Raw genomic sequence first — 225964 nt, 5'->3', positions numbered from 1 at the left:
CCGCACAGGCGGCCCAGGAGGACCAGGTGCTCAGCGCATTCGTCAGGGCGTTCAGGACGCCCGACCTGCGGCGCAAGCTGCTCTTCACGATCGGCATCATGGTCGTGTTCCGCATCGGTTCGTTCCTGCCGACGCCGGGTGTGTCGTACCCCAACGTGCAGACGTGCATCGCCGACGCGGAGAACAACTCGCTGCTCGGTCTCGTGAACCTGTTCAGCGGCGGGGCGCTGCTCCAGCTGTCCGTCTTCGCGCTCGGGATCATGCCGTACATCACCGCGAGCATCATCATCCAGCTGCTCCGTGTGGTGATCCCCAAGTTCGAGGAGCTGCACCGTGAGGGGCAGTCCGGCACCGCGCGGCTCACGCAGTACACGCGGTACCTGACCATCGGCCTCGCGATCCTGCAGTCGACGACGATCATCACGGTCGCGCGCAGCGGTCAGCTCTTCTCCGGCTGCCCCGTCGACGTCATCCCGAACGACGACTGGGTCACCCTCCTCATCATGGTCATCACCATGACCGCGGGCACGGGCCTGATCATGTGGCTCGGCGAGCTGATCACGGAGCGCGGCGTCGGCAACGGCATGTCGCTGCTCATCTTCACGTCGATCGCCGCGAGCTTCCCGACGTCGCTGTGGTCGATCGCCGGTGGCAACAACGGTGCGACGAAGTTCATCGTGGTCCTCGCGGTCATCGTGCTGGTGATCGGCGCCGTCGTGTTCGTCGAGCAGTCGCAGCGACGCATCCCGGTCCAGTACGCCAAGCGCATGGTCGGCCGGCGCATGTACGGCGGCTCGAGCACGTACATCCCGATCAAGATCAACATGGCCGGCGTGATCCCGATCATCTTCGCGTCGTCGCTGCTCGCGATCCCGGGCCTCGTCGCCCAGTTCGGTGACCAGACGGCGGGCTGGGTCCAGTGGATCAGCCTGCACCTGGCGAAGCAGAGCGCGCCGCTGCACCTCGCGCTGTACGTCGTGCTGATCATCTTCTTCTGCTACTTCTACACGGCCATCACGTTCAACCCGGACGAGGTCGCCGACAACATGAAGAAGTACGGCGGCTTCATCCCGGGCATCCGGGCCGGTCGCCCGACGGCCGAGTACCTCGACTACGTCATCACGCGCATCACCGCGCCGGGGTCCATCTACCTGGCGATCGTGGCGCTGATCCCCACGCTAGTGTTCATCGGGCTCAACGTCGGCTCCAACATCCCGTTCGGTGGCTCGTCGATCCTCATCGTGGTGGGCGTCGGCCTCGAGACCGTCAAGCAGATCGAGTCGCAGCTGCAGCAGCGGCACTACGAAGGGTTCCTCCGATGAGCGCACGTCTGGTCCTGCTCGGTCCTCCGGGAGCCGGCAAGGGAACGCAGGCGGCGCGGCTGGCCGAGGAGCTCGGCGTCCCGGCGATCTCGACGGGCGACATCTTCCGCGCCAACATCAAGGGCGGCACGGAGCTCGGTCGCACCGCGCAGGAGTACTCGTCGCGTGGTGCGCTCGTCCCCGACTCGGTGACGAACGCGATGGTCCGGGACCGCCTGGCGCAGGACGACGTGGCGCAGGGCTTCCTGCTCGACGGCTACCCGCGCAACGCGGCCCAGGTCGAGGAGCTCGACGCGATCCTCGCCGACCTGGGGCTTCCGCTGGACCTGGCCGTGGAGATCACGGCCGACCCGGAGGTCGTCGTCGAGCGGCTGCTCAAGCGGGCGCAGATCGAGGGCCGTGAGGACGACACGGAGGACGTGGTCCGTCACCGCCTCGACGTGTACGCGGAGCAGACGGCGCCGATCTCGCAGGTCTACGCCGATCGCGGCCTGCTCGCGCAGGTGGACGGCATCGGCGACGTCGACGACGTGACGCGCCGGCTGCTGGCAGCCATCGGCTCGCTCGCTCGCTGAGCGTGCCCATCGGGTGACCGCGATGTTCGGCCGGGAACGCATCGAGTACAAGACCCCTGACCAGGTCGCCGTCATGCGGCGGGCCGGTCTCGTCGTGGCGGACGCGCTCGCCGCGGTGCGTGAGCACGTCGTCGCCGGCGCGACGACCGCCGATCTTGACGCGGTCGCCGCGCGCCTGATCTCGGAGCGCGGGGCGACGCCTTCCTTCCTTGGCTACCACGGGTACCCCGCGACGCTGTGCGTCTCCGTCAACGACGAGGTCGTGCACGGCATCCCGGGTCCGCGTGTCCTGGACGAGGGCGACGTCGTGTCGGTCGACTGCGGCGCGATCGTCGACGGGTGGCACGGTGACTCCGCGATCACCGTGGTCGTCGGCGACGGTGATCCCGAGGATATCGCGCTCGCTGCCACCACGGAGCGCGCGATGTGGGCGGGCATCGCGGCGCTCGCCCGCGGTGACCGGCTCGGTGCGGTGGGGGAGGCCGTCGAGGACGTCGTCGACGCGGCTGCGGAGGCAGGCCTCAACGGTGGCAGCCGTTACGGCGTCGTGCAGGAGTACGTCGGCCACGGCATCGGGACGGCCATGCACCAGCCGCCCGACGTGCTGAACTACCGGGCCCGTGACCGCGGCCCCCGGGTCCGCCCGGGGCTGTGCGTGGCGGTCGAGCCGATGATCGTGCGTGGGTCGCGCATGACCGAGGTGCTGGACGACGACTGGACCGTCGTCACGGAGGACGGCTCCCGCGCGTCCCACTGGGAGCACACGGTCGCCGTCCTCGACGGCGGCATCTGGGTCCTGACGGCTCGGGACGGCGGCGCGGGGCCGCTCGCCGAGCTCGGCGTCGAGGTCGCGCCGCTCGCCTGAGCCGCGCTCCCGCGGCCTGCCGGACAGATGTCCGGTTCGTCCGGTCCGCCGTTCAGGTGAACATCCGTCCAGATTCGAGATGAATCGCGTTCATCTGCGCAAACGCCCCTTGTCCGTCGCATATGTCCGATAGTGTGCCGCCGACCCCAGAGGTGAGTGGCGTGTCGCCGCGTGCCCGAGGGAGCCCGCAGGCGCGCCCCCGTCGCGTCTGCCACGTATCGACGATGGGTGGCCCATGCAGCGCAGCGTTCGTCCCGTGTCCTCGTCCCGAGCAGCTCGGTCTGCTCGCACGTTCACCACTCTGGCGGTCGCCACGGTCGTGGCTGCCCTGGCGATCACGGCCAGCGCCGCTGCAGCCGAGGCCCATGGTGGCTCGGACCGTGGCGGTTCGAACCACGGCACCTGGCAGAAGCCCGCTCCCGCCACGTCGAAGGCCTCGACCACGCCGAAGACCTCGGCCACCCCGACGCCCTCGATCGAGCCGGGCACGGCGACGGGTGCGTACGTCTACCGCAAGCGGGACGCCTCCAAGAAGGCGTCGTGGGAGAACTCCACGCAGCAGTACCTCGTCGCCGCGTGGCCGGGGCGGTACTACCGTCCGCTCACGCTCGCGGAGGTCCGTGCCGCGGTCCCGGTGACCGTGTGCGGGCCGGGTTGGGCCGTCCAGGAGGACCAGGCGATCGGTGACGTGTCGCTCTTCACGGGTTCGAAGGCGCCGTCCTACCCGGTCGCGACGATCGGGTGGCCGCCGATCACGGCCGCCGAGCACACCGACCTCGAGAAGTCCTTCGAGGTGCCGGCCTGCGGCGCGACGACTCCGGCCCCGACGCCGTCGGTCACCCCGACCCCGACCCCGACCCCGACGGTGACGCCGAGCGCGACGCCGACGGTGACGCCGACCTCCGAGGTCCAGCCCACCCAGACCCCGACGACCAGCGCGACGCCGACCCCGAAGCCGACGCCGACGCCGTCCGCCACCAGCGAGGTCGCGGCCGCCCCCAGCCCGACGCCGACCCCGACGCGCACGCCGACGCCGACGCCGACGATCGTGTCGGAGGTCCTGGCTGCGAGCGGCACGGGGACGCTGGCGACCACCGGGTCGTCCCTGACGGTCCCGCTGACCGTGGCTGTCGTGCTGCTGCTGGGCGGCGCCGGTCTCGTGGTGCTGCGACGCCGTGGCCGTGCCCAGGGTGCGGGCTCGGACGCCTGACGCCTGGTCTGACCTGAGCGGGCCCCGGTGCGCGTGCCGCACCGGGGCCCGCTCGTGCGTGCTGCCGGGTGGCGTCCGGGAGCGGTCCTGGTGAGACCAGGGCCACCGTCCCGCCGGTTTCGTCCTGCAGGGGCGATGCCGTAAGATCGTCCGTTGGGTGTGTGCGCCCGTTCACCTCCAGTCCTTGTCGGACTGGTCCGGTCGCACCCGCTCTCCACGAGAGCTGAACCTGGGCCCGCACGACGCGGGGCGCAGGGGCTGGTCGACGTGGGTTGATCAATGAGACCGACAGTTAGCGGAGGACATGGCGAAGAAGGACGGTGTCATCGAGATCGAGGGCAGCGTCGTGGAGGCTCTGCCGAACGCGATGTTCCGCGTGGAGCTCACCAACGGCCACAAGGTGCTCGCCCATATCTCGGGCAAGATGCGTCAGCACTACATCCGGATCCTTCCCGAGGACCGGGTGGTCGTGGAGCTGAGCCCGTACGACCTGTCCCGCGGCCGGATCGTCTACCGCTACAAGTAATCACCACTCGAACACGCCGTCACGCCGCCGGTCCCCGGAGGCTCATGCGGCGGCGGAGGAACACGCGATGAAGGTCAAGCCCAGCGTCAAGAAGATCTGCGACAAGTGCAAGGTGATCCGCCGGCACGGTCGCGTCCAGGTGATCTGCGAGAACCTGCGTCACAAGCAGCGCCAGGGCTGATGCCCTGACGCGGGACGCATCTCCCGCAGCAGCACCACTGACAGCCGCCCGCGGCTGTCGCAGCACGACGGTCCCGACGTCGGGACCGGCAAGCGCACCGCCACTCCGGTCGGTGCCGGGCGAGAGCCCGGTCCACCGGCGAACCCCCGGTCGGAGGCCGGGGCCCGCAGCACGCGGGAAGGTGGTGCGGCAGACCTCCGACGCAGTACAGGAGCCACCAGGCACATGGCACGTCTTATCGGCGTAGACCTCCCCCGCGAGAAGCGGCTCGAGATCGCGCTCACCTACATCTACGGGGTCGGCCGCACGCGCTCGCTGCAGACCCTCGCCGCCACCGGGATCAGTGGCGACATCCGCGTGAAGGACCTCGGCGACGCCGAGCTCGTCGCGCTCCGTGACTACCTCGAGGCGAACTACAAGCTCGAGGGTGACCTTCGCCGTGAGGTCGCTGCGGACATCCGCCGCAAGGTCGAGATCGGCTGCTACGAGGGCCTGCGTCACCGCCGTGGCCTTCCCGTGCGTGGTCAGCGCACGAAGACCAACGCGCGTACCCGCAAGGGCCCGAAGCGCACCGTGGCCGGCAAGAAGAAGGCCGGGCGCAAGTAGCCCGTCGCCCCGGGACGACGACGCGCCTCGCGCGGTCGGCCCCGGGATGCCGGTCCAGCGACCTGTAGATCACGAGAGAAGAAGCAGATGCCTCCCAAGACCCGTTCCGCCGTGCGCAAGCCGCGCCGCAAGGAGAAGAAGAACGTCTCCCACGGCCAGGCGCACATCAAGAGCACGTTCAACAACACCATCGTCTCCATCACGGACCCGTCCGGCGCCGTGATCGCCTGGGCGTCGTCCGGCCAGGTGGGCTTCAAGGGCTCGCGCAAGTCGACCCCGTTCGCCGCGCAGCTCGCCGCCGAGGCCGCCGCGCGTCGTGCGCAGGAGCACGGCATGCGCAAGGTCGACGTCTTCGTGAAGGGCCCGGGCTCGGGCCGCGAGACGGCGATCCGCTCGCTGCAGGCCACCGGCCTCGAGGTCGGCTCGATCCAGGACGTGACGCCGCAGGCCCACAACGGCTGCCGTCCGCCCAAGCGTCGCCGCGTCTGACCTTCGGTTGGGCCGGTGCGTCGCCCCAGGGCGCGCACCGGCCCGCTCGTCCGACTCCGCTGGCCATGCGGACCGAGGCATGCCAGCTCGTAGTACCTGCGGAGCGTCATATGGCGGACGCCCGCTGAGAGGAATCACACCGTGCTGATCGCACAGCGCCCCACCCTGACCGAAGAGGTCATCTCGGAGAACCGCTCGCGGTTCTCCATCGAGCCGCTGGAGCCGGGCTTCGGCTACACGCTCGGCAACTCGCTCCGCCGGACGCTGCTGTCCTCCATCCCCGGTGCCGCCGTCACGTCCATCCGGATCGACGGTGTGCTGCACGAGTTCTCCACCGTGCCGGGCGTCAAGGAGGACGTCACCGAGATCATCCTCAACATCAAGCAGCTGGTCGTCTCCTCGGAGAACGACGAGCCCGTCGTGATGTACCTGCGCAAGCAGGGTGCGGGTGTGGTCACCGCCGCCGACATCGTGCCGCCGGCCGGTGTCGAGGTGCACAACGCCGACCTTCACCTGGCGACGCTCAACGACAAGGGCAAGCTCGAGATCGAGCTGACCGTCGAGCGTGGCCGTGGCTACGTGTCGGCGAACCAGAACAAGTCGTTCGACGCCGAGATCGGCCGGATCCCGGTCGACTCGATCTACTCGCCGGTCCTCAAGGTGACCTACAAGGTCGAGGCGACGCGTGTCGAGCAGCGCACGGACTTCGACAAGCTGGTCGTCGACGTCGAGACGAAGGCCGCGATCAGCCCGCGGGACGCGCTCGCGTCGGCCGGCAAGACGCTCGTCGAGCTGTTCGGTCTGGCTCGTGAGCTCAACGTCGAGGCCGAGGGCATCGAGATCGGCCCGTCGCCGACGGACGCGGCCCTGGCCGCGGACCTGGCGCTGCCGATCGAGGACCTGCAGCTGACGATCCGCTCCTACAACTGCCTCAAGCGTGAGGGCATCCACTCGGTGGGCGAGCTCGTCGCGCGCAGCGAGGCCGACCTCCTGGACATCCGCAACTTCGGTGCGAAGTCCATCACGGAGGTCAAGGAGAAGCTCGCCGAGCTCGGCCTGACCCTCAAGGACAGCCCGCTCGACTTCGACCCGACCGCCAGCGCCTACTACGGCGACGACGAGGGCGACTTCGTCGAGGACGAGCAGTACTGACCGACGCCGGGGAACGCGCACCCGGGCACTGACCCCGGGGCGCGTCGCCCATCACTGGAACTCAAGGAGTAAAGACCATGCCTACGCCCACCAAGGGTCCCCGGCTCGGTGGCGGACCGGCGCACGAGCGGCTGATCCTCGCGAACCTGGCGACGTCGCTGTTCGAGCACAAGCGGATCACGACGACCGAGGCCAAGGCCAAGCGCCTTCGCCCGCTCGCCGAGCGGCTCATCACGTTCGCCAAGCGCGGTGACCTGCACGCCCGCCGTCGCGTCCTGACCGTCGTCAAGGACAAGGGTGTCGTGCACGAGCTGTTCACCGAGATCGCGCCGGCCGTGGCCGACCGTCAGGGTGGCTACACGCGCATCACCAAGATCGGTCCGCGCAAGGGCGACAACGCGCCCATGGCCGTGATCGAGCTCGTCCTCGAGCCGCTGTCGCCGAAGCAGGCCGTCGTCAAGGAGGCCACGAAGGCCGCCGCGAAGGCTGCCCCGAAGGCGAAGGCCGAGCCCGAGGCTCCCGCCGCTGTCGAGGAGGAGGCCGCCGAGGCCGCCGTCGAGGAGACGCCGGCCGACGCCGTCGCCGACGAGGCGACGACCGACGAGGCTGCCGCCGAGGGCGACGCCGAGAAGGCCTGACGCACCACTGCCTGACCGAGAGGCCCGGACCCCGCTGGGGGTCCGGGCCTCTCGTCGTCGGGGCATCGGTGCGTCGGCCCTGTCCTGCTCGTAGGGTCGGAGCATGTGGCCCCCGGTGGTCCTGGTGCACGGCCTGCGCGCGTCGCGCACGATGTGGCGTGCCCAGGTCGAGTCCGTCGAGCGGGCGGGTGGCGTCGCGGTCGCGGTGGACCTGCCGGGGCACGGGCGGCGGCTCGAGGAGAGGTTCACGCTCGAGGAGTCGGTGGCGACGGTGTCCCGTGCGGTGGACGGGCTGGGCGGCCGGGCGCTCGTCGTCGGGTTGTCGCTCGGTGGGTACGTGGGCATCGCGCACGCTGCTCGGCGGCCGGACCAGGTCGTCGGCCTCGTCGCGGCGGGCTGCTCCACGCAGCCGCGCCGGCTGGTGCTGTCCGGGTGGGACCTGGCCGGCCGGGTGATCGCGCGGCTGCCCGACGCGGGTGCGGGCCTCAACCGGTTCATGGTCGCGCGTACCGTCCCGCCGGCCGCGGTCCGGGACCTGGAGGAGGGCGGGTACGCGCTGGGGGTGACGGGGGACGTGATGCGGGAGATGGCGCAGGCGGCGCCCGTGGCGGACCTGGCCCGGATCGAGGCGCCGGTGTGGCTGGTGAACGGCCGGTTCGACCACTTCCGTGGTGAGGAGCGGGTGTTCCTGCGCGCGACGAGGAACGGCCGGCTCGTCGTCGTGCCGCACGCGACGCACCTGGTGAACCTCGTGCAGCCGACGCGGTTCAGCCGGGTGCTGCTGGAGGTCCTGGACGAGCTGGGAGCAGCCGGCGGTGCGACCGCTCCGGAGCCGGACGTCGCGACGGCGTAGCGGGCGCTCGTCAGGCGGTGGGCGGTCGCAGGCCCAGGTTCCAGGCGCGCACGCCGCCGACGATCCCGGCCTGGTTCGGCACGACGACGACGTCGTCGCCCAGCCTGTCGAGCACCTGCGGGGTGACCTGCCGTGCGTTCCCGCCACCGAGGTAGAGCCGGTCCCAGAGGAACACCGGCCGCAGCCCCTCGACGACCCGCCGGACCCGGCGCGACCACAGCCCGTCGCCGAGCCGGGCCCGCTCGACCTGACCGATGTACAGGTCGTAGGGCATGCCCCAGCGCACGGGGGCGTGGGAGAGCTCGAGGTGCGGCGCGAGAGCCCCGCCGTCGAACAGCGCGGACCCCAGGCCGGTGCCGAGGGTGAGGACGAGCTCGACGCCCGTGCCGGAGACGACCCCGGCGCCGTGCACCTCGGCGTCGTTCAGCACGAGCGTCGGCAGGCCGAGCCGGGCCTGGACCGCGGCCCGCACGTCGCACCCGGACCACGCCTCGACGAACTCGGGGTCGACGGCGGTGCGGGGACCGGACCGTGTCACGTAGTGCGGCGTGGAGACGACGACACCGTGCCGGATCATGCCGGGCATCCCGACCGTCACCCGGTCGGCTCGGGGCAGGCCGTCCGCGATCTGCGCGATGGTCTCGACGAGCCGGTCCGGCGGCAGCGGGTACGGGGTGGGGACCCGGACTGCGGGGGCGTGCAGCGTGCCGGCCGCGTCGAGCACGGACGCCTTGATGCCGCCGCCGCCGCAGTCGACGGCCAGCGTGAACGGGTCGGCTGCGGTGCTCGGCACGAGCCCACGGTAGGCCCCTGGTCGGGCGGGCGCCGGGATGGGCGGGCCTGCTCGGGTCCGTGGTCGGGGACGGCGGCGGGTCGCGACTACCGTGGTGGCCCGTGAGCACGACGAGCGCCGCGCCTGCGGACCCCGCTACGCACGACCTCGGCGAGGGCGTCGTCCGGCTGCGGCTGGACCTCGCCTACGACGGCACGGGGTTCGCCGGCTGGGCACGTCAGCCCGCGCTGCGGACGGTGCAGGGCGTGCTCGAGGACGCGCTCGCGACGGTGCTCCGCGCCGGTCCGCTGGGCCGTCCGGCGCCGCGGGTCACGGTGGCCGGCCGGACCGACGCCGGGGTGCACGCGCGCGGCCAGGTCGCTCACGTCGACGTCGAGACCGCGCTGCTCGACGCGGCCCGGGGCCGGTCGGACCGGCCGCCGACCGAGGCGCTGCTGTCCCGGCTCGCCGGCGTGCTGCCCCCGGACCTCGTCGTGCACCGCGTGGTCGGCGCGCCGGTCGGCTTCGACGCGAGGTTCTCGGCCCTGCGTCGCCGCTACGCGTACCGGATCTGCGACGACTCCGAGCACCGCGACCCGCTGACGCGCGCGCACGTGCTGTGGCACCGGCGCCCGCTGGACGCCGCCGCGATGGACGCCGCCGCCGGCGCGCTGCTGGGGCGCCACGACTTCGCCGCGTACTGCAAGCCCCGTGAGGGGGCGACGACGATCCGCACGCTCGAGGTGTTCCGGTGGCACCGCCCTGCCGACGGCCCGGACGCGGGGCTCGTGGTCGCGGACGTGCAGGCGGACGCGTTCTGCCACTCGATGGTCCGCGCGCTCGTCGGCGCGAGCGTGGCGGTCGGCGAGGGCCGGCGGCCCGTCGGCTGGCCCGCCGAGCTGCTCGTCGGGCGCCGGCGCGACGGGGGTGCGGCCGTGGTCGCCGCGCACGGGCTCACGCTGGAGGCCGTGGGGTACCCGTCGGACGACGAGCTCGCGGGGCGGGCGGTGCAGACGCGCGCACGCCGGCAGGCCGACGACGTCGACACCCCGACCGGCTGCTGCGGCTAGCGGCACCGGCGGCCCCGGCCAGGTGCCGGTGCGGCGTCAGCGCGAGGTCAGGACGCAGAACTCGTTGCCCTCCGGGTCCGCGAGGACCAGCCACGGCGCGTCGCCCTGGCCGACGTCGGCGTCGGTCGCGCCCAGGTCACGCAGCCGGGCCGCCTCCGCTGCCTGGTCGTCACCGGCGTACGGCCGCAGGTCGAGGTGGACGCGGTGCCGTGGGGTCTGTGCGGCGGGCGTCCGGACGAGCTCGAGGTACGGGCCGACACCCGCGGACGAGCGCAGCCGCGCGTGGTCGTCGGTCACCTCGTGCACGGTCCAGTCGGTGGCCTCGCCCCAGAACCGGGCCATGGCGCGTGGGTCGGCGCAGTCGACCACGACCGCGGCGACCGGCCCGGTGTCCCGGTAGAGCTCCCGCGGCTCGAGCACGCAGAACAGGTTTCCCTCGGGGTCGGCGAGCACCGTCCAGGGCACGTCGCCCTGGCCGATGTCGGCGGGTGTCGCACCGAGCTCCTGCAGCCGTGCGACGAGCTCCGCCTGATGGGCGGCCGAGGTGGTCGCGAGATCGAGGTGCGCCCGGTACCGCACGGCCTCGCGGTCCGGGACGGCGACGACGTCGATGAAGACGGCGACGGGGTCCGGGTAGACGACGTCCGGCGGTTCGACGTTCGTCACTCCGGGGCCCTCGCTGGACACGCCCCAGCCGAGCGCGTCCGCCCAGAACCGCCCGACGGTCTCGTCGTCGTGGGCCTTGATGTTCACCTGGACCAGTCGCAGCGCCATGGAGCCCGACCTTAGGGGCCGGGCGTCACGGGCGCGACGTCACTCCTCGTCGTCGTCGTCGCGGTACCGCCGGTCGTCGACGTACTCCTCCTCGATGAAGTGCACGGCGGCCTCCTCGGCGGAGGCGGCGCCGCCCGAGACACCGGCGTCGATCGCGAACTCGTCGTTGCCGCCCGCGCTGACGGCGTCGCCGTCCGAGACGAGCCGCCCGGCGCGCAGCGGCTCCCGGTCGCCGCTGACGTGCGGCGACACCTCCCACACCTCGGGCTCCTCCTGGCCGATGCGCTGGTCGATCGTCTCGCGGTGCGACTCCTCCCACGCGGTCTCGCCGTAGTGGTTGGAGCGCGCACGTTCGGGTGGGGAGTAGCCCTCGTCGAGCAGGTCGTCGACGCCGCGGTCGACGAGGGTGTCCTCGCGCGGCAGCTGGTCGGTGTCGCCCTCGCTGCCGAGCTCGGGGTCAGGGCTGGTCGCGGAGGTGTCGCTCATGCTCTCGACCTTCGCACCGCCGTCGCGCGTCCGCCAGGGGGGCGAATGAGGTTCGTCGTCCTGTCGGCAGCAGGGACACTGGGGCCATGGGTCATCTCGACATCGGCGGCATCGGCTACGTGCTCCCCGACGGCCGTCCGCTCCTCGACGACGTGACGTTCCGCGTCGCCGACGGCGCACGCGTCGCGCTGGTCGGGCCCAACGGTGTCGGCAAGTCCACGCTGCTGCGCATCGTCGCCGGCGACGAGCAGCCGCACGCGGGGTCGGTCGGTCGCAGCGGGGGGCTCGGGGTGATGCGGCAGGACGTCGGACGGATCGACGACGACCGGTCGATCCGGGACCTGCTGGCGTCGCTGGCGCCCGTGGCGGTCCGCGACGCCGCCGTCGAGCTGACGGCCGCGGAGCTGGGGATCATGGAGGTCGACGACGAGCCCGCGCAGATGCGGTACGCGCAGGCGCTCGTCGACTGGGCGGACGTCGGCGGCTACGAGGCGGAGGCCGGCTGGGACCGGGTCACGGACGCGGTGCTGTCGATCCCGTTCGAGCAGGCGCAGCACCGCGAGGTCCGCTCGCTGTCCGGCGGTGAGCAGAAGCGGCTCGTGCTGGAGGCGCTGCTGCGCGGCCCCGACGAGGTGCTCCTGCTCGACGAGCCGGACAACGCGCTCGACGTACCGACGAAGCGCTGGCTGGAGCAGCGGCTCGTCGCGTCGCCGAAGACGGTGCTGCTGGTGAGCCACGACCGGGAGCTGCTGTCGAACGTCGCCACGCACGTCGCGACGCTCGAGCCCACGGTCGTCGGGGCGTCCGTGTGGGTGCACGGCGGCGGCTTCGCCACGTACCACCAGGCCCGGGAGGACAGGCGCTCGCGGGCGGAGGAGCTGCTGCGGCGCTGGGAGGAGGAGCACGCGAAGCTCAAGGAGCTCGTGCTCACGCTGAAGACGAAGTCCGCGTTCAACGACGGCCTCGCGTCGCGGTACCAGGCGGCGCAGACGCGGCTGCGCAAGTTCGAGGAGGCCGGCCCGCCGACGATCCTGTCGCGCGAGCAGTCGGTCAAGGTGCGACTGCGGGGCGGCCGGACGGCGAAGCGCGCGGTCGTCGCGACCGGGCTCGAGCTCACCGGGCTCATGCAGCCGTTCGACCTCGAGGTCTGGTTCGGCGAGCGGGTGGCGGTGCTGGGCTCCAACGGCTCGGGCAAGTCGCACTTCCTGCGGCTGCTCGCGGCCGGCGGCAGCGATCCGGGCCCGGAGCACGAGCCCGCCGACGACACCCCGGTGAAGCCCGTCGCCCACACCGGCAAGGTCGTCCTGGGCTCGCGCGTGCGGCCGGGGTGGTTCGCGCAGAACCACGCCCACCCGGAGCTCGTCGGGCGCACGCTGCTGGAGATCCTGCACCGCGGCGACCAGCACCGGTCGGGGCTCGGCCGTGAGCAGGCCAGCAAGGCGCTCGACCGGTACGAGCTCGTCGGCCAGGCCGAGCAGACGTACGAGACCCTCTCGGGCGGTCAGCAGGCGCGGCTGCAGATCCTGCTGCTCGAGCTCGGCGGCGCGACGCTCCTGCTGCTCGACGAGCCGACCGACAACCTCGACCTGCACTCCGCCGAGGCGCTCGAGACGGGCCTCGCCGCGTTCGAGGGCACGGTCCTCGCGGTGACGCACGACCGCTGGTTCACGCGGACGTTCGACCGGTTCCTGACGTTCGGCTCGGACGGCCGCGTCGTCGAGACCCCGGAGCCGGTGTGGGACGTCGCCCGGGTGCAGCGCGCCCGCTGACGCTCCCACGGCGAGGTGCGCCGACGCTCACACGACGAGGAGCACCGCGAGCGTCGTCATGACCGCGGCGACGAGGAGGTCGAGCGCCTGCCAGGCGCGCGGCCGGGCGAACAGCGGTCGCAGGCGCGTCGCCCCGAGGCCGAGCGCCGTGAACCATACGGCGCTCGCGGTCGCGGCCCCGGCGGCGAAGCCCCACGGGGCGTCCTGCTGCCCGGCCAGGCTGCCGAGGAGCACCACGGTGTCCAGGTAGACGTGCGGGTTGAGGAAGGTCAGCGCGAGGCACGTCGCGAGCACCGCGCCGCGCCCGGCGGGGCCCGACGAGGCGGGGTCGAGCCGGCCGGGCGTCCGTGCACGTCGGACGGCGGCGAGCGCCAGGACCACCAGGAACGCCGCCCCGCCGTACCGCGCTGCGGCGAGGGCGGCGGGGTGGCTGTCGACGAGGGTGCCCAGCCCGCCGACGCCGGCCGCGATGAGCAGGACGTCGGCCGCGACGCAGACGGCGACGACGGCGCCGACGTGCTCACGTCGTAGGCCCTGGCGCAGCACGAACGCGTTCTGGGCGCCGATGGCGACGATCAGGGACAGGCCGGAGAGGAACCCGGCGAGGGCGGAGGTCACGTCGTCGACGGTAGGTCGCGGCGGTCGATGAAGACCAGCGAATGTTTCAAGGGGACATGTAGCATTGCTTCATGACGTTCGACCCGGACCAGCTCGCCGCGCTGGCGGCCTGCGTCGACGAGGGCACGTTCGAGGGTGCCGCCCGGCGGCTGCAGGTCACCCCGTCGGCCGTCAGCCAGCGGATCCGCGCGCTCGAGCAGTCCGTGGGGCAGGTCCTCGTGCGTCGGTCACGGCCCGTCGCGGCGACGCCCGCGGGGGAGGAGCTCGTCCGGCTCGCGGGCCAGGTGGCCCTGCTGACCGCGGACACCTGGTCGGCCCTGCGCTCGACCGTCGGGAGCGACGTGCCCGGCGACCCGCGCCGGCTCGCCCTCGCCGTCAACGCGGACTCCCTCGCCACGTGGTTCCCGGCCGCGCTGCGCGACCTGCCCGCCGGCGTCGTGGTGGACGTCCGGCGCGCCGACCAGGACGCCACCGCGGCCATGCTGCGCGACGGGACCGTGCTCGCCGCGGTCACCGCCGACCGCACCCCGGTGCAGGGGTGCCGGGTGCGCCCGCTCGGGGCGATGCGGTACCGGGCGATGGCCGCGCCGTCGTTTCGGGGGCGCTGGTTCCCGGACGGTCCGCACGCCGGTGCGCTCGCGGTCGCGCCGGTCGTCGTCTTCGGGCCGGACGACGCCCTGCAGCACCGGTTCGCGGGACGGGTCGCCGGGCGGGACGGCGCCGCGCCGGTGCTCGCCGGAGCGCCGGTGCATCGCATCCCCTCGACGGCGGGCTTCGTGGCGGTGCTCGCCGCCGGGGTGGGCTGGGGGATGGTGCCCGAGCAGGAGGCGGACGCGCACGCGGAGGCGGGGACGCTCGTCGACGTGGCGCCCGGTGCGTGGCTGGACGTGCCGCTGTTCTGGCAGCACTGGTCGGTCCGCACGCCGACGCTCGACGACCTCACTGCCCGGGTGGTGGCGGCCGCGCGAGCGCTGCGGCCGGGGCCGTCGCACGTCCCGCCGGACGTCCCCCCGGACGTCCCGTCGAACGTCCCGTCGAACGTCACAGCCGGCTGATTTTGACCCCGTCTCCGGGCGCCAGGTAGTCTGTTGCTTCGTTGTGCGTCCCCTGTCGCGCGCGCCGGGCTTCTCACCTGGCTGCCGCGGTGGCGTCCCGGTGCGTTTCCCACTCGCCGGACGGGATGCTCCGACAGCCATCCTCGGGTGCTCGCCGCCATGTTCTTCCAGGCGTGCGGGCGCTCATGACACGCAACACGAAACGAAGGCTACGACCGTGCGTACGTACACCCCGAAGCCCGGCGACGTCGAGCGGAACTGGTACGTCATCGACGCGACCGATGTCGTCCTGGGCCGCCTGGCCACTCACGTGGCCACGCTGCTGCGCGGCAAGCACAAGGCGACCTTTGCCCCGCACGTGGACGGTGGCGACTTCGTCATCGTCATCAACGCGGAGAAGATCGCCCTCACCGGCAACAAGCGCGAGAACAAGCTCGCGTACCGCCACTCCGGCTACCCGGGTGGTCTGCGGGCCACCGCGTACTCGGACCTGCTGGACAAGCACCCCGAGCGCGCCATCGAGAAGGCCGTCCGCGGCATGCTCCCCAAGAGCTCGCTCGCGCGTCAGCAGCTCACCAAGCTCAAGGTCTATGCCGGCAGCGAGCACCCGCACGCCGCCCAGCAGCCGAAGCCCTTCGAGATCACCCAGGTCGCGCAGCAGGCCTGAGGCCGCCGCGCGTAGAGACACAGGAACCGAGGACACCAGTGGCAGAGACCACGGTCGACATCGACCTCGAGGGCGACGACACGCCCACGACGTACACCTCTGAGACGGTCGCCCCGACGGGCCGCGGTCAGAGCATCACGGCCCCCGGCCAGGCCCTGGGCCGCCGCAAGGAGGCCATCGCCCGCGTTCGCCTGGTGCCCGGCACCGGCCAGTGGAAGGTCAACGGGCGCACGCTCGAGGACTACTTCCCGAACAAGGTGCACCAGCAGCTCGTCAACTCCCCGCTGAAGCTCGTGGACGTCGAGGGTCGCTTCGACGTCGTCGCGCGCATCACCGGTGGTGGCGTCTCCGGCCAGGCCGGCGCGCTGCGCCTGGGCATCGCCCGTGCGCTCAACGCGATCGACGCCGAGCACAACCGTCCGGCCCTCAAGAAGGCCGGCTTCCTCACTCGTGACGCCCGCGTCGTCGAGCGCAAGAAGGCCGGTCTCAAGAAGGCCCGCAAGGCCCCGCAGTACTCGAAGCGCTGATCCTTCGCGCTTCTCCGATGGCCCCGTCGGTCCACGTGACCGCCGGGGCCATCGGCATCTGCGGAACGCGCCGCGCTGCACCGGCGCTCGGACGTGCACGACGACGAAGGAGTCTGTGATGGGTCGACTGTTCGGGACCGACGGGGTCCGAGGGCTCGCCAACCGTGACGTGACCGCCGAGCTGGCCGTCGACCTCTCCGTGGCCGCCGCGCACGTGCTCGGCGCCCGCGGTGAGTTCGCCGGGCACCGGCCGCGCGCCGTCGTGGGCCGTGACTCGCGGATCTCGGGCGAGTTCCTGTCGGCGGCCGTCGCCGCCGGGCTCGCCTCCGCGGGCGTGGACGTGAACAACGTGGGCGTGCTGCCGACCCCCGCGGTCGCGTACCTCACCGCGCACCTCGGGGTCGACATCGGCGTCGTCCTGTCCGCGTCGCACAACCCGATGCCGGACAACGGCATCAAGTTCCTGGCCCGCGGCGGGCACAAGCTCGACGACGACGTCGAGCTCGCGATCGAGGCGCGGCTGACGGAGGACTGGGACCGGCCGCTCGGCGGCGACGTCGGTCGGATCCGCCTCGACACCGGCGGCGCCGGCGACCTGTACGTGCAGCACCTCGTGTCGACGATCGGCGCGCGGCTGGACGGCCTGCGCATCGCGGTCGACTGCGCAAACGGCGCCGCGAGCGAGGTCGGTCCGGCCGCGCTGCGGGAGGCCGGGGCCGACGTGGTCGTCATCAACGCGTCGCCCGACGGGCGGAACATCAACGAGAAGTGCGGCTCGACGCACCCCGAGCAGCTCCAGGCGGCGGTCGTCGCCTCGGAGGCCGACCTCGGCGTCGCGTTCGACGGCGACGCGGACCGCTGCCTCGCGGTCGACGCGACCGGCCGGCTCGTCGACGGTGACCAGATCATGGGCGTGCTCGCCCTCACGCTGCGCGACTCGGGGCGGCTCGCCCACGACACGCTCGTCGCGACCGTGATGAGCAACCTCGGGCTGCGGCTGGCGATGACCGCCGCGGGGATCCGGACGCTCGTCACCTCGGTGGGCGACCGGTACGTGCTCGAGGCGATGCGTTCCGGCGGGTACTCGCTGGGCGGCGAGCAGTCGGGCCACATCATCATGGCCGAGCACGCCACCACCGGCGACGGCATCCTCACGGCGCTGCAGCTCGCCGCGCGGGTCGCGACGACGGGGGAGTCGCTCGAGCGGCTCGCGGGCGTGGTGCAGCGCCTGCCGCAGACGCTCGTGAACGTCCCGGGCGTGGACAAGACGCGGGCGGACCAGGACGGCCCGCTGCTCGAGGCGGTGCAGGCCGCGGAGGCGTCGCTCGGCGAGACGGGCCGCGTGCTGCTGCGCTCGTCCGGCACCGAGGACCTCGTCCGCGTGATGGTCGAGGCCGCCACGCAGGCGGACGCGGACCGTGTCGCGCGCGACCTCGCCGACGTCGTCGCGGCGCGACTCGCCCTGTGACCGACGGGACCGACGCGGCCCGGCAGCGGGACGTGGCACTGCGTGACGTCGTCCTGCGGCTGCTCGAGGACGCGGGCCCGACGGGCACGGCCACGATCGTCCAGGCCGGTCACCCGGCGCTGCGGGCGGTCGCGGTCCCGTACGACGGGCAGCTCGCCGCCGACGAGCTCGCCGCGCTCGTCGCGCTCATGCGCAGGACGATGCACGCGGCGCCGGGCGTCGGGCTCGCGGCGCCGCAGCTCGGTCTGCCCGTCGCACTCGCGGTGCTCGAGGACGCGGGACTGGGCGACTCCGAGGCCGCCGCGGCACGGGAGCATGCGCCGCTGTCGTTCCGGGTGCTCGTCAACCCGCGTTACACGCCCGTCGACGGGGAGCGCGTCTCGTTCTACGAGGGGTGCCTGAGCGTGACCGGCTACCAGGCGGTCGTCGCCCGCGCCCGCAGGGTCCACCTCGTCGGGTACGACGAGACGGCACGCCCGCTCGACGAGGTCGTCACGGGCTGGTCGGCGCGGATCGTCCAGCACGAGACCGACCACCTGGGCGGGACGCTGTACGTCGACCGTGCCGAGCTGCGCTCGCTCGCCGCGTCGAACGAGCTCGGCTACCGCTGGGCCAGCGAGCCGCGCCCGGAGGGGGCTGCGAAGGCCCTGCGGTTCCCGCTCGAGCCGTGAGCGCCCCCGAGTCGGGGTGGGGGTCGCCCCAGGGGTGATCCGGGGGTTCCCCCGATGTCGCGGGGGTGGTCGGGAACCTACGGTGGAGGGACGGCGCCGCACCGGTGCGCCCCCCGACCGCAGGAGCTGATGACACGTGCTGGAGGCCTGGGCCCTCGCGCTCGCCGGCTCCCCGTGGGTCTTCGTCGTGCTCTACCTGTTCGCGGCGGTCGACGGCTTCTTCCCGCCCGTGCCGAGCGAGTCCGTGGTCATCGCGATGGCGACGCTCGCGATGTCGACGGGCGCGCCGAACCTCGCGCTCGTGATGCTCGTCGCCGCGGCGGGGGCGTTCACGGGGGACCAGATCGCGTACCAGATCGGCCGCATGGTCAAGGTCCGCGAGCTGCGGTTCATGCGCGGTCCACGCGGACGAGCCGCCCTCGACTGGGCCGGGCGTGCGCTGGCGGAGCGCGGGCCGTCGTTCATCATCGCCGCGCGGTACATCCCCGTGGGTCGCGTCGCCGTGAACATGACGGCGGGCACGCTGCAGTACCCGCGTCGGCGGTTCGTGGGCCTCACGGCGCTGGCCGCGGTGACGTGGGCGCTGTACTCCACGGCGATCGGTGTCGGGGCCGGTGCGTGGCTGGGCGGTCACCCGTGGGTCGCGATCGCCGTCGGTGTCGTGGGCGGCTTCCTCATCGGCATGCTCGTGGACTGGGTGCTCCGCCACGGGCGTGTGACGCTGGACCGGCTGCGGGGGCGTGGCCCCCGGCACGGGGACGTGCCGCCGGCGGGGCCGCGGGCGGTGGGGGACCTGACCCCGGTGCCTCCCACGAGCCTGGACCGGGAGGTCACAGAGCGCTCACGATCGGAGCCCGCGGCCTAACGATCCGGTCACAGCGGGGGTGACTCGCCCGGAGCGTGCCTATTCTCGGAGCGGGTCGACGTCGGTGTCGGCACTCCCGCACCCGCGCCGGCCCCGAGGGGGTTGCGTCGTCGTGCGGTTCGACGACACAGGGGGCGGCGATGACGGCACGTGCACGGGCAGGGGGCGGTCGGTCCGGCCGCGCCGTCGCCGTGCCCGTGCTCCTGCCCGTGCTCGTGCTCGGTCCGGCACTGCTCGCCGGGTGCGCGGGGAGCCCCGAGCCGACCACACCCGTCGCCCGCGTCGCGTCGCAGGCCGACTGCCTCGCCCCGCAGGTCCTCTCGGCGCTCGAGCTCGTCCCCGCGTCGACGGACGGCAAGGTGCGGCGCACCGCGCACCCCGACGTCCCCGCGGCGGGCCGGATCCCCGACGACTTCATGCCCGAGAGCGTCGTCACGTGCACCACGGGCGAGCGGCTGCGGGACGCGTCCGGCACGTGGGCGGCAGTCACGCAGGCGCGGCTCGAGGGTGACCTGGGCCCGCTGCTGGCGCTGATCGACCGGAACCGCACGGAGCCCGCGGGGACGTGCGGCGGCGAGGGGCCGACCCGGACCGTCGTGTGGCTGGTCGACGCGCTCGGACGGGCGGTGCGGCCGCTGGTCCCGGTCGACCCGTGCGGCGCCCCGACGCAGGAGGTCCGTGACACGCTGGCGGCGCTCGACGGCACGGACAGCACCGACTACCCGGTGGAGCTGCTCGTGCCGCGGGGCACGCCCCGGAGCTGACCGCTCAGAGCTTGCGGAGCCGGACCCGCTCGACCGAGTGGTCGGGCCCCTTGGTGAGCACGAGGGTCGCGCGGCTGCGCGTCGGCAGGATGTTCTGCTCGAGGTTCGGGGCGTTGATGGAGTCCCAGATCTGCTCGGCGCGTTCGACGGCCTCGTCGTCCGAGAGCGACGCGTACCGGTGGAAGAACGACTCCGGCTTGGCGAACGCCGTCTCCCGCAGGGTGAGGAACCGGTCGACGTACCACTGGCGCACGTCCGACGTGCGGGCGTCGACGTAGATCGAGAAGTCGAAGAAGTCGCTCACGGCGAGGTTCGACGAGCCCTCCGCGGTCGGCCGGGCGGGCTGCAGCACGTTGAGGCCCTCGACGATGAGCACGTCGGGCCGGTTCACGACCGTCTCGCGTCCCGGGACGATGTCGTACGTGAGGTGGTCGTACACCGGGGCGCGGACCTCGGGGCGGCCGGCCTTGACCTTGGACACGAACCGGAGCAGGGCCCGGCGGTCGTACGACTCGGGGAAGCCCTTGCGCTCCATCAGCCCTCGCCGCTCGAGCTCGGCGTTCGGGTAGAGGAAGCCGTCGGTGGTGATGAGCTGGACGCGGGGGGTGGCGGGCCACCGGGCGAGGAGCTCGCGCAGCAGGCGCGCGGTGGTGGACTTGCCCACGGCGACCGACCCGGCGACGCCGATGACGAACGGCGTGCCGCCGACGTCCTCGCGCAGGAACGTGCTGGACGCGGCGTGCAGCGCCCGGGTCGCCTCGATGTGCAGGTCGAGGAGCCGGGAGATCGGGCGGTAGATCGCGTCGACCTCGGCGAGGTCGATCGGGTCGCCGAGGCCGGCGAGGCGCTCGACGTCGGCATCGGTGAGGGGCAGCGGCGTGGAGGCCGACAGCCGGGTCCACGCGTCGCGGTCCAGGTCGACGTACGGCGTGGCCGGGGTGAGCGACGGTGGCACGGGACGATTGTGCCGGACGTCGCGGCCGGCACGGCGCACGGGGCCGTGCACGCGGTCGTCCGCCGGTCCCGCAGGGCCGGTGCAGGCGGCGCGGGCGTCAGGCCCGGAAGCCGGTGAGCAGCGCGCGCACGCTCGTCTCGAACTGGGGGCGGACGGCGTCGTCGGCCGCCGAGGTGGCGGCCGGTGTCAGCGGGAGCGCACCGAGCAGGTCGGCCATGACCCAGCCGTGCACCTGCGTCCAGGTGGCGGTGGCGAGCGTGTCGGGGTCGTCGGCGCGCAGGGCGCCCGTGGCGAGCGCACGGTCGATGCGGGACCGGTGGGCCGCGAGCGAGGCGGTGCCGCGCGCCTGGACGGCGGGACGTCCGACCATCCCCGGGACGACGGGCGTGAACATGACGACGTAGAGGGTGCGGTGGTCCAGGGCCCACGTGCGGTAGGCGTGGGCGGCGCGGACGAGCCGTTCGACGGGGTCGGGCTCGTCGTCGGACGCGGAGACGGTGGCGTCGAAGCCGTCCCACGCGTCGAGGAGGACGGCCTCGACGAGCCCGGCCTTGTCGCCGAAGTGCGTGTAGACGCCGATCGTGGAGCACCCGGACCGGCCGGCGACGAGCCGCACGGTGAGCGCGTCGACGCCCTGGTCGGCGACGATCGCCGAGGCCTCGGTGAGGATGCGGCGGCGCAGGGCGCTCGGGGACGGGACGGTTGACGACGCGGAAGGCACATCACTACGTTATGCGCATAACAACGTAATGCCAGCCCAGGCGCGTCCTGAACCGGGTGCGTCGACCCCCGGGCGGATGGCCCCGGGGCGCTGCGCCCGCACACACCCGTCGAGACCGAAGGTGACCGCCATGCCCCGGACCTCCCCCCGCCGCGCCCTCGTGGTCGACGTCCGCCCCGCGGTCGCCGGGGTGGTGCTGCTCGCGCTCGCCGCCTGCGGGGCCGCCGCACGCGGGAGCGGCGACGTCGCGCCGCCGTCGACCCCCACCGCCACCGTCGCGCCCACGCCCGAGCCGGGGGCCTCGGCCCTCGTGCTCACGAGCCCCGACGTCGACGCCCGCGGTGCCGTGCCCGACTGGGGCGTCGGCGCGGTGGGCACGTACTGCTCCGGACCGAACCGCTCGCCGAGCCTCGACTGGGCCGGCGGACCGGCCGGCACCCGGTCGTACGCGCTCACGATGACGAACACCGTCGCGCCCAGCCACGTGTCGTGGGTCGTCACCGGCATCCCCGCCGACGCCGCGCACCTCGACCAGGCCGAGGGCGGCCACCTCACCACCGGCGTCGTCGGCACGAGCCTGGCCGGGGCGGGGCAGTACGTGGGCCCGTGCCGCGGCGGCGTCGACTACACGCTGACGCTCTACGCGCTCGACACCCCGGTCGCCGGGACCGCACGGACGGACCTCGACGAGCTCGGAGCCCTCGTCGAGGGTCACGTGCTCGCGACCGCGACCCTCGTGATCCGCCGGCCCGGCCGATGATCACGCCCGCGGCGGCGACCGGCGGGCCGCCCGAGCGTGCCCGGTAGACTCCCCGCCATGTGTGGAATCGTCGGCTACGTCGGTAGCAGTGTGCCCAGCGACCGTCCTCTCGAGGTGGCGATCGAGGGCCTGCGGAGGCTCGAGTACCGCGGGTACGACTCGGCCGGTGTCGCGCTCGTCACCCCGGGCGGCGGCCTCGCGACCGCCAAGAAGGCCGGCAAGCTGGCCAACCTCGTCGAGGAGCTCGACCTCCACCCGCTGCCTGCCGCGACCGCCGCGATCGGGCACACCCGCTGGGCGACCCACGGCGGCCCGACGGACGTCAACGCGCACCCCCACGTGGCGGGTCGGCTCGCGGTCATCCACAACGGCATCGTCGAGAACTTCGCGGCGCTCAAGGCCGGCCTCGTGGCGCAGGGGGTGGAGTTCGCCTCGGAGACGGACACCGAGGTCGCCGCGCAGCTGATCTCGCGCGCGTACGACGAGACGAAGGACCTCACGACCGCCATGGCGCAGGTCGCGCGGACGCTGCACGGCACGTTCACGCTGCTCGCCGTGCACGCCGACGCGCCCGACGTCGTGGTGGGCGCCCGGCACGACTCGCCGCTCGTCGTCGGGATCGGCGACGGCGAGAACTTCCTCGGGTCGGACGTGTCCGCGTTCATCGCGCACACGCGCTCGGCGCTCGAGCTCGGCCAGGACCAGGTCGTCACGATCACGCCGACCTCCGTCGAGGTCACCGACTTCGACGGCGCACCGGCGCAGGCGCGGGCGTACACGGTGGACTGGGACGCGGCCGCCGCCGAGAAGGGCGGCTTCAGGTCCTTCATGGACAAGGAGATCCACGACCAGCCGCACGCCGTCGCGGACACGCTGCTGGGCCGCACGGACGCCCAGGGCCGCCTGGTGCTCGACGAGGTCCGCATCGACGAGTCGGTGCTGCGGTCCGTCGACAAGATCGTCGTCATCGCGTGCGGCACCGCCGCGTACGCCGGGCAGGTCGCCAAGTACGCCATCGAGCACTGGTGCCGCGTCCCGGTCGAGGTGGAGCTCGCGCACGAGTTCCGCTACCGCGACCCGGTCGTCAACGAGCGGACCCTCGTGGTCGCTGTGTCGCAGTCCGGCGAGACGATGGACACGCTCATGGCGGTGCGGCACGCGCGCGAGCAGGGCGCGAAGGTGCTCGCGATCGTCAACACGCACGGCTCGACGATCCCGCGCGAGGCGGACGCCGTCCTCTACACGCACGCCGGTCCGGAGATCGCCGTCGCGTCGACGAAGGCGTTCCTCGCGCAGATCACGGCCGCCTACCTGCTCGGCCTGTACCTCGCGCAGCTGCGCGGGAACATGTTCGCCGACGAGGTCACCGCGATCCTCGACGAGCTCCGTGCGATGCCCGACAAGATCCAGCAGGTCCTCGACCGCGCCGGGCGGGTGCGCGAGATCGCCCGGTGGATGGCCGACACGCAGTCGGTGCTGTTCCTCGGCCGGCACGTCGGGTTCCCCGTCGCGATGGAGGGCGCGCTCAAGCTCAAGGAGCTCGCGTACATCCACGCCGAGGGGTTCGCGGCGGGCGAGCTCAAGCACGGGCCGATCGCGCTCATCGAGCCCGGGCAGCCCGTGTTCGTCATCGTGCCGTCGCCGCGCGGTCGTGACTCGCTGCACTCGAAGGTCGTCTCCAACATCCAGGAGATCCGTGCCCGCGGTGCGCGCACGCTGGTGATCGCGGAGGACGGCGACGAGGCCGTGCGGCCGTTCGCGGACGAGGTGTTCTACGTGCCGAAGTCGCCGACGCTGCTCGCGCCGCTGCTCGCCGTGGTGCCGCTGCAGGTGTTCGCGTGCGAGCTGGCGACCGCCAAGGGGCTCGACGTGGACCAGCCGCGCAACCTGGCCAAGTCCGTCACCGTCGAGTGACGCGCCGGACCCGCGCGTGATCGTCGGCGTCGGCATCGACGTCGTCGACGTCGCCCGCTTCGTCGCGACCCTGCACCGGGTGCCGGCGTTGCGGGACAAGCTGTTCACCCCGGAGGAGCGCGAGATGCCGGAGACGTCGCTCGCCGCGCGGTTCGCCGCCAAGGAGGCCATCGCGAAGGCGTTGGGCGCACCCCCGGGGATGAGCTGGCAGGACGCGACCGTCCGTCGGATCTCCGGGGCGCAGCCCGAGATCGAGGTCGTCGGCACCGTGCTCGCGCGGGCGACCGAGCTCGGGGTCAGCCGGTTCCACCTGTCGATCTCGCACGACGCGGGGATCGCCTCCGCGGTCGTCGTCGCGGAACGGGACTGATCGATGACGTACACCGTGAGCGACGACCGGGACCGCGTCGACCGGGATGCCGTCTGGCGGCTGCTCTCGACCGAGGCGTACTGGGGCCGGTGGCGCGAGCGCGAGCACCTCGATCGACAGATCGACGCGTCCTGGCGGGTCGTCGGCGTGTGGGACGACGCGACGGGTGCGACCGTCGGGTTCGCCCGGGCCGTCTCGGACGGCGTGGACTTCGCCTACCTCGCGGACGTGATCGTCGACCCGGCGCACCGCGGCCACGGGCTGGGCAGGCGCATCGTCTCGACGATGGTCGACGACGGCCCCGGCGCCCGGTTCCGGTGGGTGCTCGCCACCGCGGACGCGCACGGGCTGTACAGCGGGTACGGGTTCGGCGAGCCGGGGGGAACGATCATGGTCCGCCCGAGCCGGAACGGCTGACGGGTCAGCCGCGGTACGGCTGCGGCACCGCCGGGCCGGGCGGCCGTCCGCTCAGCGCGAGCGTCCGCCCGCCTGCACCGACCGGCCCGGTCAGCCACAGCGTCCCCGTGCGGGGGCACCGCTGCAGCGTGCCACCTGGCACGGGCGCGGCGACGCCCGTCCACGTGACCAGGTGGAACGCGGCGTAGTCGGAGGCGAGGGGGTCCGCGACCCAGCGGTCCGTCGTGCACCGGCACGTGGAGCCCGCCTGCGACCGGGCGAGCGCCTCGGCGGCGGCCCGACGGTCGCGGCGGCGGCGGAGGCCGGCACGGACCGCGGCGCGTGCGCCGAGCGCGCCGGCCACCACGCCGAGCGCCCCGACGACGACGAACACACCGAGCGTCGCCCCCGACGTCGCCCACGCGGCATCCCCGCTCAGGGCACGGCCCACGCTCGCGACGACGGTCAGGTCCACCACGACGGCGACGGTCCCGCCCGCGATGACCGCGAGCATGTACCACCCGGCCGACTGCGACTCGCGCGACGTGGTCCCCCCCTTGTCCTCGTCGTAGACCCTGGTGCGCAGCTCGCGCCAGACGGACGTCTCGGTGCGCGTCAGACCCGGCGCCCGCACCAGCGCGAGGAAGCCGAACGCGGCGGCCGGCGCGACGAACCGCATGAGCTGGGCATCCCCGTGCATCGCTGCGACGAGCGCCGTCGCGGCCAGGACGGCCGCGGCGCACGCACCCGCCACCCAGTACCGGAGCAGGGACGGCGTGAGGCGCTTGGCGGCGGCGCGCACGTCGGCGTTCGCCGGCACACGGACGTCCACCGCGTGCAGCAGGAGGCGCGCCCCCGCGCGGTCGCCGCGGGCGGCGAGCGCGTCGGCGATCACGAGCGCGGTCGCCACGTCGGGCTCGGCCCGCCGCCGCAGCGTGCGGTCGGCCCAGGCCGCGACGAGCGCGCCGAGCCTTGCGGCGTCCTTCGCGGGCCGGGCCGCGAGCGCCGCGACGGCCGTCCGCACGAAGGACTCCCCGGTGGAGCGCTCCGGCCCGGCGGCCACCCGAGCGCGGTCGGCCGTGTCCCGGTCGCCGCGGGCGTCCGCCGCCGCGGCGACCAGCGGGGCCACCGTCGCCGCCGGCCAGCGTGACGCGGCCGACCCGAGGAGCGCGGACCACGACTGGTCGTCGCGGCGCGCGGCCCGCACCGCGCTGAGCACGAGCTGCGGGTAGGCGACGTCGCCGGTCGGCGAGGCCGCCCGGGCGGCGCGGTCGAGGGTGACGTCGGCCTCGTCGAGGCGGCCGACGAGCAGGAGGTCGCGGGCGCGCAGCACGTCCGGCACGGCCGGGTCGGGCCCGGACCATGGTCCGGCGGGACGGCGGTCGTCGAGCGCGAGGGCGAGGGTGGGCTCGTCGGCGGCGCGGGCCGCGTCCGTCCACCACCACCAGGACGCGAGGACCTCGTCGTGCTCCAGGGGCAGGGCGGCGCCCTGGGGGACCGTGCCGGGGTGCTGCGCGGTGCCCGGCGCGCCTCCCTGCCCGGTGCCGGGGTGCGGGGTGCCGCTCCACGTGCTCACGGGTCGAGCATCGACATCCAGGCCCGGCCACTTGAACCGCGCACGCTCACCGCAGGGCGGCGACGACCTCGCGCTCGAACAGCTCGATGCTCGACCGGTCGTACGCGGCGTCGAGGAAGTACGTGATCGCGTACGTCATGCCGAGCGCCTCGAGCGCCGTGAGCTTGTCGACGAGCTGCTCGGGCGTCCCGACGAGCGTGCCCCGGCGGAACTCCTCGGCGACCTCGGCGGCCTTGTTCGGCACGGTCAGGGAGAGGTGCTCCTCGACCCACGCGGCCTTGTCGTCCACGTCGGCCTGAGTCTCGCCGATGACCACGTTGTAGTTGGCGGACCGCGTGATCTCCTCGAACGGGCGGCCGATCGCCTCGCAGTGGCCGCGCAGGACCTCCGACTTGCGCGCGAAGCCGTCGAGGGAGCCGTCGAAGTTCGTGTACTGCGCGTGCTCGGCGGCGATGCGCAGGGTCTTCTTCTCGCCGCCGCCGGCGACCCACAGCGGGGGACCGTCCACCTGCAGGGGGAGCGGTGACAGCTGTGCGCCGTCCACCTGGTAGTGCTCGCCGTCGAGCGTCGCGACGCCGTTCGTCCAGAGCTGCTTGAAGATCTGCACGCCCTCGTCGAGCATCGCGATGCGCTCGCCGGCGCGCGGGAAGCCGTAGCCGTATGCCCGCCACTCGTGCTCGTACCAGCCGGCGCCGATGCCCATCTGCACGCGGCCGCCGGAGATGACGTCGGCCGTCGCGGCGACCTTCGCCAGGTACGCGGGGTTGCGGTACGCCATGCACGTGCACATCTGCCCGAGCTTCACGCGTGACGTCGTCGCCGCGAAGGCGTTGATGAGGCTCCACGCCTCGTGCGTGGCCTCGCCGTTCGGCTCAGGCACCGCGTGGAAGTGGTCGTACACCCAGATCGAGTCGAAGGTCTCGCCCTGGTCGGCGTGCTGCGCGAGACCGTTCATTACGGCCCAGTGGTCGCGCGTCTCGATGCCGGTGAGGTCCTGCCGCCAGCCCTGCGGGATGAAGAGTCCGAATCGCATGCCAGGCACGTTACCGGCGCAACCGCGAGGATGAGCCTCGTGAGGGTCGCATGGACGTCGGACCAGGTCCGGGCGCTGGAGGAGCCGCTGCTGGCGGCCGGGGTCCCGCTCATGGAGCGGGCGTCGTTCGCGCTGGCGGTGCACGTCGCCGGGGTGCTGCGGGAGCGGCGCGGACGCGTCGGCGGGGCCCGCGCGGTGGTGCTGGCCGGCGGTGGGAACAACGGCGGCGACGCGCTGCACGCGGGGGCCCTGCTGGCGGGGCGCGGCGTCGAGGTGTGGGCGGTGACGACGTCGGCGCGGGTGCATGCGGCGGGCCTCGCGGCGGTGCGGGCGGCGGGCGGCCGGGTGGTGACGGTGGCGGACCCCGAAGGTCCGGACGTCCGGCGCGTCCCCGTCGACGAGGCGGCCGCGCTGGCCGCCCGCGCGGACGTGGTGCTCGACGGCGTGCTCGGGATCGGGGCGCGCGGCGGCGGCGTCGGCGGGGTCGCCGGTGCGCTCGTCTCGGCCGTCGGGGCGCTGCCGGACCGCCCGTTCGTCGTGGCGGTCGACGTGCCGTCGGGGATCGGTGTGGACGACGGCACGCGGTCGGGCCCCGTGCTCGACGCGGACCTCACGGTCACGTTCGGGGCGGCCAAGCCGGGCCTCCTCCTGCCGCCCGCAGCCCGCTCCGTGGGGCGGGTCGAGGTCGTCGACATCGGGCTGGGCGGTCTCCCGGAGGGGGCCAGGCCGCACGTGGTCCGGCTGGAGGTGCCCGACGCCGCGGCGCTGTGGCCCGTGCCGGTCGCCGCGTCGCACAAGTACACCCGCGGCGTCGTCGGCGTGGTCGCCGGCACCCGGTCGTACCCGGGTGCGGCCGTGCTCGCCACCACCGCGGCGGTGCGCAGCGGTGCCGGCATGGTGCGCTACCTCGGCGACGTCGGCGAGACCGTGGTCGCGCACCGGCCCGAGGTGGTCGTGGGGCCGGGCAGGGTGCAGTCCTGGGTGTTCGGGCCCGGGGTGTCGCCCGACGACGCGGGCCAGCGCCGGCGGATCGAGTTCGCGTTCGAGGGCGTGCTGCAGCGCGGCGAGGCCGCCGTGGTGGACGCGGGCGCGCTCGAGCTGCTGCCCCGCCACGTCGGACCCCACGTCGTCCTCACGCCGCACGCGGGCGAGCTCGCCCGGCTGCTCACGAGGCTCGGCGCGGACGTGGACCGGGCCGGCGTCGAGGCCGAGCCGCTGCGGTGGGCGCGGCTGGCGCACGAGCGCACCGGTGCCACGGTGCTGCTCAAGGGCGGGGTCACCGTGGTGGCCGGTCGTGGCGGCGCGGCGTACGCGCAGGCGGACGCGCCGGCCTGGCTGGCGACCGCGGGCGCGGGCGACGTGCTCGCGGGCATCCTCGGCGCCCTGCTCGCCGGGCGGGTCGACGACCTGCACGACGACGCGAGCCTGGTCGCGGCGCTCGCGGCCACGGCCGCGCTCGTGCACGGCCGTGCGGCGCACCGGGCGAACCCGGGCGGACCGGTCGACGCGGCCGCGGTCGCCGACGCGCTGCCGGGCACGATCGCGGACCTGCTGCGGGAGGCGGGCACACTGGCCCCGTGACCGGACCCGTGACTGGCCCCGTGACTGGCCTCAAGACTGGACCCGTGACGCTCGCGCCCGACCTGCGGCGCCGGCTCGACGACCTCCTCGCGGCCGGCGGTCGCCGGATCCTCGGCATCACCGGGTCGCCGGGCGCGGGCAAGACCACGCTCGCCGCGGACGTCGGCGCGGCCTACCCGGACGTCGTGGTCGTGCCGATGGACGGCTTCCACCTCGCGCAGACGGAGCTGGAACGGCTCGGCAGGGCCGACCGCAAGGGGGCGCCCGACACGTTCGACGCCGCCGGGTTCGTCTCCCTCCTGCGGCGGCTCCGCGACCCCCGGCCCGGCGAGACCGTGTACGCGCCCGAGTACCGCCGCGACCTGCGCAACGGCGTGGCGGGGGCGATCGCGGTGCCGCCCGACGCGCCGCTGGTCGTCGTCGAGGGGAACTACCTGCTGCTCGACGAGCAGGGCTTCGAGCCCGTCGCCGGTCTGCTCGACGAGTGCTGGTTCGTGGCGCCCGACGACACCGTGCGCCTCCAGCGGCTCGTCGCGCGGCACGAGGCGTTCGGCAAGGCCCCCGACGCGGCACGGGAGTGGGCGCACGGGCCCGACGAGCGCAACGCGGTGCTCGTCGCGGCGACCGCCGGCCGGGCCGACGTCGTCGTGCGGCCGAGCTGACGTCGCGCGGAGGTCCGCCGGCGTCGCGCTGAGGTCGTGGTCGGCCGGGATGCGACCGTCCGGGCCGTCGGCCTGAGCCGGGGTGCGACACTGGGCGCCGTGAGCGAGTACCCCGCCCGAGCCGTCGTCGATCTCGCGGCCGTCCGCGGCAACGTGCGCGCGCTGGCAGCGCACGCGCTGACCGCGCAGGTCATGGCCGTCGTCAAGGCCGACGCGTACGGGCACGGTCTCGTGCCGTGCGCCCGTGCCGCCGTCGACGGCGGGGCCGGGTGGCTCGGCGTGGCGCAGGTCCCCGAGGCCCTCGAGCTGCGTCGTGCCGGCGTCGTCGGCCCCCGCGTCCTCACGTGGCTGTACGCGCCGGGCGCGCCGCTGCGCGAGGCCGTGGAGGCGGACGTCGACGTGTCGGTGAGCGCCCCGTGGGCGCTCGACGAGGTCACCGCCGCCGCCCGCGCCGCCGGCCGTGCCGCCCGCGTGCACCTCAAGGTCGACACGGGCCTGGGCCGCAACGGCCTGACCCCGGCCCAGCTCGACGAGCTCCTTCCCGCGGCCCTCGCCGCGCAGGCCGAGGGCGCCGTCGAGCTCGTCGGGGTGTGGTCGCACCTGGCGTTCGCGGACGAGCCGGCGCACCCCACCGTCCGGACGCAGGCCGTGGTGTTCGCCGACGCGGTGCGCCGCGTGGAGCAGGCCGGCGCCCACCTGGAGGTCCGGCACCTGGCCAACTCGGCCGCGACCCTCACGGACCCGGCGGTGCACTACGACCTCGTGCGCCCCGGCATCGCCGTGTACGGCATCTCGCCCGTGCCGCAGGTCGGCGGGCCGCAGGAGTTCGGGCTCGTGCCCGCGATGACGCTCGAGGCCGAGCTGGCGACCGTCAAGCCGGTCCCCGCCGGGCACGGGGTCTCGTACGCGCACCAGTACGTCACGCCGCAGGAGACGGTGCTCGGCGTGGTGCCCCTCGGGTACGCGGACGGCGTCCCGCGGCACGCGTCCGGCACGCAGGACCGTCCCGGTGGTCCGGTGCGTGTCGGCGGCCGGACGGTCGGCGTCACGGGGCGGGTGTGCATGGACCAGGTCGTCCTCGACCTCGGCCCTGGTGCCACGGACCGCGCGGGCGACCGTGTCGAGCTGTTCGGCACCGGCGCCGACGGCGGTCCCACGGCGCAGGACTGGGCCGAGGCGGCCGGCACGATCGCGTACGAGATCGTCACCCGCATCGGCGCGCGGGTGCCGCGCGTGCACGTGGACACCGAGGCCACGCTGCTCACCGCCGCCGTCACCGAGGCCACCGAGGCGGTCCGGTGAGCGACCTGACCTCCGGGCTCGTGGTCCGTCTGCCCGACGCCGACGCGACGCGCTCGTTCGGTCGCGCGCTCGCCGGGGTGCTACGCGCCGGTGACCTCGTGGTGCTGACCGGTGACCTCGGGGCGGGCAAGACGACCCTCACGCAGGGCATCGGCGCGGGCTTGCACGTCCGCGGCCAGGTCGCCTCGCCGACGTTCATCATCGCGCGCGAGCACCCGCCGCTGCCCCGCGAGGACGGCTCGCGCGGGCCGGCCCTGGTGCACGTCGACGCGTACCGGCTCGGGTCGCTCGACGAGGTCGACGCGCTCGACCTCGACTCGAGCCTCGACGAGGCCGTGACGGTCGTCGAGTGGGGCGAGGGGTGGGTCGAGGCGCTCACGTCGGACCGGCTGGAGGTCACCCTGCAGCGGCCGCGCGGCGACCACGACCCCTCCGGGCACGACCCGTCCGAGCACGACGCGCTGGACGCCGCCGCGGGGGAGCGGACCGTGACCGTCCGGGCCGTCGGAGACCGGTGGGCGGGCGTGGTGCTGCCCGATCCCGACCTCGACCCCGACCTCGACCCCGACCTGGCAGGAGGCTGACCCGATGCCCGTCCTCGCACTCGACACCTCGTCGTCCGTGGCGGTCGCCGTGCTCGGCGACGACGGCACCGTGCTCGCCGCCCGGTCCGACGACCAGCCCCGCCACCACGCCGAGCTGCTCGCCCCGATGGTCGAGGCGGCGCTGGCCGAGGCGGGTGTCGACCGGGCCGCGCTGACGGCGGTCGTCGTCGGCACCGGCCCCGCGCCGTTCACCGGCCTGCGCGTCGGCCTGGTCACGGCCCGCACGCTCGGCCTGGCCCTCGGCATCCCCGTGCACGGCGTGCCGAGCCTCGACGCGGTGGCGGCGACGGCGTCCCGCACCCTCCCGGCGGGCGCGGACGTGCTCGTCGCGACGGACGCGCGCCGCCGCGAGGTGTACTGGGCGCTGTACCGGGTGCACGGCCCGGGCGACGTCCAGGTCGTCGTCGCCCCCGAGGTCGCGTCGCCGGCCGACGTCGCCGCGGACCCGAGGACCGGTGGTGCGCTCGTCGTGGGGCGCGGTGCCGCGCTGTACCCGGCGCTCGCGGCGGACGGGGCGCTCGACCTCGACGTGGACCCCGCCGAGCTCGCCCGGCTCGCGCTGGCGCGCGCGGCAGCGGGCCAGGTCCTCGACACCGAGCCCCTCTACCTGCGCCGCCCCGACGCGGTGCCCTCGGCCGGCGGGAAGCGCGTCCTCGGATGACGAGCCTCGTCGTCCGGTCGCTGTGCCCGTTGGACGTGCCGGCGGTCGTCCGGATGGAGGGCGAGCTGTTCGGTGCGGGCGCGTGGTCGCGCGAGTCGATCGTCGAGGAGCTGTCCGGGCCCGGGCGCTGGTACGTCGGGGCGCTGGACGGGGACACGGGCGAGCTCGTCGGGTACGCCGGGCTGTGGTTCGACGGGTTCGACGCCCAGGTCATGACGATCGGCACGGACGTCGCCCACCAGCGCCGCGGCGTCGGCCGGCGGCTGCTCGGCGAGCTGCTCGACCGGGCCCGGACCCTCGGCGCGGGGGCGGTGCTGCTCGAGGTGCGGGTCGACAACGAGCCCGCCCTGCACCTGTACGAGAGCGTCGGCTTCGAGCGGATGGGCCTGCGACGCGGGTACTACCAGCCGGAGAACGCCGACGCGTGGACGATGCGGCTCGACCTGCGCCGCGACGGTGCCGACCAGCGTGCCGGCCAGCGTGCCGACCAGCGTGCCGACCAGCGTGCCGACGAGGGGGACAGAGGATGACGACGAGGTCCGACGTGCTGGTGGACGCAGCGACGCTGGCGGCGGCGCTCGCGGGCGACGAGCCGCCCCTGGTGCTCGACGTGCGGTGGGCGCTCGGCCGGACCGACGGTCACGAGCTGTACCTCGCGGCGCACGTGCCGGGGGCGGTGTTCGTGGACCTGGAGACGGAGCTCGCCGCGCCGCCGAGCCCGGCCGAGGGGAGGCACCCGCTGCCGGACGTCGGCGACCTCGAGGCCGCGGCCCGGCGGTGGGGCGTGCGTGACGACCGGGCGGTCGTCGTGTACGACGGCGTCGGCGGGATGTCCGCCGCCCGCGCGTGGTGGCTGCTGCGCTGGGCGGGCGTGCCGGACGTGCGGCTGCTCGACGGCGGCCTGGACGGCTGGGTCGCGGCCGGCCTGGGCGTCGAGGCCGGTGACGTGCTCGCCGAGCCGGGCGACGTCGTCCTCGTCCCCGGCGCGCTCCCGACGGTGACCGCGGACGAGGCCGCCGCCTGGGAGGGGGACCTGCTCGACGCGCGGGCGGCCGAGCGCTACGCGGGGGAGGTCGAGCCCGTCGACCCGCAGGCGGGCCACATCCCGGGTGCGCTGAGCGTGCCGACGGCGGGCAACCTCGCACCGGACGGGTCGTTCCTGCCGGACGACGCGCTGCGCGCCCGGTTCCGGGACGTCACGGGCCCGGTCGCGGTGTACTGCGGGTCGGGCGTGACGGCCGCGCACCAGGTCGCGGCGCTCGCGGCCGTGGGGGTCGAGGCCGCGCTGTACCCGGGGTCGTGGTCGCAGTGGTCGAACGACCCGGACCGTCCGGTGGCGACGGGTCGCTGACATGCGCGAGGGCCGCGACCCGGGTGGGTCGCGGCCCTCGTGGCCGTCGGACGGTCAGACGGTCAGCGACGTGTCGGCGAACGTGAGCCGCTCCGCGCGCGGGCGGTGCGTGCCGGCGCCCTCGCGGCGGCCGACGTTGACGACGAACAGCGACTTCCAGCCGGTCTCCGCGAAGAACTCGGCGTCGATGCCCTGGGTGTCGCCACCGGCCATCGGGCCGGCGTCGAGGCCCGCGGCGCGCAGCCCGACGATGAGGTAGCCGGCCTGGATGAGGGCGTTGGTGCGGGCCATCTGGTCGCGCGTGTCGGCCTGCGGCTCGAGGACGTCCGCGTAGGAGGCCATGTGCGGCGCGAGCACCGGCAGGTGCTTGTGGAAGCCGGGGTCGGCGGCGAGCACGAGCGTCACGGGGGCGGCGAGCACGCGCTCGCGGTTGCCCTCGGGCATGAGGGCCGCGAGACGGGCGCGGGCCTCGGGGGTGCGCACGACGAGCAGGCGCAGGGGGATCGTGTTCATCGCCGTCGGACCCCACCGGACGAGGTCGTAGACGGCGGCGATCTGCTCGTCGGTCACGTCGTCCTGGGTGAAGGCGCCGACGGTGCGGGCCTCCCGGAACAGCAGGTCGGCGACGTCGTCGGAGACGGCGAGGCCGGGGAGCGGGAAGTCGAGCCCGTCGAGGACAGTCACGTCAGTGGTCATGTGTCGTTGAAGCGTCAACTACCCCCGGAGATTCCGGGGAGCGGGCGTGACGCTGGTCACTCGGCCTCCCCACCTATCCTGGACGGCATGGCAGACCCCCTCGTCCTCGGCATCGAGACCTCGTGCGACGAGACGGGCGTCGCGCTCGTCCGCGGCCACGACCTGCTGGTCGACGCCGTCGCGAGCTCCGTCGACGAGCACGCGCGGTTCGGCGGCATCATCCCCGAGATCGCGTCCCGCGCCCACCTCGAGGCGATGGTCCCGACCATCGAGCGCGCGCTCGCCACCGCCGACGTCTCGCTCGGCGAGGTCGACGCGATCGCCGTCACCGCGGGGCCGGGGCTCGTCGGCCCGCTCACGGTCGGCGCGTCCGCGGCCAAGGCGCTGGCCCTCGGGCTCGGCAAGCCCCTCTACGGCGTCAACCACGTCATCGGGCACGCGGTCGTCGACGAGCTCGTCGACGGGCCGTTCCCCGAGCGTGTCATGGCCCTCGTGGTGTCCGGCGGGCACTCGTCGCTGCTGCTGATCGACGACACCGTGAACGTCACCGAGCTCGGCTCGACGCTCGACGACGCCGCGGGGGAGGCATTCGACAAGGTGGGCCGCCTGCTCGGCCTGCCGTACCCGGGCGGCCCGCACATCGACCGGCTCGCCCGCGACGGCGACCCGCACGCGATCCGGTTCCCCCGCGGCCTCACGGCCCCCAAGGACCAGGCCGACCACGCGGCGAACTTCTCGTTCTCGGGCCTCAAGACGGCGGTCGCCCGCTGGGTCGAGACGCAGCAGGACGCCGGTCGCGAGATCCCGCTGAACGACGTCGCCGCGTCGTTCGCCGAGGCCGTCGCCGACGTGCTCACCGCCAAGACGATCGCGGCGTGCCGGCGGCACGACGTGTCGACGCTCGTCGTGGGTGGCGGGTTCTCCGCCAACTCCCAGCTGCGCGACATGGCCGCGAAGCGCTGCGCCGAGGCCGGTATCGAGCTGCGGATCCCGCCCATCCGGTACTGCACGGACAACGGCGCCATGATCGCCGCCCTCGGGTCGGCCGTGGTGCGGCGCGGGCTGCCGCCGTCGTCGCTCGACCTCCCGGTCGACTCGTCGATGCCGCTCACGCAGGTGCTCGTCTAGCTGGACCGACCGGTCACGCGGGGACGGCGTCGCGGGCGCGCTCCGGACGGCGCCACGTGCGCCAGACCCGGGCACCGACCAGGTAGGGCACCAGGAACACGACGAGGTAGACGAGCGCCAGCCGCCACGTCGCGACCGTGCCGACGGAGACCGTGTCCGCGGTGTACGTGTACGTGGTGGTGGCACCGAACGCCGTGTGCTCGACGGTGCCGCCGCCCATGGCCGCGAGGGTGTCGAGCGTGCCGGCGGCGTACGCCCAGCTGAGCCAGACCAGCGTCGATGCCGCGAGCGCGCCCCAGACCGCACCGGTGCCCCACCGTGGCAGGCGGCGGCCCAGCTCGGCGACGTACTCCTCGGCGAGCACGCGGGGATGCCCGAGGTCGGCGACGGCGCGCGTCATGCCCACCTCCGCGGCCGTGGCCGTCAGCTCGGTGCGCAGCTCGCGCACGATGCGGCGGTTCTTCGGGTAGTCCTGCATCGCCCACGAGAAGCGCAGCAGGTAGCGCTCGCGGACGAACCGGTCGCGCGGTGACAGGCGGGGCAGCGTGGCGGTCATGACGCCTCCTCGGCGCGTGGGGTGGTGGGGAGGTCGGTGCCGGTACCGGTGCCGGCTCGGGCGAGCAGGGTGGCGGCGGTGCGGCTGAGGGTCGCCCACGCCTGCGTGGCACGGGCCAGCTCCGCCGTGCCGTCGGGCGTCGGGACGTAGTACTTGCGGGCGGGTCCCGCGCTGGAAGCGACGAGCCGGCTGGCGACGAGGCCGTCGCGCTCGAGCCGGTTGAGCACGGGGTAGACCGTGCCCGCGGACATGTCGTCGAGGCCCGCGTCCTGCAGGCGGGTGACGAGCTCGTACCCGTAGGACTCGCGCTCGGTCAGCACCGCCAGGACGAGCATGGGCAGGACGCCCTTGAGGAGCTGGGGATCGGACATATGGGTACGGTATGACCAGCTAGTAGGCAATGACAAGTACCTAGCGAAGCCGAGGTCACGTTTGTGGGTGATTGACAGGGTTTGTCCGGAGGGGTCCACTGGGGACGTCCCGAGGAGACGACGATGTCACCACGCCCCCGCCCCGCCCTGTCTGCCGCGCTCGCGCTCGCGTTCGCTGCGCTCGTCGTGGGCACCCCGCCCGCGCCCGCGGCCGCCGACGACCCGGCGCCCTTCACGTTCCTCGTCGTCCCCGACACCCAGAACTACGTCAGCACGACCGCGAACGACCCGGTCATGGCCGCGCAGACCCAGTGGATCGTCGACCACCGCGCCGACCTGAACCTCGCGTTCGTCGCCGGGCTCGGCGACATCGTCGGCGTCGAGACGTCCACCCTGCAGTGGCAGCGCGCGTCCGACCACCTCGCCGTCCTCGACGCCGCGGGTGTCCCGAACACGGTCGTCCCCGGCAACCACGACATGGACCTCACGACCGGTGCCGCACCGCTCTACCAGCAGTTCTTCCCGCCGAGCCGGTACGCGGGCGCGTCGTGGAACACGCCGGCTGCGTCGTACGGCGGGTATCTCGGCCAGGACCAGTTCGGGCCTGACGGCGTCGACCGGCAGAACCTCGACAGCTACGCCCTGTTCAGCGCGTCCGGTCTCGACTTCCTGGTGCTCAACCTCGAGTACAACCCGCCCGACGCCGCGCTCGCGTGGGCCCGCCGGGTGCTCGCGGCCTACCCGCAGCGGCGCGCGATCCTCGTCACCCACTCCTACGTCGACGTCACGGGCGCGCTCAGCACCCAGGTGCTGCGCGCCGACGGCGGCAACAGCGGCCAGGACCTGTGGGACGAGCTCGTCTCCACGAGCTGCTCGATCTTCCTCGTCGTCAACGGGCACTTCTACTCGGGGGACGAGTCCGAGGCCCGCCGCACGGACACCAACTCCTGCGGGCAGCCCGTGCACGCCGTCCTCAGCGACTACCAGGGACGGGCGCACGGCGGCGACGGGTGGCTGCGGTACTACACGTTCGACCCGGCCTCCGACCAGATCACCGCCGTGACCTACTCGCCGACGCTCGGCCGGTTCGAGACCGACGACGACAGCGCGTTCGTCCTGCCGTACGACATGGGCGGCACGGCACCGCCCCCGCCGCCGCCCCCGCTCGCGGCGGACACGTTCACCCGCACGCTCACCGGCGCGTGGGGCGCGGCCGACACCGGTGGCACGTGGACGCTCACCGGCGGGACCGCGCGGTTCACGGTGGCCGCCGGTGCCGGGCGTCAGGCGCCGCTGCCCGGCGGCACGGTGACGGCGAACCTCACGACCGTCGCGTCGACGGCCACGGACCTCACCACGACCGTCGCGCTCGACCGCGTCCCCGACGCCGCGCTGTACGCCACGGTCGCGGGCCGGCTCGTCGGCTCGACGGAGTACGGGGCGCGGCTCAAGGTGCTTCCCGGCGGCGCCGTCCAGCTGCACGCCGAGCGGTCCGGCACCGTGCTCGCGGGCGGCACGCTGCCCGGGCTCGTCCTGACGGGAGGGCAGCGGCTGCACGTCCGGGTCCAGGTGCAGGGCACCGCGCCAACGGCCGTCCGGGTGCGCGCCTGGCCCGACGGCGCTCCCGAGCCCACGACCTGGTTCGCCACCGCCACGGACGCCACGGCCGCGCTGCAGGTCCCGGGCGGCGTCCGGATCTCCACGTACGTCAGCGGCGGCACGACGGGCGGCGCGGTCACGGCCTCCTACGACGACGTCCTGGCCACGACGATCGGGTCGGCACCCCCGCCGCCCCCCGTGAACCAGCCGCCCGTGGCGACGCTCACCGCGACCGCCACCGGCCTGTCGGTCGCGGTCGACTCCACCGGGTCCGCCGACCCCGACGGCACCGTCGTGGCGCGGTCGTGGACGTTCGGCGACGGCGGCACGGCGACCGGCACCACCGCGACCCACGCCTATGCGGCGGCCGGCACGTACACGGTCACGCTGACGGTGACGGACGACGACGGCGCCACCGGGACCGCGACCCGCACCGTCACCGTCACCGCGCCGCCCCCGACGAACGTGCTCGCCGCCGACACGTTCTCCCGCACGGCGACCCGGAGCTGGGGCCCGGCGGACACCGGCGGCACGTGGACCCTCGGCGGCGGCACCGCCGCGTTCTCGGTCGCCGGCGGGGCGGGTGTCCTGCAGGTCGCACCGGGCGCGACGCTCACCGGCACCCTGGCCGGGGTGTCGTCCACCTCGACGGACGCGCAGGCCACCGTCTCGCTGTCCGCCGTGCCGGACAACACCCTGTACGCGGCGGTGTCCGGCCGGGTCGTCGGGTCCGCGGACTACGCCGCGCGGATCAAGGTGCTCGCCGGCGGGGGAGTGCAGCTGCACCTGGTGCGCAGCGGCACCGCGCTCGCGGGCGGGACGCTGCCCGGCGTGACGCTGACGCCGGGGGCCGTGCTGCACGTGCGCACGCAGGCCGTCGGGACCGGGCCGACGACGCTGCGGGCACGCGCGTGGCTCGACGGCACGAGCGAGCCCGCAGCGTGGCAGTACACCGCGACGGACTCGACGGCAGCCCTCCAGGCGGCGGGCGGCGTCCGGGTGACGACCTACCTGTCCGGTGCCACGACGACCGGCGCGGTGACCGTCCGGTGGGACGACCTGACGGCGTCGTCGGTGCCCTGACGCGGCCGCGCGCGGTCGGGCAGGGTCACAGCGGCCGGCCCGCCTTCATCTCGGCGACGAGCGAGCGCACGACGGAGTCGAGCTCGCCCGCGTTGCGCCGGGCGACGGCCCGCTGCCGCTGGTAGGACGCGCCCCGACGCAGGATGACACGCACCTGCTCGAGCTCGGCGCTGCACCCGAGCCGTTCCGCGACGGGTGCCAGCTCGACGAGCCAGCGACCCACCGAGTCGGTGACGAGCTCCTCGTCGCCGGCGGCGTTCGTGATGATGATCGCGTCCATGCCGTACCGCGCCGAGCGCCACTTGTTCTCCTGCGTGAACCAGGGCGGCAGCGTGGGCAGGGTCTCGCCGCGGTCGAGCATCGAGGAGAAGTGCTCGACCCAGCAGTGCGTGAGCGCCGAGATCGCCGTGACCTCGAGCAGGTTCGCGGCGCCGTCCGCGATCCGCATCTCGAGCGTGCCGAACCGCGGCGACGGCCGGACGTCCCACCGGACCTCGTCGAACTGGTCGATGACGCCGGTGTGCAGCATGTCGCCGACGTACTGCTCGAGCTGCTCCCACTGCTCGAACGCGAACGGCAGGCCCGCGGTCGGCAGCTGCTGGAACAGCAGGGCCCGGTTCGACGCGTACCCGGTGTCCTTCGCGGCCCAGAACGGCGACGACGCCGACAGCGACTGGATGTGCGCGAACACCGTGAGCATCGCGCGGCTCAGCGGCAGCACCTTCGCCCGGTCCTCGATGCCGACGTGCACGTGCACGCCGTAGATGAGCATCTGCCGGCCCCACCACTGGGTGCGGTCGATGAGCGTCGCGTACCGCTCCTTGTCGGTGACCTTCTGCTGCGCCCAGTTGGCGAACGGGTGCGTGCCGCCGCCCATGAGGTCGATGCGCAGCGGCGCCGCGGCGGCGCGCACCTCGTCGAGCGAGCGCTGCAGGTCCGCACCGGCCTCGCCGACGGTCCGGCACTTGCCCGACGAGATCTCCACGGTGTTGAGCAGGAGCTCCTGCTTGATGTGCGGGTTGTCGGTGCCGTCCTCGGGCCGGACGGCCGCGAGCACGGCCTCGGCGGCCTGCCGCAGGTCGCCGGAGTCCGCGTCGACGAGCGCGACCTCCCACTCGATCCCGACCGTGGACCGCTCGGACCGGGCGAACGGCAGCGCGACGGGCGCGGCCATCAGACGGGCTCCACCACGAGGACCTCCTGGTGCCCGGCGACGCGCGTGAGGACGACGGTCGCCTCGGCGTCGCCGCGCAGGTCGAGCTGCTTGCGGAGCTGCTCGGGCACCACGGCGGTGCCGCGCTTCTTGATGGTGAGCCGTCCGACGCCGCGCTCGCGCAGGTAGGTGCGCAGCCGCTTGAGCCCGAACGGCATGACGTCGAGCACGCGGTACGCGCGCACCACGGGGTCGTCGACGAGCTCGTCGGACGTCACATAGGCGATCGTGGGGTCGACGAGCGTCCCGCGCACCCGCTCGGCCGCCTCGGCCACCAGCCCGGCCCGGATCACGGCACCGTCCGGCTCGTACAGGTACGCGGCCACCGGCCCGACGGAGGCCTGCGCGCGGGTGCCGTGCACGGCGTACGACTGGTCGCCGACGAGCACGAGCGCGGAGCGGCCGGGCCCCTCGGGCGCGAGCGAGCCGAACCACAGGCCCAGCTCGACGACGTCGCCGTCGACCGACACCCACTGCGCGCGGGCGTCGTCCGGGAGCGCGGAGTGCGGGATGCCCGGTCCGAGCTTGAGGCCGAGCCGGGGCACCGTCTCCCGCAGGGCGAGCACGGCGTCCAGCGGCGGCGCGTACGCGGCGGGGTCGAACAGCCTGCTGCCGGACGACGTGCGGCGTGCGGGGTCGGCGTACACGCCGTCGACGCCCTCGGCGCGCAGGTCGAGCGCGAGCCCGTCGCCGTGCCGCACCACGGCCTCCGGGAAGTGCCGCAGGTTCACCGTCGCGACGGCCGCGGTCGCCTCGTCGACGTCCGTCGCGAGCACCCGCAGCCCGACGGCGGCGAAGGCCATCGCGTCCGCGCCGATGCCGCAGGTGAGGTCGGCGACGTGCGTGCAGCCGGCGTCGCGGTACCGGCGGGCGTGGTGCGCGGCGACCGTCAGCCGCGTGGCCTGCTCGAGCCCGGCGGGCGTGAAGAGCATGCCGTCGGCGAACTCGCCGAGCTTGGCCCGGGCCTTCGCCCGCAGGCGGGACTGCGTCAGCGCGGCGGCCACGAGGCCGGGGTCCAGGCCCTCGTCGCGCAGCCGGGTGGACAGGGCCATGGCGCGGGCCTCGTCGTACGGCGGCAGCGCGGCCAGCAGGGCCCACCCGTCCGGGCTGAGCAGCGAGGCGAGACCGGCGGAGTCCATGCGGTGATCCTCGCACCTGCACGGCCCTCGGCAGCGCCTCTCGGGTGCCGGTTGGCACTCGCCTTGACCGAGTGCTAACCCATTCCTAGAGTGGGGAGCTGGCACTCTCCCGGTGAGAATGCCAACGGCGCTCCGGCCGCGGCACCCGCGACGACGTGGACGGCACGCCATACGGACATCAGTGAACGACTCACATGCGAAGGGGAGGTCCGCTGTGTCGGTCTCCATCAAGCCCCTCGAGGACCGGATCGTCGTCAAGACGCTCGACGCCGAGACGACGACCGCCTCGGGTCTGGTCATCCCCGACAGCGCCAAGGAGAAGCCCCAGGAGGGCGAGGTCCTGGCGGTGGGCCCGGGCCGTGTCGACGACAACGGCAACCGCGTCCCGCTCGACGTCGCGGTCGGCGACAAGGTCATCTACTCGAAGTACGGCGGCACCGAGGTCAAGTACGCCGGCGAGGAGTACCTCATCCTGTCGGCGCGCGACATCCTCGCGGTCGTCGTCAAGTGACCTGCGGGCGCCGGGCCGCTGACGCCTGACGTCGCGGCCGGCGCCTGACGCACGAGAGCCCCCCTCCCGTCCGGGAGGGGGGCTCTCGTCGTCCTCGTGGGTCCTGGTGCGTCAGACGGCGGCGCGACGGGCGCTGCGCTGCGCGAGGATCGCTGCCCGCTCGTCCTCCGACAGGCCGCCCCACACCCCGTACGGCTCGCGGACCGCGAGCGACTGCTCACGGCACTCCTTGAGGACGGGGCACGTCGCGCAGATCGCCTTGGCGGCCTCGGCGCGGCGTCGGCGAGCTGAGCCTCGCTCGCCCTCCGGGTGGAAGAAGAGGTCCTGGTCGGCGTCCCGGCACGCGCCGTCGAACTGCCACTCCCAGAGGTCCATCACCGGCCCGGGCAACCGCGAGATCTCGGCCATGCGTTCCTCCTCGGTCCTCTCGACCGCCCAGCGGTGGGCGGTCGATCACGTCATGCGTCGTGGTGGTGCGCCCGCGATCGGACAGCGGGTGAAGCGATGTGCCGCCACGTTACAACCGCGCCAGAAGTTGTTCAAGACTGTGTCGCCCAATGGAGTGATGGCGCGATTCGGTCCGTCGGCGCAGGTCGCGGCCCCGGCTGTTCGCTCGTCTGCCGCAGCGAACCCGACAGGTGCGACCGGCGAGTCCTGGCAGAATCGCGTCATGGTCCCCGAGCGTGACGAGGAGCCGGTCGCCACGGCGACCGACGGACTGGCCGCCGCCGACCTCGCGCCCGCCCTCGCCGTCGCCGCCGTCGCCCGGCGTCTCGGTGTCGCACCGGCCACCCTGCGCACCTGGGACCGCCGGTACGGGCTCGGACCGTCCGAGCACTCCGCCGGCGCCCACCGCCGCTACAGTGCCGTCGACGTCGACCGGCTGCTCGTCATGCGCCGCCTCACGCTCGACGGGGTCGCCCCCGGCGAAGCCGCCCGCGTCGCGCTCGCGACCGACGTCCGCCCCTCCGGCGCCGCCGGCGGGTCCGCCACCGGTCCGGCCGGAGACGTCCCCCACCAGCCCGCCGCCCCGGGCCGGACACCGGGCCTCGCGCTCCTCGTCGCCACCCCCACCGCCCTCGTCGACGCCGCGCTCGCCGGCGACGCCGACCGGTGCGCCCGCCTGCTCCGGCTCGGCGGCTCGTCCGCGACCGGCTCCTCCGCCGGGCACGGCGGCGTGGCCGGCTGGTGGACCACGCTCGTCGAACCCGCCCTCGCCGACCTCGCGCGGCGCACCGTCGTCGACACCCCGGGCGTCGACGCCGAGCTGACCCTGCGCGCCGCGGCCCTCGAGGCCCTCCGTGCGCACGCAGGACGGCCGCCCGCCGTCGGCGCCTCCGTCGTGCTCGTGCTCGTGCCCGCGGGAGAGCCGCGGCCGCTCGTCGTCCACGCCCTCGCCGCCGCCCTCGCCGCCGACGGGGCGGACGCGCGGATCGTCGGGGGCCCCGTGGGGCCGCACCACGCCGTCGAGCTCGTCGTCATGACCCGCGCCGCCGCCGTCGTGACGGTGGGCCGGCGGCTCGACCCCGACCTGTCCACCGTGACCCGGCTCGCGCAGGACCGGCCCGACGTCCCGCAGTTCGTCATGCTGCCCGCGGCCGCGTGGGACGCGGTGCCCGTCGAGCGGTCGGTCCACGTCGCACGGTCGTTCACCGGGCTCCTGCACGAGGTGCTCGCGGTCACCGGGGGAGCCTCGGAGGGCTGACGACCGCCGGTCGCGCCGCCGCCCGTCGCCTGACCGGCGCTCGACAATCCGCGACAGGTCCCGCAACGCCGGACGAACCACCGTGACGCATGCGTGACAATTCAGGCTGTGCCTAACGTCCCCGGCACCCCCGACCGATAAAGAACCACGTGGCCGCGATGCGGACCACCACCCAGCGGCACCGTCGTCGACCCTGACGGCTGCCGGTCACCGACGATGAGGGGAGCGGCACCCATGGCAGGAGTCGTGGTCTGTCACGGCTCGGCAGTGGTGCGCGAGCGCCTGGTCGTCACATCGATCGGGGTGCCCGCGCTGACCCCGGTCCGTGCCGCCGCCGGAGTGGACGAGCTCGTGTCGCTCGCCCGGCGCATCCCGCCGACCATCGTGCTGCTCGACGCCCATCTGCCCGCCCCCGGCTCGACCGAGGCGATCCGGCGGCTGCGTGCCGTCGCGCCCGGTGCGGCAGTCGTGCTGCTGGCGTCGCCCGACGACGGTGCGGCCCTCGACCGCGCGCTCGCCCTCGGCGCCCGCGGCTTCCTGGCGCCAGACGTCGGCCGGCCCGAGCTGTCCGCCGTGGCGGCGCACATCCTCGCCAGCCCGGTGCTGGCGGCGTCCAACGGACGACCGGCCGCGGTGGACGTGCCGAGCCCGGCGGTCGGGCACGACGCCGACGGTGCCGGACGGCCCGTGCGGACGCTGTCACCCGTGGCCGTCGACGACGCGCGCGACCCGCAGGAGCCGGTCGTGCCGGTCCCGACCGGCGTCGCGACCGGTGCCGCGCTCACCAAGCGCGAGATCGAGGTCCTGGTCGGCATGAGCAACGGCCGGTCGAACGCGCAGATCGGCGCCGAGCTGTTCCTCTCGGAGGACACGGTCAAGACCCACGCGCGGCGGCTGTTCCGCAAGCTCGGGGCCAAGGACCGGGCGCAGGCGGTCGCGATCGGGCTCCGCCGCGGCCTCATCCGCTGACGGCCCGGTCCGGCACGGTCCGTCAGCGGACCGGTCCGGTCCGGTCCGCGGGACCCCTGACGGGAGTGCTCCGGCGTCGACGTATCCTTGACGGATGACGGAGCTGGGACACTCGCCCGCCGACCCCTTCGCGCGGATCGGCCTCACCTACGACGACGTGCTCCTTCTCCCCGGGGAGACCGACGTCATCCCGAGCGAGGTCGACACCACCTCGCGGCTCACCCGTGAGATCTCCGTGCGCGTGCCGCTCCTGTCGGCCGCGATGGACACCGTCACCGAGTCGCGCATGGCCATCGCCATGGCGCGCCAGGGCGGCATCGGCATCCTGCACCGCAACCTGTCGATCGCGGACCAGGCCCACCAGGTGGACCTCGTCAAGCGTTCCGAGTCCGGCATGATCACCGACCCGGTGACCACGTCGCCCGAGGCGACGCTCGCCGAGCTCGACCGGCTGTGCGGCACGTACCGGGTCTCCGGCCTGCCCGTCGTCGGCGAGGGCGGCCGGCTGCTCGGCATCATCACCAACCGCGACCTGCGGTTCGTCCCCCCGCACGAGTTCGAGACGCGGCGCGTGCGCGAGGTCATGACGGCGATGCCGCTCGTCACCGCCCCCGTGGGCATCACCCGCGACGACGCGGCGGCCCTGCTCGCGAAGCACAAGATCGAGAAGCTGCCGCTGGTCGACGACGCCGGCATCCTGCGCGGCCTCATCACCGTCAAGGACTTCGTGAAGTCCGAGCAGTACCCCGACGCCACCAAGGACGGCGAGGGTCGGCTCGTGGTCGGCGCCGCGATCGGGTTCTTCGGTGACGCCTGGGAGCGGGCCACCGCGCTCGTCGAGGCCGGCGTGGACGTGCTCGTCGTCGACACCGCGAACGGCCACGCCCGCCTGATGCTCGACATGGTGCGCCGCCTCAAGTCCGACCCCGGCACCCGTCACGTGCAGGTCATCGGCGGCAACGTCGCGACCCGGCCCGGCGCGCAGGCGCTCGTCGACGCCGGTGCGGACGCCGTCAAGGTCGGTGTCGGCCCCGGGTCCATCTGCACCACGCGCGTGGTCGCAGGCGTCGGCGTCCCGCAGGTCACGGCCATCCACGACGCCGCCCAGGCGTGCAAGCCCGCCGGCGTCCCGGTCATCGGCGACGGCGGTCTGCAGTACTCCGGCGACATCGCCAAGGCGCTCGTCGCCGGCGCCGACACCGTGATGCTCGGGTCGCTGCTCGCCGGGTGCGACGAGTCGCCCGGCGACCTCGTGTTCGTCAACGGCAAGCAGTACAAGCACTACCGCGGCATGGGCTCGCTCGGCGCGATGGCCTCCCGCGGCCGGGTGTCGTACTCCAAGGACCGGTACTTCCAGGCCGACGTGGCGACCGACGAGAAGATCGTGCCCGAGGGCATCGAGGGCCAGGTGCCGTACCGCGGCCCCCTCGGCGCCGTCGCGCACCAGCTCATCGGCGGTCTGCACCAGTCGATGTTCTACGTCGGCGCGCACACCATCCCCGAGCTGCAGGAGCGCGGGCAGTTCATCCGGATCACGCCCGCGGGGCTCAAGGAGTCGCACCCGCACGACATCCAGATGACCGTCGAGGCACCGAACTACTCGTCCGGCCGCTGACCGGGCGCGCGCAGGCGGGTCGGACGCTCGGCGGCCGGCGTCGTCACCAGAGCGTGCCGACCGGCTCCCGGGCGGGCCACACGCCCTCGGCGCCAGGACCCTCGAGACCCTTCTCGGCCCGCCACGCGTTGAACCCCTCCGCCCAGGCCTGGTGCGCCGTGACCTGGTACTCGTGCAGCGTGTCGAGGTCCAGGTCGGCGAGGTGCGGGAAGCGCCCGACGATCCGCTCCAGCACGTCGAGCGTGGCCACCACGTCGACGTCGGCGCTGTGCAGCGACCCCGACTCGACCACCTGGTAGAACCCGCACAGGTCGACGAGCTTGCGCTTGCCCTGCCGGTAGCGGTCCTCCGCGCGGTCCAGCACGAGCGGGTCGATGACCGGGCGGGCCGCCCCCAGGAGCCGGTCCGGCAACGTCGGCAGCCTGTGGCGGCGCAGCTCGGCGTCCAGCAGGCACAGGTCGAACGCGGCGTTGTACGCGACGACCGGCACGCCCGAGCGGAACGCGTCGGCCAGGATCGTCGCGATCTCGTCCAGCGCCGGCTTCGGGGGGCCACCGTGCTCGCGGGCGTGCTGCGTCGTGACGCCGTGGATCGCGGCCGCGGCCTCCGGGATCTCGACGCCCGGGTCGATCAGCCACGTGCGCACGTGCGTGCCCGTGCCGTCGCGGCGCACGAGGGCCGCGGTGACGATCCGGTCGTGGTCGACGTCGACCCCTGTGGTCTCCGTGTCGAACCCCAGCAGCGGCCCGTCGCTCCAGCTCATCGCACTCCGTCCCTCGCGTACCTCTCGCCCCCTGCGGCGGTCCGTCCCGGCCCCGCTGCGCCCAGGTTCGCACCGACCGCCCACACGGCCCGGCACCGTCCGCGGCGCGCCGCGCATCGCACACCCACCGGGCGCAGGCCACCGCCGGCGCCCACTGCCCGCGCGGACCGCCTCGCCCCGCCCCCCTGCGTGCGGCGCGGGAGGGGCGGGCCGAGGAGGGGGCGGGCGAGGGAGGGACGGGAGCGCGGGGTGGGGCGGCGTGGGGGGAGGGGTGGGCGCCGGTAGCCTGGTGCGGTGAGCAACGAGATCGAGATCGGGCGCGGCAAGCGTGGCCGCCGGGCGTACTCCTTCGACGACGTGGCCGTGGTCCCCTCGCGGCGCACGCGGGACCCGGAGGAGGTCTCGGTCGGCTGGCAGATCGACGCCTACCACTTCGACCTGCCCGTCGTCGCCGCCCCGATGGACTCGGTGATGAGCCCGGCCACGGCCGTCGCGCTCGGTGAGGCCGGTGGCCTGGGCGTGCTGGACCTCGAGGGTCTGTGGACCCGGTACGAGGACCCGACGGCGCTGCTGGCGGAGGTCGCGACGCTCGACCCTGCACGGGCGACGACCCGCATGCAGGAGATCTACGCGGCGCCCATCCAGCCCGAGCTCATCACGGCCCGGCTCAAGGAGATCCGTGCCGCCGGCGTCACCGTCGCAGGTGCGCTGTCGCCGCAGCGGACGCAGGAGTTCTGGCGGTCGGTCGTCGACGCGGGTGTCGACCTGTTCGTCATCCGGGGCACGACCGTCTCCGCGGAGCACGTCTCCGGCCGCGCGGAGCCCCTCAACCTCAAGCGCTTCATCTACGAGCTCGACGTGCCGGTCATCGTCGGCGGGGCGTCCACCTACACCGCGGCGCTGCACCTCATGCGGACGGGTGCCGCGGGCGTCCTCGTCGGGTTCGGCGGGGGAGCGGCGCACACCACGCGCGTGTCGCTCGGCATCCACGCGCCGATGGCGACGGCCGTCGCGGACGTCGCGGCGGCGCGGCGCGACTACCTCGACGAGTCGGGCGGCCGGTACGTGCACGTCATCGCGGACGGCGGTGTGGGGCGCTCGGGCGACCTGGTGAAGGCCGTCGCCTGCGGGGCGGACGCCGTGATGCTGGGGGCGGCGCTCGCACGGGCGACCGAGGCGCCGGGCCGCGGGTTCCACTGGGGCCCGGAGGCGCACCACCCGCACCTGCCGCGCGGGGAGCGGGTCGAGGTCGGCACCGCGGGCACGCTCGAGCAGATCCTGTTCGGCCCCGGGCACACGGCCGACGGGACGCTCAACCTCATCGGCGCGCTGCGGCGGGCGATGGCGACGACGGGCTACTCCGACCTCAAGGAGTTCCAGCGCGTCGAGGTCGTGGTGTCTCCGTACCAGCCGCACTGACCTTTCTCGACGACGCCCGGGCGGGTCCATGACGGATCCGCCCGGGCGTCGTCGTGCGTGCACCCGGCCGTGCCCGGCCCCGCCCCGGTCCCGCCCCGGTCCGGTCCCGCCCCGGTCCGGTCCCGCCCCGGTCCGGTCCCGCCCCGGTCCGGTCCCGACCCGGCCGTGCTCCGCTGGCGCCCCGCGGCCTTCGGAGGAAGGTGAGACGGAGCGGCATCACCTGCACCGATGTCCGAACAGACATTTGTTTAAGTCCGAATGTGCCCGAATCTCTTGACATGTCGGGTGAACCGGACGACTCTGGTCGCACAGAGGGCAGGCGGAAGGCGCCGCCCACGGGGACATCGGAGTCGACGTGTACGCACCCGAGCGGCACCAGCAGATCCTCGCCAGAGCGCGCCAGGACGGCCGGGTCGACGTCACCGCGCTCGCGGACGAGCTCGACGTCACGCCGGAGACGATCCGCCGGGACCTCACGGCGCTCGAGCGGCACGGCCTCGTCCGCCGCGTCCACGGCGGCGCGATCCCGGTCGAGCGGCTCGGCTTCGAGCCGGGCATCGCCGACCGCGAGGGCGTCCTCGCCGGCGAGAAGGAGCGCATCGCCAAGGCCGCGCTCGACGAGGTCCCCGACAACGGCGCGGTGATCTTCGACGCGGGCACCACGACGGTGCGCCTCGCCGAGATGCTGCCCACCGACCGGGAGCTCACGGTCGTCACGCACGCGCTGCCCGTCGCCACGGTGCTGGCGTCGCGGCCCAACATCACGCTGCACCTGGTCGGCGGCACGGTCCGGGGACGGACGCTCGCCGCCGTCGGCTCGTGGGCGCTCGCGTCCCTGGCCGACATCCACGCCGACGTCGCGTTCCTCGGCACGAACGGGCTGAGCGTCGAGCACGGGCTCACCACGCCGGACCTCGCCGAGGCGGCCGTCAAGCGGGCGCTCGTCACGAACGCCCGGCGGACGGTGGTGCTCGCCGACCACACGAAGATCGGCCGGGTCGACTTCGCGCACGTCGCGCCGCTGGCCGACGTCGACACCGTCATCACCGACACGGGCGTGGCCCCCGAGCTCGTCGAGGAGATCGAGGCCGCCGGACCGCGGGTGGTGCGCGCATGATCGTCACACTGACCCCGAATCCGAGCCTCGACCGGGCGCTCGAGCTGGACCGGCTCGTGCGCGGCGAGGTGAACCGGGCCACCGGCGCGCACGTGCACCCGGGCGGCAAGGGCATCAACGTCTCCCGCGTCCTCATCCGGCACGGCGTCCCGTCGCTGGCCGTCCTCCCGACGGGTGGTGCCGACGGTGCCCGGCTCGTCGACCTCCTCGGCGAGCGGGCGGTGCCCGTGGTGCCCGTGCCGGTCGGCGGCGACGTGCGGACGAACCTGACGCTCGTCGAGACGGGCGGCGCGACGACGAAGGTCAACGCCCCCGGCCCGGCGCTCACGCCCGACGAGGTCGACGCGCTGCTCGCGGCCGTCGAGGCGCAGCTCGTGAACCGCCCCCGGGCGCTCGTCGGTGCGGGCAGCCTGCCGCTCGGCGCGCAGGAGACGTTCTTCGTCCGGGTCGCCGGCCTCGCCGCCCGGTACGCGGTGCCCTTCGCGCTCGACACCTCGGGACTGCCGCTGGCCCGCGCCGTCCGGTCCGGCGGGCTCACGCTCGTGAAGCCGAACGACGAGGAGCTCGCCGAGCTCGTGGGCGGCGACATCGTCACGGTCGGCGACGCGGTCGAGGCCGCCCGCACCGTGATCGAGGCCGGCAACCGGGCCGTGCTGCTGAGCCTCGGGGCGCACGGCGCGATGCTCGTCCTGGCCGACGCCGTGTGGTGGGCCGGTGGCCCGCCGCTCGTGCCCGTCTCCACCGTGGGCGCCGGCGACACCACGCTGGCCGGCTTCCTCGCCGCCGAGGGGCACGCCCCCGACCGGCTGCGTCAGGCCGTCGCGTTCGGCCGCGCCGCCGTGCTGCTGCCCGGCACCGCCGTCCCGGCGCCCGAGGACATCGACCTGGACGCCGTCCGGGTCGTCGAGAACCCCGCACCCCACCTCGCACTGAAGGAGCTGTGAACCGTGAGCACACCGCTGATCACCCCTGACCTCGTCGCCGTCGACGTGGTCGCAGCCGACCGCGACGCCGCGACCCGGCAGCTCATCGACCTCCTCGCCGCCGCCGGGCGGGTGACCGACGCCGAGGGGTTCCACGCCGACGTGCGGGCCCGCGAGGCGCAGATGGCCACCGGCATGCCGGGCGGCATCGGCCTCCCGCACGCCCGGTCGGCCCACGTGACCGCCCCGAGCCTCGCCGTCGGCAAGGTGCCCGGCGGCGTCGACTTCGGCGCCCCCGACGGGCCCGCGACGCTCGTCTTCCTCATCGCGGCCCCCGACTCGGGGGACGCCGCGCACCTGCAGATCCTCGCGGCCCTCGCCCGCCGCCTGGTCCACGAGTCGTTCCGCCAGTCCCTCAAGGACGCCACCGACCCCGCCACGGTGGCCGAGATCATCACCCGAGAGGTGGTCCCCTCATGAAGCTCGTCGCCGTCTCGTCCTGCCCCACGGGGATCGCCCACACGTACATGGCCGCGGAGGCCCTCGAGCAGGCCGGCAAGGCCGTCGGCATCGAGGTCCACGTCGAGACCCAGGGCGCCGCGGGCTCCACGCCGCTCGACCCGCAGCTCATCGCGGACGCCGACGGCGTCATCTACGCCGCCGACCTCGAGGTCAAGGACAAGGACCGCTTCGCCGGCAAGCCGTTCGTCGACGTCGGCGTGAAGAAGGCCGTGCACGACGCACCCGGTGTCATCGCCGCCGCGGTCGCCGCCGTCGAGGCCGGGGTGCCGGCACCGGTGGCGGGGGCCGCGCCGATCGCGGCACCGGCCACCAAGGTCGACCGGAACGCCGGGGTCGGCACGCGCATCCGCCAGTGGCTCATGACGGGTGTCTCGTACATGATCCCGTTCGTCGCCGCGGGCGGGATCCTGATCGCCCTCGGGTTCATGGTCGCGCAGTTCGCCGGGGGCAGCGACGGCGTCATCGCCGTCACCAAGGTGCCGGTCAGCCACCTGCTCAACGACTTCAGCGTCGCGTCCGGCATGGACTGGGCGGCGCTGCTCTTCCAGACGGGCGCCGTCGCGTTCGGGTTCCTCGTGCCGGTGCTGTCCGGGTTCATCGCGTACGGCATCGCCGACCGGCCGGGTCTGGTGCCCGGGTTCGTCGGCGGGGCCGTGTCCGTGGCCGTCGGCGCCGGGTTCCTCGGCGGCCTGGTCACCGGCTTCATGGCGGGCTTCCTCGCCCTGTGGATCAGCCGCTGGAAGGTCGCGAAGGGCGTGCGCGGCATCATGCCCGTCGTCGTGATCCCGCTGCTGTCGTCGTTCGTCGTCGGCCTCGTGATGTTCGTGGTCATCGGGCAGCCGATCGCGAGCCTCATGGACGGCCTGAGCAGCTGGCTCAACGGCCTGTCCGGCTCGAACCTCATCCTGCTCGGCGCCCTGCTCGGCGCGATGATGGGCTTCGACCTCGGCGGCCCGATCAACAAGGTCGCCTACACGTTCGCGGTGACCGGCCTGGCCACCGAGGGCCTGGGCACCGACGCGGTGCAGTACCGGATCATGGCCGCGGTCATGGCCGCCGGCATGGTCGCCCCGCTCGCCATGGCGCTCGCCTCGTCGGCCCGCAAGAAGCTGTTCACGCACGCCGAGCAGGAGAACGGCAAGGCCGCGTGGCTGCTCGGTCTGTCCTTCATCTCCGAGGGGGCCATCCCGTTCGCGGCGGCCGACCCGTGGCGCGTGATCCTCTCGTCGCTCGTCGGCTCGTCCGTCACCGGGGCGATCGTCATGGGCGTCGGCTCCGCGCAGCGCGCGCCGCACGGCGGCGTGTGGGTGCTGCCGCTCATCTCGAACCCGTTCGGCTTCCTGATGGCCGTCGCGGTCGGGATGGTCATCACCGCCGCGCTCGTCGTCGTGCTGAAGAGCGCCAAGCCCAACCCCATCGTCCAGGCGGAGCAGGCCGTCGACGAGCAGCAGGAGCTCGTCGCCCAGACCGTCTGAGCCCGTCCCTCGTACCGTCAGGAGAAGTCCCATGGTCCAGCGCACCGTCGTCGTCGCCTCCCGCGTCGGCCTGCACGCCCGTCCCGCGATGCTGTTCACGCAGGCGGTCGCCGCCAGCGGCGTCCCCGTGACGATCGCCCGCCCGGGCGGCGAGCCCGTGGACGCGGGCAGCATCCTGTTCGTCATGTCCCTCGGCGTGCCGCACGGGGAGGAGGTCACGCTCGCGGCGGACGGCGACGGTGCCGAGGCCGCGCTCGACGACCTCGTCGCGCTGCTCGCCACCGACCTGGACGCGCAGGACGCGCCCGCGGCACCCGGGGGCGGGTCGTGAGCGCCCCCACGGTCGAGCAGCGGGTGCTGCACGGCGTCGGGGTGGGCCGGCGCGGCATCGTCGGGCCCGTGGCGCAGGTGCAGCCCGCGCCGCACGTCCCGGCCGACGCCCCGCTCCTGGTGGACGGGGTCCCCGCGGACGCCGAGACGACGCGCGAGGTCGTGGACCGGGCGTTCACGGAGGTCGCCGACGGCCTGCGCGACCAGTCCACGCGCGCCGCCGGCACGGTGCGGGACGTCCTCGCCGCGACTGCCCAGATGGCCGACGACAAGGCGCTGCGCAGCCAGGTGCTCGCGAAGGTCGCCGCGGGCGAGCCCGTGGTCGGCGCCGTCGACGGCGTCGTCGAGATGTTCGCGACGATGTTCGAGCAGGCCGGCGGCTACCTCGCCGAGCGCGTCACCGACCTGCGGTCCGTCCGCGACCGCGTCGTCGCCAAGGCCCTCGGCCTGCCGGCGCCCGGCGTGCCCGAGCTGCACCGGCCGTCGGTCGTGGTCGCCAAGGACCTCGCGCCCGCAGACACGGCCGCCCTGGACCTGACGAACGTGCTCGCGATCGTCACCGAGCTCGGCGGTCCCACCGGCCACACCGCGATCATCGCCGGCCAGCTCGGGCTGCCGTGCGTGGTGCGCGTGGGCGGTGCGACCGCGCTCGTCGACGGCACCGAGGTCGCCGTCGACGCGGCCGCCGGGACCGTCACGACCGACCCCGACGAGGCCCAGCGCGCCGAGCTCGACCGCCGGGCAGGCGTGGAGCAGGCGCTCACCGCTGACACCGCACCGGGCGGCACCGCGGACGGCCGGCCCGTCCAGCTGCTCGCGAACATCGGCACCGCCGAGGACGCCGAGCGGGTCGCGGCCGGCGCCGTCGAGGGCGTCGGCCTGTTCCGGACCGAGGTGCTCTTCCTCGAGCGGGCCACCGCACCCGGCGAGGAGGACCAGGCGGCGGTCTACGCGCGGGCGCTGCAGGCGCTCGGGGGCCGCAAGGTCGTGGTCCGCACGCTCGACGCCGGTGCCGACAAGCCGCTCGCGTTCGCGACGCAGCCCGACGAGGAGAACCCGGCGCTCGGCGTCCGCGGCTACCGGCTGGTCCGCAGCCACCCGGAGCTGCTGGAGACGCAGCTCGCCGCGCTGGGCCGCGCCCAGTCGCACGCCGAGGTCGCACCGTGGGTCATGGCGCCGATGATCGCGACCGCCGCCGAGGCACGGGACTTCGCCGCCCGGGCCCGGGCGCACGGCATCGCGAAGGTCGGCGTGATGATCGAGGTCCCCGCCGCGGCGCTGCGGGCGGGCGAGATCCTCGCCGAGGTGGACTTCGTCTCGCTCGGCACGAACGACCTCGCGCAGTACGCGATGGCCACCGACCGGCTCCGCGGCGAGCTCGCCGACCTGCTCGACCCGTGGCAGCCCGCGGTGCTCGACCTCGTCGACGCGACCGCCCGGGCGGGGGTCCAGGCGCACAAGCCCGTCGGGGTGTGCGGCGAGTCGGCGTCCGACCCGGTGCTCGCGCTCGTGCTCGTCGGGCTGGGTGTCACGAGCCTGTCGATGTCGGCGGGAGCGGTGCCGGCCGTCCGGTTCGCGCTGCGGCACCACACCGCCGCGCAGTGCCACACCATGGCCGCCGCCGCGCTCGCGGCCGAGTCGGCGGTCGCCGCCCGGGCCGCCGTCGTCGGCCTCCTCGTGCCCGAGGTCCGGGACACCCTGGGCCTGTAGGTACCGATCGGCACCTGATCGGCACCCGGAACGGCCCCCGGAACGGCGGTGTCGCGGGGCGGACCCCACACCCCCCGCGGCACCGCTCGGCGGTGGTCGGGTGACTGTCCGGCAGGGTGCGTGGCATCCCCAGGAGGCGCGCGTACCCTGGCGCGCATGGCGCACGACCCCGGACATGCGGAGCTCCACGACCCCGAGACCGACCCGCTCGCGACGTACGTGCTCGAACCTGACGACGTCCGCACCCTCCTGGACCGGGTGGTGGCGTCGCCGGGCGCCGCGACCCACACGTCGCACGCACCGTTCACCGGTGGCCCGATCGCGGCCGTCCCGCTCTCCACGCCCGACGACGTGGCGCGTGCGGCCCGGCGGGCACGCGCGGCGCAGCGGCTGTGGGCGGCTCGCCCCCTGCGGGACCGCATCGCGGTCCTGTCCCGCGTGCACGACCTGGTGCTGGAACGGCAGGGCGAGGTCCTCGACCTCATCCAGCTCGAGGCCGGCAAGGCGCGCGTCTCCGCGTTCGAGGAGGTGTGCGACATCGCGATCGTCGCGCGCCACTACGCGGCCCGTGCGGGCCGGTACCTCGCGCCCCGGCGCGTTCCGGGCCTCATCCCGGGCCTGACGACGACGAAGGTGCTGCGGCACCCGGTCGGCGTCGTCGGCATCGTCGCGCCGTGGAACTTCCCCCTCACGCTCACGCTGGGCGACGTGCTGCCGGCCCTCGTCGCGGGCAACGCCGTCCTGCTGCGCCCCGACCCGCAGACGTCCCTCACGGCGCTGTGGGCGGCCGAGCTGCTGGAGGACGCGGGCCTGCCCGAAGGGCTGCTGCAGGTCGTCGTCGGTGACGGCCCGACGGTGGGCGCCGCCGTCGTCGAGCACGCCGACCACGTGAGCTTCACCGGCTCCACCCGCACCGGCCGGGTCGTCGCCGCCCAGGCGGGCGAGCGGCTCGTGCCCGCGACCCTCGAGCTCGGTGGCAAGAACCCGATGTACGTGGCGTCGGACGTCGACGTCGAGGTCGTCGCCGAGGGGGCCGTGCGTGCCTGCTTCGTGGGCACCGGGCAGGTGTGCGTGAGCATCGAGCGCATCTACGTGCACGAGGACGTCGCCGACGAGTTCCTCGACGCGTTCGCCCGGCGCGCCCGCGGGTTGCGGCTGGGTGCCGGGCTCGACTACCGCTCCGACGTCGGCTCGCTCACGTCCGCCGCGCAGCTCGCGACGGTCGTCGAGCACGTCGAGGACGCGATCGGGCACGGCGCGACGGTGCTCACCGGCGGCGTGCACCGGACGGACCTCGGGCCGTGGTTCTACGAGCCGACAATCCTCACCGACGTGCCGCCCGAGGCGCGGCTGTTCCGCGAGGAGACGTTCGGCCCGGTCGTGGCCGTGTACCGGGTCGCGTCGGACGACGAGGCCGTCGCCGCGATGAACGACAGCGAGTTCGGTCTGAACGCGAGCATCTGGACCGCCGACACGCGCCGCGGCGCCGCGCTCGCCGCGCGGGTCCGGGCCGGGTCCGTCAACGTCAACGAGGGCTACGTGTCGACGTGGGGCTCGATGGGGGCGCCGCAGGGTGGCACGGGCGCGTCGGGGCTCGGGCACCGGCACGGGCGCGAGGGGCTGTGGGAGACGACGCGCCTGCAGACCGTCGCGGTGCAGCACGGCGTGCACGGGCTGCTCGGCGGGCCCGGGGTCGGCCTGCACCGGCTGTTCGACCTCGGCACCGAGACGTGGCCGCGGGTGTACACGCAGGCGCTCCGGGCGATGAAGGCGGCCCGCCTGCCCTGACGGGCGTGGGTCAGGCCCCTCGGGCGGCGAGCGTCTCCCACCGGGCCACCGCCTCGCTGCGCGACGACACGCCGAGCTTGCGGTACGCCGAGATGGCCTGGGTCTTCACGGTGTTCCGCGACACCCCCAGCCGCTCCGCGATGCCCGGGAACGTCAGGTGGGTCGACAGCAGCGGGAGCAGCCGGATCTCGGCGGGTGTGAGGGCGTCCGCCAGCACCGTCGACGCGGCGGCCTCCCGGACCTGGGTGTGCACCGCGGTCACCCGGTCGGGAAGGTCGCCCAGCCCGGGTCGGCGCCGCACGACGTCCTCCGCCTGGCGGACGACCGACGCGGCGGACTGGACGTCGCCGAGGGCGACGAGGGCTCGGGCCGTCTCCACGAGCGCCTGCGTCGAGACGACGGGCAGCGCGTGCGTCAGCAGCGGGCGCAGCGCCAGGGCGTGGCCCAGGTGCGCGAGGGCGTCGTCACGGTCACCGGAGCGCAGCGCGACGCGCGCCGCCCAGGCGTGCACCAGGGCGCTCGACCAGTACGAGTCGTACCGGCCGCCGCGCAGGAGGTCCGTCGCGTCGTGCACGAGTGCGTCGACGGCCGGCCACCGGCGCTGGGCGGCGGCCACGGTCGCGCGCTCGCAGAGCGCGAGAGCCGCGAGCGGCTCGGCGCCGGACGCCGTGGCGAGATCCACCGCCTCGGCGAACAGGGCGTCGGCCCCGTCGAGGTCGCCGTCGAGGAGAGCCGCGAGCCCCTCCGTGTGCCGCATCGTCGCGCGGAACGGGCTCGCCGGCGAGAGACCCTCCCACCCCTCCTGCGCGTCGGCCCGCATCCGGGCGACACCGGCGCGGGCCTCGATCGCGCGCAGGTACGCGAGCGTGCCCTCGACCGTGCTGCCGTCGGGCAGCGTGCCCGGGCGGGCGGCGCGCGTCGCGAGGTCCGACCAGCGCTCGGCGCGCACCGGGTCGCCGACCAGCGCGAACGTGAGCGCGGCGTGCACGGCGACCGCCGGGAACGTGTCGAGGTCGGTCGCCTCCTCGAGCCAGGTCATCCAGCGCCGGACGCGGTCGACCCGCCCGACCGCCCACGTGCGCTGCGCCCACTCCAGGACCAGGCCCGCGAGCAGGGCCTTGTCCCCGCTTCTGTGCGCGTGCTCGATGGCGGCCCCGCCGTCGCCGGCGGCGGCGTACCAGGTCGCGGCGCGACGGTGCAGGTGCGGCACGATCGACGGCTCCCTGCGGTGCAGCTCGGCGAGCAGGAGGTCCCGCAGCAGCGGGTGGCACCGGTAGCGCTCGCCGCCGCGGTCGACCGGCAGCACGACCCCGCGGGCGGCGAGCCGTTCCAGGTCGGCGCCGCTCGACCACGTCGGCAGCACGGCGTCGCACAGCGGGCCCGTCAGCTCGTCCAGGACCGAGCACCGCACCAGCAGGGACGTGTCGCGCAGGGACAGACCCGCGAGCACCTCGGCCCGCAGGTAGTCGCGCATGAACCGGTCGTCGCCGGTGAACACGTCGTGCGGCCCGGGCCGGCGCGACTGCTCGCGCAGCGCCATCGCCGCGAGCGACAGGGCGACCGGCCAGCCCTCGGTCCGCTCGAGCAGGTCGCCCAAGGCCTCGAGGTCGAGCTCCGCCCCCGCACGGGCCAGGAGGTCGGCAGCCTCGTCGACGTCCAGCACGAGGTCGTCGGGCCCGATCTCGAGGAGCTCGCCGTGGACCCGCAGCCGTGCGGTGGCCACGGGCAGCCCTGACCGCGAGGCCAGCCCGACACGGCACGTCGCCGGGAGCTCGTCCACGAGGCCGGTGAGGGCGTCGAGACCACCGGGATCGGTGAGCGCCTGCACCTCGTCGACGAGGAGCGTACGTGCCGGTCCCGCCGCGAGCGTCCGGACCGCCTGCTCGACCGTCGGTGTCCCGGGGTCGGCGGGACCGGCCGCCGCGACGACGGCGGCGAGCAGCCCGCCGGCGTCCGTCCCGGGACGGCACGTGACGCGCACGGCGTCGTCGCCGACCCGGTCCGCCCACTGCGCGAGCACCGTCGACTTGCCGTACCCCGCAGGGGCCACCACGGCCACGACCCGTGCCGAGGACGACATCACGAGGTCGAGCAGCGAGTCCCGCGGGACGACGACGAGGGTCGGACGCGGTGCAGGGGTGCGCCGGAGGGTCGGGGCCGGGGGGTCGGTGGCGGCGAGGGGGCGAGGGGACGAACCGTGCGATTCGTGAGGATTCGCATCCACGTCCTGGACGCTACCCCTGAAGCCCCGGCACAGCACCGCCGCACCGCCCGGGCCCCGGGCGGCTGCCGCGCGTCGGTGCGGGTCAGGTCCTCGGCGCCCCCAGGTCGATGTGCGGGACGTCCTGCGAGTCGTCTCCCCAGGCGATCCGGCGGGGCGTGTCGTGGGACTCGACGGTCGCGGCGTGGTCGCGGTCGAAGTAGTCCCAGGCCCAGCTGAGGAACGCGTCGGTGCGGCTGTGCACGCCGCTGAGCAGCATGGCGTGCACCCCGAGCCAGGCGGCGAACGCGAGCGGGCCGTCGACCTCGTGGCGGTGCGCGCCGACCTCGGCGACGGCGGCGTTGCGGCCGATCATCGCCATGATGCCCTTGTCCTTGTAGTGGAACGGCCGGGTCGCCTCGCCCCGGGTGAGGCGCGCGACGTTCTCGCCGGCCCACCGGCCGGACTGCTGCGCGACCGAGCCGAGCTGCGGGAGCGTCGGCACGCCCTCGCCGGGACCGGACGGGACGTTCGCCACGTCGCCGACGGCCCACACGCCGGGGAAGCCCTCGACCGACAGATCGGGGCGCACGTCGAGGCGTCCGCCGCGGCCGGTGGTCGCGCCGGCGGACTGCACGATCTCGGGTCCCGTCTCGCCGCCCGCCCAGATGACGGTCCGGGTGGGCAGGTGGGTGCCGTCGCTGAGCTCGACGTGGTCGGGGTGGACGGCGTCGACGCCCGTGCCCAGGCGCAGGAGCACCCCGTCGTCGGTCAGCTTGCGGTGCGCGTACTGCTGCGCGCGCTCCGAGAACGGCCCGAGCACGGCGTGGCCGCGGTCGACGAGGTGCACGCGGCCCTCGTCGGGCAGCTTGCCCGCCTTGCGCAGCGCGGTGAACAGCTCGGCGAGGGCGCCGGACACCTCGACACCCGTCGGGCCGCCGCCGACCACCACGATGTCCAGCGCGCCGGGCTCCACCTGCGTCCCGGCCGCCTCGGTGACCAGCGCGCGGTGGTGGCGGCGCAGCCGCTCGGCGTCCGCCACCGAGTAGAGCGGGAAGGTGTGCTCGGCGGCGCCCGGGATCCCGAAGAAGTTCGGGCGGCCGCCGGCGGCGACCACGAGGTGGTCGGCGGTGAGGGTGCGGCCGTCGGCGAGCGTCAGCGACCGGTCGGCGAACGACGCGGCGACGACGTCCTGGACCACCACGTCGACGTCCGCCTCGGCCGCGAAGATCGTGCGCAGGGGCCGGGCGATGTCCTCGGCGGGCAGCTGCGACGTCGCGACCTGGTACAGCAGCGGCTGGAACTGGTGGTAGTCGGCGCGGTCGACGAGCGTGGTCGTGACGGCGTTCTGGCCGAGCGCCTGCGCGGCCGCCACCCCGGCCAGCCCGCCGCCGAGCACGAGCGCGGTGGTCATGACCTCTCCTTCCGGGGACTCACAGGGACATCTCCCGCACCCGCTCCGCGAGGATGATCCGCGCGGCCGCCTCGACGAGCGCCAGGTGGGAGAACGCCTGCGGGACGTTGCCGAGGTGCCGCGCGGCGTCGACCTCGAACTCCTCGGCGTACAGGCCGAACGGGGACGCGATCCGCAGCAGCCGCTCCATGAGGTCGAGCGCCCGCTGCTCCTCCCCGACGACCATGAGCGCGGACACCAGCCAGAACGAGCAGATGACGAACGTGCCCTCCTTCCCGGACATGCCGTCGTCGGTCTCGTCGGTGCGGTACCGCAGGACGAACCCGTTCTCCGTCAGCTCGTCCGCGATCGCGAGCACGCTGGCGTGCAGCCGGGGGTCGTCGCCGGGGAGCAGCCCGAAGTGGGCGGCGAGCAGGGTCGAGGCGTCGAGCGCGTCCGTGTCGTAGTGCTGGCGCAGCACGCCGCGGCCGTCCAGCCCGTGCTCGAGGATGTCGGCCTTGATCTCGTCGGCGGTCGCCGACCAGCCGGCCTCGAGCTCGGGCTCGCCGCGGATGGCGGCGAGCTGCGCGGCGCGGTCCATCGCGACCCAGCACATGATCTTCGACGAGACGTAGTGCTGGGGCTTGCCGCGGGCCTCCCAGATGCCCTGGTCGGGCTCCTTCCAGATCGCCGCGGCGCACGTGGCCTGCGCCTCGACGAGCGGCCAGAGCCGGGCCGGCAGGCGCTCGCTGCGCCGGGTGTGCAGCAGGATCGAGTCGAGCACCGAGCCGTACACGTCGTTCTGCCGCTGGTCGAACGCGCCGTTGCCGATCCGCACGGGCCGGGCGTCCTGGTAGCCCGTGAGCTCGTCACGCGTGCTCTCGGTGAGGTCGCGGCGCCCGTCGATGCCGTACATGATCTGCAGCCCGCCGTCCTCGACGGGTTCGACGTCGGCGACGAACTGCATGAACTCGTCGGCCTCCCAGTCGAGCAGCAGGTAGTGCAGGGCCTGCAGCGTGAACGTCGAGTCGCGGATCCACGTGTAGCGGTAGTCCCAGTTCCGCTCGCCGCCCGGCGTCTCCGGCAGCGACGTGGTGAGCGCCGCGACCGTCGCGCCCGTCGGCATGTACGTCAGGCCCTTGATGACGAGGGCCGACCGCTCGACGTACGGCCGCAGCCGGTGGTCGGGAAGCCGGGCCCGGCCCAGCCAGCGGCGCCAGAACTCCCGCGTCGCGGTGATGCGGGCGGCGGCGTCGGCGGCGTCCCGGGGCCCGTCGAGCGACGCCGACCACGAGAGGGCGACGAACGCGGTGTCGCCCGCGTTCAGCACGTGCCGCCCGCGCACGGAGTCGCCCCCCTCGACGCCGAGCGCGAGGTCGGTGTGCAGCCGCAGGTGCACGTCCCCGACGGTGATGTCCGCCGTGCTGCCGCCGGGTGCGTCGAGCGTCCACGTCCCGCGCGTCCGCCCGTAGTCGAACGCGGGCTCGCACACGAGCTCGATCTCGGCGGACCCGTCGAGGCAGGTCGCGGTCCGCACGAGCAGGTGCTCGGCGTCGTCGTCCGCGGGCGGGCGGGTGTGCGGCGTGGTGGCGTCCTCGCCGGTCCGCGGGCCCATCGTCAGGGCGTCCCGGACCTCGACCCAGCCGGTCGGGGTGTGCCAGGTGGTGACGAGCACGTTCGTGCCCGGGTCGTACGCGCGCGTGCTGGGCACGTTGATGCCGTACGGCGCGAGGCGGAACTCGCCGGCGCCGCGGTCGAGCAGGCTGCCGAAGACGCTCGGGCTGTCGAACCGCGGCACGCACAGCCAGTCGACGGAGCCGTCGGCCGCGACGAGCGCGCCGGTGTGGCAGTTCGAGAGGAACGCGTACTCGGCGATGGGCGGGAAGGGTGAGGCGGGGCTGTTCGAGGTCACGACGTCTCCTGGGTGTGGGTGTCAGCCGAGCCGGGCGAGGAGGTGGTCGCCGACGCGCAGCGCGTTGGCCATCGCGGTGAGCGCCGGGTTCACGGCGCCGATGCTGGGGAAGAAGCTCGTGTCGACGACGTACAGGTTGTCGACCTCGTGCGCGCGGCAGTCGGCGTTCAGCACCGAGGTCGCCGGGTCGGTGCCGAACCGGACCGTGCCCGCCTGGTGGGCGCAGCCCGCCACCGGGATGTCGTTCTTCATGTAGACGTCGCGCGGCACGAGGTGGTGCGGGTGCATGCCGAGGTGGCCGAGGTTGCCCTTGACCCGGGTGTAGAGCTCCTCGAGCGGCTGCCGGTTGTTCGGGGTGTAGCTGAGCACCACCTGGCCCTCGGCGTTCAGGGTGACCCGGTTCTCGGGCTCCGGGAGGTCCTCGGCGGAGAGCCAGAAGTCCACGGCGTGGTCGGCGACGTCCTGGAGCGCGAACATCGGGGCGAGCCGCGCCTCGACGGGCTTCTCGCCCCGGTACATGGGCGCCGACGACTTGCCGACCATCTGCACGTTGCCCATCGGGTAGGGGAACGCGTCGTCGCCGAAGTAGTAGTCGTTGACGCCGAGGGTCTTCTGGAACCGGGTGTCGTTGCGGTCCAGGGAGATCGCGAGGAACGCGCGGCTGTTGTGGAACATGTAGTTGCGGCCGACCTGGTCGGACCCGTTGGCGAGGCCGTGCGGGTGGCGGTCGTTCGCGCTCGCGAGCAGCAGGCGGGCCGAGTTCGCGGCGCCGGCGGAGACGACGACCACGTCGCCTGTGAACCGCTGCTCCTCGCCGTCGACGTCCGCGACGACCGACGTCACGGTGCGGCCCGAGCCGTCCGTCTCGAGCCGGCGCACCTCGGCGTTGCGGACCAGCGTGACGTTGTCGTGCGCCACGGCGGGCCGCACGGCGACGACCTCCGCGTCCGACTTGGCGTGCAGCAGGCACGCGAACCCGTCGCAGGTGGCCGTGCGGATGCACGGGCTGTACGCCGGGTCCGCCTCGTTCAGCATGATGCCCGAGGGGGAGTGGAACGGGTGCAGGCCGAGGGCCGCCAGGTCGTCGAACAGCCGCTGGATCCGTGGCTCGTGCGAGACGGCCGGGTACGGGTAGGGACCGCTCGACGGCGGCTCGGTGGGATCCTCGCCGCGGGCGCCGTGCACCTGGTAGAGCGCCTCGGCCTGGGTGTAGTACGGCTCGAGCTCGTCGTACCGGACCGGCCACGCGGGCGAGAGGCCGCCGTGGTGCTGCAGCTCGCCGAAGTCCTGCTCCCGCAGCCGGTACAGCGCGGCCCCGTAGAACTTCGTCGCGCCGCCCACGTTGTAGTGCACCTGCGGCTGGAACGCGCGGCCCTCGTGGTCGTACCAGGTGTCCTTCGAGACGTAGCGGTTCCTGACGAACACCTCGGTCGCGTCCCAGTTCTCCAGCTCGCGCGGCAGCCAGTCGCCCCGCTCCAGCACGAGGACGCGCTTCCCCGACGGGGCCAGCCGGTGCGCGAGCGTCCCGCCGCCCGCGCCCGACCCGACGATGACGACGTCGTAGTGGTCCGTCATCTCACAGTCCCGGGCTGCTGTGCATGATGCCGCCATCGGCGAAGACCGTCGTGGCGGTCAGGTAGGTGGCGCCCTCGTCGGCGAGGAACGCGACGAGGGCCGCGATCTCGCTCGGCTCGGCCATGCGCCCCAGGGGGATCGCGGCGTCGAGGGTCCGCATCTTCTCGGGGTCGTTCATCGTCGACGTGTTGATCGGGGTCGCGACCGCCCCGGGACCGACGCCGATGACCTGGACGCCCTGCGGCCCGAGCTCGACCCCGGCGGTCCGGGTGAGCATCCGCATGCCGCCCTTGGACAGGCAGTACGGCGTGTTGCCCGGCATCGGCCAGTCCTCGTGCACCGACGTCATGTTGATGATCCGGCCGCCGCCGCCCTGCTTGATCATCTGCTTCGCGGCGAGCTGGGTGCCGAAGAACGCGCTCTTGAGGTTGATCGCCATGACGCGCTCGTACTGCTCCTCGGTGGTGTCGAGGATCGACGTGCGGGTCTCGATGCCGGCGTTGTTCACCATGATGTCGAGCCGCCCGAACGCCTCGACGGTCTTCGCGACGAGCATCTCGAGGTCCGCGACCTTGCTCACGTCCGCGTCGACCCCGATCGCCTTGTCGCCGAGCGCGACGACCTGCTTCTCCAGCAGCTCGGTCGCCTCCGGGTTCGACACGTAGTCGATGACGATGTTCGCGCCCGCCTCGGCGAGGGCGAGCACGACGGCCTTCCCGATGCCGCTGTTGCCTCCGGTGACCACGGCCACCTTCCCGTGCAGGGTCATGTCAGTGCTCCTTCGTCGAGCGGTGCGGGCGGCCCCGGTTCCGGGACCGCGGGGTCGGGCGGCGGCGGGCCGGTGACCCGTCGGCGGAAGACGACGTACGACCAGCCCTGGTAGACGAGGACGATCGGCACGAGGAAGGCGGCGACGACCGTCATGACCTGGAGGGCGTACTGGCCGGACGCCGTGCCGGTGACGGTGAGGGTGTAGGCGGGGTCGGTCGTCGAGACGAGCACGGACGGGTACAGGTTCGTGAAGATCGACACGACCGTCAGGCCGATCCCGACCGCCGTCGCGCCGAACGACCAGCCGTCGCGGTGGGCGCGCAGCAGCAGCGCGGCGACCAGCACCGCGACGAGGGCGGCCACCGGGGGAGCGATGCTGCGCACCGCGGGCGCGTCGGACTGCGCCGGCGTCCAGACGGCGAACGCGACCAGCAGCAGCGCCGTCGGCCACACCGCGAGCGTCGCGACGCGGTGCGACCGGAGCCGGACGTCCCCGGTGGTGCGGAGCACCAGGAACGTCGCCCCGTGCAGCACGCACAGGGCGAGCATCGTGACGCCGACGAGCAGCCCGTACCCCGTGACGACGTCCGCGACGGTGCCGGTGAACTCCTCGTCGGCGTCGACGGGCAGCCCTGCGAGGAGGTTGCCGAGCGCGACGCCGAGCAGCAGCGGGCACAGGGCGCTGCCGACCGTCAGGCACCACGACCAGGTGTGCCGCCAGCGTGCGTCGTCCATGCGACCCCGGAACTCGAACGAGACCCCGCGGGCCATGAGGGCGACGAGCAGCAGCACGACCGCGAGGTACAGCGCGGAGAACCAGGTGGCGTACCAGGACGGGAACGCCGCGAAGATCGCGGCCCCGCCGACGACGAGCCAGACCTCGTTGCCGTCCCAGAACGGGCCGATCGTGTTGATCGCGACCCGCTGCTCGGTGTCGGTGCGCCCGACGACCTTGTGCAGCATCCCGACCCCGAAGTCGAAGCCTTCGAGCACGAAGAAGCCGGTCCACAGGAAGGCGACCACGAGGAACCACACCGTCGGCAGCGTCATCGACGTCCCCCGTCAGAACGTGAGCACCGGGACGCGGGGCTGCCCGTCGTCGCCGGCGTGCTCGGGCTCGTCGGGCTCCAGCTCGAGCCCGCGCCGCGCGAACCGCAGCATGAGGAACACGTTCACCGCGCCGAGCAGCAGGAACACGCCGTAGAAGACGACGAGGCTGAGCACGATCTCGGTGGTGCTGACCGACGGGGACACGCCGTCGGCGGTCCTCATGAGGCCCTGCACGATCCAGGGCTGGCGGCCGTTCTCGGTGAGCATCCAGCCGGCGGTGTTCATGACGAGCGGCGCGACGGCGGCCCAGGTGGCGACCCACAGGAACACCCGCGCGGTCGGCAGCCGGCCCCGCCACCACACCCACACGCCCCACAGCGCGAGCAGCGCCGCGAGCGAGCCGAGGTACGCCATGACCCGCATCGACCAGTACTGCACGAACACGTTCGGCACGTAGCTCCCCGGCCCGAACTCCTCCTGGTACTGGGCGTTCAGCTCGTTCAGCCCCTGCACCGACCCGTTCCAGGTCCCGGTCGCGAGCAGGGACAGCAGGTGCGGGATCTCGATGATCTTCGTCGGGTCCTGGTCGTCGTTCCCGCCGCCGACCTGGAACGCGGAGAACGAGCACGGCCCGCAGTCCGTCCACTGCGCCTCCGCCGCGGAGATCTTCATCGGCTGGTAGGTCGCCTCGATGACGCCGAGGTGGCTCCCGACCCCGAGCGTCAGCAGGATCGCGGGCAGCAGCACGGCCAGCGAGAGCTTTGCGGACCGCGTGAACAGCTCGACGTCACGGCCTCGCCGCAGGTACCAGGCGGACACCGCGAGCATCACGGTCGTCCCGGTGACCGCGGCGGCGAGCAGCACGTGCAGGTAGCCCCACAGGAACACCGGGTTCGTCATCACCGCGCCGATGTCGCTCAGCCGCGGTCGACCGGTCGACGGGTCGACCGTGTACCCGACGGGGTGCTGCATCCACGAGTTCGCGGCCATGATGAACGCCGCGGACCCGGCCGCGCCGAGCGCGACCAGCCACGCCGACAGCAGGTGCACCCGCGGCGGCAGCACCCGCCAGCCGAACACCCACAGCCCAATGAACGTCGACTCCAGGAAGAACGCGGCCAGGCCCTCCATCGCGAGCGGCGCCCCGAACACGTCCCCGACGAACCGGGAGTACGCCGACCAGTTCATGCCGAACTGGAACTCCTGCACGAGCCCGGTCACGACGCCGACGGCGACGTTGATGAGCAGCAACGTGCCGAAGAACCTGGTCAGGCGGCGGTGGTCCGCGTGCCCCGACCGGAACCACAGGGTGTGCAGGACCGCGACGAGGAACGCGAGGCCGATCGTGATCGGCACGAACAGGAAGTGGTAGATGCTCGTCGACGCGAACTGCAGGCGTGCCAGGTCGAGTGCGGACACCCTTGCTCCCGGGAGGTCGCGGGGTCCCGGGCGCGCGTCCTGCGCCCGGCGAGGACCGGCTATCGTCGAGCGTCGCCGCGCCCGTCCGGGGCGGCATCACCCCAGGGGGATGAAACGGAGCGGATGTTGCCAGGAGGTCACCCGACGCCGCGTGGCGGTCACCCGGAGCCGTCGACGACGACGACCCGTCCCGAGGCTGGGCCCGTCGTCGGGCGCACCCCTCCGTCCGGGCGCCAGCACCGCATCACGTGGCGCGACCACGAGGCCGTCGTCACGCAGGTCGGCGCAGGCCTGCGGGAGTGCGTGCTGGACGGCCGGCCCGTCGTGGACGGGTTCGACGTCGACGAGCGTGCGCCCGACGGGCGGGGGCAGGTGCTCGCGCCCTTCCCCAACCGGCTCGCGGGAGGCCGGTACACGTTCGGCGGCCGGACCTGCCAGGTCGCGGTCGACGAGCCGGAGCGCGGGAACGCGATCCACGGCATGGTCCGCTGGCTCGACTGGACCGAGGTCTCGTGGACCGAGCACGACGTGGTACTCGGGTGCGTCCTGCGCCCGCAGCCCGGCTACGCGTGGGAGCTCACGCTGCAGCTCGGCTACCACCTCTCGGCCGAGGGGCTCACCGTCGCGTCGTCGGTGCGGAACACCGGGGTGGAGCCGGCCCCGTTCGGCATGGGCTTCCACCCGTACCTCGGGCTGGGGGTGCCCGTCGACGCCCTCGAGCTCCTCGTGCCGGCTCAGACGCACTTCCCGGTGCCCGCCGACCGCGACGAGCGGCCGACGCCCGTCGACGTCACGGGTTCGCACCTCGACTTCCGCACGCCCCGGGCGGTCGGACCCGAGATCCTCGACACGGTGTTCGGCGAGCTCGCCCGAGGGGACGACGGACGCGCGGTCGTGCACCTCGCCGACCCCGTGGGCGGACAGGGCGTACGCCTGTGGGTCGACGACGCGTTCGGCTACCTCATGGTCTACACGGCGGACGGGGTCGAGCCCGCCGAGCGCCGGCGGCGGTCCGTCGCGATCGAGCCGATGACGTGCCCGCCGCACGCGCTCCGGTCGGGAGCGGACCTCGTGACGCTCGAGCCCGGGGCGACCTGGCGGGGGACGTGGGGGCTGGCGACGGGATGACCGGCGGCGGCGCCGACCGCCCGAGAGGGCCGACGCGTCACGCGTGACCGGCCACCGCGGGCGCGGGGTCCGACTCGTCGCTCGTCCCCTCGAGGCCGGCCGCCTCGATCGTGGCGACGGCCTGCCGGGCGATGGCCAGCTCCTCGTTCGTCGGCACGACGAGCACGCGGGTGCTCGCCCAGTCCGCCGAGACGATCGTCGCGACCTTCTTGCGGCCCGCGTTGCGCTCCGGGTCGAGCGCGATGCCGAGCGGCTCCAGCCCGGCGCACGCGAGCGCGCGGACGATGTCGTCGTTCTCGCCGACCCCGGCGGTGAACGTGATCGCGTCGACCCGGCCGAGCACCGCGACGTACGCGCCGATGTACTTGCGCAGCCGGTGGATGTACACGTCGAGGGCCCGCTGCGCGGCCGCGTCGCCGCCCTCGATGAGCTGGTGCAGGGAGCGGAAGTCGTTCTCGCCCGCGAGCCCCTTGAGGCCGGAGCGGCGGTTGAGCAGGTCGTCGACGTCGTCGACGGACATGCCGGCGTTGCGCTGCAGGTGGATGAGCACGGCTGCGTCGATGTCGCCCGAGCGGGTGCCCATGACGAGCCCCTCGAGCGGTGTCAGCCCCATGGACGTCTCGACGGCCACGCCGCCGCGCACCGCCGACGCGGAGGCGCCGTTGCCGAGGTGCAGGACGATCTGGTTGAGGTCCGCCAGCGGGCGGCCGAGCACCCGGGCGACCTCGCCCGACACGTACTGGTGGGACGTGCCGTGGAAGCCGTACCGCCGCACGCCGTGCTCCCGGGCCACGTCGACGTCGATCGCGTACGTCGCCGCCGCGTCGGGCAGCGTGTGGAAGAACGCCGTGTCGAACACGACGACGTGCGGCACGTCCGGCAGCAGCTCGCGTGCCACCGTGATGCCGGTGAGGTTCGGCGGGTTGTGCAGCGGCGCGAGCGGGGACAGGGCGTCGATCTTCGCGATCACGTCGTCGTCGACGACGGCCGGACCCGTGAACGTCGAGCCGCCGTGCACCACACGGTGGCCGACCGCGATCACGTGCGCCTCGGACAGTCGCGGCCCGACCTCGTCGAACAGCCCCAGCACCGTGCGCAGGCCCGCGTCGTGGTCGGGCACCGGGTCGGTGCGCTCCACCGTGGTGTCGCCGAACGTGTGCTTGACGACGCCCGCCTCCTCGCCGATCCGCTCGACGATGCCCGACGCGATCGCGGCACCCCCGACGGGGTCGACGAGCTGGTACTTGATCGACGACGAGCCGGAGTTCACGACGAGCACGCTGCCGTGCGGGTGCTGGTTCATCGGGTCGTCGCCTCCGCGGGCTCGGTCGTGGTGGTGGTGAGGGCGGCGAGCGCCTGCGCCTGGATCGCCGTGATGGCGACCGTGTTGACGATGTCCTGCACGAGCGCGCCGCGCGACAGGTCGTTCACGGGCTTGCGCAGGCCCTGCAGCACGGGGCCGATCGCCACGGCGCCCGCCGAGCGCTGCACGGCCTTGTACGTGTTGTTGCCGGTGTTGAGGTCGGGGAAGACGAACACGGTCGCCCGGCCCGCGACCGTCGAGTCGGGCAGCTTCGTCTGCGCGACCGACGCGTCCACGGCGGCGTCGTACTGGATCGGGCCCTCGACGGACAGGTCCGGCCGGCGCTCGCGGACCAGCTCGGTCGCGGCGCGGACCTTGTCGACGTCGGCGCCGGACCCCGACGCGCCCGTCGAGTACGACAGCATCGCGATCCGCGGCTCGATGCCGAACTGCACCGCGGTCGCCGCCGACGAGATCGCGATGTCCGCGAGCTGCTCGGCGGTCGGGTCGGGGATGACCGCGCAGTCCGCGTACACCAGCACCCGGTCCTCCAGGCACATGAGGAACGCGCTCGACACGCTCCCGACGCCCGGCTCGGTCTTGATGATCTCGAACGCCGGCTTGATCGTGTGCGCCGTGGTGTGGGCCGCGCCGGAGACCATGCCGTCCGCGAGCCCGAGCTGCACCATGAGCGTGCCGAAGTACGACACCGACGGGACGATCTCCTTGGCCCGCTCCACCGTCATGCCCTTGTGCTTGCGCATCTCGGTGTACTCGGTCGCGAACCGCTCCAGCAGCGGGCCCGCGTGCGGGTCGACGACGTCGGCCTCCGCGAGGTCGAGGCCCAGCTCCGTGGCCCGGGTGCGGATCGCGGTCTCGTCGCCGAGGATCGTCAGCCGGGCGACGCCACGACGCAGCAGCGTGGAGGCGGCCCGCAGGATCCGGTCGTCGTCGCCCTCCGGCAGCACGATGTGGCGCTTGTCGGACCGGGCCCGGTCCAGCAGCGCGTACTCGAACATCAGGGGCGTGACGACCTCCGGGTGCGCCACGTCGAGCGCCGCGAGCAGCGCGGCACCGTCGACGTGCTCCTCGAACAGCGCCAGGGCCGTGTCCACCTTGATCTGCGAGTCGGCGGACAGGCGACCGCGCACGGCGGCGGCGGCGCTCGCGGACCGGAACGTGCCGAGGTCCGTCTGGATGATCGGCAGCCGCGTGCCGAGACCGTTGATGATGCGGCTGATGACCTCGGGCGGCTGGAACCCGCCGTTGAGGACGATGCCCGCGAGCGACGGGAACCCCTCGGCCTGGTGCGCCATGAGGAGGCCCAGCAGGATGTCGGAGCGGTCGCCGGGCGTGATGAGCACGGCGCCGTCGGCGATCCGGTCCAGGAGATGCTCGACGGACATCGCACCGACGAGCATGTCGAGCACCTCGCGGGAGAGCAGGTCCTCGTCGCCGTGGATGAGCCGCCCGCCGACCGCGTCCGCGACCTGCCGGACGGTCGGTGCGGTGAGCAGGGGGTTCTCGGGGAGCGCGAACGACGGCAGGCCCGTGCCTCCGGCGAGCAGGGCGCGCACGTCGTCGACCTGGCGCGACGAGCACCGGTTGGCGACGACCGCGACGACCTGCGCGTGGTTCGCGTGCATCTCCGCGATGACCACCTCGGCGGTCTGGTGCACGGCCGCCGGCTTCTTGCCCGTCCCGTTGATCACGAGCACCACGGGCGCACCCAGGTTGGCCGCGATCCGGCCGTTGTACGCGAGCTCGGTCGGCCCGGCGACGTCCGTGTAGTCGGTGCCGACCACGACGACCGCGTCGCAGCGGCGCTCGACGTCGTGGAAGCGCTGCACGATGACCCCGAGTGCCGCCTCCGGGTCCGCGAGCACGTCCTCGTACGTCACGCCGACGCACTCGTCGTACGTGAGGTCCACACCGTCGTGCGCGAGCAGCAGCTCGAGGACGTAGTCCCGCGTCTCCGTGGACCGGGCGACCGGCCGGAACACGCCGACCCGCTGCACGGTCCGGGTGAGGAGGTCGACGAGGCCGAGGGCCACGACCGACTTGCCGGAGTCCCCTTCGGGGGACGCGAGGTAGATGCTGCGGGCCACGGTGGTCGTCTCCTGGTGCTGTGATGGTGCGGTGCCCGGGCGGTCGGGGTCGCCGCCCGCCCGGGCGTCGTGCGTGCTACTCGTTGTCCCCGCCGGTGGAGAGCGTCGCGGCGACCTCCCCGGAGTCGGCGGCGTCGCCCGCGTCGGGCCACACCCAGTCGCGGACCTCCGGCAGGTCGTCCCCGTGCTCGCGCGTGTACTCGCGGGCCCGCAGACGGGCGTCGACCATCTTCTGGCGGAGCCCGGCCTGCGCGGTGCCGAGGTGCGGGACCTGGTCGATGACGTCGATGACGAGGTGGAAGCGGTCGAGGTCGTTGAGCATCACCATGTCGAACGGCGTCGTGGTGGTGCCCTCCTCCTTGTAGCCGCGCACGTGGATGTTGCTGTGGCCCGTGCGGCGGTAGGTGAGGCGGTGGATGAGCCACGGGTAGCCGTGGTACGCGAACACCACGGGCCGGTCGGGCGTGAACAGGCCGTCGAACTGCTTGTCGGACAGGCCGTGCGGGTGCTCCCGCTCGTCCTGCAGCCGCATGAGGTCGACGACGTTGATGACGCGCACCTTGAGGTCCGGCAGCTCGCGCTTGAGGATGTCGGCCGCGGCCAGCACCTCGAGCGTCGGCACGTCGCCCGCGGCGGCCAGCACCACGTCGGGCTTCTCGCCCGGCACCTCGGTGCCCGCCCAGTCCCAGATGCCCAGGCCGCGCGTGCAGTGCGCGATCGCCTCGTCCATCGTGAGGAAGTTCGGCGCCGGCTGCTTGCCGGCGACGACGACGTTGACGTACTGGCGGCTGCGCAGGCAGTGGTCGTACGTCGACAGGAGCGTGTTCGCGTCCGGCGGCAGGTACACCCGGACGACCTCGGCCTTCTTGTTCACCACGTGGTCGATGAACCCGGGGTCCTGGTGGCTGAACCCGTTGTGGTCCTGGCGCCACACGTGGCTGGACAGCAGGTAGTTGAGGCTCGCGACGGGCCGCCGCCACGGGATGTCGTTCGTGACCTTCAGCCACTTGGCGTGCTGGTTGAACATCGAGTCGATGATGTGGATGAACGCCTCGTAGCTGGTCAGCAGCCCGTGGCGCCCCGTCAGCAGGTAGCCCTCGAGCCACCCCTGGCACTGGTGCTCGGACAGCATCTCCATCACGCGGCCCGCGCGGGCCAGGTGCTCGTCGACGTCCGCGCCGTAGAACTCGGCGTTCCACTGCTTGTCCGTCACGTCGAACACGGCCTGCAGGCGGTTCGACGCCGTCTCGTCGGGCCCGAAGATCCGGAAGTTGTCCGGGTTCTGCCGGATGACGTCCGTGAGCCACTGCCCGAGGATGCGCGGCGCCTCGCTGATCGACCCGCCCGGCGCGGGCACGTCGACCGCGTAGTCGCGGAAGTCCGGCAGCCGCAGGTCCTTGAGCAGCAGCCCGCCGTTCGCGTGCGGGTTGTCGCTCATCCGCAGGTGGCCCTCGGGGTTGATCGCCCGCACGTCGTCGTGCACGCGGCCGTTCTCGTCGAACAGCTCGTCCACCCGGTACGACTCGAGCCACTGCCGCAGCACGTCGAGGTGCTCCGGGGTGTCCCGGGCGCTCGCCAGCGGCACCTGGTGCGCCCGCCACGAGCCCGTCGTCTTCTTGCCGTCGATGGTCGCCGGACCCGTCCAGCCCTTCGGGGTGCGGAACACGATCATCGGCCACTGCGGTCGCCGCTCGTCGCCCTCGCGGGCGAGCCGCTTGATCTCGGCGATCTCGTCGAGCACCTCGTCGAGCAGCGTCGCGAACCGGCGGTGGACGTCGACGTGCGGCTCGTCGTCGAACCCCGCCACGAACACGTGCGGCTTGTGCCCGTACCCGACCATCAGCGACTCGAGCTCCTCGTCGCTGATGCGGGCGAGGACCGTCGGGTTGGCGATCTTGTAGCCGTTGAGGTGCAGGATCGGCAGCACGACGCCGTCCTGCTCCGGGTTGACGAACTTGTTCGAGTGCCAGCTCGTGGCCAGCGGCCCGGTCTCCGCCTCGCCGTCGCCGACGATCGTCGCGACCAGCAGGTCGGGGTTGTCGAACGCCGCGCCGTACGCGTGGGACAGGGCGTACCCGAGCTCGCCGCCCTCGTGGATCGAGCCGGGCGTCTCGGGCGCGACGTGCGACGGGATGCCGCCCGGGAACGAGAACTGCCGGAACAGCCGGCGCAGGCCCTCCTCGTCCTCCGTCATGTCGGAGTACACCTCGGAGTACGTGCCGTCGAGGTACGCGCTCGCGACGAGCCCGGGACCGCCGTGACCGGGGCCGATGATGTAGATCGTCGACTGCTGCCGCTCCGCGATGGCCCGGTTGAGGTGCGCGTAGATGAAGTTCAGGCCGGGCGTGGTGCCCCAGTGGCCGAGCAGGCGCGGCTTGACGTGGTCACGGGTGAGCGGCTGCCGCAGCAGCGGGTTGTCGAGCAGGTAGATCTGACCGACGGACAGGTAGTTCGCCGCGCGCCACCACTTGTCGATGCGCTCGAGCGTCTCGGTCTCGACCACCCCGCCCGTGCCGGTGCGCCAGGCGGTGGACGCCGACGTCGTCGTGCTCATTGCGTGCTCCCCGTGATCGTCCGAAGGTCCTCCGGCGGCGGGCCGCCGGTGCCGATGCCAGCCTTGCGTGGGACGGGGCCGCGACCCGGGACGTACGTCCCGGCAACCCCCTGTCAGGTCACGTCGACGCCCACCTGTCATACAACCGCACTCACGCCGGACCCGCACGGGTGTGGGAGATCACACGACGACGTGCCCCTGGTGTCCACGTGCAGGTCAGCGGCCGTTCGCCCGTGCGTGGGCACCGGGGGGCCGGTGGGCGGTCCGGGGCACCGCGGCGGCCGGGTTACCGTGGCGGCGTGACCGAGCCGCGCCCGCAGACGACGCTGCTGCGCGCCGCCGTGCGGCCTCGGATGATCGTGCTGCTCGTGGTGCTCCTGGCGGCCGCGGCGGTGTGCGCCCGGCTCGGGGCCTGGCAGCTCGACCGGGCTCAGGTGCGGGGCGCGAAGGCGGAGGACCGGCACGTCGCCGCGCTCGTCGCCGCCCCGCCCGTCCCGCTCGGCGACGTCCTCACGCCGCAGACCTCGTTCCGCGGCGACATGGTCAGCCGCAAGGTCACCGTGACCGGCGCGTACGACGCCGCCGGACAGCTCCTCGTGGGCGGCCGCGCGCACGACGGGGTCACCGGGTACCTCGTCGTCACGCCGCTGCGCGAGCCCGGGGGAGCGGTGCTGCCCGTGGTGCGCGGGTGGGTCGCCGCACCGGCCGACGCCGACGTGCCGCCGGCCGGCGACGTGACCGTCGTCGGGTACCTGCAGGCGTCCGAGCAGGCCGGGGACGGGGTGCGGCTCGGTGAGGACGGGACCAGCGGCCGCGCCGACGCGGTCTCGTCCGCCGAGCTCCTCAACGTGTGGGGCGGCCCCATCTACACCGGCTACCTCGTCGTCGCGACCTCCGACCCCGCCCAGTCGGACGCGGTCGCGATCCTCGACCCGCCCCGCAAGCCCGGCGCCGGGCTCAACCTGCAGAACCTCGCCTACGCCGCGCAGTGGTGGCTGTTCGGCGGGTTCGCGGTGCTGCTGTGGCTCCGGCTGGTCCGCGACGAGGCCGCCGGCGGCCGACCGGAGCCGCGCGGCTCGTCCCCGGCCCCGGCGGGTCCACCGGCACCGCCGGCCGCCGCCTGACGCCCCGCCTCGTTTTCGCCCTCGCGCGGGACCGACCTCCGCTACGGTGCGCCATATCGATTCTCGATGTGCCAAGGAGCTTCCCGTGCCGGTCGACACCGCCGCCCACCGTCCTTCCGCCGCGCCCGACCGCATCGCGCGCTGGATCGACCGGCTCGCGACCGGCCTCGTGCTGCTCGGCTGGATCGCCGGCTTGGGCAGCGTCGCGTACGTCGTCAACGGCGCGACGCAGGCACCGGCCACCGTCAAGGTCCCGGTCCTGCTCGCTGCCGAGCCGTCCGCGGGATGGGGCAACGTCCAGCTCGAGCTCCCCGGCGTCGAGATCCCGGACGGCTGGGTGTCCGGCGCCGAGCCCACCGGCGGCGTGAACGTCGACAGCCGGGTGACGCTGGCGGCCTGGGGGTCGACCCGAGCTGAGCAGGTGCTCGCCCGCGGCAGCGGGCTCGTGGGCGGGATCGCGTTCCTCGCGGGCGCACTGCTCCTCCAGCCCGTGCTCCGTGCTGTCGCCGGTGGTCGCCCGTTCGCCCCCGGAAGCTCGCGCCGGATCGCCTGGTCAGCGGCCGTCGTGGGGGTCGCCGGGGTCGTCGCGCCGCTGCTGCCGCAGTGGGCGGGCCTGCTCGTCCTGGCCCGCACCGGGCTCGACGCGAACCCGACGTTCGCCGGCGTCGTGCAGCTGTCGTTCGACTCGGTGTGGGTGGCGGTGCTGGTCCTCGTCGTGGCGGTCGCGTTCGCGGCGGGCGAGCGCATGACGCGCGACGTCGAGGGGCTCGTGTGACCGCGGACGACGACCATCGCGTCGTGTGCCGCCTCGACCGGCTGCTCGCCGAGCGGGGGATGACGCTCGTCGAGCTCGCCGAGCGGGCGGGGATCACCGTGGCGAACCTGTCCGTCCTCAAGAACGACCGCGCGCGTGCCATCCGGTTCACCACGCTGACCGCGGTGTGCGACGTGCTGGCCTGCACACCGGGAGACCTGCTCGGGATCCGGCCCGCCCCGGAGGGGTGATCTGGCCCGCATCGGACCGACCCGCCAGTTGTCGTGTTGTCATTTGCCGAGCCGTTGAGCGACAAACCTCGAGCTTGTCGTGTCAGGAGTACGTCGCCTCCTGCACGAGGGCTTGCCACCGAGGAGCGGGCGGTCGCCCGCCGAGGTGCCGGCGACGTGGTTGGCTGGCGCGCATGGGGCTCTGGCATCTCGCGCACCGCGCCGACTGGGACGCCGCGTGTGCGGCCGGCACGTACCGGGTCTCGACCAGGGGCCGGACGCTCGACGAGGTGGGCTTCGTGCACGCGTCGAGACCCGCACAGCTCGCCCACGTCGCAGAGGCCGTGTACGCGGACGACCCCGAGGACCTCGTCGTCCTGGTGCTCGACGAGGCGCTGGTCGGCGCGGCGGGCGTCCCGGTGATCGAGGAGGACGGTGGGACGGGTGAGCTGTTCCCGCACGTGTACGGCCCGATCGACCCGTCGTGGGTGACGGAGGTGCTGCCCGCCCGGTTCGACGAGCACGGGCGGTTCCGCGTGGACGTGCCCGGCTGACCTGACGGCTCGAGCCGAGCGTCACGCACCTCCGGCCGGCCGAGGTGAGGTCGGGTCGATCAGCCCAGCGGCGGCCGGCGGCGCAGCTCCTTGACGGCGCGCCGCTGCTTCTCCCCGGCGGCCCGCCGCTCGCGCGACGCGCGGCTCGGCCGGGTGGCCCGGCGGGGCGGGCCCGGGGGCGTGAGCGCGTCGTCGAGGATCGCGACGACGCGGGCGAGCGCGGCCTCCCGGTTGCGCAGCTGGGACCGCTGCTCGGACGCGGCGACGGTCAGCACGTCGCCGCGCAGCCGGTGCGCGAGCCGCTCACGGACCCGCTCCTCCTGCTCGGGCACCACCCAGAGCACGGCCGTGAGGTCCACGGACAGCTCCGCGCGCGAGTCCGCGGTGTTCACCGACTGACCGCCGGGGCCGCCGGACCGCGAGAAACGCCACGAGAGGGCGTCGTCCGGAAGGACGACACCCCCTCGCAGGGCGATCGGGCCGGTCATCTCACTCGTGCTGCCACGAGTGCCACAGCGCGGCGTAGTCGCCGCCGGCGGCCACCAGCTCGTCGTGCGGCCCGATCTCGGAGATTCGGCCCGCGTCGACCACGGCGACCCGGTCGGCGTCGTGCGCGGTGTGCAGCCGGTGCGCGATCGCGACGACGGTCCGGCCCGCCAGGACGGCCGACAGCGACTTCTCGAGGTGCCGTGCCGCCCGCGGGTCGAGCAGGGACGTCGCCTCGTCGAGCACGAGCGTGTGCGGGTCGAGCAGCACCAGCCGGGCGAGCGCGATCTGCTGGGCCTGGGCGGGCGTCAACGGGGCGCCGCCGGAGCCGACCTCGGTCGCGAGCCCGTCGGGCATCGCGGCGACCCAGTCCCACGCCTCGACGGCCCGCAGGGCGCGCTCCAGGTCCGCGTCGGTCGCGGTGTCGTCGGCGAGCCGCAGGTTGTCCCCGACCGTCCCGACGAACACGTGGTGCTCCTGCGTGACGAGCGCGACGTGCCCGCGCAGCTCCTCCAGCGGCAGGTCGACGAGCGGCACGCCGCCGACCGTCACGGAACCGCCGGTGGGCGGGTGGATGCCGGCGAGCATGCGCCCGAGCGTCGACTTGCCCGCACCGGACGGCCCGACGACGGCCAGCCGCTCGCCGTGCCGCAGGTCGAGGTCGATCGAGTGCAGCACGTCGTGCCCCTCGCGGTACGCGTACCGCAGGCCACGGGTGCTGATGTCCTCGTCGGCGGGCGTGCCCTCGCGCGTCTCGCGGTCCGGCTCGACGAGCTGCACGCCGACGATGCGCGCGAGCGACGTGGCGGCCACCTGGATCTCGTCGACCCAGAAGATCAGCTCCCAGACGGGCCCCGTCACCTGGTACGTGTACATGACGATCGTGACGACGGCGCCGAGCGAGACGTAGCCGTTCGACGCGAGGTACCCGCCCCACAGCAGCACCGCGACGGGCGCGAGCACGAACGCGAGGTCGATCCCGGGGAACAGGACCGTGCGCAGCCGCAGCGTCTCCTTCTCGGCGAGGAACGCCTCGTGCAGGTTCGCGTTGACGCGGCCGAGCCGGCGCGGGCCGAGACGCAGCGCGTCGACGGTGCGGGCGCCCTCGACGGACTCCGTGATCGTGCCGTTGAGCGCCGCGTACGACGCGGACTCGCGCTGGTAGGCGGGCGTCGCGCGCTTGAGGTACCAGCGGACGACGACGAGCATCCCGGGCACGCCGACGAACATCGCGACCGCCACCAGCGGCGACATGAGCAGGCTCGCGGCGACGGTGAGCGTGATCGTGACGACGGCGACGATGACCCGCGGCACGCCGAACCGGACGGCGTGCTGCAGCCGGTTGACGTCGTTCGTCGTCCGCGCGACGAGGTCGCCCGTGCCGGCCCGCTCCACCGTGGACAGCGGCAGCGACGTGACGGTCTCGATGAACTCCTCGCGGAGCTGCGCGAACACCATCTCGCCGAACACCATCGACGACTTCTGCGCGAACCGGATGAGCACGGTCTGCGCGAGCACGGCGGTGACGCCGAACGCGATGAGCCGGTCGACGTAGGAGACGCTCGTGCCGTCGTTGACGGCGTCGACGAGCCGGCCCAGCAACCACGGACCGGTCAGGCCCGCGACCGCGGCGAGGGTGTGCAGCGTCGCGATCTTCGTCAGCGGCCGGCGGTGCGTGCGCAGCAGGTGGGTCGCGTACGCCCGCACGGCGGCCGAGTCGGCGATGGGGAGCTTCACGGTCGTCCTCCTCCCTGGGTCACGGAGTCCTCCAGCAGGTCGAGCTCGGGGGCGGCGTCCTCCGCCGCCTCCTCGTCGAGGTGCCGCCCGACGACGCGCCGGTAGGCGGCGGCGGTGAGTGCCCCGGCCGCACCGGACAGCAGCTCGTCGTGCGTGCCGCGGGCCACGAGCTGGCCGTCCTGCACGAACTGCACCTCGTCGACGTGGTCCAGCACGAGCGGCGACGCGGTGACGACGAGCGTCGAGCGCCCGCGCCGGGCGTCCGCGAGTCGCGACGCGATCCGCGCCTCGGTGTGGGCGTCGACCGCGCTGGTCGGCTCGACGAGCACGAGGATCTCCGGGTCGAGCAGCAGCGCCCGGGCGAGCGCGACGCGCTGCCGCTGGCCGCCCGAGAGCGACCGGCCCTTCTCGGGCAGCTCGCCCGCGAGGCCGTCGGGCACGGAGTCGAGCACGTCGTGCGCGTCGGCGAGCGCGACGGCCGCGAGGAGGCGGTCCTCGTCCTGGTCGCCGTGCACGTCGAGCTCCTCGGCGAGCACGCCGGAGAACAGGTGCGGCGTCGCCTCGGCGACGACGATCCGGCGGCGGACGTGCTCCTTGTCGATCTCGGCGAGCAGCACGTCGCCGAGCCGGACCGGGGTGTCGGCCTCGCCGTCGTCGTCGAACCGGCCGAGTCGGGTCGCGATGCGCGCCGACTCGTCCGGGTCGGCGCCGACGAGCGCGACGACGCGTCCGGGCTCGATGGTGACGCCGCTGGTCTCGTCGACGAGCGGGACCTCGCCGTCCGGTGCCTGCGCGGTCGCCGGCCGGGCACCCGTGGACGGCACGACCTTGAGCACGTTGATGACCTTCCCGGCGCCGACGTGGGCGCGGGTGGCGGCCTGCAGCATCATCGTGGCGTTCTGCACCGGCCAGCCCAGGAACGCGGCGTAGCCGTAGGTGGCGACGAGCTGGCCGGGCGTGATCTCGCCCGCGAGCGCCATGTGCGCGCCGAGCCAGATGAGCACGGCGACGAACAGGCCGGGCAGCAGCACCTGCAGCGCGTCGAGCCACGACTGGGTGGTCGCCACGGCGACGCCCCGGCCGCGCACGACCTGCGACTGCTCGCGGTAGCGGGCGTTGAACACGCCCTCGCCGCCGATGCCGCGCAGGATGCGCAGGCCGGAGACTGTGTCGGACCCGAGCGTCGTCAGGCGGCCCGACGCCTCGCGCTGGGCGGCCTGGCGATGCTGCAGCGGCTTGACCAGCAGGCCCAGGGCGACCGCGACGGTCGGCAGGCCGAGGAGCACGACGAGGCCGAGCGTGACGGACAGCCGCAGCATGAAGACGGCGGCGACGCCGTAGGCGACGATGCTGCCGACGAACCGGGCGGCCACCGCGTAGACCTCGCCGATCCGCAGCGCGTCGTTGGCGACCGCGGAGACGACCTCACCGGTCGGCAGCTCGGCGGTGATCGCGTGCCCGGACCGCGACACGGTCCGTCCGACGAGCTGGGACGACGTGAACGCGGCCCGCAGCCAGTTCGCGATGTCGAACCGGTGGCCGACCGCGGAGGCGGCGGCGCTGACCACGCCGAGCACGCCCAGGGCGCCGGCGGCGCGCCACAGGTCGGGGCCGAAGCCGTGCGCGAGGCCGCCGTCGATCGCGCGGCCCGTCAGTGCGGGCAGGATCGCCTGGCAGGCGAACATGAGGATGCCGAGCGCGACGGCGACGAGGAGGATGCCCCACTGCCGGCGCGCCAGCCACCACAGCAGCGCCAGCGGGCCGGTGAGCGGCGGCGTGCCGGGGTCGTCGAGGGGGAGGGAGCGCACGGGCACCAACGTTACGTGCTGGTACCGACACGCCTCGAAACGTTTTCCGCCGTCCCGGACGCGCCCCGCGAGCGAGGGTCGCGCGTCCCGCCTCGGGCCGCCGCGGGCCCGGCCGGATGGGCCCCAGCGCCCACGACCGGTGCAGGCCCGCGGGCCCGCGCGGGCCGCCGGGGCCCACCCGAGGGCCCGTCGCGGCGGGACCGGCCACCGCCACGATGGGCGCCGTGCCCGACCGCCCCCTGACCCGCGCGCCGGGCCGACCCGCCGTGCGGCTGCCCGCCGCGCGGGCGGTCGAGCCGCGGGTCGCTCGGTCGGGCGAACCCGGCGGACCCGACCGTGTCGAGGGCCGCTGGGCCGGTCGGGTGATCCTGCGGCGCGCGTCCCGCATGGTCACCCGGGGCAACGATGAGCAGACGCTCATCCGGGTGGATTCGTCCCCGTACGTACGGTCTGTCCGAATAGCATGTGCGCTCGTCGCTCCCCGGCGTACCGGTCGGGACGCGAAGGTCGTCGTCACGCGAGCCCGTCACGCGGAGCCGTCGACGACCACCCGACCGCCTCGGACGCCCGCCCACCGCACGCCTCACCAGGGGAGTACCGCCCGGATGCCCTCGATCGTCGTCTCCGCCATGGTCGCCTCGGCGGACCCGCTCCCGGCGCCCCCGGGCGTCCCGCGGTCGACGGTCGTCGCGCCCGCCGACCTCGCAGGGCCGGACCCGGGCGTCGTCGCCGGGGCGTCGCACGCCCTGCTGGTGGGCGAGCGCAGGCACGAGCTCCTCGTGCGCAAGCAGGCCGCCGCGCTCGCCGACCGCGGTGTCGCGGTGGCCTGGCGGACCCTCCCGCACGGGCCCGGCGCGCTCCTGATGCTGGCGTCCCAGGCGGCGTCGGCGTCGCTGTCGGCCGGCGAGACCGTCGCCTTCCTCGACGCGCTCGCGGCGCAGACGTGGAGCGGCGCGTGGACGCCGAGCGTCACCAAGCTCGAGGACCCCGCGCCGTCGATGAGCCAGCACGTGCGCTCCCTGTCCCCGGGCGGCGACGGCTTCGTCGTCACCCTGTCCGGTCCCGCGCCGGCCGTCCGCGGCGTCGGGCCGCGGGCACGGCCCGACGAGCCCGCCGTCGACAGGGGAACCCTGTACTGCGGCGGGCTGGACCGCGTCCCGGCACACGCCCGGACCCACCTGCTCGCCGCGAGCGGCTGCACCGAGATCGTCGACCTGCCGGGCATCCGCCCCCGCGAGCACGACCGGCTCGGCACGAGCCGCGCCGTCGAGGCGGTCGCCCTGCCCGGCGGGGCCGGGGTGTACCTGCCCGCGATGACCGGCCGCTGCCCCGCGTGCGCCGAGCCCGTCTTCACCGACTTCTGCCCGTTCTGCCATGTCCGCCGGACCGTGTCCGTCGAGCCCCGAGGAGCAAGTGCGTGAACCCCCGCCAACGACGAGGTGTCCTGTTCATCCTGCTCTCCGCGGCGCTGTCCGTCGTCGTGTTCTTCCTGGTGGCGTCCTACGTCGGCAGCGTGTCGAGCAAGGTCGGCTCGATGGTGACCGTGTACCGGGCGGCGGAGGCGCTCCCCGCGTTCGCGGTCCTCGACGAGTCCGCCCTCGTCGCCGACGAGGTCCCCGAGAGGTGGGTCTCGCCCTCGGCGCTCGTGTCGAAGGACGACCTCGTCGGGCGCAAGGTCGGCGTCAACCTCGACGCGGGCACGCTCCTGTCGAGCGACCTGCTCGTACCGCCGTCGGACCTCAGCCCGACCGAGCGTGAGATCGCCATCAACGTCGACGAGGTGACCGGCATCGCCGACCGCGTGCGGCCCGGCGACCACGTCGACATCTACGCCGTGTTCGCCGACGTGCCGGGACTGCCCAAGCAGGTCCGGGTCCTCGTCGAGGACGTCCGCGTGGTCTCCGTGCGCGGCAGCCAGGTGCAGGTCGACGAGAACAGCGCGACCGGACAGTCGACCGTCGTCCCGGTCACGCTCGCGCTCGAGCCGAACGACGCGCTCGCCGTCACGTACGCCGCCGCCTTCGCGAAGGAGGTCCGGCTCGTCGGGCTCCCCGCCGGATCCGGCGAGGACCGGACCGGTGAGGAAGGTGACTTCGACGCCGGGAACCTCGGCGGCGAGGCCGTTCCGGAAGGGGTGAACGGCTGATGGCCGGCACTGTCGTCATCGGGTGCGCCGACCAGTCCCTGGCGTACGAGCTGCGGGCCCAGATCGCCGAGGCCGCGGACGTCGAGGTCGTCGGGGTCGGCGAGACCACCACCGAGCTCACCGACCTCGTGCTGCAGCACGACCCGAGCATCGTGCTGGTGCACGACCTGCTCGGGCCGGAGCCGGTGCACCAGGTGGTCCGCGACCTGAGCCTGCGCCGGCCTGCGAGCGTCGCGATCGTCGTCACGAGCGACGGCGACCCGGAGTCGCTCGCCTCGGCGATGGACGCGGGCGCGCGTGGCGTCCTGTCGTACCCGCTGTCGTTCGCCGACGTGCAGCAGCGCGTCAACACCGCGCTCGACTGGTCGCGGCACATGCACTCGATGCTGCTCAGCGCGTCGGCGGACGGCGGCAGCGCCCGCGGCCGCGCCATCGTCGTGGCGGTCGCCGGCACCAAGGGCGGCGTCGGCACGACGACCGTCGCCACCCACCTCGCGTGGGACGTGCGGCGCGAGCTGCCGGACCACAAGGTCCTCGTCGTCGACCTGGACCTCGAGAAGGGCGACGTCACGAGCCTCATCGAGGCGCGCGCCCGCACGTCCGTCGCCGACCTCGCGAAGGTCGCGCAGGACCTGTCGGTGCGCACCGTCGCGGACGCCGTCTTCCAGCACGAGTCGGGCCTGCACCTGCTCCTCCCGCCGGACGACGTGCGTGACGTCGAGTGGGTGACGCCGTCCGCGATCCGGCAGATCGTCGGCCTGCTGCGTCAGCAGTACGACCTCGTGATCGTCGACGTCGGGTCGCACGTGACGCCGGTGCAGGCCGCCGTCGTCGAGATCGCCGACGAGGTCGTCTCCGTCATCACGCCCGACCTCATGAGCATCCGGGCCCTGCGCCGGAACCTGCGCTGGTGGGAGTCGCTGCAGGTGCGCAAGCCGGAGACCGTGCACGTGCTGCTCAACAAGTCGTCGCGGCAGGACGAGGTCCAGCCCGAGACGGTGCGGCGGCTGTCGCCCGGCGCGATGCTCACGACGGTCATCCAGGACATGGGGCACCGGCTGGAGAGCGCGATGAACTCCCGCGCCCCCGAGCTGGTCACCGAGGTCGCCTGGTGGAAGGCCCTGCGGGCGGTCGGCCGGGAGGTCGGCGTGGTCCGTTCGACCGCCACGGCGTCGCCCGAGGCGGGCGCCGCGCCCGGCACCCGGCGGGCCGCCGGCCGCCGGCAGAAGGTCGGGGACGCCGGGTCGGCCGCCGTCGAGCTGGTCGCCCTGCTCCCGATGATCTTCCTGGTCTGCGCGGTGCTGTGGCAGCTCGGCCTGACGGGGCTCACGTACGTGTGGACCGGGTACGGCGCGTCGGAGGCGGCACGTGCCGTGCAGCTCGGCGAGACGCCCGCGCAGGTGCGCGCCGCGACGCTCGACGCGTTCCCGACAGGGCTGCGGGACGACGTCGACCTCGAGCTCGCGAGCCCGCTGCCGTCGTCCGTCGACGTGAGCGTGCGCATCCCCGCGGTCGCCCCCGGGCTGATGAGCACGCCGTGGACGGCGACCGTGTCGCGAGAGGTGGTGCAGGAGCCGTGACCCGACGGCGCGCCCCACGCCCCCGCGACGAGCGCGGCTCGACGGCGATCGAGATGCTCGGCCTCGTCCCGATCTTCGTCGCCGTCGTGCTCGCGTTCCTCCAAGTCGCCGCGTTCGGGCTCACCGCTCACGCCGCGAACCAGGCGGTCCGCGACGGCGCCCGGGCGGCGAGCCTCGGCCGGTCGGTGCCGGCCGCCGTGGACGCCTCGCTGCCGAACGGTCTGCGGACCGCGCAGATCACGTACCCCGCCGGTGCCGTGCGGATCGAGGTCCCGGTGCCCCGCATCGCGATCTTCCCGTCGTTCACGGTCACCCGTCAGGCCGTCATGCCGCGGACGGCGCCCTGATGCGCGCGGGATTCGGCGAGTGGGACCACCGCCAGGACCAGGCCCTCGAACCGGCGGTCGCCGCCCCGGTCGCGGCCTCGTCGCGCAGCGACCTCGACGAGAGCCTCGTCGCGTCGTTCAAGCGCAAGCTGCTCGACGAGGTCGACCTGCACGAGCTCGGCCGCCTCGACCCCGGTCAGCGCCGCATCCGGCTCGAGCGCGTCGTCGCCCACCTCGTGTCGACCGAGGGCGTCATCCTCACGACGCGCGAGCGCAACGCCCTCATCCGTCGCGTCGTGGACGAGTCCATCGGCCTCGGTGTGCTCGAGCCGCTGCTCGCCGACGACTCGATCTCCGAGATCATGATCAACGGCCCCGAGACCATCTACGTGGAGCGGTTCGGCCAGGTCGAGCGTGTGCCCGCGGCGTTCGCGTCCGAGGAGCAGCTGCGCCAGACGATCGACCGGATCGTCTCGACCGTGAACCGGCGCGTCGACGAGTCGAGCCCGATGGTCGACGCGCGGCTCCCCGCCGACGAGCGGATGCCGCGCGGCGCCCGTGTGCACGTGGTGCTGCCCCCGCTGGTGCTCAACGGCCCGACCGTCACGATCCGGCTGTTCCCGAAGTCGTACGGCCTCGACGAGCTGCTCAACCGCGGCAGCCTCGACCGGGGGACGGCCGAGCTGCTCGCCGCCTGCGTCCGGGCCCGGCTGAACATCATCGTCTCCGGGGGCACGTCGTCCGGGAAGACGACGATGCTCAACGCGCTGTCGGCGTTCATCCAGTCGCGGCAGCGCATCATCACCATCGAGGACGCCGCGGAGCTCTCGCTCGGGCAGGAGCACGTCGTGCGCCTGGAGACGCGGCCCGCGAACGTCGAGGGGCACGGCCAGGTCACGATCCGCGACCTCGTCCGCAACGCGCTGCGCATGCGCCCCGACCGCGTGATCGTCGGCGAGGTCCGCGGCGGCGAGGCGCTCGACATGCTCCAGGCGATGAACACCGGCCACGAGGGCTCCCTCGCGACCGTCCACGCGAACTCACCGGTCGACGCGCTGATCCGCCTGGAGACCCTCGCGTCGATGAGCGACGTCGACGTGCCGTTCCACGCCCTGCGCGACCAGGTGAACAACGCCGTCGACCTCGTCATCCAGCTGCTGCGCGGCTCCGACGGGACGCGGCGCGTCGTCGAGGTGGGCTGGGTGGCGTCCCGGCACCGGGAGGACTTCGTCGTCCAGCCGCTCATGCGGTGGGACCCCGAGATCCCGAACCCGGTCGGCCCGCCCGGGCGGTTCGTCCGGTACCCGATCCCGCAGCCGATCCTCGACCGGCTCCGCATCGCCGGTGAGCCGATCGGCATCGCCGCGGGCGCCCCGACGGCCCCCGCACCGCCCGCACCCTCCGCACCGCTCGCACCGCTCGCACCCCCCGCGCCCCCGGCGCAGCCCGGCGCGCACGCCGCGACCGGAGGGAGGACGCCGTGACCGTCCTGGTGATCCTGGTCGCGGTCGTGGCCGCCGCGATCCTGCTCGTCGTCGGGATCGGGGACCTCGGGTCGGTCGCGGCCCGGCGACGCTCGTTCATCGCCGGCGTCATGGCGGACGAGGTCGGCTCCCAGACGCGGTTCGCCGCGTGGGACCGGTCGTTCCGCCGGACGCGGCCCGGCCGGTGGGTCGAGAGCCAGCTCCTGCTCGCCGGTGAGGAGAGCCGCCCGCCGCTGCTCGTCGCGCTCGTCGCCGTCGGCGGCGGCGTGCTCGTCGGCTGGGTGCTCGCCGTCGGCCTGGCACCGCTGTTCGGGCTGCTCGGCGTGGCCGCCGTCGTCCTCGGGATCCGGTCGTACCTCGCCCGGGCCCGCGACCGGCGCAACGAGCAGTTCATCACCCAGATGCCCGAGCTCGCGCGGGTCATGTCCAACGCGACGAGCGCGGGGCTGTCCATCGCGTCGGCCGTGAGCGTCGCGGCGGCCGAGCTGTCGGCGCCCGCCGGGCCCGAGCTCGCCCGCGTCGCGTCCCGGATGCGGTTCGGCGACAGCCTCGAGACCGCGATGCAGGGTCTCGAGAGCCGGCTCCCGTCGCGGGAGGTCACCGTCCTCGTCTCGACGCTCCTCGTCAGCGCGCGCAGCGGTGGCTCGCTGGTGACGGCGCTGCGGGACATCGCGGACACGCTCGAGGCGCGGCGCGAGATCCGCCGCGAGGTCCGCACGACCCTCGCGCAGTCGACGTCGACCGGGTACATGGTCATCGCGCTCGGCTTCGGGCTGCTGTTCCTGCTCAACTTCATCCAGCCCGGCACGGTGCAGGCGATGCTCGACTCCTGGGTCGGCCGCGCGGCGCTCGTGGTCGGCTCGGCCCTGTTCATCGGCGGCTTCCTGCTCATCCGGCGGATGACGAGGTACAACGGATGAGCGCGCTGGTGGTGCTCGGCGCCGGTCTCGGGGCCGCGCTCGCGGCGGTGCTCCTCCTGGTCGGGTACCGGACGATGCGGCGCGACGCCCTCGACACGCTCGCCGTCGACGACCTGCGGCTCCTGCGGGGCCAGCAGCGCCGCCGCGCCGAGGGGGAGTTCCCGCTCGAGCGGCTCGCACGCGGGCAGGTGCCGCGGCTGCGTCGCCTGCTCGGTCAGCGCCGCCTCGCGCAGTTGCAGCGCATGATCGACGAGGCCGGCCGCCCCGACGGGCTGACCGTCGACGGCTACCTCACCCGCACCGCCTGGTGGGCGATCCTCGTCCTGCCGGTGTTCGTCGTCATGCTGCTCGCGGGCAGCGTCGCGGGTGCGCTGCTGGCGCTCGTGGTGCCGGTCGTGCTCCCGCTCAGCCGGGTGGCGGGCGAGCAGCGGCGACGGCGTGAGCGCATCGACCGCGACCTGCCCGACTTCCTCGACGTCCTCGCCGTGACGGTGATGGCGGGCGTGAACTTCCGGGCCGCGCTCGCGCGCGTCGCCGAGCGGTTCCAGGGCCCGCTGGGGGAGGAGATCACGCTCACGCTGCACCAGATCGCCAACGGCGCGTCGGTGCGGGACGCGTTCGACGACCTGCGCCGGCGGAGCTCGTCCGAGGCGGTCGCGCAGTTCGTGTCGGCGCTCCTGCAGTCCCAGGAGCTCGGCGCGCCGCTCGCGGAGTCGCTGCGGATGATCGCGGACGACATGCGCCGCGAGAGCGGCCAGCGTCAGCGCCGCGCCGCCGCCCGCACCGCCCCGCGCGTCACGCTCGTCACGTCGCTCGTCCTCGTCCCCGGCGCCCTCGTGTTCGTCGTCGTGGGGCTGTTCCTCGGCGCCGACGTGGACCTCGGCTCGCTGCTGGACGGGTTCTGACGGTGGACCGCGACTTCGTCCACCAGATCGTCGGCGTCGCCCTGCTCGTGCGGCTGCTGGCGATCACGGTCGCGCTCGTCGGGATGGTCGGCGAGGCGCTCACCGGGGCGATGCTCGCGTGCGTGCTCGTGCTGTCCGCGACGAGCTTCCTGTTCCTCGTCTACCCGGCCGTCGCGCGGTTCGTGGTGCACCACCCGCTCGCAGTCGTCGGCGACCTGCTGCTCACCCTCACCGTCGTCGCGGCGCTCGGCGTGGAGAGCCCCCTCGTGCTGGCGACGTTCTCGACCGCGCTGATCATGGGGCTGCTGTTCGACCGGCGGGTTGCGGTGCTCGGTGCGACCGCGATGGTGGCGGGCTACCTGCTGGTGCACGTGCTCCAGGAGTCCTCCCGGGCCGGGTTCATGGTCACTCTGGGCATCCCCGCGCTGTACGTGGCGCTGGTCGCGATCGGTGCGGTCGTCCGCCACGCGCACGAGCGCGAGAAGGAGGCCGCCCGTGAGCTCGTCGCGGCGCACCGTGCGGTCGCGTCCGCCGACGAGCGCGCCCGGCTCGCCCGCGAGATGCACGACTCGCTCGGCAAGACGCTGCACGGCATCGCCATGGCGGCGGAGGCGCTGCCCGGGTGGGTGGAGCGTGACCCGGAGCGGGCGGCGGAGTACGCCGGGCGGCTCGCGGACGCGTCCCACCAGGCCGCGGCGGAGGCCCGCACGCTGCTGGTGCGGATGCGGGCCGACGAGCCCGACCGGCCGCTCGCGCAGGTCCTCGCCGAGCAGTGCCGGCGGTGGTCGACGGACACGGGCACGGCGTGCGACTTCGCGACGCACGGCGTCGTGGACCTGCCCACGGGCGCGCGCTACGAGGTGCTGGCGATCGTGGCGGAGGCCCTGGAGAACGTCGCGCGGCACGCGCAGGCGTCCCGCGTGGAGGTGAGCCTGACGGACACCGACGGGCAGGTCGTCGTCTCGGTCGCGGACGACGGCAAGGGCTTCGAGCCGCAGGCGGACGGGCGCAGCCCGCGCCACCACTTCGGCCTGACCGGCATGCGGGAACGGGCCGCGCACGCCGGGGCGATGCTCGACGTCCGGTCCGCGCCGGGCCGCGGCACACGCGTCGTCGTCACGGTCGGCCCGGTGGAGGTGGTGGCGGGTGCTCGCTGACGGTGAGGGCGCGCTCGCGCCGGTCACGGTGGTGATCGTCGACGACAACCCGGTGATCCGGATGGGTCTGCGCAGCCTCGTGGAGTCCTCGGCGCGGCTGCGCGTGGTCGGGGAGGCCGGCGACGGCGAGGAGGCCGAGCGGGTCGTGCGGGCCGTGCTCCCGGACGTCGTGCTGCTCGACGTGCGGATGCCGCGGCGCGACGGGGTCCAGGTCGCCTCCGCGGTCCGCGCGTGGACGAAGGTCCTCATGCTCACGTACTCGGACGCGCCCGAGGTCGTCCGGGCGGCGGTCGACGCCGGCGCCTCCGGGTACCTCGTGCACGGCACGTTCCAGTCGCACGAGCTCGAACGGTCGATCCTCGCGGTCGCCGAGGGGTCGTTCCTGCTGTCGCCCGTCGCCGCGCAGGCGCTGCGCTCGACGTGGGAGGTGCAGCCCGCCCCGGCCCCGGTCCGTCCCGACGTGGGCCTGTCCGAGCGGCAGCGCGAGGTCATGGAGCTCATCGCGGCGGGGCGCACGAACGCCGAGATCGCGGCGCGGTGCTACCTGTCGGAGAAGACCGTGAAGAACCACGTCAACCACATCTTCGCGCGCCTCGGCGTGCGGACCCGGGCGGAGGCGGTGTCGCTGTGGCTCGGCGGGTCCTGACCCGATGGGTCCGCACCGGCGGGCCGGATGGGTCCGAAGTTGGGCCCACGGACCCGCCGCGACCTGCGGGTCGATTCGTAGCGTTCTCGTCATCAGCACGGGCCGACCAGCCCGGGCCCACCAGCTCAGCAGCACCGTCCGGAGCCACCGGGCGGCCACTCGTCGAGGAGGACCCTCATGACCCGCATGTTCGTCAACACCAAGATCCGCCTGCAGAAGGCCCTCGAGGCGCGCGAGGCGGGCCAGGGCACGCTGGAGTACCTCGGCATCGTCGTCGTCGTGGCGCTCCTCATCACGGCCCTCATCGCGGGCTTCACGAAGTGGGACCTCGCCTCGAAGCTGGGTACCGCGCTCGACAAGATCACGACGGCGATCGCCTGACCCGTCGTCCCCGGCACGCACCGACGCCGGCCGTGGCTCCTCGCCACGGCCGGCTCTCGGCGTCCCGGAACCTGGCAGGGGTGTTCACGGCCGTGAGCGCCCGCGATACGGTCGGGCGCCGCACGGGACGTGCCCAGTCGACTGGCAAGAGGAGTCACCTGTGAGACGCATGGTCGCGATGGTCGTCGCCGCGCTGGCAGGGGCGACGCTCCTGTCCGGGGCGAGCGCGCCGGCAGACGAGGGCGGCGTGCCGTCCGGGGTCGTCGAGGTCGACGGGCAGGAGGTGCCGGTCCTCGGCACGTTCGCCTACCACCAGCGCAACACGGACACGAACCCGGCGATCCGCGGCCTGGTGCACGGCGTGCGGCGCATCGACGGCGGCACGGTCCTGTACTACTCGATCGGCTGGGACTCGCCGAAGCCGTTCGAGGGGTGGCTCGCGTACCCGGACTCCTCGTCCCCGTACAAGATCCTGCACGCGACCGACGTCCAGCTCGTCGACACGGCCGGGCTGGCGGCCTACCGCCCGCTGGCCTCCGCGGAGACGACGTTCACGACGCTCACGACGGACCTCGACTCCGAGGGCGGTGAGCTGCGGGTCGCGTGGGCCGTGTTCCCCGAGCTGCCGCCCGACGTGACCGAGGTGCAGGTCACCATGCCGTACGGGACCGCCTCGGGCGTGGTCCCCGTCGAGGACGGCGCGCTCGAGCCGGTCGGCAAGGACCCCGCGCCGTACGTCGGCGAGGGCTGGCCGAAGCTGCCGACCGCCGCCGAGCTCGCCACCGCCGACCCGGCGACGCGGACGTTCCCGCTCGCGCGCCGCACGGAGGCGCTCGACGGCGCGACGAAGGTCCTGGAGTCGCCGGAGAACGTCGCGGTGACCCTCGACGCGAACGTGCTGTTCGCGTCCGGGTCGGCGGAGCTGACGCCGCAGGCGAGCGAGACGCTCGCGACGGTCGCGGCCGACATCGCCGCGCGCGGCACGGGGCAGGTCGTCGTGACCGGTCACACCGACTCCGACGGCTCGGACGCGTTCAACCAGACCCTGTCGGAGCAGCGCGCGCAGTCCGTCCTGGCGGTCCTGCAGCCGATCTCGGGCACGAAGGTCACGTTCGTCGGTGTCGGCAAGGGGGAGACGGAGCCGGTCGCGCCGAACTCGACGGACGAGGGCAAGCAGGCCAACCGTCGCGTCACGATCGTGTACGGCGTCGGGGGGAACTCATGAGCGGCATGAACCGGTCCGGCGTGCTCACGGGCGCGGTGCTCGTGGCCGTGCTCCTGGCGGGATGCACGGGCAAGGACGACCCGTCGCCGACGTCGGCCCCGTCGGGCTCGTCGTCGGCGGCGAAGAACACGTCGATGACCCGTGAGGAGCTGCAGAAGGCCGTCTTCGGCGCGGACCTCGGCACCTCGACGGTGCTGGGCTCGGTCGACGGCGCGGTGCCGGACCCCGCGCACCCCCTGCCGGCCCGCATCGACGTGACGTCGGTCGTGGCCGACGACTCGAGCACCGTCGTGAAGTTCACGCTCGTGAACACCGCAGGCACCGACCCGCTCGTGCAGATGTCGGCGTTCAACAAGTGGCGGCCGCTCGCCGGGGACATCCGCGACGTCGCGCTCGTGGACCCCGACGCGGGGCTGCGCCTGCGACCCTTCGTCGGCTGGCTGGGCGACACGTCGCACGACGCGGGCATCTGCACGTGCGCGACCGCCCCCCTGCAGATGTCGGAGGTCGGGCAGCTCCTGTCCGCGACCTTCCCGGCCCTCGACGCCGCGACGACCACGGTCTCCGTGGAGATCCCCGGGTTCCCCGCCGTCGAGGGCGTGCCCGTGACGCGACGATGACCGCACGGTCCCTCGGGGCCGGGCGCGCCCGGTGGCGCCCGGCCGGCGACGACGGGATGGCCGCGAGCGGCATCATCATGACGGTCGTGGTCGGCGTGCTGTTCCTGCTGTTCGCCGTGATCGTCCCGCTGCTGCGGGCCACGGAGCAGTCGGGCCGCACGCAGACCGCCGCGGACGCCGCGGCGCTGGCGGGGGCGGTGGGGGCGCGCGACCGGGCGGTCACGGAGCTCGGCGACGCGAGGTCCGCGCTGCGTCCGGCGGTGCTGACGGGGACGCACGAGACGTGGCGGTTCACGACGTCCGTCGCCGGTGGCAGCGGGTACGTCGGTGCGTCGCAGTACGCGGTGCGCAACGGTGCCGCGGTGGAGTCCTACCACCACGACGCCACCCGCGACCGCGTGCAGGTGGACGCCGTCCTCGACGAGCAGGCGCCGCAGGGCGGCCCGGTGCGGTCGCGCGGTGTCGCGCAGCTCGGGGTCGAGCTGGCGAGCTGTGAGATCGACGCGGGCCGTGCGATCACCGGGTGGACCGAGCCGCCGGAGCCCACGCCGACGCCGACGCCCACGCCGTCGCCGACGCCCACCCCGACACCGACGCCGACGCCGACGTTCGAGCCGGAGCCCATCTACGGCCCGTGGTCGTTCCGGCTCTCGTGCTCCGGCGCCCACGGGTTCACGCTCACGGACTCGGACGTCGGGGACCTCGTCGACCACGGCCAGGACGAGCTCGCCGACCTGAGGCCCCGACTGGTCTCCTGACCGGTCCGCGGGCCGAGCCGGACAGGCCGAGCCGGACGGGCCCAGCCGGACGGGCCCGTCGCCCGGGCCTGCCGGGCGGGCGGACGGGCCGGTGTGCCCACCGGCGGTCGTCGCCGGGCACCTACGGTCCGGTACGGCGACGTGGTGGAGCAGGTCGAGGGCAGCATCGCGGTGCTCGACACGGACGCGACGCCCGCCTACTGACCGGTCAGGACGACCCGGCGCCGAGGGTCACGACGGAACCGACGGCCAGGCCCCAGCGACCGAAGCTGCCGACGGGCGCCTCGAGCACCTGGGTGCCGCCGCGGATCGTCGGCGTCAGCCCGAACGGCCGCAGGACCCGCACGTCGAGCACCGAGCCGGCCGCGTCGATCGCGGCGACGTCGAGCGGCTCCCGCATGCCCACGCCGTGGACGGAGCGCGCCGGGACGAGCAGCAGCGCGGGCGGCAGCGGGCGGCGTCCGAGCATGCCGCGCAGCCGCGCCAGGTAGGAGTCGGCGACGACGACGGGTGCGACGTCGCGACCGTCGACGACGAGCGTCCGTACGGGCATCGGTCCTCCAGCTCGCCGTGGCCGGCGCGGTGCCGCCGACCTCGCGCGCACAGTACCGGGGCCGGGCACGCGGGGGAGTCGTGGGACGGCTGTCCGGACGTCCTCGCGCGACGACTACCCTGGGGGCGTGACCCAGACGCCTGAGCCACCGTCCCCCGCCCACCGTCCGGTCCTCGTCGTCGACTTCGGCGCCCAGTACGCGCAGCTCATCGCGCGGCGGGTCCGGGAGGCGAACGTGTACTCCGAGATCGTCCCGCACACGGCCTCCGTCGCGGACCTGCTCGCGAAGGACCCGGCCGCGATCATCCTGTCGGGCGGTCCGTCGTCCGTGTACGCCGACGGCGCGCCGTTCGTCGACCCGTCGCTGTTCGAGGCCGGCGTGCCGGTGCTCGGCATCTGCTACGGCTTCCAGGCGATGGCGCAGGCCCTCGGTGGCACCGTCGCGCAGACCGGCCAGCGCGAGTACGGCGGCACCGCGGTCGAGATCACCGAGGCGGGCACGGTCCTGTCGGGCAGCCCGCAGCAGCAGACCGTCTGGATGAGCCACGGCGACGCGGTGCACGCGGCCCCCGCCGGGTTCGACGTGCTCGCGACGAGCGCGGGCAGCCCGGTCGCCGCGTTCGAGGACCGCAGCCGCCGCCTGTTCGGCGTGCAGTGGCACCCGGAGGTCAAGCACTCGCCGCTCGGCCAGAAGGCGCTCGAGAACTTCCTCTACGAGGGTGCGGGGCTGGCGCCCGACTGGAACCCGGGCAACGTCGTCGCCGAGCAGGTGGCACGCATCCGGGCCCAGGTGGGCGACGCGCGCGTGATCTGCGGGCTGTCGGGCGGGGTCGACTCGTCGGTCGCGGCCGCGCTCGTGCAGAAGGCCGTCGGGGACCAGCTGACCTGCGTCTTCGTCGACCACGGGCTGCTGCGCACCGGCGAGGCCGAGCAGGTCGAGAAGGACTTCGTCGCCGCGACGGGCGTGCAGCTCAAGGTCGTCGACGCGCGTGACCGGTTCCTGCGCGCGCTCGCGGGCCACACGGACCCGGAGACGAAGCGCAAGATCATCGGCCGCGAGTTCATCCGCGTGTTCGAGGACGCGGCACGGGAGGTCGTCGCCGACGCAAGTGAGCGGAGCGGGCCCAGCGGCGAGGTGAAGTTCCTCGTGCAGGGCACCCTGTACCCGGACGTCGTGGAGTCGGGCGGCGGCGAGGGTGCCGCGAACATCAAGTCGCACCACAACGTGGGCGGCCTGCCCGACGACCTGCAGTTCGAGCTCGTCGAGCCGTTGCGTGCGCTGTTCAAGGACGAGGTGCGGGCCGTCGGTCTGGAGCTCGGCGTGCCGGAGGGGATCGTCTGGCGCCAGCCGTTCCCGGGACCGGGCCTCGGCATCCGGATCATCGGCGAGGTCACGCAGGAGCGGCTCGACGTGCTGCGCGCCGCCGACGTGATCGCCCGCGAGGAGCTGACGCGGGCCGGCCTGGACCGGGACATCTGGCAGTGCCCGGTGGTGCTGCTCGCGGACGTCCGCTCGGTCGGCGTGCAGGGCGACGGCCGGACGTACGGCCACCCGGTCGTGCTGCGCCCGGTGTCGTCGGAGGACGCGATGACGGCCGACTGGACGCGCCTGCCGTACGACGTGCTCGCCACGATCTCCACCCGCATCACGAACGAGGTGCCGGAGGTCAACCGGGTCGTCCTCGACGTCACGAGCAAGCCGCCGGGCACCATCGAGTGGGAGTGACGGCTCCGAGCCGCTGACTCGACCGGCTGACCTGGGCCGGCAGGGTGGGCCCGTGGGCCCACGCCGGCCGCCCGTCGAGGGTCACCGAGCCCGTCGCGCGGGCGTCGCCGCTGGCTACCTTGTCCGCGAGGACAGGGAGGTGCGGCGTGGAGCCGATCGACGTGAGGGCAGCCGCCACGGGTGCCATCGGCGGGGTGGTGAGCTACTTCGCCGTGTTCCTGGTGGCCGTGCCGGCGCTCTCCGGGATGCTGGTGGCGGCGGGGCCGGTCGTGACCGCGCTCGTCGTGATCGCGGCGCAGGCGGTGATCATGCTGCTGCTGGGCGCCGCGGTCGCGCTGCTCGTGCGGCGTCGTCGCGGGCTGCGCAGCCGGGGCTCGGCCATGTCGACCGTGCTGACCGCCGGCGGCTGCGGTCTCGTCCTGGTGCTCGTGCTCGGTGCGGCAGCCGCCGCGGCGACCGCGCAGGGCGGGATCACGGGCCAGGCGGTCATCGTCGGAGCGGTCACGTGGCTCGGGCTGCCCGCGCTCGGTGCCGCGGTCGTGCCGCCCCGCGAGGCGCCGCGGACCTCGTACGACGCTCCCGCACCGGTCGACTTCGAGCGGGGCGGTGCGCTCGCCGGCGCCCGCTCGTACGGTGACGCCGGTTCGGCGAGCCTGGAGTCGGTGGGCGTGACGACCGTCGCGGTGCTGCTCATCGGCACCCTGCTGCTGGTGCTCTCGCCCGCGGGCGGGTGGTTCACCGACAACCTGCGGGTCGCGCTGTGCCGCATCGTGACGCTCGGCCAGGGCGGCTGCGGCGCGATGGTCAGCCCGTCGGCGGAGAGCCACAAGCCGAAGGACCCCTGCGTGCTGAGCACCGACAACGACGTGCGCGCCGCGAGCCTCGACGTCGTCTTCGTGACGGTGAAGGGCGGCGGCACGATCCGGGTCGAGAAGCTCTCGGACGGCACGTTCCGCGTCTCCGCGGAGGGCAGCGGCGGCGCGGGCGCCCAGGTCGGCGTCGGTGCCGGGGCGAGCATCACGATCGACGACCACCAGTTCGGCGGGGACGCCGAGGCGCAGCTCGCCGGCTACGTGGAGGCCGCCGGCGGCGCGACGTGGGTGGTCGACGAGGCGGGCAAGAACAAGCTCGTCGACTACCTCAAGGAGGAGCGCAACTGGGCGTCGGTGCAGTCGGCGATGTCGTCGACGCCGCTGGGGGCTATCGGCAGCGGCGCCACGTGGGCCGCGCACGGCGTGTGGAACTGGCTGACGGGCGACTCGTACTCGCCGCCGGAGCCGACGGAGATCTACGGGCAGGCCGGCATCGGCGGCACCGGCAGCGCGAACGCGGCGAGCGTCGTCTCCGGTGCGTCCGCCGAGGTCAACGTGGCGACCGCGATCGGCTCGCGCGTGAACGTCAAGACGGGTGAGACGACCCTGTACTACACGGAGCAGATCGACGGTTCCGCGTCGGAGAACGTCGGGTTCGCGCCCGTCCACGGCGGCATCGGCCAGGCCGAGGGCAAGATCAAGGTCCTCGTGGCCGTGACCATCGGCAAGGACGGCGTCCCGGTGCGTGTCACCACGCAGGGCCTCGCGGTCGGCGACGCGCAGGCCGCGGCGTCGACGGTCTTCACCGGGTCGCTGGGCGAGCCGCAGTCGTCGAACGGCCGGCTCTTCACCGCGACCGTCGACCTGACCGGCCCCGAGACGTCCCGCATCGCCGGCGACCTGCTCCGCGCGACCGGCATCATGCCGAACGGCACGGCGGTCGACCAGGTCCGGGGCGCCTACGATGCGCTGGCGACGTTCACGCAGGCCGCCCGGGACCGCGGCGTGCTGACGAAGCAGGACGTGAACTCGTCGTCGAACACGTCGTTCGGCATCCAGGGCGGGGGCGAGTTCGGCCCGCTGGAGCTCGGCGCGTCGTTCAAGAACTCGACGGACAACGTGAGCTCGGAGAAGGGGTACTGGTGGGACGGACAGGGATGGCGCTCGTGGGCGGAGTGCACCGCGTGAGGCCGCGCACGGCCGTGGCGCTGGTGGCGGTGGCCGTCGTGGGCCTCCTCTCGACGAGCGGGTGCTCGGCGGGGACGGGCTCCCCGTCGGCGTCGTCCTCGGCACGCCCCGCGACGGCGCCGACGGGCCCGCCGTCCGACCTGACGCCGGCCACGGCCGACGGCGACGAGCAGAGCATCGGCTCGGTCGCGACGGTGACCGTCCCGGAGGGGACGACGAGCGAGCCGGGCACGGTCGACGTCGAGGGGGCCGAGCAGGTGCTGCTCCGCCTGCCCGACGGCGACGAGCAGGGGCTCCCCGCGCTGCAGGTGACGTGGCAGGAGGACGCCGCGGCCGGTGTGCTCGAGCAGTCGTGGTCCACCGAGAACCTCAAGAAGGCCGACCAGTCCGTGCACGACTACGTGCGCAGCCCCGTCGAGTGGCCGGGCTCGGACGAGTCCGTGGTCTCCACCTGGACGGAGACCGTGCCGCTCGCGGCCGGCGGCACGGTCGAGGTCGACGCCCTCTCGCTCATGGTGGGCTCCGACGACGGCGCGGTGGTGTACGCGATCGCGTTCGCGCCCGCCGGTGAGCTGGACTCCTCGACGTCGCTGGCCGCGCTGCGCACCCTGACGCTGAGCTGATCCCGGGCTGATGCCGGGCCGGCCCCGGCTGACCCGGGACGGGTCCGGGACGGGTCCGGGATGGGCGACAATCGTCGGGACGACGAGAGGACATCCACCCGTGACCGAGACACCGACCGGCGGCCCCACGCCCGTGAGCACCGCACCCGTCGACCCCTGGGCCCGCCGCGCGCGCGGTGCGCTCGCCCGGTACCGGGTCATGGCGTGGATCACCGGCACGATGCTGCTGCTGCTCTGCGTGGAGATCGTCCTCAAGTACGTGCTCCAGGTGAACGGGCTCGACGCGGACGGCTCGCCGAAGCCGGTGATCGGCACGTGGGTGGCGTTCGCGCACGGGTGGATCTACGTCGTGTACCTCGTCACCGTGGTCGACCTGTGGTCCACGATGCGGTGGCGCCTGGGCCGGCTCGCGGCGCTCGCTGCCGCCGGTGTGGTGCCGGTGATGTCGTTCGTGCTGGAGCGCCGCGTGCACCGGCAGGCCCTCGCGGCGGTCGAGGACGCGGCCGCCCGGTGACGCGCGTCCCGGCCGTGCGTCGACCGGCTCGCGGTTAGCCTGTCGCGGTGCGGATCGTCCACGTCTCCGACTGCTACGCCCCGAGGACCGGAGGGATCGAGTCCCAGGTGGCGGACCTGGCCTCTCGGCAGCGGGCCGCCGGCCACGAGGTGCACGTCCTGACGGCGACCCTCGGTGCCGCGGGGGAGCGCGGCGGTGTCGTCGACCTCGAGGACGGCGTGCACGTCCACCGGCTCGGTGCCCGCATCCCGTTCGACCTGCCCGTCAACCCCGCCGGGCCGCGGCTGCTCCGTGACGCGTACGCCGCCCTGGAGCCCGACGTCGTGCACGTGCACGCGGGGCTCGTGTCGCCGTTCGCGTTCGACGGGTCGCGGCTCGCCCTCGAACGCGGCCTCCCCACCGCGATCACGTGGCACTGCATGCTCGACGGCGTGATCCCCGCGCTGCGGTCCGCGGTGCACCGCACGCACTGGTCCCACCCGCGGGCGGCGCTCAGCGCGGTGAGCGCGGTCGCCGCCGAACGCGTGCGGCGGGTGTTCGACGCGCCCGTCGAGATCCTGCCGAACGGGCTCGACCTGGAGGCGTGGGCGCCCGACGAGCCCGTCGAGGACGTCCCGCCGGCCGACACCGACGCCGACGCCGGTCCGCTGCGGCTGGTCGCGACGATGCGGCTGGCCCCACGCAAGCGCGCCGTCCCGCTGATCGAGCTCGTCGCCGCGGCACGCGACCGGCTGCCCCGCGGGGCGCTCCGGCTCTCCCTCATCGGGTCCGGTCCCGCCGCCACGCGGGTCCGGGCGACGGTCGCCCGGACGCGGCTGCAGCAGGTCGTGGACCTTCGCGGCCGCCTCACGCGTCCCGCGGTCCGGGACGCGTACCGCGACGCCGACGTGTTCCTCGCCGTCGCCGAGCTCGAGGCGTTCGGCATCGCCGCGCTCGAGGCGCGGACGGCCGGCCTCGCCGTGGTCGCCCGCCGGGGCACGGGGGTCGCGGAGTTCGTCGAGGACGGCGTCGACGGCCTCCTCGTCGCCGACGACGCGGAGATGACGGAGGCCGTCGTGCACCTCGCGCGCGACCGTCGGCTGCTCGACGGGATCCTCGCCCACAACCGGGCGGTGCGGCCCGCGTTCGGGTGGACCGACGTGCTCGCGCGCGCCGAGGGCGAGTACGCCCGCGCCCGGTCGCTCGCCTGAGGCACGCGACTCGCCGCAGCGCTTTCGTCCCCTTCGTCGGGTGCGTCCCGACCTGCGTCGCTACAGTCGATCTGCAAGGACGCTTCTCTCGTGAGCTCGCCGGGTGACCGGGTCCGGAGCACCGGACCCTGGCTGTGGGGACAGAAGGGGATCGGGGAGACATGTCGACAACTGCTGTGGGGGACAAGTCGGGGACCGTCCGGGTCCTCGCGCTGCTGACGATCATCGCCGGGGTCGTGTACATCATCCTCGGTGCCGTCACGTGGGGGGCCGTCTCGAGCAACCTCGCGGCCGAGAAGATCACCGTGTCCGACGACGCGAGCGCCTTCCAGGGCCAGCTCGTCGACACCCCGTGGGAGGCGTGGGTCCAGGCGGACATCATCAACACGCACGCGCTCAAGGCGTCCGGCGGCAAGACGTACGCCGAGCTCCCGCAGGACGACCCGACCCGGTCGACCGTCATGACGGCGTCGTTCCTGCGGGCGTCGCTGTTCACGTCGGTCGTGGCGTTCGGGGTCGGGCTCCTGGTGGTCGGCACCGGGATCGTGCTGGTCCTCATCGGCTGGGCCCTGAGGGCCATCGGCGGCAAGAAGGTGGTCGTCGAGACCACGCCGGGCGTGACGGAGGCGGCTCCCGCGCCGGCGGCCTGAGCCTGCACGCTCACGCCCGAGGCCCGGCCCCGACGACGGGGACCGGGCCTCGGGCGTTGCCGGTCAGTGCCGGGAGCTGCGCGCCCCCGAGACGATCGACCCGACGAGCAGGGCCGTGCCCGCCGCGGCGAGCAGCACGATCACGGACAGCTGCAGGTCGATCGAGAATCCCGACGCCCACGCGAGGATGCCCACGCCGATCGTCGCGATGACGAGCCCCCACACGACCGTGCTGACCCGCAGGCGGGGGCGCGGCCGGGCCGGCGCGACAGGCAGCGCGGTCGGCGGTGCGGTCGGCGGCGCGACGGCGGGAGCGGGCTCCGGCTGCGCGGTGTACGCGGTGTACGCGGTCGACGTGGCGGCCGGCTGGGGGCTCGGCCGGGCGGCCTGCGCTGCGGCGGCGAGCGGGACCGTGTCGTCCACGGGCGGCTCCGGTGCGTCGTCGGACGGCTCGGGGAAGACGACCGTGGAGCCGTCGCCCGCCAGGACGAGCGTCGGCTGGTCCGTCGGCTCGGCCAGGTCGGCCGCGGGTGCCTCGACGTCGCCGTCGAGCGGCTCCTCGTCGGGTGCCGGTGCCGTGCCGGACGGGCCCTCCTGCGCGTCCGGCACGGCACCGGGGGCGTCGTCCACGGCGGGGAGGACGGCGGTCGGTTCGTCCTGCCCGTCGGCCGTGGCCTCGGCCGGCTCGTCGACCGGGGGGAGCACGGCGGTCGCGTCCTCGTCCGGCCGCGGGTCCGTGCCGTCGTCCGGCCGGGACTTCTTGGTGCTCATCGGTTCTCCTCCGTGATCAGGACGTCGCCGGCGCCGACACCGACGTGCAGGTGCAGCTGCGGCGTCCCACCGTCGGCCTGGTCGTTCGAGTAGGTGACGGTGCCGAGGCCGACCCCGTCGTGCTGCGTGTGCTCGCCGTCCACGTCCCACGTCATGCTCCCGGCGCCGATCCGGACGTCCGCGACCACGCCGGCGTCGTCCGGGACGACGATCGTGAGGTCGCCCGCGCCGAGCGAGACGGGCACGTCGAGGGTCTCCGACGTGAGCGTGATCTGCGTGAGGTCGACCGTCACGTCCCCGAAGCCGAGGTTGTAGCCGCGGGCGGCGGTGACACGGTCGGGCACCTCGACGGAGGTGGCGCTGAACGTGCGGTGCGCGCCGTCGGTCCACCACCACTCGCCGACGCCGGCGCTGGCGCCCACGGGTCCGGCGACGAGGATCGCGACGATGGCGAGGAACCCGAGCGTGCCGCTCGTGCGGCCCCGCAGGCCGGAGACGATGATGCCGAGCCCGGCGAGGACGATCGCGACCCCGAGCGCCGTGAGCAGCACGGGCCCGTCGAAGTCGCCGCTGCGCTCCGCGAGCAGCAGGACCGCGAGGCCGAGCAGGCTGAGCGCGACGACGATGCCGACCATCGCGACGCCGGGGCCGGAGCGCGGGGGCTTCGGCGGCTTCGGTGCTTTGACCGGGGCCGGCGGTGGGGTCGGCCGGGCACCGGTGGCCGGGCCGTAGGGCGGTGGCGGTGTGCCGGGGCCACCCGTCGAGGCCGGGCCGTAGCCGCCGACGGGGGAGCCCGTCGGGTACGTCACCGGAGGGGCCGTCGACGGGTAGGCGGCGGCCGCGGCGGCGAACGGAGCCGTCGTGGCGGTCGGCGCGGCGTACGTCGGGGCCGGGGGTGCGGCGGCCGGCGCACCGGTCCACGGGCCCGTCCCGGCGGGCGCGGCGGTGGGTGCGGTGCCGGTCGCCGCGGTGCCGGCGGGGCCGTACGGCGGGTACCCGGCAGCCCGCGGCGCGACGGGCTGACGGCGGTTGAGGGCGACGACGACGAGCGCGATGCCGCCGACGACGAACGCGAGCCACAGCATCGCCTGGATCCATCCCGGCGGGCCGTTCCAGAACCAGAACCACGAGTCGCCGCGGCCGAACCCGACGAGCACGAACGCCAACGCCCCGAGCAGGGCGACGTCGAAGCGGCCCGCGATCATCTCCTCGAGGTGGATCCGGCCGTCACGCTGCTCCGGCAGGAGAGCCCAGGCGACGCCGTACACGATGAGCCCGAGCCCGCCGAGCAGGACGGTCACGGCGAACAGGCCCCGGACGAGCAACGGGTCGAGACCGAAGCGCCGTGCGACGCCGTCGCACACACCGCCGATCCAGCGGTCGTCGCCGCGGAACAGCCCCGTGCGGCGGATGCCGGTGAAGAAGCTGTTCTCGCCGGCCGGTCGCGCCGGGCCGGACGCCGGGTACGGGCCGTACGGGGCGTACGGGGCGTAGCCGCCCGGCGTCCCGGGTGCGGGGCCGGTGCTCCCGGCCGGTGGCGCCGTCGGACCGGCGCCGGGTCCGGCGGTGGCGCCGGCGGGTTCCTCGGCAGAGGGGGTCGTGTTCATGTCTCGATCGTGCCCGCCGGGCCCCCGTGCGCGGCATCGGGTGCCACCCTGAACCGACCCTGAACGTGCGGGCCCGCGTCCCTGAAGTCCGCCCCGATCGGGCCCTGAGCGGCTCCGGGCGTGTGACGATCGGTCCGTGCACCCCACATGGAGCCCGCCCGCCGGCACGCCGCCGACGACCCGGCTGCCGCTGCGCCGTCCGGACCACGGACGCTGGTTCGGCGGCGTCGCGACGGGTCTGGCCGCCCATCTGCACGCCCCGGTGGCGCTCGTGCGGCTCGCGTTCGTGCTGCTGACGCCGCTCGCGGGTGCGGGCGTGTTCCTCTACGTGTTCTGGTGGCTCACGGTGCCGGCCGGGGACCCGGCGGACGCCGCACGGCTGGCCCGGCCGAGCGCGGTCTCGCGCCTCGCGACCAGGCAGGGCATCGTCCAGCCCGGCCGGCGGCTGCCGCTCACGGACATCGCGGTCGGGGTCGTCCTCGTCGTCGGTGCCGCGTTGCTGATCGCGATGCGCTCGGGCGCGGACCTCAACCTGCAGTGGCTGCTGCCCGTGCTCGTGGTGCTGGCGGGTGTCGGGCTCGCGTGGAGCAACCTCGACGCGGTGCAGCGCGGCCGGCTGCGAGAGCGGGCCGGTGGGCGCACGCCCGTGAGCGTGCTGCGGCTGGTCGGTGGTCTCGTGCTGGCGGGTGCCGGTGTGCTCCTGCTCGTCGGGGAGGGCACGGGCCGGGGCGTCGAGGCGGGCGTGCTGGTGCAGGCCGTCGTCGCGGCGGTCGCCGTGATCGTCGGGGCGGGCCTGGTACTCGCGCCGTGGTGGCTGCGGCTGGTGCGTGAGCTGGGCGACGAGCGGGCCGCCCGTGCCCGCGAGTCGGAGCGGGCCGACATCGCGGCCCACCTGCACGACTCGGTGCTGCAGACGCTGGCGCTCATCCGGGCGCGCGCGGACGACCCGGCGGAGGTCGCCCGGATGGCCCGCGCGCAGGAGCGCGAGCTGCGCGAGTGGATGTACGACGAGCGACCCGCCCCTGGTACATCGCTCGCGGCGGCCGTGCGGGGCGTGGTCGCGGAGGTCGAGGACTCGAGGTCCGGGCCGAGCGGCGACCCGGTGGCGGTCGAGGCGGTCCTCGTGGGCGACCGGGTGCCGGACGCGGACACGGAGGCCCTGATCCAGGCGACCCGGGAGGCGCTCGTCAACGCGGTGGTGCACGGCCGGCCCCCGGTGTCGCTCTACCTGGAGGTCGGCACGGCCGAGGTCGAGGTGTTCGTGCGGGACCACGGCGACGGGTTCGACGTCGAGAGCATCGGGCCGGACCGGTTCGGGGTGCGGGAGTCGATCATGGGCCGGGTCCGCCGGCGCGGGGGGACGGCCACCGTGACTTGCCGGCCCGGTCGTGGCACCGAGGTGCACCTCCGGGTGCCGGTACGGTCGACGACGGCACCCGGCGAACCGGTGCAGGAGCACCCGCCGGCGACGGTCCCGGAGCCCACGCAGGTGCCGGTCGGCGGTCCCGGCCCGCAGCCACAGCCGCCGGTGCCCCCGGCGGACGACGAAGGAGGCGCACGATGAGCGGCGAGGTCCCGACGGTCCCGGCCGGGCAGGTCGACGTGCCGGTCGACGTGGTGCTGGTCGACGACCACCACCTGTTCCGCACCGGGGTGCTCGCGTCGCTGGACGCGCGGGTCCGGGTGGTCGGCGAGGCGGACACGGTGGACTCGGCGATCGCGGTGGTGCACCAGCTGCAGCCGCCGGTCGTGCTGCTCGACGTGCACCTGCCGGGCGGTGACGGCGGCGGTGGCGCGGAGGTCATCAAGGCGTGCGCGGACGTCGCGACGCACACCCGGTTCCTGGCGCTGTCGGTGTCGGACTCGGCGGAGGACGTCGTGGCCGTGATCCGCGCGGGCGCGCGGGGCTACGTGACGAAGGCGATCGACGGGACGGCCCTGTCGGACGCGGTGCTGCGGGTCGCGGGCGGTGACGCGGTGTTCTCGCCGCGGCTCGCGGGTTTCGTGCTCGACGCGTTCGGTGCGGCGGCGGGGGACGTCGCGACGGGCGACGACGAGCTGGACCGGCTCTCGGCCCGCGAGCGGGAGGTGATGCGCCTGATCGCGCGCGGGTACTCCTACCGCGAGGTGGCCTCGGAGCTGTTCATCTCGATCAAGACGGTCGAGACGCACGTGTCGGCGGTGCTGCGCAAGCTGCAGCTGTCGAGCCGGCACGAGCTGACCCGCTGGGCGGCGGCGCGGCGCCTGCTCTGATACTTATCTGACACGGTGTCAGATCGCGTAAGGTGACGTCATGGACTTCCTCTACCACCTCCTCGTCGTCCTCCACCTGATCGGCTGGGCCATCGTGCTCGGCGGCACGCTCGTCAACCTGCGCACCCCGAAGATCGCGACCGGCGTGCTGCACGGCATCCTCACGGCGCTGGTCACGGGCATCCTGATGGTCGGGATCGCCGAGTCGACCGACGTCCTGAGCTACGAGCTCAACACCACGAAGATCGCGGTCAAGCTGGTCGTCGCGCTCGTGGTGACCGGGCTCGTGATCTACGGCACGCGTCGCCCGGAGAAGGTCACCCGCGGGCTCGTCGGCTCGATCGCCGGCCTGACCGTCGTCAACATCGCGATCGCGGTGCTCTGGCGCTGAGCGTGCGTCCTCGTGGACGCCGACCCGGGCGCTAGGGTCGGCGTCCGTGAGCCCGCTCGGTGAGGTCCTCGTCGGTGTCGTGGTCGCGGTCGGCCTGGTCGGCGTTGTCGTCCAGGTGCTGCCCGGCGCGCTGCTCGTGCTGGGCGCGGTCGTCGTGTGGGGCGTCGTCACGGGAGGCGTCGCGGGCTGGACCGTCGTCGTCGTCGCGGTCCTGGCGACCGTGGCCGCAGAGGTCGGGAAGTACCTCCTGGCCGGCCGGCACCTCAAACGGGCCGGTGTGCCCTCCTCCACGATGATCTGGGGCGGGCTCGCGGGCATCGTCGGGTTCTTCGTCATCCCCGTCGTCGGGCTTCCTGTCGGCTTCCTGCTGGGCACGTACCTCGCCGAGCTGGTCCGCCTGCGTGACGGCACGACGGCCTGGCGGGCGACGGTCGCGGCGCTGCAGGCCACCGGGCTGACGATCCTCGTGGAGCTCGCCGGGGCCCTCGTGAGCACCGCGGCGTGGGTCGTCGGGCTGCTCGTCACGTGACCGGTCGGACAGTCCGCCCACGGTGTCGGCGCGCCGGGATGTCGGACGTGACGCCTACTCTGGTGGTGCCATGACGTCGCTCTTCGAGAACCTCGCCCTGCCTCTGCCCGGCCTCCCGCAGGCGGGCCTGCCCGGCGCCGGTCCCGGCACAGCCGGCGGCACCGGAACCCGCCCCGGCGCGCACACGGGGGAGCCCTCCGGCCTGCCCACCGTCGTCGCCCCGCGCCCGCAGGACGAGCGCGCCCAGGAGGACGACGAGGAGCGGCTGGCCCGTCGCCAGGCCGCCGCCGACGCCCTGCTCGTCGGGCTGAACCCGCAGCAGCGGGACGCGGTCGTGCACCACGGCGGGCCGCTGCTCATCGTCGCCGGCGCGGGCTCCGGCAAGACCCGCGTCCTGGCGCACCGCATCGCGCACCTGCTCGCCACCCGTCGGGCGCGGCCCGGCGAGGTCCTCGCCATCACGTTCACCAACAAGGCCGCCGCCGAGATGCGCGAGCGCGTCGAGCAGCTCGTCGGCCCGTCCGCGCGCCACATGTGGGTGTCCACGTTCCACTCGGCGTGCGTGCGGATCCTGCGCCGCGAGGCCGCCACGCTGGGGCTGCGGTCGAGCTTCTCGATCTACGACGCCGCGGACTCCCAGCGGCTGCTCACGCTCGTCGCCCGCGAGCTGGACCTCGACCCCAAGCGGTACCCGGCGAAGGCGCTCGCGAACAAGATCTCCGCGCTCAAGGACGAGCTCGTGGACCCCGAGCAGTTCGCCGCGACGTCGGGCGGGGGAGCGACCAACGACTTCGACGCGGCGCTCGCGCAGGTCTACACGAGGTACCAGGCGCGGCTGCGGCAGGCGCACGCGCTCGACTTCGACGACCTCATCATGACGACGGTGCACCTGCTGCAGGCGTTCCCGGCGGTCGCGGAGCACTACCGGCGCCGCTTCCGCCACGTGCTCGTCGACGAGTACCAGGACACGAACCACGCGCAGTACGTGCTGGTCCGCGAGCTGGTCGGGGTGCAGAGCACGGCGCCCGTCGCGGTGGACGAGGTCGCGACGGCCGACGCGGGCGACGACGTGCCGCGCGGCGAGCTCACGGTCGTCGGCGACGCCGACCAGTCGATCTACGCGTTCCGCGGGGCGTCGATCCGCAACATCATGGAGTTCGAGGCCGACTACCCGGACGCGCGCACGATCCTGCTCGAGCAGAACTACCGCTCCACGCAGACGATCCTCTCGGCCGCCAACGCGGTCATCAGCCGCAACCCGGGCCGCAAGCCCAAGCGGCTGTGGACCGACTCGGGCCAGGGCGCGCAGATCGTCGCCTACGTCGCCGACACCGAGCACGAGGAGGCGCGGTTCGTCGCGCAGGAGATCGACCGGCTCGGCGACTCCGACGGGGTGCGGCCGGGGGACGTCGCGATCTTCTACCGCGCGAACGCCCAGTCCCGGGCGCTCGAGGAGGTGCTGATCCGCGTCGGGCTGCCGTACAAGGTGGTCGGCGGCACGCGGTTCTACGAGCGGCGCGAGATCAAGGACGCCGTCGCCTACCTGCGGGCGATCGCGAACCCGGACGACGACGTGAACGTGCGCCGCATCCTCAACGTCCCGAAGCGCGGGCTGGGGGACCGGTCCGAGGCGATGGTGTCGAGCTTCGCGGAGCGCGAGCGCATCTCGTTCGGCGCGGCCCTCGACCGGCTCGACGAGGTGCCCGGCCTGGGCACGCGCGCGGTGACCGGCCTGCAGGCGTTCGCCGACATGATGACGGACCTGCGGGTGCTGGCCTCGACGTCCGGGCCGGCGGAGGTCCTCGGCGCGGTGCTGGACCGCTCCGGCTACCTCGCGGAGCTGCGCGCGAGCGAGGACCCGCAGGACGCGTCGCGCGTCGAGAACCTCGCCGAGCTGCACGCCGTGGCCTCGGAGTTCGAGCAGAGCGAGCCGGACGGCGACCTGGCCGACTTCCTCGAGCGCGTCTCGCTCGTCGCGGACTCCGACCAGATCCCGACGCCCGACGGCGGCGACGACGAGGACGGTGCCGAGAAGCCCGCGGACCAGGGCGTGATCACGCTGATGACGCTGCACACCGCGAAGGGCCTCGAGTTCCCCGTCGTGTTCCTCACCGGCATGGAGGACGGCACGTTCCCGCACATGAGGTCGCTGACCGACACCGACCAGCTCGCGGAGGAGCGGCGGCTCGCCTACGTCGGGCTGACGCGGGCGCGGGAGCGGTTGTACATCTCGCGGGCCGCCGTCCGTACGGCGTGGGGCGTGCCCAACGAGTTCCCGCCCAGCCGGTTCCTCGACGACCTGCCCGACGAGCTCATCGACTGGCGGCGGCGTGAGTCGTCGACGTCGCAGCTGCGCGGCGGGTGGGGGTCGGGCTTCGGTTCGGGCGGGCGGTCGGGGTCGGGCGGCAACGGCTCGGGGTACGGCTCCCGTGGCTCGGGGTCCGGGTCGGGCGGGTACGGCTCGGGTGGCAGGTCGGAGCGCGAGTCGCGGCCCGCGCTGCCGTCGACGGGCGCGACGTTCGGTTCCGCGAAGCCGCGGCCGGACTCGGCGATCCCGAACCTGGCGATCGGCGACCGGGTCACGCACGACTCGTACGGCCTGGGCACGGTCGTCGCGCTGGAGGGGGCCGGACCGAACGCGGTCGTCAAGGTCGACTTCGGCTCCGAGGGCACCAAGCGGCTCCTGCTGCGGTACTCGCCGGTCGTCAAGCTGTAGGCCCACGGTCCGGGGCCGAGCCCGAGCACCAGCGCCCGCACGAGGCTCGGACGCGCGACCGTCGGCACCGGCCCGGCCTTCAGGCGGCGGTGGTGTCGGCCCAGGCGGCGACGACGGCCCGCTCGAGCTCGTCGCGGCCGTGACCGGCGGCCTCCAGCGCCCGCTGACCGGGCGTCCCGTCGAGCCGGGCGAGGGCGAGCAGCAGGTGGCCGGTGTCGATCCGGTTGGACGAGAACCGGATCGCCTCACGCAGCGCGACCTGGAGCGCCTTCTTGGCGTCCTTGTCGAACGGCAGGTGCTTGCGGCCGCGGGTCTCCGCGGGCTCGTCGAGGGCCCCCGGCCCGAACGTCGCCTCGACCTGCGCGCGCACGGACTCGAGGTCGATGCCGACGCCGGCGAGCGCGTCGGCGTCGAGGGAACGGTGCGGCAGGGCGCGGACCGTCGTGACGAGACCGTCGTGGTCGACGCCGAGCGTGGCGAGCGCCCGGGCCGCGACGGACGCGGGGTCGGACACCGCGCCGAGCAGCAGGTGGGCGGAGTCGATGCGGTCGGCGCCGAGGCGCCGGGCCTCGTCCTGGGCCTGGACGACGGAGCTGCGCGCGTCCTTGGTGAATCGCTCGAACATCAGCGGAACCTCTTCCCGAACTTCTTGTGGACCGCCTGGCGGCTGACGCCGAGGACGGTCGCGATCTGCTCCCAGGACCATCCGAGGCGACGGGCGCGCTCGACGTGCAGTGCCTCCAGGCGGTCGGCCAGCTCGCGCAGGGAGTGCACGGCGAGCAGCCCCTCGCGGGGGTCGTCGCCGGCTGCGGCGGTCATGAGGTCGTCGGACATGCCGTCAACGTAAGTTGACGACCAGGTGTCTGTCAACCTGTGTTGACGGAGGGCTCGGTGGCGGTCAGCCGCGCAGCAGCACCGGGCGCCCCACGTCGGAGTTGTCCACCAGCACGTCGGCGCGCGCGGCCGGGTCCCGCTCGGCGAGGTAGCGCAGCTGACCGTCCACGTAGCGGCGGTTCGCCGGGTCCGCCGGGTCGGGCGGGCAGCCGTCGCGCGCCGCCATCCGGCGGAAGGTCTCGTCGAACCCGACCTGCAGGAACACGGTGACGTCCCACCAGGCGTCGAGCTCGGCGCGCTGCAGGAAGATGCCGTCCACGACGAGCACGGTGTCGTCGGAGCCCGTCTCGTGTGCCAGGTCGAGGGCGGTGTCGGTGGCGACGTCCCGCACCGCCCGGCGGAACCGGCGCGACCCCGCTGGCGCGAACGGGTCCAGGAGCTCGGTGCGCAGCGCGTCGTAGTCGTAGGAGTCGGCCCAGAACCCCTCGGGGGAGGTCCGCCCGCGCCGGTACCGCACGTCCCGGGGTCGGTGGAAGCCGTCGACGGAGGCCGCGACGACCGTGCGGCCGGCGGAGCGCAGCACCGCGACCAGCTCGGCGGCGAGCACCGACTTGCCCGCGCCGTCCACGCCGTCCACCGCGACCAGCACCGGACGACCCAGGCTCCGGGGGTCGGGAACCCGCGCGGCGACCGCCGCCAGGACGGCGGACCGCTCCGGCGTGCGCGCGAGGAGCGGGACCGAGACGGGCGTCGGCACGGGCACAGGCATCGCTCCTCGTCAGATCCGGTGCCTGGACGCTAGCCGCCGCGGGGTGCCCGGAGGTCGCGAACGCCACATCTCTCGATGTGAAGATATCTTCGCCCGGCGGCTACCATCGATCGGGGCGAAGCGGCCGGACCGAGGACGCGGATCGCCGGTCAACGAGAGGAAACCGGACCAGGTGGACCTGTTCGAGTACCAGGCACGTGACATGTTCGAGAAGCACGGCGTGCCCGTGCTCGGCGGCGTCGTCGCCACCACCTCCGAGGAGGCCCGCGCGGGTGCGCAGCAGCTCCTCGGCGAGGAGGGCGGCGTGGTCGTCGTCAAGGCCCAGGTCAAGACGGGTGGCCGTGGCAAGGCCGGCGGCGTCAAGCTCGCCCGCTCCGCGGACGAGGCGGCCGAGAAGGCCGGCGAGATCCTCGGCATGGACATCAAGGGCCACACCGTGCACCGCGTGATGATCGCCGCGGGCGCGAAGATCGCGCAGGAGTTCTACTTCTCGGTCCTGCTCGACCGGGCCGAGCGTCGCTACCTCGCGATGGCGTCCGTCGAGGGCGGCATGGAGATCGAGCAGCTCGCCGTCGAGCGTCCCGAGGCGCTCGCCCGGGTCGCGGTGGACCCGCGCACCGGCATCGACCAGGCGAAGGCCGACGAGATCGTCGCCGCCGCCGGGTTCCCCGAGAAGACGTCGCCCGAGATCGCCGCCAAGGTCGCCGCCGTGCTGCAGAAGCTGTGGCACGTGTACGACCAGGAGGACGCCACGCTCGTCGAGGTCAACCCGCTCGTCCTCACGGAGGACGGCGAGATCGTCGCGCTCGACGGCAAGGTCACGCTCGACACGAACGCCGACTTCCGCCACCCGGACCACGCCGAGCTCGAGGACACCGCCGCGGCCGACCCGCTCGAGGCCGCCGCCAAGGAGAAGGACCTCAACTACGTCAAGCTCGACGGCGAGGTCGGCATCATCGGCAACGGCGCCGGGCTCGTCATGAGCACGCTCGACGTCGTGGCCTACGCCGGCGAGAAGCACGGCGGCGTCAAGCCGGCGAACTTCCTCGACATCGGCGGCGGCGCGAGCGCCGAGATCATGGCGGCCGGCCTGCACATCATCCTCACGGACCCGCAGGTCAAGTCGGTGTTCGTCAACGTGTTCGGCGGCATCACGGCGTGCGACGCGGTCGCGAACGGCATCGTCCACGCGCTCGAGATCCTCGGCGACGAGGAGAACAAGCCGCTCGTCGTCCGTCTCGACGGCAACAACGTCGAGGAGGGCCGCCGCATCCTCGCCGAGGCCGGCCACCCGCTCGTCGTGCTCGCGGACACCATGGACGGCGGCGCCGACAAGGCGGCCGAGCTGGCCAACGCCGCAGCCTGATCGAACCCCAGACGCAGAGAGAAGCAGACACCACCATGGCGATCTTCCTGACCGAGGCATCCAAGGTCATCGTCCAGGGCATGACGGGCTCCGAGGGCACCAAGCACACGACCCGCATGCTGGCCTCCGGCACGAACGTGGTCGGCGGCGTCAACCCGCGCAAGGCGGGCACGACCCAGTCCTTCGGTGACGTCGACGTCCCCGTCTTCGGCTCCGTCACCGAGGCCGTCGACAAGACCGGCGCCGACGTGTCCGTCATCTTCGTGCCGCCGGCCCACACCAAGGGCGCGGTCATCGAGGCGATCGACGCGGGCGTCCCGCTCGTCGTCATCATCACCGAGGGCGTCCCCGTCGACGACACGGCCGAGTTCTTCGCGCACGCGCAGGACAAGGGCGTGCAGCTCATCGGCCCGAACTGCCCCGGCCTCATCAGCCCCGGGAAGTCGAACGTCGGCATCATCCCGGCCGACATCACGGGCCCGGGCCGCGTCGGCCTCGTGTCGAAGTCCGGCACGCTGACCTACCAGATGATGTACGAGCTGCGGGACTTCGGGTTCTCGACGGCCATCGGCATCGGCGGCGACCCGATCATCGGCACCACGCACATCGACGCGCTGGCCGCGTTCGAGGCGGACCCCGACACCGAGGTCATCGTGATGATCGGCGAGATCGGCGGCGACGCCGAGGAGCGGGCCGCGGCGTTCATCGCCGAGCACGTCACCAAGCCGGTCGTCGGCTACGTCGCGGGCTTCACGGCCCCCGAGGGCAAGACGATGGGCCACGCCGGCGCGATCGTGTCGGGCTCGTCCGGCACCGCCCAGGCGAAGAAGGAGGCCCTCGAGGCCGCCGGCGTCAAGGTCGGCAAGACGCCGTCCGAGACGGCGCAGCTCGCCCGCGCGCTGCTCTCCTGACCCCGCCCGTCCCCGCGGACGGAGCACCGACGACCCGGTGAGGCCCTGTGCCCGCCGGGTCGTCGGCCGTCCGGGGACGCACGCCGGCATCGGGTCGAGGTGACGACGCGCCGACCCCGGTCCGGCCGTGGGCGCCCCGGCCCAGGGAGGATGACCCGGTGAGTGGCAGCGGCCCCCGGACAGGGGCCACCCCGGTCGTCCAGCGTCCCCGTCGGCGGGTGCTGTCGGACGACGTGCCGTCGCGCCCCCAGTTCTTCGCGAGCGCGATCGACGGCGCCCCCCGGTGGGCCACCGGTGCGCTGGCCGCGGCGCAGGCGGCCGTCCTGTCGCTGCTGGCCATCGTGCTGCCCGCGATCGCCGCGTTCGTCGCGACGTCGGCGGACCCGACGAACGAGGGCGTGAGCTGGTGGCGTTCGGTGGGCGTGGGGGCGTCGGTGTGGCTCCTCGGGCACGGCATGCCGACGCAGGTCGGCGGCGTCACGGTGACCCTCGTCCCGCTGGGGGTCACCCTGCTGGCCGTCTGCACCTGCTACGCCTCCGCGCGCAGGTCCGGGACGGCGACACGGACCGGGTTCTGGGCGGGCGTGCTCGCCTACGTCGCGTTCGCCGTGGTCGTGGCGCTCCTCGTCGGGGCCTCGCCGGTCGCGTGCCTGCGGGCGGCGGTCGGTGCGGCGGTCGTGGCCGGTGCGGGACTCGGGCTGGGGCTGCTCCGCCGGCCGGAGGCCCTGTCGTGGCGCCGGCTCACCCGGCCGGTGTGGACGCGTGCGGCGGTCCCCGTGCGGGTCGGTGCGGCCGCGGGGGTCCTCGTGCTCGCGCTCCTCGTGCTCGCGGCGGCCCTCCTGACGACGCTGTGGGTGGTCGCCGGCCGGGCGACGATCGGCGACGTGGTGCGTGGCCTCGGGCTCGACGCGGTCGGGGGGATCGTCCTCGCGGTCGCCGAGCTGGCGTTCGTGCCGAACCTCGTGGTGTGGGCGCTCGCCTGGCTCGCGGGGCCCGGCTTCGCGGTGGGCGCCGGGACGAGCTTCGCGCCCGACGGCGTCGTCGCCGCCCCGCTGCCCGCGGTGCCCATGCTCGGTGCGCTGCCGACGCCCGAGGCGGTCGGCCCCGCGACCTGGGGCGCTCCGGCCCTGCTGGTCCTCGTCGGCGTGCTGGCCGGCTGGTACGTGCACCGCAGGACGACGGGCGGGCCGTGGTGGTCGTCGGCGGCCTCCGTCGGGGTGCTCGGGGGTGTCGTCGCCGCGGCGGCCGCTGTCCTGGTCACGCTCGCGAGCGGGGGTGTCGGGCCGGGGCGCATGGCGCACGTCGGTGCCCAGGGGTGGCTCGTGGGCCTGCTGGTGGGGGCGTGGGTGACCGCCGGCGCGGCGGTCGCGGCGCTGCCGGCGGACCGGGCGGTGCGACGCCGGCTGGTGGCAGGTCTGCGGCCCGCCTCGGTTGCCACGTCGGACGCGATGTCGGACGCGACGTCGAACCGGGGCGGCGCGTCCGGTGGCCCGGCCGCGCGATCGGATCAGGGGCGCCGGGAGCGTTCCTCGAGCGACACCCGCCAGTCCTCGATGTCCTGACGGTACTGGGCCTCGCACTGCGCCTTCGCGGACACCGTGAGCGCACCCGCGAGGCAGGCCTGGTGGTCGCGCTGCGGCCCCCAGAGCACGAGCATGCTGGCCGACGCGAGCGACAGCATCCCCGCGACCAGCAGCAGCACCGTGAGCACGGCCGGGACGCCTCCGCGGACGCGACCGCGGACGGCGATGCCGAGCCCGCGGACGGCCGTCACGACGGCGGCGAGGGCGAACCCGAGCGACGCGGCCTGCCACGGCACGGGGAACGACACCACGACGACGGTGGCGAGCACGAGCAGACCGGTGGTCCGGGCGAGGCCGATGCTGCGTGCCACGGCCGGCGCGTCGGTCGGCGCGACGTCGCCCGCCGGGCCCCCGTCGGGCGGGACGCCCGGCCCGCCGCCGCGGCGCCCGTCGTGGCTCGCCGCCGGGTGCGGCCCGACCGGGTTCGAGGACGGCGCCTGCGGTCCGGCGGTCGGCGCGACCGGTGGTCCGGCGGGCGGCGCGGCCTGCGGTCCGGCGGGCGGCGCGTCCGGCGTGCGCGGACGGTCCTCCGGCGGGGCGTACGGGTTGCTCACCCCGGCATTCTCGCCCACTGCCCCGGCGTCCTGGTCATCGGCTGTCCACGTGGTGGTCGTCGGACGTCCGGCGTCGGCCCCGGCCCCGGCCGGGTAGGGTCGCCCGCGTGAACGCGCCGCACCCCGAGACGCCCCGTCCGCCCCTGCCACCCACGCGGACCGCCGGGCGGCTCGTGGTCCTCGTCTCCGGCACGGGGTCGAACCTCGCGGCGCTCCTGGCGGTGCACGACGACCCGGCGTTCGGCGGCCGCGTCGTCGGGGTGGTCGCGGACCGGCCGGGGATCGCGGCGCTCGACATCGCGCGCGAGGCGGGTGTGCCGACCGCGGTCGTGTCGCTGAAGGACTTCGACGACAGGGCGGCGTGGGACGCGGCGCTCACCGAGACGGTCGCCGTCTTCTCGCCGGACCTCGTGGTGCTCGCGGGGTTCATGAAGCTCGTCGGGGCGTCGTTCCTGGGGCGGTTCGGCGGCCGGATCGTCAACACGCACCCCGCCCTGCTGCCGTCGTTCCCGGGTGCGCACGGTGTCCGCGACGCGCTGGCGTACGGCGTGAAGGTCAGCGGCTGCAGCGTGATCGTGGTCGACGAGGGCGTGGACGCGGGCCCGATCCTGGCGCAGGAGGCCGTCCCGGTGCTCGACGGCGACGACGAGGGCACGCTGCACGAGCGGATCAAGGTCGTGGAGCGGACGCTGCTCGTGGACGTCGTCGGGCGGATCGTCAGGCACGGCCTCGTCGTCGAGGGCCGCACCGTGCGTATCGGCGCGTAGGGCCGGCGGCTCCCGGGGGCCCGCGCTCCCCGGTTACACTCGTGCACGGTCGTGACTGGCGCAGGTGGGGAGAACCACCGGGGAGCGGCCGAAGTCCCCTGCAGAGCACCGCCCGCCTGGGTGCCTGGGTCCCACCGCAGACCGCGTCGACCCAGGAGTGAGCGAATGTCCGCCTCCGTGCCCGTGCCCAGCACCCCCGCCGACGAGACCGCCCGGCGCGCCGTGCGCCGCGCCCTCGTGAGCGTCTACGACAAGACCGGGCTCGTCGAGCTCGCGACGACCCTGCACGCCGCCGGTGTCGAGCTCGTGTCCACGGGCTCCACGGCCGCGACGATCGCCGCGGCGGGCGTCCCGGTGACCCCCGTCGAGGAGCTCACCGGGTTCCCCGAGTGCCTCGACGGCCGCGTCAAGACGCTGCACCCCCGCGTGCACGCCGGGGTCCTCGCCGACACCCGCCGCGCGGACCACCTCGCGCAGCTCGACGAGCTCGGCATCGCGCCGTTCGAGCTCGTGGTCGTCAACCTGTACCCGTTCACCGCGACGGTCGCGAGCGGTGCCGGCCCGGACGAGTGCGTCGAGCAGATCGACATCGGCGGGCCGTCGATGGTGCGGGCCGCGGCCAAGAACCACCCGAGCGTGGCCGTCGTGGTCGACCCCGCGCGGTACGCGGACGTCGCCGCGGCCGTGGCGCAGGGCGGCTTCACGCTGGCGCAGCGCCGCTCGCTCGCGGCGCAGGCGTTCGCGCACACGGCCGCCTACGACGTCGCGGTCGCGTCCTGGTTCGCGGGGGACTACGCGCCCGACGAGGACGCGGCGTCCCACCGGTTCCCGACGTTCGCGGGCGCCACGTGGACGCGCGCGGACGTGCTGCGGTACGGCGAGAACCCGCACCAGGGCGCCGCGCTGTACCTCACGCCGGACGGCGCCGCGGGCCGTGGCCTGGCGGGCGCCGAGCAGCTGCACGGCAAGCAGATGAGCTACAACAACTACGTCGACGCGGACGCCGCCTGGCGGGCCGCGCACGACCACGACGCCCCCGCGGTCGCGATCATCAAGCACGCGAACCCGTGCGGGATCGCGGTCGGCGCCGACGTCGCGGACGCGCACGCCAAGGCGCACGCGTGCGACCCGGTGTCGGCGTTCGGCGGCGTCATCGCGACGAACCGCACGCTCACCGCCGCCGCCGCCGAGCAGATCGCACCCGTGTTCACGGAGGTCGTCGTCGCACCCGACTTCGAGCCGGAGGCGGTCGAGGTGCTCAGCCGCAAGAAGAACGTCCGGCTGCTGCGGGTCACGGGCCTCGACGCCGGTGCGCGGCGCGAGCAGCGCGCCGTGAGCGGCGGCCTGCTGGTGCAGGACGTCGACCGTCTCGACGCCCACGGCGACACGGCCGAGGGGTGGACGCTCGCCGCGGGCGAGCCCGCCGACGAGGCGACGCTGACCGACCTGGTGTTCGCGTGGCGGGCGGTGCGCGCGGTGAAGTCCAACGCGATCCTGCTCGCCGCCGACGGGGCGTCCGTCGGGGTCGGCATGGGGCAGGTCAACCGGGTCGACTCGTGCCGGCTGGCCGTCGAGCGGGCGAACGCCGACGGTGCAGACCGGGCGCGTGGCGCGGTCGCCGCGTCGGACGCGTTCTTCCCGTTCGCCGACGGGCTCCAGGTGCTGCTCGACGCCGGTGTCCGGGCCGTCGTGCAGCCCGGCGGGTCGGTCCGGGACGAGGAGGTCGTGGCCGCCGCCCAGGCCGCCGGGGTGACGCTCTACCTCACGGGTACCCGCCACTTCGCGCACTGACCGGCCGCGTCCGGCCGCCGCACGCACGGCCGCCGCACGCCCTCCGGGGCGTCTGCGGCGGCCGGGCGTCAGGCGAGGGCGGTCTCGCGCAGCGGGTGATCGAGGTCGCGGACGAGCCGCCGGTCGAGGCGCGGCAGGTCGCGGGCGCCGAAGAGCCGCCGGGCGGCCCCGACGTCCCGCGGGCGGTCGACGGTGAGGATCGCGGCCGCGTCGTCGGCGCCGGGGCGGAACCACACCGCCGACCAGCCGTCGGTCGAGCCCGGGTCGCCCCGCAGCACCACGTCGTCGCCGGGTCGGGGCTGCCCGAACAGCGCGAGCTCGTGGCCGAGCTGCGTCGAGAACACGTACGGCGCCACGTCCGCGAGCTGCCCGTCGAGACCGAGCAGGTCCGTGACCAGCCCCTCGGGGCCGCGCAGCGCGCCGTCCCAGTGCCCTCCGGGCACCCAGCCGTGGCGTGCCGAGCGGCGCAGCGCGACGTCACCGACGGCCCGCACGTGCCGGGGTGCGCCGATCACGGCGAACCCCTCGTCGACCCGCAGCGACCCGTCCGGCTCGCGGGGGAGGGCGCCGTCGAGCCACGCGGTGGCGGGTCGCGCGCCCACCGCCGCGAGGACGACGTCGGCGGGCAGCGCCCGCCCGTCGGCGAGCGTGACCCCGTCGGCCCGCACGTCCACCACCTGCACGTCGCACAGCAGCCGCACGCCCGCGGTCGCGTACCAGCGGGCGGTGAGCCCTCCGACGGCCGGCCCGAGCGCGGACCCCAGCGGCCCGGGCGCGGCCTCGACGACCGTGACGTCCACCCCGGCCGCCGCGGCGACCCCGGCGACCTCGGCCCCGATCCACCCCGCGCCGATGACGACGAGCCGCGTGCCCGGCGCCAGCCGTTCCCGGAGCGCCTGCGCGTCGTCGGCGGTGTGCAGGGTGAGCGCCGCCGACCACCCGGCCGGTCGCACCGCCGCCGCCCCGGTCGCCAGCACCACGGCGTCCGCGGCGACGGTGCCGTCCGCCGTCGCCAGCTCGACACCGTCCCCGGTGACGACGAGCCCGGTCGCGGGCGTGCCGAGCCGCACGTCGTCCGCGAGCGCGCGCAGGTCGACCCCCACCTCGTCGGCGAGCCAGGTCGGACCCGGCCGGTCGAGCAGGTGCTTGGAGAGGGGCGGCCGGTCGTACGGCGGGAGGACCTCGGCGCCGAGGACCGTGACCCGCCCGTCGAAGCCGGACTCGCGCAGCGCGGCGACGGTCTGCGTCGCTGCGAGGCCGGCGCCGGCCACGGCGACGTGGCGGGGCAGGGCGACGTGGCGCGGCGGGGCGGCGTGGCGGGGCAGGGCGACGTGGCCGGGCGGCGGGACGTGGCGGTGCAGGGCGGGCGCGTCGGGCGCGGCAGTCGGGTCTGGGGTCCGGGCCGTCACCCGCGCAACGGTAGTCTCCCCGGGAAAGGGGTGATCGATGGTCCAGGAGCGTGTGCACGGCGGCCCCGTCGGGCGACCCGCCGAGCCGCCCGCCGGCTCCGGGCCGGTGCCCGTCGAGGAGCAGGCCCTCGACCCGCGGACCATCGCCCGGGCGTCGCTGCAGGCGTCGAAGAACGCGTCGCTGTGGTGGACGAGCGCGGGCATCGTGGTGTCCGTCGCGGTCGCGCTGCTGGTCAGCACCCGGGCGGGTGCGTTCACCCTGGCGGCGGTGACGGCGGTGTGCGCCGTGGTACGCCTCGTCCTGCCGTCGCCCGGTCCCGTGGCGGTCTCGGTGCGCTCCCGGCCGTTCGACGTGCTCGTGCTCCTGACGTTCGCGGGAGGCATCGCGTTCCTCGCGCAGATCCTGCCGGCGGGCTCGCGCTGAGGACTCCTCGCGCCGACCCCCGCACCGATCACCTGAGCCGGTGACGACGGACGCCCCGAGCCGATCGGCCCGGGGCGTCCGTCGTGCGAGCGGTCGGTCAGCGGCCCTCGACCACGACGACGTCGTCGGTCGTGACGTACACGTCGTCCTCCTCGAGGAGGTTGTCCTCGACGGGCTCCGCGGCGAACGCGCGGTAGACGAGCGCGGCGATCGCGGCGCCGAGGAGCGGTGCGACCCAGAACAGCCAGATCTGGTTCCAGGCCCAGCTCTCGGAGAAGATCGCCGTCGCGACGGAGCGCGCCGGGTTGAGCGACGCGTTCGTCACGGGCATCGCGACGAGGATGAGCGCCGTCAGCGTCAGGCCGATCGCGACGGGCGCGTTGCCCTTGGCGGAGCGACGGTCGGTGACGGCGAGGATCACGCCGACGAACACGGCGACGACGACGAGCTCGATCAGCCCGGCACCGATCCAGGAGAAGCCCTCACCCTGCGTCTGGGCCGCGATGGGCGAGTGCGCCTCGTAGCCGTTCGCGACGGACGAGAAGAAGCTCTTCTCGTTCGCGTCGAGGGCCGGCAGCGTCGTGATGACGACGTAGAGCACCGACGCGGCGGCGGCACCGCCGACGAGCTGCGCGACCCAGTAGGGCAGGACGTCCTTCCAGCTCGTCCGGCCGGCGAGGGCCGCCCCGAACGTCACGGCCGGGTTGAAGTGGCCGCCCGAGATGTGGCCGACGGCCGCGATCCCGGCGAGCACGGCCACGCCGAACGCGAGAGCGACGGCGAGCGCGCCGGCGCCGGTGACCTGGGCGTACAGGGCGGTGCCGACACCGGCGAGCACCAGGAAGAACGTGCCGAAGGCCTCGGCACCCACCCGGGACACGAGTCCCGGGCCGGCCGTCACGACCGTGCCGGCCGGCACGACGTACGCGTCGTAGTCGACCTCGGCCTCGGGCTCGGCGGCCACGGGCTCGGCGGCCACGGGCGCGGGCGCCGCGGGCGCCACCGGCGCAGGGGCGGCGGGCTCGGCGGCGGGAGGCTCGACCGGCGCGGGAGCGGCGGGAGCGGGGGCGTCACCGGCAGCGGCGGCGCTGACGTCCTCGGGGCCGGGCGTGCCGGCGGGCTGGTCAGGGGTGTCGTTGGACATGTGGGTCCTGTCGTGTGTCGTGCGGGCGGACGGCTGCGGACGAGGGCTGGAGCGCTCGTCGGGCTCGCCGTGCTGATGCGCCCCAGCATGCCAGGACACGTCGGCCCAGGTCACGGAACAGCCGTGCAGCGGACGCTTTCGCTGTGCGACCGCTGTGCCCCGGTTCCGTGAGATCTCTCGACGTCGAGTAATCTTGTCCCCGGACCCGCGCCGGCCCGCGCTGCGTCACCACCGCCGTCCTGGCCGGCCTCCTCACCAGTCCCCATCACAGGAGATCCCGCATGGCGAAGATCAAGGTCGTCGGCCCGGTCGTCGAGCTCGACGGCGACGAGATGACGCGCATCATCTGGCAGTTCATCAAGGACCGCCTGATCCACCCGTACCTCGACGTCGACCTGCGGTACTTCGACCTGTCGATCCAGAACCGCGACGCCACCGACGACCAGGTGACGATCGACGCGGCGCACGCCATCAAGGAGCACGGCGTCGGCGTCAAGTGCGCGACGATCACGCCCGACGAGGCGCGCGTCGAGGAGTTCGGCCTGAAGAAGATGTGGGTCTCGCCGAACGGCACGATCCGCAACATCCTCGGCGGCGTCGTCTTCCGCGAGCCGATCATCATCAGCAACATCCCGCGCCTGGTGCCGGGCTGGAACAAGCCGATCATCATCGGCCGTCACGCCCACGGCGACCAGTACAAGGCGACCAACTTCAAGGTCCCCGGCGCCGGCACGCTGACCCTCACGTACACCCCGGCGGACGGCTCGGAGCCGATCCAGCAGCAGGTCGTCACGTACCCCGACGGCGGCGGCGTCGCGATGGGCATGTACAACTTCAACGACTCGATCCGCGACTTCGCGCGGGCGTCGTTCGCGTACGGCCTGCAGCGGGGCTACCCGGTGTACCTGTCGACGAAGAACACGATCCTCAAGGCGTACGACGGCGCGTTCAAGGACATCTTCCAGGAGGTGTTCGACGCCGAGTACAAGGACCAGTTCGACGCCGCCGGCCTCACGTACGAGCACCGCCTCATCGACGACATGGTCGCCGCGGCCATGAAGTGGGAGGGCGGCTACGTCTGGGCGTGCAAGAACTACGACGGTGACGTGCAGTCCGACACGGTCGCGCAGGGCTTCGGCTCGCTGGGCCTCATGACGTCGGTCCTCATGACCCCGGACGGCAAGACGGTCGAGGCCGAGGCGGCGCACGGCACGGTGACGCGCCACTACCGCCAGCACCAGGCGGGCAAGCCCACGTCGACGAACCCGATCGCGTCGATCTTCGCGTGGACGGGCGGTCTGAAGCACCGCGGGAAGCTCGACGGCACGCCCGAGGTCACCCAGTTCGCGGAGACGCTCGAGCAGGTCGTCATCGAGACGGTCGAGAGCGGCGCCATGACGAAGGACCTCGCCGTGCTCGTCGGCCCGGACCAGGCGTGGCAGACGACCGAGGAGTTCCTCGAGACGCTCGACAAGAACCTGGCGGCGAAGCTGGCCTGACCTGCCAGCGCGACCGCACGGCACGACGGCGCCCACCCGGATCCCGGGCGGGCGCCGTCGTCGTGTGTGCGGGTAGCGTGCCCGTAGCGCGCCGGTCCTGACTGCCGGCGCCGCCGACGCCAGCGCCGCCGTCCCCGGTGGCCGACCGAAGGAGCCGCGCCTGTGAGCCAGCCCGTCCACGTCACTGTCACCGGTGCCGCCGGCCAGATCGGCTACGCGCTGCTGTTCCGCATCGCCTCCGGCCAGATGCTCGGTGCGGACACCCCGGTCCGGCTGCGGCTGCTCGAGATCCCGCAGGCGGTCAAGGCGGCCGAGGGCACCGCGATGGAGCTCGACGACTGCGCGTTCCCGACGCTCGACGGCGTCGACATCTTCGACGACGCGCGGGCCGCGTTCGACGGCACGAACGTGGCGCTGCTCGTCGGGGCGCGCCCGCGCACGGCGGGCATGGAGCGCGGCGACCTGCTGTCCGCGAACGGCGGGATCTTCAAGCCGCAGGGCGAGGCGATCAACGCGGGCGCGGCGGACGACGTGCGGGTGCTCGTCGTGGGGAACCCGGCGAACACGAACGCGCTCATCGCGCAGCAGCACGCGCCGGACGTGCCGGCGGACCGGTTCACGGCGATGACGCGCCTGGACCACAACCGGGCGGTGTCGCAGCTCGCGACGCGGACGGGGGCGAGGGTCGCGGACATCGCGCGCGTCACGATCTGGGGCAACCACTCGGCGACGCAGTACCCGGACCTGTCGCACGCGACGGTCGGTGGTCGGCCCGCGCTCGAGGTCGTGGCGGACGACGCGTGGGTGACCGGCACGTTCATCCCGACGGTCGCGAAGCGCGGCGCGGCGATCATCGAGGCGCGGGGTGCGTCGTCGGCGGCGTCGGCGGCGAACGCGGCGATCGACCACGTGCGCTCCTGGGTGCACGGCACGCCGGCGGGGGACTGGACGTCGGCCGGTGTGGTGTCGGACGGGTCGTACGGGGTCCCGGAGGGGCTCATCTCGTCGTTCCCGGTGACGTCCGAGGGCGGCGCGTGGCGGATCGTGCAGGGCCTGGAGGTCGACGGGTCGTCGCGGGCGCGGATCGACGCGTCGGTCGCGGAGCTCGTGGAGGAGCGGGACGCGGTCCGGGTGCTCGGCCTGGTCTGACCGGCGGACGAGCGGGCGGACGAACGGCGGGCGGACCGTGCGCGTCGCGGTCCGGGTGCGCCCGGGGGCGTCGCGGACGGCGGTCGGCGGCCTGCACGGGGACCGGCTGGTGGTCGCGGTGACGGCGCGCGCCGTCGACGGTGCCGCGACGGAGGCGGCGCTGCGGGCGCTGGCGGACGCCCTCGGGGTGCGACCGCGGCACGTGACGCTGGTGTCGGGGGCGACGAGCCGCGACAAGCTCGTGGAGGTCGCGGACGACGCCGTCGAGGGCCTGGCCGAGCGGCTGGAGCGCCTGCGCGGCGCGTGAGGACCCGGTGCGGTCGAACGTGCGGGGTACCTGAATCCGCCCGTTGACACCCGTAACGGACAGCCCCTACGGTCGTCAGTGCCGGGCGTCGAAGCGCTTCGATACCCGGCACCGTCCCTCGTCATCGACCGTCAGAGCCGTCGGAAGATCGCACCCGGGCGCCGGCCCCCGCTCGCACCACCGCACCTCGTCGTGCGGCGGCATCCCCCTGCCCTGACGGATGGCGAACCACCACACCTGTGCGGCGCAGCGACGCCGTGGATCGAGGGGGTTCCTGCTGTGAGGATCGCACCGAGGCGCCGCTGGGCGGTGCCGGGCGTCGTCTGCCTGGCGCTCGTCGGGCTCGTGCCGACCACCTCCGCCCAGGCGGAGGACTACCCGTTCCGTGACCCCGACCTGCCGCTGCAGACGCGCATCGACGACCTGCTCGGCAGGCTCACGCAGGACGAGGAGATCTCCCTCCTGCACCAGTTCCCGCTGCCGGTGCCGCGGCTCGGCATCGGGCACTTCCGCAGCGGCACCGAGGCGGTGCACGGCCTGGCGTGGACCACGTCGCCGGCCGACGGCGTAGTGCACACCGCGACCGCGACGACGTTCCCGCAGGCCGTCGGGCTGGCGAGCACCTGGGACACCGACCTGCTGCACCAGGTGGGGACCGTGGTCGGTGACGAGGCGCGCGGGTACCACACCACCGATCCCGGCATGTGGGGGCTCAACCTGTGGGCGCCCGTCGTCAACCTGCTGCGGGACCCGCGGTGGGGCCGCAACGAGGAGGGCTACTCCGAGGACCCGCTGCTCACCGGCGCGATCTCGACCGCGTACGGCAAGGGCATGTCGGGCGACGACCCGTTCTACCTGAAGACCGCCCCGACGCTGAAGCACTACCTCGCCTACAACAACGAGGTGCACCGCGACACGAGCAACTCGTCGGTCCCGCCGCGCGTGCTGCACGAGTACGACGAGCAGGCGTTCGAGCCGGCGATCAGCGCGGACGCCGCGACCGGTGTGATGGCGTCGTACAACCTGGTCAACGGCCGCCCGGCCACCGTCGACCCGACCCTCGACTCGACCGTGCGGTCCTGGACCGACAAGACGCTGTTCAACGTGAGCGACGCGAACGCCCCGGCGAACCTCGTCGACTCCGAGGACTACTACGACACGCAGCCCGAGGCCGACGCCGCCCTCATCAAGGCCGGCCTCGACAACCACACGGTGAACGACAACAACCCGCAGCCGACGATCGCCGCGGTCAAGTCGGCCCTCGCCCAGGGCCTGCTGACCCAGGAGGACATCGACACCGCGGCGTCGCACGAGCTGTCGATCCGGTTCCGGCTCGGCGAGTTCGACCCGGACGGCGGCCCGTACGCGGGGATCACGATGGATGCGGTCGACACGCCCGCGAACCGGGAGCTCGCCCGCACCACGGCCGGCGAGGCGATGGTGCTGCTCAAGAACCAGAAGAACGCCCTGCCGCTCGACGCGAACCGCACGAACAGCGTCGCCGTGGTCGGCCCGCTCGCGGACACCACGTACACCGACTGGTACGGCGGCACGCCGCCCTACACGGTGACCGCGCTCGACGGCATCACCGAGCGCATCGGCGCCGGCGGCACGGTCACCGGGACCGAGGGCGTCGACCGCATCGCGCTCAAGGACCCCGCGACCGGGAAGTACCTGTCCGGCGGGGCGGGGGAGTCCGGCGCGGCGATCACCGAGGGTGCGACGACGGCCGACGCGACCGCGCAGTTCGACGTCTTCGACTGGGGCAGCGGCATCGTCACGCTCCGCAGCGCCGCGAACGGCAAGTACGTCGGCTACAACTGGAGCGGCTTCGCCAACGACCAGGCGCAGCCCAACGGCTGGTTCGTGCAGCAGCAGTTCACGATCGAGGACCGGCCCGACGGCAACGTCGTGCTGAAGTACGCGGGCTACGAGTCGGCGTACAGCTGGGCGCCGTCGTACGGGAAGCAGTACCTGACGATCGACGCGAACGGCGCGCTCGCGCTGGGCGCCGCGACCGCGGACACGGCGACGGAGTTCTCCCGCGAGCTCGTCGCGAGCGGCACGGAGGCGGCCGTCGCAGCGGCCAAGGCGGCGGACGTGGCCGTCGTGGTGGTCGGCAGCCAGCCGTTCATCAACGGGCGTGAGGACCACGACCGCACGGACATCGGCCTGGCCGCCGGCCAGGAGGCCCTCGTCGAGGCGGTCGTCGCGGCGAACCCGCGCACGGTGGTCGTCCTCCAGACGAGCTACCCGGACACCATCACCTGGCTGCAGGACCACGTCCCGGCGATCGTGTGGACCACGCACGCCGGCCAGGAGACCGGGCACGCCGTCGCGGACGTGCTGTTCGGCGACACCAACCCCGCCGGGCGGCTCACGCAGACGTGGCCGAAGAGCTCGCAGGACCTCCAGCCGGACCTGATGAACTACGACATCATCTCGAGCGGCCAGACGTACCTGTACGACACGACGAAGCCGCTGTACCCGTTCGGGTACGGGCTGTCCTACACGTCGTTCCGGTACTCGCACCTGCGGGTGGACAAGAAGGCGGACGGCACGCTGCGTGCCCGGGTCGACGTCACGAACACCGGCCGCCGGACCGGTGACGAGGTGGTGCAGCTCTACACGCACCAGCGCGACTCGCGAGACCCGCAGCCGGTCAAGCAGCTGCGCGCGTTCGACCGCGTGAGCCTCGACCCGGGGCAGACCACGACCGTCGAGCTCTCGGTGCCCGTGGCCGACCTGGCCCACTGGGACGTGACCCGCGAGAAGTGGGTCGTCGAGACGAGCGCGTACGACGTGCTCGTCGGTGCGTCGTCGGCCGACATCCGGCAGAAGGCCGTCGTGCAGGTCAAGGGCGAGAAGATCCCCGCCCGCGACCTGTCGAAGGTCACGCAGGCGCAGAACTTCGACGCGTACCGGGGCATCGAGCTCGTGGACCGGTCGAAGGAGTCCGGCACGTCCGTCCAGACGGCCGCCGGCAGCTGGGTGGCGTTCAAGGACGCCGACCTCGACAGGGCCCGGACCTTCACGGCCGCGGTCGCGAAGGCCGACGCCGGCAACGGCACCATCCAGGTCCGTCTCGACTCGCCGACCGGACGGCTCGTCGGGACCGCGACCGTGGCGAGCACAGGGGACAGGTACACGTACGCGACGGTCACGGCGGCGCTCGACGACGGGCGCGGGCCGGGGAAGGGCCACGGCCAGGGCCCTTCGCACGGCTCGCTGAACGGCCGGCACGACGTCTACCTGGTGTTCGACTCCACGGTCCGCGTGGGGGACCTCAGCCTGGGCAGCTGAGTCCTCGGCCGGTGGCGGGCGCCGCAGCGCCCGCCACCGGATGCGGTCCCGGGCAGCGTCGATAGCGTCCTCTTCGTGCCGATCTCACCGATTGGTCTGAAACCCTTGCTGCAAGTTGCGGCAAGTCGGTACGGTCGGCGCTGACCCCCGGCACACGGCCGTGCCGGGACGACGAAGGAGTCGCCATGTCGCGCCCCATGCCCGTCCTGTCCCGACCCGTCGCAGGCCTCTCGTCGCTCGCGGTGGTGCTCGCCCTCACGGGCACGGCGGCCGCCGTCGCCGCGGGACCCGCCGCCGCGGCCGACCGCACCGCCGCCCTCGTCGGCGACCTGCAGAGCGAGCTCGGCTGCTCCGCGGACTGGCAGCCCGAGTGCGCGGCGACCGAGCTCGTCGCGGACGGCAGCGGCCGGTACAGCGCGGACCTCGAGGTCCCCGCCGGCACGTGGCACTACAAGGTCGCGCTGAACGACACCTGGGACGAGTCGTACGGGGGCGACGGCGGCAGCGCGGACACCCCGCTCGTGGTCGCCGGGCCGTCGACGATCCGCTTCACGTACGACGACGCGACGCACCGCACCGCGCTGACCCCGCTCGACCTCGCCGGCGACTACACCGCGCAGGACGCCGCGATCGTCGCCGACCCCGTCCGGGACCCGGGCGCCGGCAACACCTTCTACTTCGCCATGACCGACCGGTTCGCCAACGGCGACCCGTCCAACGACACGGGTGGGCTCACGGGCGACCGGCTCACGACCGGCCTCGACAAGACGGACAAGGGCTTCTACAACGGCGGCGACCTCGCGGGCCTGCGGGACCAGCTCGACTACATCGAGGGCCTCGGCACGACCGCGATCTGGCTGACCCCGTCGTTCAAGAACCGCCCCGTGCAGGGCACCGGCGTGAACGTGTCCGCCGGGTACCACGGCTACTGGATCACCGACTTCACGCAGATCGACCCCCACCTCGGCACGAACGCCGAGCTGGAGGCGCTGATCGCGGACGCGCACGCGCGCGGCATCAAGGTCTACTTCGACATCATCACGAACCACACCGCGGACGTCATCGACTACGCGCAGCAGCAGTACACGTACGTGCCGCAGAGCACGAGCCCGTACAAGGACGCGGCCGGCAACGCGTTCGACCCGCACACCTACGCGGGCACCGACGCGTTCCCGACGATGGACCCGGCCACGTCGTTCCCGTACACGCCCGTGGTCAAGCCGGAGGACGCGCACGTCAAGGTCCCGGACTGGCTGAACGACGTGACGCTGTACCACAACCGGGGCGACTCGACCTACACCGGTGAGTCGACGACGTACGGCGACTTCTCCGGCCTCGACGACCTCATGACCGAGAACCCGCAGGTCGTGAACGGGTTCGTGGACGTCTACGACTCCTGGGTCGACCTCGGCGTCGACGGGTTCCGCATCGACACCGCCAAGCACGTGAACTTCGAGTTCTGGCAGAAGTTCACGACCGCCGTGCACGCGCACGCGACCGCCCAGGGCAACCCCGACTTCTTCATGTTCGGCGAGGTGTACGACGCCGACCCGGTCAAGCTCTCGCCGTACCTGCGCGACAGCGACATGGACGCGGTCCTCGACTTCACGTTCCAGTCGGCCGCGTCGAACTACGCGCAGGGCTCGTCGGCCGGCCTGCTGCACACGCTGTACCAGGGTGACGACCGGTACCTCACCCCGACGACGAACGCGCAGGCCCTGCCGACGTTCCTCGGCAACCACGACATGGGCCGCATCGGCTACTTCGTCCGCAACGGCTCCGACCCGCAGGCGCGCAGCGAGCTCGCGCACGACCTCATGTTCCTGTCCCGCGGCCAGCCGGTCGTGTACTACGGCGACGAGCAGGGCTTCGAGGGCGCCGGGTCGATGAACGGCAGCGACAAGGACGCCCGGCAGTCGCTGTTCGCGACGCAGGTCGACGAGTACGCGAACCAGCCGCTCCTCGACGGCACGACCGCCGGCTCGGTGGACCGCTACGACACCGACAGCGTGCTCTACCAGCACATCAAGGCGCTCGCGGAGCTGCGGCAGAGCACCCCGGCCCTCAAGGACGGCGCCCAGATCGAGCGGTACTCGAACGGCGCGGTGTACGCGTTCAGCCGCGTCGACGCCGCGGAGAAGGTCGAGCACCTCGTCGCGCTCAACAACGGCACGTCCCCGACGACGGTCACGATCGACACCCTCACGCCGGGCGCGCACTTCGACGCGCTCTTCGGCACGACGACCGGCGTCACCGCGGCCGCCGACGGCACGGTGTCCGTGACGATCCCCGCGCTCGGCGCGATCGTGCTGCGGGCCGACGCCGAGGTCGGCGCCCCGGCCGCCGCCGGGCCGGTCACGCTGACCGCACCGGCACCCGGCTCCGGCCTGAGCGGTCAGGTGCCGGTGAGCGCGGACGTGCCCGACGACGTCTGGAGCCAGACCTCGTTCGCGTACCGCGCCGTCGGTGACGACGCCTGGACGACGCTCGGGACGTCGGAGACGACCAGCCCGGGCGTGTTCGCGGACCTCGACGGCCTGGCCCCGGGCACGCTCGTCGAGTACCGCGCGGTCACGGTCGACGCCGCCGGTCACCGGGCCGCGGGCTCGACGTTCGCGTCGGTCGGCAACCGGGTCGACGGCGAGGAGACCCAGGGCGGCGGCGGTGGCGGCGACCTGCTCGTCACCGTCCCCGGCAGCCACGACTCCGAGATGGGATGCCCGGGCGACTGGCAGCCGGACTGCACGAAGGCCCAGCTGGCGACGTTCAAGGACGGCATCTACACCGGCACGTTCACGCTGCCCGCCGGGACGTACGAGTACAAGGTCGCGGTCGGCGGCTCGTGGGACGAGAACTACGGCGCGGGCGGCGCCCCCGGCGGCGCGAACGTGACGTACACGCTCGCCGCCGACGGGCCCGTGACGTTCTACTACGACCCGGTGACCCACTGGTTCACGTCGACCGCGCAGGGCCCGATCCTCACGGTCCCCGGCTCCACGAACAGCGAGCTCGGCTGCGAGGGCGACTGGGCCCCCGACTGCCTCGCGACTCTGCTCGAGGACCCGGACGGCGACGGCACGTCCACGTTCACCACCGACAAGCTGCCCGAGGGTGCGTACGAGGTGAAGGTCGCGCACAACCTGTCGTGGGACGAGAACTACGGCGCGGGCGGCGCACCCGGCGGCGCGAACATCCCGTTCTCGGCGCCCGGCGGCAAGCCCGTGACGTTCTCCTACGTGCTCGCGACGCACGTCCTGACGGTCGAGGTCAGCGAGCCGCCGCTGCCGGGCACGGGTCAGTCGGCGGCGCAGTGGGTCGACGCGTCGACGATCGCGTGGCCTGCCGACCTGCTCGCGGGTGTCGACCCGACGACGCTCGCCTGGCGGCTGCACTCCTCGGCGACGGGCGCGCTCGCGGTCGTCGACGGGGCGGTGACGGGTGACGACGGCACCCCGGTGCCGCTCACGTACGACGCCGGGGGTCTCACGGACAAGCAGCTCGCCCGGTTCCCGCAGCTCGCGGGATCGGTCGCGCTGCACGTCGGCGCCGACAAGGCGGCCGCCAAGGAGCTGCTGCGCGGCGAGCTGCTCGTCACGCAGGCGGCGTCGGACGGCACCCTGCAGGCGGCGACGGGCGTGCAGGTCCCGGGCGTGCTCGACGACCTGTACGCCAAGGCCGCCGGCAAGCGCGCGCTCGGCACCACGTGGTCGCGCGGCACGCCGCACCTCGCCCTGTGGGCGCCGACGGCGCAGGACGTCGACCTGCTCGTCTGGCCCGCGACGAAGACGGGCGTCGACACGTCGGGCACCCCGACGCGCGTCGCGGCGCACCAGGAGCCCGACGGCTCGTGGACGGTCGACGGCAGGAAGCAGTGGACCGGCGCCGCGTACCTCTGGGAGGTCACGGTCTACGCGCCGACCACGGACAAGGTCGAGGTCAACCAGGTGACGGACCCGTACTCGGTCGCCCTGACCCTGAACAGCACGCACTCGGTGCTCGTCGACCTCGACGACCCGGCCTACCGGCCGAAGGCGTGGGAGAAGGCGAAGCAGCCCGTCGTGAAGCCCGTGGACCAGACGATCTACGAGCTGCACGTGCGCGACTTCTCGATCGGCGACACCACGGTGCCGGCCGCCCACCGCGGCACGTACCTGGCGTTCGCCGACCGCAGCGCGGGCACGAAGCACCTGCGTGAGCTCGCCGACGCGGGCCTGACGACGGTGCACCTGCTGCCGACGTTCGACATCGCCTCGATCGAGGAGGACCGCAGCGCGCAGGCCACCCCCGACTGCGACCTCGCGTCGTTCCCGCCGGACTCCGACCAGCAGCAGGCCTGCGTCATGGCCGTGGCGGACGCGGACGGGTTCAACTGGGGCTACGACCCGCTGCACTGGCAGGCGCCCGAGGGCTCGTACGCCGTGCACCAGGAGGGCGGCGGCCGGGTCGCCGACTTCCGCACGATGGTCGGCGCGCTGCACGACGACGGCCTGCAGGTGGTCCTCGACCAGGTGTTCAACCACACGACGGCCAGCGGGCAGAACCCCGGCTCGGTCCTCGACCGCGTGGTGCCGGGCTACTACCAGCGGCTCAACGCGACGGGCGCCGTCGAGACGTCGACCTGCTGCCAGAACGTCGCCACCGAGCACGCCATGGCCGGCAAGCTCATGGTCGACTCGGTCGTCACGTGGGCCAAGGACTACAAGGTCGACGGCTTCCGCTTCGACCTCATGGGCCACCACTCGGTGGACAACATGAAGGCAGTCCGGAAGGCGCTCGACGCGCTCACGCCCCGCAAGGACGGCGTGAACGGCAAGAACGTCTACCTGTACGGCGAGGGCTGGAACTTCGGCGAGGTCGCGGACAACGCCCTGTTCACCCAGGCCACGCAGGGGCAGCTCGGCGGCACGGGCATCGGCACGTTCTCCGACCGGCTGCGCGACGCCGTCCGTGGGGGAGGCCCGTTCGACGACAACCCCCGCATCCAGGGCTTCGGCTCCGGCGGCGGCACCGACCCGAACGGCGACCCGGTCAACGGGTCGGCCGCGGACCAGGCGGCGCGCGCCCAGCACGACGCCGACCTGGTGCGGCTCGGGATGGCGGGCAACCTGCGCGACTTCGCGTTCGAGACGAGCGCGGGCACCGTCCAGAAGGGCAGCGAGATCGACTACAACGGCCAGCCCGCCGGCTACGCGGACTCGCCCGAGGAGGTGATCACGTACGTCGACGCGCACGACAACGAGACCTTGTGGGACTCGCTGACGTACAAGCTGCCGACGTCCACGCCCATGGCCGATCGCGTGCGGATGAACACGGTCAGCCTCGCGACGACCGCGCTGGCGCAGACGCCGAGCTTCTGGCACGCGGGTGCCGACCTGCTGCGCAGCAAGTCGCTCGACCGGAACAGCTTCAACTCGGGCGACTGGTTCAACAGCCTCGACCTGTCGGGGAAGGACAACGGCTTCGGCCGCGGCCTGCCGCCGAAGGCGGACAACGAGTCGAAGTGGCCGTTCCAGCAGCCGCTGCTCGAGGACGCGGCGCTCAAGCCGACGGCGGCGGACATCGCCACGGCGTCGAAGGCTGCGGACGACCTGCTGCGGCTGCGGTTCTCGACCCCGCTGTTCCGGCTGGGCTCGGCGGACCTCATCGAGCAGAAGGTGTCGTTCCCGGGGTCGGGGGCGCAGGCCGACCCGGGCGTGGTCGTCATGCGGATCGACGACCGGGCCGGCTGGGACCCGCGGACGCGGTGCTGGAGCCACGACGTGGACCGGTCGCTCGAGGGCGTGCTGGTCGTGGTCAACGCCTCGGACGAGCCGACCACGCAGACCGTGGCCGGCCTGGCAGGGCACCGGCTGCAGCTGTCGCCGGTGCAGGCGCGGGGGAGCGACCCGGTGGTCCGCTCGACCACGTGGGCGACGGCGACGGGCACGGTGACCGTGCCGGCGCGGACCGTGGCGGTGCTCGTCGAGAAGGCCTCGCCGGGCCACTCGTCGGGGCACGGCTGGTGGTGACGCGGTGGTGAGGGGGCCGCAGACCCCTCACCACGGCTGACGGGTGGAGGCGACGGCGGGCGGGCCCTGGTGGGGTCCGCCCGCCGTCGTGCGTCTCGCCTGGTGGGAGCGGAGGTCCGCGTTGTGGACGACCGTGGGCGCGAGCGGGCACGATGCATTCGTCGGTCGAACGCAACGGAAGTATCGGACGCTCGACGGGCGCCTGTTAGCGCTCACAAGCCGCGCCGATCCGCGACCTGATCGTGATGAGTTCGTAATACGCGACCGGGTGGTCATGGCTTGACTTCGAGAACCGAATACAAGAGCGTATGGGCACTGCCCCTCCGGTGACCCACATCACCGCGGGGACGCAGTCGGGACACGGCCCGAGCGGCGGAGCGGCTGCGGGGCACTGACGAGCACCGCGCTCGCAGGTCCGTCGTCCCGGATCTCTCAACGACGAGAAGGAGCACAGCACATGCGACGGATCACTTTCGCGGCGATGGGTGCGGTTGTCGCACTCGGTCTCACCGCGTGCTCGGGTGGCGGCGCCGGCAGCACGGACGACACCACGGGCGCGGCCTCCGGCGACAAGGGCGACATCACGGTCGGCGTCGCGATGCCGACGCAGACCTCCGAGCGCTGGATCGCTGACGGCAAGGCCGTCAAGGAGGGCCTGGAGAAGGCCGGCTACAAGGTCGACCTGCAGTACGCGGGCGACGACATCCCGACCCAGCAGCAGCAGATCGACCAGATGATCACCAAGGGCGAGAAGCTCCTGATCATCGCCTCGATCGACGGCACGGCGCTCGCCAACCAGCTGCAGGCCGCCGCCGACGCGAAGATCCCGGTCATCGCGTACGACCGCCTCATCCGCGACAGCGAGAACGTCGACTTCTACGTCACGTTCGACAACTACAAGGTCGGCGTGCAGCAGGCCACCTCGCTGCTCACGGGCCTCGGCGTCCTCAAGGCGGACGGCACCCCCGGCGACAAGAAGGGCCCGTTCAACGTCGAGCTCTTCGCCGGCTCGCTGGACGACAACAACGCGCACTTCTTCTACAAGGGCGCGATGGACACGCTGCAGCCGTACATCAACGACGGCACGCTCGTCGTGAAGTCCGGCCAGACGGACATCGAGCAGGTCGCCACGCTGCGCTGGCTGCAGGAGACGGCGCAGAAGCGCATGGAGGACCTCCTCACGTCGACCTACTCCGACGGCTCCAAGGTCAACGGCGTCCTGTCCCCGTACGACGGCCTGTCGCGCGGCATCCTCACGGCCCTGCAGAACGCCGGCTACGGCCCCGGCATCGCCGACGGCATGCCCGTCGTCACCGGTCAGGACGCCGAGATCGCCTCGGTCAAGCTGATCAACGACGGCGTGCAGTGGTCGACGATCTTCAAGGACACCCGCAAGCTCGCCGACCAGTCCGTCAAGACGGCTGAGGCGTTCCTCTCGGGCGGCACGCCCGAGGCCAACGACACCGAGTCGTACGACAACGGTGTCAAGGTCGTCCCGTCGTACCTGCTGAGCTCGGACATCGTGGGCAAGGACGAGATCCAGCCCCTGCTGATCGACTCCGGCTACTGGACGGCCGACGAGGTCGCCAGCGGCCAGGCCGGCTGACCTCTCAGCTCCGACCGCCGACCGGCCGGCACCCCGTGTGCCGGCCGGTCGGCCCCGGTCCGGTCCATCGCAAGGAAGGACGGTGAGGTCGCGTGGCTGACCCCATTCTCGAGATGCAGTCCATCACCAAGACGTTCCCCGGTGTGAAGGCACTCCAGGACGTCTCCCTCTCGGTCGAGCGTGGCGAGATCCACGCGATCTGCGGAGAGAACGGCGCCGGAAAGTCGACGCTGATGAAGGTCCTGTCCGGCGTCTACCCGCACGGCGACTACGAGGGCACGATCCTCCTCGACGGTGCCGAGGTGCAGTTCGGGTCGATCAACGACTCCGAGGCGCAGGGCGTCGTGATCATCCACCAGGAGCTCGCGCTGGTGCCGTACCTGTCGGTCGCGGAGAACATCTTCCTCGGCAACGAGCGGGTCAAGCGCGGGCTCATCGACTGGAACCAGGCGAACGCGGCGGCCGCAGCATTGCTGGCCCGCGTCGGCCTGAACGAGCTCCCGGTCACCCCCGTCGGACAGCTCGGCGTCGGCAAGCAGCAGCTCGTCGAGATCGCCAAGGCGCTGTCCAAGGAGGTCCGGCTCCTCATCCTCGACGAGCCGACCGCCGCACTGAACGACAACGACTCCGAGCACCTGCTCGGCCTCCTGCGCCAGCTCCAGCAGCAGGGGATCACCTGCATCATGATCTCCCACAAGCTCAACGAGATCGCGGAGATCGCCGACAACACCACGATCATCCGCGACGGCCGCACGATCGAGACCCTCGACATGAAGGCCGACGGCGTCACGCAGGAGCGGATCATCCGCGGCATGGTCGGCCGTGACCTCGGCCACCGCTTCCCGCCCCACGAGCCGAACATCGGCGACGAGGTGCTGCGGATCGAGGACTGGACGGTGCACCACCCGACGGACCCGGACCGCGTCGTCGTCGACGGCGCGAGCCTCAACGTCCGCGCCGGCGAGATCGTCGGGCTGGCCGGGCTCATGGGCGCCGGGCGCACCGAGCTCGCGATGTCGCTCTTCGGCCGCACGTACGGCAGCCACACCACCGGCCGGGTGTACCTGCGGGGCAACGAGATCAGGACGCGCACGGTGGCGGAGGCCATCCAGCACGGCATCGCCTACGCCACCGAGGACCGCAAGAAGTACGGCCTCAACCTCATCGAGGACATCCGGAACAACATCACCGCGGCGAGCCTCAAGAAGGTGTCGCGGCTGGGCTGGGTGAACGCCAACGAGGAGACCAAGGTCGCCGAGGGCTTCCGTCAGAGCATGAACATCAAGGCGCCCACCGTGGCGGCGCTCGCGGGCAAGCTCTCCGGCGGCAACCAGCAGAAGGTCGTGCTGAGCAAGTGGCTCTTCACGGACCCCGAGGTCCTCATCCTCGACGAGCCGACCCGCGGCATCGACGTGGGCGCGAAGTACGAGATCTACACGCTGATCAACAAGCTCGCGGAGCAGGGGAAGGCGGTCCTCGTCATCTCGTCCGAGCTGCCCGAGCTGCTCGGCATCTGCAACCGCATCTACACGCTCTCGGCGGGCCGGGTCACCGGTGTGCTGCCGCGTGAGCAGGCCACTCAGGAGAACCTGATGCAGCTCATGACCAAGGAAAGGGACCAGGTTCGATGACTGCCGTAGCAGGGTTCAAGGACCTCTTCACGAGGAACCTGCGCCAGAGCGGGATCTTCATCGCGTTCGTGGCCATCGTCGGGCTGTTCACCATCCTGACGGACGGCACGCTGCTGAGCCCCGGCAACGTGACCAACATCGTCCTGCAGTACTCGTACATCCTGATCCTCGCGATCGGCATGCTGATCGTCATCGTCGGCGGCCACATCGACCTCTCCGTCGGGTCGGTCGTCGCCCTGACGGGGGCCGTCTCGGCCGTGCTGGTCATCAAGAACGGCCAGCCGTGGTGGGTCGGCGTCCTCGCCGCCCTCGCCGTCGGCCTCGTCGTCGGGTGCTGGCAGGGCTTCTGGGTCGCGTACGTCGGGATCCCGGCGTTCATCGTGACGCTGGCGGGCATGCTGCTGTTCCGCGGCATGACCTACCAGGTGCTCGACAACGTCTCGCTGTCGCCGTTCCCGCACGAGTACCAGAAGATCGCCGGCGGGTTCCTCAACGGGTTCCTCGGCGGCCAGGGCATCGACGTCTTCACGCTCGTCATCGCGGCGGTCGCCGTGGTCGGCTACGTCGTCAGCCAGTTCCGTCAGCGCGCCGGTCGCGTCAAGTACCAGCAGGTCGTCGAGTCCATGCCGATCTTCCTCACGAAGCTCGTGCTGGTCGCGGTCGTCGTCATGGCCTTCGCCTACCAGCTGGCCCGCTCGCGCGGCCTGCCGATCGTGCTGATCATCCTCGGCGTCCTGATCATGGTGTACACGGTCGTCACGACGAAGACGGTCTTCGGCCGCCACGTCTACGCGATCGGTGGCAACCTGTCCGCCGCACAGCTGTCCGGCGTGAAGGTGCAGAAGGTCAACTTCTGGATCTTCGTCAACATGGGCTTCCTCGCGGCTGTCGCCGGCGCGGTGTACTCGTCGCGGTCCAACAGCGCGCAGCCCGGTGCGGGCAACATGTTCGAGCTCGACGCGATCGCCGCCTGCTTCATCGGTGGCGCGTCCACCACGGGTGGTGTCGGTCGGGTGACCGGTGCCGTCGTCGGTGGTCTGATCATGGGCGTCATGAGCAACGGCATGCAGCTCATGGGCGTCGACCAGTCGGTCCAGCAGATGGTCAAGGGCCTCGTCCTGCTGCTCGCGGTCGCGTTCGACATCTACAACAAGCGGCGGGCCGGCGCGGCTCGCTGAGGTTCGACATTCGCCCACGACCAGGGAGCCAACCTGGCGTGGGCGGATGCCGTGCCGGTCTAGGCTCGCGGCCGTGGGAGGACGGGTAGCCATGTCAGGCTCGCAGTCCTCCCTGCGCGAGGCCAACCGGGCCCTCATCGTCGAGACGGTGCACCGGCACGGCGGGCTCACCCAGGTGGAGCTCGCCGGGGCCACCGGCCTGTCGGCCGCCACCGTGTCGACGATCGTCAAGGAGCTCCTCGCTGCGGGTGTCGTCGACACCCGCAGCACCACCCGCAGCGGGCGGCGTGCCCAGATGGTCACGCTCGCCCGCCGCGTGGGTCTGGCGGTCGGGATCCACATCGGGCACCGGCACCTGCGCATCGCGCTCGGCGACGTGACGCACGAGGTCGTCGCCGAGCAGACCCTGCCGCTGCCGCACGAGCACCGGGTGGACACGAGCCTGGACCGGGCGGCGCTGCTCATCGCCGACCTGCTGGAGCGGGTCGGCTCGTCGCTCGACGAGGTGGTCGGCATCGGCATCGGGGTGCCGGCGCCCGTCGACGCCGCGACGGGGATGATCTCCGTGCGCGGCATCATGCGTGGCTGGGACGAGGTGCACATCGCGCACGTCCTGTCGAAGCGGCTCGCCCGGCCGGTGTTCGTGGACAACGACGCGAACCTCGGTGCGCTGGCGGAGAGCGCGCTCGGCGCGTCCCGCGGGTACCGCGACTCCGTGTACGTCCGCGCGTCGTACGGGACGGGTGCGGGCATCGTGCTCGGCGGCCAGCTGCACCGCGGCTTCGCGGGCACCGCGGGCGAGATCGGGCACGTCCAGGTCGACCCGCAGGGTGATATCTGCCGGTGCGGGAGCCGCGGCTGCCTCGACACCGTGGTCGGCGCGCAGGCGCTGCTGGAGCCGCTGCGGGCCAGCCACGGGACGATGGCGCTGCGCGACGTGATCCAGCGGGCCCTGGACGGCGACCCGGGCTGCGCCCGGGTGATCGCGGACGCGGGGGCGTCGATCGGGGCGGTCGTCGCGGGGCTGGCCATGGCGGTGAACCCGCAGTGCGTCGTGGTCGGCGGCGAGCTTGCCGAGACCGGCGAGATGCTGCTCGGGCCGTTGCGGGAGGCGATCCGGCACCGGGTGCTGCTCAACCAGATCGCCCCCCTCGAGGTGCTTCCCGCCGAGCTCGGCCACCGCGCCGAGGTGGTCGGCGCGATCGAGCTGGTGCTGCAGTCGACGGACTTCGTCCTCCGTTCGGACGAACCGGTGCGCGCGATGGCGGAGGCGGTGGGGGACGATTGACGTCCACGGACAGCGAGGTTTCACTGCAGGGACCACGTGCCCAACGAGGAGCAGGTGAGGACATGAGCGCGAGCCCACGCGTGCCGCTGCTGTCGCTCCGGCAGATCAGCAAGCGGTTCGGAGCCGTCGAGGCGCTCGTCGGCGTGGACGTCGACGTGCACGCGCACGAGGTCGTCGCGCTCGTCGGCGACAACGGTGCGGGCAAGTCGACGCTCGCGAAGGTGATCTCCGGCGTGCTCGTGCCCGACTCGGGGATCATCGAGATCGACGGCGAGGAGCAGACGATCCCGTCGCCGTCGGCGGCGCACGCGCTCGGCATCGCGACGGTGTTCCAGGACCTCGCCCTGGCCGGCAACCTCGACGTGACGTCCAACATCTTCCTGGGCCGTGAGCTGACGGACGGCATGCTGCTGGACGACGGCAAGATGGAGCAGATGGCCCGGCAGATCCTGCGCGACCTGACGCTGCGCATCCCGTCGGTCCGCACCCCGCTCGCCGAGCTGTCGGCGGGCCAGCGGCAGGCCGTCGCGATCGCCCGCACGCTCATCGGCTCGCCCCGGATCGTCGTGCTCGACGAGCCCACCGCGGCGCTGTCCGTCGCGCAGACCGCCGAGGTCCTCACGTACATCGAGCGCCTGCGGGACCTGGGCCTCGGCGTGATCCTCATCAGCCACAACATGAACGACGTCCGGGCGGTGTCCGACAAGATCGTCGTGCTGCGGCACGGGCGCAACAACGGGTCGTTCGACGCGGCGACCGCGAGCTACGAGTCGATCCTCGCGGCGATCACGGGGGCGACGACGTTGTCCGAGAGCCTGATGCGGCACACGGCCGCGATGCGCTGACGCGCACGACGAGGGGCCCCGACGTCGGTCGGGGCCCCTCGTCGTCGCGCCGGGGCCGTCAGGCTACGAGCGCGTCGAGCCGCTCGTAGCCCTGCGTGAGGCCCTGGTCCATGCCGCTCGCCACCATGCCGTCCCGCGCCTCCAGCGTCGGGTACGTCGAGTGGATGCGGACCCGGCTGCGGCCCCCGCCGAGGTCCTCGAACGCGATGGACTCGATCGCGACGACGTCCGGGTAGCCGCCGAACTCGAACGTCTGGATCGCGAACTCGTTCTCGCGGACCACGTGGAAGACGCCGTTGAACTCGTAGCCCTGCCCGTCGGGGGCGGTGTGGACGTAGCGCCACGAGCCGCCCGACGTGAAGTCCCACTCCTTGATGTCCATCGCGAGGTCGCGCGGGCCCATCCACTGCCGGACGAGGTCGGGCTGCGCGTGGGCCTGGAAGACCGCCGCCACCGGGGCGTCGAACTCGCGCGTGATGTCGATGAACGGCACGCCCTCGGGCGCGTCGATCGTCACGGGGTTGCTCATGGTCGTGCCTCCTGGTCTGAGTGCTTGTGGTCCTGCTCCTGCTCCTGCTGGTGGCCCGTCGTGGCGCCCGCCTGGGCGGCGAGGACCGCGTCGAGCGCCCGGAAGCTCTGCTCGTGGATCAGCCGGTACCGGTCGATCCACGCGGTGAGGGCCTCCAGGGTGGCGGCGTCGAGGTGCACCGGCCGGCGCTGCGCATCGCGCGTCCGGGTCACCAGGCCCGCGTGCTCGAGCACCTGGATGTGCTTCGAGACGGCCTGCTTGGTGATGTCGAACGGTTCGGCGAGCTCGTTGACCGTGGCGGGGCCGCGGCTGAGGCGGGCGACGATCCGACGCCGCACCGGGTCGGCCAGGGCGAGGAAGGCCCGGTCGAGCCGGTCGTCCGACAGGGGGTCGACCACCATCGTCTCCAACCGTTCTATTGATCAACCGATCGATTGACTACAACTCTGCGCGCACCCCGCGACGGTGTCAAGAGGGCGGCACGACACAGGCCGGGCCGCACGGTCACCCCCCGCCGAGGGTGGCCGTGCGGCCCGGTGTGCGCGGTCGCCGCTGCGTCAGCCGACCGTGCAGGCCCCGCCGTTGAGCGTGAACGACGAGGGTGCTGTGTTGGTGCCGTTGTGCGACCCGTTGAACCCGATCTGGGTGCTGCCGCCGGCCGGCAGCGAGCCGTTCCAGGCCTCGTTCGTCAGGGTCACCGCGGACCCGGACTGGCTGGCCTTGGCCGACCAGGCCTGGGTGATGGTCTGCCCCGACGGGAACGTGAACTTCAGGCTCCAGCCGTTGATCGCGGACGACGAGGTGTTCTTGATCGTGACGTTCGCGGTGAAGCCGGTGTTCCACTGGTTGACGCCGTAGATGACCTGGCAGCCCCCCGGCACACCGGTGAAGGTCGGGGTCGGGGTCGGCGTCGTGGGCGTGGGCGTCGGGGTGGTTGGCGTCGGCGTAGGGGTCGGCGTCGGGGTCGGCGTCGTCGAGTCGAGCCCGAAGAAGTGGATCACCGCCTTCGCGTCGACGGTCAGGCTGTGCGACGCGCCCTGCAGGCTGTTCGCCTCGAGCGCCGCCTGGTCGCCTGTGCTGCTGCCGTAGCGGGTCCGCGTGGTGCTGCCGCTGACGACGGTCGACGACGGGGTCGCGCTGACGCCGAGCACGTTCGTCCACTGCTCGATGGCCTCGCCGAAGTTGTTGTAGCTCAGCGTCGTGTCGTTCGTGCCGTGCCAGAGCTGCACGCGCGGACGGGCCCCGGAGTAGCCCGGGTAGACGCCGCGAGCCAGGTCGCCCCACTGCTGCGCCGTCTTGTTGAGCGTGCCGTTGGCGCAGTCGCTGTTCCAGCCCGCCTGGTTGTTCGCGCCCGGGGCCGCACCGCCGGTGGAGAAGCACGTCGCCGGGACGCCGGCCCACGCCGAGCCGGCGGCGAACACGTCGGGGTAGTCGGCGAGCAGCAGCTCGGTCGTCATCGCGCCCGAGGACAGGCCGGTGATGAACACCTTGCTCGTGTCCGTCGTGTAGTGCTGCTGCACGTACCGGACCATCTGCACGATGCTGGCGGGGTCGCTCTGCCCGCTGTGGCTCAGGGCCTGGGTCGACGACACGTCGAAGCACGCGCCCGGGCGGGACGCCGAGGGGTAGATGACGATGTAGCCGTACTGGTTGGCGAGCTCGTCGAACTGCGTGCCGTTGTAGTACGCCGAGGTCGACCCGGTGCAGTAGTGCACCGCGACGACGATGCCCGGGTTCGCCGCCAGCTTGTCCGGCACGTAGGTGTACATCTGCAGGCCGCCGGGGTTGCTGCCGAAGTTCGTGATCTGCGTGAGCGAGGCGGCCTGTGCGACGGGGGCGGTGGCGAGCGCGGCCGCGCCGAGGCCGAGAGCCCCGGTGGCGAGCGCGGCGGCGGCCGCGAGGCTGCGCCGCCAGGGGGAGCGGGATGGTGCCATGGTGTCCTCCTTGACCCCAGGTTCGGCGCGGGCCGGTGACGGCCTCTGGCCCGAAACTTTCGATATCGATTCAGGAACTCTCGGAGCATCCCTACCGGCGCCGAGCGCGGTCAAGGACCCGCGGGACGGCGAAAGGTTTCGCCTCCGCCGACGACCACGTCGGTGCCCGTCCGTAGGCTCACGGCATGGACGCGTCGGAGGTCGCCCACCGCCGCCTGGCCAACCAGCGCCTGTCCGGCCCGCCGCTGCCCGACCCGGTCGCCGTGGTCCGGCACCTCGGAGCCGTGCAGGCGCAGGAGTACGCCATGGCGAAGTGGTCGCTCGCCCAGCGCAGCGCCGGTGACGACGCCGCCCTGCAGCGTGTTGTCGACGACGGCGCCGTCATCCGCACGCACGCCCTGCGCCCCACCTGGCACTTCGTCGTCCCCGAGGACCTGCGCTGGGTCCAGGCGCTCACCGCCCCGCGCGTCAGGGCGTTCAACCGCTACTACGAGCGCCAGACGGGGATCGACGACGACGAGGCGACGCGAGCGACCGCGGCGATGGCGCACGCGTTGCGCGGAGGGAACCACCTCACCCGTGCGGAGGTCGCCGCGGCGCTCGCGACCGCCGGCATCGAGGCGTCGGGCGTGCGCCTGGCGTACCTGACGATGCGGGCGGAGCTCGACGTCGTCGTCGTCAACGGGGTGCGGCGCGGGAAGCAGCACACCTACGCGCTCGCGGACGAGCGCGTCCCCGACGGGCTCGGTCTCGTCGGCGACGACGCCCTGGTCGAGCTCGTGCGCCGGTTCGTCGCGAGCCACGGGCCCGTGACCGTGAAGGACGCCGCGTGGTGGTCCAGCCTCACGCTCACGCAGGTCCGCCACGCTCTGCGGCTGCTCGGCACGGAGGTCGCGTCGGAGGTTGTCGGCGGGCTCGAGTACTGGTTCGTGCCCGCGCCCGCGCCGGTCCCCGAGCCGTCGCCGACGGTCCACGTCCTGCAGGGGTACGACGAGTACACCGTCGCGTACACCGAGGGCCGGGTCGTGACCAACATCGCCGGCCGGGTGATCGTCCCCGAGAACACCAATCAGGTGATCCAGCCGCTCGTGCTCGACAGCCAGGTGATCGGGTGGTGGCGGCGCGTCGCCGAGCGCGACCGGATCGTCGCCGAGCCGCACCTCGCCGTCGACCTGACCCCCGCGCAGGACTCCGCGATGCGGGCGGCGTTCGACAGGTACTCCACGTTCGCGGGCCTGCCGATCGTGGTCGAGTGACGGCACCGGCTCGACCCCGCTGCCAGTGTCCGGGGTGGGCTCCTGGGCGGCGGGCGGCGGGCGGTGAGCCGCCGCTCACGGACGCGTCAGCGGAAGACGATCGTGCGGTGCCCGTCGAGCAGCACCCGGTGCTCCGCGTGCCAGCGCACCGCGCGCGCCAGCGCCCGCCGCTCGACGTCCTGCCCGAGCGCCACGAGGTCCTCGACGGCCCGGGTGTGGTCGACGCGCTCGACGTCCTGCTCGATGATCGGGCCCTCGTCGAGGTCGCCCGTGACGTAGTGCGCGGTCGCGCCGATGAGCTTGACGCCCCGGTCGTGCGCCTGCGCGTACGGCCGGGCGCCCTTGAACGACGGCAGGAACGAGTGGTGGATGTTGATCACCCGGCCGGCCAGCGTGCGGCACAGGTCGTCCGACAGGATCTGCATGTAGCGCGCGAGGACGACGAGCTCCACGTCGAGCTCGTCGACGAGCTCGAGCAGCCGGGCCTCGGCCTGCGCCTTCGTCGCGCTCGTGACCGGCACGTGGTGGAACGGGATGCCGTAGAAGTCGGCGAGCGGCTCGAGCGCCGTGTGGTTCGACACGACCGCGACGAGATCGACCGGAAGGTTCTCGGAGCGCTGCCGGAACGCGAGGTCGTTGAGGCAGTGCGCCGCCGTCGAGCCCATCACCAGCGTCCGCACCGGCCGGCCGTGCACGTCGAGGTTCCACGTCATCGCGAAGTCGCGCGCCACCTCGGACATCGCGGCCTCGAGCACCTCGCGCGGCGCGTACGCCGTGACCTGCACCCGCATGAAGAACAGCCCCGAGAGGGGGTCGCCGAACTGCTGCGACTCGGTGATGTTCCCGCCGTGGTCCGCGAGCAGCCCCGCGACGGCGCGGACGATACCGGGACGGTCCGGGCACGACAGGGTCAGCACCCAGTGGGTCGCCACATCTGCACTCTGAGACACGAGACCCGAGAGTAGTGCGCCCGCGCGGACGGCTGACACGATGGGCCGCATGACGCAGGACGACCTCACCATCCGCAGTGTCACCCACGACGAGGCGGGCGAGCTCCTCACCCTGCGCCGCGCGGCGTTCGTCACGGAGGCGCAGCAGTACGGCGACCCGAACATCCCGCCGCTCACGCAGACGCTCGACGAGCTCCGCGCCGACCTCGACGCCGACGGCGTCATCACCCTCGGGGCCTGGAGCGGGCACCGGATGATCGGCTCGATCCGCGTCCTCGTGGAGGGCACCAAGGCGACCCTCGGACGGTTCGCGGTCGCCCCCGACCTGCAGGGCCGCGGCGTCGGCACCCGGCTGCTCATGGCGATCCTGCCGTACCTGCCGGACGGCATCGAGGAGGTCTGGGTGTTCACCGGCCGCGACTCGCTGCAGAACCTCGCGCTCTACGAGAAGCACGGTTACGAGTACGAGCACGACCGGACGGCCGGGGACCTGACGTACGCGTACCTGCGCAAGATGCTCGGTGACGACGACCGCGCGGACGCCTGACGTCGCCGTCGGTCCGGACGTGACGCGCCGGGCGGGGTGGTCGTCACCCCGCCCGGCGCGTGCGGCTCAGCCTCGGCGCGCGGATCGCGACCGGTAGTACTCCGACGACGCGGGGCGCCACAGGAGCACGAGGATGACGACCGCCAGGGCGACCGACAGCAGGTTGAGGATGATCGCCGGACCGGCCGAGCTCACCAGGCTGTAGAGCGTGCTGACGACGTTCAGGCCGCCGAAGACGGTGGCGACGATGCGGGCCCACGAACGGCCGGCGTTGTTCGCCGCGGCCATCCACAGCCACAGTCCGACGCCGACGAGACCGACGACGGTCGCGACCGTCAGGGCGATCGTCACGGCGGTGTCGAGCTCGCTCGCGCTGAGCGACGGCGTGGCCGTGGCGACCGTGTCCCGCAGCGAGCTCTTCGTGGCCCAGGCGACGACGATGCCGACGAGGCTGAGGGCGGCACCGGCGTACATGAGCTGCACGGCGCGCGTCACGGACGCGGGGCGCTCGACGACGGGGCCGACCTCCTGGGGTGCGGCGTACGTCGGCGCGACGGGCATCGCGGACGGCGGGCCGCTCGGCGGCTGGTCGGGGTAGGTCATGACGATCTCCTCGTGGCGCGGGTCCGTGCTGGACGGTGGCACCAGGACGCTATCGGTTGTGCGGCTGCGACCTGCCGGGTTTTCCCCATCTGACCGGGACGCGCCGGGTCACCGCCCGGGGTGCGGGGAAGGGCGGCCCGGACGTCGGTGCGCGTGAAGCCGTCGCCGACGAACAGGAGCGGCTCGTCGGTCGCGGTCGCGAGGGGTGCTGCTGCGGCGCGCCTGCAGACGTCTACCCTCGCCGGTCAGACCGGCGTCACGACGGGGACGGCGGCCCGGCGCGCACGGCGCCGGGCGAGGGTGCGGTCGACCGTCGGCTGGCCGAGCAGGACGCCCGTGAGCACGACGAGCGCGCCGGCGACCTGCAGCCCGGACAGGTGCTCGCCCGCGACGGCGACGCCCAGCAGCACGCCCGTGACGGGGTTGAGCAGCCCGACGAGGCCGACGGTGCCCGCCGGGAGGTGACGCAGGCCGGTGTACCAGGCGAGGTAGGCGACGGCGGTGGCGACGAGCGACACGTAGGCGAAGCCGAGCAGCGCGCGGCCGTCGAGCGCCGGCGGGCCGCCCTCGACGACGAGCGCGACGGGCACCAGCACCAGGCCGCCGGCGAGGAGCTGCCAGGCGGTCGACGAGACCACGTCGACGCCGTCGCTCCAGCGTGCCGCGAGCACGAAGCCGACGCTGGCCATCGCCATCGCGCTCACCGACGCGAGCAGCCCGAGGGGGTCGATCGCGCCGCCCCCGGTGAGCACGGTCGCGGCGACGCCGACCACGCCGAGCCCCGCGCCGACCGCCGCGAGCGGGCGTGGCCGCTGGGCCAGCAGGGCCCAGGCGACCAGCATCATCACGACGGGCGAGGTCGCCATGACGGTCGACGCGATGCTCGTCGGCAGCAGCTGGGCGGCGACGTAGACGAGCGCGAAGAACGCGCCCATCGTCAGGGTGCCGAGCACGAGCGAGCGCCACCACCACGCGCCGCGGGGGAGGCGGCGGGAGACGGCGAGCAGGACGAGGCCGGCGGGCACCGCGCGCAGCACCGCGCCCCAGAGGGCCGCGTCGGCGGGCAGCGCGTGCCGGGTCACCCAGTACGTCGTGCCCCAGGTGATCGGGGCGACCGCCGTGACGAGCGACCAGCGGGCCGAGGTGTCTTCCATGGAAGACAATCTATCTTCCAAGGAAGGTATCGTCGACCCCGTGACCGACGACCGCCCCGACCGGCTCGACCTCATCCAGCGCGCCTGGCGCACCGAGCGCCCCGACCTCGACGTCCGCCCCCAGGGCGTCATCGGGCGCCTGCACCGCGTCGCCGGGCACCTCACGACGGAGCTCACCGCGGTCTACCAGCAGCACGGGCTCGGTGAGGGAGACTTCGACGTCCTGGCCACGCTGCGCCGCGCGGGCGCGCCCTACGAGCGCACGCCGACCGACCTCGCCGCCAACACGCTCGTCACCTCCGGAGCGATGACCAAGCGCGTCGACCGGCTCGAGCGCGCCGGGCTCGTCACGCGGCGGCCGAGCGACGTCGACGGGCGGGGCCGGGTCGTCGCCCTCAGCGCACGCGGCAAGGACGTCATCGACGCCGCGTTCACCGACCACATGGCCAACGAGCGCCGACTGCTCGACGCCCTCGACGCCGACGAGGCGGACCAGCTCGAACGGCTCCTCAAGCGGTGGCTCGCCGTGTTCGAGGAGCCGTCGACACGCGACTGAGGCTCGGCGTCGCCCCTCGGCGGCTCATCGTGCCCGGTTGCGCGCCGATCGCCCGCGCGTAGCCTGACCTGCGATTCGTCGACGACGCCGCAGGGGGCAGCATGGTCGCGCAGTCGGACATCGAGCTCGTCCGGACGGACCCGGACCTGCCACCGGTCGGCGTCGTGGAACGCGGCCCGACGACGCCGTCCCGCAAGGTCGTGCTGGTCGTCGTCGCCGTGGTCGGCGCGGTCGCGTGGTCGGTCCTCGCGCTCGTGCGCGGCGAGCACGTCAACGCCGTCTGGTTCGTGTTCGCCGCGGTCTGCACCTACGTCATCGCGTACCGCTTCTACGCACGGCTCGTCGAGGCGAAGATCGCCCGCCCGCGCGACGCGCGCGCCACACCCGCCGAGCAGCTCGACAACGCCAAGGACTTCATGCCGACCGACCGGCGGGTCCTGTACGGGCACCACTTCGCGGCGATCGCCGGGGCCGGGCCGCTGGTCGGACCCGTGCTCGCCGCGCAGATGGGCTACCTGCCCGGCACCGTGTGGATCATCGTCGGCTGCGTGCTCGGCGGCGCCGTGCAGGACTACCTCGTGCTCGCGCTGTCCGTGCGGCGGCGCGGTCGCAGCGTCGGGCAGATGGCCCGCGACGAGCTCGGCCGGGTCGGCGGCGTCGCGGCGCTGATCGCGGTGTTCGTCATCATGATCATCCTCATCGCCGTCCTCGCCCTCGTCGTCGTCAACGCGCTCGCGCAGAGCCCGTGGGGTGTGTTCTCGCTCGCGATGACGATCCCGATCGCGCTGTTCATGGGCGTCTACCTGCGGGTCCTGCGGCCCGGCCGGGTCTCGGAGGTCACGCTGATCGGCGTCGGGCTGCTGCTCCTCGCGATCGTCGCCGGCGGCTGGGTCGCCGAGACCGGCTGGGGGCAGGACTGGTTCACCCTCAGCCCCGTCGCGCTCGCCTGGTGGCTCGCCGCCTACGGGTTCGCCGCCTCCGTGCTGCCCGTCTGGCTGCTGCTCGCGCCCCGCGACTACCTGTCGACGTTCATGAAGGTCGGCACGATCGTGCTGCTGGCCGTCGGGATCCTCGTCGCGCGGCCCGAGGTGCAGGCGCCCGCGGTGTCGCAGTTCGCGCTGCGGGGCGACGGCCCGGTGTTCGCCGGTGCGCTGTTCCCGTTTCTGTTCATCACCATCGCGTGCGGCGCGCTGTCCGGGTTCCACTCGCTCATCGCGTCCGGGACGACGCCGAAGATGCTCCAGAAGGAGAGCCAGGCCAAGCTCATCGGCTACGGCGGGATGATGATGGAGTCGTTCGTCGCCGTGATGGCCCTGGTCACCGCCGTCGTCATCGACCAGCACCTCTACTTCGCCATCAACGCGCCCGCCGGGGCGACGGGCGGGACCGCCGAGACGGCCGCCGCGTACGTCAACGGCCTCGGGCTGAGCGGCACGCCGATCACCGCGGGGGAGATCCAGCAGGCGGCGGCCGCGGTCGGCGAGGAGTCCGTCGTCTCGCGGACCGGTGGCGCGCCGACGCTCGCGCTCGGCATGTCGCAGGTGCTCAGCAGCGTGCTCGGCGGCTCCGGCCTGGCCGCGTTCTGGTACCACTTCGCGATCATGTTCGAGGCGCTGTTCATCCTCACGACCGTCGACGCCGGCACGCGCGTCGCCCGGTTCATGCTCTCCGACTCCCTCGGCAACCTCCCCGGCCCGGCCCGCCGGTTCCGTGACCCGTCGTGGCGCGTCGGCGCCTGGGTGTGCGCGCTCGTCGTCGTCGTCCTGTGGGGAGCGATCCTGCTCATGGGCGTCACCGACCCGCTCGGCGGCATCAACACGCTGTTCCCGCTGTTCGGCATCGCGAACCAGCTGCTCGCCGCCGTCGCCCTCACGGTCGTCACGGTCGTCGTCGTGAAGAAGCGGCTGTACCGCTGGGTGTGGATCCCCGCGCTGCCGCTGGTCTGGGACCTCGCCGTCACGATGACCGCGTCGTACCAGAAGGTCTTCTCCGCCGAGCCGCGCATCGGGTACTGGGCGCAGCACCGGGCGTTCCAGGACGCCCGAGCCGCCGGCGAGCAGTCGTTCGGGGTCGCCAAGACGCCCGCCGAGATGGACGCCGTCATCCGGAACACCGCGGTGCAGGGGACGCTGTCGATCGTCTTCGCCGGGCTCGTGCTCGTCGTCGTGGCCGCCGCGCTCGTCGTCGTCGTGCGCTCGGTGCGTGCGGGCGGCATGCCCACCACCGAGGAGCCCGACGAGCCGTCGCGCCTGTTCGCACCCAGCGGGATGATCCCGACGGCCGCGGAACGGGAGGTCCAGGCCCAGTGGGACGCCCGGGCCGGGGACCGCGTCGGGAGCGGAGCCGGGACGTGAGCGCGCGCGACGTCGTCGAGGTCGGTGCCCGCGGCGCCGCCGGGGTCGGGCGCGCGCTGGTCCGCACCGTCGCGGGCGTGCGGTGGTACACCGCGACGCTCCTCGGCGACCGCGACTACGCGCGCTACGTCGAGCACCTGGCCCGCGTGCATCCCGGTGCGGACCCGGTGTCCGAGCGGGAGTACTGGCGCGTGCGGCACGCCGAGCAGGACGCCCACCCGGGGGCGCGCTGCTGCTGACCGGCCCCGGCCCCGGCGTCGGGCGGGCATCCGCCCGGCCCGCGGAATCGTGCGTCCGGTGCCCGCGCGGGCTTGGTAGCCTGTCCGGGTCGCGACTGGCGCAGAGGTGGGGAACCACCGGGGAGCGACGCAGCAGCAGACTTCGGGTCGGACGCCTGGGCCCACGGTCACCACACCGCTGGTGTGCGTGCCCGTCCGTGTGCCGGGGACGACCACCCGCTTCGACAAGCCGTCCGCTGATGCCCTGAGGAGTGTCCATGAGCGCCGACAACACCCCGATCCTCGACCAGAACATCTCCGAGCTCGACCCGGAGATCGCCGCCGTCCTCGACGGCGAGCTCGCCCGCCAGCAGGGCACGCTCGAGATGATCGCCTCCGAGAACTTCGTCCCGCGCGCGGTCCTGCAGGCGCAGGGCTCCGTGCTCACCAACAAGTACGCCGAGGGCTACCCGGGCCGCCGGTACTACGGCGGCTGCGAGCAGGTCGACGTCGCGGAGAACATCGCGATCGCCCGCGCCAAGGCCCTGTTCGGCGCCGAGCACGCGAACGTCCAGCCGCACTCGGGCGCCACGGCCAACGCCGCCGTGCTGCACGCCCTCATCAACGCGGGCGACAAGATCCTCGGCCTCGAGCTGGCGCACGGCGGCCACCTCACGCACGGCATGCGGATCAACTTCTCCGGCAAGCTCTACGACGTCGCGTCGTACGGCGTGGACCCGCAGACGTTCCTCGTCGAGCCCGAGGCCGTCCGCAAGGCCGCGCTCGAGCACCGCCCCGACGTGATCATCGGCGGCTGGTCCGCCTACCCGCGGCACCTCGACTTCGAGGCGTTCCGGTCCATCGCCGACGAGGTCGGCGCGAAGCTCTGGGTCGACATGGCGCACTTCGCGGGCCTCGTCGCCGCGGGCCTGCACCCGTCGCCCGTGCCGCACTCCGACGTCGTCTCGTCGACCGTGCACAAGACCATCGGCGGCCCCCGCTCGGGCTTCATCCTGAGCAAGGAGGAGTACGCCAAGAAGATCGACTCCGCCGTGTTCCCGGGCCAGCAGGGCGGCCCGCTCATGCACGTGATCGCCGCGAAGGCCGTCGCGTTCAAGGTCGCCGGCACGGACGACTTCAAGGACCGCCAGCAGCGCACGCTCGACGGCGCGCGGATCATCGCGGACCGCCTCAACGCGCCCGACGTCGCCGCGGCGGGCGTCTCGGTGCTCACCGGCGGCACGGACGTGCACCTCGTGCTCGTCGACCTGCGGCACTCGGACCTCGACGGCCAGCAGGCCGAGGACCTCCTGCACACCGCCGGCATCACCGTGAACCGCAACGCCGTCCCGTTCGACCCGCGCCCCCCGCGCGTCACGTCCGGCCTGCGGATCGGCACGCCCGCGCTCGCGACCCGCGGCTTCGGGGACGCCGAGTTCACCGAGGTGGCCGACATCATCGCGAACGCGCTGGTCAACGGTGCGGCGACGGACGTCGAGGCCCTCAAGGCCCGGGTCGCCAAGCTCACCGAGGCGTTCCCGCTGTACGGCGACCTGAAGCAGTACTGATGACGGCTCAGATCCTCGACGGCACCGCGACCGCGGCCCGGATCAAGGGCGAGCTCACCGAACGGGTCGCGGCGCTCGCGGCCCGCGGCATCGTGCCCGGCCTGGGCACGCTGCTCGTCGGCGACGACCCCGGCTCGCGCTGGTACGTCGCCGGCAAGCACAAGGACTGCGCCGAGGTCGGCATCGCCTCCATCCGGGAGGACCTGCCGGAGACCGCGACGCAGGAGGAGATCGAGGCCGCGGTGCGCCGGCTGAACGAGGACCCGGCGTGCACCGGGTTCATCGTGCAGCTGCCGCTGCCGAAGGGCATCGACACCAACCGTGTGCTCGAGCTCGTCGACCCCGACAAGGACGCCGACGGCCTGCACCCGACGAACCTCGGGCGCCTCGTCCTGCGGGTCAACGAGCCCGTCACGTCGCCGCTGCCGTGCACCCCGCGCGGCATCATCGACCTGCTGCTGCGGCACGACGTCGACCTGCGCGGCGCGGACGTCGTGGTGGTCGGGCGGGGCGTCACCGTGGGCCGGTCGATCGGGCTGCTGCTCACGCAGCGCGCGATCAACGCGACCGTGACGCTCACGCACACCGGCACGGCGGACCTCGCCGAGCACACCCGGAACGCGGACGTGATCATCGCGGCCGCGGGCGTGCCCGGGATCATCACGGCGGACATCGTCAAGCCCGGTGCCGTGGTCGTCGACGTGGGCGTGTCCCGCGCGATCGACCCCGAGACCGGCAAGAGCCGCGTGGTCGGCGACGTCGACCCCGCCGTGCGCGAGATCGCGTCGTGGGTGTCGCCCAACCCGGGCGGCGTCGGGCCGATGACGCGCGCGATGCTGCTGAGCAACGTGGTCGACACGGCGGAGCGCCTGTCCGCCTGAGCCCTTCCTGCACGACGGCCGCCCCGGGACCCTTCCGGGGCGGCCGTTCGTCGTCCGGCTGGGTCGGGCATCTGGTGGGAGCCTGGACCTGACCGCAGCGCAGCGCATCGTGAAGGGGATCGTCATGGGCAGGATCCACACGCACCTCTGGTTCGCCGACAAGGCCGAGGAGGCCGCCGAGCTCTACGTGTCGCTCATCCCGAACTCGTCGATCACGTCGGTCGTCAAGGCGCCGCCCGGCGTGCCCGACGTCCCCGAGGGCGCCGTGTTCGTCGTCGAGCTGCTGCTCGACGACCACCAGGTCACGCTGCTCAACGCCGGACCGACGTTCCAGCTCGACGAGGCGTTCTCGTTCGTCCTCGACTGCGCGGACCAGGCCGAGATCGACCGGTACTGGGACGCGCTCGTCGAGGGCGGCGGCGAGCACTCCCAGTGCGGCTGGCTCAAGGACCGGTTCGGGGTGTCCTGGCAGGTGGTGCCCGCAGGGTTCAACGACATGCTGGGCGACGACGCCGACCCTGCCGCCCGGGCGCGGGCGATGGCGGCGGTGCTGACGATGACCAAGCTCGACGTCGCCGCGATCGAGGCGGCGTTCGAGGGCCGGTGACCTACCCGGTGCGACCGTCCCGCCGCCGTCAGCGCGCCGTCACCCTGACGTAGTGCCCGTCGGGGTCGAGGAGGCGCAGGTCGCGCAGGCCCCACGGCTGGTCCGCCGCGTCGGCCTCCAGCCGGAACCCCGCCCCGACGATGCGGGCGCGCTCGGCGTCGAGGTCGTCGACGTCCAGCACGATCTCGACGCCCGTCGGCGGGCGCCGCAGCGCGTCCGGGGCGACGGCGTCCCGGCGGGCGGCACCGAGCAGCACGGCGTCCCGTCGGAGCGCGACGTACGGGACGGCTGCGGTCCGCTCGTCGCGTTCCAGCGTGAAGCCGAGCGCGCGGGTCCAGAAGTCGACCGTGCGGTCGAGGTCGGCGGGGAAGAGCTCCAGGCGCAGTGTGACGGGCACGCCACGGATGCTAGGCCTGCCTGTCGGTGAGGTGGGGTTGGATGGTCCGGTGCTGACCATCGCGAGCGTCAACGTCAACGGCATCCGGGCCGCGTACAAGCGGGGCATGGGGGAGTGGCTGGAGGCACGTCGGCCCGACGTGCTGCTGCTGCAGGAGGTCCGGGCGACCGACGAGATCCTCGCCGACCACCTGTCCACCGACGAGTGGCACCTCGCGCACGAGGCCAGCGAGACCAAGGGCCGGGCCGGCGTCGCGATCGCGTCGCGGCTGCCGATGGACGCCGTCCGGATCGGCCTGCGGACGGGCGTGACCGGCGACTCGGGCCGGTGGGTCGAGGCGGACCTCGCGCTGCCCGGGCACGACGGCGCACCGGCGCGGACGCTCACGGTCGTGTCGACGTACCTGCACTCCGGGACGGTCGGGACGCCGTCGATGGACGAGAAGTACGCGTTCCTCGACCACGTCACGTCCCGGATGGCCGACATCGCGGAGCAGGGCGGGTTCGCCGTCGTCGCGGGCGACGTGAACATCGCGCACCGCGAGGTCGACATCAAGAACTGGAAGGGCAACCTCAAGGCCGCGGGCTTCCTGCCGCGCGAGCGTGCCTACCTGGACCGGTGGTTCGACGACCTCGGCTGGCACGACCTGGGCCGTGAGCTCGGCGGCGAGGGGCCCGGCCCGTTCACGTGGTGGTCGTGGCGGGGGCAGGCGTTCGACAACGACGCGGGGTGGCGGATCGACTACCAGCTCGCGACGCCGGACCTCGCCGACGCGGCGGTCAGCGCGACGGTCGACCGGGCGGACACGTACGCCGCACGGTTCTCCGACCACGCGCCCGTGGTGGTCGAGTACGACCTCTGACCGCCGGTCAGCCGACGGGCGGCTCACCCGTCGTCCCGGCCGGGCCACCGGGAGCGGTGTGCGGGTGCGGCGTGCCCTCGAGCACGGCGTCGTCCTGCGTCTCGGCGGCGGGGTCTGCCGGGTCGTCGTGGGACGGCACGGGCAGGACACGCATGCCCAGCAGCGGGGACAGCACGACGGGGAGCGCGGCGACGAGCATGCCGATCGCGCCCACCCACAGGGTCGGGACGACACCGGCCTGCGCGCCGAGCCAGCCTCCCAGGAGGCCGCCGAGAGGCATGGTGCCCCAGACGATGAACCGCACGGACGCGTTCATCCGGCCGAGGAGGGCCGGCGGGCACAGCCGCTGCCGGAAGCTCACCTGGGCGACGTTGTAGACGACCACGGCGAAGTAGAACGTCACGCCGCTGGCGATGAGCAGCACCTGCGGGTCGATCGACGTCGACGCCGAGAGCGGGATCAGCGCGTACGTCGGGAAGCAGAGCAGCGCGGCGAGCGGGATGATCCGGCCCTCGCCGACCCAGCGGGCCAACCGGTCCGCGACGACGGCGCCGACGAGCCCGCCGATCGCCGAGGCCGACAGGACGGTGCCCCAGGCGGCTGTCGAGAGGTCCAGCGTGCGCAGGACGTAGATCGCCGTGACGGCGGTCGCGCTCGAGTTGAAGAGGTTCGACAGCGACGTGCACGCGACGATCCGGCGCAGCAGCGGCTGGTGGACGACGAACGACAGGCCCTCGGCGATCTCGGTCTTCAGCGGCCGGCGCGACTCCGGGGCGGGCGGCGTCTCCTCGTGCCGGATGCGCCCGACGGCGAACGCGGACACCAGGTAGGTCACCACGTTGATCCCGATGAGCGCGGGGGCGGTCACGACGCGGAGCAGCACGCCGCCGAGCGCGGGGGCGGCGATCTGCGCGACGGACTGGGTGGCCTGCAGCTTGGAGTTGCCCTCGACGATGTGGTCGAGGCCGACGAGTCCCGGGACGTAGCTCTGGTGCGCGACGTCGAAGAACACGCTCGCGGCGCTGATGACGAGGCCCGCCACGATGAGCAGCCACATCGAGGCGTGGCCGGTGACCGCCGCCGCGACGACGACCGCGAGCACGGCGGCGCGGACGAGGTCGGACGTGATCAGCACCCGGCGCTTGCGCATCCGGTCGACCCACGCGCCCGCGGGCAGGCCGATGACGAGGAACGCGGCGGTCTCCGCAGCCGTGAGGGCGCCCATCTGCCACTCGGTCGCGGCGAGGTGCTGCACGGCGTACACGGGCAGTGCGAGACCGGTGAGCTGGGCACCGAGCTGGCCGAACGCGTCGCCGGTCCACAGGCGGCGGAAGTCGGCGTGGTGGATCAGCGACCGGTGGGTCGTGGCGGGGGGCGTCGTGGTGCTCACGCCTCCAGGATGGGGGAACTGATTGGGGAAAGTCAATCAGTGAGAACCGTCTGATTGAGAAACATCAATCAGTGAGGGATGATCATGGCATGCCCGCCGAGCCCACCGCCGCTGAGCCCACCGCCGCTGAGCGCGACGCCGACGCCCGGGCCCTCGCGTCCACCCTGCGCATCCGCATCCTGCGGCTCTGCCTCGACGAGGCCCTCACCAACCGGGAGATCGCGGACCGCCTCGGCAAGAACCCCGCGACCGTCCTGCACCACGTCCGCACCCTCGTCGACCGGGGGTTCCTCGTCGCCGAGCCCGTCCGCCGCGGGGCGCGCGGCTCGCGTGAGGTCCCCTACCGTGCGACCGGCAAGTCGTGGCGCACCCCCGGCGGTGCGGGACGCACCCGGGTCCTGGTCGACGCGTTCCTCGAGGAGTTCGCCCTGGTGCCGGACCCCGACGAGGCGCAGATGGCCCGACTGGGCCTGCGCCTGGACGAGGCCGGATACCGGGAGCTGTCGGAGCGGGTGCAGGCGGTGCTCGAGGACTTCGCCGCCCGCCCGGCCACCCAGGGTGGCACGCCGTACTCGGTCTTCTACGTGCTGCACGAGGACGTGACCCGGCGACGCGGCGACGCGACGCCGGCCGGCTGACGCGGCCGGTCGCCGGTCGCTCAGTACCGGATCGCGTCGATGACCTTGACCCGCACCGCGACCGTCGCCGGGATGATCCCGGCCAGGGCGCCCACGGCCGTCGCGCACGCCATGCCGACGAGCGCGGCCGACACCGGGAACGGCGGCATGTCGTCGATCTGCGACCCGAACACCCGCTCGATCGGGATGTTCTTGATGATCGCCACCGCGATGACCACGCCGACGAGGCCCGCCACGACCGTCGCGACCACCGACTCGAGCATGACCCCGAAGAACACCCGCCCGGAGGTCGCGCCGAACGACCGGCGGATCCCGATCTCGCGGATGCGGTACCGCACGGTGACGAGCGCGATGTTGACGAGACCCAGACCGCCGAGCAGCAGGGCGAACCCGCCGACGCCGATGCCGACCCACTTCGTCGCGCGGCCGATCGGGTCGCTGCCGTCGCCGTTCGGCGACACGTCGACCCCCCAGCCGGGGACCGTGGCGGCGACGTCGTGCTGGATCGCGTCGCTCAGCTCGGACGCCGCTCCCGTAGGGACCCAGACCTGCATCGACGGGAACGACTGCATCGCCATCGCCGACCCGGACGCGATCGACGTGACCTGCCCGGGCGGCCCGGCGTTGCCGTCAATGCCGATCCAGCGGTGCAGCTGGTCGTACAGGACGAAGGCCATCGGCTCGGCCTGGGGCCAGTCGTTCTTCAGCACGCCGACGACGGTCGCGCGCACGGGGGCCTCGCCGCCGAGCAGGACGGTCGGGTGCGTCGAGAGGTCGACGAGGCCGAGCGAGGTCAGGAACGCCTCGTTGACCACGAGCGTCGGGCTGAACGCCTCGACGTCCTCGTCGCTGAACCACCGACCCTGCACGGGCACGGTCCGGTTGATCACCGCGTAGTCCTGGTCCACGGCCGTGACCTGCAGCGAGCGGGTGCCGTCGGGGAACCGGGCGGGCACCTGGGTCCACTCCTGGCGGCTCGCGTACTCGATCGAGTACCGGTCGAGGACCTGCGCGAAGACCGCGTCCATGTCGGTCGTCATCGTCGAGTCCGGACCCGTCGGGTACACGTTGACCATGAGGGTCACCTGCCGGCCCATGCCCCGGTCGGTCTGCTCCTGGAACGCCTGCTTGAGCATCGACACGGCCGCCGTCACACCGGTGATCGCGGCCACGGCGCAGGCGACGCCGACGAGCGCGAGCAGGACCCGCAGCTTGTGGATGCGCAGCTCGTCCCACGCCTCGACGAGCGCGCCGACGACGCCCGTCATGCGCGCGCTCCGTCCTGGTCGAGGTCCTGGTCGAGGTCCGCACCGAGGTCCGCACCTTGGTCGGCGCCGAGGTCAGCGCCGAGGCCGGTCCCGGTCGGGAGCCGCCGCTCGGTCATGGCGGACCGGTCCGCCACGAGCGTCGGCACGTCGCCGACCCAGTCGCTGTCCCGGTCCAGCCGGATCGGCACGAGGACGCCGTCCGCCAGCCGGTACTGCCGTTCCGCGCGGGCGGCGACGGCGAGGTCGTGCGTGATCGTGACGAGCGCGGCACCGGTCTGCGACGCGATCTCGTCGAGCAGGTCCATCACCTCGCCGCCGGTCTCGACGTCGAGCGCGCCGGTCGGCTCGTCGGCGAGGATCACGCGAGGCCCGCGGACGAGCGCCCGGGCGATGGCGACGCGCTGCTGCTCGCCGCCGGACAGCTTCTCCGGCATGGTGTCGAGGCGGTCGCCGAGCCCGACGCGGGTGAGCATCTCGGCCGCGAGCCGCCGCCTCGACCAGAACTGCCGTCCGCCCGCGTAGAGCAGGGGAGCGGTGACGTTCTCGAGCGCGGTCCGTCCGGGCAGCAGGTTGAACTGCTGGAACACGAACCCGAAGTCGCGGCCGCGCCGGCGGGTGCGGGCACGGTTCGACAGCCGGGCGATCGGCACGCCCTCGAGCAGGTACTCGCCCGTGGTCGGGGCGTCGAGCAGCCCGAGGATGTTGAGCAGCGTCGACTTGCCCGTGCCGGACCGTCCGACGACCGCGACGTGCTCGCCGGCCCCGACCGTGAGCGTGACGCCCTGCAGGATGTGCAGCATCCGCTCGTCGGGCAGGCGCACGGACCGTGTGACCTCGGTGAGCTCGAGGAGGCTCATCCGGCGCACATGCTCGGGTCGAAGGACGCGGACTTCGGGTCGCAGGGGTCGGCCCCAGCGCCGCCGGCGACGGGGATGAACTGGAGGATCTCGTCGCCGGCGACGAGGCCGGACGTGATCTGCACGTTCTCGCCGTCCGTGAGCCCCAGCCCGACCTCGCGCTTCTCGTTGGTCCCGTCGGGCGCGACGACCCAGACGTTGCCCTTCTGCACGGTGCCCTGCACCGAGGTGACGGGGACGACGACGGCGTCGGCCGCGGTCCCGTTGGTGATCGCGAGCGTCGCGCCGAGCCCGGCGAAGGCGGTCACCCCCGCGGGGACGGCGCAGCTCACGGTCCCGGACGCCGCGGTCTGCGCGGTCTGGTCGGCGTTCTGGTCCGGCTGCTGCGACGTGGTGGCGGCGGAGCCGATCTTCACGCCCGTGCAGTCGAAGGGTGCGGGCCCGCCGTTGAGCGTGACGCTGGCCTGGGACGGGGCGCCGATGAGCCGGTACTGCTGGTCGGGCGTGAGGGTGCCGCTGACGGACAGCGTGCCGGGTGCGATGGTCCCGATCTGCTCGCCGACGGACACGACCTGGTCCTTGAGCGTCGGCAGGCTGAGGGTGCCGGCGACCGTGGCCTTGACGGTCTGCAGGGTGACCTTGGGCGGGCTCTCGGTCGTCTTCTGCTCGCCCGTCTCGGGGTCGGTGGTGACGACCGGGTCCTGCGGGGTCTCCTGGCGGATCTGCAGGATCGGCGTGTCAACCGCGACGACGGCGCCGTCCTTGGCGAGCAGCTTGGAGACGGTCCCCGCGAGGGTCGCCCGGACGACGACCGCCGGGTCGGTGACGACGCTCGCCTGCACGGTGACGGCGTTCGTCACGGTGCCGGTCGCGACCTGGACGGTCGGCTCGACGAGCTGCCCCGTGGGGAGCAGCCCTGTGTCCTGGGTCTCGACGGATGCGCCGTTGAAGGCGATCTTGACGAGCGCGGCGGCGATGAGGGCCCAGATCAGGATGCGGAGCGTCGGGAAGATGAACCTGCGGGTGACCCCCATGGGGTGGACTCCTCGCGTCGTGCGGCGGGCGCGGACGGGTCGTGCAGCCGCACGGTAGCGGCGGCGCGGCACCCGGTGGATCCACCCAGGGGAGGATGACGCGAGTTACCGCACCACGGACACTACTGCGTGATGCGCTGTAGAGGTGGGCGTTTCCGCCCGCGATCAGGACGCAGCAGCCTCCGCCGTCGCCACGAGGAATCCCGGCGCGCTGAGCCCGGCGTCCGCGAACGCCGCTGCCACCGCGAGCTCGACCCGCTCCACGTCGGCCGCCTCGACGAGCGCGATCGCCGAGCCCCCGAACCCGCCGCCGGTCATCCGCGCGCCCAGCGCTCCGGCCGACCGCGCGGCCGCGACGGCGAGGTCCAGCTCCCGGCAGGACACCGTGTAGTCGACCCGCAGCGACTCGTGCGACGCGTCGAGCAGCGGTCCGACGTCGCGCACCCGCCCCGCGTCCAGGAGGGCGACGAGGTCACGGACCCGGCCGATCTCGGTGGCGACATGACGCACCCGCGGGACCTCGACGTCCGCGTCGGGCGAGCCCGCGAGGGCGTCGAGCGCCCAGGCCCAGCCCCGGGCGTCGTCCGCGAGCGCCCGCAGCGACGGCAGCCCGAGCCGGGCCGCGGCCGCCTCGCAGGAGGCCCGTCGCGCGGCGTACTGGCCGTCGACGAGGGCGTGCTCGGCCCGCGTGTCGACGACGAGGAGCACGAGCCCCTCCGCGGCGAGGTCGAACGGCACGTGCCGGACCGCGCCGTCGAGGCAGTCGAGGAGCAGCGCGTGGCCGGCCCGCGACCGCAGGGACGCCGCCTGGTCCATCCCGCCGGTGGGCGCGCCGGCGATCTCGTTCTCGGCCCGGACGCACAGGGTCGTGAGCGTGGACCGGCCGGCGTCGTCCCGGCCGAGGCGCAGGTCGTGCAGCGCGTCGAGGGCGACCGCGACGGAGGACTCCAGGGCCGCCGACGACGACAGGCCAGCGCCGTACGGCACGCACGAGTCGACGGCCACGTCGAACCCGCCGACCGCGTGCCCGGCCTGACGCAGGGCCCAGGCGACGCCGACGACGTAGGCGGGCCAGCCGTCGACCGTGCCGGGGCCGACGTCGGCGAGGTCGACCTCGCGGGGGTCGCCGGACTCCTGCGCGGACACGAGCCGGACCCGGTCGTCGTCGCGCAGCCGCACGGCGGCGTACGTGCGGTGGGGGAGGGCGATCGGCAGGCAGAGGCCGTCGTTGTAGTCGGTGTGCTCGCCGATGAGGTTCACGCGCCCCGGCGCCGACCAGACGCCGTCCGGGTCGGTGCCGAACCGGTCGACGAACAGCGCGCGGGCGCGCGACGACCCCTCGTCGACGGTCCAGGGGACGAGCCGGTCGACCGCGGTCACGCGAGCTCCTTCAGTCGGGCCGCGATCTTCTCGGGCGTCGTGTCGCTGATCCAGGCTCCGGCGCCGGACTCGACGCCCGCGAGGTACTTGAGCTTGTTCGGGGCCCGCAGCACCGAGAACGCCTCGAGGTGCAGGCGGGACACGTCGCGCCCCTCACCCACGGGGGCCTGGTGCCAGCCCGAGATGTACGGCAGGGGGATGCTCGTGCCGTCGTCCTCGAAGAACCGGTCGAGCCGGTCCAGGAGGGCGAGGTACGTGACGGCGAGGTCGGCGCGCTCGTCGTCGTCGAGCGCGGGCAGGTCCGGCACGTCGCGACGCGGGGCCAGGTGCACCTCGACGGGCCAGCGCGCCGCGAACGGCACGTACGCGACCCAGTGCTCCGACTCGAGCACCACACGCGCGCCGTGCCGCAGCTCGGCGTCGAGCACGTCGCGGCCCAGCAGGCGTCCGGTCCGGGCGGTGTGCGCGCGGGCCTGCTCGAGCATCCGGGCCGTGCGGGGCGTGACGTACGGGAAGGCGTAGATCTGCCCGTGCGGGTGGTGCAGCGTGACGCCGATCTCCTTGCCGCGGTTCTCGAAGACGAACACCTCCTCGATCCCCGGCAGCGCGCCGAGCGCCGCGGTCCGGTCCGCCCACGCCTCGACGATCGTGCGCATGCGGCGCGGACCGACGGTGCGCAACGACTGGGTGGGGTCGGCGGAGAAGCAGACGACCTCGCAGCGACCGGCCGCCGGGCGGACCGTCCACAGCGGCTCGCCGTCGCGGTCGCTCGGTCCCTCCGTCAGGCCCGGCACGGCGAGCAGCGACGGGAAGCGGTTCTCGAACACCACCACGTCGTAGTCCTCGGCCGGGATCTCCCCGTCCTGGTACGTCGCTCCCGGACGGGCGGGAGCGAGGGGGTTCGCGTCCGCGGGCGGCAGGAACGTGCGGTTCATCCGGTGCGCGGCGATGGCGATCCACTCGCCGGTCAGCGGGTCGCGGCGCAGCTCGGGGCCGGTCACGGGCTGCGGGTCGCCGTGCTCGTCGTGCACCGGCGCGAAGCGGTCGGGCAGCGGGCGCGGGTCGTCGAGCCGCCGTGTCGCGGCGCCCGAGACGTACGGCTCGGTGTCGTCGAAGTAGATCAGCTCGCGTCCGTCGGCGAGGCGGGTGCTGGTCTTGCGCACGGCGGGTGTCGCGGCGGTGGTCACTGGGCGGCTCCGAGGGGGGCGAGCGAGAGGTGGACGGGCAGGTCGGCGAGGCGCCGGCGCGCCTCGTCGGGGAGGGCGTCGTCGGTGAGCAGGGTGTCGACCTCGTCGAGCGGGGCGATGCGGGCGAGCCCGACGACCCCCCACTTCGTGTGGTCGGCGAGCACCGTCGTGGCGGCGGCGCTGGCCATCAGTGCGCGGTCGGTGGCGGCCTCGGCGAGGTTCGGGGTGGTGGGCCCGTCGGCGTCGAGGCCGTGCACGCCGAGGTAGGCGCGCTCGACGCGCAGGTTCGCGAGCGCGGCGTCGGCGACGGGTCCGACGAGCGCGTCCGACGGGGTCCGGACGCCGCCCGTGAGGATCACCTCGAGGCCCGCGGACGACGGCGCGTGGTGGAGCACGTCGGCGACGCGCAGACCGTTCGTGACGACCGTGAGCGGGCGCAGGCTCACGTCGGCCGCGAGGAGCTCGGCGAGCAGGTAGGTGGTGGTGCCGGCGGACAGGGCGATCGCCTGGCCGGGCTCGACGCTCGCCGCGGCGGCCCGGGCGATCGCCTGCTTCTCCGGGCCGGACCACTCGCGCTTGGCGTCGAACCCCGGTTCGTCCGTGGGGCGACCGGCGGCGTCGGGGGCGACCGCGCCGCCGTGCACGCGGCGCACGAGACCGGCGCGGGCGAGCTCGGCGATGTCCCGCCGCACGGTCATGTCCGAGACGTCGAGGCTCTCGACGAGGTCGGCGACGCGGGCGGCGCCGTGCACGCGCACGACGGCGAGGATCTGCTCCTGGCGTTGAGTGGCCAACACCCGGACATCATCGCACCGGATCGAACAGAATCCAACAGTCGGGCGTACGGGACCTCAGCGACCCGCGGGCGTCAGCCCCAAGGACCGCCCCGCCAGGCCCCGACGCCGTCCGGCGAGCGCCGTCGCGACGTCCCGCAGCACCTGCGCGGCCGGCGAGTCGGGCTCGGCGAGCACGACGGGCGTGCCACCGTCGCCGGCCTCGCGCAGCCGCACGTCGAGCGGCACCTGACCCAGCAGCGGCACGTCGCCCCCCGTGAGCTGCGACAGGTTCTCCGCGACCCGCTGCCCGCCGCCCGAGCCGAACAGCTCGAGCCGTGACCCGTCCGGCTGCGGCAGCCACGACATGTTCTCCACGACGCCCACCACGTGCTGGCGCGTCTGCACCGCGACCGACCCGGCCCGCTCCGCGACCTCCGCCGCCGCGACCTGCGGGGTCGTCACCACGACGATCTCCGAGCCCGGCAGCAGCTGCGCCACCGAGATCGCGATGTCGCCCGTGCCCGGCGGCAGGTCCAGCAGCAGCACGTCGAGGTCCCCCCAGAACACGTCCGCGAGGAACTGCTGCAGCGCCCGGTGGAGCATCGGGCCGCGCCACACCACCGGCTGCCCGGGCGGCACGAACATGCCGATCGAGACGACCTTCACACCGTGCGCGAGCGGCGGGAGCAGCATGTCGTCGACCCGCGTCGGCTGGCGCGTGACCCCGAGCATCCGGGGGATCGAGAAGCCGTAGATGTCGGCGTCCACGACCCCGACCCGCAGGCCGTCGGCCGCCATCGCGACCGCCAGGTTCGCCGTCACGGACGACTTGCCGACACCGCCCTTGCCCGACGCGATCGCGAACACCTTGGTCAGCGACGTCGGCTGCGCGAACGGGATGACGGGCTCGGCGTCCGTGCCCCGCAGGAGCGTGCGCAGCGCGGCCCGCTGGTCGGCGCTCATGACGCCGAGGGTCACCACCACGTCCGTGACGCCGTCGACGGCGGCGGCCGCTGCCGTGACGTCCCGCGTCAGCGTCTCCTTGAGGGGGCAGCCCGGCGTCGTGAGGTCGATCCCGACCCGCACCCGGGTGCCGTCGACCTCGACCGAGCGGACCATGCCCAGCTCGGTGATCGGGCGGCGGATCTCCGGGTCCAGCACGGTCGCGAGCGCGACGCGGACCGCCGCCGTGAGTCCGTCGGACCCCTCGGCGCCGGAGGTCGGGGGAACGGGGTGCGACGACATGCCGACCATCGTAGGTCGGCGTGTCACGCCGGTCGGACGCCGAAGGGCCCTTGCGAGGTCAGGTGCGGTCGGACCCCTGGTCCGGGGGTGGACCCGCCTCCCGCTCCTCCAGGAGGTCCTCGAGCAGGTTCCGCAGCTCGGACCGCACGAAGTCACGGGTCGCGACCTCGGACAGCGCGATGCGCAGCGACGCCATCTCGCGCGCCAGGAACTCGGTGTCCGCGAGGTTCCGCTCGGAACGCTGCCGGTCCTGCTCGGCCTGCACGCGGTCCCGGTCGGTCTGCCGGTTCTGCGCGAGCAGGATGAGCGGCGCGGCGTACGACGCCTGCAGCGACAGCATCAGCGTGAGGACGGTGAAGCCGTTCTTCGCCTCGTCGAACCGCGGCCGGTCCGGCCCCCAGTTCGCGTTCCACAGCAGCCAGACGACGCAGAAGACCGTCAGCCAGATGATGAACAGCGGCGTGCCCAGGAAACGCGCGATGCTCTCCGCGATCTTGCCCGACGTGTCCTCGTCGAACTGTGCGCGCGGCAGCAGGGAGCGCCGCGTCTCGCGCGGCTGGTCGAGCCGGTCAGCCACGGCCGCCCCCCGAGGTCGGACGGGTCACGGGGGCGGGGTGCTCGTCGTCGTCCGTCTCGCGCCAGTCCTCCGGCAGCAGGTGGTCGAGGACGTCGTCGACCGAGACCGCACCGAGCAGGCGCTTCTCCGCGTCGACCACCGGCATCGCCAGCAGGTTGTACGTCGCGAGCTGCCGGGTGACCGTCAGGAGCGGGGCCTCGGCCGGGGCGGCCTCGATGTCGGTGTCGACGATCGAGCCGATCGCGTCGTGCGGGGGCTCGCGCAGCAGGCGCTGCAGGTGCACCACGCCGATGAACCGGCCCGTCGGCGTCTCCAGCGGGGGGCGCGCGACGAACACCATCGACGCGAGCGCAGGCGTCAGGTCCTGGCGGCGCACGTGCGCGAGCGCGGACGCGATCGATGTCTCCGGGCCGAGGATGACCGGCTCGGTCGTCATCAGACCGCCCGCGGTGTTGTCCTCGTACGCCAGCAGCCGGCGCACGTCGTCCGCCTCGTCGGGCTCCATCAGGCCGAGCAGCTCCGCCTGCTGCGCGTCGGGGAGCTCGCCGAGCAGGTCGGCCGCGTCGTCCGGCTGCATCGCCTCGAGCACGTCGGCCGCGCGGGTCAGCTCCAGGCCCTGCAGGATCGCGACCTGGTCGTCCTCGGGCAGCTCCTCCAGCACGTCCGCGAGGCGCTCGTTGTCCAGGGCGGTCGCCACCTGGAGCCGGCGCGCGCGACCCAGGTCGTGCAGCACGTCCGCGAGGTCGGCGGGCTTGAGGTCCTCGTACTGGGCGAGCAGCAGCTCGGCCCCCTGCTCGGCGGACCGCCGGGCCAGCCCGGTCACCTCGTCGACCGTCACCATCACCGTCTCGCCGCGCCGGCGCAGCAGACCCGACTTGCCCGGCCGGTGCCGCCGGACGAACAGCTTCGTGACGACCCAGTCGCCGTTGCGCTGCAGCTCGATCGCGACGTCCTCGATCGACGCCTGCCCCGAGCCGTCCACGAAGTCGACGGTCCGGTCCAGCAGCTCGCCGACCACGACGGTCTCGAACGCGCGCTGCTCGAACCGGCGCATGTTCACCAGACCTGTCGAGATGACCTGACCTGCGTCGACCGAGGTCACGCGAGTCAGCGGCAGGAACACCCGCCGCCGGCCGGCCACCTCGACGACCAGACCCACCGCCCGCGGCGGACCCTTCGGACGGACCAGCACGACGACGTCGCGCACCCGCCCGACCTGGTCACCGAGGGGGTCGAAGACGATGGTCCCAGCGAGGCGCGCGACGAACACCCGGGTCCCGACGCTGCTCACGCCGGTCAGCCTAACCAACCGCGCCACGCGGACCGTCGCGCCACGCACGCACCGCCGCTGACCTGCGTGATCACGGTCCTGCTCTGGCGCGGTGCGGCGCTTCGGGGGAGGATCGCGGCATGTCGTTCTCGGGCCAGCCGAGGCCCCCGCGCACCCCGACCCCGCCGCAGGGCGAGACCGTCGCGGCCTACGCCACGTACCTCGAGGCGCAGCGCGCGGTCGACCACCTCGCCGACTCGGCGTTCCCCGTGCAGCTCGTGACGATCGTCGGGACCGACCTCAAGATGGTCGAGCGTGTCACCGGACGGCTGTCGTACCCCCGCGTCGCGATGGGCGGGTTCGTGTCCGGGGCGTGGTTCGGCCTGTTCGTCGGGCTGCTGCTCAGCCTGTTCACGGCGCCGGGCTCACGCAGCCCGTTCCTCCCGGCGATCCTCATCGGTGGTGCGTTCGGGCTGCTGTTCTCCGTCGTGCCCTACTCCTTCACGCGCGGACGACGGGACTTCACGTCGTCGAGCCAGATCGTCGCCTCCTCCTACGCCGTGCTGTGCCGCACCGAGCAGGCCCACAAGGCGCGCGAGCTGCTGCGGGAGATCGGCGGCGTGCAGTCGGGCGTCGTGCGGCCGCCCGCACCCGTCGTGCCGAGCGGGCCGCCGTCGGACGCCACGGTCGCCTACCCGCCGCCGGCAGGGCCCTCGGCGCCACCGGCGCATCCGACGGGTTCGCCCTCCGTGCCGCCGGTCGGACCGCCGGGGCCGCCGCCCGGTCCGGGGTCGACGTCGCCCGGTCCGCCGTCAGGCCCGCCGCCCGCCTAGGGTCACGAGACCGGGCAGACCACGCCGACGCACTGGGGCGTCCTCCCGTTCCGGCGGGCCGTGTTGCCGCCGAGGTCCACGACGCCGGGCGCGTAGATGCCCCAGCCGGTGTTGTCGTTCGAGGTGTTGCCGCCGAGGCTCGTCATGGCGTCCCCGGCCTCGATCCGGATCCCGTCGCCGTTGAGCCGGAACACGTTGTCGCGCAGCACGGTCGCCTCCGTGCCCGGAGCCGTCGAGACGAAGCCGGTGCCGTTCGCGCGGAACGTGTTGCCCGTGAGGCTGCCGCCTCCCTCGTCGAACGCGACCGCCGTGGTGTTCGACGCGAACGTGCTGCCCGTGAGCGTGACGGACGTGTACCCGCTGCCGCTGACGGCGACGTCGCTGCCCTTGACCGTGCTGTCCGCCATCGTCACGGCGCTCATCGCGTGCAGGAGCACGGCCTGGTCGTTCTCCAGGAGCGTCGACCGCCGGATCGTCGCCGTCGCCTCCCAGAGCTCGAAGCCGCGGGTGCTGCGCTCGATCCTCGAGTCGGCGACGGTGACGGTCGACGAGTCGACGGCGACGGACGTGCCGTTGTCCGCGAACGACGAGCTGGTCACGTCGACTGTCGTGAACCAGCCCGCGAGGATGCCGCGTGCGTTGTGCGTGAACGTGGACGCGTGGACCTTGTGCAGCTTGCCGAAGCGGCCCGCCCCCAGGTCGCCCGAGGCGTCGAGCCCGGTGGTGTTGCCGTCGAACGTCACGTCGTGCACCACGACGACGCCCGCCGAGCCCGCGTCGTCGCTCCCCACCGTCTGGACGCCGGCGGACCAGCCGGTGATCGTGCCGTGGCCGATCGCGACGTTCCCGTGGACCGGGACCCCGATGCCGACGCTGACGCCCTTCCCTGGCCCGCGCAGCGTGTGGCCCGCGAGGTCGAGCTTCACGCCCGCCGTGAGCATCAGCGCGGGGCCCGGTCCGGGGCAGGTCAGGTCGGACCCGAGCGACCTGCTGACCGTCACCGTCGACCCGCAGGTGAGCGGGGGATCGGCCGCAGCCGGGGTGGCCAGGAGCGTCGCGCCCGACGCGAGGGCGAGGCAGGACAGGACGGCTGGCGCTCGCATCACGGACCCCCTGGTCGCGGTGCCCGACGACGGTTGGCGGGCCTGCGCACGAGCGTCCTCGCACGTCGCGCCCGAGATCAACCGGTACGTCCCGGTATGCCCGGGTGAATTCCGAGGTCGTCACGAGCGCGACGGCTCCACGCCGCGCGCCCGGCGCACCCGCCACACCGTGCGCCACCACCGGTGCCCGTGCACGCGCCGGTCCCGTGGCTCGCGCGGCTCGACGACCGGGGCGTCCGGCCGGGCGCTCGCGGCGAGCGCCGCCGTCGTCTGACCGGCGAGCACCGCCAAGAGGTGCGATCCGTCCATCATGCGTCCCCCAGAGGGTCCCCGGACCGTCGGTCCGGGTCGGTGCCAGGTGCTCCGACACGGGGATGACGCACGACGGCCCGCCACCTCGACAGGAGGTCGCGGGCCGGTCGCGGCGGGCGGGGATCAGCCGAGCAGGCGGGCCATCCACGCCTCGACGGCGTCCGGGTCGCGCGGCAGCGCCGCCGACAGGTTCACGTTGCCGTCGGCGGTCACGAGCACGTCGTCCTCGATCCGGACGCCGATGCCGCGGTACTCCTCCGGGACCAGCAGGTCGTCGGACTTGAAGTACAGGCCGGGCTCGATGGTGAACACCATGCCCGGCTCGAGGATCCCGTCGAGGTACAGCTCGGCGCGGGCCTGCGCGCAGTCGTGCACGTCGAGGCCGAGGTGGTGGCTCGTGCCGTGCACCATCCAGCGGCGGTGGTGCTGGTTCTCGGGCAGCAGCGACTGCTCGGCGCTGACGGGCAGCAGGCCCCACTCGTCCAGGCGGGCCGCGATGACCTCCATGGCGGCGGCGTGGACGTCGCGGAACTTCGTGCCCGGCCTGGCGACGGCGAACGCGGCGTCGGCCGCGTCGAGGACCGCCTGGTAGACCCGGCGCTGCACCTCGGTGAACGTGCCGTCCACCGGCAGCGTGCGCGTGATGTCGGCCGTGTACAGGCTGTCGACCTCGACGCCCGCGTCGACGAGCACGAGCTCCCTGGACCGGACCGGCCCGTCGTTGTCGATCCAGTGCAGCGTCGTCGCGTGCTCGCCGGCCGCCGCGATCGTCTCGTAGCCGACCGCGTTGCCCTCCTGGCGGGCGTGCCCGACGAACGTGCCCTCGATGACCCGCTCGCCGCGCGCGTGCTCCTGCGCGGCGGGCAGTGCTCGCACGATCTTCTCGAAGCCCTCGATCGTCGTGTCGACGGCGAGCCGCATCTGCTCGACCTCGTACGCGTCCTTGACGAGCCGCAGCTCCGAGAGCGATTCCGCGAGCGCGGAGTCCCGCTCGCCCGACGCCTCCGCGGCCCGGATTTCCTCGATGACGGCCTCGACGGCCTCGTCGACGTCCGGCACCACGAGCACCTGCACGCCGTCGACGCCCACGTCCTTCGCGAGGGCGTCCCGCAGGTCGTCGAGGTGCGCCGTGGTGATGCCGGTGGTGGTCTCGACGTCCTCGAGCGTCGGCCGGGCGCCGACCCAGAACTCGCCGTACCGGGAGTCGGAGAAGAACTCCTCGGTGTCCCGGCCGGCCAGCGGCCGCAGGTACAGCACCGCGTGGTGGGCGCTGCCGTCGTCGCCGCTGCCGTCCTCCACGGGGTGCAGCACGAGGACCGCGTCGGGCTCCTGCTCCATGCCCAGGCCCGTGAGGTGCGCGAACGCCGAGTGCGGGCGGAACCGGTAGTCCGTGTCGTTGGAGCGGACCTTGAACGTGCCCGCCGGCACCACGAGCCGCTCGCCCGGGAACTTCGCCGACAGCGCCGAGCGGCGTGCCGCCGTGTGGTCGGCCGCCGGGCTGCGCGTCGCGGTCGACGCGGGCCGCTCGGCCCAGCCGGAGGTGACGAAGCGGAGGAACTCCGCCGACCCCGGTCGCTGGGACCGGTTGCTCCCGCGGTCCGCGAGCGGCTGCTCCGTGGTCGAGGTCTCCGGGGTGTCAGGCGTCGTGTCCGAGGTCATCGGCCCAGTGTCCCACCGGGGCGCGGCGAGGCCCGAACCGGCGGCACGCGCGGGGCCGAGCCGGGACCGACCCGCCGGACGGCTACCTTGGCCGGATGCGGATCGACCTGCACACCCACTCCACGGCCTCCGACGGCACGCAGGCACCGGCGGACGTCGTGCTGTCGGCGGGCCGCGCCGGCCTCGACGTCGTCGCCCTCACCGACCACGACACCACGGCCGGGTGGGCCGAGGCCGCCGAGGCGGCGCAGCTCGTGGGCGTCGCGCTGGTCCGCGGCACCGAGGTGTCGGCGCGCTCGCGGGGGATCAGCGTGCACCTGCTGTCCTACCTGCAGGACCCGACGCACCCCGCCCTGCTCACCGAGCTCGACAAGACCCGGGACGCCCGGCTCGGCCGCGCCCGGGCGATCGTCGACCTGCTCGCGGTCGACCACCCGATCACGTGGGACGACGTCCTCGCCCAGGCGAAGGACGCGGTCGTCGTCGGCCGGCCGCACATCGCGGACGCGCTCGTCGCCCGCGGCGTCGTCCCCGACCGTGACGCCGCGTTCGCCCGGCTCCTGCGCGCCGACGGCCCGTACCACGTGCCGCACTACGCACCGGCGGCACCCGACGCGGTCAGGGCGATCCGGGCGGCCGGGGGAGTGCCCGTGTTCGCGCACCCGGGCGCCGACGCCCGCGGCCGGATCGTCCCCGACGCGGTGTTCGACGAGCTCGCCGCGGCCGGTCTCGGCGGGATCGAGGTCCACCACCGCGACCACTCGCCGGAGCAGCGGGCCCGGCTCACCGCGATCGCGGACCGGCTCGGGTTGCTGGTGACGGGGTCGAGCGACTACCACGGAGACGGCAAGGCGAACCGGCTGGGGGAGAATCTCACCGAGCCGGCGGTCCTGGCGGCGATCGAGGAGCAGGGAGTGACCGAGGTGATCCGACCGTGACGCTCACATGAGTGACGTCTTCGACCTGCAGCTGTTCATCTCCGTCTTCATCACGCTGTTCGTCATCATGGACCCGCCCGGCACGGTGCCGATCTTCCTCGGGCTGACCGGTGCGATGACGCGCGCGCAGCGCAACCGTGCCGCCCGGCAGGCGATCCTCGTCGCGTTCGGCGTCATCGTGTCGTTCGCGGTGTTCGGGCAGCAGCTGCTCAGCTACATGCACATCTCGCTCGCCGCGCTGCAGGCGTCGGGCGGGCTGCTGCTGCTCGTCGTCGCGATGGAGCTGCTCACCGGGAAGATGGAGGAGCCGCAGCCGTCGGGCAACGCCAAGGTCAACGTGGCTCTCGTGCCGCTCGGCACGCCGCTGCTCGCCGGGCCTGGCGCGATCGTCGCGACCATGGTGTTCGTCAAGCAGGCCGACCGGACGACGGTCGACGACTGGGTCGCGATCGCGCTCGGCGTCGTCGCCGTGCACGTGTGCCTCTACCTGGCGATGCGGTTCGCGAACGTCGTGCACCGCGTGCTCAAGGACTCCGGCACGATCCTCGTCACCCGGATCGCCGGCCTGCTGCTCGCCGCCATCGCGGTGCAGCTCGTCGCCGACGCCGTGCAGGCGTTCATCGAGAGCGCCTAGCGGTCCTCGGCCGCCGGTGCACCGGGCAGGCGCACCACGACCCGCAGGCCGCCGTCGACCCGCGGGCTCAGCGTGAGGGTGCCGCCGTGCGCCCGGGCGATGCTCTGGACGATCGCGAGCCCGAGCCCGACACCCGCCTGGTCGCCGTGGACGCGCTCGGTGCCGCGCTGGAACGGCTCGGCGAGCGTCGCGACGAGCCCGGGCGCGAGCCGCTCGCCGGTGTTCTCGACGACGAGCACGGCCGACCCGTGGTCGGCGGTGGTGGTGACGTGGACGCTGCCGCCCTCGGGCAGGTTGTGGACGACCGCGTTGTGCACGAGGTTCGTCGTCAGCTGCAGCAGGAGGGCCTGAGAGCCGACCGCCCAGGTGACGTCGCCCGACGTCTCGAGCGTGGTACCGCGCTTCTCGGCGAGCGGCAGGAGCGTCTCGGCGGCGTCCTCCGCGAGCAGCGACAGGTCGACGCGTTCCCGTGCGAAGGACCCCTGGCCGGCGCGGCTGAGCAGCAGCAGCGCCTCGGTGAGGCCGATCGCCCGGGTGTTGACGGTGCGCAGACGGTCGAGGAGCACCCCGACGTCGCGGTCCGGGTCGTCGCGGGCCACGTCGAGCAGCGCCTGGGTGATCGCGAGCGGCGTGCGCAGCTCGTGGGAGGCGTTGGCCGCGAACCGCCGCTCCTCGGCGACGTGCGCCTCGAGCTTCTCGAGCATCGCGTCGAACGCGTCGGCGAGCTCACGGAACTCGTCGCGGCGGCCCGGCAGGTGGATGCGGTGGGTGAGCGACCCGGTCGCCGCCGTGCGGGTGGCACGGGTGATGCGGTCCAGCGGCGCCAGCATCCGGCTGGACAGGAGCCACCCGCCGACGAGCCCGAACACCAGGAGGAAGCCCAGCGCGAGGGCCGCCTTCGGGGCGAACGCCCGCCAGAGGTCGGACCGGCCGGGGACGAACAGGCCGGGCCGGTTGCCGTCGGCCGGTGGCCCCAGCTCGACGACCGTGCCCGCGCGGTCGGGCACGTACCGCAGCAGGAACACCCACACGACGGCGATCAGGAGGACGCCCGCGACCACGAGGAACCCGGCGTAGCTGGCGGTGAGCTTGAGCCGGACGCTCACCCCGGGCGGCCTATCCACGCTCGTCGTCCGCCCCCGCGTCGATCCGGTAGCCGACGCCCGGCACCGTCGCGATGAGCCACGGCTCGCCGAGCCGCTTGCGCAGCGCCGAGACGGTGATCCGCACGGCGTTGGTGAACGGGTCGGCGTTCTCGTCCCACGCCCGTTCGAGGAGCTCCTCGGCGCTCACGACACCGCCGTCCGCGGCGACGAGGACGTCGAGCACGGCGAACTGCTTGCGGGTGAGGGCGACGTACCGGCCGTCGCGGTAGACCTCACGGCGGAACGGGTCGACGCGCAGGCCGGCGAGCTCGCGCACGGGCGGCCGGTGGTGGGCACGCCTGCGGTCGAGGGCCCGGAGCCGCAGGACGAGCTCGCGCAGCTCGAAGGGCTTGGTGAGGTAGTCGTCGGCGCCGAGCTCGAAACCCGACGCCTTGTCGTCGAGCCGGTCGGCGGCCGTGAGCATGAGGATCGGCATGCCGCTGCCCGACGCGACGATCCGTGCCGCGATCTCGTCGCCCGACGGTCCGGGGATGTCGCGGTCGAGGACGGCGATGTCGTACGCGTTGACGCCGAGCAGCTCCAGCGCCGTGTCGCCGTCCCCGGCGACGTCCGCCGCGATCGCCTCCAGACGCAGGCCGTCGCGGACGGCCTCCGCCAGGTAGGGCTCGTCCTCGACGATCAGCACACGCACGTCCTCGATGCTACGAGCGGCCACCTATCGTCGGGATATCAGGAACTGCAGACGCGGCGGCAACATGCGTGCGCGTGGGATGGGGACATGTTCTCCAGTGGAACGGCGCCCACCACGCGCCGCGCTCGACCGACCGTCCTCCTCGTCCTGGCCATCGCGGTGGCCCTCGCCGCGACCGTCGCGCTCCTCGGCGACCGGCCGTCGGCGGCGTCGCCTCGGGCGACGGTGCCGGACGCACCCGTCCGGCTCGCAGCCGGCGTGCCGGACGCCGGTGACCCGGCGCCGGCGCAGGCCCCGCCGCTCGAGGGCACCGGCGGCGAGGCCTCCGCGCTCGAGTCCGACGGCGGCGTCGCCGATGGTGTGACCGTCTTCGACGACGACGTCCCTGCCGTCGCGAAGCTCGACGCCCACCTGCGCGACGCGCTGCGCGCCGCCGCGCACGACGCCGCCGACGACGGGGTCACGTTCGTCGTCAACAGCGGCTGGCGCTCGGCCGCCTACCAGGACCAGCTGCTCCGCGAGGCCGTCGCGCAGTACGGCTCGGCGGCGGCCGCCGCCCGATGGGTGGCCACGGCCGAGACGTCCCCGCACGTGCACGGAGACGCGGTCGACCTCGGGCCCTGGCGGGCGACGACCTGGCTGTCCACGCACGGCTCCCGGTACGGGCTGTGCCAGATCTACGCCAACGAGGCCTGGCACTACGAGCTGCGCCCCGATGCCGTCGACCACGGCTGCCCCCCGACGTACGCCGACCCCACGCACGACCCGCGGATGTCACAGTGACCCGCACGACCGACCACGCCCACCCCCGACCAGCGACGGACGACATGACGACCACCACCCGCCCGGCCCCGGCCGGCGCCCGGATCCCCGCGCACGCCCGGTCCACCACCCTGGTCGTGCTGTTCGCGGTCTACCTCGCGCTCCTCGCCTGGGTCGTGCTGTGGAAGCTCGAGGTCCCGTGGGTCGGCGAGGGCTGGCGACGGACGATCAAGCTCGTCCCGTTCGTCGCCACCGCGCGCGCCGGTGCGAGCCCGCCCGCCGAGGTCGTCGCGAACCTGCTGCTCTTCGTGCCGTTCGGCCTCTACCTGGGGCTCCTCGCACCGACCTGGTCGCGGTGGAGGGCCACGGCGGTGGTCGCCGGGGCGAGCGTCGTCCTGGAGGTCGCCCAGTACGTGCTGGCGGTGGGGAGCTCCGACGTCACCGACCTCGTCGTCAACACCGCCGGTGGGCTCGCCGGCCTCGTGCTCGTCGACGCGGCCCGGCGCCGGCACGGGGAGCGGACCGGCGTGGTCATGGCGCGGGTCTGCGCGGTCGGCACGGTGCTCGCCCTGCTCGCGAGCGCTGCGGTCGTCGCGTCACCGCTGCGGTACGCGCCACCGGGCGGCGAGGGTGGCCTCCACGGCACGCCGCCGATGCGGCCGTCAGGGGAGCGCGCCCCCGGCTGAGGCCGAGGCGGCAGGCAGCGGTCCGGCGAGCGCGTCCGGCAGCCGCGTCCGCGCGGACGACGAAGGGTGGGCCCGCCTGGCGGACCCACCCTTCACGACATCGGCTGCTGCCGTCAGCCCTCGCTGGCCGCGGGAGCAGCGGACTCGCCACCGGCCGGACGGCCACCGCGGGTGCGCCGACGGCTCCTGCTGCGGCGCGCGGTGCCGGTCGTCGCGCCCTCGTCGCCACCGGTCGCGGCCGGACCGGCCGAGGTGCCCTCGGTCGCCGGTGCGCTCGTCGTGCTCGTGCCGTCCTCACCGCGCCCACCGCCGCGGCCGCCACGGCGGCGACGGCCACCCTCGCGGGGCGCCTCGCCGGCACCGGCCTCGGCGTCGCGCGGACCGCTGCGCGGCGCGCCGCCACGCGGCGAGCCGCCGGCGTGCCCGCGGTCGCCCGTACCCCGGCCACCCGCGCCGCCGCCGCGCTTGCCGGTCTCGCCGAGGTCCTCGAGGGCCTCGGCCGCCAGACCGGCACGCGTCTGCTGCGCCTTGGGCAGGCGGCCCTTGACGCCCTGGGGGATGTCGAGGTCCGCGTACACGTGCGCGGAGCTGGAGTACGACTCGACCGGCTCCGGGATGCCCAGGCCGAGGGCCTTGTCGATGAGCCCCCAGCGCGGCATGTCGTCCCAGTCGACGAACGTGACGGCCGTGCCCTTGTTGCCCGCGCGGCCCGTGCGGCCGGTGCGGTGCAGGTACGTCTTCTCGTCCTCGGGGCACTGGTAGTTCACGACGTGCGTGACGTCCTCGACGTCGATGCCGCGGGCCGCGACGTCGGTGGCGACGAGCACGTCGACCTTGCCGTGGCGGAACGCGCGCAGCGCCTGCTCACGGGCGCCCTGGCCGAGGTCGCCGTGCAGCGCCCCGGCGGCGAAGCCGCGCTCGACGAGGTCGTCGGCGACCTTCGCGGCGGTCCGCTTGGTGCGCGCGAACACGATCGTCAGGCCGCGGCCGTTCGCCTGCAGGATGCGGGCGAGCAGCTCGACCTTGTCGAGCGCGTGCGCGCGGTAGACGACCTGCTTGATGTTCTTGACGGTCTGGCCGTCGTCGTCCGGATCGGCCGCGCGGATGTGCGTCGGCTGCGTCATGTACCGGCGGGCCATCGCGACGACCGCGCCCGGCATGGTCGCCGAGAACAGCATCGTGTGCCGTGACGCGGGGGTCGCGGCGAGGAGCGTCTCGACGTCCGGCAGGAAGCCGAGGTCCAGCATCTCGTCGGCCTCGTCGAGCACGACGGTGCGCACGCGCGACAGGTCGAGGTGACGCTGCTTGAGCAGGTCGATCATGCGCCCGGGGGTGCCGACGACGACCTCGACACCCTTGTTCAGCGCGTCGATCTGCGGCTCGTACGCCCGGCCGCCGTACACCTGCACGACGCGGACCGTCCGGCGGGCCGACGCCGTCGCGAGGTCGCCCGCGACCTGCACGGCGAGCTCACGGGTGGGGACGACGACGAGCGCCTGCGGCTTGCCGGCGGCGGGGAGCTCGTCGTACCCGGGCTCGCCCGGGGCCACGACCGCGTCGAGCAGCGGGACGCCGAAGCCGAGGGTCTTGCCGGTCCCCGTCTTGGCCTGGCCGATGATGTCGTGCCGCGACAGGGCCACGGGGAGCGTCATCGCCTGGATGGGGAACGGGTGCGTGATGCCGGCGTCGGCGAGCGCCTGCACGATCTCCGGGCGGACGTCGAAGTCGGCGAACGACGCGTCGACGGCCTGGACCGACGAGTACGTGTTCTTGAGCGGGCGGGTCATCGGCGCCGCGAGGGCGGAGGCTGCCGTCTCCTCGGACACGGCAGAACGTGTGGTCTCTGTGGACACTGTCGACTCTTCACTGCGAAGGGTGGTGTGCCGCGCGCTGTCCGGGGCCGACGGGCGTCGGGGGCGTCCCGGGCGACAGCGGTCGTCACCACGCGAGTGGCCGGCAGCCGATCGTGAAAGTCCTCCCGCGAGCGACTCCGGACCGTGTGTCCGGGGCTGCGCGGGATGGTCGTTGAACCGGGGACGACGCCCCCACCGTGACGACCGGGCAACCGATGTACCCGTACAGGGTATCCGACGGGCCCCCGGAGCCAGGCAGACGGTCGCGCGCGTCACACACCTCACCCCGTGGGTTCACCCGCCGGACGCCTGCGCGACCGCGGCGGTCTACGATCTCGGGATGACGACGCACGCACGTCCGGGTGCCACCGGCGCCACCCCGTCCCCCGTCGCCACCTCCGCCGAGCACGCCGCCGGGCCCGACGCGCAGCCCGACGCGATCGAGCTGCTCGGCCTCGTCGCCCAGCTCGAGGACGTGGCGTTCGCGCGGCTGGCCGCCGACGCCGCCGAGGCACCCAGCACGGAGCAGCGCCTCGAGCTGAGCCGGTTCGCGGCCGCCGCCGTGGAGCGGCGCGAACGGGTGCTCGCACGGATCGCCGAGCTCGGCGCCGACCCCGTCGCCGCCCTGCGGCAGTTCGACCACGTGCTCGACGACTTCGACGCCCGCACCCAGCCGAGCACCTGGTGGGAGCGGCTGCTCAAGGCCTACGTCGGCTACGGCGTGGCCGACGACTTCTGCCGCCTCGCGGCCGAGGGTCTCGACCCGGAGTCGCGCCGCGTGGTGCTCGAGGTGCTCGACGACGCCTCGCACGCCGAGCTCGCCGTCGCCGAGCTCGACGCCGCCGGCGCCGACGACGGCGTCCTGTCCGCCCGGCTCGCCCTGTGGGGCCGCCGGCTCGTCGGGGAGGCCCTCGGGGTCGTGCAGCGGCTGCTCGTGCAGCGGCCCGGGCTCGTGCGCCTCGTCAACGAGGGTGCCGCGGCCGAACCCGCGGCCGGGCCGGAGCAGAACGCCGGGACCGACGTCGTGGCGGCCCCGGCGAACGCGCCCACCAAGCTGTTCGGCGAGCTCACCGCGCAGCACACCCGGCGGATGTCCCGGCTGGGCCTGACCGCCTGACGGTCCCCGAACGACGAAGGAGCCCGCGCCCACCGGACGGTGGACGCGGGCTCCTTCGTTCGTCGTCGAGGACCCTCAGATGGTCCCGAAGCCGACGCGGGCCTTGGCCTCCGAGCCGATCTCGACGTAGCCGATCGTCGCGGTCGGCACGATGATCCGCCGGCCGCGCGAGTCCGTGAGCTCGAGCGCCGTCCGGCCGTCGAGCGCGGCGGCGACGGCGGCAGCGACCTCGTCACCCGTCTGCTCGGACTCCAGGACGATCTCCCGCGCAAGGTTCTGCACGCCGATCGTGATCTCCACCGTCATCTCCTTCACGTCCCCTTCGCAGTCGTCTGGCGCCGGTCCACCGACCTGGGACGCCTCCAGGTGATCCTAGGCGTCCTCGTAGACGAAGTCGGTCCGGATCAGGCCTGCCACGCCGCCCCACGCCAGCTCGGCCACCAGGTCGGCGGTGCTCTCGGCGTCGCCGCCCGCGGCGGCGCGGAACCGGTGGGTCGCCGCGCTCTGCGCCATCGCGATGAGGGACACGGCGAGGGTCGCGGACTGGTCGGGACCGAGCCCGGTGACCTGGCCGAGCACGGTCGCGATCCGCCGGGACGCCTCGAACGACGCGTGCTCGACGCGTGCGCGCACGTCCGCGTCGTGCGTCACGTCCGACTCGAACAGCAGCGCCGACGACTCCCCGGCCACCTCGACGAACATGATGTACGCGTGGACGACGGCCGACACCACCGCGCGCCCGTCGCCCCGCCGGACCGGTCCCTGCTCGATGGGCTCGACCGCGCTCTCGACGGCCGCAAGCAGGTCGGCGCCGCACTGGTCGACGACGGCGAGGTACAGGTCGAGCTTGGACGGGAAGTGCCGGTACAGCACCGGCTTGCTGACCTGGGCGCGGTCCGCGATGTCGTCCATCGAGACGTGGTGGAAGCCCTCGGTGGCGAACAGGTCCTGGGCGATCCGCAGCACCTGGGCGCGGCGCTCGTCCCGGCCCATGCGCGGGTTGCGAGCCCGTGGAGGTGAGTCGTCCGTCCCGGTCATCCCGGCATGGTAGCCACGCGATGTGTCATCGATGGCACCATGTCCGGGTGACAGCCCCCGACGTCCCCCGGATGCACGCCGCGGCACCGGCCCACGGACGTCGGCGTGCGCCGCGACCGGGCCGGTCCGTGCGGAGCGGCGGCGGGCGGCACCGTGCGGGCAGCGCACGGCGGTTCGTCGTCGCGCTCGGCGTCGGCGGGCTCGGGCTCGTCGCGGGCTCGGGCACCGCGCTCACGGCGTCGACCGGCTCCCCGGCGGCGGCCCTCGACGCGGTCGTCGGGCGGGTCTCGGCGCTGCGGTCGCTGCCGACGGCGGACCTCCCCGCACCGTCCGGGCTGCTGGAACGTCCCGACGCGGTGAGCCGCTCGGACGCGCAGCGGTCGCCGTTCGCGGACGACGCCCTCCTCGCCGTGCCGACGGCGCCCGCCCCGCAGGGGCTCGTCGACGACGCAGCGGCGGTCCTCGCGCTGCCCCCGGGCCTGACGGTGGCCGACGTCGCCGCGGGCCTCCTCGCGGCGGACGTGCCCGCGTCGGGGGCGGGGACGTTCTCGGTCGTGCCCGGCTCGGACCCCGGCCCCGGCACCGGCCAGGTGCGCACCATCCGGGTGGAGGTCGAGGACGGGCTCGCGGTCGACGGCCAGGCGTTCGCGGCGACGGTCATGGCCACGCTCAACGACCCGCGCGGGTGGGGCCACGACGGGTCCCTCTCCTTCGCCCGCACGGACGGGGAGGCCGAGCTCCGCGTCATGCTCGCGTCCCCGACCAGCGTCGACGTGCTGTGCGCTCCTCTCGAGACCGAGGGCGAGGTGTCCTGCGGTCGCGCGGGGCACGCGGTGCTGAACCTGAAGCGGTGGGTGCTGGCGACCGGCGAGTACGCGCAGGACAAGGCCGCGTACCGGCAGTACCTGGTGAACCACGAGGTCGGCCACCTGCTCGGGCACGGGCACGAGCAGTGCCCGGGCGCGGGGGTCGTCGCGTCCGTCATGCAGCAGCAGTCGTACAAGGCGGCGCCGTGCCTGCCGAACCCGTGGCCGTTCCCGTGACCCGCGCCTGACCTGCCCCGGGTCGAACGTCCCCGGACCTGTCGGTGGTCCGTGATGGGATCGACCTCGTGACGTCCTCGCCCGCGCTGCGCCTCGTGCGCCCACCGCTCGCGGACAGCCCTCTCACCGGGCCGGGGTCGTCGGTCGAGCTGGACGAGGCCCAGCGGGAGGCCGTCTCGCGCGTCGTCGGCGGTGGGGGTGGGCCGCTGCTCGTGCTCGGCGCGCCCGGCACGGGCAAGACCACGGTCGCGCTCGAGTCGGTGGTCGCCGCGGTGGCCGCCGGGCTCCGCCCGGAGGACGTGCTCCTGCTCGCCCCGGGACGGCGGTCCGCCGCGGACCTGCGCGACCGCCTCGGGGCGCGCCTGCGGACCACGTCCGGGCGCGCGCTGGTCCAGACGCCTGCGGCGGCGGCGTTCGCCGTGCTGCGGGCCCGGGCGTCGCTGCTCGGTGAGCCGTCGCCCACGCTCGTGTCCGGCGCCGAGCAGGACCTGCTGCTGGGCGAGCTGCTCGCCGGGCACGTCGCCGGCGAGGGCGTGCCGCTCGCGTGGCCGCCGCACGTGCGGGACGACGTGCTCGCGCTGCGGGCGTTCCGTGACGAGCTGCGCGACCTCCTCATGCGCGCGTCGGAGCGCGGGCTCGGGCCGGTCGACCTCGCCGACCTCGGGCACGCGCACGGACGGCCCGAGTGGGTCGCCGCCGCGACCGTCTACGAGGAGTACCTCGACGTGCTCCAGCTCCGGTCCGGCACGCCCGACCTCGGGCAGCGCCTCGACCCTGCGGTCGTCGTCGAGGAGGCCGCGCAGGCGCTGCTGGCCTGGGACGACGAGGTCCCGCGCGCGCCGCGGCCGCGCTGGCGGCTGGTGGTCGTCGACGACCACCAGGAGAGCACGTCGGCCACGGCCCGGCTCCTGCGGGTCCTCGCTCAGGACGGTGCCCGGGTCGTGATGCTGGCCGACCCCGACACCGCGGTGCAGACGTTCCGTGGCGCCGCCCCGACGCTGGTGGGGCGGGCGTCGGTCCGCGGCGACGGCCCGGGAGAGCTCGGCGCCGCGACGCTCGTGCTGGGCACCGTGTGGAGGCACGGGCCGGCCGTGCGCGACGTCGTCGGGCGCGTGACGACGCGCGTCGGGTCCGTCGGGGCCGTGCAGCACCGACGCGCGGTCCCGCCCGGTCGGCCGACGGCCTCCGGTGGGACGGACGGGCCGACGCCCGGACCCGGCGAGGTGCGTGCCGCGGTGCTGCCGAGCGGCGCGCAGGAGGCGGCGTACGTCGCCCGCGCCCTGCGCACCGCGCACGTCGAGGACGGTGTGCCGTGGTCGGACATGGCCGTCGTCGCCCGGTCCGGAGCGCAGGTCACCGCCCTGCGCCGGGCGCTCGCCGGTGCGTCGGTGCCGGTGAGCGTGCTCAACAGCGACGTCCCGCTGCGCGAGGAGCCGGCGGTCCGGCCGCTCCTCGACGCGATGCGCGTGGCCGTCGGCGCGGTCGAGCTGGACGCCCCGACCGCGGCCCGGCTCGCGTGCTCGCCGCTCGGCGGTCTCGACGCGGTGGCGCTGCGCCGGGTCCGTCGCGCGCTGCGCGCCGAGGAGCTCGCGGGCGGTGGGGGGCGGACGAGCGACGCGCTGCTCGTCGAGGTCCTCGGCGACCGCGGGCGCGCGTCGACCCTCCCGCCGTCCGTCGCCCGGCCGGTCGCGCACCTCGCCGAGGTGCTCGCGCGCGGCCGGGACGCCGCCGCGCTGCCCGGTGCGGACGCGCAGACGGTCCTGTGGGCGCTGTGGCACGCCGCCGGGACGGCCGAGGCGTGGCGACGCTCGGCGCTCGCGGGCGGTGCCGCGGGCGAGCGGGCCGACCGTGACCTCGACGCCGTGCTCGCGCTGTTCCGCGCCGCGGAGACGTTCGTCGACCGGATGCCGCAGGCCGCGCCCGGAGCGTTCGTCGAGTGGCTGCAGGCCCAGGACCTCCCGTCGGACTCGCTCGCCGCCCGCGCCCGCCGCCAGGCCGTGCCCGTGCTGACGCCGGCGGGTGCGGCGGGCCAGGAGTGGCAGCTCGTGGTGGTCGCGGGGGTGCAGGAGGGGGTGTGGCCCGACCTGCGGCTGCGCGACTCGCTGCTGGGGGCGCAGGCGCTCGTCGACGTCGTCGAGGGACGTGCCGTGCACGGCGCCGACGCCGCGGCGCAGGCGGCCTCCGCGCGCGCGGCGGTGCTCGCCGACGAGCTGCGCTCGTTCGCGGTGGCCTGCTCGCGGGCACGCGGCACGCTCGTCGTGACCGCCGTCGCCGACGCGGACCAGCAGCCGTCCCCGTTCCTCGACCTCGTGGAGCCGTCCGACGGGGACGTGGACACGCGGCGCACGTCGGTCGCGGCCCCGCTCGACCTGCGGGGCATGGTCGCCGAGCTGCGGGGACGCCTGGAGCAGGCGGCCCGGGACAGCACGGAGCCGGACCCCGCCTGGGCGCGCACGCTGGCCCGGCTCGCGGCCGCGCACGTCCCGGGCGCCGACCCCGACGGCTGGCACGGGCTCGCCGACCCCTCCAGCGACGACCCGTTGTGGGGACCCGAGGAGCTCGTCCCCGTGTCGCCGTCGAAGGTCGAGACCGCGCAGCGTTGCGCCCTGCGGTGGGCTCTCGAGTCGGCCGGCGGGACCGCGGCCGACAGCGGCGGGCAGACGCTCGGCACGCTCGTCCACGCCATCGCGCAGGCGCACCCGCGCGGCACCCGCGACGAGCTCGTCGCCGAGCTCGACAGGCGGTGGGGCGAGCTCGGTCTCGGCGACGGCTGGCCCGCGCGGGCGACGCGGCGCAAGGCCGACGCGATGGTCGACCGGCTCGCCGCGTACCTGCGGACGGCCGGGGAGCCCGTGCTCGTCGAGGGCGCCTTCGCGACGACGACGCAGCGCGCGACGCTGCGGGGCAGCGTGGACCGGGTCGAGCTGGACGGCGACGTCGACGGGACGCCTGCGGTGCGCGTCGTGGACCTCAAGACGGGTGCCTCGCCGCCGACCGCCGCGAAGGCGGCCGAGAACCCGCAGCTCGGCGCGTACCAGCTCGCCGTGGACGCGGGGGCGTTCGACGGGCTCCCGGAGGGGGTGACGAGCACCGGGGCGCAGCTCGTGTACCTCGGCACCGGCGCGAGCGCCGCCGTGCGCCGGCAGGACGCCCTCGGCCCCGAGGCCGACGGCCCGAGCTGGGCCCGCGTGCTCGTCGACGAGGTCGCGGACCGGATGGCGGCGTCCACGTTCGAGGCCACCGCGAACGACCTGTGCGACCGCTGCCCCGTCCGGCGGGCGTGCCCGGTGCGGGCCGAGGGCGGGCAGGTGGTCGCATGACGGCTCTCGGTGCCGAGCAGATCGCCCTGCTCGTCGGCCAGCACCCGCCCACGCCCGAGCAGCGGCGGATCATCGAGGCGCCGCTCGCGCCGTCGCTCGTCGTCGCGGGCGCGGGGTCCGGCAAGACGGAGACGATGGCCGCGCGGGTGGTGTGGCTGCTCGCCAACGGGCTGGTCACCCCCGAGCAGGTGCTCGGTCTCACGTTCACCCGCAAGGCCGCCGCCGAGCTCTCGGACCGCGTGCGGCGGCGGCTGCGCCGCCTGTGGCGGGCCGCCGCGGAGGCGGGGGTCGTGCTGCCCGGAGCGCCCGCGGACATGCGCGCGGGCGTCGCGCCCGACGACGTCCTGGGCGGTCTGGCCCGGCCGACGATCGCGACCTACAACTCCTACGCGGCGTCGCTCGTCTCGGACCACGCCCTGCGCCTCGGTCTCGACCCGTCGGCGCGGCTGCTCGGCGAGGCGGCTCAGTGGCAGCTCGCGAGCGACGTCGTCGAGGCCTGGCGGGGCGACCTCGACACGGACGCCGCGACGTCGACCGTGGTCGAGGCCGTGCTCGCGCTGTCCGGCGCCCTCGACGAGCACCTGCTCACCGCCGACGTGGCACGCCGGCAGGTGGAGGGGATCGTCGAGGCGATCGTCGCGACGCCCGCCGGGGACCCGCCGCGCGAGCCGTACGCCGAGGTCAAGAAGCTGGTGAGGTCCCTCGGCGAGCGTGCCCGTGTGCTCGACCTCGTCGCGGAGTACCGCGACCGCAAGCGAGCGGCGGACGCGATCGACTTCGGCGACCAGGTGGCGCTCGCCGCCCGGCTCGCCCGCGACGTGCCGGAGGTCGGTGCGGGGGAGCGGAACCGGTACCGGGTGGTGCTGCTCGACGAGTACCAGGACACGTCCTACGCGCAGCTCACGCTCCTCGGTGCCCTGTTCGGCGACGGGCACCCCGTGACGGCGGTCGGGGACACGCACCAGTCGATCTACGGCTGGCGGGGCGCGAGCGCGGGCGGGCTCGAGGGCTTCCCGACGTCGTTCCCGGCGGTCGACGCCGACGGCACCCGACGGCCCGCGGACGTGCACGCCCTGTCGACGTCGTGGCGCAACGACCAGCGCATCCTCGACGCGGCGAACCGGGTCGCGGCGCCGCTGCGGGTCGCGGCGGCACGAGTCCCGGTCCCGGTGCTCGCCGCCCGCCCGGGCGCGGGCGCGGGGCACGTGCACGCGCACGTCGCGGAGACGCTGGAGTCGGAGGCGGACGCCGTCGCGCAGTTCGTCGCCGCGCGGTGGCGGGCCGGGGACGCCGGGGGCGCCGGGCGGGTCACCGCGGCCGTCCTGTGCCGCAAGCGGTCCCAGTTCGGCCCGCTGCGCACCGCGCTGCGCGCGGCCGGTCTGCCGGTCGAGGTCGTCGGGCTCGGCGGGCTGCTGTCGACGCCGGAGGTGGTGGACCTCGTCGCCGCGCTCCAGGCCGCGCACGACCCGTCGCGGGGCGACGCCCTCATGCGGCTGCTCACGGGTGCGCGGACCCGCCTCGGGGCCGCCGACCTGCACGCGCTCGGGGCCTGGGCGGGCGAGCTCGCGGCCCGGCACCCCGGTGGCGGGCGTGCCGTCGACGGCGTCGAGGCGGACGTCGTGGACCAGCGCAGCATCGTGGACGCGCTCGACGAGCTGCCGCGACCCGGTTGGCGCAGCGCGTCCGGGCGCTCGCTGACGGACGCCGGGCGGCGCCGGCTCGTCGAGCTCGCCGGCCTGCTGAGCGCGTTGCGCGCCCACACCTACCTCGCCGTCCCGGAGCTCGTGGCCGAGGCCGAGCGGCTGCTCGGTCTCGACATCGAGGTCGCCGCCCGGGCGGGTGTCTCACCGGGACGCGCCCGCGCGCACCTCGACGCGTTCCGGGACGTCGCGGTCGAGTTCGCCCGGTCGGCCGACCACCCGACGCTCGGCGGCTTCCTGGCCTGGCTCGACGCGGCGGACGTCCGTGAGAGCGGCCTCGACATGCCGGTCTCGGAGCCGGACCCGGACGCCGTCCAGATCATCACCATCCACGCCGCGAAGGGCCTCGAGTGGGACGTCGTCGCCGTGGCGGGCCTCGTGGACGGCGGTCTGCCCGCGACCCCGACGCACGGCAAGGACGGCCCGAAGGACTCGGCGTGGCTGACGGGTCTCGGCACGCTGCCGTACCCGCTGCGGGGCGACCGGCACGACCTGCCGGAGCTCGCGTACGCGGGCGCCGCCGACCCGAAGGACCTCGAGGAGCGCCGCAAGCGGTTCGTGCTGGAGGCGGGCCACCACGAGGTGGCCGAGGAGCGGCGGCTCGCGTACGTGGCGGTCACCCGCGCGCGGAGCGACCTGCTGCTCACGGCGGCCTGGTGGGGCGACGGCTCGCGCGTCCGTGCGCTGTCGACGTTCCTCGAGGAGCTCGCCGAGGCGGGGCTCGTCGAGACGGACGACTGGTCCGTGGTGCCGCCCGACGGCGAGACGAACCCGCGGGCGTCCCTCACGGTGTCGGCGACCTGGCCGGCCGACCCGTTCGCGGTCGAGGGGGCGGCCGGCCGGCGGCCGGCGGTCGAGGCTGCCGCGGCCCGCGTCCGTGCCGCGATGGCGGCGGTGCCGTCCGTGGCCCCGCCCTCGTCGACCGCCGACGGCGGCCACAGGACGGAGCCGTCCGACGAACCGCGCACGTCCCGGTCACGCTGGGACGAGCTCGCGGACCGGCTGCTCGCCGAGCACGAGCGCGCCCGCACGCCCGACCGGGAGGTCGAGCTGCCCGCGCACCTGTCGGCGTCCGCCGTCGTCCGCCTCGACGCCGACCCCGGCGAGTTCGCCCGGCACCTGCGCCGCCCGGTGCCTGCCGAGCCGTCGGCGCAGGCCCGCCGCGGCACCCGGTTCCACGCCTGGGTCGAGGGCTGGTTCGGCGCGGCGTCGCTCGTCGACGTCGACGCCCTGCCCGGCGCCGACGACGACTCGCTCACGGTGGACCTCGACGAGCGGGCGCTGCGCGACTCGTTCCTGGCGACACCGTGGGCGCACCGGAGCCCGCTCGCCGTCGAGGTCGACGTCGAGACGTCGGTCGACGGCTACGTGCTGCGGTCCCGGATCGACGCCGTGTTCCCCGACCAGGACGCGAGCGCGGGCGCGGGTGACGCCGTGATCGTCGTGGACTGGAAGACCGGCGCGCCCCCGACCGACGACGCCTCCCGGGCGTCCCGTGAGCTGCAGCTCGCCGTGTACCGGCTCGCGTGGTCCCGCTGGACGGGCACCCCGCTCGACCGCGTGCGGGCAGCGTTCTGCTACGTGGGCACGGGCGAGACGGTGCACCCGGACCGGCTGCTCGACGAGGCGCAGATCACGGCGCTGCTGCACGCCGCGACGTCGGGCGACGAGGTGCAGCCGGTGCGTCGGGCGGTGCCGAACGTCCGTCGCGAGGTCGGCAACGTGTGGCGTCCGGACGCGACGGGCGGGCGCGACCGCGCCGGGCGGGCGGCCCCACGACCGGTCGAGGGACCGCGTCAGGCGTAGGAGACGTTCTCCGCGTCGGCCGTCTCGCGCGTGTGGGCGTCGAGGTCCTCGAGCATCCCGACCGCGTCCTGGACGACGTCGTCGCTGCCGGAGCGCACGCCGTACATGAGCCACCGGGCGAGCGCGAGCTCGCCGGCCAGCATCGCCCGCCGCGCGAGGTGCGGGTCGATGAGCTCGGTCCGCCGGAGCTGGTAGGCCTCCATGATCGAGTCGGCGGCGTCGGGCGCGGCACCGACGAGCAGCCACGACAGGTCGTCCGCCGGGTCCGCCACGACCGTGTCGCCCCACCCGAGGATCCCCGACACCGCTCCGTCGCGGACGAGGACCCGGTCGCCGGACAGGTCGCCGTGCACGACGGTCGGTGTGAACCGCCACAGGGCGACGTCCTCGAGCTGGGCCTCCCAGCGGCGCAGCAGGCCGGGCGGCACCTTGCCCGTGCGGGCGGCCTCGTCGACCTCGGCCTGGCGGCGCTCGCGGTAGGCGGCGGCGTCGTACACGGGCAGCCCCGCGTCCTCGACGAGCGACGTGGGCAGCTCGTGCAGCGCGGCGATCGCCCGGCCGACGGACGCGGCGAGCCCCGGGCCGGGCAGGAGCGTCTCGATCCGCAGCGGCTCGCCGGGGATCTCCGCGTGCACCGCGGCCCTGCCTCCCTCGGGCAGGTGCGCGAAGCCGACGGGCTGCGGCACGGCGAAGGGCAGGCTCCCCGCCTCCGTCTGGGCGGCGAGCGAGGCGATGAGGGCGACCTCCGCCTCGAGCGCCGCACCGGCCGTCGCGTGCTGCGGGGCGCGGACGACCCAGCGGCGCCGGGTCGAGTCGATGACCACGGCGACGTCGAAGTCCGTCCCGGGCTGCGCGGGTCGTCGCACGTCGAACGCGTCCAGCCCCGGGACGGCCACCGTGGCGAGGGCGGCGAGAGCGAGGGGTGAGCGAGGCACGCGCCCAGAGTAGGCGGGGCTCCGTCGACGGCCAGGCTCTGCGCGCGGCGTGTCGGTCCGGTTCGTCCGCAGGCGGGGTGCTTGTCCGGGGTGATGTCGGGGCGCCCGGCACCGCGTACGGTGGCGCGGTGATCGTCGACGCCCTGCCCCTGTCCCGTGCGCTGGTGGACCGGGCGGCGGCCCTCCGGGCCGACGAGCGCGTCGTGGGAGCCGCGCTCGGCGACGCGCGCACGCGGGTGCTGCTGGTGGACGACGGGGCCGTGGCGACCGACGGCGACGGGGCGGTGGCCCTGCTCGCACCGGGCGACCTGCCGCACGACCTGTCAGGCGACCTGCCGCGAGACCTGCCGGGCGACCTGCGGGCCGAGGCCATGCCGGACGACGAGGTCGACGAGCGCCTGCTCCTGCTCGGCCGCGACGAGGACGGCGTCACGTACCTCGGCCTGCGGGTCGGCGGCCCGCACCCGGCGCCGCGCGCGGGGGCGGCCGCGGACGTCCTCGTGCACCGTCGCACCTCGACGTCGGCCCACCCGGAGCTCCCGCCGGGCCTGGCCTGGACGGCGCTGCGGACGGTCGGTGCCGACCTGTCCGCCCTGGAGGCGGGGCTCGCGACGACCGCGGTGGCGCTCGACGCCTGGCACGCCCGCCACCCGCGGTGCCCACGCTGCGGGGCGGCGACCCGGGTGACGCAGGCGGGCTGGGTCCGCACGTGCACCGTCGACGGCTCGGAGCACTACCCGCGCACGGACCCCGCGGTGATCATGGCCGTGGTCGACGACGCGGACCGGCTGCTGCTCGGTCAGTCGACCGCGTGGGCGCAGGACCGCTGGTCCACGCTCGCGGGCTTCGTCGAGCCGGGGGAGTCGCTCGAGCACGCGGTGCGGCGCGAGGTCCTCGAGGAGACCGGCGTGGTGGTGGGCGCCGTCGAGTACCGGGGGAGCCAGCCGTGGCCGTTCCCGGCCTCGCTGATGCTCGGGTTCCACGCCCGGGCGACGACCACGGACGTCCACGTCGACGGCGTCGAGCTGGCCCGGGCGCGGTGGTTCACGCGCGACGAGCTGCGCGACGCCGTGGACCGCGCGGAGGTGATGCCGCCGGGGCCGTCGTCGATCGCGCGGGCCCTCGTGGAGGACTGGTTCGGCGGCCCGCTCGGGCGCTGAACGTCAGCTCAGGCGCTCGCGGACCTGCACGAGCGACGGGTTCGTGAGCGCGGAACCGTCCGGGAACAGGACGGTCGGCACGGTGCGGTTGCCGCCGTTGAGCTGCTCGACGAGACCGGCCGCGTCGGGGTGGTCCTCGATGTCGACCTCGGTGTAGCCGATGCCTGCGGAGTCGAGCTGGGTCTTGAGGCGGTGGCAGTACCCGCACCACGTCGTGGAGTACATCGTCACGGTGCCGGCCTGGGGCAGGGTCTGCGTCGTCATCGGTCCTCGTCGTTCGGGCGGCGCCCGGGGGTGCCCGGTCGCGGTCGCGGTCACGGCTGCGGGAGCGCTCGCACGCCCCGGCCGTCCCGTGCAACAGGGTCGCACGCGCGGGTGTTCCCGACGGCGGCCGGACGTCCTGTGTCGGCGCGGGCTGCGAGACTGTGCGCGATGTCCGCCGACGCCCTCCTCGACGCGCTCGACCCCGAGCAGCGCGCCGTCGCCACCGCCCTGCGCGGGCCCGTCTGCGTGCTCGCAGGTGCGGGCACCGGCAAGACGAGGGCGATCACGCACCGCATCGCCTACGGCATCCGCACCGGGGTGTACCGGCCGGGGAGCGTCCTGGCCGTGACGTTCACGGCCCGGGCGGCCGGCGAGATGCGCACCCGGCTGCGCGGCCTGGGCGCGACCGGCGTGCAGGCCCGGACCTTCCACGCCGCCGCCCTGCGTCAGCTGGGCTTCTTCTGGCCGAAGGTGGTCGGTGGGGCGGCGCCACGCATCGTCGAGCAGAAGGCGCAGGTCGTCGCGGAGGCGGCCCGCCGCGTGGGGCTGCCGGTCGACCGGGTGAGCGTGCGGGACCTGGCGTCCGAGATCGAGTGGGCGAAGGTCTCGCTCGTCACGGCCGACGACTACGTCCGGGCGGTCACGGCGGTCGAGCGGTCGGTGCCGAGCGGCGACGACCCGCAGGCGGTCGCCCGGCTCATGACGGCGTACGAGCAGGTCAAGCTCGAGCGCGGCGTGATCGACTTCGAGGACGTGCTCCTGCTGCTCGCGGCGATGCTGGCGGAGCGGCGGGACATCGCGGACGAGGTGCGCGACCAGTACCGGTACTTCGTGGTCGACGAGTACCAGGACGTCAGCCCGCTGCAGCAGTACCTGCTCGACCAGTGGCTGGGGGGCCGGCACGAGCTGTGCGTGGTCGGCGACCCGTCCCAGACGATCTACTCGTTCGCGGGTGCGACCCCGTACCACCTGACGACGTTCCCGCAGACCCACCCGGGCACCACGCTCGTCCGGCTGGTCCGGGACTACCGGTCGACGCCGCAGGTGGTGAACCTGGCGAACCACGTGATCGACGCGAGCCGTCGGGTCGGCGGTCCGGCCCCCCTCGAGCTGCGCGCACAACGCCCGGACGGTCCCGACGTCCGGTACGCGGTGTTCGACGACGACGAGGCAGAGGCGGTCGGCATCGCGCAGGCGGTCGCCCGGCTGGTCCGCGCGGGCGTGCGACCGAGCGAGGTCGCGATCCTGTACCGCACGAACGCCCAGTCGGAGGCGTTCGAGGAGGCTCTCGCGAGCGCGGGGATCGCGTACCAGGTCCGCGGCGGCGAACGGTTCTTCGCCCGCCGGGACGTCCGCGACGCGCTCGTCCTGCTGCGCGGCGGTGCCCGGGCCGCCGATCCGCAGGCGCGGATGCCCGACTCGGTGCGCGACATCCTGCGCAACGTCGGGTGGGCCGAGCAGCCGCCCGCCGCACGGGGGGCGGCCCGCGAGCGGTGGGACGCGATGCAGGCGCTCGTGACCCTGGCGGACGAGCTCGCGACGGCTCCCGCCGCCGACGGCCGCTCGGCCACGGTCGCGGACCTCGTGGCGGAGCTCGACGAACGCGCGGCCGCGCAGCACGCCCCGACGGTCGAGGGCGTGACGCTCGCGTCCCTGCACGCCGCGAAGGGTCTCGAGTGGGACGCGGTGTTCCTCGCCGGCCTGAGCGACGGTCTCCTCCCGACGGCGCTGGCCGACACCGACGCGATGGTGGCCGAGGAGCGTCGGCTGCTCTACGTGGGCATCACTCGTGCCCGCGAGCACCTGCAGCTCTCGTACGGGCGCGCGCGCCTGCCGGGCAGCCGGCCGACACGGTCGATGTCCCGGTTCCTCGTCGACCTGTGGCCGGACGGCAGGGGACGTGCCGGTGGGGGCCGAGCCGGCCGGGCAGGCGGACCGCCCGCGGGCACGGACGCCGACCCGGTGACCCGGGAGACGGCCGCCCGGCTGACCCGGTGGCGCGACGACTACGCGCACGCGACGGGAGTGCCCGCGGTGCGGGTGCTGACGGCGGCGACGATCGCCGAGGTCGCCCGCCGGCGGCCGTCGAGCCGTGAGGAGCTCGGTCAGGTGCGAGGCATCGGTGCGGTGACGCTCGCGACGATCGGCGACGAGATCCTCGACGTCGTGGTCCGCGGGTCCGCCCGGGCGTGACGGGCGTCCGGGCAGGGTCCCGGACGTGCTCGCCGCACGTATCTCGGGACGATCCGGACCCTCCGAAGAAGTTGTGGAAGTTCTTCGGTTAATTCGGTTGTCCGCCCTTCTGAGCGGGCCCTAGGGTGAGTCTCGTCCTTGAGACGTGGGCTGCGCCGTGACGGTGCCGGCCCGGACCGTAAGGAGGTGGCGAGCACATGGACATGACCACGACGTACACGTCGAGCGTCGAGCGCGCGGTGTCCCTCCGGAACCTCGTGCCCACCACCTCCGTGTTCCAGGGGCGGGCTCTGCCCATTCCGGGGTCGTGCGCCACTCATGGTGTGACCTCCGAGATGAAGCAGATCACGGCGAAGCAGCCGGCCTTTGCCCCCGGGAACACGACGCTCGGCGGAGCTGTCGCGTGGCGCAAGCGTGGCGCCGATCTGCGACTCCGCCCCCGGACTCTCATGGTCTGACCGCACGACGGTCACAGGCCGCGGAGTCCGACACCCGGATCCGCGGCCTTTCTCGTTCCTCCCGATGTCGGGGGAGCGGGGCGGTCCCGATCCGGAACCGCCATCGCTCACCAGCAAGGACATCAGGAGGACATCGTGCGGCTCACGACGCTGCTCGACACCGTGAACCAGGGCGGATCCGGCCCTTGGCCCCTCACGGGCAGCACCGCGACCACCGACGACCGTCAGCAGTTCGACCAGCTGCTCGCCGACCTCATCCCGTGCCGCTCGAACGACCCCGAGCTCTGGTTCGCCGAGCAGACCGCACAGGTCGAGGCCGCCAAGGCGCTGTGCCGGGAGTGCCCGCTCATCGAGGGCTGCCTCGCCGGCGCCATCGAGCGGGCTGAGCCGTGGGGTGTCTGGGGTGGTCAGGTGTTCATCGGTGGTGTGGTCGTCCCGACCAAGCGTGGTCGGGGCCGGCCGCGGAAGAACCCGGTCGTCGCGGCCTGACGTCACCGGTCCCGGGGTCGTCGCCCGGGACCGGGACGCCGGTCGCCGGTCGACGATCACACACCCGCCGGGACGGCGGGCAGGGCGGTGCACCCGCAGTCGGGGTGCACCGCCCACGTGCGTCTGCGAGGGACGACGTCGGGCAGGCCGACCTCGAAGGTGACGCCGCGCAGGTGCGAGGACGTGCCGTCGAGATGGCCGACCACCGCCGCGGCGGCGAGCGCCGCGCAGACGCCGGACACCGTGCCGACCTCCCCGACGGGGCCGGAGGATGCGGCTGCCGGTGCGCCGAGGAGCTGGGCGACGAGGAGCGGCCAGGCGGGGTCGACGTCGGTCCGGTGCAGGTCGAGGCACCGCAGGCACGGCCCGTCGCCGGGGACGACGAGGGGACCGACGACGGCGTCCGCCTCCCGCACGACGACAGACAGGTGCGGGGTGGCCGCCGAGAGCAGGACCGGGGCCCGCGCGGGGTCGGCGGCGGCCCGTTCGACGAGGACGAGGACGTCCGGCTCCTGGGTGCCGTCGAGCCTGAGGTGAGGTGCGACGTCGCGGAGCACGCGGGTCGCGACCTGCTCGCGCACGGAGCCGACGTCCCCCCAGCGGTAGCCGCCGGGGCCGACGTCCTCGGACCGCACCGGGCGGGCGTCGTCGAGAAGGAGCGTGCCGATGCCGGCGGCGGCGAGCGCGACCGCGACGCCCAGCCCGGTGGGACCGAGCCCGAGCACCCCGACGGTGCAGCGCGCGCGGCCCTGCACCAGCTCGGCGCCGTCCGCGTGGGGCCGTAGCAGCGACCACGTGACCGCGTCGGGCGTCGCGGGACCCGGTGCGGCGCGGCCGGCGGGGCCGGCGACCGTCAGCCGGGCCTCGTGCAGCAAGGACACGAGCGTGGCGACCCGTGCCGGGTCGAGCCCTCGGCCTCGGGCGAGCGCGGGCAGGCCGGCGAGGTCGGTGCGCTCGTCGACCGACAGCAGGAGGCGGCACTCGGCCGCGGTCAGGTCCGTCAGGCGGACCGCCCAGCGTGGGTCGGTCCCCACCTGGACCTCGGTGTCCCCGCGGCGCAGCACCCGCAGACCAGGACGCAGTCGCATGCACCCTCCTCGATGTCCGCGCCACTGTGCCAGCGCGGCGCGGACCGTGCGTCGGGATGTCCACAGGAGTGGGACATGCGGGGAGACGCCTCAGGGGGCACCGTCGTCGACGACGGTGCCCCCTGAGGGACGACGAGCTGCGGTGGTGCTCAGGCCTTGCCGAGGATGCGGTTGAGCTTGGTGCCGCAGACCGGACACGTGGCCTTCGCCATGCGCCGCCCGGACTCGGAGACGACGACCTCGCCCTCCGCCTCGCGCTTCTCCTTGCACTTCACGCAGTAGAACTCACCCGCGTACGTCTCGGCCATGGTGCCCTCCCTCGGTGTCGTGCACCGGTCCGGGACAACCGCCGGCCGGCGGCCGGGCATGGTCGTCACCGACGCGCCCGCGCGACGTCCACAGTAGTGGCGCAGGGTCCGCCGGACGCGTGATCACGCGGCGGCGCGCCGCGCGTCCCTCGGGTGAAGCGCGTGCGCGTGGGTGCCTGGCGCTAGCGTGCACCTGTGCAGCCGCCCACGCACGACCTGTCCCAGGTCGAGGTCCGCCGGTCGCGCAAGCGCGTGCGCACGGTCACGGCCTGGCGCGAGGGCGAGCGCACGATCGTCGCGATCCCGGCCCGGTTCACGCACGCCCAGGAGCGCGAGTGGGTCCGCCGGATGCTCGCGCGGCTCGCCGCGCAGGAACGGCGGCGTCGCCCGTCGGACACCGAGCTCGCGTCCCGCGCCACCGAGCTGTCGGGGCGGTACCTCGGCGGACGTGCGGTGCCGACGAGCGTCACGTGGTCGACGAACCAGGGGCGGCGCTGGGGGTCGTGCACACCGACGGACGGGACCATCCGCATCTCCGACCGGGTGCGCGGGATGCCCCGGTGGGTGCTCGACTACGTCCTCCTGCACGAGCTGAACCACCTGCTGCACGCGGGTCACGGGCCGGACTTCTGGGCCGAGCTCGAGGGCTACCCGCGCACGCAGCGTGCCCGCGGGTTCCTCGAGGGGTACGCGTTCGCGGGTGAGCCGGCGGCCGGCCGCGGGGGAGAGGGCGGGGCACCGGCGGAAGCGCCCGGGGACGACGACGGGGACGTGTTCGACGACGTCGTCGGGGAGCTCGACGACGTCCTCGGAGACGAGGGTGCAGGGGCCGTCGACGTGGTGGGGCAGGTCGACGCGGGCCGCTGACGCCGCCGTCGCTCAGTCGCCCTTGCTGGAACCCGACCCGTCCGTGCCCGGCCCGCCCGTGCCCGGGTCCTCGCCGAAGATCTCGGCGAGCGCCCGGTCCACGTCGGCCGTCTCGTCGACCGCGGCGGCCCTGCGGGCCGCGTAGCCCGTGGGGTCGTCGAGGTCCTCCTTGCCGGGGAGCAGGTCGGGGTGCGCCCAGACGGCGTCGCGGGCCTCCGGGCCGGAGTCGCGGGTGATCTGCGCCCACAGGGCTGCGGCGTCGCGCAGGCGGCGGGGTCGCAGCTCGAGCCCGACGAGGCTGGCGAACGTCTGCTCGGCGGGTCCGCCCGCGGCGCGGCGGCGACGCACCATCTCGCGCAGCGCGACCGCGTGGGGCAGGTGCGGCAGGGCGGCGGCGGCGGTGACCTCGTCGACCCAGCCCTCGACGAGCGCCAGCGCGGTCTCGAGCCGTTCGAGGGCCGCCTTCTGCTCGGGGGTCGTGTGCGGGGCGAACACGCCGCTCGACAGGGCGGCCTGCAGCGCGGCGGCGTCCGTCGGGTCGACCGAGCGGACGGCCTCCTCGAGCTGGTCGGCGTCGATCGAGATGCCGCGGGCGTACGTCTCGACCGTCCCGAACAGGTGCGCGCGCAGCCACGGGACGTGCGTGAACAGCCGCGTCGCGGCGGACTCGCGCAGGGCGAGGAAGAGGCGGACCTCGTCGGCGGGGGCGTCGAGCCCCTCGGCGAACGCGTCGACGTTGGCCGGGACCAGCGCCGGGGCCGGGGTCGCGACGAGCGGCAGCCCGACGTCGGTCGTGCCGAAGACCTCGCGCGCGAGCGTGCCGGCGCCCTGCCCGACCTGCATGCCGAACACCGCCGAGCCGAGCCGGCGCAGCAGCTGGGTCGCGTCGATGCCGCCGGGCAGGGCCGGGGTGTCCGTGGGCAGGCTCGAGCCGAGGGCGCCGACGAGGGCGGCCGACAGGGACGTCGCGATCGGCTCGGTGAGCGTGCGCCACGTCGGCAGCGTCGCCTCCACCCACTCGGCACGGCTCCACGCGCTGGACGTGACCGCGGCGGGCGGCAGGTCGGTCACCGCGTCGAGCCACAGCTCGGCGACGGCGAACGCGTCGCGGACCTGGCGCACCTGCTCCGCGGACAGCGACGGGTCGCCGCCGGCCGCGGCCTGCTGGCGGGCCAGGTCGTGCGCCATCTGCCAGTTCACCGGCTGGTCGCCCGAGAGCGCGAGCATCTTCTGCACCTGCGAGAACACCTGCTCGAGCGCTGCCGGGTCGGAGGGCAGGCCGGAGGCCTCGGCCATGGCGGCCGGGTCGATCCCGCGGGCCTGGAGCTCGCGGATGGCGTCCTGTGCGCCCTCGCCGAGCACCGCCCGCAGCATCTGCTCCCAGGCGGGGACGTCCGACCCGCCGGGGTCCGGCGTGGCGGGGTTGTCGGAGCTCACGGAAACCTCCTGCGACGATGGGGTCCGGCTGCGACCACGGTAACCGCGCAGCCCAGGAACGGAGCATGGTGGTCGGACAGGTTCGCTCAGGGCGCACGGAGGTCGTCGTCGACGGCGACGTCGTGCTCGTCGTCGGCCGGGGGCCCGTCGCCGCCGCGGTGGCGTCGGCCTGGTCGGACCGGTCCGGGGAGGTCCGCACGCTCGACGAGGTGCCCGCCGTCGAGCCGCAGTCGGCGCTCGCCGGGACCGACGTGGTGGTGCTGGTCGCGCACCCCGGCGACGTCGGGTCGCTCGCCGGGCGGCCCGCCCGGGACCGGCAGGCGGAGCTCGTCGCGCACACGCAGCGCACGCTCGCCGCCGCCCGTGCGGCGAAGGTCCGGCACGTCGTCGTGGTCACGTCCGCCGTCGTGCACGGCGCGTGGCCCGACCGCCCCGTCGTGCGGGACGGCGACCCGGTCCAGCAGGTCGCCGACGACCAGCAGGACGGGCTCGTCGGCGACCTGCTCGCGGTCGAGGCCGTCGTCGCGCGGTCGGGGCGGCGGCGCACCCCGCTGCTGACGGTGCTGCGCCCGGCGGCGATCGTCGGGGCCGGCGTGGACACGTTCGTCACGCGCCACTTCGAGGCCCCGCGCCTGCTCACCGTGCGCGGCGCGACCCGGCAGTGGCAGTTCGTGCACGTCGACGACCTCGCGTCCGCCGCGTGGTTCGCGGTGGAGCGCGGTCTTACCGGTGCGCTGACCGTCGGCGCGGTCGACGTGCTGGACCCCGCCCAGGTCGAGGCTGCGGCAGGCATGCGCCGGGTCGAGCTGGCCGCGACCACCGCGTTCGGCACCGCGGAACGGCTGCACCGGGTCGGGGTGCTGCCCGCACCCGCCGCCGAGCTCGCGTTCGTCGTCTACCCGTGGACCGTGGCCGCCGACCGGCTCCGGGCCGCCGGCTGGGAGGCCAACTGGTCCAGCGCCGCGTGTCTCGACGTGCTGCTGGAGGGCGTCCAGGGTCGGATCGCTGTCGCGGGCCGCCGGCTGGGGACGCGGGACGCGGCGGCGCTCGGTGCGGCGGGCGCCGCGGTCGCGGTCATCGGCACCGCGGCGGTGTGGCGGCAGGCCCGCGCGCGACGACGCCGCTGACCCCGCGCGGCACGAGGTGCCAGGGCAGTGGGGGATGATCGGGGGGTGCTCGACGAATCCGACCCGTTCGACGTCCCGCCGTACGAGCCCGAGCGGGTCAGTCCGCGCTCGCTGATGCTGTCCGTGGGGATGCTCGGCACGGCGGTGCTCCTGGCGCTCCTCGTGGTCCTGCCGACGCCGTACGCGGTCAACAGCCCCGGCCCCACGCGCGACGTGCTCGGCGAGCACGACGGCACACCGCTCATCCAGATCTCGGGTGCCAAGACGTACGACTCGACGGGGGAGCTGCGCCTGACGACCGTCTCCGGCACGGGCGGACCCGGCTTCCCGTCGACGATCCTCGGCGCGCTGCAGGGGTGGCTGTCGCCGACGTCCGTCGTCCGGCCCGTCGAGGAGCTCTACCCGCCGGACGTCTCCCAGGAGCAGATCGACGAGTCGAACCAGGCCGAGATGGTGTCCTCGCAGGAGAACGCGAGCGTCGCCGCCCTCACCGAGCTGGGGTACGACGTGCCGGCCACCCTGGTCGTCGCGGGTGCCGTCGAGGGGACGGACGCGGCGGGCAAGGTCGAGGAGGGCGACGTCATCGTCGCGCTGAACGGCACGCCCGTGCCCGACTACCAGAGCCTCATCGACGACCTCGACGCCGTCACCGCGGGCGACACCATCACGCTCACCGTCACGCGGCACGGCCAGACCATCGACCTGCCGATCGTCACCGGGACGAAGGACGACGGCGGCGCGCAGATCGGCGTCTACATCGACCCGACGTTCGACATGCCGGTCGACGTGAAGATCAGCATCGACGACATCGGCGGGCCCAGCGCGGGCACGATGTTCGCGCTCGGGATCATCGACAAGATGACGCCCGAGGACGAGGCGGACGGCGTCGACATCGCCGGCACCGGGACCATGGACGTCACGGGCGACGTCGGCCCGATCGGCGGCATCCGGCAGAAGCTCGCGGGCGCACGACGCGACGGCGCGACGTGGTTCCTCGCGCCCGCGTCGAACTGCGACGAGGTCGTCGGGCACGTCCCGGACGGGCTGCACGTCGTGAAGATCTCGACGCTGCACGACGCACGTGAGGCGATGACCGCGATCGGCGCCGGGACAGCGGGGTCGCTGCCGACCTGCACGTCGTCCGCCGGCTGACGCCTCAGACGAACGTCGAGCGGACCGCCGCGACGAGCCCGGGCACCAGGTCGGGGCCCTGACCCACCTGGTCGTCCTCGTCGTGCGCGCGCGCCCGCACCGCGCACCACGACGGGCCGTCACGCAGGGCACCGACGGCGAGCCGGACGTCCTCGCGGTCCGGGTGCGCCAGCAGGAACGCGAGCGCCGCGTCGGGGTCGTCGGGCATGTCCGCCTCGGCGGCGGGCGGCAGCACGACCCGCTCGACGGTGACCGCCATGCCGTCGACGGAGTCGGGCCACGACAGCCCGGCGAGCAGCGACTCGAGGTCCGGCGCGGCGGGCAGCTCCTCCTGCTCCACGGACGTCAGGTGCCACGCGGATCCGGTCGCCGCCGCGAGGACCTCGGGCGTCAGCTGGGACGCCAGACCGGGCTCGGCCTGGAGCGCGTGCTGCGTGCGGACCAGCGCGAACACCCGGACGGGTCCGTCCCAGCCGGCGGCGGCCACGTGGTGCTCGATCTCCTTGACCGCGTCGGCGAGCGCGGTGCGTGCGGCTTCCTCGTCTGTCACGCGCTCATCGTCGCACCCGTGTGGGAACCTGGGTCGCGCCCGGCTCGTTCACGCTGCGTGCAGACCGATGCCCGCAGACCGCTGCGCGCCGGGCCGCTCGACGCGCCGGTCGTGCCGGTCGCGCCGCCATCTCCGTCTCCATCACCGTCGACGACGAGGACCGCAGCACCGTGACCTTCGCCAGCCCGCCCCGTCCCCGACCGACACGTCGGCGGCGCGGGGCGCTCGTGCCCACCCTCGTCGTCCTCGGCGTGCTCGTCGTGCTCGTGCTCGTGCTCGCGCAGGTCTGGACCGAGGTCCTCTGGTACGACCAGCTCGGCTTCCTGCAGGTGCTGCGCACCGAGTGGGGCACCCGCGCGATCCTGTTCGTGCTCGGCTTCCTGCTGATGGCCGGCGCCGTCGCCGCGAGCCTCAGCTGGGGGTACCGGTCGCGGCCTGTGTACGCGCCGTCCACGCAGGAGCAGCAGAATCTCGACCAGTACCGCGAGGCCATCGAGCCGCTGCGCCGGCTCGTGATGATCGTCGGGCCGGCCGTCCTCGGGCTCTTCGCCGGAGCGGCGGCGTCACAGCAGTGGCAGACGGTCCAGTTGTGGATGCACGGCGGGAAGGTCGGCAAGACCGACCCGCAGTACGGCATCGACCTCGGCTTCTACCTGTTCACGCTGCCCGGGCTGCGGTTCGTCGTGTCGTTCCTCATGGCCGTCACGGTCCTGGCCGGCATCGCGGGCCTCGCGACGCAGTACCTGTACGGCGGACTGCGGATCGGCGGTCAGCGGGGCAGCACCCCGCGCACGACCCGCGCCGCGCGCGTGCACCTCGCCGTCATCGGCGCCGTGCTCATGCTCCTCATCGCCGCGAACTACTGGCTCGACCGCTACTCGATCCTCACCAAGGCCGGTGCCAAGTTCGAGGGTGCGTCGTTCACCGACGTGCACGCCGTCATCCCGTCGAAGGCGATCCTCGCGGGCATCGCGATCTTCGTCGCGGTCACGTTCATCCTCACCGCGGTGCGCGGCAACTGGCGGCTCCCCGCGATCGGCGTCGGGCTCATGGTCGTCGCGGCGATCGCCGTCGGCGGGATCTACCCGGCCGTCGTCCAGCGGTTCCAGGTGCAGCCGAACCAGCAGGACCGCGAGGCCGAGTACATCAAGCGCAACATCGACGCGACGCTCTCCGCGTACGACCTCGAGAACGTCGAGACGAGCGAGTACAAGGCGAACGTCACCGCCGAGGCCGGTGCGCTGCGGCAGGACGCCGACACCACCGCGTCGATCCGGCTGCTCGACCCGCAGATCGTCAGCCCGTCGTTCAAGCAGCTCGAGCAGATCCGGGCGTTCTACCACTTCCCCGAGACGCTCTCCGTGGACCGGTACGAGGTGAACGGCGAGAGCCGCGACACCGTCATCGCGGTCCGCGAGCTGGACCTGTCCGGCCTGGACGCGCAGCAGCGGAACTGGACGAACGACAGCACCGTCTACACGCACGGCTTCGGCGTCGTCGCCGCGTTCGGCAACACCACCGCGGGGCGGGGTGCGCCGAACTTCTGGGAGGGCGGCATCCCGTCGACCGGCGAGATGGGCCAGTACGAGCCGCGGATCTACTTCAGCCCGCGCGCCCCGCAGTACTCGATCGTCGGCGCCCCCGAGGGGACGAAGGCCTGGGAGCTCGACTACCCGGACGACAAGTCCGGCGGCGCCGTGAACACCACGTTCCCGACCCAGACGGTCTCCGCGGGACCCAGCATCGGCAACCCGTGGAACCAGCTGCTGTACGCCCTGAAGTTCGGGTCCGAGCAGATCCTGTTCTCCAACCGCGTGACCGACGCGTCGCAGATCCTGTACGACCGTGACCCGCGCGAGCGCGTCCAGAAGGTCGCGCCGTACCTGACGCTCGACGGCCGCGTGTACCCGGCCGTCGTCGACGGCCGCGTGAAGTGGATCATCGACGGCTACACGACGAGCGACGAGTACCCGTACTCGGCGCTGCGCTCGCTCGAGGAGGCCACGACCGACTCGATCACGGAGACGTCGACCACGATCCAGGCGCTGCAGCCGAAGAACGTGAACTACATCCGCAACTCGGTGAAGGCCACGGTCGACGCGTACGACGGCTCCGTCGACCTGTACGCGTGGGACACCGACGACCCGGTGCTCACGGCCTGGTCGAAGGTGTTCCCGACGTCGCTGCAGCCGATGTCCGCGATCGACGGTGCTCTCATGAGCCACATCCGCTACCCCGAGGACCTGTTCAAGGTGCAGCGGAACCTGCTCAGCCAGTACCACGTGACCGACCCCGGCCAGTTCTTCTCGGGCAACGACTTCTGGGCCAACCCGGCCGACCCGACGAAGTCGAACGTCACCGTGCCGCAGCCGCCGTACTACCTGACCCTCAAGATGCCCGACCAGGACGCGGCGCGGTTCTCGCTGATGTCGTCGTTCATCCCGAACGGCTCCGGGGCGCGCAACGTGCTCACCGGCTACCTCGCGGTGGACGCCGAGGCAGGCAACGAGGCCGGCAAGCCGTCGGCCGACTACGGCAAGCTGCGGCTGCTCGAGCTGCCACGCGACTCGACCGTGCCCGGACCCGGCCAGGTGAACAACAACTTCACCTCCGACCCCGTCGTCTCCAACGAGCTCAACATCCTCGGGCGAGGCGACTCGAAGGTGGTGCGCGGCAACCTCCTGACGCTGCCCGTCGGCGGCGGGCTGCTGTACGTGCAGCCCGTGTACGTGCAGGCTGCGTCCGGCACGACGTTCCCGCTGCTGCAGCGGGTGCTCGTGGCGTTCGGCGACAACATCGGCTTCGCGGACACGCTCGACGGCGCCCTGGACCAGGTGTTCGGCGGCGACTCCGGGGCCGATGCGGGCGACGCAGGGACGGCGCCGGGAACCGACACCGGTGCGTCACCCTCACCGACGCCGTCGCCGGAGACCGGAGGCGGGACGGACGCCTCCGCGCGCGCCGACCTCGAGGCAGCCCTGCAGGCCGCCAACAAGGCCATCCAGGACGGCCAGGCAGCGCTCGCGACCGGCGACTTCACCGCGTACGGGCAGGCGCAGAAGAGCCTCGACGCCGCCATCGACGCGGCCATCGCGGCCGAGGCCCGGCTCAACCCCGAACCGTGACGTGACGGTCCTCACGGACCATCGGATTTGGGCCCCCCGGGTCGGTGAGGTAGGTTTATCTCACCGACGCGGGGTGGAGCAGCTCGGTAGCTCGCTGGGCTCATAACCCAGAGGTCGCAGGTTCAAATCCTGCCCCCGCTACACAGTGAACGAAGGCCCGGACCTGATGGTCCGGGCCTTCGTCTTGGGGGAGCGCGCAGGACGAACGACGAGGCCCCGCTCGCCCTGGCGATCGACGACGGGGACCAGCGGTTCCCACTCATGCCGCCCCCTGGGTCGACGAGCGCGAACGACCCGTCCTTCCGGGCACACAAGGTGCCCTTCGGGGACATCGCAGCGCCCCGGGACAACCGGACCTTCCTGGCCTCTTGACTCGAGAATGGCGTCGCGGTTTGCTCGGAAAACGCAGTTCACGCCGCGTGCGCGATCAGGGGGAACCGTGCAAATTTCGCAGCGAAACATGGGAATTGATGGCGAGGACGAGGCGGTCCCACCAGCTCGATTGAGTCGCCGCGGATTCATCGCCGGCGTCGGTGCCGGTCTCGGGGTGGGTGTTCTTGCGGTGACGACGATCGGCGCGACGCCTGCGGCGGCCGCGACGCACCGGCTCCACTGCAACAAGAACGTCATCTACGTCCGCATGACCGGATGCTGGTGCGTCACGCCGAACTACTATTGCAACTACGGCAAGTGGTGCAATATCTGCCTCGGCACCTGCGGTTCGTACACTGAAATCGAAGGTTGCTGCTAGGGGGAACCGGCATGGCCCATTTCGAGGTTGTCGTGGTCGAAGTACGTCCGACCGACGAGGAAATCCGAGACAATCCCGCGAAGGCGGGGATTCCACTGGCGACGCTCCTGGAGCGCACCTCGGGAGAGTATGTCTGGCACTACTCGCCAGAGGCTCCGGTGCGCGAGCACTGGCGCCGAACGGCGACGGCGATCGCCGACTCGAACCTCGCAGAGATCGCTCGGGCGACGACGATCCCGGTGTCGCTCGAGCATCTCCGGGGCAGGGACCCGGCCACCACGCGAGTGAAGGTCCGGTTCGAGATCTCGTACACGTCGGCGCGCGAGTCGCGTGACGCCGCGGTGCTCGACGGCCCGCACCTGCTGTGACGAGTCCTCTGATCGGCTTGGCATGGCTCGGCGTCGCCTACATCTCGTTCACGTTCGCCGCGACCGGATGGGCCAAGCTCCTCACCGTCCGAGGCACCGCTCGGAGCCTCCAGGTGACGTGGCAAACAGTCCCACGTCGAGCAGTGATGGCGGCGGTGGTCGTCGTCGGGACCGCTGAGGTCGGGCTCGCGACCGGCGCGGCTCTCTGGCCGGCGCAGCACCTGGTGGCGTTCGGGTGCGCCGGGTTGCTCCTGTCCTTCGCCGTCTACAACACCGCTGTCGCTCGGCGGGGAGCGGACGCACGCACGCCGTGCCTGTGCGCCGGTCCCACGGCGCAGGCACTGGAGTCGTCCGGGTTCGCGCGCGCCACCGCGAACGTCCTGGTGGCGCTGTCGGCGGTGCTGTGGGGCAGCGTCATCGATGCTCCGATTCCCTGGGCGCAAGCACTCCTGCTCGGTCTGGTGGTGCTGCCGGTCGTCGTCTGGGCGTGGCGCCGCGTCCGGACGACCGTTGCTGCCGTGACCGTTCCCACCGATGTGGACCGCGACGGAGCCGGTCTTCTCGCCGCGTATTCGAGCGACCTGGCGTAGCGGCGAGGCTGGTCGCCGGCGCAGCGACGTACGCGTCGCCGACGGCCACCGAGGTGTCGCCGGTACCGCTGGGACCCTTTCGGTGCGGGCTAGGAGAGATCCTTCTCCTTGAGCCAGCCCAGGACGGCCTCGGCGACGTCCCGCCACCCGCCGTCGATGGTGAGCGAGTGACCTCGGCCCTCGAACTGCTTCAGCTCGGTGACGGCCGTGGAGTCGCGGTACTGCTTCAGCGTCGACCGGGTGACCACGTCGGGCACCGTGTGGTCGGCGGTGCCGGAGACGAGGAGCAGCGGTCCTCGGGCGGTGTTCGCGGTGTCGACGGCGGCCTGCGAGTGCATCACGAAGTTCGCGGCGGCGGCCTGGAACAGGGGCCGGGCGGGGGAGGGGATCGACCATCGCTCGTGGAGGTCGTCGGACTCCTCCTCGGTGACGGCGTTCCCGAAGCCGAACCGGAACTCCTTCGTCGTCAGGCTCACGGACCGGTGGAGGTTGGCCGGGTTGCCCAGGGCGGGCAGCCCGGCGCGCAGCTGGGCCAGCGGCAGGGGGAGGACGCCCTTGATCTGGGCGGGGTCGATCGCGACGGCTCCGGCGCCGAGCCCCTGGCCGAGGAGCTTCTCGGCGAACAGGCCGCCGAACGAGTGGCCGATGATCACGGGCGGTTCGTCGAGGTCGGAGATCAGGGCGGCGTAGTGGTCGGTGACGTCGTCGATGCTGAGGTTCGCGACCTCGTCGGGGTGCTCGCGTGCCTCGGCGACCGTGGGGCGTTCGTGGGGCCATCCCGGTGCGCTGGCCTGGTAGCCGGAGGCGGCGAACAGCTCGATCCAGGGCTGCCAGCTCGTCGAGTGCAGCCACAGGCCGTGGATGAAGATCACCGGTCGGGTCATCGTCGTGCTCCTGTTCGCGTGGGCGGTCGGGGTGTCGGGGCGGTGGTTCAGAGGGTGGTGACGAGGCCGCCGTCGATGACGAAGTCGGCGCCGGTGACGTTCGACGTGCGGTCGCTGGCGAGCAGGAGGACGAGGTCGGCGACCTCCTCGGGGCGCGTGAACCGTCCCGTGACGCTCTGCGACGCCGCGCCGGCCTGGACGTCGTCGGCGCTGGTCCCCTGGCGCTGCGCGACGGTGGCGGCGACGCCGTCCGCGGCGAGCCACAGGTCGGTCTCGACGGGGCCGGGGCTGACCGTGTTGACGCGCACGCCCTGGGCGCCGAACTCCTTGGACAGCGACTTGCACACGCTGGACAGGGCGCTCTTGGCGGCGCTGTAGTCGACGACGAGGGGATCGGGCAGGAATGCGTTGACCGAGCTGACGGTCACGATGGACGACTTCTTGCGCGCCAGCAGGTGGGGCAGGGCGGCCCGCATGGTGCGGACGGCGGCGAACAGGTTGAGGGTGAACGTGCCGGCCCAGTCCGCGTCGGTGACCGAGAGGTAGCCGTCGGGCCGGGGCCGGACCGCGCCGACGTTGTTGACGACGACGTCCAGGTGCTCGTACCGGCTCACCGCCTCCGCGACGAGAGCCGCCGGGCCGGTGTCGGTGCTGAGGTCGACCAGCACCGGGTGCAGGGGCCAGCGCTGGGCCAGCAGGTCGAGCTCCGCGCTGCCGTGGGCCGACCCGGCCACGACCAGGGCTCCCTCTTCGACGAGCGCCCGCGTGATCGCCAGCCCGATGCCTCGGCTCGCGCCGGTCACGACCGCGACCTTGCCGGTCAGGTTGAGCTCCATCGCGTGGCCCCCGTCGCGCTCGGTCCTCGGATCGGCTCCACGGTAGGTCGGACGGCGGCTGTGCACCCCACGTGTTCGCGTGGTCCTGCGGTGGCCGCGACCGGTGCTTGCCCGCGGTCGGCCGGCACTGAGACGCTGCGGTCCTCCGGTGGGTCTCGGGGAGCTCTGTCGCCTGGAGGTGCCGTGGAGCAGCTCGACCAGCTCGACCAGCCTGGTGAGCTGGCGTTGCGTCACGTGCTGCGCCGTGTCCAGGACGGCCCGCACCGCGACGAGAGCGTCCCGGACGACGTGCAGGCGTCCTGGCGCCGCGCCGCGGCCCGCGGTCTGCAGCCGGACCGGATCCACCCGCCGTACGACGCCGACGTCGACGACGGCGGCAAGCTGCACTGGGCCGCGGCGCCGGCCATGACCGCGGTCAGCGCGGACCTGCCCGACCTGCGCAGCGCGCTGCTGCTCGTCGACCGTCGTGTCCACGTCGTCGAACGCTGGACCAGCACCCCGCGGACCGCCGTGCAGATGGACGCCGTCGGTGCGGCCCCCGGGTTCTTCTGCGACGAGGACGTCGTCGGCACCAACTCCATCGGGATGGCGGCCAGCGCACGCGGGTCCTCGCTCGTGCGCGGGTTCGAGCACTACGCGGACGTGTTCACCCACCTCACGTGCGCCTCCCGGGCCGTCCTGGACCCGTTCACCGGGCAGCTCCTCGGCGTCGTGAACCTGACGGTGGCCGACCAGGTCTCGTGGCAGCTCATGGCGGCGCTGGTGGGCCGGGTCGTGCACGAGACCCAGCAGCGGCTCCTCGACGAGGCCGGGGCGAGGTCGCGGGTCCTGTACGAGACGTTCCTGCAGGCCCGGCGCCGCGCCAAGGGTGCCGTCGCGGCCGTGGACGGCAGCTCGCTGTACGTCAACGCGGCGGGCAGCCGTCTCGTCGCGTCGACCGACCGGGAGACGCTGTGGGCCTGGGCGCAGCACCGGGGCGTCGGGGGCGCCGACGGCGCGGCGCGCCCGGCGGAGCCGGTGGAGCTGGCCGCCGGGCCGGTGGACGCCGAGTGCGAGCCCGTCGTCGACGGCGGCCGGCTCGTCGGTGCGCTCGTCCGGTTCTCGCCGAGCCCACCGACGTCCGCCGCCGACGGCCAGGACGGCTGGGGCCGGCTGACCGGCTCCGAGCGCGGTGTGGCGCAGCTGGTCGCCGCCGGGTACACGAACCGCGAGGCTGCCGCGAAGCTCCTGGTGTCCCCGCACACGGTCGACTACCACCTGCGCCACATCTTCCGGAAGCTGGACGTCGAGTCCCGCACCCAGCTCGCACGGATCGTCTGGGAGCACCAGCGGGACTAGGCGGCGACCGCCGCCGGGCGAGACGGCCACCACGCACGGTCGCCGAGCAGCGCCAGGGCAGCCGGCAGGAACAGCGCCCGCACGACGAGCACGTCCACCAGGACGGCGACGGCGAGGCCGACGCCGATCTCCTTCATCTCGACGAGGTGGAGGGCGGCGAAGATCGCGAACACGGACACCATGACGACCGCGGCGCTCGTGACGGTGCCGGCCGACCGCAGGATGCCGGTGCGCACGGCGTCGCGGGCCGGCTGCCCGGCGGCGACGGCCTCGCGGACCCTGCTGACGACGAACACGTGGTAGTCCATCGACAACCCGAACAGCACGGCGAACGTGAACAGCGGGATCCAGGGCACGATCGCCCCGGTCGACCGGAAGTCGAGCAGCCCCTCGGCCCACGAGTGCTGGAACACGAGCACGAGGACGCCGAACGCCGCGCCCGCGGAGAGCAGGTTCGCGACGGCCGTGACGACGGCGAGCCACACGGACCGGAACATCGCGAGCATGAGCAGCATCGTCGCCAGGACGACGAACGCGACGACCCAGGGCATGTGTGCCGAGAGGTGCCGGTCGGCGTCGAGGCTCTCGGCCGCGTCGCCGCCGACGGCCCACCGGGCGCCCGTGACGGTGCCGAGGGTCGCGGGCACCAGGTCGTCCCGCAGGGCCTCGACGCCGGCCTCGGCCTGCGCGGAGCCCTCGGCCACGGGTACGGCGACGGTCAGCACGTGCACCGTCCCGTCGTCCGACGCCCGGACGGTGGTCCCGGCGGAGACGAGCGACGGCTCGTCGGCGAGCCGCGTGCCGAGCTGGTCGAGCGAGCGCGTCACGGCGTCGGCGTCGGCGGCCGGTGCCTTGACGACGACGGTGTGCGTGGTCTGCTCGCCCGGGAACGCGGCGGCCAGCCGCTCGTAGGCGAGCACCTCCGGCACGGACCGCGGCAGCGCGGCGAGGGTCGACGAGCCGAGCTTCATGTCGAGCGCGGGCACCGCGAGCGCCACCAGCACGAGGGACGTCACGACGAGCGTGGCGCCGGGGCGCGAGAGCGCGGGACGCAGGACCCGCGCCCAGACGCGGGGCTCGCCGCCCGACCGGGCCGACAGCCGCCAGACGAGCGGCACCCGGGGCCGGTCGATCCGGGCGCCCAGCAGCACGAGCACGGCGGGCAGCACGGTCAGCGACCCGATCACGGCGACGGCGACGACGAGGACGGCGCCGGCCGCGAGGGAGGTGAAGACGGCGTCCTGCGCGACGAGCAGACCGAGCATGGAGACGATGACGGCGACGCCGGAGACGATCACGGAGTGCCCCGACGTCTCGGCGGCGATCTCGACGGCGTCGAGGTGCGAGCGGCCCGCGGCGCGCTCCTCACGGGCGCGCTTGACGTAGAACAGCGAGTAGTCGACCCCGACGGCCATGCCGATGAGCAGGATCATCGCCGACGTGCTGCCGGAGTCCGGGACGACGCGGGACGCGACGGCGGACAGCCCGGTCGCGGCGGCCACGGCCGACAGGGCGAGCAGCACGGGGACCCCGCCGGCGAGCAGCGCACCGAACGCCACCAGCAGGATCACGAGCGTCACCGGGAGGCTGAAGGCCGCCGCGGCGGAGAGGTCCTCGTCGACGAGGGCGTTCATCGCGACGTCGAGGGAGGTGCCGCCCACCTGCTCGACGCGCAGCCCGGGGTGCGCCGTCTGCGTCGCGGCGGTGGCGTCGAGCAGCGGCTGGAGGTCTTCGGCGGAGGCGGCGCGCTCCGTGAGGGTGGCTGCGACGATCATCGCGGTGCCGTCGGGCGACGACACCGGGTCCCCGACCGACCGGACCTGCGGGAGTCCCGTCAGGCGCCCGGCCGCGTCCGCCGCGGCGTCGGCGGCGTCGCTCGGGAGGGCGCCGCCCTCAGGTGCCGTGATGAGCACGTTCTCGACGGCGGGGTCGTCGAGGCCGGCCTCGTGCACCCACCGGGCGGCGTCACCGGACTGCCCGACGCCGGAGTCGACCTCCGACAACGTGCGCAGCCCGGCGAGCTGGCCGGCCGTGAGGCTGACGGCGACGAGCACGACCCACAGGCTCACCGCGCTCCACGGGTGCTCGGCGCTCCACCGCCCGATCCGGTGCGACAGCGACCGACGTCTGCGCCGTGGCGGTGCCGGCGCGGGCGTCGGAGGTCCGGGACGTGTCTCCAGGGCGGTCATGGTCGTCTCCTCGTGCGTCGCGGCTGGTGCACCGCCACACTTCCGGAGCCCTGACCTGGGCACACGTACGAAGGCCCCCGAACCTGAGGTAGGGAAGACCCCCGATCCGCAGGAGGACAGCACCCCCGCCGACGGTCGCGGCCGCGGCGAACACAAGGTTCGCGGGTACCGACGCCACGAGGCCGTACGCCCCGGTGACCAGGCCGTTCACGACCAGCAGCGCCCACGTCCCCCAGGCGACCCCGGACACGTCCGACGACCGCCAGGCGGTCACCGCCGCGGGCACCACGAGCCACAGCACGGAGCACCCCAGGACGACGGTGACGACCCCGGTCCCGTGCGCAGGGGCGGCCGCCGCCGCGGCGAGCAGGAGCGCGGCCCAGACGACGGGCAGGTGCAGGCCCCGACGCCCCGCACCGGGCCACGCCACGAGCACCGTCGCGACGCCCGGCACCAGGGCACCGACCGACTGCGCGACGACCCACGGGTCGCCCAGGTGCACGCCGTACACGCCCCACGCGACCGCCGACACCAGCGAGTTCAGGAGTGCGGCGACGCTCACGCCCGCGACGGCGCCGGTCGCGCGGAGGCGCACGAGCTGCGGCACCGTGCCGCACGCGGACAGCGCGACGCAGACGAGACCGAGGGCGGTCGCCGACGTCATGGCTGCCGCCGGGCAGGCGGACCGAGGGGCATGGGGGCTCCGTGACGATGCGACGACGAGGAGTCGTCCGGTGGACCACTCCTCGCCCCCGATCGACCGGTCCGATGCCGTCGTTCTGGGACTCAGGTCCCCGGTGGCGGCGCGCGTGCCTCGTCCCTGTCCGGCTCCTGGGTCGCGATGTTGCCCGCGCCGTGCCGTCCCCCTAGCGTGAAATGCACCGTCGGCGGCTGGAGGGCACGGATGCCCGTTCCCACGTTCAAGATCCGGTACGACCGTCGCGTGAGCCCGGCGTTCCTCGGTCATTTCGTCGCGGGAGGAGTGGCTGACCGGCTGCGGGTGATCGCCCAGCAGGCCGCGCTGCCTCTCGACCTCCAGATGCGCAAGAACCCCAAGAGCGGCGCTCAGCACGCGACCCTCTACGCCGGCCTGACGGCAGTCCTGAACGTCAAGGAGACCAGGGGCGGCCTGCGCCTCGGTGCCCATCCCACCTGGTCCGAGGGTCCGTACGGCTTCTCGCCGCACTGGGGAGACAGCCTGACGCTCGACGAGGTGCGCAGCGAGTGGAGCCAGATCGAGCTGTACCTCGAGCGGGTGGTCCCGAAGGCGGTGAGGGATCACGGCATGACGGAGGGCGCCGTGCAGAGCGTCGTCAGCAGGAGTGAGAGCGGCGACTGGGCCGTGCTCGACCGGGAGGTCATCCCGTCCTTCGTCGACACCGCTTACAAACGGTCGGTCCTGGACGAGTGCATGGCGCCGATGACGGATGCCGCCTGGGCGGCGGCCGAGTCGCTCGACCGGCCACCTGCGTCGCTCGGTGCCGAGTGCGACCTCCTGGCGGTGGACGCCGACGGACGACTCCTGGCCATCGAGGTCAAGCCGCTGGGAGCGGGGACGATCGCGTGGGTGCCCGCTCAGGCCACCATGTACGCGCGAGTGCTCCAGCGATGGATCGATGTCGACGGCGAGACCGCGCTCGACGGCGCGGCGCCCCGGCAGGTCATCGCGGGCATGCTGGCGCAGCGGCAGAGCCTGGGTCAGGTCGTGGGCTTCTCCGTCGCACTTCCGGACGATCTCCGGGTGACACCGGTCGTGGTGCTCCAGAAGGGGGCCCCGCCTGTGCAGAAGGACAAGATGCGACGGGTCCGAGACGCCCTGGCGAGGCGAGATCTGCAGGTGCCGCAGGTCGAGCTGTACGAGGTGTCGATCCTCGGTGACTTCGAGCGCATCGACTGAGCTGCCTCCCGTGGGAGATCCGCGGACCGAGCGGGCGTCCCGCGGCACCGGTGTCGGTGGTCGGTGCCACCCTCCCCGGCATGACAGAGGAACTGTGGGTCCGCGTGCACCGAGGCACGCAGGAGATCGGCGGCACATGCATCGAGCTCGAGGCCGGCGGTGCGCGTCTCGTGCTGGACGTGGGTCGGCCGTTGTCGGCGCGCGCCGGCGACGCGGTCGAGCTGCCGGCGGTCCGAGGACTCGCGTCGGGCGACGACCCGAGCCTGCTCGGCGTGGTCATCTCGCACGGGCACCTCGACCACTACGGGCTTCTCGACCAGGTCAGCCCGGACGTCCCCGTCTTCGCCGGGAAGGCGGCGGCGGCCGTCGTCGAAGCCGCCCGGTTCTTCTCGCCGGGGCCGTCGCTCCGGCCGACGGTGCACCTCGCCGACCGCGTCCCGCTGCGGATCGGTCCTTTCACCGTCACGCCGTATCTCGTGGATCACAGCGCGTTCGACGCCTACGCGTTGCAGATCGACGCGTGCGGCCGGCGAGTCTTCTACACCGGCGACCTGCGGGGGCACGGCCGCAAGTCCGTCCTGTTCGAGCGACTGGTCGCCGAGCCGCCGGAGCACGTGGACACCCTGATCATGGAGGGCACCCACGTCCGCGCGTCGGCGGACGACGTGCCTGCGCAGCGGACGGAGTCGGAGGCCGACGTCGAGCGTGCGATCGCCGGGACCCTGCGAGCGACGCGAGGCCTGGTGGTCGTGGCTGCGTCGGCTCAGAACGTCGACCGGTTGGTCTCCTGCTACCGGGCGGCCCGGCGGGCGGGCCGGACCCTGCTCGTCGACCTCTACGGTGTCGCCGTCGCTCAGGCGACGAGCCGCAGCTCCATCCCTCAGCCAGGCTTCCCGTCGCTCGGTGTGTGGGTGCCGCGGCGCCAGAAGCTCCGGGTGCTCCGGTCGGGTGAGTTCCGTCGGACCGCTGAGGTTCGCGGGTTGAGGGTGTTCGACGAGCAGATCGCGGCGCGTCCCGACCGCTATGCGATCTACACCGGGTCGTCGTCGATCGCCGAGCTCGCCGCCGGCGCGCTGGACGCCTCGGGCGCGGTGATCTGGTCGATGTGGTCCGGATATCTGAGCGAGGCCTCGGGCACGCGTCTGCGCGGCCTCTGCGCGGCGAAGAGGATTCCCTTCGTCGAGCACCACACCTCCGGGCACGCGAGCGTCGCCGACCTTCGCCGGCTGTGCGCAGCGATCGATGCACGTGCTGTCGTGCCGATCCACACGGAGGGCGCGGCCAGGTACGGGGACTTCTTTCCACGTGCTGCCGAGCGTCGTGACGGTGACTGGTGGGCGGCATGACCGGCCGCGCGCGGTCAGGAGGGCCTGAGCTGTGACGACCCCGGATCGAGCGATGGGCGATCGAGTGGTCGGAGCGCTGCTCGGCTTCTGCATCGGTGAGCACCTCGCCGGGGTGTCCGCCGCGAAGCATCGCCCGCCGTTCGCGAGGCCGTCGTCCCCTCGAACGGGTCACGTCGCCGTCGGCCCGCTCGGCCGCGAGCACCTGCGCTCCGCCGTCGCCGTGGCGAACGCCCTCAGCGCGGGCCCGGGCGAGTACGAACCTGATGCCGCAGCACGGGCGGTCGGGCTGCTCGACGACGGAGACGTCGGGACCCTTGTCGCGCACTCTCTGCCGTTCGCCCTGTGCATCACCACGCGCTCCGGGAACCGGCCGGTGGACATGGTCGACGGGGCGTGGCTCAGTGCGTCGATCCAGCAGGGGTTCGCACCACGGCGACGCGCGTCGGAGCGCGCGGTCGCCCGGGTGGCCGTCCGTGCGGTCGCCTACCGGATCAACGGCGACGACGTCGACGGTCGGGGTGACAGCAGGTACGTGGACGGTCTCGAGCATCCGGGCTACGCGACCGCGCTCTGGTGGGCCGGCGAAGCAGGCCCCCTGCCCGATGACCAGGGCGACGCCGCGCTCCGATACCTCGCCTCCCCGGCCGAGGTCCGGGTCGATCCGAGGAGCGTCGACGAACCGCTGCTGCGGATCTTGGCGGAGGCGACACGGCTGGCCCGATCGCTCGATGTCTCGGAGCACAGCTGGAGCGATCGCGTCGACGGTGCGCACCCCGTTGCTGCCGCGCTCGCAGGTGCGCTGGTGGGCGCTCGTGTCGGGGCGCGGCGGCTGCCGGATCTCGCGCGCTCGCTGGACCTCGCACCGGCTGCCTGGGTGTGTGCGCAGCTCCTCACAGGAGCGGGCCACGATCCTGTCCTCATGAGCGCCTGGGCCTCCCGCTGAGCATCGTCCCGTGGCGGCGGACCGATCGTGCCCAGGCGATCGCTCTCCGCGGCGCCCCGGAGCCGGACGCTTGCGTTCGAGCGCGCTCGAAGCGGCAGGGTGTCGCGCATGACGGACCTGCGACTGGCTCTGGGGACCATCCCGCTCGGCACGACCGTGGACGAGGAGGGCTCGTTCGCGATCCTCGACCGGTTCGTGGAGCTCGGCGGCATCCGGCTGGACACGGCGGACAACTACCCGTTCTGGCAGGACGGCTGCACGGGCGACGAGAGCGAGGCGACGATCGGCCGCTGGCTCGCGGCGCGCGGCAGCCGTGACGCGGTCGTGCTCTCGACGAAGGTCGGTGCGCGCCCGCGCACGCCGGGCGACCGGACGCTCGACGACGTCGAGGGGTTGTCGGCGGCCGCGATCCGGGCTGCGCTCGAGGGCTCGCTGAAGCGTCTGGGCACCGATCGGGTCGACGTCTACTGGGCGCACGTCGAGGACCGGGCCGTCCCCGTGGAGGAGACGGTCGCGGCGTTCGGTGCGCTCGTCGCCGACGGCACCGTCGGCGTGCTCGGCGCGAGCAACCACGCGACGTGGCGGCTGGAGCGGGCGCGGCGGGTCGCGCGCGACCTCGGCGTCGCGCCGTTCACGCAGGTGCAGCTCCGGCACACCTACCTGCAGCCGCGCCCCGGCGTGCACCTGCCGGAGGGTGGGCACACGCTCGCGACGGGGGAGACGTTCGACTACCTGGCGGCCGAGGGCGACCTGACGCTGTGGGCGTACAACACGTTGATGTTCGGCGCGTACACCCGGCCGGACAAGCCGCTGCAGGAGATCTTCGAGCACCCGGGCACGACCGCGCGGCTGGCCGTGCTGCGGGAGGTCGCGGCCGGGCTCGGCGTCTCGGCGAACCAGGTCGTGCTCGCGTGGCTCGTGGCGCACGGTGTCGTGCCGATCGTCGGCGCGACCCGCGTCGAGCAGGTCGAGGAGGCCGTCGCGGGGGCCCGCCTCACGCTCGACGCGGACGTCGTCGCCCGCCTCGACGCCCCGGCCTGACCGTGCGCCGGCGTCCTGCGGCCCCGGTCAGGCCGGCGTCTTCGGGGCGATGAGCTGGATCAGGTTGCCGCACGTGTCGTCGAGGACGGCGACGACGGCAGGCCCGATGTCGGTGGGCGGCTGGGTGAAGGTGACGCCGAGGCCCGTCAGCCGCTGGTACTCGCTCTCGACGTCGTCCACGGCGAACTGCGCGAGCGGGATGCCGTCCTCGACGAGGGCGTCGCGGTAGGGCTTGACCGCGGGGTGGCCGGACGGCTCGAGCAGCAGCTCGGGCCCGTCGGGGGCGTCGGGGGAGACGACCGTGAGCCAGAAGTCGTCGCCGAGCGGGATGTCGTGGTGCGTCGTGAACCCGAGGACGTCCGTGTAGAACGCGAGCGCCGCTCGCTGGTCGTCCACGTAGATGCTGGTGAGCTGGATCCTCATGGGTCGGCCTTTCCTGTGGTGGGCCAGCGCCGCGCGACGGCGTCGAGCGGCGTCGGGTCGAAGTGGTGGAGCTTGGTGCGGCCACGTCGTTCGGTCGTCACGAGGCCGGCGTCCTCGAGCACGGCGAGGTGCTGCGAGATCGCCTGCCGGGTCGACCCGACGCCGTGGCGCATCGTGAGCGTCGTGCAGATCTCGAACAGCGTCTGGCCGTCCCGGGCGGCGAGCTCGTCGAGGATCAGCCGACGGGTCTCGTCGTCGAGCGCCCTGAACACGTCCGTCACACGATCACCATAGGCAAGTCGTCGCTTGCCTGTCACCTGGGTGCGGGCGGGTGAAACCTGTCGGACAGCGCCGACGCTCCGACCAGCACGTTCGCTCCCGATCGGCGCAACGCGGGACGTACGGCCTAGGCCGAACGGGTGGATGCGACCGAACCCTTCTTGGCGCGTCGGAACAGCCCGCGCCGCCGCCCCCTGACGAAGCAGGGGGCCGATCCGGAACATCCGAGGAGTACCCACGCATGTCTGCACCGTCGACCAACCTGCGCCGCATCGCCGGCTTCGCCGCGGCCCCCGTCGCGATCCTCGCCGCGGGCGCGCTGGTCTGGAACGCGTCGTCCGCCGCCTTCACCGCCACCACCCGCAACGCCGGCAACTCGTGGAGCACCGGCCAGGTCACGCTGACCGACGACGACAAGGGCGCCGCCGGGTTCACCGTCACGGGGCTGGTCCCCGGCCAGCACGGCGAGAAGTGTCTCGTCGTGAAGTCGACCTCCACCGTCGCCGGCGAGGTCCGCACGTACGTGCAGAACCTCTCCGCGTCCGCTCAGGGCCTGCAGGACCGCATCATCTTCAAGGTCGAGCAGGGCACCGGCGGTTCGTTCAACGACTGCACCGGCTTCGTCGCCGACGCCGGGACCTACCCCGCGGCGTCCCTGACGGCGATGTCCCAGGCGAACCACGACTACGCGACCGGCGGCGGGAGCTGGGCCACCTCCGGCACGGCGGGCGAGACGAAGACCTACAAGGGCTCGTGGACGTTCGACACGACCGGGATGACGCAGCAGCAGATCGACTCGCTGCAGGGCGCGACCGTGTCGATGGACATGGTGTGGGAGCTGCAGAGCGCGACGCCGCAGCCGTGACCCGGACGGGCGTCTGCGAGCCTGCGGCGACGCAGGCAGGCAGCACCCGTCCCGAGGCACGCCCCGACGCGCGCCCGGCCGTCCTGTCCCGGGACGGCTGGGCCGCGTTCGTCCTCGGCACGCTCTCCCGGTGCTACCTGTCCTTCGTCGTCGCGCTCACCGTGATCGCGGCGCTGCCGCTCGCGTTCGGGTTCCGCGGCAGCGTCGTGCAGACCGGGTCGATGGAGCCGCACATCAGCCCCGGCGACCTGGTGCTGTCCACGCCGCTGCCGCAGGACTCGCCGATCCCGCTCGGCGGCGTCGTCGAGTTCTGGGGACCGGCCGCGGGCGGCGGGCAGCACCGCGTCGTGCACCGGATCGTCGCGCCGGGACGCACGCCCCAGGAGTGGATCACCAAGGGCGACGCGAACGACGACGCCGACAGCACCGCGCTGACCCGCGACAAGATCACCGGGCAGGGGCGCCTGCTGGTGCGCTGGGTCGGGCTGCCGAGCATGTGGCTCGCCGGGCACCAGTACGTCCCCCTCGTGTCGTGGCTCGCCGGGACCGGGGCCGCCGTATGGCTCGCCGCGTGGTCCTGGCCTCGCGACGACGAGCGACGGCGACCCGCACCGGGCCGCAGGCGCGAGCACCTCAAGCCCGCCGTGGCGGTGTCGGTCGTCGCCGTGTCCGTCGCGGGCCTCGTCCTGAACGCGTCACCGGCGTCGTCCGCGGCGTTCACCGCGAGGACCAGCAACGTGCACAACACGTTCGCGGCCGGGACCTGGTCGACGCTGTCGCTCGGCCGGGCCACCAGCTACGCGATCCTCGCGTGCACCCGGATCGCGAACGCCGAGGTCCTGGGCATCGGCAGCTCGATCACGGGCAGCATCGGTGTCTCGCCCGGCACCGGCGTCACCGGGTTCTGGCCGTGGGACGTCACCGGCAGCACCGACAAGAACACCGCGGGAGCGGTGAACGCCCGGACCGACGCCCTCAAGCTGTACGGCGACCTCAACGCGCTCGCCGCGACCGGGACCGCGCCGTCGACCCTCACCGGCACCGTCACCCCCGGCGTGCTGCGCCGGTCCGGACCGGTCACCGTGTCCGGCACCGTCACCTTCGACGCCGGTGGCGACCCCAGCCGCACGTTCGTGGTCAGCGGGTCGTCGCTCACGTTCGCCCCCGGCGCCACGGTCGCCCTGAAGCGCGGCGCCGCGCCGGACAAGATCTTCTTCGTGAGCGGGTCGACGGTCACGGCCGGCGACGGCTCGCAGCTGCGCGGGGTGCTGCTCGCCAACGGCGACGTGACGATCAACCGCGACTCGACCCTCCAGGGCCGCGCGATCTCGCTGCAGGGGGCCGTCACGCTCACCCGGGTGCAGGTCACGCAACCCTGACCTGCGACCCGGCAGGGAGGCGCCTCGCCGTCCGCGTCGACCGCCCTCGGCCCCTGATGTCGAGGCGGCGTGCGCGTCGTCGGGCCGCCTGGGTGAATGTCCTCGTCGACACGGAGGCCCGTCCCTAGACTGCAGGGCCGGTCGGGCGCCCGACCACACCCGGTGGAAGGGACCCGATGGACGACGCCGCACGCCTTCGCCTTGCCGTCACCCGCGCCTGCGACGGCCTGGTCGACCGAGAGGTGCTCGCCGAGGTCGTGGCGCTGTGCGCGGTCGCGGGGGAGCACGTGCTCGTCATCGGCCCGCCCGGCACAGGCAAGTCGCAGGTCGTCCGTCGGATCGCCGGGCAGCTCGGCGGAGAGTACTTCGAGTACCTGCTCGGGCGGTTCACCGAGCCGAGCGAGGTGTTCGGGCCGGTCGACCTGCGGCGGCTCCGCGAGGGCGTGGTCGAGGTGGAGACGACCGGCATGCTCCCCGAGGCCGACGTCGCGTTCCTCGACGAGGTGTTCCTCGGCTCGACGGCGATCCTCAACACGCTGCTCGGCATCCTCAACGAGCGCAGCTTCCGTCGCGGGTCGACGCGGGTGCGCGTGCCGCTGCGGGTGTGCGTCGGGGCGTCGAACAGCATCCCCGAGGAGACGGCGCTGGCCGCGTTCGCGGACCGGTTCCTCGCGCGCGTGTTCGTCGACCCGGTTGCGGACTCCCGGCTCGAGGAGCTGCTCGAGGCCGGCTGGCGCGGTGCCCGCGCGGACGACGACGCGGCTCCGGCCGACGTGGCGGCGGACGAGATGCTGAGCGTCCTCGACCGGCTCACCCGTGCGGCCGACGCGTGCGACCTCTCGCCCGTCCAGCCGGCGCTCGCGACCGCGGTCCGGCGCCTCCGTGCCGCGGGGGTCGCGCTCACCGACCGTCGGGCGGTCCGCAGCCAGCGCCTCGTCGCGGCAGCGGCGGTGCTCGACGGGCGTCACGTGGCGACCACCTCCGACCTGTGGGTGCTGCCGCTCGTGGCGCCGACGGCGGACGCCCAGGCCACCGCCCGCGAGGCGCTCGCCGACCTCGTCGCGGACGGGCGCAACGCCACGCTGGTCGGTGCGGCGGAGGAGCTCGCACGTGGACGTGCCGCGCGCGCCGACCGGCTCGCGAGCTCGGGCCGTGGGCTGCTCGACGACGTCGGGTCCGAGGCGGCGACCGGGGATGCACGGCTGCGGCTCGAGGCGGTCCTGCGGGAGATCGACAGCGCGTTCGACGCGGAGGACATGCCGGAGCACCTCGCCGATGTCCGTGGCCGGCTGATCGGCGCGGTCCGGGCGTGACCGCACCCGCAGCGCTCTCGTGGGTCGTCCGGGAGCCTCCGCTCGCGGCGGCCGCCGTGACGGCGACGGGGACGGCGGCGCGCCTGCTCGCCGAAGAGACCGTCCGGCGCCTGGACACCGGCGCCTCCGGCCTGCGTGCGGCAGGGGCGGGCCGGCGGCTGCTCGTGCTCGGTCCGGCGGACGAGCTGCCGTGGTGCGACGGTGCCCGGTACCTCGGGTGGGACGCCGGCGTGCTCATGCCGACCGGGCGTCGACCGTCGCTGCCCGCCGACCTGGTCGCGGCCGCGGCCCGGCGGCATCTGCGGGGAGCGCCGCTCGTCGCCGTGCTGCCCGACGGCCTGCTCGGCGCGCCGGTCCCGCACCGCGGCGTCGACGCGCAGGCGTTGCAACCGTGGCGCTGAGGAGCGGGGCGACGGCCGCCCTGCCCGCCGCCGTCCAGGGGTGGTCCGCGGCGCTGGCGGCGCTCGAGCCGGCTGTGGTCCACGCGCTCGCGCCGCTGCTCCAGCGCGTCGACGAGCTGGTCGCCCGGCACGTCGACGTCGAAGGGCCCGACGGTGAGCCGGAGGGCTACGGGGGCCTGTCGACCCGGGGAGCACCGGAACGGCTGCTCGCCTCGGAGTGGGCGCTCCTCGACGTGGAGCCGGACGAGTTCCTTCGCCGGGCGGCGTCGCGCGAGCTGCTGCACGTCGAGACCGCGTTCCGGCACGATCCCCCCGGCGGGGTGACGCGCGTGGTCGTCGACACCGGTCCCGCGCAGGCGGGGGCCGCCCGCCTCGTCCAGCTCGCCGCGCTCGTCGTCCTGCACCGTCGCGCGGCGGGGCGGGGTGCCTGCCTCGAGGTCGGGATCCTCGGACACGCTCCGGACACCTGGCTGCAGGGGGACCTGCCCGAGCTCCTGAGCGGGTGGCTCACGTCCCGGCAGGTCACGGACGCCGGACCCGAGACCGTGGCCGACCGGCGCGACGCCGACCCCGACGCCTGGTTCGTCGTCCGGCCCGGGCTCGTCGACCGGCTCCCCGTCCCGGCCAGACCGGTCCGGCAGGTGCTCACCGTGAGCGAAGGGACGTGGTCCGACGCCGGGGTGGTCGGTGTCGACGTGGTGCTCGCCGGTGAGCGCGTGCGGCTGCCCGTACCGCCGGCGCCGGAAGCGCTGCGGGTGCTGCGTGGCCAAGGGTTTCGACGTGAGGCCGTCCCACGCCGTCGGACGACGCGCGACGGGGGGCTCGTCCTGCGCGACGCGATCCTCACCGGTTCCGGGCACGCGCTCGTCGGGCGCGGGCAGGGCCGCCACGAGCTCGTCACGGCACGGATCGTCGAGGACCAGCTGAAGGCGATGCCGCGGGTCCGGCGTCTGCCCGGCCCGGTGGTCGCGGCCGGCGCCACCGGGCGTCGCCTCGTCGTCCTGCACGCGACGGCCGGAGGCGCCACGGTCACGGTGCTCGGCAAGCAGCTGCGCACGTGGGACGGGACGTTCCTCGAGGGCAGCACGCTGCGGCTCACCGAGGCCGAGCTCGCCGGAGCGGCGGTCCTCGCGCCCGTGCACCACCACCAGGGCGAGCTGTGGGTCGGCTGGCCGTCGGCCTGGCACCTGCTGTCGCTCTCGACGGGGGTCACCGTCGCGCCGCAGGCCGTCGCCGTCGTGCCGAAGGACGGGGACCAGGTGGTCGTCGCGATGCGGAACGTGCAGGACAAGGTCGGTGCCGCCGGCTTCGGTGCGGTGGCCGCGCCGCCGGACGCACGCGTGGTGAGCGGCGGCGGGTGGCTCGCGGTCGAGACCGGCGGCGGGACGTGGCGGCTCGTCCACACCCGCCACCGGCAGCTCGACGTCGGGACGAGGCCGGGGTCTGACGTCGTCGGTCTCGTCGAGCTCGACGCCGGCGAGCCGCACCTGGTGACGATCTCCGCCGGACAGATCGTGCTGCGACTCGTCACGCGGGGTGCGGAACGGACGCTCACCTCGCTCAGCGGCGCGCACCAGAGGGTGGCGGTCCACCCGGTCCGTCCCTGGCTCGCACGTGATCTCGGCGAGGGCGAGATCGAGCTGCACGACCTCCGGCGAGGTGTGCGCATCGCGACGTACCCGGGCAACCTCGCATGACGGGCCGACTCCCGTGGCGGGGCGCCGCTCCGGCGGACGTCCTCGTGCTCGACGTGCCCGTGCTCGGGGAGGCCGAGTGCCGCCGCCGCGTGCTGGCCTCGTGGCGACGCGGTGCGACCCTGCACACGATGCCCGACGGCAGGTGGGCCCTGCGCCTGCCCGAGCCCGTGCACGTGCGTGCGGAGCTCGCGCCGGGAGTGCCGCTCGAGCTGGCGTCCGACGACGTGCTGCGATGGTCGTGGCGCGGCCGGTCGTGCTCCGCCCCGATCGGCGACCTCCCGCTCGTCGACCTCGCCCACTGGGTCGACCTGTCCGGTCTCGTGGTCGAGCACCTGGCGGCCGTGGAGCAGGCCGCCCCGGCTCCGGTCGCGGTCGCCGACGCCGTCCCCGCCGAGCCCGCCGTCGACCTGGCGGCGCGCGCCGGGGTCCGGCCGGGGCGTCGGCGCGACGGCGTGGCGGCCGAGCTCGCCGAACGAGCCGCACCGGCGCACCGCGGTGCCGGCAGCCGGGGGCCGGGCACGGGCGAGCGGGTGCCCGGACCTCGATCGGACCTCCTCGCACGTCTGGTGCTCCGGGCGCCCGGGGGCCGGCTCATGGCACGCAGGCACGCCCGGTACGTCGCGGACCTCGCGCGCCAGTTCGAGGCGGGCCGGTACGACGAGGCGCTGCGCCGGGCGATCGCCCTGGGCGGCGGGGTCGGCGGACTGAGCCTGCGGCTCCCGCGGACCCGTGAGGGTGCGCTGCGGCCGCACACCGGTCCTCAGCACGCCGGCCGGTCCGTCGCCCTCGATGCGGGCACGGTCCAGGCCGCGCTGGGCCGCCACTACGAGGAGGCGGCCGCGCGGCTCGAGCGCGACGGTCGGATCGACGAGGCGGCGTACGTCCTGGCCGACCTCCTGGACCGACCCCTCGATGCCGTGCGGATGCTCGAGCGCCAGGAGCGGCTCGCCCTCGCCGCCGAGCTGGCCGAATCACGCGCACTGCCGGCCGAGGTCGCGATCCGTCTGTGGTGGAAGCTCGGGCAGCACGGCCGGGCCCTCGGCATCGCGCGCCGCCGCGGTGGGTTCGCCCAGGTGGCCGCGCTGCTCGGGCCGGACGAAGACCTCGCCTGGCGCGGGGAGTGGGTGCGGCACTGCCGCGACCTGGGCGACCCGTCGGGTGCCGTCCGGGCCGCGTGGCCGCAGCCGTCGTTGCGTGACGAGGTGCAGGGGGACCTGGCGAGCGCGATGTCGCTCGGCGGCCCCGAGGCCGCCGAGATGTTCGCCCTGGCGGTGTCGCACCGGCCCACCGCGGCGGCGGTCGCCGCGGCCGTCGAGCTCCTCGAGACACCGGCCTCGGCCGAGGAGCACGAGCGGCCGGGGGAGCACGACGGGCGACCCTCCTTCGTCGACACCCTCGGCACCTGGCCGGTCGGCGATCCCGTGGTGGATCGCCGCCTCGCCACCGCCGCGGCACGGCTGCTGGTCCGCGATCCGGACGTCGTCGCGGACCTTCCTGACGCGCGCAGGAAGACCCTCCTCGCCGACCTGCACCGCCGCGCGGACCCGCTCGCCGTCGCCGACCTGGCGCGTCGGGGGCCCGTCCGGCGGCCCGACCGCGCCGCGCGGCACAGCCTCGTCCTCGCGGGCCGAGGAGAGCTGCCGATCCTCGACGCCGCCGTCGTCAGGTCCGGGGTCCTGGTGGCGCACGGCGGGTTCGGCACCCGGCTGTACGGTCCGTCCGGTCAGGTGCGGGCCCGGTGGGACGTGCCCGCCGACCGGTTGGTCGTGGCGGACCACGGCGCGGTCGCGCTGCTCGTCGTGGGTGGTGGGCGGTCGACGGAGCTGCACCGGCTCGACCTCGTGACCCGCCGGACCGCCCGATGGGCGGTCGTCGACGTGCGGCGCACGGCGACGACGTTCGACGGCGCGTCGCTCGTGGTGGTGGACGACGGAGGCCTCGCGGCGTGGGACGTCACCGGTGAGAGTCCGAAGGTGCTGTGGCGGCAGCGGCTCGCGCCGGGCGAGCGGGTCCTCGACCTCGCGCGGAGCTCGAGCTCGCTCGCGGCGACGATCCGCGCCGACGGTTCCGGTGAGCTCGAACCGGGCGTGCAGCTGTGGAGATGGTCGCTGCCGGACGGCTTGCTGCGTGCGCGCGGCGTGGTGGACCTCGGCGTCGGCGCGGTCGTCTCGGCCGGGCTCACGGCTGACGGTGCCCTGCTGACCACCACGGGGGACGACGGCGTCGCGTTCCTCCGGCGCCACACCACCTACGGTCAGCCGACCCGCACCCGGCTGGACGACGGGTCGGCCACGCTGGTCGACGCGGGGGCCTGTGTCGCGGTCGTCACGGCGAGCCAGGACGGAGTGCTCGTCTCCGGCGATCGTGTCGTGCCGCTCGGCGCCTGGTCGGTGCTCGTGCAGGGCTCGGACCCGGTCCGGGTCCGTCAGTCGTCCCGGTCGGTCGTCGTGTGCTCGTGGGACGGCCGGGTGCTCGCGTTCGACGCCGCGTCGGGACGTGTCGAGGCGCGGTTCGCCGCGCGCACGTGACGCCTCGGGCGCAGGCCGCGGCTTCGCCGGTGCCACCGCTGTCGCCCGCGTGTCCGTGACCGCCGGGGCGACGAGGCCGGCACGTCAGAACGTCTTCAGGCTCGCGACGATCGGGCCGGCCACCGCCGCTGCGTGCTCGAGGGAGTCCCCGGCGGACGTCTCCACCAGGAACAGCACGCTGCCGTCAGCAGTCGGCACGGGCACCAGGAGCCGCCGCGCGGTCTCGCCCTCGGGCGACGGGCAGTCGAACACCAGGTTCGACGCGCCCAGCACGTCCGACGAGTCCAGGCGTTCGCAGATGACGCCACGGTCGCTGAGGCCTGCGGCCACCCAGACCGCCTGGTCCTCCGCGCCGCGCTGGTCGTCGAAGCGTCTGACGATCACCAGGTCGCGCTCGTCGGACCCCTGCGCCGCCAGGACGACCGCGGCAGGAAGCAGGGACTCGTCCATCCGCTGCCAGTCGGCGGGCACGCGGATGCTCAGCGACTCGTCCATCGTCCTGATCTCGTGGTCGAGGCTCGTCGGGGGCCCCTGGTCGTGCTCGGGCGCTGAGCAGGCCGTGAGCACGAGGAGCAGGGGGATCAGGGCAGATGTGCGCGTCGGCATGCGTGCATCGAAGCAACGGCCGGCGGACGCCCCCGCTGGTCATCCACAGGCCCGCGGGCGCCGTGAGCTGTGGACACCTCAGGGGAGGTGCTGCGACGTCAGCCGGTCAGGTCGACCTCTTCGACCCGCGCGCCGTCGCGGTGGTCGCCGAGCCGCGCCCACGACAGCGTGACGCGGACGACGACGATCCCGGGGTCCGACAGCGAGGCCGCGAACTGCGGGAACGCGTCGACGTAGGCAGCCGCGCACCGGTCGCGGTCGGCACCCTCGGGCAGGTCGGCGTGGCCCTCGGCCTGCAGGGTGGTCCCGTCGGCGCCGCCCACGACGACGGCGACGCGCGGGTCCCGGCGGATGTTCTCGACCTTGCGCGACGTGACGCGGGCGTCGAGCACGAGCTCGCCGCCGTCGGTGGCGGTGAGGGGGAGGTACGCCGCCTGCGGCTGGCCGTCCGGCCCGAGCGACGTCACGACGCCGTCCGCGCGAGAGCGGACGTACCCGACGAGCCCGGCCAGGTCCATCGCCGCATCGTAGGGCCGGTGTCGTCGCGGGAGCCCGGTCGGGACCTAGGTCCGGGGTGCCGCCGTGCGTGGTCCCTAGCGTGACCGGGTGCGCCGGCGTCGGTGCGCGGCGACGAGGAGGCACGCATGGACGGCGCGGGGACCGGACCCGGCCAGCCCTCCCCGGCAGGGCGCGCCCGGCCCGTCCGACTGCTGCACCACGACACGGCCGACCGCCCGTTCATCGTCATCTGGGAGGTCACCCGGGCGTGCGCGCTGGCGTGCCGGCACTGCCGTGCCGACGCGATCCCGCGCCGGGACCCGCGCGAGCTCGGGACCGACGAGGGCCGCAGGTTGCTCGAGGAGCTCGCGTCGTTCGGTGCGCCGCGGCCGCTCGTCGTCCTCACCGGCGGCGACCCGTTCGAGCGCCCGGACCTGGCGGAGCTCGTCCGGTACGGGACGTCGCTCGGGCTGAGCGTGTCGCTGTCGCCGTCGGTGACGCCGCGGCTCACGCGCGACGTGCTCGACGAGCTGCGGGACGCCGGGGCGAAGGCGGTGTCGGTCTCGCTCGACGGCGCCGAGGCGGCGACGCACGACGCGTTCCGGGGCGTGCCCGGCGTCTTCGACGACACGCTCGCCGCGCTCGACGCGGTCCGGGACGCCGGCCTGCGCCTGCAGGTGAACACGACGGTCACCGCGGACAACGTGCACGAGCTGCCGTTCGTGCTGCGGCGCGTCCTCGACGCGCGCGTGTCGTTGTGGAGCGTGTTCTTCCTGGTGCCGACCGGTCGGGGGCAGGCGCTCGACGCGCTGACCGCGCACGACGAGGAGGACGTGCTGCACTGGCTGCACGAGGTGTCCGACCTGGTGCCGGTGAAGGCGACGGAGGCGGCGCACCACCGCCGGGTAGCGGTGCAGCGCGCGGCCACCGACGACCCCGACGCCGTGTTCCCGCCCGGCCCCCTGCGCGTGCGCCTGCGCCGGGCGACGGCACTGGCGCTCGCCGGCGGCGAGTTCCCGCGCCGTCCGCCGCGGCCCCCGATGGACGTGGGGTCGGGCCGGGGGTTCGCGTTCGTCGACCACGTGGGGGACGTGTACCCGAGCGGGTTCCTGCCGGTCGTCGCCGGGTCCGTCCGGGACGTGCCGTTCCCGGAGGTGTACCGGACGTCGCCCGTGCTCAGGTCGCTGCGCGACCCCGCCGCCCTGGGAGGCAGGTGCGGGCGGTGCGAGTTCGCCGCGGTGTGCGGCGGGTCGCGCTCGCAGGCGTACGCCCGCACGGGCGACCTGCTCGGCGACGACCCGAGCTGCACGTTCGAGCCGTCGCGCCGCCGCTGACGGGTGTATCTGCGGGTGCCCGATCTGCCTCCTTCGCCGGTCGTCAGGGCCCTGTCGGGCGCGATCCCGCGCTCTGAGGATCTGTCGTGACGACACACGCAGAGGGGGCACTGCCATGTCCGAGATCGACCTGACCCTGCCACCCGGCCCGCCGGCGACGCCCGTCCCGGCCGGCCGGGCGGAGCCGGAGCCGGAACCCGCACCCGTCGGCCTGGGCGACGAGCCGGAGCAGTGGGGGCACGACCTCGTGCGCCCGGCGTGGCGGGGCGTCGACGGCTGGTTCGACGACGACTACCCGGGCGGGTCCCGGCAGGAGTTCGCGAACCCGACGACGCTCGCGTGGAAGCGCGAGCCGTCGCTGGTCGTGCTGCACACGACCGAGGGCGGCGGGTACCCGTCGGCGGGCACCTACCAGGACGGGCGGTCGGCGCCCCACGCGACGGTCGACCCGTGGGCGCGGACGTTCCGGCAGCACTACTCGCTGAACGAGGCGGCCTGGTCGCTGAAGGCCCCGCCGGGGGTCTCGACGAACACGATGGGGGCCGTGCAGCTCGAGGTGGTCGGGACGTCGGACCCGCGGAACGGTGCGCTCGCGTCGGCGTTCGTGCCGTCGATGCCGGACGGGCCGATGGGGTACCTCGCCGGGCTGGTGAAGCTGATCGCGGACCGCCTCGGCGTGCCGATGACGTCGTCCGTGACGTGGGTCCCGTACCCGGCGTCGTACGGCAACGGCGGCGGCCAGCGGCTCGCGACGTCGACCTGGTACGGGTACCGCGGGATCCTCGGCCACGAGCACGTGCCCGGCAACGACCACGGCGACCCGGGCGCGTTCGACGTCGGACGGTTGCTCGCGCTGGCCGGCGGGGCGCTCCCGACGCCGGGGCCCGCCGGCGGCGCGGTCCCGTCCGCGGCGGGCGGGATCGTCGAGGACGGCGTGTGGGGCTCCGCGACGACGACGAAGGCGCAACAGGTGCTCAGCACGTACGTCGACGGCGAGGTGTGGCACCAGTACAAGCCCAACGCGCAGCCGGGCCTGACGTCGGGCTGGGTCTACGACTGGGAGCCCGGCACGGCGGGGTCGCCGCTCATCGTGGAGATGATGCGGCGCACGGCCGCGGCCGGCCAGTACGACGGGGCGGTCGACGGCGTCGCGGGCCGGAAGTTCTACATGGCGCTGCAGCGCCGGTACGGCACGGTCGTCGACGGCGAGATCTGGCTGCCGTCGCCCGCTGTCCGGGCCATGCAGGCCACCTTGAACGCGGGCGACTTCTGACCGTCCCGGGGTGGTGCTTGCGGGATTCGCCCCGCCTGAAATGTTTCGACCGTGGAGGCGATGGCGGGACTTCTGCAGTGTGAGCGCTAACAGCAACCCGTGGCCCCGTCTCGGCACCCGCGCTCGTTCATCGATGTACACGCGGAGTGCCGACTCCCGCGTCGCGGGTCGTCGCCCCACCCGCCCGGAGGCGGGTGCCCACGGAGAGGTGCCTCATGACAAGGACCCCGGCACGCGGGCGGACGGCGCTCGCCGCCGCGACCCTGGCCGTCGCCACCACCCTCGCCTGCCTGACCGCGGCGCAGCCCGCGACCGCCGCGGAGAGCACCCTCGGCGCCGCGGCCGCGCAGAGCGGGCGCTACTTCGGCACCGCCCTCGCCGGCGGCAGGCTGGGGGACAGCACGTACACCACCATCGCGAACCGCGAGTTCTCGATGGTCACGGCCGAGAACGAGATGAAGCAGGACGCGACCGAGCCGAACCAGAACCAGTTCAGCTACGCCAGCGGCGACCAGATCCTCAACTGGGCGACGAGCCGCGGCAAGCGGGTCCGCGGGCACACGCTCGCCTGGCACGGCCAGCAGCCGACGTGGATGCAGAACATGTCCGGCTCCGCGCTGCGCAGCGCGATGATCAACCACGTCACGCAGGTCGCGACGCACTACAAGGGCAAGGTCTACGCCTGGGACGTCGTGAACGAGGCGTACGCCGACGGCGGCTCGGGCGGCCGCCGCGACTCGAACCTGCAGCGCACCGGCAACGACTGGATCGAGGTCGCCTTCAAGACCGCCCGCGCCGCCGACCCGAA

210 protein-coding genes, 1 tRNA gene and 2 riboswitches are annotated in these 225964 nt (G+C 73.9%); of the genes, 135 read left to right on the top strand and 76 right to left on the bottom strand.

Going from position 1 to position 225964, the window contains the following annotated elements; genetic code table 11:
• Window positions 1-26: 26 nt before the first annotated feature.
• The 11 genes from secY (at window position 27) to Cch01nite_RS01005 (ending at window position 8417) form a co-directional block, all read left to right on the top strand.
• Window positions 27-1322 carry a preprotein translocase subunit SecY gene (gene secY, locus Cch01nite_RS01055; protein WP_203747457.1) on the top strand — a complete coding sequence of 432 codons (1296 nt, stop codon included), beginning with the start codon at window positions 27-29 and terminating at the stop codon, window positions 1320-1322.
• Window positions 1319-1897: an adenylate kinase gene (locus Cch01nite_RS01050; RefSeq protein ID WP_203747454.1), complete on the top strand. Its 579-nt coding sequence runs from the start codon at window positions 1319-1321 to the stop codon at window positions 1895-1897. Before secY ends, Cch01nite_RS01050 begins: the two co-directional genes overlap by 4 nt.
• Before the next feature lie 22 nt (window positions 1898-1919).
• Window positions 1920-2762, top strand: a complete 843-nt coding sequence (gene map, locus Cch01nite_RS01045; RefSeq protein WP_203748096.1) for a type I methionyl aminopeptidase — start codon at window positions 1920-1922, stop codon at window positions 2760-2762.
• Window positions 2763-3081: 319 nt separating this feature from the next.
• Window positions 3082-3972, top strand: coding sequence for an LPXTG cell wall anchor domain-containing protein (locus Cch01nite_RS22880; protein WP_275407147.1), 891 nt, complete (start codon window positions 3082-3084; stop codon window positions 3970-3972).
• Window positions 3973-4276: 304 nt separating this feature from the next.
• The gene (gene infA / locus Cch01nite_RS01035; RefSeq protein ID WP_013770189.1) at window positions 4277-4498 is read left to right on the top strand and encodes a translation initiation factor IF-1; all 222 of its coding nucleotides are present in this window, start codon (window positions 4277-4279) and stop codon (window positions 4496-4498) included.
• A 67-nt stretch (window positions 4499-4565) separates the two neighbouring features.
• On the top strand, window positions 4566-4679 hold the full coding sequence (gene rpmJ, locus Cch01nite_RS01030) for a 50S ribosomal protein L36 (protein WP_013117849.1): 114 nt from the start codon (window positions 4566-4568) through the stop codon (window positions 4677-4679).
• Window positions 4680-4904: 225 nt separating this feature from the next.
• Window positions 4905-5285, top strand: coding sequence for a 30S ribosomal protein S13 (rpsM, locus tag Cch01nite_RS01025; RefSeq protein ID WP_203747450.1), 381 nt, complete (start codon window positions 4905-4907; stop codon window positions 5283-5285).
• Between the two features lie 87 nt (window positions 5286-5372).
• Window positions 5373-5774: a 30S ribosomal protein S11 gene (gene rpsK / locus Cch01nite_RS01020; protein ID WP_203747447.1), complete on the top strand. Its 402-nt coding sequence runs from the start codon at window positions 5373-5375 to the stop codon at window positions 5772-5774.
• 141 nt (window positions 5775-5915) lie between these two features.
• A complete protein-coding gene (locus Cch01nite_RS01015; RefSeq protein WP_203747444.1) occupies window positions 5916-6926 on the top strand; it encodes a DNA-directed RNA polymerase subunit alpha in 1011 nt (336 codons plus the stop codon).
• Window positions 6927-7003: 77 nt separating this feature from the next.
• Window positions 7004-7564 (top strand): 50S ribosomal protein L17, encoded by a 561-nt coding sequence (rplQ, locus tag Cch01nite_RS01010; RefSeq protein ID WP_203747441.1) that lies wholly within the window; start codon window positions 7004-7006, stop codon window positions 7562-7564.
• 103 nt (window positions 7565-7667) lie between these two features.
• Window positions 7668-8417 carry an alpha/beta fold hydrolase gene (locus Cch01nite_RS01005; RefSeq protein ID WP_203747439.1) on the top strand — a complete coding sequence of 250 codons (750 nt, stop codon included), beginning with the start codon at window positions 7668-7670 and terminating at the stop codon, window positions 8415-8417.
• 10 nt (window positions 8418-8427) lie between these two features.
• Here Cch01nite_RS01005 and Cch01nite_RS01000 read toward each other — a convergent pair whose 3' ends face one another.
• Entirely contained in the window at window positions 8428-9210 is a 783-nt protein-coding gene (locus Cch01nite_RS01000; protein WP_203747437.1) for an ROK family protein, read from the bottom strand.
• A 101-nt stretch (window positions 9211-9311) separates the two neighbouring features.
• On the opposite strand from Cch01nite_RS01000, the gene truA reads away from it, so the two are divergent.
• Complete coding sequence (gene truA / locus Cch01nite_RS00995; RefSeq protein WP_203747435.1) at window positions 9312-10259, top strand: tRNA pseudouridine(38-40) synthase TruA; 948 nt, start codon at window positions 9312-9314, stop codon at window positions 10257-10259.
• A gap of 36 nt (window positions 10260-10295) precedes the next feature.
• Here truA and Cch01nite_RS00990 read toward each other — a convergent pair whose 3' ends face one another.
• Window positions 10296-11033, bottom strand: a complete 738-nt coding sequence (locus tag Cch01nite_RS00990; RefSeq protein WP_203747433.1) for a VOC family protein — start codon at window positions 11031-11033, stop codon at window positions 10296-10298.
• Between the two features lie 39 nt (window positions 11034-11072).
• Complete coding sequence (locus Cch01nite_RS00985) at window positions 11073-11519, bottom strand: DUF5709 domain-containing protein (RefSeq protein ID WP_203747431.1); 447 nt, start codon at window positions 11517-11519, stop codon at window positions 11073-11075.
• A gap of 86 nt (window positions 11520-11605) precedes the next feature.
• Between Cch01nite_RS00985 and Cch01nite_RS00980 the strand changes: the two genes are divergently transcribed.
• Entirely contained in the window at window positions 11606-13288 is a 1683-nt protein-coding gene (locus tag Cch01nite_RS00980) for an ABC-F family ATP-binding cassette domain-containing protein (RefSeq protein WP_203747429.1), read from the top strand.
• Between the two features lie 27 nt (window positions 13289-13315).
• Here the strand turns inward: Cch01nite_RS00980 and Cch01nite_RS00975 are convergent, their stop codons facing one another.
• Window positions 13316-13906, bottom strand: coding sequence for a LysE/ArgO family amino acid transporter (locus tag Cch01nite_RS00975; RefSeq protein ID WP_203747426.1), 591 nt, complete (start codon window positions 13904-13906; stop codon window positions 13316-13318).
• 71 nt (window positions 13907-13977) lie between these two features.
• Between Cch01nite_RS00975 and Cch01nite_RS00970 the strand changes: the two genes are divergently transcribed.
• The 7 genes from Cch01nite_RS00970 to Cch01nite_RS00940 all read left to right on the top strand — a co-directional run bounded on the left by Cch01nite_RS00970 (window position 13978) and on the right by Cch01nite_RS00940 (window position 19923).
• Complete coding sequence (locus tag Cch01nite_RS00970) at window positions 13978-14961, top strand: LysR family transcriptional regulator ArgP (RefSeq protein WP_203747424.1); 984 nt, start codon at window positions 13978-13980, stop codon at window positions 14959-14961.
• A gap of 217 nt (window positions 14962-15178) precedes the next feature.
• Window positions 15179-15628, top strand: a complete 450-nt coding sequence (gene rplM, locus Cch01nite_RS00965) for a 50S ribosomal protein L13 (RefSeq protein WP_203747422.1) — start codon at window positions 15179-15181, stop codon at window positions 15626-15628.
• A gap of 38 nt (window positions 15629-15666) precedes the next feature.
• On the top strand, window positions 15667-16155 hold the full coding sequence (gene rpsI, locus Cch01nite_RS00960) for a 30S ribosomal protein S9 (protein ID WP_203747420.1): 489 nt from the start codon (window positions 15667-15669) through the stop codon (window positions 16153-16155).
• 118 nt (window positions 16156-16273) lie between these two features.
• Window positions 16274-17623: a phosphoglucosamine mutase gene (gene glmM / locus Cch01nite_RS00955; protein ID WP_203747418.1), complete on the top strand. Its 1350-nt coding sequence runs from the start codon at window positions 16274-16276 to the stop codon at window positions 17621-17623.
• Window positions 17620-18294 carry a peptide deformylase gene (locus Cch01nite_RS00950; RefSeq protein WP_203747416.1) on the top strand — a complete coding sequence of 225 codons (675 nt, stop codon included), beginning with the start codon at window positions 17620-17622 and terminating at the stop codon, window positions 18292-18294. The genes glmM and Cch01nite_RS00950 overlap by 4 nt, the downstream gene beginning before the upstream one ends.
• Before the next feature lie 136 nt (window positions 18295-18430).
• Window positions 18431-19159 (top strand): DedA family protein, encoded by a 729-nt coding sequence (locus Cch01nite_RS00945; protein WP_239069706.1) that lies wholly within the window; start codon window positions 18431-18433, stop codon window positions 19157-19159.
• A gap of 140 nt (window positions 19160-19299) precedes the next feature.
• Complete coding sequence (locus tag Cch01nite_RS00940; RefSeq protein WP_203747415.1) at window positions 19300-19923, top strand: hypothetical protein; 624 nt, start codon at window positions 19300-19302, stop codon at window positions 19921-19923.
• 4 nt (window positions 19924-19927) lie between these two features.
• Here Cch01nite_RS00940 and coaA read toward each other — a convergent pair whose 3' ends face one another.
• Window positions 19928-20878 (bottom strand): type I pantothenate kinase, encoded by a 951-nt coding sequence (gene coaA / locus Cch01nite_RS00935; RefSeq protein WP_203747412.1) that lies wholly within the window; start codon window positions 20876-20878, stop codon window positions 19928-19930.
• 97 nt (window positions 20879-20975) lie between these two features.
• Window positions 20976-21599: a TetR/AcrR family transcriptional regulator gene (locus Cch01nite_RS00930; RefSeq protein ID WP_203747409.1), complete on the bottom strand. Its 624-nt coding sequence runs from the start codon at window positions 21597-21599 to the stop codon at window positions 20976-20978.
• Window positions 21600-21729: 130 nt separating this feature from the next.
• Here Cch01nite_RS00930 and Cch01nite_RS00925 point away from each other — a divergent pair, with 130 nt between their 5' ends.
• From Cch01nite_RS00925 to Cch01nite_RS00910, 4 genes are read left to right on the top strand one after another with little or no spacing between them, the layout of a single operon-like run.
• Complete coding sequence (locus Cch01nite_RS00925; protein ID WP_203747406.1) at window positions 21730-22359, top strand: YbhB/YbcL family Raf kinase inhibitor-like protein; 630 nt, start codon at window positions 21730-21732, stop codon at window positions 22357-22359.
• A 57-nt stretch (window positions 22360-22416) separates the two neighbouring features.
• The gene (gene glmS, locus Cch01nite_RS00920; RefSeq protein WP_203747403.1) at window positions 22417-24273 is read left to right on the top strand and encodes a glutamine--fructose-6-phosphate transaminase (isomerizing); all 1857 of its coding nucleotides are present in this window, start codon (window positions 22417-22419) and stop codon (window positions 24271-24273) included.
• A 16-nt stretch (window positions 24274-24289) separates the two neighbouring features.
• Complete coding sequence (locus Cch01nite_RS00915) at window positions 24290-24643, top strand: holo-ACP synthase (protein WP_203747400.1); 354 nt, start codon at window positions 24290-24292, stop codon at window positions 24641-24643.
• A 3-nt stretch (window positions 24644-24646) separates the two neighbouring features.
• Window positions 24647-25060, top strand: a complete 414-nt coding sequence (locus Cch01nite_RS00910) for a GNAT family N-acetyltransferase (RefSeq protein ID WP_203747397.1) — start codon at window positions 24647-24649, stop codon at window positions 25058-25060.
• 4 nt (window positions 25061-25064) lie between these two features.
• Here Cch01nite_RS00910 and Cch01nite_RS00905 read toward each other — a convergent pair whose 3' ends face one another.
• The gene (locus Cch01nite_RS00905; RefSeq protein ID WP_203747394.1) at window positions 25065-26615 is read right to left on the bottom strand and encodes a hypothetical protein; all 1551 of its coding nucleotides are present in this window, start codon (window positions 26613-26615) and stop codon (window positions 25065-25067) included.
• 46 nt (window positions 26616-26661) lie between these two features.
• Window positions 26662-27648 (bottom strand): LLM class F420-dependent oxidoreductase, encoded by a 987-nt coding sequence (locus Cch01nite_RS00900; protein WP_203747391.1) that lies wholly within the window; start codon window positions 27646-27648, stop codon window positions 26662-26664.
• 30 nt (window positions 27649-27678) lie between these two features.
• On the opposite strand from Cch01nite_RS00900, the gene Cch01nite_RS00895 reads away from it, so the two are divergent.
• From Cch01nite_RS00895 to Cch01nite_RS00865, 7 genes are all read left to right on the top strand, one after another.
• Window positions 27679-29229, top strand: coding sequence for a bifunctional ADP-dependent NAD(P)H-hydrate dehydratase/NAD(P)H-hydrate epimerase (locus tag Cch01nite_RS00895; RefSeq protein WP_239069697.1), 1551 nt, complete (start codon window positions 27679-27681; stop codon window positions 29227-29229).
• 44 nt (window positions 29230-29273) lie between these two features.
• Window positions 29274-29891 carry a nucleoside/nucleotide kinase family protein gene (locus tag Cch01nite_RS00890; RefSeq protein ID WP_203747385.1) on the top strand — a complete coding sequence of 206 codons (618 nt, stop codon included), beginning with the start codon at window positions 29274-29276 and terminating at the stop codon, window positions 29889-29891.
• 99 nt (window positions 29892-29990) lie between these two features.
• On the top strand, window positions 29991-31193 hold the full coding sequence (gene alr / locus Cch01nite_RS00885) for an alanine racemase (RefSeq protein WP_373309753.1): 1203 nt from the start codon (window positions 29991-29993) through the stop codon (window positions 31191-31193).
• Window positions 31190-31777, top strand: coding sequence for a tRNA (adenosine(37)-N6)-threonylcarbamoyltransferase complex ATPase subunit type 1 TsaE (gene tsaE, locus Cch01nite_RS00880; protein WP_203747382.1), 588 nt, complete (start codon window positions 31190-31192; stop codon window positions 31775-31777). The genes alr and tsaE overlap by 4 nt, the downstream gene beginning before the upstream one ends.
• Window positions 31778-31781: 4 nt before the next feature.
• Window positions 31782-32459: a tRNA (adenosine(37)-N6)-threonylcarbamoyltransferase complex dimerization subunit type 1 TsaB gene (gene tsaB, locus Cch01nite_RS00875; RefSeq protein WP_203747380.1), complete on the top strand. Its 678-nt coding sequence runs from the start codon at window positions 31782-31784 to the stop codon at window positions 32457-32459.
• Entirely contained in the window at window positions 32456-32989 is a 534-nt protein-coding gene (gene rimI, locus Cch01nite_RS00870; protein ID WP_203747378.1) for a ribosomal protein S18-alanine N-acetyltransferase, read from the top strand. Before tsaB ends, rimI begins: the two co-directional genes overlap by 4 nt.
• Window positions 32986-33810, top strand: coding sequence for a sulfurtransferase (locus tag Cch01nite_RS00865; protein WP_203747376.1), 825 nt, complete (start codon window positions 32986-32988; stop codon window positions 33808-33810). Before rimI ends, Cch01nite_RS00865 begins: the two co-directional genes overlap by 4 nt.
• A 54-nt stretch (window positions 33811-33864) precedes the next feature.
• On the opposite strand, the gene Cch01nite_RS00860 is transcribed toward Cch01nite_RS00865, so the two are convergent.
• On the bottom strand, window positions 33865-34506 hold the full coding sequence (locus tag Cch01nite_RS00860) for a malonic semialdehyde reductase (RefSeq protein WP_203747374.1): 642 nt from the start codon (window positions 34504-34506) through the stop codon (window positions 33865-33867).
• Between the two features lie 87 nt (window positions 34507-34593).
• Here Cch01nite_RS00860 and tsaD point away from each other — a divergent pair, with 87 nt between their 5' ends.
• Window positions 34594-35634 carry a tRNA (adenosine(37)-N6)-threonylcarbamoyltransferase complex transferase subunit TsaD gene (tsaD, locus tag Cch01nite_RS00855; protein ID WP_203747372.1) on the top strand — a complete coding sequence of 347 codons (1041 nt, stop codon included), beginning with the start codon at window positions 34594-34596 and terminating at the stop codon, window positions 35632-35634.
• Between the two features lie 13 nt (window positions 35635-35647).
• Here tsaD and Cch01nite_RS00850 read toward each other — a convergent pair whose 3' ends face one another.
• Complete coding sequence (locus Cch01nite_RS00850; protein WP_203747370.1) at window positions 35648-36190, bottom strand: hypothetical protein; 543 nt, start codon at window positions 36188-36190, stop codon at window positions 35648-35650.
• Window positions 36187-36561 (bottom strand): PadR family transcriptional regulator, encoded by a 375-nt coding sequence (locus Cch01nite_RS00845; RefSeq protein WP_203747367.1) that lies wholly within the window; start codon window positions 36559-36561, stop codon window positions 36187-36189. Before Cch01nite_RS00845 ends, Cch01nite_RS00850 begins: the two co-directional genes overlap by 4 nt.
• A 123-nt stretch (window positions 36562-36684) precedes the next feature.
• Here Cch01nite_RS00845 and Cch01nite_RS00840 point away from each other — a divergent pair, with 123 nt between their 5' ends.
• Window positions 36685-39243: a PKD domain-containing protein gene (locus Cch01nite_RS00840; RefSeq protein WP_203747364.1), complete on the top strand. Its 2559-nt coding sequence runs from the start codon at window positions 36685-36687 to the stop codon at window positions 39241-39243.
• A gap of 25 nt (window positions 39244-39268) precedes the next feature.
• Here the strand turns inward: Cch01nite_RS00840 and Cch01nite_RS00835 are convergent, their stop codons facing one another.
• Window positions 39269-40417: a glutamate--cysteine ligase gene (locus Cch01nite_RS00835; protein WP_203747361.1), complete on the bottom strand. Its 1149-nt coding sequence runs from the start codon at window positions 40415-40417 to the stop codon at window positions 39269-39271.
• The gene (locus tag Cch01nite_RS00830; RefSeq protein WP_203747358.1) at window positions 40417-41595 is read right to left on the bottom strand and encodes a class I SAM-dependent methyltransferase; all 1179 of its coding nucleotides are present in this window, start codon (window positions 41593-41595) and stop codon (window positions 40417-40419) included. The genes Cch01nite_RS00835 and Cch01nite_RS00830 overlap by 1 nt, the downstream gene beginning before the upstream one ends.
• Before the next feature lie 214 nt (window positions 41596-41809).
• On the opposite strand from Cch01nite_RS00830, the gene groES reads away from it, so the two are divergent.
• Window positions 41810-42106 carry a co-chaperone GroES gene (gene groES / locus Cch01nite_RS00825; protein ID WP_013770231.1) on the top strand — a complete coding sequence of 99 codons (297 nt, stop codon included), beginning with the start codon at window positions 41810-41812 and terminating at the stop codon, window positions 42104-42106.
• 111 nt (window positions 42107-42217) lie between these two features.
• On the opposite strand, the gene Cch01nite_RS00820 is transcribed toward groES, so the two are convergent.
• Window positions 42218-42514 (bottom strand): WhiB family transcriptional regulator, encoded by a 297-nt coding sequence (locus Cch01nite_RS00820; protein WP_275407146.1) that lies wholly within the window; start codon window positions 42512-42514, stop codon window positions 42218-42220.
• Between the two features lie 262 nt (window positions 42515-42776).
• Between Cch01nite_RS00820 and Cch01nite_RS22875 the strand changes: the two genes are divergently transcribed.
• The 3 genes from Cch01nite_RS22875 to guaB all read left to right on the top strand — a co-directional run bounded on the left by Cch01nite_RS22875 (window position 42777) and on the right by guaB (window position 46395).
• A complete protein-coding gene (locus tag Cch01nite_RS22875) occupies window positions 42777-43811 on the top strand; it encodes a MerR family transcriptional regulator (protein ID WP_203747355.1) in 1035 nt (344 codons plus the stop codon).
• 234 nt (window positions 43812-44045) lie between these two features.
• Entirely contained in the window at window positions 44046-44780 is a 735-nt protein-coding gene (locus Cch01nite_RS00810) for a response regulator transcription factor (protein ID WP_203747352.1), read from the top strand.
• Window positions 44781-44874: 94 nt separating this feature from the next.
• Window positions 44875-46395, top strand: coding sequence for an IMP dehydrogenase (gene guaB / locus Cch01nite_RS00805; protein ID WP_203747350.1), 1521 nt, complete (start codon window positions 44875-44877; stop codon window positions 46393-46395).
• A gap of 43 nt (window positions 46396-46438) precedes the next feature.
• On the opposite strand, the gene Cch01nite_RS00800 is transcribed toward guaB, so the two are convergent.
• Complete coding sequence (locus tag Cch01nite_RS00800; protein ID WP_203747348.1) at window positions 46439-47158, bottom strand: exonuclease domain-containing protein; 720 nt, start codon at window positions 47156-47158, stop codon at window positions 46439-46441.
• A gap of 294 nt (window positions 47159-47452) precedes the next feature.
• On the opposite strand from Cch01nite_RS00800, the gene Cch01nite_RS00795 reads away from it, so the two are divergent.
• The 8 genes from Cch01nite_RS00795 to Cch01nite_RS00760 all read left to right on the top strand — a co-directional run bounded on the left by Cch01nite_RS00795 (window position 47453) and on the right by Cch01nite_RS00760 (window position 56442).
• Entirely contained in the window at window positions 47453-48577 is a 1125-nt protein-coding gene (locus tag Cch01nite_RS00795) for a GuaB3 family IMP dehydrogenase-related protein (RefSeq protein WP_203747346.1), read from the top strand.
• Between the two features lie 355 nt (window positions 48578-48932).
• Window positions 48933-49694: a DeoR/GlpR family DNA-binding transcription regulator gene (locus Cch01nite_RS00790; protein WP_203747344.1), complete on the top strand. Its 762-nt coding sequence runs from the start codon at window positions 48933-48935 to the stop codon at window positions 49692-49694.
• Window positions 49691-50638 carry a 1-phosphofructokinase family hexose kinase gene (locus Cch01nite_RS00785; protein ID WP_203747342.1) on the top strand — a complete coding sequence of 316 codons (948 nt, stop codon included), beginning with the start codon at window positions 49691-49693 and terminating at the stop codon, window positions 50636-50638. The genes Cch01nite_RS00790 and Cch01nite_RS00785 overlap by 4 nt, the downstream gene beginning before the upstream one ends.
• Before the next feature lie 3 nt (window positions 50639-50641).
• Window positions 50642-51097, top strand: a complete 456-nt coding sequence (locus tag Cch01nite_RS00780; RefSeq protein ID WP_203747340.1) for a PTS sugar transporter subunit IIA — start codon at window positions 50642-50644, stop codon at window positions 51095-51097.
• Complete coding sequence (locus Cch01nite_RS00775) at window positions 51094-52614, top strand: PTS fructose transporter subunit IIC (RefSeq protein WP_203747337.1); 1521 nt, start codon at window positions 51094-51096, stop codon at window positions 52612-52614. Before Cch01nite_RS00780 ends, Cch01nite_RS00775 begins: the two co-directional genes overlap by 4 nt.
• 31 nt (window positions 52615-52645) lie before the next feature.
• Window positions 52646-52945, top strand: coding sequence for an HPr family phosphocarrier protein (locus Cch01nite_RS00770; RefSeq protein WP_203747335.1), 300 nt, complete (start codon window positions 52646-52648; stop codon window positions 52943-52945).
• On the top strand, window positions 52942-54654 hold the full coding sequence (gene ptsP / locus Cch01nite_RS00765) for a phosphoenolpyruvate--protein phosphotransferase (RefSeq protein WP_239069695.1): 1713 nt from the start codon (window positions 52942-52944) through the stop codon (window positions 54652-54654). The genes Cch01nite_RS00770 and ptsP overlap by 4 nt, the downstream gene beginning before the upstream one ends.
• A 156-nt stretch (window positions 54655-54810) precedes the next feature.
• Window positions 54811-56442 carry a succinic semialdehyde dehydrogenase gene (locus Cch01nite_RS00760; RefSeq protein ID WP_203747333.1) on the top strand — a complete coding sequence of 544 codons (1632 nt, stop codon included), beginning with the start codon at window positions 54811-54813 and terminating at the stop codon, window positions 56440-56442.
• 10 nt (window positions 56443-56452) lie between these two features.
• Here Cch01nite_RS00760 and Cch01nite_RS00755 read toward each other — a convergent pair whose 3' ends face one another.
• The 7 genes from Cch01nite_RS00755 to Cch01nite_RS00725 all read right to left on the bottom strand — a co-directional run bounded on the left by Cch01nite_RS00755 (window position 56453) and on the right by Cch01nite_RS00725 (window position 66762).
• Window positions 56453-58522, bottom strand: coding sequence for a LuxR family transcriptional regulator (locus tag Cch01nite_RS00755; RefSeq protein ID WP_275407158.1), 2070 nt, complete (start codon window positions 58520-58522; stop codon window positions 56453-56455).
• A 226-nt stretch (window positions 58523-58748) separates the two neighbouring features.
• Window positions 58749-60056: an NAD(P)/FAD-dependent oxidoreductase gene (locus tag Cch01nite_RS00750; protein ID WP_203747330.1), complete on the bottom strand. Its 1308-nt coding sequence runs from the start codon at window positions 60054-60056 to the stop codon at window positions 58749-58751.
• 19 nt (window positions 60057-60075) lie between these two features.
• Window positions 60076-61947: a glycoside hydrolase family 15 protein gene (locus Cch01nite_RS00745; protein WP_203747329.1), complete on the bottom strand. Its 1872-nt coding sequence runs from the start codon at window positions 61945-61947 to the stop codon at window positions 60076-60078.
• 21 nt (window positions 61948-61968) lie between these two features.
• Complete coding sequence (locus Cch01nite_RS00740; protein WP_203747328.1) at window positions 61969-63522, bottom strand: GMC family oxidoreductase; 1554 nt, start codon at window positions 63520-63522, stop codon at window positions 61969-61971.
• Window position 63523: 1 nt separating this feature from the next.
• Entirely contained in the window at window positions 63524-64291 is a 768-nt protein-coding gene (locus Cch01nite_RS00735; protein ID WP_203747327.1) for an SDR family NAD(P)-dependent oxidoreductase, read from the bottom strand.
• Window positions 64288-65343 carry a cytochrome d ubiquinol oxidase subunit II gene (gene cydB / locus Cch01nite_RS00730; RefSeq protein WP_203747326.1) on the bottom strand — a complete coding sequence of 352 codons (1056 nt, stop codon included), beginning with the start codon at window positions 65341-65343 and terminating at the stop codon, window positions 64288-64290. The genes Cch01nite_RS00735 and cydB overlap by 4 nt, the downstream gene beginning before the upstream one ends.
• Before the next feature lie 12 nt (window positions 65344-65355).
• Window positions 65356-66762 (bottom strand): cytochrome ubiquinol oxidase subunit I, encoded by a 1407-nt coding sequence (locus Cch01nite_RS00725; protein ID WP_203747324.1) that lies wholly within the window; start codon window positions 66760-66762, stop codon window positions 65356-65358.
• A 123-nt stretch (window positions 66763-66885) separates the two neighbouring features.
• Here Cch01nite_RS00725 and Cch01nite_RS00720 point away from each other — a divergent pair, with 123 nt between their 5' ends.
• Window positions 66886-67890 (top strand): aldose 1-epimerase family protein, encoded by a 1005-nt coding sequence (locus Cch01nite_RS00720; RefSeq protein WP_203747322.1) that lies wholly within the window; start codon window positions 66886-66888, stop codon window positions 67888-67890.
• A gap of 37 nt (window positions 67891-67927) precedes the next feature.
• On the opposite strand, the gene Cch01nite_RS00715 is transcribed toward Cch01nite_RS00720, so the two are convergent.
• From Cch01nite_RS00715 to Cch01nite_RS00705, 3 genes are all read right to left on the bottom strand, one after another.
• A complete protein-coding gene (locus tag Cch01nite_RS00715) occupies window positions 67928-69193 on the bottom strand; it encodes an acetate/propionate family kinase (RefSeq protein WP_203747320.1) in 1266 nt (421 codons plus the stop codon).
• The gene (gene pta, locus Cch01nite_RS00710; protein ID WP_203747319.1) at window positions 69190-71301 is read right to left on the bottom strand and encodes a phosphate acetyltransferase; all 2112 of its coding nucleotides are present in this window, start codon (window positions 71299-71301) and stop codon (window positions 69190-69192) included. The genes Cch01nite_RS00715 and pta overlap by 4 nt, the downstream gene beginning before the upstream one ends.
• A gap of 76 nt (window positions 71302-71377) precedes the next feature.
• Entirely contained in the window at window positions 71378-73855 is a 2478-nt protein-coding gene (locus Cch01nite_RS00705; RefSeq protein WP_203747317.1) for a phosphoketolase family protein, read from the bottom strand.
• 299 nt (window positions 73856-74154) lie between these two features.
• Here Cch01nite_RS00705 and Cch01nite_RS00700 point away from each other — a divergent pair, with 299 nt between their 5' ends.
• The 4 genes from Cch01nite_RS00700 to Cch01nite_RS00685 all read left to right on the top strand — a co-directional run bounded on the left by Cch01nite_RS00700 (window position 74155) and on the right by Cch01nite_RS00685 (window position 76517).
• Window positions 74155-74979, top strand: a complete 825-nt coding sequence (locus Cch01nite_RS00700) for an SURF1 family protein (RefSeq protein WP_239069693.1) — start codon at window positions 74155-74157, stop codon at window positions 74977-74979.
• Between the two features lie 85 nt (window positions 74980-75064).
• On the top strand, window positions 75065-75754 hold the full coding sequence (locus Cch01nite_RS00695) for a hypothetical protein (protein WP_203747315.1): 690 nt from the start codon (window positions 75065-75067) through the stop codon (window positions 75752-75754).
• Window positions 75751-75984, top strand: coding sequence for a helix-turn-helix domain-containing protein (locus Cch01nite_RS00690; RefSeq protein WP_203747313.1), 234 nt, complete (start codon window positions 75751-75753; stop codon window positions 75982-75984). The genes Cch01nite_RS00695 and Cch01nite_RS00690 overlap by 4 nt, the downstream gene beginning before the upstream one ends.
• Before the next feature lie 173 nt (window positions 75985-76157).
• Window positions 76158-76517 carry a DUF952 domain-containing protein gene (locus Cch01nite_RS00685; RefSeq protein WP_203747311.1) on the top strand — a complete coding sequence of 120 codons (360 nt, stop codon included), beginning with the start codon at window positions 76158-76160 and terminating at the stop codon, window positions 76515-76517.
• Between the two features lie 59 nt (window positions 76518-76576).
• On the opposite strand, the gene arfB is transcribed toward Cch01nite_RS00685, so the two are convergent.
• The 3 genes from arfB to Cch01nite_RS00670 are packed head-to-tail and all read right to left on the bottom strand — an operon-like array spanning window position 76577 to window position 80548.
• Window positions 76577-77005 (bottom strand): alternative ribosome rescue aminoacyl-tRNA hydrolase ArfB, encoded by a 429-nt coding sequence (gene arfB / locus Cch01nite_RS00680; RefSeq protein WP_203747309.1) that lies wholly within the window; start codon window positions 77003-77005, stop codon window positions 76577-76579.
• A gap of 1 nt (window position 77006) precedes the next feature.
• Window positions 77007-78740: an ABC transporter ATP-binding protein gene (locus tag Cch01nite_RS00675; RefSeq protein WP_203747306.1), complete on the bottom strand. Its 1734-nt coding sequence runs from the start codon at window positions 78738-78740 to the stop codon at window positions 77007-77009.
• Window positions 78737-80548, bottom strand: a complete 1812-nt coding sequence (locus Cch01nite_RS00670) for an ABC transporter ATP-binding protein (protein WP_203747303.1) — start codon at window positions 80546-80548, stop codon at window positions 78737-78739. Before Cch01nite_RS00670 ends, Cch01nite_RS00675 begins: the two co-directional genes overlap by 4 nt.
• Before the next feature lie 605 nt (window positions 80549-81153).
• Here Cch01nite_RS00670 and Cch01nite_RS00665 point away from each other — a divergent pair.
• From Cch01nite_RS00665 to Cch01nite_RS00605, 13 genes are all read left to right on the top strand, one after another.
• Window positions 81154-81969 carry a hypothetical protein gene (locus Cch01nite_RS00665; RefSeq protein ID WP_203747300.1) on the top strand — a complete coding sequence of 272 codons (816 nt, stop codon included), beginning with the start codon at window positions 81154-81156 and terminating at the stop codon, window positions 81967-81969.
• The gene (cpaB, locus tag Cch01nite_RS00660) at window positions 81966-82694 is read left to right on the top strand and encodes a Flp pilus assembly protein CpaB (protein ID WP_203747297.1); all 729 of its coding nucleotides are present in this window, start codon (window positions 81966-81968) and stop codon (window positions 82692-82694) included. The genes Cch01nite_RS00665 and cpaB overlap by 4 nt, the downstream gene beginning before the upstream one ends.
• Window positions 82694-84274, top strand: coding sequence for a CpaE/TadZ family protein (locus Cch01nite_RS00655; RefSeq protein ID WP_203747294.1), 1581 nt, complete (start codon window positions 82694-82696; stop codon window positions 84272-84274). The genes cpaB and Cch01nite_RS00655 overlap by 1 nt, the downstream gene beginning before the upstream one ends.
• The gene (locus tag Cch01nite_RS00650) at window positions 84271-84621 is read left to right on the top strand and encodes a TadE/TadG family type IV pilus assembly protein (protein ID WP_203747291.1); all 351 of its coding nucleotides are present in this window, start codon (window positions 84271-84273) and stop codon (window positions 84619-84621) included. The genes Cch01nite_RS00655 and Cch01nite_RS00650 overlap by 4 nt, the downstream gene beginning before the upstream one ends.
• A complete protein-coding gene (locus Cch01nite_RS00645) occupies window positions 84621-86084 on the top strand; it encodes a TadA family conjugal transfer-associated ATPase (RefSeq protein WP_203747288.1) in 1464 nt (487 codons plus the stop codon). The genes Cch01nite_RS00650 and Cch01nite_RS00645 overlap by 1 nt, the downstream gene beginning before the upstream one ends.
• Complete coding sequence (locus Cch01nite_RS00640; RefSeq protein ID WP_203747285.1) at window positions 86081-87004, top strand: type II secretion system F family protein; 924 nt, start codon at window positions 86081-86083, stop codon at window positions 87002-87004. Before Cch01nite_RS00645 ends, Cch01nite_RS00640 begins: the two co-directional genes overlap by 4 nt.
• Window positions 87001-87909 (top strand): type II secretion system F family protein, encoded by a 909-nt coding sequence (locus tag Cch01nite_RS00635; protein ID WP_203747283.1) that lies wholly within the window; start codon window positions 87001-87003, stop codon window positions 87907-87909. The genes Cch01nite_RS00640 and Cch01nite_RS00635 overlap by 4 nt, the downstream gene beginning before the upstream one ends.
• Before the next feature lie 2 nt (window positions 87910-87911).
• Window positions 87912-89066 (top strand): sensor histidine kinase, encoded by a 1155-nt coding sequence (locus Cch01nite_RS00630; protein WP_203747282.1) that lies wholly within the window; start codon window positions 87912-87914, stop codon window positions 89064-89066.
• The gene (locus Cch01nite_RS00625) at window positions 89056-89712 is read left to right on the top strand and encodes a response regulator (RefSeq protein WP_203747281.1); all 657 of its coding nucleotides are present in this window, start codon (window positions 89056-89058) and stop codon (window positions 89710-89712) included. Before Cch01nite_RS00630 ends, Cch01nite_RS00625 begins: the two co-directional genes overlap by 11 nt.
• Window positions 89713-89889: 177 nt before the next feature.
• Window positions 89890-90093 (top strand): hypothetical protein, encoded by a 204-nt coding sequence (locus tag Cch01nite_RS00620; protein ID WP_203747280.1) that lies wholly within the window; start codon window positions 89890-89892, stop codon window positions 90091-90093.
• A gap of 169 nt (window positions 90094-90262) precedes the next feature.
• Window positions 90263-91318 (top strand): OmpA family protein, encoded by a 1056-nt coding sequence (locus Cch01nite_RS00615; RefSeq protein ID WP_239069762.1) that lies wholly within the window; start codon window positions 90263-90265, stop codon window positions 91316-91318.
• Window positions 91315-91938, top strand: a complete 624-nt coding sequence (locus Cch01nite_RS00610; protein WP_203747278.1) for a hypothetical protein — start codon at window positions 91315-91317, stop codon at window positions 91936-91938. The genes Cch01nite_RS00615 and Cch01nite_RS00610 overlap by 4 nt, the downstream gene beginning before the upstream one ends.
• A complete protein-coding gene (locus Cch01nite_RS00605; RefSeq protein ID WP_203747277.1) occupies window positions 91935-92696 on the top strand; it encodes a hypothetical protein in 762 nt (253 codons plus the stop codon). The genes Cch01nite_RS00610 and Cch01nite_RS00605 overlap by 4 nt, the downstream gene beginning before the upstream one ends.
• 208 nt (window positions 92697-92904) lie before the next feature.
• Here the strand turns inward: Cch01nite_RS00605 and Cch01nite_RS00600 are convergent, their stop codons facing one another.
• Window positions 92905-93249, bottom strand: a complete 345-nt coding sequence (locus tag Cch01nite_RS00600; RefSeq protein ID WP_203747276.1) for a DUF192 domain-containing protein — start codon at window positions 93247-93249, stop codon at window positions 92905-92907.
• Window positions 93250-93376: 127 nt separating this feature from the next.
• On the opposite strand from Cch01nite_RS00600, the gene guaA reads away from it, so the two are divergent.
• The 6 genes from guaA to Cch01nite_RS00570 all read left to right on the top strand — a co-directional run bounded on the left by guaA (window position 93377) and on the right by Cch01nite_RS00570 (window position 99952).
• The gene (guaA, locus tag Cch01nite_RS00595) at window positions 93377-94975 is read left to right on the top strand and encodes a glutamine-hydrolyzing GMP synthase (RefSeq protein WP_203747273.1); all 1599 of its coding nucleotides are present in this window, start codon (window positions 93377-93379) and stop codon (window positions 94973-94975) included.
• 146 nt (window positions 94976-95121) lie between these two features.
• A complete protein-coding gene (locus Cch01nite_RS00590) occupies window positions 95122-96975 on the top strand; it encodes a hypothetical protein (RefSeq protein ID WP_203747270.1) in 1854 nt (617 codons plus the stop codon).
• A complete protein-coding gene (locus Cch01nite_RS00585; protein ID WP_203747268.1) occupies window positions 96972-97598 on the top strand; it encodes a hypothetical protein in 627 nt (208 codons plus the stop codon). The genes Cch01nite_RS00590 and Cch01nite_RS00585 overlap by 4 nt, the downstream gene beginning before the upstream one ends.
• A 100-nt stretch (window positions 97599-97698) precedes the next feature.
• Entirely contained in the window at window positions 97699-98112 is a 414-nt protein-coding gene (locus tag Cch01nite_RS00580; RefSeq protein WP_239069692.1) for a DUF3817 domain-containing protein, read from the top strand.
• 47 nt (window positions 98113-98159) lie between these two features.
• Entirely contained in the window at window positions 98160-99302 is a 1143-nt protein-coding gene (locus Cch01nite_RS00575; protein WP_203747266.1) for a glycosyltransferase family 4 protein, read from the top strand.
• A gap of 161 nt (window positions 99303-99463) precedes the next feature.
• A complete protein-coding gene (locus Cch01nite_RS00570) occupies window positions 99464-99952 on the top strand; it encodes an aromatic ring-opening dioxygenase LigA (protein ID WP_203747265.1) in 489 nt (162 codons plus the stop codon).
• Window positions 99953-100015: 63 nt separating this feature from the next.
• Here the strand turns inward: Cch01nite_RS00570 and Cch01nite_RS00565 are convergent, their stop codons facing one another.
• Together Cch01nite_RS00565 and Cch01nite_RS00560 are read right to left on the bottom strand one after the other, a co-directional pair.
• A complete protein-coding gene (locus tag Cch01nite_RS00565) occupies window positions 100016-100723 on the bottom strand; it encodes a hypothetical protein (RefSeq protein WP_203747263.1) in 708 nt (235 codons plus the stop codon).
• Window positions 100720-102330, bottom strand: coding sequence for a PspC domain-containing protein (locus tag Cch01nite_RS00560; protein WP_203747262.1), 1611 nt, complete (start codon window positions 102328-102330; stop codon window positions 100720-100722). Before Cch01nite_RS00560 ends, Cch01nite_RS00565 begins: the two co-directional genes overlap by 4 nt.
• Window positions 102331-102466: 136 nt before the next feature.
• Here Cch01nite_RS00560 and Cch01nite_RS00555 point away from each other — a divergent pair, with 136 nt between their 5' ends.
• The 5 genes from Cch01nite_RS00555 to pcrA all read left to right on the top strand — a co-directional run bounded on the left by Cch01nite_RS00555 (window position 102467) and on the right by pcrA (window position 108219).
• Window positions 102467-103894: an ATP-binding protein gene (locus Cch01nite_RS00555; RefSeq protein ID WP_203747261.1), complete on the top strand. Its 1428-nt coding sequence runs from the start codon at window positions 102467-102469 to the stop codon at window positions 103892-103894.
• A complete protein-coding gene (locus tag Cch01nite_RS00550) occupies window positions 103891-104583 on the top strand; it encodes a LuxR C-terminal-related transcriptional regulator (protein WP_203747259.1) in 693 nt (230 codons plus the stop codon). The genes Cch01nite_RS00555 and Cch01nite_RS00550 overlap by 4 nt, the downstream gene beginning before the upstream one ends.
• 40 nt (window positions 104584-104623) lie before the next feature.
• Entirely contained in the window at window positions 104624-104974 is a 351-nt protein-coding gene (locus Cch01nite_RS00545; RefSeq protein ID WP_203747257.1) for a hypothetical protein, read from the top strand.
• A 46-nt stretch (window positions 104975-105020) separates the two neighbouring features.
• Entirely contained in the window at window positions 105021-105503 is a 483-nt protein-coding gene (locus tag Cch01nite_RS00540) for a DUF456 domain-containing protein (protein ID WP_203747255.1), read from the top strand.
• Between the two features lie 70 nt (window positions 105504-105573).
• Window positions 105574-108219 carry a DNA helicase PcrA gene (pcrA, locus tag Cch01nite_RS00535; RefSeq protein WP_203747253.1) on the top strand — a complete coding sequence of 882 codons (2646 nt, stop codon included), beginning with the start codon at window positions 105574-105576 and terminating at the stop codon, window positions 108217-108219.
• Window positions 108220-108298: 79 nt separating this feature from the next.
• On the opposite strand, the gene Cch01nite_RS00530 is transcribed toward pcrA, so the two are convergent.
• From Cch01nite_RS00530 to Cch01nite_RS00520, 3 genes are all read right to left on the bottom strand, one after another.
• On the bottom strand, window positions 108299-108844 hold the full coding sequence (locus tag Cch01nite_RS00530) for a Clp protease N-terminal domain-containing protein (RefSeq protein ID WP_203747251.1): 546 nt from the start codon (window positions 108842-108844) through the stop codon (window positions 108299-108301).
• Window positions 108844-109053, bottom strand: coding sequence for an RNA polymerase subunit sigma-70 (locus tag Cch01nite_RS00525; RefSeq protein ID WP_203747248.1), 210 nt, complete (start codon window positions 109051-109053; stop codon window positions 108844-108846). The genes Cch01nite_RS00530 and Cch01nite_RS00525 overlap by 1 nt, the downstream gene beginning before the upstream one ends.
• Before the next feature lie 64 nt (window positions 109054-109117).
• A complete protein-coding gene (locus Cch01nite_RS00520) occupies window positions 109118-109822 on the bottom strand; it encodes a nucleoside/nucleotide kinase family protein (protein WP_203747245.1) in 705 nt (234 codons plus the stop codon).
• A 172-nt stretch (window positions 109823-109994) separates the two neighbouring features.
• On the opposite strand from Cch01nite_RS00520, the gene sucC reads away from it, so the two are divergent.
• The 3 genes from sucC (at window position 109995) to Cch01nite_RS00505 (ending at window position 113661) form a co-directional block, all read left to right on the top strand.
• Window positions 109995-111188, top strand: a complete 1194-nt coding sequence (gene sucC / locus Cch01nite_RS00515; RefSeq protein WP_203747242.1) for an ADP-forming succinate--CoA ligase subunit beta — start codon at window positions 109995-109997, stop codon at window positions 111186-111188.
• A gap of 35 nt (window positions 111189-111223) precedes the next feature.
• Complete coding sequence (sucD, locus tag Cch01nite_RS00510) at window positions 111224-112099, top strand: succinate--CoA ligase subunit alpha (RefSeq protein ID WP_203747239.1); 876 nt, start codon at window positions 111224-111226, stop codon at window positions 112097-112099.
• 218 nt (window positions 112100-112317) lie between these two features.
• Window positions 112318-113661, top strand: coding sequence for a cell division protein PerM (locus tag Cch01nite_RS00505; RefSeq protein ID WP_203747236.1), 1344 nt, complete (start codon window positions 112318-112320; stop codon window positions 113659-113661).
• On the opposite strand, the gene Cch01nite_RS00500 is transcribed toward Cch01nite_RS00505, so the two are convergent.
• The gene (locus Cch01nite_RS00500) at window positions 113607-114236 is read right to left on the bottom strand and encodes a hypothetical protein (protein WP_203747233.1); all 630 of its coding nucleotides are present in this window, start codon (window positions 114234-114236) and stop codon (window positions 113607-113609) included. The genes Cch01nite_RS00505 and Cch01nite_RS00500 overlap by 55 nt on opposite strands.
• A gap of 107 nt (window positions 114237-114343) precedes the next feature.
• Here Cch01nite_RS00500 and purN point away from each other — a divergent pair, with 107 nt between their 5' ends.
• Together purN and purH are read left to right on the top strand one after the other, a co-directional pair.
• A complete protein-coding gene (gene purN, locus Cch01nite_RS00495; protein WP_239069691.1) occupies window positions 114344-115003 on the top strand; it encodes a phosphoribosylglycinamide formyltransferase in 660 nt (219 codons plus the stop codon).
• Window positions 115004-115044: 41 nt separating this feature from the next.
• A riboswitch (ZMP/ZTP riboswitch) is annotated at window positions 115045-115132 on the top strand.
• A gap of 36 nt (window positions 115133-115168) precedes the next feature.
• Entirely contained in the window at window positions 115169-116794 is a 1626-nt protein-coding gene (gene purH, locus Cch01nite_RS00490) for a bifunctional phosphoribosylaminoimidazolecarboxamide formyltransferase/IMP cyclohydrolase (protein WP_203747230.1), read from the top strand.
• 68 nt (window positions 116795-116862) lie between these two features.
• Here purH and Cch01nite_RS00485 read toward each other — a convergent pair whose 3' ends face one another.
• Entirely contained in the window at window positions 116863-118203 is a 1341-nt protein-coding gene (locus Cch01nite_RS00485; RefSeq protein WP_239069690.1) for an NAD(P)/FAD-dependent oxidoreductase, read from the bottom strand.
• A 37-nt stretch (window positions 118204-118240) separates the two neighbouring features.
• Here Cch01nite_RS00485 and Cch01nite_RS00480 point away from each other — a divergent pair, with 37 nt between their 5' ends.
• The gene (locus Cch01nite_RS00480) at window positions 118241-118627 is read left to right on the top strand and encodes a DUF3017 domain-containing protein (protein WP_203747224.1); all 387 of its coding nucleotides are present in this window, start codon (window positions 118241-118243) and stop codon (window positions 118625-118627) included.
• Between the two features lie 97 nt (window positions 118628-118724).
• Here Cch01nite_RS00480 and Cch01nite_RS00475 read toward each other — a convergent pair whose 3' ends face one another.
• Entirely contained in the window at window positions 118725-119771 is a 1047-nt protein-coding gene (locus tag Cch01nite_RS00475; RefSeq protein ID WP_203747221.1) for an MIP family channel protein, read from the bottom strand.
• A 281-nt stretch (window positions 119772-120052) separates the two neighbouring features.
• Here Cch01nite_RS00475 and Cch01nite_RS00470 point away from each other — a divergent pair, with 281 nt between their 5' ends.
• The 10 genes from Cch01nite_RS00470 to Cch01nite_RS00425 all read left to right on the top strand — a co-directional run bounded on the left by Cch01nite_RS00470 (window position 120053) and on the right by Cch01nite_RS00425 (window position 138585).
• The gene (locus Cch01nite_RS00470) at window positions 120053-121270 is read left to right on the top strand and encodes an NADP-dependent isocitrate dehydrogenase (protein ID WP_203747218.1); all 1218 of its coding nucleotides are present in this window, start codon (window positions 120053-120055) and stop codon (window positions 121268-121270) included.
• 162 nt (window positions 121271-121432) lie between these two features.
• Window positions 121433-122419, top strand: coding sequence for a malate dehydrogenase (locus tag Cch01nite_RS00465; RefSeq protein ID WP_203747215.1), 987 nt, complete (start codon window positions 121433-121435; stop codon window positions 122417-122419).
• A 37-nt stretch (window positions 122420-122456) separates the two neighbouring features.
• Window positions 122457-122726 (top strand): DUF167 domain-containing protein, encoded by a 270-nt coding sequence (locus Cch01nite_RS00460; protein WP_203747212.1) that lies wholly within the window; start codon window positions 122457-122459, stop codon window positions 122724-122726.
• Between the two features lie 279 nt (window positions 122727-123005).
• A complete protein-coding gene (locus tag Cch01nite_RS00455) occupies window positions 123006-126029 on the top strand; it encodes a glycoside hydrolase family 3 protein (protein WP_203747209.1) in 3024 nt (1007 codons plus the stop codon).
• A gap of 185 nt (window positions 126030-126214) precedes the next feature.
• Window positions 126215-132037: a pullulanase-type alpha-1,6-glucosidase gene (pulA, locus tag Cch01nite_RS00450; protein ID WP_239069689.1), complete on the top strand. Its 5823-nt coding sequence runs from the start codon at window positions 126215-126217 to the stop codon at window positions 132035-132037.
• 457 nt (window positions 132038-132494) lie between these two features.
• Entirely contained in the window at window positions 132495-133643 is a 1149-nt protein-coding gene (gene chvE, locus Cch01nite_RS00445) for a multiple monosaccharide ABC transporter substrate-binding protein (protein ID WP_275407145.1), read from the top strand.
• 113 nt (window positions 133644-133756) lie between these two features.
• Window positions 133757-135274 carry a multiple monosaccharide ABC transporter ATP-binding protein gene (mmsA, locus tag Cch01nite_RS00440; protein ID WP_373309759.1) on the top strand — a complete coding sequence of 506 codons (1518 nt, stop codon included), beginning with the start codon at window positions 133757-133759 and terminating at the stop codon, window positions 135272-135274.
• Window positions 135271-136452, top strand: coding sequence for a multiple monosaccharide ABC transporter permease (mmsB, locus tag Cch01nite_RS00435; protein ID WP_203747202.1), 1182 nt, complete (start codon window positions 135271-135273; stop codon window positions 136450-136452). The genes mmsA and mmsB overlap by 4 nt, the downstream gene beginning before the upstream one ends.
• 91 nt (window positions 136453-136543) lie before the next feature.
• Window positions 136544-137740, top strand: coding sequence for an ROK family transcriptional regulator (locus Cch01nite_RS00430; RefSeq protein ID WP_203747199.1), 1197 nt, complete (start codon window positions 136544-136546; stop codon window positions 137738-137740).
• A 62-nt stretch (window positions 137741-137802) separates the two neighbouring features.
• Window positions 137803-138585 carry an ATP-binding cassette domain-containing protein gene (locus Cch01nite_RS00425; RefSeq protein WP_203747196.1) on the top strand — a complete coding sequence of 261 codons (783 nt, stop codon included), beginning with the start codon at window positions 137803-137805 and terminating at the stop codon, window positions 138583-138585.
• Between the two features lie 58 nt (window positions 138586-138643).
• Here Cch01nite_RS00425 and Cch01nite_RS00420 read toward each other — a convergent pair whose 3' ends face one another.
• From Cch01nite_RS00420 to Cch01nite_RS00410, 3 genes are all read right to left on the bottom strand, one after another.
• Window positions 138644-139114: an SRPBCC family protein gene (locus Cch01nite_RS00420; protein WP_203747194.1), complete on the bottom strand. Its 471-nt coding sequence runs from the start codon at window positions 139112-139114 to the stop codon at window positions 138644-138646.
• On the bottom strand, window positions 139111-139515 hold the full coding sequence (locus Cch01nite_RS00415; protein WP_203747192.1) for an ArsR/SmtB family transcription factor: 405 nt from the start codon (window positions 139513-139515) through the stop codon (window positions 139111-139113). The genes Cch01nite_RS00420 and Cch01nite_RS00415 overlap by 4 nt, the downstream gene beginning before the upstream one ends.
• A 156-nt stretch (window positions 139516-139671) precedes the next feature.
• The gene (locus Cch01nite_RS00410; RefSeq protein WP_203747190.1) at window positions 139672-141048 is read right to left on the bottom strand and encodes an extracellular catalytic domain type 1 short-chain-length polyhydroxyalkanoate depolymerase; all 1377 of its coding nucleotides are present in this window, start codon (window positions 141046-141048) and stop codon (window positions 139672-139674) included.
• A gap of 185 nt (window positions 141049-141233) precedes the next feature.
• Between Cch01nite_RS00410 and Cch01nite_RS00405 the strand changes: the two genes are divergently transcribed.
• Window positions 141234-142304: a winged helix DNA-binding domain-containing protein gene (locus tag Cch01nite_RS00405; RefSeq protein ID WP_203747188.1), complete on the top strand. Its 1071-nt coding sequence runs from the start codon at window positions 141234-141236 to the stop codon at window positions 142302-142304.
• An 86-nt stretch (window positions 142305-142390) separates the two neighbouring features.
• On the opposite strand, the gene purU is transcribed toward Cch01nite_RS00405, so the two are convergent.
• A complete protein-coding gene (purU, locus tag Cch01nite_RS00400) occupies window positions 142391-143305 on the bottom strand; it encodes a formyltetrahydrofolate deformylase (RefSeq protein WP_239069688.1) in 915 nt (304 codons plus the stop codon).
• Between purU and Cch01nite_RS00395 the strand changes: the two genes are divergently transcribed.
• Window positions 143304-143801 carry a GNAT family N-acetyltransferase gene (locus tag Cch01nite_RS00395; protein ID WP_203747183.1) on the top strand — a complete coding sequence of 166 codons (498 nt, stop codon included), beginning with the start codon at window positions 143304-143306 and terminating at the stop codon, window positions 143799-143801. The two genes, purU and Cch01nite_RS00395, sit on opposite strands and share 2 nt — an antisense overlap.
• A gap of 66 nt (window positions 143802-143867) precedes the next feature.
• Here Cch01nite_RS00395 and Cch01nite_RS00390 read toward each other — a convergent pair whose 3' ends face one another.
• Together Cch01nite_RS00390 and Cch01nite_RS00385 are read right to left on the bottom strand one after the other, a co-directional pair.
• The gene (locus tag Cch01nite_RS00390; protein WP_203747180.1) at window positions 143868-144404 is read right to left on the bottom strand and encodes a hypothetical protein; all 537 of its coding nucleotides are present in this window, start codon (window positions 144402-144404) and stop codon (window positions 143868-143870) included.
• Window positions 144405-144649: 245 nt separating this feature from the next.
• Window positions 144650-145558 carry a DMT family transporter gene (locus tag Cch01nite_RS00385; RefSeq protein ID WP_203747178.1) on the bottom strand — a complete coding sequence of 303 codons (909 nt, stop codon included), beginning with the start codon at window positions 145556-145558 and terminating at the stop codon, window positions 144650-144652.
• Here Cch01nite_RS00385 and Cch01nite_RS00380 point away from each other — a divergent pair.
• From Cch01nite_RS00380 to Cch01nite_RS00355, 6 genes are all read left to right on the top strand, one after another.
• Window positions 145557-146114 carry a MarR family winged helix-turn-helix transcriptional regulator gene (locus tag Cch01nite_RS00380; RefSeq protein WP_203747176.1) on the top strand — a complete coding sequence of 186 codons (558 nt, stop codon included), beginning with the start codon at window positions 145557-145559 and terminating at the stop codon, window positions 146112-146114. The genes Cch01nite_RS00385 and Cch01nite_RS00380 overlap by 2 nt on opposite strands.
• Before the next feature lie 101 nt (window positions 146115-146215).
• On the top strand, window positions 146216-148468 hold the full coding sequence (locus Cch01nite_RS00375) for a carbon starvation CstA family protein (protein WP_203747174.1): 2253 nt from the start codon (window positions 146216-146218) through the stop codon (window positions 148466-148468).
• A complete protein-coding gene (locus Cch01nite_RS00370) occupies window positions 148465-148707 on the top strand; it encodes a YbdD/YjiX family protein (RefSeq protein ID WP_203747172.1) in 243 nt (80 codons plus the stop codon). Before Cch01nite_RS00375 ends, Cch01nite_RS00370 begins: the two co-directional genes overlap by 4 nt.
• A gap of 81 nt (window positions 148708-148788) precedes the next feature.
• Window positions 148789-148875, top strand: a riboswitch (ZMP/ZTP riboswitch).
• 89 nt (window positions 148876-148964) lie between these two features.
• Window positions 148965-150254, top strand: coding sequence for a serine hydroxymethyltransferase (gene glyA / locus Cch01nite_RS00365; protein ID WP_203747170.1), 1290 nt, complete (start codon window positions 148965-148967; stop codon window positions 150252-150254).
• A complete protein-coding gene (locus Cch01nite_RS00360; protein WP_203747168.1) occupies window positions 150254-151135 on the top strand; it encodes a bifunctional methylenetetrahydrofolate dehydrogenase/methenyltetrahydrofolate cyclohydrolase in 882 nt (293 codons plus the stop codon). The genes glyA and Cch01nite_RS00360 overlap by 1 nt, the downstream gene beginning before the upstream one ends.
• Window positions 151136-151259: 124 nt before the next feature.
• Window positions 151260-151742 (top strand): VOC family protein, encoded by a 483-nt coding sequence (locus Cch01nite_RS00355; protein WP_203747166.1) that lies wholly within the window; start codon window positions 151260-151262, stop codon window positions 151740-151742.
• Window positions 151743-151770: 28 nt separating this feature from the next.
• On the opposite strand, the gene Cch01nite_RS00350 is transcribed toward Cch01nite_RS00355, so the two are convergent.
• Window positions 151771-152139, bottom strand: a complete 369-nt coding sequence (locus Cch01nite_RS00350) for a VOC family protein (RefSeq protein WP_203747163.1) — start codon at window positions 152137-152139, stop codon at window positions 151771-151773.
• Between the two features lie 49 nt (window positions 152140-152188).
• Between Cch01nite_RS00350 and Cch01nite_RS00345 the strand changes: the two genes are divergently transcribed.
• Window positions 152189-153001: an exodeoxyribonuclease III gene (locus tag Cch01nite_RS00345; protein ID WP_239069686.1), complete on the top strand. Its 813-nt coding sequence runs from the start codon at window positions 152189-152191 to the stop codon at window positions 152999-153001.
• 7 nt (window positions 153002-153008) lie between these two features.
• On the opposite strand, the gene Cch01nite_RS00340 is transcribed toward Cch01nite_RS00345, so the two are convergent.
• Window positions 153009-154391, bottom strand: a complete 1383-nt coding sequence (locus tag Cch01nite_RS00340) for an MFS transporter (protein WP_203747159.1) — start codon at window positions 154389-154391, stop codon at window positions 153009-153011.
• An 89-nt stretch (window positions 154392-154480) separates the two neighbouring features.
• Between Cch01nite_RS00340 and Cch01nite_RS00335 the strand changes: the two genes are divergently transcribed.
• The gene (locus Cch01nite_RS00335; protein WP_203747157.1) at window positions 154481-155029 is read left to right on the top strand and encodes an ArsR/SmtB family transcription factor; all 549 of its coding nucleotides are present in this window, start codon (window positions 154481-154483) and stop codon (window positions 155027-155029) included.
• Between the two features lie 20 nt (window positions 155030-155049).
• Here the strand turns inward: Cch01nite_RS00335 and Cch01nite_RS00330 are convergent, their stop codons facing one another.
• The 9 genes from Cch01nite_RS00330 to Cch01nite_RS00290 all read right to left on the bottom strand — a co-directional run bounded on the left by Cch01nite_RS00330 (window position 155050) and on the right by Cch01nite_RS00290 (window position 164644).
• A complete protein-coding gene (locus tag Cch01nite_RS00330; protein WP_203747155.1) occupies window positions 155050-156297 on the bottom strand; it encodes an ABC transporter permease in 1248 nt (415 codons plus the stop codon).
• On the bottom strand, window positions 156294-157154 hold the full coding sequence (locus Cch01nite_RS00325; RefSeq protein ID WP_203747153.1) for an ABC transporter ATP-binding protein: 861 nt from the start codon (window positions 157152-157154) through the stop codon (window positions 156294-156296). Before Cch01nite_RS00325 ends, Cch01nite_RS00330 begins: the two co-directional genes overlap by 4 nt.
• Complete coding sequence (locus Cch01nite_RS00320) at window positions 157151-158188, bottom strand: permuted SH3 domain-containing protein (protein WP_203747151.1); 1038 nt, start codon at window positions 158186-158188, stop codon at window positions 157151-157153. The genes Cch01nite_RS00325 and Cch01nite_RS00320 overlap by 4 nt, the downstream gene beginning before the upstream one ends.
• A gap of 165 nt (window positions 158189-158353) precedes the next feature.
• On the bottom strand, window positions 158354-159568 hold the full coding sequence (galK, locus tag Cch01nite_RS00315) for a galactokinase (RefSeq protein WP_203747148.1): 1215 nt from the start codon (window positions 159566-159568) through the stop codon (window positions 158354-158356).
• Window positions 159565-160755, bottom strand: a complete 1191-nt coding sequence (gene galT / locus Cch01nite_RS00310; RefSeq protein ID WP_239069685.1) for a galactose-1-phosphate uridylyltransferase — start codon at window positions 160753-160755, stop codon at window positions 159565-159567. Before galT ends, galK begins: the two co-directional genes overlap by 4 nt.
• A complete protein-coding gene (locus tag Cch01nite_RS00305; RefSeq protein ID WP_203747146.1) occupies window positions 160752-161552 on the bottom strand; it encodes a DeoR/GlpR family DNA-binding transcription regulator in 801 nt (266 codons plus the stop codon). The genes galT and Cch01nite_RS00305 overlap by 4 nt, the downstream gene beginning before the upstream one ends.
• A 54-nt stretch (window positions 161553-161606) precedes the next feature.
• Window positions 161607-162776 carry an Mrp/NBP35 family ATP-binding protein gene (locus tag Cch01nite_RS00300; RefSeq protein ID WP_203747145.1) on the bottom strand — a complete coding sequence of 390 codons (1170 nt, stop codon included), beginning with the start codon at window positions 162774-162776 and terminating at the stop codon, window positions 161607-161609.
• 58 nt (window positions 162777-162834) lie between these two features.
• Entirely contained in the window at window positions 162835-163353 is a 519-nt protein-coding gene (locus Cch01nite_RS00295) for a DUF1003 domain-containing protein (protein ID WP_203747143.1), read from the bottom strand.
• Complete coding sequence (locus Cch01nite_RS00290; protein WP_203747141.1) at window positions 163346-164644, bottom strand: magnesium transporter MgtE N-terminal domain-containing protein; 1299 nt, start codon at window positions 164642-164644, stop codon at window positions 163346-163348. The genes Cch01nite_RS00295 and Cch01nite_RS00290 overlap by 8 nt, the downstream gene beginning before the upstream one ends.
• 119 nt (window positions 164645-164763) lie before the next feature.
• Here Cch01nite_RS00290 and Cch01nite_RS00285 point away from each other — a divergent pair, with 119 nt between their 5' ends.
• Complete coding sequence (locus Cch01nite_RS00285) at window positions 164764-165456, top strand: YflT domain-containing protein (RefSeq protein ID WP_239069684.1); 693 nt, start codon at window positions 164764-164766, stop codon at window positions 165454-165456.
• Window positions 165457-165458: 2 nt separating this feature from the next.
• Here Cch01nite_RS00285 and Cch01nite_RS00280 read toward each other — a convergent pair whose 3' ends face one another.
• From Cch01nite_RS00280 to Cch01nite_RS00270, 3 genes are all read right to left on the bottom strand, one after another.
• The gene (locus tag Cch01nite_RS00280; protein ID WP_203747139.1) at window positions 165459-166559 is read right to left on the bottom strand and encodes a right-handed parallel beta-helix repeat-containing protein; all 1101 of its coding nucleotides are present in this window, start codon (window positions 166557-166559) and stop codon (window positions 165459-165461) included.
• A gap of 120 nt (window positions 166560-166679) precedes the next feature.
• On the bottom strand, window positions 166680-166868 hold the full coding sequence (locus Cch01nite_RS00275; RefSeq protein ID WP_203747138.1) for a hypothetical protein: 189 nt from the start codon (window positions 166866-166868) through the stop codon (window positions 166680-166682).
• A gap of 126 nt (window positions 166869-166994) precedes the next feature.
• The gene (locus Cch01nite_RS00270; RefSeq protein WP_203747136.1) at window positions 166995-168530 is read right to left on the bottom strand and encodes an aminopeptidase P family protein; all 1536 of its coding nucleotides are present in this window, start codon (window positions 168528-168530) and stop codon (window positions 166995-166997) included.
• A gap of 95 nt (window positions 168531-168625) precedes the next feature.
• On the opposite strand from Cch01nite_RS00270, the gene Cch01nite_RS00265 reads away from it, so the two are divergent.
• Both Cch01nite_RS00265 and Cch01nite_RS00260 read left to right on the top strand, forming a co-directional pair.
• Window positions 168626-169468, top strand: a complete 843-nt coding sequence (locus tag Cch01nite_RS00265; protein WP_203747134.1) for a PHP domain-containing protein — start codon at window positions 168626-168628, stop codon at window positions 169466-169468.
• Window positions 169469-169475: 7 nt separating this feature from the next.
• The gene (locus tag Cch01nite_RS00260) at window positions 169476-170102 is read left to right on the top strand and encodes a MarC family protein (RefSeq protein WP_203747132.1); all 627 of its coding nucleotides are present in this window, start codon (window positions 169476-169478) and stop codon (window positions 170100-170102) included.
• Here Cch01nite_RS00260 and Cch01nite_RS00255 read toward each other — a convergent pair.
• Entirely contained in the window at window positions 170099-171208 is a 1110-nt protein-coding gene (locus Cch01nite_RS00255; protein ID WP_275407143.1) for a sensor histidine kinase, read from the bottom strand. The genes Cch01nite_RS00260 and Cch01nite_RS00255 overlap by 4 nt on opposite strands.
• A 10-nt stretch (window positions 171209-171218) precedes the next feature.
• A complete protein-coding gene (locus tag Cch01nite_RS00250) occupies window positions 171219-171899 on the bottom strand; it encodes a response regulator transcription factor (RefSeq protein WP_203747127.1) in 681 nt (226 codons plus the stop codon).
• An 87-nt stretch (window positions 171900-171986) separates the two neighbouring features.
• Between Cch01nite_RS00250 and Cch01nite_RS00245 the strand changes: the two genes are divergently transcribed.
• Window positions 171987-172682: a D-alanyl-D-alanine carboxypeptidase family protein gene (locus Cch01nite_RS00245; RefSeq protein WP_203747125.1), complete on the top strand. Its 696-nt coding sequence runs from the start codon at window positions 171987-171989 to the stop codon at window positions 172680-172682.
• A gap of 44 nt (window positions 172683-172726) precedes the next feature.
• Window positions 172727-173347, top strand: a complete 621-nt coding sequence (locus tag Cch01nite_RS00240) for a VanZ family protein (RefSeq protein WP_203747123.1) — start codon at window positions 172727-172729, stop codon at window positions 173345-173347.
• Window positions 173348-173460: 113 nt separating this feature from the next.
• Here the strand turns inward: Cch01nite_RS00240 and Cch01nite_RS00235 are convergent, their stop codons facing one another.
• Window positions 173461-175134, bottom strand: a complete 1674-nt coding sequence (locus Cch01nite_RS00235; protein WP_203748061.1) for a DEAD/DEAH box helicase — start codon at window positions 175132-175134, stop codon at window positions 173461-173463.
• A gap of 406 nt (window positions 175135-175540) precedes the next feature.
• Between Cch01nite_RS00235 and Cch01nite_RS00230 the strand changes: the two genes are divergently transcribed.
• The gene (locus Cch01nite_RS00230; protein ID WP_203747122.1) at window positions 175541-176317 is read left to right on the top strand and encodes a ferritin-like fold-containing protein; all 777 of its coding nucleotides are present in this window, start codon (window positions 175541-175543) and stop codon (window positions 176315-176317) included.
• A 75-nt stretch (window positions 176318-176392) separates the two neighbouring features.
• Here Cch01nite_RS00230 and Cch01nite_RS00225 read toward each other — a convergent pair whose 3' ends face one another.
• Together Cch01nite_RS00225 and Cch01nite_RS00220 are read right to left on the bottom strand one after the other, a co-directional pair.
• On the bottom strand, window positions 176393-176617 hold the full coding sequence (locus Cch01nite_RS00225) for a DUF3107 domain-containing protein (RefSeq protein WP_203747120.1): 225 nt from the start codon (window positions 176615-176617) through the stop codon (window positions 176393-176395).
• 72 nt (window positions 176618-176689) lie between these two features.
• The gene (locus Cch01nite_RS00220) at window positions 176690-177355 is read right to left on the bottom strand and encodes a TetR/AcrR family transcriptional regulator (protein ID WP_203747118.1); all 666 of its coding nucleotides are present in this window, start codon (window positions 177353-177355) and stop codon (window positions 176690-176692) included.
• A 47-nt stretch (window positions 177356-177402) separates the two neighbouring features.
• Here Cch01nite_RS00220 and Cch01nite_RS00215 point away from each other — a divergent pair, with 47 nt between their 5' ends.
• The 3 genes from Cch01nite_RS00215 to Cch01nite_RS00205 all read left to right on the top strand — a co-directional run bounded on the left by Cch01nite_RS00215 (window position 177403) and on the right by Cch01nite_RS00205 (window position 185224).
• The gene (locus tag Cch01nite_RS00215; RefSeq protein WP_239069682.1) at window positions 177403-178398 is read left to right on the top strand and encodes a DUF3152 domain-containing protein; all 996 of its coding nucleotides are present in this window, start codon (window positions 177403-177405) and stop codon (window positions 178396-178398) included.
• A gap of 68 nt (window positions 178399-178466) precedes the next feature.
• Window positions 178467-181718 carry an ATP-dependent helicase gene (locus Cch01nite_RS00210; protein WP_203747116.1) on the top strand — a complete coding sequence of 1084 codons (3252 nt, stop codon included), beginning with the start codon at window positions 178467-178469 and terminating at the stop codon, window positions 181716-181718.
• Window positions 181715-185224 (top strand): ATP-dependent helicase, encoded by a 3510-nt coding sequence (locus Cch01nite_RS00205; RefSeq protein WP_203747113.1) that lies wholly within the window; start codon window positions 181715-181717, stop codon window positions 185222-185224. Before Cch01nite_RS00210 ends, Cch01nite_RS00205 begins: the two co-directional genes overlap by 4 nt.
• Here Cch01nite_RS00205 and Cch01nite_RS00200 read toward each other — a convergent pair.
• The gene (locus Cch01nite_RS00200; protein WP_203747111.1) at window positions 185215-186159 is read right to left on the bottom strand and encodes a phosphotransferase; all 945 of its coding nucleotides are present in this window, start codon (window positions 186157-186159) and stop codon (window positions 185215-185217) included. The two genes, Cch01nite_RS00205 and Cch01nite_RS00200, sit on opposite strands and share 10 nt — an antisense overlap.
• Window positions 186160-186287: 128 nt before the next feature.
• Here Cch01nite_RS00200 and nudC point away from each other — a divergent pair, with 128 nt between their 5' ends.
• Entirely contained in the window at window positions 186288-187319 is a 1032-nt protein-coding gene (gene nudC, locus Cch01nite_RS00195; RefSeq protein ID WP_203747109.1) for an NAD(+) diphosphatase, read from the top strand.
• A gap of 3 nt (window positions 187320-187322) precedes the next feature.
• On the opposite strand, the gene Cch01nite_RS00190 is transcribed toward nudC, so the two are convergent.
• A complete protein-coding gene (locus Cch01nite_RS00190) occupies window positions 187323-187583 on the bottom strand; it encodes a mycoredoxin (protein ID WP_203747107.1) in 261 nt (86 codons plus the stop codon).
• Between the two features lie 168 nt (window positions 187584-187751).
• Between Cch01nite_RS00190 and Cch01nite_RS00185 the strand changes: the two genes are divergently transcribed.
• The 3 genes from Cch01nite_RS00185 (at window position 187752) to Cch01nite_RS00175 (ending at window position 190723) form a co-directional block, all read left to right on the top strand.
• A complete protein-coding gene (locus Cch01nite_RS00185) occupies window positions 187752-189776 on the top strand; it encodes an ATP-dependent helicase (RefSeq protein ID WP_203747105.1) in 2025 nt (674 codons plus the stop codon).
• 197 nt (window positions 189777-189973) lie between these two features.
• Window positions 189974-190234, top strand: coding sequence for a hypothetical protein (locus Cch01nite_RS00180; RefSeq protein ID WP_203747103.1), 261 nt, complete (start codon window positions 189974-189976; stop codon window positions 190232-190234).
• Between the two features lie 135 nt (window positions 190235-190369).
• On the top strand, window positions 190370-190723 hold the full coding sequence (locus Cch01nite_RS00175) for a WhiB family transcriptional regulator (RefSeq protein ID WP_203747101.1): 354 nt from the start codon (window positions 190370-190372) through the stop codon (window positions 190721-190723).
• A 56-nt stretch (window positions 190724-190779) separates the two neighbouring features.
• Here the strand turns inward: Cch01nite_RS00175 and Cch01nite_RS00170 are convergent, their stop codons facing one another.
• Entirely contained in the window at window positions 190780-191811 is a 1032-nt protein-coding gene (locus Cch01nite_RS00170; RefSeq protein WP_203747099.1) for a ThiF family adenylyltransferase, read from the bottom strand.
• 149 nt (window positions 191812-191960) lie between these two features.
• A complete protein-coding gene (locus Cch01nite_RS00165; RefSeq protein WP_203747096.1) occupies window positions 191961-192119 on the bottom strand; it encodes a DUF5679 domain-containing protein in 159 nt (52 codons plus the stop codon).
• Window positions 192120-192314: 195 nt separating this feature from the next.
• Between Cch01nite_RS00165 and Cch01nite_RS00160 the strand changes: the two genes are divergently transcribed.
• The gene (locus Cch01nite_RS00160) at window positions 192315-192986 is read left to right on the top strand and encodes a YgjP-like metallopeptidase domain-containing protein (protein WP_203747094.1); all 672 of its coding nucleotides are present in this window, start codon (window positions 192315-192317) and stop codon (window positions 192984-192986) included.
• 12 nt (window positions 192987-192998) lie between these two features.
• On the opposite strand, the gene Cch01nite_RS00155 is transcribed toward Cch01nite_RS00160, so the two are convergent.
• Complete coding sequence (locus Cch01nite_RS00155) at window positions 192999-194423, bottom strand: zinc-dependent metalloprotease (RefSeq protein WP_373309750.1); 1425 nt, start codon at window positions 194421-194423, stop codon at window positions 192999-193001.
• Between the two features lie 65 nt (window positions 194424-194488).
• On the opposite strand from Cch01nite_RS00155, the gene Cch01nite_RS00150 reads away from it, so the two are divergent.
• Together Cch01nite_RS00150 and Cch01nite_RS00145 are read left to right on the top strand one after the other, a co-directional pair.
• A complete protein-coding gene (locus Cch01nite_RS00150) occupies window positions 194489-195550 on the top strand; it encodes an NAD-dependent epimerase/dehydratase family protein (RefSeq protein ID WP_203747091.1) in 1062 nt (353 codons plus the stop codon).
• A gap of 45 nt (window positions 195551-195595) precedes the next feature.
• Window positions 195596-196702 carry a YlbL family protein gene (locus Cch01nite_RS00145; protein WP_239069680.1) on the top strand — a complete coding sequence of 369 codons (1107 nt, stop codon included), beginning with the start codon at window positions 195596-195598 and terminating at the stop codon, window positions 196700-196702.
• A gap of 4 nt (window positions 196703-196706) precedes the next feature.
• Here Cch01nite_RS00145 and Cch01nite_RS00140 read toward each other — a convergent pair whose 3' ends face one another.
• The gene (locus Cch01nite_RS00140; RefSeq protein ID WP_203747088.1) at window positions 196707-197252 is read right to left on the bottom strand and encodes a PPA1309 family protein; all 546 of its coding nucleotides are present in this window, start codon (window positions 197250-197252) and stop codon (window positions 196707-196709) included.
• A 170-nt stretch (window positions 197253-197422) separates the two neighbouring features.
• On the opposite strand from Cch01nite_RS00140, the gene Cch01nite_RS00135 reads away from it, so the two are divergent.
• The 5 genes from Cch01nite_RS00135 to Cch01nite_RS00115 all read left to right on the top strand — a co-directional run bounded on the left by Cch01nite_RS00135 (window position 197423) and on the right by Cch01nite_RS00115 (window position 202086).
• Window positions 197423-200377 carry a UPF0182 family membrane protein gene (locus Cch01nite_RS00135; RefSeq protein ID WP_203747085.1) on the top strand — a complete coding sequence of 985 codons (2955 nt, stop codon included), beginning with the start codon at window positions 197423-197425 and terminating at the stop codon, window positions 200375-200377.
• A 67-nt stretch (window positions 200378-200444) separates the two neighbouring features.
• Window positions 200445-200518: transfer RNA gene (locus Cch01nite_RS00130), tRNA-Met, on the top strand.
• Between the two features lie 298 nt (window positions 200519-200816).
• A complete protein-coding gene (locus Cch01nite_RS00125; RefSeq protein WP_203747082.1) occupies window positions 200817-201128 on the top strand; it encodes a hypothetical protein in 312 nt (103 codons plus the stop codon).
• Between the two features lie 11 nt (window positions 201129-201139).
• A complete protein-coding gene (locus tag Cch01nite_RS00120) occupies window positions 201140-201496 on the top strand; it encodes a hypothetical protein (protein ID WP_203747079.1) in 357 nt (118 codons plus the stop codon).
• Between the two features lie 17 nt (window positions 201497-201513).
• Window positions 201514-202086 (top strand): MauE/DoxX family redox-associated membrane protein, encoded by a 573-nt coding sequence (locus Cch01nite_RS00115; RefSeq protein WP_203747076.1) that lies wholly within the window; start codon window positions 201514-201516, stop codon window positions 202084-202086.
• 89 nt (window positions 202087-202175) lie between these two features.
• Here Cch01nite_RS00115 and Cch01nite_RS00110 read toward each other — a convergent pair whose 3' ends face one another.
• Window positions 202176-202970, bottom strand: coding sequence for an alpha/beta hydrolase (locus Cch01nite_RS00110; protein ID WP_203747074.1), 795 nt, complete (start codon window positions 202968-202970; stop codon window positions 202176-202178).
• A gap of 47 nt (window positions 202971-203017) precedes the next feature.
• On the bottom strand, window positions 203018-203806 hold the full coding sequence (locus Cch01nite_RS00105; protein WP_203747072.1) for an SDR family NAD(P)-dependent oxidoreductase: 789 nt from the start codon (window positions 203804-203806) through the stop codon (window positions 203018-203020).
• Window positions 203807-203989: 183 nt separating this feature from the next.
• Here Cch01nite_RS00105 and Cch01nite_RS00100 point away from each other — a divergent pair, with 183 nt between their 5' ends.
• Entirely contained in the window at window positions 203990-205144 is a 1155-nt protein-coding gene (locus Cch01nite_RS00100) for a LuxR C-terminal-related transcriptional regulator (RefSeq protein WP_239069678.1), read from the top strand.
• Here Cch01nite_RS00100 and Cch01nite_RS00095 read toward each other — a convergent pair.
• Entirely contained in the window at window positions 205141-207213 is a 2073-nt protein-coding gene (locus Cch01nite_RS00095) for an MMPL family transporter (protein WP_203747070.1), read from the bottom strand. The genes Cch01nite_RS00100 and Cch01nite_RS00095 overlap by 4 nt on opposite strands.
• Complete coding sequence (locus Cch01nite_RS00090) at window positions 207110-207997, bottom strand: PQ-loop repeat-containing protein (protein WP_203747068.1); 888 nt, start codon at window positions 207995-207997, stop codon at window positions 207110-207112. Before Cch01nite_RS00090 ends, Cch01nite_RS00095 begins: the two co-directional genes overlap by 104 nt.
• Window positions 207998-208237: 240 nt before the next feature.
• Between Cch01nite_RS00090 and Cch01nite_RS00085 the strand changes: the two genes are divergently transcribed.
• The 4 genes from Cch01nite_RS00085 (at window position 208238) to Cch01nite_RS00070 (ending at window position 212560) form a co-directional block, all read left to right on the top strand.
• Window positions 208238-209230, top strand: a complete 993-nt coding sequence (locus tag Cch01nite_RS00085) for a hypothetical protein (RefSeq protein ID WP_203747066.1) — start codon at window positions 208238-208240, stop codon at window positions 209228-209230.
• A gap of 80 nt (window positions 209231-209310) precedes the next feature.
• Window positions 209311-210576: an MBL fold metallo-hydrolase gene (locus tag Cch01nite_RS00080; protein ID WP_203747064.1), complete on the top strand. Its 1266-nt coding sequence runs from the start codon at window positions 209311-209313 to the stop codon at window positions 210574-210576.
• Between the two features lie 52 nt (window positions 210577-210628).
• Window positions 210629-211519, top strand: a complete 891-nt coding sequence (locus Cch01nite_RS00075) for a hypothetical protein (protein WP_203747062.1) — start codon at window positions 210629-210631, stop codon at window positions 211517-211519.
• Between the two features lie 108 nt (window positions 211520-211627).
• On the top strand, window positions 211628-212560 hold the full coding sequence (locus Cch01nite_RS00070) for an aldo/keto reductase (RefSeq protein WP_203747059.1): 933 nt from the start codon (window positions 211628-211630) through the stop codon (window positions 212558-212560).
• Between the two features lie 27 nt (window positions 212561-212587).
• Here Cch01nite_RS00070 and Cch01nite_RS00065 read toward each other — a convergent pair whose 3' ends face one another.
• Together Cch01nite_RS00065 and Cch01nite_RS00060 are read right to left on the bottom strand one after the other, a co-directional pair.
• Entirely contained in the window at window positions 212588-212983 is a 396-nt protein-coding gene (locus tag Cch01nite_RS00065) for a VOC family protein (RefSeq protein WP_203747056.1), read from the bottom strand.
• Complete coding sequence (locus Cch01nite_RS00060; protein ID WP_203747053.1) at window positions 212980-213264, bottom strand: ArsR/SmtB family transcription factor; 285 nt, start codon at window positions 213262-213264, stop codon at window positions 212980-212982. The genes Cch01nite_RS00065 and Cch01nite_RS00060 overlap by 4 nt, the downstream gene beginning before the upstream one ends.
• Before the next feature lie 239 nt (window positions 213265-213503).
• Between Cch01nite_RS00060 and Cch01nite_RS00055 the strand changes: the two genes are divergently transcribed.
• From Cch01nite_RS00055 to Cch01nite_RS00030, 6 genes are all read left to right on the top strand, one after another.
• Window positions 213504-214127 (top strand): hypothetical protein, encoded by a 624-nt coding sequence (locus Cch01nite_RS00055; protein WP_203747050.1) that lies wholly within the window; start codon window positions 213504-213506, stop codon window positions 214125-214127.
• Complete coding sequence (locus Cch01nite_RS00050; protein ID WP_203747047.1) at window positions 214094-215506, top strand: ice-binding family protein; 1413 nt, start codon at window positions 214094-214096, stop codon at window positions 215504-215506. The genes Cch01nite_RS00055 and Cch01nite_RS00050 overlap by 34 nt, the downstream gene beginning before the upstream one ends.
• A gap of 176 nt (window positions 215507-215682) precedes the next feature.
• Window positions 215683-216819: an AAA family ATPase gene (locus tag Cch01nite_RS00045; protein ID WP_203747043.1), complete on the top strand. Its 1137-nt coding sequence runs from the start codon at window positions 215683-215685 to the stop codon at window positions 216817-216819.
• Window positions 216816-217220, top strand: a complete 405-nt coding sequence (locus Cch01nite_RS00040) for a bpX5 domain-containing protein (RefSeq protein ID WP_203747040.1) — start codon at window positions 216816-216818, stop codon at window positions 217218-217220. The genes Cch01nite_RS00045 and Cch01nite_RS00040 overlap by 4 nt, the downstream gene beginning before the upstream one ends.
• Complete coding sequence (locus tag Cch01nite_RS00035; protein WP_203747036.1) at window positions 217211-218917, top strand: hypothetical protein; 1707 nt, start codon at window positions 217211-217213, stop codon at window positions 218915-218917. The genes Cch01nite_RS00040 and Cch01nite_RS00035 overlap by 10 nt, the downstream gene beginning before the upstream one ends.
• A complete protein-coding gene (locus Cch01nite_RS00030; RefSeq protein WP_203747033.1) occupies window positions 218914-221445 on the top strand; it encodes a bpX6 domain-containing protein in 2532 nt (843 codons plus the stop codon). The genes Cch01nite_RS00035 and Cch01nite_RS00030 overlap by 4 nt, the downstream gene beginning before the upstream one ends.
• 84 nt (window positions 221446-221529) lie before the next feature.
• On the opposite strand, the gene Cch01nite_RS00025 is transcribed toward Cch01nite_RS00030, so the two are convergent.
• The gene (locus Cch01nite_RS00025) at window positions 221530-222051 is read right to left on the bottom strand and encodes a hypothetical protein (protein WP_203747030.1); all 522 of its coding nucleotides are present in this window, start codon (window positions 222049-222051) and stop codon (window positions 221530-221532) included.
• Between the two features lie 98 nt (window positions 222052-222149).
• Window positions 222150-222569 carry a pyridoxamine 5'-phosphate oxidase family protein gene (locus tag Cch01nite_RS00020; protein ID WP_203747027.1) on the bottom strand — a complete coding sequence of 140 codons (420 nt, stop codon included), beginning with the start codon at window positions 222567-222569 and terminating at the stop codon, window positions 222150-222152.
• A 126-nt stretch (window positions 222570-222695) separates the two neighbouring features.
• Between Cch01nite_RS00020 and Cch01nite_RS00015 the strand changes: the two genes are divergently transcribed.
• The 3 genes from Cch01nite_RS00015 to Cch01nite_RS00005 form a co-directional block, all read left to right on the top strand.
• Entirely contained in the window at window positions 222696-223883 is a 1188-nt protein-coding gene (locus Cch01nite_RS00015; RefSeq protein WP_203747024.1) for a TIGR04053 family radical SAM/SPASM domain-containing protein, read from the top strand.
• A gap of 115 nt (window positions 223884-223998) precedes the next feature.
• Complete coding sequence (locus Cch01nite_RS00010) at window positions 223999-225156, top strand: hypothetical protein (RefSeq protein ID WP_203747021.1); 1158 nt, start codon at window positions 223999-224001, stop codon at window positions 225154-225156.
• Window positions 225157-225371: 215 nt separating this feature from the next.
• Window positions 225372-225964, top strand: a 593-nt coding sequence (locus tag Cch01nite_RS00005) for an endo-1,4-beta-xylanase (RefSeq protein WP_203747018.1), incomplete at its 3' end; no start/stop codon positions are given.

The organism is Cellulomonas chitinilytica, assembly GCF_016862675.1.
Lineage (GTDB): Bacteria > Actinomycetota > Actinomycetes > Actinomycetales > Cellulomonadaceae > Cellulomonas > Cellulomonas chitinilytica.
The sequence above is the reverse complement of the archived record's forward strand: the minus strand, read 5'-3'. Positions and strand labels throughout refer to the sequence as shown.

Excerpts from the sequence above, each read along its gene's own strand:
- Cch01nite_RS00990 (WP_203747433.1), bottom strand. The coding sequence starts at position 11,033 with ATGGCGCTGCGACTGGTCCAGGTGAACATCAAGGCCCACGACGACGAG.
- cydB (WP_203747326.1), bottom strand. The coding sequence starts at position 65,343 with ATGACGCTGCCGACGGTGTGGTTCCTCGTGGTCGCCTTCCTGTGGACC.
- tsaB (WP_203747380.1), top strand. The coding sequence starts at position 31,782 with ATGCCCGTCCTCGCACTCGACACCTCGTCGTCCGTGGCGGTCGCCGTG.
- Cch01nite_RS00355 (WP_203747166.1), top strand. The coding sequence starts at position 151,260 with ATGGGCAGGATCCACACGCACCTCTGGTTCGCCGACAAGGCCGAGGAG.
- Cch01nite_RS00810 (WP_203747352.1), top strand. The coding sequence starts at position 44,046 with ATGGCAGGAGTCGTGGTCTGTCACGGCTCGGCAGTGGTGCGCGAGCGC.
- Cch01nite_RS00750 (WP_203747330.1), bottom strand. The coding sequence starts at position 60,056 with ATGACCACCGCGCTCGTGCTCGGCGGCGGGCTGGCCGGGGTGGCGGCC.
- Cch01nite_RS00470 (WP_203747218.1), top strand. The coding sequence starts at position 120,053 with ATGGCGAAGATCAAGGTCGTCGGCCCGGTCGTCGAGCTCGACGGCGAC.
- Cch01nite_RS00120 (WP_203747079.1), top strand. The coding sequence starts at position 201,140 with ATGGCCCATTTCGAGGTTGTCGTGGTCGAAGTACGTCCGACCGACGAG.
- rpmJ (WP_013117849.1), top strand. The coding sequence starts at position 4,566 with ATGAAGGTCAAGCCCAGCGTCAAGAAGATCTGCGACAAGTGCAAGGTG.
- pcrA (WP_203747253.1), top strand. The coding sequence starts at position 105,574 with ATGACGTCGCTCTTCGAGAACCTCGCCCTGCCTCTGCCCGGCCTCCCG.
- Cch01nite_RS00270 (WP_203747136.1), bottom strand. The coding sequence starts at position 168,530 with ATGACCTCGGACACGACGCCTGACACCCCGGAGACCTCGACCACGGAG.
- glyA (WP_203747170.1), top strand. The coding sequence starts at position 148,965 with ATGAGCGCCGACAACACCCCGATCCTCGACCAGAACATCTCCGAGCTC.
- rpsK (WP_203747447.1), top strand. The coding sequence starts at position 5,373 with ATGCCTCCCAAGACCCGTTCCGCCGTGCGCAAGCCGCGCCGCAAGGAG.
- Cch01nite_RS00055 (WP_203747050.1), top strand. The coding sequence starts at position 213,504 with ATGTCTGCACCGTCGACCAACCTGCGCCGCATCGCCGGCTTCGCCGCG.
- Cch01nite_RS00335 (WP_203747157.1), top strand. The coding sequence starts at position 154,481 with ATGCCCGCCGAGCCCACCGCCGCTGAGCCCACCGCCGCTGAGCGCGAC.
- Cch01nite_RS00085 (WP_203747066.1), top strand. The coding sequence starts at position 208,238 with ATGCCCGTTCCCACGTTCAAGATCCGGTACGACCGTCGCGTGAGCCCG.
- Cch01nite_RS00395 (WP_203747183.1), top strand. The coding sequence starts at position 143,304 with ATGACGCAGGACGACCTCACCATCCGCAGTGTCACCCACGACGAGGCG.
- Cch01nite_RS00380 (WP_203747176.1), top strand. The coding sequence starts at position 145,557 with ATGGAAGACAATCTATCTTCCAAGGAAGGTATCGTCGACCCCGTGACC.
- Cch01nite_RS00180 (WP_203747103.1), top strand. The coding sequence starts at position 189,974 with ATGGACATGACCACGACGTACACGTCGAGCGTCGAGCGCGCGGTGTCC.
- Cch01nite_RS00685 (WP_203747311.1), top strand. The coding sequence starts at position 76,158 with ATGGGGCTCTGGCATCTCGCGCACCGCGCCGACTGGGACGCCGCGTGT.
- Cch01nite_RS00185 (WP_203747105.1), top strand. The coding sequence starts at position 187,752 with ATGTCCGCCGACGCCCTCCTCGACGCGCTCGACCCCGAGCAGCGCGCC.
- pulA (WP_239069689.1), top strand. The coding sequence starts at position 126,215 with ATGTCGCGCCCCATGCCCGTCCTGTCCCGACCCGTCGCAGGCCTCTCG.
- Cch01nite_RS00430 (WP_203747199.1), top strand. The coding sequence starts at position 136,544 with ATGTCAGGCTCGCAGTCCTCCCTGCGCGAGGCCAACCGGGCCCTCATC.
- Cch01nite_RS00735 (WP_203747327.1), bottom strand. The coding sequence starts at position 64,291 with ATGACCCTGCACGGGAAGGTGGCCGTGGTCACCGGAGGCAACAGCGGC.
- Cch01nite_RS00375 (WP_203747174.1), top strand. The coding sequence starts at position 146,216 with ATGGTCGCGCAGTCGGACATCGAGCTCGTCCGGACGGACCCGGACCTG.
- Cch01nite_RS00785 (WP_203747342.1), top strand. The coding sequence starts at position 49,691 with ATGATCGTCACACTGACCCCGAATCCGAGCCTCGACCGGGCGCTCGAG.
- Cch01nite_RS00845 (WP_203747367.1), bottom strand. The coding sequence starts at position 36,561 with ATGTCCGATCCCCAGCTCCTCAAGGGCGTCCTGCCCATGCTCGTCCTG.
- rpsM (WP_203747450.1), top strand. The coding sequence starts at position 4,905 with ATGGCACGTCTTATCGGCGTAGACCTCCCCCGCGAGAAGCGGCTCGAG.
- rplQ (WP_203747441.1), top strand. The coding sequence starts at position 7,004 with ATGCCTACGCCCACCAAGGGTCCCCGGCTCGGTGGCGGACCGGCGCAC.
- Cch01nite_RS00715 (WP_203747320.1), bottom strand. The coding sequence starts at position 69,193 with ATGAACCAGCACCCGCACGGCAGCGTGCTCGTCGTGAACTCCGGCTCG.
- Cch01nite_RS00720 (WP_203747322.1), top strand. The coding sequence starts at position 66,886 with ATGTTGCCAGGAGGTCACCCGACGCCGCGTGGCGGTCACCCGGAGCCG.
- Cch01nite_RS00850 (WP_203747370.1), bottom strand. The coding sequence starts at position 36,190 with ATGACCGCCACGCTGCCCCGCCTGTCACCGCGCGACCGGTTCGTCCGC.
- Cch01nite_RS00925 (WP_203747406.1), top strand. The coding sequence starts at position 21,730 with ATGCCCCGGACCTCCCCCCGCCGCGCCCTCGTGGTCGACGTCCGCCCC.
- Cch01nite_RS00940 (WP_203747415.1), top strand. The coding sequence starts at position 19,300 with ATGACGGCACGTGCACGGGCAGGGGGCGGTCGGTCCGGCCGCGCCGTC.
- Cch01nite_RS00025 (WP_203747030.1), bottom strand. The coding sequence starts at position 222,051 with ATGCCGACGCGCACATCTGCCCTGATCCCCCTGCTCCTCGTGCTCACG.
- Cch01nite_RS00415 (WP_203747192.1), bottom strand. The coding sequence starts at position 139,515 with ATGGTGGTCGACCCCCTGTCGGACGACCGGCTCGACCGGGCCTTCCTC.
- Cch01nite_RS00740 (WP_203747328.1), bottom strand. The coding sequence starts at position 63,522 with ATGACGGACCACTACGACGTCGTCATCGTCGGGTCGGGCGCGGGCGGC.
- Cch01nite_RS00480 (WP_203747224.1), top strand. The coding sequence starts at position 118,241 with ATGGTCCAGGAGCGTGTGCACGGCGGCCCCGTCGGGCGACCCGCCGAG.
- Cch01nite_RS00360 (WP_203747168.1), top strand. The coding sequence starts at position 150,254 with ATGACGGCTCAGATCCTCGACGGCACCGCGACCGCGGCCCGGATCAAG.
- Cch01nite_RS00705 (WP_203747317.1), bottom strand. The coding sequence starts at position 73,855 with ATGAGCACGACGACGTCGGCGTCCACCGCCTGGCGCACCGGCACGGGC.
- arfB (WP_203747309.1), bottom strand. The coding sequence starts at position 77,005 with ATGACCGGCCCGATCGCCCTGCGAGGGGGTGTCGTCCTTCCGGACGAC.
- Cch01nite_RS00970 (WP_203747424.1), top strand. The coding sequence starts at position 13,978 with ATGACGTTCGACCCGGACCAGCTCGCCGCGCTGGCGGCCTGCGTCGAC.
- Cch01nite_RS00775 (WP_203747337.1), top strand. The coding sequence starts at position 51,094 with ATGAAGCTCGTCGCCGTCTCGTCCTGCCCCACGGGGATCGCCCACACG.
- Cch01nite_RS00285 (WP_239069684.1), top strand. The coding sequence starts at position 164,764 with ATGTCGTTCTCGGGCCAGCCGAGGCCCCCGCGCACCCCGACCCCGCCG.
- Cch01nite_RS00635 (WP_203747283.1), top strand. The coding sequence starts at position 87,001 with ATGAGCGCGCTGGTGGTGCTCGGCGCCGGTCTCGGGGCCGCGCTCGCG.
- Cch01nite_RS00030 (WP_203747033.1), top strand. The coding sequence starts at position 218,914 with ATGACGGGCCGACTCCCGTGGCGGGGCGCCGCTCCGGCGGACGTCCTC.
- Cch01nite_RS00280 (WP_203747139.1), bottom strand. The coding sequence starts at position 166,559 with ATGCGAGCGCCAGCCGTCCTGTCCTGCCTCGCCCTCGCGTCGGGCGCG.
- Cch01nite_RS00020 (WP_203747027.1), bottom strand. The coding sequence starts at position 222,569 with ATGGACCTGGCCGGGCTCGTCGGGTACGTCCGCTCTCGCGCGGACGGC.
- Cch01nite_RS00770 (WP_203747335.1), top strand. The coding sequence starts at position 52,646 with ATGGTCCAGCGCACCGTCGTCGTCGCCTCCCGCGTCGGCCTGCACGCC.
- Cch01nite_RS00860 (WP_203747374.1), bottom strand. The coding sequence starts at position 34,506 with ATGACCACTGACGTGACTGTCCTCGACGGGCTCGACTTCCCGCTCCCC.
- Cch01nite_RS00105 (WP_203747072.1), bottom strand. The coding sequence starts at position 203,806 with ATGGAGCTCAACCTGACCGGCAAGGTCGCGGTCGTGACCGGCGCGAGC.
- Cch01nite_RS00390 (WP_203747180.1), bottom strand. The coding sequence starts at position 144,404 with ATGACCTACCCCGACCAGCCGCCGAGCGGCCCGCCGTCCGCGATGCCC.
- Cch01nite_RS00300 (WP_203747145.1), bottom strand. The coding sequence starts at position 162,776 with ATGTCGTCGCACCCCGTTCCCCCGACCTCCGGCGCCGAGGGGTCCGAC.
- Cch01nite_RS00090 (WP_203747068.1), bottom strand. The coding sequence starts at position 207,997 with ATGACGTCGGCGACCGCCCTCGGTCTCGTCTGCGTCGCGCTGTCCGCG.
- Cch01nite_RS00045 (WP_203747043.1), top strand. The coding sequence starts at position 215,683 with ATGGACGACGCCGCACGCCTTCGCCTTGCCGTCACCCGCGCCTGCGAC.
- Cch01nite_RS00165 (WP_203747096.1), bottom strand. The coding sequence starts at position 192,119 with ATGGCCGAGACGTACGCGGGTGAGTTCTACTGCGTGAAGTGCAAGGAG.
- Cch01nite_RS00835 (WP_203747361.1), bottom strand. The coding sequence starts at position 40,417 with ATGGCCGCGCCCGTCGCGCTGCCGTTCGCCCGGTCCGAGCGGTCCACG.
- Cch01nite_RS00420 (WP_203747194.1), bottom strand. The coding sequence starts at position 139,114 with ATGAGCAACCCCGTGACGATCGACGCGCCCGAGGGCGTGCCGTTCATC.
- Cch01nite_RS00615 (WP_239069762.1), top strand. The coding sequence starts at position 90,263 with ATGGTCGCGATGGTCGTCGCCGCGCTGGCAGGGGCGACGCTCCTGTCC.
- Cch01nite_RS00080 (WP_203747064.1), top strand. The coding sequence starts at position 209,311 with ATGACAGAGGAACTGTGGGTCCGCGTGCACCGAGGCACGCAGGAGATC.
- glmM (WP_203747418.1), top strand. The coding sequence starts at position 16,274 with ATGGGTCGACTGTTCGGGACCGACGGGGTCCGAGGGCTCGCCAACCGT.
- Cch01nite_RS00520 (WP_203747245.1), bottom strand. The coding sequence starts at position 109,822 with ATGCCTGTGCCCGTGCCGACGCCCGTCTCGGTCCCGCTCCTCGCGCGC.
- Cch01nite_RS00475 (WP_203747221.1), bottom strand. The coding sequence starts at position 119,771 with ATGTCCAACGACACCCCTGACCAGCCCGCCGGCACGCCCGGCCCCGAG.
- Cch01nite_RS00410 (WP_203747190.1), bottom strand. The coding sequence starts at position 141,048 with ATGGCACCATCCCGCTCCCCCTGGCGGCGCAGCCTCGCGGCCGCCGCC.
- Cch01nite_RS00205 (WP_203747113.1), top strand. The coding sequence starts at position 181,715 with ATGACGGCTCTCGGTGCCGAGCAGATCGCCCTGCTCGTCGGCCAGCAC.
- Cch01nite_RS00245 (WP_203747125.1), top strand. The coding sequence starts at position 171,987 with ATGTTCTCCAGTGGAACGGCGCCCACCACGCGCCGCGCTCGACCGACC.
- Cch01nite_RS00900 (WP_203747391.1), bottom strand. The coding sequence starts at position 27,648 with ATGCGATTCGGACTCTTCATCCCGCAGGGCTGGCGGCAGGACCTCACC.
- purU (WP_239069688.1), bottom strand. The coding sequence starts at position 143,305 with ATGCGGCCCATCGTGTCAGCCGTCCGCGCGGGCGCACTACTCTCGGGT.
- mmsA (WP_373309759.1), top strand. The coding sequence starts at position 133,757 with ATGCAGTCCATCACCAAGACGTTCCCCGGTGTGAAGGCACTCCAGGAC.
- guaB (WP_203747350.1), top strand. The coding sequence starts at position 44,875 with ATGACGGAGCTGGGACACTCGCCCGCCGACCCCTTCGCGCGGATCGGC.
- Cch01nite_RS00910 (WP_203747397.1), top strand. The coding sequence starts at position 24,647 with ATGACGTACACCGTGAGCGACGACCGGGACCGCGTCGACCGGGATGCC.
- Cch01nite_RS00865 (WP_203747376.1), top strand. The coding sequence starts at position 32,986 with ATGACGACGAGGTCCGACGTGCTGGTGGACGCAGCGACGCTGGCGGCG.
- Cch01nite_RS00840 (WP_203747364.1), top strand. The coding sequence starts at position 36,685 with ATGTCACCACGCCCCCGCCCCGCCCTGTCTGCCGCGCTCGCGCTCGCG.
- Cch01nite_RS00010 (WP_203747021.1), top strand. The coding sequence starts at position 223,999 with ATGTCCGAGATCGACCTGACCCTGCCACCCGGCCCGCCGGCGACGCCC.
- Cch01nite_RS00600 (WP_203747276.1), bottom strand. The coding sequence starts at position 93,249 with ATGCCCGTACGGACGCTCGTCGTCGACGGTCGCGACGTCGCACCCGTC.
- Cch01nite_RS00545 (WP_203747257.1), top strand. The coding sequence starts at position 104,624 with ATGGACTTCCTCTACCACCTCCTCGTCGTCCTCCACCTGATCGGCTGG.
- Cch01nite_RS00220 (WP_203747118.1), bottom strand. The coding sequence starts at position 177,355 with ATGACCGGGACGGACGACTCACCTCCACGGGCTCGCAACCCGCGCATG.
- Cch01nite_RS00170 (WP_203747099.1), bottom strand. The coding sequence starts at position 191,811 with ATGCGACTGCGTCCTGGTCTGCGGGTGCTGCGCCGCGGGGACACCGAG.
- Cch01nite_RS00110 (WP_203747074.1), bottom strand. The coding sequence starts at position 202,970 with ATGACCCGACCGGTGATCTTCATCCACGGCCTGTGGCTGCACTCGACG.
- Cch01nite_RS00755 (WP_275407158.1), bottom strand. The coding sequence starts at position 58,522 with ATGTCGTCCTCGGCACGGGTCGTGGCCGTGGTGGCCCCTGCGGGGTAC.
- Cch01nite_RS00260 (WP_203747132.1), top strand. The coding sequence starts at position 169,476 with ATGAGTGACGTCTTCGACCTGCAGCTGTTCATCTCCGTCTTCATCACG.
- Cch01nite_RS00610 (WP_203747278.1), top strand. The coding sequence starts at position 91,315 with ATGAGCGGCATGAACCGGTCCGGCGTGCTCACGGGCGCGGTGCTCGTG.
- Cch01nite_RS00230 (WP_203747122.1), top strand. The coding sequence starts at position 175,541 with ATGACGACGCACGCACGTCCGGGTGCCACCGGCGCCACCCCGTCCCCC.
- Cch01nite_RS00985 (WP_203747431.1), bottom strand. The coding sequence starts at position 11,519 with ATGAGCGACACCTCCGCGACCAGCCCTGACCCCGAGCTCGGCAGCGAG.
- rimI (WP_203747378.1), top strand. The coding sequence starts at position 32,456 with ATGACGAGCCTCGTCGTCCGGTCGCTGTGCCCGTTGGACGTGCCGGCG.
- Cch01nite_RS00320 (WP_203747151.1), bottom strand. The coding sequence starts at position 158,188 with ATGGGGGTCACCCGCAGGTTCATCTTCCCGACGCTCCGCATCCTGATC.
- Cch01nite_RS00565 (WP_203747263.1), bottom strand. The coding sequence starts at position 100,723 with ATGAGCACCAAGAAGTCCCGGCCGGACGACGGCACGGACCCGCGGCCG.
- Cch01nite_RS00820 (WP_275407146.1), bottom strand. The coding sequence starts at position 42,514 with ATGGCCGAGATCTCGCGGTTGCCCGGGCCGGTGATGGACCTCTGGGAG.
- Cch01nite_RS00385 (WP_203747178.1), bottom strand. The coding sequence starts at position 145,558 with ATGGAAGACACCTCGGCCCGCTGGTCGCTCGTCACGGCGGTCGCCCCG.
- Cch01nite_RS00760 (WP_203747333.1), top strand. The coding sequence starts at position 54,811 with ATGGCGCACGACCCCGGACATGCGGAGCTCCACGACCCCGAGACCGAC.
- tsaD (WP_203747372.1), top strand. The coding sequence starts at position 34,594 with ATGGCAGACCCCCTCGTCCTCGGCATCGAGACCTCGTGCGACGAGACG.
- Cch01nite_RS00405 (WP_203747188.1), top strand. The coding sequence starts at position 141,234 with ATGGACGCGTCGGAGGTCGCCCACCGCCGCCTGGCCAACCAGCGCCTG.
- Cch01nite_RS00530 (WP_203747251.1), bottom strand. The coding sequence starts at position 108,844 with ATGTTCGAGCGATTCACCAAGGACGCGCGCAGCTCCGTCGTCCAGGCC.
- Cch01nite_RS00560 (WP_203747262.1), bottom strand. The coding sequence starts at position 102,330 with ATGAACACGACCCCCTCTGCCGAGGAACCCGCCGGCGCCACCGCCGGA.
- mmsB (WP_203747202.1), top strand. The coding sequence starts at position 135,271 with ATGACTGCCGTAGCAGGGTTCAAGGACCTCTTCACGAGGAACCTGCGC.
- glmS (WP_203747403.1), top strand. The coding sequence starts at position 22,417 with ATGTGTGGAATCGTCGGCTACGTCGGTAGCAGTGTGCCCAGCGACCGT.
- purH (WP_203747230.1), top strand. The coding sequence starts at position 115,169 with ATGTCCGCCTCCGTGCCCGTGCCCAGCACCCCCGCCGACGAGACCGCC.
- Cch01nite_RS00980 (WP_203747429.1), top strand. The coding sequence starts at position 11,606 with ATGGGTCATCTCGACATCGGCGGCATCGGCTACGTGCTCCCCGACGGC.
- Cch01nite_RS00550 (WP_203747259.1), top strand. The coding sequence starts at position 103,891 with ATGAGCGGCGAGGTCCCGACGGTCCCGGCCGGGCAGGTCGACGTGCCG.
- Cch01nite_RS00570 (WP_203747265.1), top strand. The coding sequence starts at position 99,464 with ATGTCGACAACTGCTGTGGGGGACAAGTCGGGGACCGTCCGGGTCCTC.
- Cch01nite_RS00330 (WP_203747155.1), bottom strand. The coding sequence starts at position 156,297 with ATGACGGGCGTCGTCGGCGCGCTCGTCGAGGCGTGGGACGAGCTGCGC.
- infA (WP_013770189.1), top strand. The coding sequence starts at position 4,277 with ATGGCGAAGAAGGACGGTGTCATCGAGATCGAGGGCAGCGTCGTGGAG.
- Cch01nite_RS00150 (WP_203747091.1), top strand. The coding sequence starts at position 194,489 with ATGGTGGTCGGACAGGTTCGCTCAGGGCGCACGGAGGTCGTCGTCGAC.
- Cch01nite_RS00895 (WP_239069697.1), top strand. The coding sequence starts at position 27,679 with ATGAGCCTCGTGAGGGTCGCATGGACGTCGGACCAGGTCCGGGCGCTG.
- Cch01nite_RS01005 (WP_203747439.1), top strand. The coding sequence starts at position 7,668 with ATGTGGCCCCCGGTGGTCCTGGTGCACGGCCTGCGCGCGTCGCGCACG.
- Cch01nite_RS00525 (WP_203747248.1), bottom strand. The coding sequence starts at position 109,053 with ATGTCCGACGACCTCATGACCGCCGCAGCCGGCGACGACCCCCGCGAG.
- Cch01nite_RS00075 (WP_203747062.1), top strand. The coding sequence starts at position 210,629 with ATGGGCGATCGAGTGGTCGGAGCGCTGCTCGGCTTCTGCATCGGTGAG.
- Cch01nite_RS00275 (WP_203747138.1), bottom strand. The coding sequence starts at position 166,868 with ATGGACGGATCGCACCTCTTGGCGGTGCTCGCCGGTCAGACGACGGCG.
- Cch01nite_RS01050 (WP_203747454.1), top strand. The coding sequence starts at position 1,319 with ATGAGCGCACGTCTGGTCCTGCTCGGTCCTCCGGGAGCCGGCAAGGGA.
- Cch01nite_RS00235 (WP_203748061.1), bottom strand. The coding sequence starts at position 175,134 with ATGACCCGCCCGCTCAAGAACACGTACTCGTCGGTCCAGGCCGTCGAC.
- Cch01nite_RS00800 (WP_203747348.1), bottom strand. The coding sequence starts at position 47,158 with ATGAGCTGGAGCGACGGGCCGCTGCTGGGGTTCGACACGGAGACCACA.
- Cch01nite_RS00070 (WP_203747059.1), top strand. The coding sequence starts at position 211,628 with ATGACGGACCTGCGACTGGCTCTGGGGACCATCCCGCTCGGCACGACC.
- Cch01nite_RS22875 (WP_203747355.1), top strand. The coding sequence starts at position 42,777 with ATGGTCCCCGAGCGTGACGAGGAGCCGGTCGCCACGGCGACCGACGGA.
- chvE (WP_275407145.1), top strand. The coding sequence starts at position 132,495 with ATGCGACGGATCACTTTCGCGGCGATGGGTGCGGTTGTCGCACTCGGT.
- Cch01nite_RS00655 (WP_203747294.1), top strand. The coding sequence starts at position 82,694 with ATGGCCGGCACTGTCGTCATCGGGTGCGCCGACCAGTCCCTGGCGTAC.
- Cch01nite_RS00240 (WP_203747123.1), top strand. The coding sequence starts at position 172,727 with ATGACGACCACCACCCGCCCGGCCCCGGCCGGCGCCCGGATCCCCGCG.
- Cch01nite_RS00265 (WP_203747134.1), top strand. The coding sequence starts at position 168,626 with ATGCGGATCGACCTGCACACCCACTCCACGGCCTCCGACGGCACGCAG.
- map (WP_203748096.1), top strand. The coding sequence starts at position 1,920 with ATGTTCGGCCGGGAACGCATCGAGTACAAGACCCCTGACCAGGTCGCC.
- Cch01nite_RS00665 (WP_203747300.1), top strand. The coding sequence starts at position 81,154 with ATGCCCTCGATCGTCGTCTCCGCCATGGTCGCCTCGGCGGACCCGCTC.
- Cch01nite_RS00425 (WP_203747196.1), top strand. The coding sequence starts at position 137,803 with ATGAGCGCGAGCCCACGCGTGCCGCTGCTGTCGCTCCGGCAGATCAGC.
- sucD (WP_203747239.1), top strand. The coding sequence starts at position 111,224 with ATGGCGATCTTCCTGACCGAGGCATCCAAGGTCATCGTCCAGGGCATG.
- Cch01nite_RS00015 (WP_203747024.1), top strand. The coding sequence starts at position 222,696 with ATGGACGGCGCGGGGACCGGACCCGGCCAGCCCTCCCCGGCAGGGCGC.
- Cch01nite_RS00325 (WP_203747153.1), bottom strand. The coding sequence starts at position 157,154 with ATGAGCCTCCTCGAGCTCACCGAGGTCACACGGTCCGTGCGCCTGCCC.
- Cch01nite_RS00065 (WP_203747056.1), bottom strand. The coding sequence starts at position 212,983 with ATGAGGATCCAGCTCACCAGCATCTACGTGGACGACCAGCGAGCGGCG.
- Cch01nite_RS00190 (WP_203747107.1), bottom strand. The coding sequence starts at position 187,583 with ATGACGACGCAGACCCTGCCCCAGGCCGGCACCGTGACGATGTACTCC.
- Cch01nite_RS00620 (WP_203747280.1), top strand. The coding sequence starts at position 89,890 with ATGACCCGCATGTTCGTCAACACCAAGATCCGCCTGCAGAAGGCCCTC.
- Cch01nite_RS00645 (WP_203747288.1), top strand. The coding sequence starts at position 84,621 with ATGCGCGCGGGATTCGGCGAGTGGGACCACCGCCAGGACCAGGCCCTC.
- Cch01nite_RS00605 (WP_203747277.1), top strand. The coding sequence starts at position 91,935 with ATGACCGCACGGTCCCTCGGGGCCGGGCGCGCCCGGTGGCGCCCGGCC.
- Cch01nite_RS00830 (WP_203747358.1), bottom strand. The coding sequence starts at position 41,595 with ATGGACTCCGCCGGTCTCGCCTCGCTGCTCAGCCCGGACGGGTGGGCC.